Annotated in this window: 193 protein-coding genes, 3 tRNA genes, 1 pseudogene and 1 riboswitch (1 of these 198 running past the window's edge); of the genes and pseudogenes, 81 read left to right on the forward strand and 116 right to left on the reverse strand. The window is 65.8% G+C overall.

The window, feature by feature from the left end:
* Positions 1-3 precede the first annotated feature (3 nt).
* A tRNA-Gly gene (locus GGC65_RS14795) sits at positions 4-77 on the reverse strand.
* Between the two features lie 49 nt (positions 78-126).
* Positions 127-597, reverse strand: coding sequence for an Lrp/AsnC family transcriptional regulator (locus tag GGC65_RS14800; RefSeq protein ID WP_192647860.1), 471 nt, complete (start codon positions 595-597; stop codon positions 127-129).
* A 97-nt stretch (positions 598-694) separates the two neighbouring features.
* Between GGC65_RS14800 and putA the strand changes: the two genes are divergently transcribed.
* A complete protein-coding gene (gene putA, locus GGC65_RS14805; protein WP_225940833.1) occupies positions 695-3790 on the forward strand; it encodes a bifunctional proline dehydrogenase/L-glutamate gamma-semialdehyde dehydrogenase PutA in 3096 nt (1031 codons plus the stop codon).
* Between the two features lie 212 nt (positions 3791-4002).
* On the opposite strand, the gene GGC65_RS14810 is transcribed toward putA, so the two are convergent.
* The gene (locus tag GGC65_RS14810) at positions 4003-4953 is read right to left on the reverse strand and encodes a tetratricopeptide repeat protein (RefSeq protein ID WP_225940834.1); all 951 of its coding nucleotides are present in this window, start codon (positions 4951-4953) and stop codon (positions 4003-4005) included.
* Between the two features lie 157 nt (positions 4954-5110).
* On the opposite strand from GGC65_RS14810, the gene gdhA reads away from it, so the two are divergent.
* The 5 genes from gdhA to GGC65_RS14835 are packed head-to-tail and all read left to right on the forward strand — an operon-like array spanning position 5111 to position 16142.
* The gene (gdhA, locus tag GGC65_RS14815) at positions 5111-6466 is read left to right on the forward strand and encodes an NADP-specific glutamate dehydrogenase (RefSeq protein ID WP_192647862.1); all 1356 of its coding nucleotides are present in this window, start codon (positions 5111-5113) and stop codon (positions 6464-6466) included.
* A 49-nt stretch (positions 6467-6515) separates the two neighbouring features.
* Positions 6516-7943 carry a multiheme c-type cytochrome gene (locus tag GGC65_RS14820; RefSeq protein WP_192647863.1) on the forward strand — a complete coding sequence of 476 codons (1428 nt, stop codon included), beginning with the start codon at positions 6516-6518 and terminating at the stop codon, positions 7941-7943.
* A gap of 4 nt (positions 7944-7947) precedes the next feature.
* A complete protein-coding gene (locus GGC65_RS14825) occupies positions 7948-9918 on the forward strand; it encodes a heme-binding protein (RefSeq protein WP_192647864.1) in 1971 nt (656 codons plus the stop codon).
* A gap of 3 nt (positions 9919-9921) precedes the next feature.
* Complete coding sequence (locus GGC65_RS14830) at positions 9922-11853, forward strand: hypothetical protein (RefSeq protein WP_225940835.1); 1932 nt, start codon at positions 9922-9924, stop codon at positions 11851-11853.
* Positions 11853-16142 (forward strand): hypothetical protein, encoded by a 4290-nt coding sequence (locus GGC65_RS14835; protein WP_413052729.1) that lies wholly within the window; start codon positions 11853-11855, stop codon positions 16140-16142. The genes GGC65_RS14830 and GGC65_RS14835 overlap by 1 nt, the downstream gene beginning before the upstream one ends.
* 3 nt (positions 16143-16145) lie before the next feature.
* On the opposite strand, the gene GGC65_RS14840 is transcribed toward GGC65_RS14835, so the two are convergent.
* Both GGC65_RS14840 and GGC65_RS14845 read right to left on the reverse strand, forming a co-directional pair.
* A complete protein-coding gene (locus GGC65_RS14840; protein WP_192647865.1) occupies positions 16146-18239 on the reverse strand; it encodes a RelA/SpoT family protein in 2094 nt (697 codons plus the stop codon).
* Between the two features lie 181 nt (positions 18240-18420).
* Positions 18421-18756 carry a CC_3452 family protein gene (locus tag GGC65_RS14845; protein ID WP_192647866.1) on the reverse strand — a complete coding sequence of 112 codons (336 nt, stop codon included), beginning with the start codon at positions 18754-18756 and terminating at the stop codon, positions 18421-18423.
* Positions 18757-18881: 125 nt separating this feature from the next.
* Between GGC65_RS14845 and GGC65_RS14850 the strand changes: the two genes are divergently transcribed.
* The 3 genes from GGC65_RS14850 (at position 18882) to GGC65_RS14860 (ending at position 21395) form a co-directional block, all read left to right on the forward strand.
* Positions 18882-19403, forward strand: coding sequence for a winged helix-turn-helix transcriptional regulator (locus tag GGC65_RS14850; RefSeq protein ID WP_192647867.1), 522 nt, complete (start codon positions 18882-18884; stop codon positions 19401-19403).
* A gap of 64 nt (positions 19404-19467) precedes the next feature.
* A complete protein-coding gene (locus GGC65_RS14855; protein WP_192647868.1) occupies positions 19468-20592 on the forward strand; it encodes a sensor histidine kinase in 1125 nt (374 codons plus the stop codon).
* A complete protein-coding gene (locus tag GGC65_RS14860; RefSeq protein WP_192647869.1) occupies positions 20589-21395 on the forward strand; it encodes a LytR/AlgR family response regulator transcription factor in 807 nt (268 codons plus the stop codon). Before GGC65_RS14855 ends, GGC65_RS14860 begins: the two co-directional genes overlap by 4 nt.
* Positions 21396-21433: 38 nt before the next feature.
* On the opposite strand, the gene ribA is transcribed toward GGC65_RS14860, so the two are convergent.
* From ribA to GGC65_RS14880, 4 genes are all read right to left on the reverse strand, one after another.
* Positions 21434-22480 carry a GTP cyclohydrolase II gene (gene ribA, locus GGC65_RS14865; RefSeq protein WP_192649555.1) on the reverse strand — a complete coding sequence of 349 codons (1047 nt, stop codon included), beginning with the start codon at positions 22478-22480 and terminating at the stop codon, positions 21434-21436.
* A 5-nt stretch (positions 22481-22485) separates the two neighbouring features.
* Positions 22486-23280 (reverse strand): exodeoxyribonuclease III, encoded by a 795-nt coding sequence (locus GGC65_RS14870; protein WP_192647870.1) that lies wholly within the window; start codon positions 23278-23280, stop codon positions 22486-22488.
* Positions 23281-23638: 358 nt separating this feature from the next.
* The gene (locus GGC65_RS14875) at positions 23639-24289 is read right to left on the reverse strand and encodes a LolA family protein (RefSeq protein ID WP_413052730.1); all 651 of its coding nucleotides are present in this window, start codon (positions 24287-24289) and stop codon (positions 23639-23641) included.
* 107 nt (positions 24290-24396) lie between these two features.
* Positions 24397-26709, reverse strand: a complete 2313-nt coding sequence (locus tag GGC65_RS14880; RefSeq protein WP_192647871.1) for an FtsK/SpoIIIE family DNA translocase — start codon at positions 26707-26709, stop codon at positions 24397-24399.
* A gap of 327 nt (positions 26710-27036) precedes the next feature.
* Here GGC65_RS14880 and GGC65_RS14885 point away from each other — a divergent pair, with 327 nt between their 5' ends.
* Positions 27037-28278, forward strand: a complete 1242-nt coding sequence (locus GGC65_RS14885) for an FAD-dependent monooxygenase (protein WP_192647872.1) — start codon at positions 27037-27039, stop codon at positions 28276-28278.
* 96 nt (positions 28279-28374) lie between these two features.
* Positions 28375-29076, forward strand: coding sequence for a sigma factor (locus GGC65_RS14890; RefSeq protein ID WP_192647873.1), 702 nt, complete (start codon positions 28375-28377; stop codon positions 29074-29076).
* 25 nt (positions 29077-29101) lie between these two features.
* Here GGC65_RS14890 and GGC65_RS14895 read toward each other — a convergent pair whose 3' ends face one another.
* Together GGC65_RS14895 and GGC65_RS14900 are read right to left on the reverse strand one after the other, a co-directional pair.
* Positions 29102-29752, reverse strand: a complete 651-nt coding sequence (locus GGC65_RS14895; RefSeq protein WP_192647874.1) for an LON peptidase substrate-binding domain-containing protein — start codon at positions 29750-29752, stop codon at positions 29102-29104.
* On the reverse strand, positions 29752-30663 hold the full coding sequence (locus tag GGC65_RS14900; protein WP_192647875.1) for a tetratricopeptide repeat protein: 912 nt from the start codon (positions 30661-30663) through the stop codon (positions 29752-29754). Before GGC65_RS14900 ends, GGC65_RS14895 begins: the two co-directional genes overlap by 1 nt.
* A 192-nt stretch (positions 30664-30855) precedes the next feature.
* Here GGC65_RS14900 and GGC65_RS14905 point away from each other — a divergent pair.
* Positions 30856-30930 (forward strand) — tRNA-Gly (locus tag GGC65_RS14905).
* Between the two features lie 53 nt (positions 30931-30983).
* On the opposite strand, the gene GGC65_RS14910 is transcribed toward GGC65_RS14905, so the two are convergent.
* Positions 30984-31478 (reverse strand): PilZ domain-containing protein, encoded by a 495-nt coding sequence (locus GGC65_RS14910; RefSeq protein WP_192647876.1) that lies wholly within the window; start codon positions 31476-31478, stop codon positions 30984-30986.
* Positions 31479-31967: 489 nt separating this feature from the next.
* Between GGC65_RS14910 and GGC65_RS23425 the strand changes: the two genes are divergently transcribed.
* On the forward strand, positions 31968-33251 hold the full coding sequence (locus GGC65_RS23425) for an HlyD family efflux transporter periplasmic adaptor subunit (RefSeq protein ID WP_225940837.1): 1284 nt from the start codon (positions 31968-31970) through the stop codon (positions 33249-33251).
* Here GGC65_RS23425 and GGC65_RS14920 read toward each other — a convergent pair.
* From GGC65_RS14920 to GGC65_RS14990, 15 genes are all read right to left on the reverse strand, one after another.
* Positions 33197-34267: a transglutaminase-like cysteine peptidase gene (locus GGC65_RS14920; RefSeq protein ID WP_192647877.1), complete on the reverse strand. Its 1071-nt coding sequence runs from the start codon at positions 34265-34267 to the stop codon at positions 33197-33199. The two genes, GGC65_RS23425 and GGC65_RS14920, sit on opposite strands and share 55 nt — an antisense overlap.
* A gap of 86 nt (positions 34268-34353) precedes the next feature.
* Positions 34354-34875, reverse strand: coding sequence for a bifunctional adenosylcobinamide kinase/adenosylcobinamide-phosphate guanylyltransferase (cobU, locus tag GGC65_RS14925; protein ID WP_192647878.1), 522 nt, complete (start codon positions 34873-34875; stop codon positions 34354-34356).
* Positions 34872-36329, reverse strand: a complete 1458-nt coding sequence (locus tag GGC65_RS14930; RefSeq protein ID WP_192647879.1) for a cobyric acid synthase — start codon at positions 36327-36329, stop codon at positions 34872-34874. The genes cobU and GGC65_RS14930 overlap by 4 nt, the downstream gene beginning before the upstream one ends.
* Positions 36317-37255 carry an adenosylcobinamide-phosphate synthase CbiB gene (gene cbiB, locus GGC65_RS14935; RefSeq protein ID WP_192647880.1) on the reverse strand — a complete coding sequence of 313 codons (939 nt, stop codon included), beginning with the start codon at positions 37253-37255 and terminating at the stop codon, positions 36317-36319. Before cbiB ends, GGC65_RS14930 begins: the two co-directional genes overlap by 13 nt.
* Complete coding sequence (locus tag GGC65_RS14940) at positions 37248-38222, reverse strand: aminotransferase class I/II-fold pyridoxal phosphate-dependent enzyme (protein WP_192647881.1); 975 nt, start codon at positions 38220-38222, stop codon at positions 37248-37250. The genes cbiB and GGC65_RS14940 overlap by 8 nt, the downstream gene beginning before the upstream one ends.
* On the reverse strand, positions 38219-38938 hold the full coding sequence (locus GGC65_RS14945) for an adenosylcobinamide-GDP ribazoletransferase (protein WP_192647882.1): 720 nt from the start codon (positions 38936-38938) through the stop codon (positions 38219-38221). Before GGC65_RS14945 ends, GGC65_RS14940 begins: the two co-directional genes overlap by 4 nt.
* A complete protein-coding gene (locus GGC65_RS14950; RefSeq protein ID WP_192647883.1) occupies positions 38935-39504 on the reverse strand; it encodes a histidine phosphatase family protein in 570 nt (189 codons plus the stop codon). The genes GGC65_RS14945 and GGC65_RS14950 overlap by 4 nt, the downstream gene beginning before the upstream one ends.
* The gene (cobT, locus tag GGC65_RS14955) at positions 39501-40517 is read right to left on the reverse strand and encodes a nicotinate-nucleotide--dimethylbenzimidazole phosphoribosyltransferase (RefSeq protein WP_192647884.1); all 1017 of its coding nucleotides are present in this window, start codon (positions 40515-40517) and stop codon (positions 39501-39503) included. Before cobT ends, GGC65_RS14950 begins: the two co-directional genes overlap by 4 nt.
* Positions 40514-40921, reverse strand: a complete 408-nt coding sequence (locus GGC65_RS14960) for a DUF1636 domain-containing protein (protein ID WP_192647885.1) — start codon at positions 40919-40921, stop codon at positions 40514-40516. The genes cobT and GGC65_RS14960 overlap by 4 nt, the downstream gene beginning before the upstream one ends.
* The gene (locus tag GGC65_RS14965; protein WP_192647886.1) at positions 40921-41466 is read right to left on the reverse strand and encodes a hypothetical protein; all 546 of its coding nucleotides are present in this window, start codon (positions 41464-41466) and stop codon (positions 40921-40923) included. Before GGC65_RS14965 ends, GGC65_RS14960 begins: the two co-directional genes overlap by 1 nt.
* On the reverse strand, positions 41466-43424 hold the full coding sequence (locus GGC65_RS14970; protein ID WP_192647887.1) for a TonB-dependent receptor plug domain-containing protein: 1959 nt from the start codon (positions 43422-43424) through the stop codon (positions 41466-41468). The genes GGC65_RS14965 and GGC65_RS14970 overlap by 1 nt, the downstream gene beginning before the upstream one ends.
* A gap of 143 nt (positions 43425-43567) precedes the next feature.
* Positions 43568-43752, reverse strand: a riboswitch (cobalamin riboswitch).
* A gap of 52 nt (positions 43753-43804) precedes the next feature.
* Positions 43805-45253, reverse strand: a complete 1449-nt coding sequence (locus tag GGC65_RS14975; protein WP_192647888.1) for a S41 family peptidase — start codon at positions 45251-45253, stop codon at positions 43805-43807.
* A 31-nt stretch (positions 45254-45284) separates the two neighbouring features.
* Positions 45285-46007: an RlmE family RNA methyltransferase gene (locus GGC65_RS14980; protein WP_192647889.1), complete on the reverse strand. Its 723-nt coding sequence runs from the start codon at positions 46005-46007 to the stop codon at positions 45285-45287.
* On the reverse strand, positions 46004-47107 hold the full coding sequence (locus GGC65_RS14985) for a Ppx/GppA phosphatase family protein (RefSeq protein ID WP_192647890.1): 1104 nt from the start codon (positions 47105-47107) through the stop codon (positions 46004-46006). The genes GGC65_RS14980 and GGC65_RS14985 overlap by 4 nt, the downstream gene beginning before the upstream one ends.
* Before the next feature lie 192 nt (positions 47108-47299).
* Positions 47300-47701: a glycine zipper 2TM domain-containing protein gene (locus tag GGC65_RS14990; protein WP_192647891.1), complete on the reverse strand. Its 402-nt coding sequence runs from the start codon at positions 47699-47701 to the stop codon at positions 47300-47302.
* A 162-nt stretch (positions 47702-47863) separates the two neighbouring features.
* On the opposite strand from GGC65_RS14990, the gene GGC65_RS14995 reads away from it, so the two are divergent.
* Positions 47864-48862, forward strand: a complete 999-nt coding sequence (locus GGC65_RS14995) for an esterase-like activity of phytase family protein (RefSeq protein WP_192647892.1) — start codon at positions 47864-47866, stop codon at positions 48860-48862.
* Between the two features lie 38 nt (positions 48863-48900).
* On the opposite strand, the gene rpmB is transcribed toward GGC65_RS14995, so the two are convergent.
* On the reverse strand, positions 48901-49194 hold the full coding sequence (gene rpmB / locus GGC65_RS15000) for a 50S ribosomal protein L28 (protein ID WP_039579060.1): 294 nt from the start codon (positions 49192-49194) through the stop codon (positions 48901-48903).
* Positions 49195-49333: 139 nt separating this feature from the next.
* Here rpmB and tadA point away from each other — a divergent pair, with 139 nt between their 5' ends.
* Positions 49334-49789, forward strand: a complete 456-nt coding sequence (gene tadA, locus GGC65_RS15005; protein ID WP_192647893.1) for a tRNA adenosine(34) deaminase TadA — start codon at positions 49334-49336, stop codon at positions 49787-49789.
* On the opposite strand, the gene GGC65_RS15010 is transcribed toward tadA, so the two are convergent.
* Positions 49786-50487 (reverse strand): NAD-dependent deacylase, encoded by a 702-nt coding sequence (locus GGC65_RS15010; RefSeq protein WP_192647894.1) that lies wholly within the window; start codon positions 50485-50487, stop codon positions 49786-49788. The two genes, tadA and GGC65_RS15010, sit on opposite strands and share 4 nt — an antisense overlap.
* 127 nt (positions 50488-50614) lie before the next feature.
* On the opposite strand from GGC65_RS15010, the gene dapB reads away from it, so the two are divergent.
* Both dapB and nth read left to right on the forward strand, forming a co-directional pair.
* The gene (dapB, locus tag GGC65_RS15015) at positions 50615-51343 is read left to right on the forward strand and encodes a 4-hydroxy-tetrahydrodipicolinate reductase (RefSeq protein ID WP_192647895.1); all 729 of its coding nucleotides are present in this window, start codon (positions 50615-50617) and stop codon (positions 51341-51343) included.
* 5 nt (positions 51344-51348) lie between these two features.
* Positions 51349-52020: an endonuclease III gene (nth, locus tag GGC65_RS15020; protein ID WP_192647896.1), complete on the forward strand. Its 672-nt coding sequence runs from the start codon at positions 51349-51351 to the stop codon at positions 52018-52020.
* A 3-nt stretch (positions 52021-52023) separates the two neighbouring features.
* On the opposite strand, the gene bdcA is transcribed toward nth, so the two are convergent.
* Positions 52024-52737 carry an SDR family oxidoreductase gene (gene bdcA / locus GGC65_RS15025; RefSeq protein WP_192647897.1) on the reverse strand — a complete coding sequence of 238 codons (714 nt, stop codon included), beginning with the start codon at positions 52735-52737 and terminating at the stop codon, positions 52024-52026.
* A 76-nt stretch (positions 52738-52813) separates the two neighbouring features.
* On the opposite strand from bdcA, the gene GGC65_RS15030 reads away from it, so the two are divergent.
* The 3 genes from GGC65_RS15030 (at position 52814) to GGC65_RS15040 (ending at position 55292) form a co-directional block, all read left to right on the forward strand.
* Complete coding sequence (locus tag GGC65_RS15030; protein WP_192647898.1) at positions 52814-53404, forward strand: TetR/AcrR family transcriptional regulator; 591 nt, start codon at positions 52814-52816, stop codon at positions 53402-53404.
* Positions 53405-53462: 58 nt separating this feature from the next.
* A complete protein-coding gene (locus GGC65_RS15035) occupies positions 53463-54836 on the forward strand; it encodes a M20/M25/M40 family metallo-hydrolase (RefSeq protein WP_192647899.1) in 1374 nt (457 codons plus the stop codon).
* Between the two features lie 72 nt (positions 54837-54908).
* Positions 54909-55292, forward strand: coding sequence for a cupin domain-containing protein (locus GGC65_RS15040; protein ID WP_192647900.1), 384 nt, complete (start codon positions 54909-54911; stop codon positions 55290-55292).
* On the opposite strand, the gene GGC65_RS15045 is transcribed toward GGC65_RS15040, so the two are convergent.
* A complete protein-coding gene (locus GGC65_RS15045; protein ID WP_225940839.1) occupies positions 55289-55885 on the reverse strand; it encodes a TetR/AcrR family transcriptional regulator in 597 nt (198 codons plus the stop codon). The genes GGC65_RS15040 and GGC65_RS15045 overlap by 4 nt on opposite strands.
* Before the next feature lie 33 nt (positions 55886-55918).
* On the opposite strand from GGC65_RS15045, the gene GGC65_RS15050 reads away from it, so the two are divergent.
* The 3 genes from GGC65_RS15050 (at position 55919) to GGC65_RS15060 (ending at position 60022) form a co-directional block, all read left to right on the forward strand.
* On the forward strand, positions 55919-57085 hold the full coding sequence (locus GGC65_RS15050) for an aromatic ring-hydroxylating oxygenase subunit alpha (protein ID WP_192647902.1): 1167 nt from the start codon (positions 55919-55921) through the stop codon (positions 57083-57085).
* A 109-nt stretch (positions 57086-57194) separates the two neighbouring features.
* Positions 57195-58406 (forward strand): FAD-dependent oxidoreductase, encoded by a 1212-nt coding sequence (locus GGC65_RS15055; RefSeq protein WP_192649557.1) that lies wholly within the window; start codon positions 57195-57197, stop codon positions 58404-58406.
* Positions 58403-60022: a phytoene desaturase family protein gene (locus tag GGC65_RS15060; RefSeq protein WP_192647903.1), complete on the forward strand. Its 1620-nt coding sequence runs from the start codon at positions 58403-58405 to the stop codon at positions 60020-60022. Before GGC65_RS15055 ends, GGC65_RS15060 begins: the two co-directional genes overlap by 4 nt.
* On the opposite strand, the gene GGC65_RS15065 is transcribed toward GGC65_RS15060, so the two are convergent.
* The 6 genes from GGC65_RS15065 to GGC65_RS15090 all read right to left on the reverse strand — a co-directional run bounded on the left by GGC65_RS15065 (position 59984) and on the right by GGC65_RS15090 (position 71601).
* Positions 59984-61342: an APC family permease gene (locus GGC65_RS15065; RefSeq protein WP_192647904.1), complete on the reverse strand. Its 1359-nt coding sequence runs from the start codon at positions 61340-61342 to the stop codon at positions 59984-59986. The two genes, GGC65_RS15060 and GGC65_RS15065, sit on opposite strands and share 39 nt — an antisense overlap.
* A 4-nt stretch (positions 61343-61346) precedes the next feature.
* Entirely contained in the window at positions 61347-63779 is a 2433-nt protein-coding gene (locus GGC65_RS15070) for a TonB-dependent receptor (RefSeq protein ID WP_192647905.1), read from the reverse strand.
* A 142-nt stretch (positions 63780-63921) separates the two neighbouring features.
* On the reverse strand, positions 63922-65736 hold the full coding sequence (locus tag GGC65_RS15075; RefSeq protein WP_192647906.1) for a tetratricopeptide repeat-containing sulfotransferase family protein: 1815 nt from the start codon (positions 65734-65736) through the stop codon (positions 63922-63924).
* An 11-nt stretch (positions 65737-65747) separates the two neighbouring features.
* Positions 65748-67355, reverse strand: a complete 1608-nt coding sequence (locus GGC65_RS23735; protein ID WP_192647907.1) for a thioredoxin domain-containing protein — start codon at positions 67353-67355, stop codon at positions 65748-65750.
* A gap of 56 nt (positions 67356-67411) precedes the next feature.
* Positions 67412-68815 (reverse strand): M48 family metalloprotease, encoded by a 1404-nt coding sequence (locus GGC65_RS15085; RefSeq protein ID WP_192647908.1) that lies wholly within the window; start codon positions 68813-68815, stop codon positions 67412-67414.
* A gap of 116 nt (positions 68816-68931) precedes the next feature.
* Complete coding sequence (locus GGC65_RS15090; RefSeq protein WP_192647909.1) at positions 68932-71601, reverse strand: Rne/Rng family ribonuclease; 2670 nt, start codon at positions 71599-71601, stop codon at positions 68932-68934.
* Between the two features lie 570 nt (positions 71602-72171).
* Here GGC65_RS15090 and GGC65_RS15100 point away from each other — a divergent pair.
* The 7 genes from GGC65_RS15100 to GGC65_RS15130 all read left to right on the forward strand — a co-directional run bounded on the left by GGC65_RS15100 (position 72172) and on the right by GGC65_RS15130 (position 80998).
* Positions 72172-73179 carry an N-acetylmuramoyl-L-alanine amidase family protein gene (locus GGC65_RS15100; RefSeq protein WP_225940840.1) on the forward strand — a complete coding sequence of 336 codons (1008 nt, stop codon included), beginning with the start codon at positions 72172-72174 and terminating at the stop codon, positions 73177-73179.
* 303 nt (positions 73180-73482) lie between these two features.
* Positions 73483-74736, forward strand: a complete 1254-nt coding sequence (locus tag GGC65_RS15105) for a D-arabinono-1,4-lactone oxidase (RefSeq protein ID WP_192647912.1) — start codon at positions 73483-73485, stop codon at positions 74734-74736.
* Entirely contained in the window at positions 74733-75878 is a 1146-nt protein-coding gene (locus GGC65_RS15110) for a DSD1 family PLP-dependent enzyme (protein WP_192647913.1), read from the forward strand. The genes GGC65_RS15105 and GGC65_RS15110 overlap by 4 nt, the downstream gene beginning before the upstream one ends.
* Positions 75875-76498 carry a TetR/AcrR family transcriptional regulator gene (locus GGC65_RS15115; protein WP_192647914.1) on the forward strand — a complete coding sequence of 208 codons (624 nt, stop codon included), beginning with the start codon at positions 75875-75877 and terminating at the stop codon, positions 76496-76498. Before GGC65_RS15110 ends, GGC65_RS15115 begins: the two co-directional genes overlap by 4 nt.
* Before the next feature lie 62 nt (positions 76499-76560).
* A complete protein-coding gene (locus GGC65_RS15120; protein ID WP_192647915.1) occupies positions 76561-79080 on the forward strand; it encodes a penicillin-binding protein 1A in 2520 nt (839 codons plus the stop codon).
* A 71-nt stretch (positions 79081-79151) separates the two neighbouring features.
* Positions 79152-80279, forward strand: a complete 1128-nt coding sequence (gene prfB, locus GGC65_RS15125) for a peptide chain release factor 2 (RefSeq protein WP_192647916.1) — start codon at positions 79152-79154, stop codon at positions 80277-80279.
* Positions 80279-80998 (forward strand): class I SAM-dependent methyltransferase, encoded by a 720-nt coding sequence (locus tag GGC65_RS15130; RefSeq protein WP_192647917.1) that lies wholly within the window; start codon positions 80279-80281, stop codon positions 80996-80998. The genes prfB and GGC65_RS15130 overlap by 1 nt, the downstream gene beginning before the upstream one ends.
* A 37-nt stretch (positions 80999-81035) precedes the next feature.
* On the opposite strand, the gene GGC65_RS15135 is transcribed toward GGC65_RS15130, so the two are convergent.
* The 6 genes from GGC65_RS15135 to GGC65_RS15160 all read right to left on the reverse strand — a co-directional run bounded on the left by GGC65_RS15135 (position 81036) and on the right by GGC65_RS15160 (position 86243).
* The gene (locus tag GGC65_RS15135) at positions 81036-81410 is read right to left on the reverse strand and encodes a DsrE family protein (RefSeq protein WP_225940841.1); all 375 of its coding nucleotides are present in this window, start codon (positions 81408-81410) and stop codon (positions 81036-81038) included.
* Positions 81389-82138, reverse strand: a complete 750-nt coding sequence (locus GGC65_RS15140; RefSeq protein ID WP_192647918.1) for a HesA/MoeB/ThiF family protein — start codon at positions 82136-82138, stop codon at positions 81389-81391. Before GGC65_RS15140 ends, GGC65_RS15135 begins: the two co-directional genes overlap by 22 nt.
* Positions 82139-82140: 2 nt before the next feature.
* Positions 82141-82677 (reverse strand): dUTP diphosphatase, encoded by a 537-nt coding sequence (gene dut / locus GGC65_RS15145; protein WP_192647919.1) that lies wholly within the window; start codon positions 82675-82677, stop codon positions 82141-82143.
* Positions 82640-83923: a bifunctional phosphopantothenoylcysteine decarboxylase/phosphopantothenate synthase gene (locus GGC65_RS15150; RefSeq protein WP_192647920.1), complete on the reverse strand. Its 1284-nt coding sequence runs from the start codon at positions 83921-83923 to the stop codon at positions 82640-82642. Before GGC65_RS15150 ends, dut begins: the two co-directional genes overlap by 38 nt.
* A gap of 92 nt (positions 83924-84015) precedes the next feature.
* Positions 84016-85119 (reverse strand): hypothetical protein, encoded by a 1104-nt coding sequence (locus GGC65_RS15155; protein ID WP_192647921.1) that lies wholly within the window; start codon positions 85117-85119, stop codon positions 84016-84018.
* Positions 85116-86243 (reverse strand): glycosyltransferase, encoded by a 1128-nt coding sequence (locus GGC65_RS15160; RefSeq protein ID WP_192647922.1) that lies wholly within the window; start codon positions 86241-86243, stop codon positions 85116-85118. Before GGC65_RS15160 ends, GGC65_RS15155 begins: the two co-directional genes overlap by 4 nt.
* Positions 86244-86404: 161 nt before the next feature.
* On the opposite strand from GGC65_RS15160, the gene GGC65_RS15165 reads away from it, so the two are divergent.
* Positions 86405-87436, forward strand: coding sequence for a hypothetical protein (locus GGC65_RS15165; protein WP_192647923.1), 1032 nt, complete (start codon positions 86405-86407; stop codon positions 87434-87436).
* Between the two features lie 9 nt (positions 87437-87445).
* Here GGC65_RS15165 and GGC65_RS15170 read toward each other — a convergent pair whose 3' ends face one another.
* The 3 genes from GGC65_RS15170 to GGC65_RS15180 all read right to left on the reverse strand — a co-directional run bounded on the left by GGC65_RS15170 (position 87446) and on the right by GGC65_RS15180 (position 91557).
* Positions 87446-89029 carry a hypothetical protein gene (locus GGC65_RS15170; protein ID WP_192647924.1) on the reverse strand — a complete coding sequence of 528 codons (1584 nt, stop codon included), beginning with the start codon at positions 89027-89029 and terminating at the stop codon, positions 87446-87448.
* 136 nt (positions 89030-89165) lie between these two features.
* Positions 89166-90710, reverse strand: coding sequence for a 2-polyprenylphenol 6-hydroxylase (ubiB, locus tag GGC65_RS15175; RefSeq protein WP_192647925.1), 1545 nt, complete (start codon positions 90708-90710; stop codon positions 89166-89168).
* Positions 90711-90819: 109 nt separating this feature from the next.
* Positions 90820-91557: a class I SAM-dependent methyltransferase gene (locus GGC65_RS15180; RefSeq protein ID WP_192647926.1), complete on the reverse strand. Its 738-nt coding sequence runs from the start codon at positions 91555-91557 to the stop codon at positions 90820-90822.
* Positions 91558-91651: 94 nt separating this feature from the next.
* On the opposite strand from GGC65_RS15180, the gene mutM reads away from it, so the two are divergent.
* The 3 genes from mutM to dnaA all read left to right on the forward strand — a co-directional run bounded on the left by mutM (position 91652) and on the right by dnaA (position 94786).
* Positions 91652-92464 carry a bifunctional DNA-formamidopyrimidine glycosylase/DNA-(apurinic or apyrimidinic site) lyase gene (gene mutM / locus GGC65_RS15185; protein ID WP_192649559.1) on the forward strand — a complete coding sequence of 271 codons (813 nt, stop codon included), beginning with the start codon at positions 91652-91654 and terminating at the stop codon, positions 92462-92464.
* A gap of 189 nt (positions 92465-92653) precedes the next feature.
* Positions 92654-92917: a 30S ribosomal protein S20 gene (gene rpsT, locus GGC65_RS15190; RefSeq protein ID WP_093510196.1), complete on the forward strand. Its 264-nt coding sequence runs from the start codon at positions 92654-92656 to the stop codon at positions 92915-92917.
* Positions 92918-93421: 504 nt separating this feature from the next.
* Entirely contained in the window at positions 93422-94786 is a 1365-nt protein-coding gene (dnaA, locus tag GGC65_RS15195) for a chromosomal replication initiator protein DnaA (RefSeq protein WP_192647927.1), read from the forward strand.
* A 112-nt stretch (positions 94787-94898) separates the two neighbouring features.
* Here dnaA and GGC65_RS15200 read toward each other — a convergent pair whose 3' ends face one another.
* The 4 genes from GGC65_RS15200 to secB all read right to left on the reverse strand — a co-directional run bounded on the left by GGC65_RS15200 (position 94899) and on the right by secB (position 98905).
* Positions 94899-95600 (reverse strand): DUF4136 domain-containing protein, encoded by a 702-nt coding sequence (locus GGC65_RS15200; protein WP_192647928.1) that lies wholly within the window; start codon positions 95598-95600, stop codon positions 94899-94901.
* 167 nt (positions 95601-95767) lie between these two features.
* Complete coding sequence (gene trpS / locus GGC65_RS15205; protein WP_192647929.1) at positions 95768-96766, reverse strand: tryptophan--tRNA ligase; 999 nt, start codon at positions 96764-96766, stop codon at positions 95768-95770.
* A gap of 3 nt (positions 96767-96769) precedes the next feature.
* On the reverse strand, positions 96770-98362 hold the full coding sequence (gene murJ / locus GGC65_RS15210; RefSeq protein ID WP_192647930.1) for a murein biosynthesis integral membrane protein MurJ: 1593 nt from the start codon (positions 98360-98362) through the stop codon (positions 96770-96772).
* A 27-nt stretch (positions 98363-98389) separates the two neighbouring features.
* Positions 98390-98905, reverse strand: a complete 516-nt coding sequence (secB, locus tag GGC65_RS15215) for a protein-export chaperone SecB (RefSeq protein WP_192647931.1) — start codon at positions 98903-98905, stop codon at positions 98390-98392.
* A gap of 282 nt (positions 98906-99187) precedes the next feature.
* On the opposite strand from secB, the gene GGC65_RS15220 reads away from it, so the two are divergent.
* From GGC65_RS15220 to GGC65_RS15230, 3 genes are read left to right on the forward strand one after another with little or no spacing between them, the layout of a single operon-like run.
* Positions 99188-99820, forward strand: coding sequence for a Tim44/TimA family putative adaptor protein (locus GGC65_RS15220; protein WP_413052754.1), 633 nt, complete (start codon positions 99188-99190; stop codon positions 99818-99820).
* Between the two features lie 4 nt (positions 99821-99824).
* Positions 99825-101150 carry an MltA domain-containing protein gene (locus GGC65_RS15225; protein WP_225940843.1) on the forward strand — a complete coding sequence of 442 codons (1326 nt, stop codon included), beginning with the start codon at positions 99825-99827 and terminating at the stop codon, positions 101148-101150.
* Between the two features lie 7 nt (positions 101151-101157).
* Complete coding sequence (locus GGC65_RS15230) at positions 101158-101733, forward strand: Smr/MutS family protein (RefSeq protein ID WP_192647933.1); 576 nt, start codon at positions 101158-101160, stop codon at positions 101731-101733.
* Here the strand turns inward: GGC65_RS15230 and dapE are convergent.
* Positions 101730-102863 carry a succinyl-diaminopimelate desuccinylase gene (dapE, locus tag GGC65_RS15235; RefSeq protein ID WP_192647934.1) on the reverse strand — a complete coding sequence of 378 codons (1134 nt, stop codon included), beginning with the start codon at positions 102861-102863 and terminating at the stop codon, positions 101730-101732. The genes GGC65_RS15230 and dapE overlap by 4 nt on opposite strands.
* Positions 102864-102959: 96 nt before the next feature.
* On the opposite strand from dapE, the gene GGC65_RS15240 reads away from it, so the two are divergent.
* Complete coding sequence (locus tag GGC65_RS15240) at positions 102960-103427, forward strand: cupin domain-containing protein (protein ID WP_192647935.1); 468 nt, start codon at positions 102960-102962, stop codon at positions 103425-103427.
* On the opposite strand, the gene GGC65_RS15245 is transcribed toward GGC65_RS15240, so the two are convergent.
* From GGC65_RS15245 to GGC65_RS15355, 24 genes and pseudogenes are all read right to left on the reverse strand, one after another.
* Positions 103424-104071: a hypothetical protein gene (locus tag GGC65_RS15245; protein WP_192647936.1), complete on the reverse strand. Its 648-nt coding sequence runs from the start codon at positions 104069-104071 to the stop codon at positions 103424-103426. The genes GGC65_RS15240 and GGC65_RS15245 overlap by 4 nt on opposite strands.
* 56 nt (positions 104072-104127) lie before the next feature.
* Positions 104128-104799: a glutathione S-transferase family protein gene (locus tag GGC65_RS15250; RefSeq protein ID WP_192647937.1), complete on the reverse strand. Its 672-nt coding sequence runs from the start codon at positions 104797-104799 to the stop codon at positions 104128-104130.
* A gap of 42 nt (positions 104800-104841) precedes the next feature.
* The gene (gene yihA / locus GGC65_RS15255) at positions 104842-105507 is read right to left on the reverse strand and encodes a ribosome biogenesis GTP-binding protein YihA/YsxC (protein ID WP_192647938.1); all 666 of its coding nucleotides are present in this window, start codon (positions 105505-105507) and stop codon (positions 104842-104844) included.
* Positions 105504-107246: a membrane protein insertase YidC gene (gene yidC / locus GGC65_RS15260; RefSeq protein WP_192647939.1), complete on the reverse strand. Its 1743-nt coding sequence runs from the start codon at positions 107244-107246 to the stop codon at positions 105504-105506. Before yidC ends, yihA begins: the two co-directional genes overlap by 4 nt.
* A gap of 42 nt (positions 107247-107288) precedes the next feature.
* Positions 107289-107501: a membrane protein insertion efficiency factor YidD gene (gene yidD, locus GGC65_RS15265; RefSeq protein WP_192647940.1), complete on the reverse strand. Its 213-nt coding sequence runs from the start codon at positions 107499-107501 to the stop codon at positions 107289-107291.
* Positions 107498-107782 (reverse strand): ribonuclease P protein component, encoded by a 285-nt coding sequence (gene rnpA / locus GGC65_RS15270; protein ID WP_413052731.1) that lies wholly within the window; start codon positions 107780-107782, stop codon positions 107498-107500. The genes yidD and rnpA overlap by 4 nt, the downstream gene beginning before the upstream one ends.
* Positions 107783-107871: 89 nt before the next feature.
* Complete coding sequence (gene rpmH, locus GGC65_RS15275) at positions 107872-108006, reverse strand: 50S ribosomal protein L34 (RefSeq protein WP_054586364.1); 135 nt, start codon at positions 108004-108006, stop codon at positions 107872-107874.
* Between the two features lie 101 nt (positions 108007-108107).
* Positions 108108-108458, reverse strand: coding sequence for a hypothetical protein (locus GGC65_RS15280; RefSeq protein WP_192647942.1), 351 nt, complete (start codon positions 108456-108458; stop codon positions 108108-108110).
* A gap of 65 nt (positions 108459-108523) precedes the next feature.
* Positions 108524-109306: an alpha/beta hydrolase gene (locus GGC65_RS15285; protein ID WP_192647943.1), complete on the reverse strand. Its 783-nt coding sequence runs from the start codon at positions 109304-109306 to the stop codon at positions 108524-108526.
* A gap of 85 nt (positions 109307-109391) precedes the next feature.
* Positions 109392-110045, reverse strand: a complete 654-nt coding sequence (locus tag GGC65_RS15290) for a glutathione S-transferase family protein (protein WP_225940844.1) — start codon at positions 110043-110045, stop codon at positions 109392-109394.
* Entirely contained in the window at positions 110045-110500 is a 456-nt protein-coding gene (locus GGC65_RS15295; protein WP_192647945.1) for a hypothetical protein, read from the reverse strand. Before GGC65_RS15295 ends, GGC65_RS15290 begins: the two co-directional genes overlap by 1 nt.
* A gap of 1 nt (position 110501) precedes the next feature.
* Positions 110502-110990, reverse strand: coding sequence for a VOC family protein (locus tag GGC65_RS15300; RefSeq protein ID WP_192647946.1), 489 nt, complete (start codon positions 110988-110990; stop codon positions 110502-110504).
* 20 nt (positions 110991-111010) lie between these two features.
* Positions 111011-111799, reverse strand: coding sequence for a VOC family protein (locus GGC65_RS15305; protein WP_192647947.1), 789 nt, complete (start codon positions 111797-111799; stop codon positions 111011-111013).
* Positions 111800-111822: 23 nt separating this feature from the next.
* A complete protein-coding gene (locus tag GGC65_RS15310; protein ID WP_192647948.1) occupies positions 111823-112548 on the reverse strand; it encodes a DUF899 family protein in 726 nt (241 codons plus the stop codon).
* A complete protein-coding gene (locus tag GGC65_RS15315) occupies positions 112545-113096 on the reverse strand; it encodes a GFA family protein (RefSeq protein WP_192647949.1) in 552 nt (183 codons plus the stop codon). The genes GGC65_RS15310 and GGC65_RS15315 overlap by 4 nt, the downstream gene beginning before the upstream one ends.
* A gap of 205 nt (positions 113097-113301) precedes the next feature.
* The gene (locus GGC65_RS23435) at positions 113302-113700 is read right to left on the reverse strand and encodes a DUF1428 domain-containing protein (protein WP_413052755.1); all 399 of its coding nucleotides are present in this window, start codon (positions 113698-113700) and stop codon (positions 113302-113304) included.
* A pseudogene (locus GGC65_RS23440) lies at positions 113674-114021 on the reverse strand (DUF1428 domain-containing protein); the annotation flags it as partial. The pseudogene GGC65_RS23440 and the gene GGC65_RS23435, both read right to left, overlap by 27 nt.
* Before the next feature lie 30 nt (positions 114022-114051).
* Positions 114052-114726: a glutathione S-transferase family protein gene (locus tag GGC65_RS15325; RefSeq protein ID WP_192647951.1), complete on the reverse strand. Its 675-nt coding sequence runs from the start codon at positions 114724-114726 to the stop codon at positions 114052-114054.
* Positions 114727-114758: 32 nt separating this feature from the next.
* On the reverse strand, positions 114759-115715 hold the full coding sequence (locus tag GGC65_RS15330) for an alpha/beta fold hydrolase (RefSeq protein ID WP_192647952.1): 957 nt from the start codon (positions 115713-115715) through the stop codon (positions 114759-114761).
* Between the two features lie 30 nt (positions 115716-115745).
* Positions 115746-115964, reverse strand: coding sequence for a DUF4287 domain-containing protein (locus tag GGC65_RS15335; protein WP_192647953.1), 219 nt, complete (start codon positions 115962-115964; stop codon positions 115746-115748).
* Complete coding sequence (locus GGC65_RS15340; protein ID WP_192647954.1) at positions 115961-116377, reverse strand: DoxX family protein; 417 nt, start codon at positions 116375-116377, stop codon at positions 115961-115963. Before GGC65_RS15340 ends, GGC65_RS15335 begins: the two co-directional genes overlap by 4 nt.
* A gap of 25 nt (positions 116378-116402) precedes the next feature.
* On the reverse strand, positions 116403-116840 hold the full coding sequence (locus GGC65_RS15345; protein ID WP_192647955.1) for a VOC family protein: 438 nt from the start codon (positions 116838-116840) through the stop codon (positions 116403-116405).
* A gap of 81 nt (positions 116841-116921) precedes the next feature.
* Positions 116922-117356 carry a VOC family protein gene (locus GGC65_RS15350; protein WP_192647956.1) on the reverse strand — a complete coding sequence of 145 codons (435 nt, stop codon included), beginning with the start codon at positions 117354-117356 and terminating at the stop codon, positions 116922-116924.
* A 72-nt stretch (positions 117357-117428) separates the two neighbouring features.
* Positions 117429-118118, reverse strand: a complete 690-nt coding sequence (locus GGC65_RS15355; RefSeq protein WP_192647957.1) for a TetR/AcrR family transcriptional regulator — start codon at positions 118116-118118, stop codon at positions 117429-117431.
* 162 nt (positions 118119-118280) lie between these two features.
* On the opposite strand from GGC65_RS15355, the gene GGC65_RS15360 reads away from it, so the two are divergent.
* The 3 genes from GGC65_RS15360 (at position 118281) to GGC65_RS15370 (ending at position 121902) form a co-directional block, all read left to right on the forward strand.
* Positions 118281-119789, forward strand: a complete 1509-nt coding sequence (locus GGC65_RS15360; protein WP_192647958.1) for a YifB family Mg chelatase-like AAA ATPase — start codon at positions 118281-118283, stop codon at positions 119787-119789.
* Positions 119789-120082: a DUF1905 domain-containing protein gene (locus GGC65_RS15365; protein WP_192647959.1), complete on the forward strand. Its 294-nt coding sequence runs from the start codon at positions 119789-119791 to the stop codon at positions 120080-120082. The genes GGC65_RS15360 and GGC65_RS15365 overlap by 1 nt, the downstream gene beginning before the upstream one ends.
* Before the next feature lie 68 nt (positions 120083-120150).
* Entirely contained in the window at positions 120151-121902 is a 1752-nt protein-coding gene (locus tag GGC65_RS15370) for a GGDEF domain-containing protein (RefSeq protein ID WP_318780173.1), read from the forward strand.
* Between the two features lie 35 nt (positions 121903-121937).
* Here the strand turns inward: GGC65_RS15370 and GGC65_RS15375 are convergent, their stop codons facing one another.
* Entirely contained in the window at positions 121938-122318 is a 381-nt protein-coding gene (locus GGC65_RS15375) for a bactofilin family protein (protein ID WP_192649561.1), read from the reverse strand.
* A 1-nt stretch (position 122319) separates the two neighbouring features.
* Entirely contained in the window at positions 122320-123531 is a 1212-nt protein-coding gene (locus GGC65_RS15380) for a M23 family metallopeptidase (RefSeq protein ID WP_192647961.1), read from the reverse strand.
* A gap of 240 nt (positions 123532-123771) precedes the next feature.
* On the opposite strand from GGC65_RS15380, the gene GGC65_RS15385 reads away from it, so the two are divergent.
* Complete coding sequence (locus GGC65_RS15385; protein WP_192647962.1) at positions 123772-125169, forward strand: isoprenylcysteine carboxylmethyltransferase family protein; 1398 nt, start codon at positions 123772-123774, stop codon at positions 125167-125169.
* Here the strand turns inward: GGC65_RS15385 and GGC65_RS15390 are convergent.
* From GGC65_RS15390 to GGC65_RS15430, 9 genes are all read right to left on the reverse strand, one after another.
* On the reverse strand, positions 125166-125462 hold the full coding sequence (locus tag GGC65_RS15390) for a hypothetical protein (RefSeq protein ID WP_192647963.1): 297 nt from the start codon (positions 125460-125462) through the stop codon (positions 125166-125168). The genes GGC65_RS15385 and GGC65_RS15390 overlap by 4 nt on opposite strands.
* Positions 125463-125561: 99 nt before the next feature.
* Complete coding sequence (locus GGC65_RS15395) at positions 125562-127823, reverse strand: TonB-dependent receptor (protein WP_192647964.1); 2262 nt, start codon at positions 127821-127823, stop codon at positions 125562-125564.
* 157 nt (positions 127824-127980) lie between these two features.
* Positions 127981-129354, reverse strand: coding sequence for a glutamate--cysteine ligase (locus GGC65_RS15400; RefSeq protein ID WP_192647965.1), 1374 nt, complete (start codon positions 129352-129354; stop codon positions 127981-127983).
* Positions 129355-129406: 52 nt separating this feature from the next.
* Positions 129407-131452 carry a beta strand repeat-containing protein gene (locus GGC65_RS15405; protein WP_192647966.1) on the reverse strand — a complete coding sequence of 682 codons (2046 nt, stop codon included), beginning with the start codon at positions 131450-131452 and terminating at the stop codon, positions 129407-129409.
* Positions 131452-133362, reverse strand: a complete 1911-nt coding sequence (locus tag GGC65_RS15410; protein ID WP_192647967.1) for a proprotein convertase P-domain-containing protein — start codon at positions 133360-133362, stop codon at positions 131452-131454. The genes GGC65_RS15405 and GGC65_RS15410 overlap by 1 nt, the downstream gene beginning before the upstream one ends.
* A 166-nt stretch (positions 133363-133528) precedes the next feature.
* Positions 133529-134275 carry a 16S rRNA (uracil(1498)-N(3))-methyltransferase gene (locus tag GGC65_RS15415; protein ID WP_192649562.1) on the reverse strand — a complete coding sequence of 249 codons (747 nt, stop codon included), beginning with the start codon at positions 134273-134275 and terminating at the stop codon, positions 133529-133531.
* A 127-nt stretch (positions 134276-134402) separates the two neighbouring features.
* Positions 134403-136166 (reverse strand): pilus assembly protein TadG-related protein, encoded by a 1764-nt coding sequence (locus GGC65_RS15420; protein ID WP_192647968.1) that lies wholly within the window; start codon positions 136164-136166, stop codon positions 134403-134405.
* An 11-nt stretch (positions 136167-136177) separates the two neighbouring features.
* Complete coding sequence (locus GGC65_RS15425; protein WP_192647969.1) at positions 136178-136873, reverse strand: TadE/TadG family type IV pilus assembly protein; 696 nt, start codon at positions 136871-136873, stop codon at positions 136178-136180.
* Positions 136846-137520 carry a TadE/TadG family type IV pilus assembly protein gene (locus GGC65_RS15430; RefSeq protein WP_192647970.1) on the reverse strand — a complete coding sequence of 225 codons (675 nt, stop codon included), beginning with the start codon at positions 137518-137520 and terminating at the stop codon, positions 136846-136848. The genes GGC65_RS15425 and GGC65_RS15430 overlap by 28 nt, the downstream gene beginning before the upstream one ends.
* Positions 137521-137857: 337 nt before the next feature.
* On the opposite strand from GGC65_RS15430, the gene ubiA reads away from it, so the two are divergent.
* A complete protein-coding gene (gene ubiA, locus GGC65_RS15435; RefSeq protein ID WP_192647971.1) occupies positions 137858-138766 on the forward strand; it encodes a 4-hydroxybenzoate octaprenyltransferase in 909 nt (302 codons plus the stop codon).
* A gap of 2 nt (positions 138767-138768) precedes the next feature.
* Here the strand turns inward: ubiA and smc are convergent, their stop codons facing one another.
* From smc to GGC65_RS15455, 4 genes are all read right to left on the reverse strand, one after another.
* Positions 138769-142212, reverse strand: coding sequence for a chromosome segregation protein SMC (gene smc / locus GGC65_RS15440; RefSeq protein ID WP_192647972.1), 3444 nt, complete (start codon positions 142210-142212; stop codon positions 138769-138771).
* A gap of 137 nt (positions 142213-142349) precedes the next feature.
* Positions 142350-143090: a thioredoxin domain-containing protein gene (locus GGC65_RS15445; RefSeq protein ID WP_192647973.1), complete on the reverse strand. Its 741-nt coding sequence runs from the start codon at positions 143088-143090 to the stop codon at positions 142350-142352.
* Positions 143091-143127: 37 nt separating this feature from the next.
* Positions 143128-143844, reverse strand: coding sequence for a thioredoxin domain-containing protein (locus GGC65_RS15450; RefSeq protein ID WP_192647974.1), 717 nt, complete (start codon positions 143842-143844; stop codon positions 143128-143130).
* Between the two features lie 17 nt (positions 143845-143861).
* Entirely contained in the window at positions 143862-144434 is a 573-nt protein-coding gene (locus GGC65_RS15455; RefSeq protein WP_192647975.1) for a DUF721 domain-containing protein, read from the reverse strand.
* Positions 144435-144481: 47 nt separating this feature from the next.
* Here GGC65_RS15455 and GGC65_RS15460 point away from each other — a divergent pair, with 47 nt between their 5' ends.
* From GGC65_RS15460 to nudC, 3 genes are read left to right on the forward strand one after another with little or no spacing between them, the layout of a single operon-like run.
* On the forward strand, positions 144482-145486 hold the full coding sequence (locus tag GGC65_RS15460; protein WP_192649563.1) for an A/G-specific adenine glycosylase: 1005 nt from the start codon (positions 144482-144484) through the stop codon (positions 145484-145486).
* Positions 145483-146769: a serine hydrolase domain-containing protein gene (locus GGC65_RS15465; protein WP_192647976.1), complete on the forward strand. Its 1287-nt coding sequence runs from the start codon at positions 145483-145485 to the stop codon at positions 146767-146769. Before GGC65_RS15460 ends, GGC65_RS15465 begins: the two co-directional genes overlap by 4 nt.
* Positions 146769-147638: an NAD(+) diphosphatase gene (gene nudC / locus GGC65_RS15470; protein ID WP_192647977.1), complete on the forward strand. Its 870-nt coding sequence runs from the start codon at positions 146769-146771 to the stop codon at positions 147636-147638. The genes GGC65_RS15465 and nudC overlap by 1 nt, the downstream gene beginning before the upstream one ends.
* On the opposite strand, the gene GGC65_RS15475 is transcribed toward nudC, so the two are convergent.
* From GGC65_RS15475 to GGC65_RS15485, 3 genes are all read right to left on the reverse strand, one after another.
* Positions 147639-148031 carry a DUF2497 domain-containing protein gene (locus GGC65_RS15475; protein ID WP_413052732.1) on the reverse strand — a complete coding sequence of 131 codons (393 nt, stop codon included), beginning with the start codon at positions 148029-148031 and terminating at the stop codon, positions 147639-147641.
* A 105-nt stretch (positions 148032-148136) separates the two neighbouring features.
* Positions 148137-149630 (reverse strand): TolC family outer membrane protein, encoded by a 1494-nt coding sequence (locus tag GGC65_RS15480; RefSeq protein ID WP_192647979.1) that lies wholly within the window; start codon positions 149628-149630, stop codon positions 148137-148139.
* A 35-nt stretch (positions 149631-149665) separates the two neighbouring features.
* Positions 149666-150328 carry a protein-L-isoaspartate O-methyltransferase family protein gene (locus GGC65_RS15485; RefSeq protein ID WP_192647980.1) on the reverse strand — a complete coding sequence of 221 codons (663 nt, stop codon included), beginning with the start codon at positions 150326-150328 and terminating at the stop codon, positions 149666-149668.
* 266 nt (positions 150329-150594) lie between these two features.
* Here GGC65_RS15485 and GGC65_RS15490 point away from each other — a divergent pair.
* Positions 150595-150668, forward strand: a tRNA-Cys gene (locus GGC65_RS15490).
* 319 nt (positions 150669-150987) lie between these two features.
* Here GGC65_RS15490 and GGC65_RS15495 read toward each other — a convergent pair.
* The 5 genes from GGC65_RS15495 to GGC65_RS15515 are packed head-to-tail and all read right to left on the reverse strand — an operon-like array spanning position 150988 to position 157868.
* On the reverse strand, positions 150988-152415 hold the full coding sequence (locus GGC65_RS15495) for an aldehyde dehydrogenase family protein (RefSeq protein WP_192647981.1): 1428 nt from the start codon (positions 152413-152415) through the stop codon (positions 150988-150990).
* Between the two features lie 13 nt (positions 152416-152428).
* Positions 152429-153541, reverse strand: coding sequence for an NAD(P)-dependent alcohol dehydrogenase (locus GGC65_RS15500; RefSeq protein ID WP_192647982.1), 1113 nt, complete (start codon positions 153539-153541; stop codon positions 152429-152431).
* Between the two features lie 12 nt (positions 153542-153553).
* Positions 153554-154438: a helix-turn-helix domain-containing protein gene (locus GGC65_RS15505; RefSeq protein ID WP_192647983.1), complete on the reverse strand. Its 885-nt coding sequence runs from the start codon at positions 154436-154438 to the stop codon at positions 153554-153556.
* A complete protein-coding gene (locus tag GGC65_RS15510; RefSeq protein WP_192647984.1) occupies positions 154435-155646 on the reverse strand; it encodes a cytochrome P450 in 1212 nt (403 codons plus the stop codon). Before GGC65_RS15510 ends, GGC65_RS15505 begins: the two co-directional genes overlap by 4 nt.
* Before the next feature lie 2 nt (positions 155647-155648).
* A complete protein-coding gene (locus GGC65_RS15515; protein ID WP_192647985.1) occupies positions 155649-157868 on the reverse strand; it encodes a TonB-dependent receptor in 2220 nt (739 codons plus the stop codon).
* A gap of 235 nt (positions 157869-158103) precedes the next feature.
* On the opposite strand from GGC65_RS15515, the gene GGC65_RS15520 reads away from it, so the two are divergent.
* Entirely contained in the window at positions 158104-158946 is an 843-nt protein-coding gene (locus tag GGC65_RS15520; protein ID WP_192647986.1) for an oxidoreductase, read from the forward strand.
* Between the two features lie 79 nt (positions 158947-159025).
* Here the strand turns inward: GGC65_RS15520 and GGC65_RS15525 are convergent, their stop codons facing one another.
* A complete protein-coding gene (locus tag GGC65_RS15525; protein WP_225940845.1) occupies positions 159026-159940 on the reverse strand; it encodes a helix-turn-helix transcriptional regulator in 915 nt (304 codons plus the stop codon).
* A gap of 190 nt (positions 159941-160130) precedes the next feature.
* Here GGC65_RS15525 and GGC65_RS15530 point away from each other — a divergent pair, with 190 nt between their 5' ends.
* From GGC65_RS15530 to GGC65_RS15565, 8 genes are all read left to right on the forward strand, one after another.
* Entirely contained in the window at positions 160131-160943 is an 813-nt protein-coding gene (locus GGC65_RS15530) for an SDR family oxidoreductase (RefSeq protein WP_192647987.1), read from the forward strand.
* A gap of 68 nt (positions 160944-161011) precedes the next feature.
* Positions 161012-161413 carry a GlcG/HbpS family heme-binding protein gene (locus GGC65_RS15535; RefSeq protein ID WP_192647988.1) on the forward strand — a complete coding sequence of 134 codons (402 nt, stop codon included), beginning with the start codon at positions 161012-161014 and terminating at the stop codon, positions 161411-161413.
* An 11-nt stretch (positions 161414-161424) separates the two neighbouring features.
* The gene (locus tag GGC65_RS15540) at positions 161425-161910 is read left to right on the forward strand and encodes a nuclear transport factor 2 family protein (protein ID WP_192647989.1); all 486 of its coding nucleotides are present in this window, start codon (positions 161425-161427) and stop codon (positions 161908-161910) included.
* Between the two features lie 110 nt (positions 161911-162020).
* Complete coding sequence (locus tag GGC65_RS15545; RefSeq protein ID WP_192647990.1) at positions 162021-162401, forward strand: OsmC family protein; 381 nt, start codon at positions 162021-162023, stop codon at positions 162399-162401.
* A gap of 50 nt (positions 162402-162451) precedes the next feature.
* Positions 162452-163072, forward strand: a complete 621-nt coding sequence (locus GGC65_RS15550; protein ID WP_192647991.1) for a TetR/AcrR family transcriptional regulator — start codon at positions 162452-162454, stop codon at positions 163070-163072.
* A gap of 412 nt (positions 163073-163484) precedes the next feature.
* Positions 163485-164756, forward strand: coding sequence for an efflux RND transporter periplasmic adaptor subunit (locus GGC65_RS15555; protein ID WP_192647992.1), 1272 nt, complete (start codon positions 163485-163487; stop codon positions 164754-164756).
* Between the two features lie 150 nt (positions 164757-164906).
* Positions 164907-168101, forward strand: coding sequence for an efflux RND transporter permease subunit (locus tag GGC65_RS15560; protein WP_192647993.1), 3195 nt, complete (start codon positions 164907-164909; stop codon positions 168099-168101).
* Positions 168102-168112: 11 nt separating this feature from the next.
* Positions 168113-169522 (forward strand): efflux transporter outer membrane subunit, encoded by a 1410-nt coding sequence (locus tag GGC65_RS15565; RefSeq protein ID WP_192647994.1) that lies wholly within the window; start codon positions 168113-168115, stop codon positions 169520-169522.
* On the opposite strand, the gene GGC65_RS15570 is transcribed toward GGC65_RS15565, so the two are convergent.
* Together GGC65_RS15570 and GGC65_RS15575 are read right to left on the reverse strand one after the other, a co-directional pair.
* Entirely contained in the window at positions 169519-170889 is a 1371-nt protein-coding gene (locus GGC65_RS15570) for a PLP-dependent aminotransferase family protein (RefSeq protein ID WP_192647995.1), read from the reverse strand. The genes GGC65_RS15565 and GGC65_RS15570 overlap by 4 nt on opposite strands.
* The gene (locus GGC65_RS15575) at positions 170879-171319 is read right to left on the reverse strand and encodes a DUF983 domain-containing protein (protein WP_192647996.1); all 441 of its coding nucleotides are present in this window, start codon (positions 171317-171319) and stop codon (positions 170879-170881) included. Before GGC65_RS15575 ends, GGC65_RS15570 begins: the two co-directional genes overlap by 11 nt.
* Positions 171320-171627: 308 nt before the next feature.
* On the opposite strand from GGC65_RS15575, the gene GGC65_RS15580 reads away from it, so the two are divergent.
* From GGC65_RS15580 to GGC65_RS15600, 5 genes are all read left to right on the forward strand, one after another.
* The gene (locus GGC65_RS15580) at positions 171628-172434 is read left to right on the forward strand and encodes an SDR family NAD(P)-dependent oxidoreductase (protein ID WP_192647997.1); all 807 of its coding nucleotides are present in this window, start codon (positions 171628-171630) and stop codon (positions 172432-172434) included.
* A 149-nt stretch (positions 172435-172583) separates the two neighbouring features.
* Positions 172584-173915: a hypothetical protein gene (locus GGC65_RS15585; RefSeq protein ID WP_192649565.1), complete on the forward strand. Its 1332-nt coding sequence runs from the start codon at positions 172584-172586 to the stop codon at positions 173913-173915.
* Positions 173916-174091: 176 nt separating this feature from the next.
* On the forward strand, positions 174092-178795 hold the full coding sequence (locus tag GGC65_RS15590) for an NAD-glutamate dehydrogenase (protein WP_192647998.1): 4704 nt from the start codon (positions 174092-174094) through the stop codon (positions 178793-178795).
* The gene (locus GGC65_RS15595) at positions 178795-179655 is read left to right on the forward strand and encodes an ATP-grasp domain-containing protein (protein ID WP_192647999.1); all 861 of its coding nucleotides are present in this window, start codon (positions 178795-178797) and stop codon (positions 179653-179655) included. The genes GGC65_RS15590 and GGC65_RS15595 overlap by 1 nt, the downstream gene beginning before the upstream one ends.
* 8 nt (positions 179656-179663) lie before the next feature.
* The gene (locus GGC65_RS15600) at positions 179664-179972 is read left to right on the forward strand and encodes a hypothetical protein (RefSeq protein ID WP_192648000.1); all 309 of its coding nucleotides are present in this window, start codon (positions 179664-179666) and stop codon (positions 179970-179972) included.
* Here GGC65_RS15600 and GGC65_RS15605 read toward each other — a convergent pair.
* The gene (locus GGC65_RS15605) at positions 179969-180241 is read right to left on the reverse strand and encodes a ribbon-helix-helix domain-containing protein (RefSeq protein ID WP_192648001.1); all 273 of its coding nucleotides are present in this window, start codon (positions 180239-180241) and stop codon (positions 179969-179971) included. The two genes, GGC65_RS15600 and GGC65_RS15605, sit on opposite strands and share 4 nt — an antisense overlap.
* Positions 180223-180765 (reverse strand): DUF7010 family protein, encoded by a 543-nt coding sequence (locus GGC65_RS15610; protein ID WP_192648002.1) that lies wholly within the window; start codon positions 180763-180765, stop codon positions 180223-180225. The genes GGC65_RS15605 and GGC65_RS15610 overlap by 19 nt, the downstream gene beginning before the upstream one ends.
* Positions 180766-180913: 148 nt before the next feature.
* On the opposite strand from GGC65_RS15610, the gene GGC65_RS15615 reads away from it, so the two are divergent.
* On the forward strand, positions 180914-181657 hold the full coding sequence (locus GGC65_RS15615; RefSeq protein ID WP_192648003.1) for a helix-turn-helix domain-containing protein: 744 nt from the start codon (positions 180914-180916) through the stop codon (positions 181655-181657).
* A gap of 168 nt (positions 181658-181825) precedes the next feature.
* Here GGC65_RS15615 and phbB read toward each other — a convergent pair whose 3' ends face one another.
* The 8 genes from phbB to GGC65_RS15655 form a co-directional block, all read right to left on the reverse strand.
* Complete coding sequence (gene phbB, locus GGC65_RS15620) at positions 181826-182548, reverse strand: acetoacetyl-CoA reductase (RefSeq protein ID WP_192648004.1); 723 nt, start codon at positions 182546-182548, stop codon at positions 181826-181828.
* 98 nt (positions 182549-182646) lie between these two features.
* Positions 182647-184215 carry a DUF1963 domain-containing protein gene (locus GGC65_RS15625; protein WP_192648005.1) on the reverse strand — a complete coding sequence of 523 codons (1569 nt, stop codon included), beginning with the start codon at positions 184213-184215 and terminating at the stop codon, positions 182647-182649.
* Positions 184216-184308: 93 nt separating this feature from the next.
* A complete protein-coding gene (gene hemH, locus GGC65_RS15630; RefSeq protein WP_192648006.1) occupies positions 184309-185304 on the reverse strand; it encodes a ferrochelatase in 996 nt (331 codons plus the stop codon).
* A complete protein-coding gene (locus tag GGC65_RS15635; RefSeq protein ID WP_192648007.1) occupies positions 185301-187589 on the reverse strand; it encodes a xanthine dehydrogenase family protein molybdopterin-binding subunit in 2289 nt (762 codons plus the stop codon). The genes hemH and GGC65_RS15635 overlap by 4 nt, the downstream gene beginning before the upstream one ends.
* Positions 187590-187653: 64 nt before the next feature.
* On the reverse strand, positions 187654-188367 hold the full coding sequence (locus tag GGC65_RS15640; RefSeq protein ID WP_192648008.1) for an SIMPL domain-containing protein: 714 nt from the start codon (positions 188365-188367) through the stop codon (positions 187654-187656).
* A 52-nt stretch (positions 188368-188419) separates the two neighbouring features.
* Entirely contained in the window at positions 188420-189013 is a 594-nt protein-coding gene (locus GGC65_RS15645) for a hypothetical protein (protein WP_192648009.1), read from the reverse strand.
* Complete coding sequence (locus tag GGC65_RS15650) at positions 189010-189432, reverse strand: CoA-binding protein (protein WP_192649567.1); 423 nt, start codon at positions 189430-189432, stop codon at positions 189010-189012. The genes GGC65_RS15645 and GGC65_RS15650 overlap by 4 nt, the downstream gene beginning before the upstream one ends.
* The gene (locus tag GGC65_RS15655; RefSeq protein ID WP_318780175.1) at positions 189432-190421 is read right to left on the reverse strand and encodes an Mrp/NBP35 family ATP-binding protein; all 990 of its coding nucleotides are present in this window, start codon (positions 190419-190421) and stop codon (positions 189432-189434) included. Before GGC65_RS15655 ends, GGC65_RS15650 begins: the two co-directional genes overlap by 1 nt.
* Positions 190422-190512: 91 nt before the next feature.
* Between GGC65_RS15655 and hflK the strand changes: the two genes are divergently transcribed.
* From hflK to GGC65_RS15685, 6 genes are all read left to right on the forward strand, one after another.
* Entirely contained in the window at positions 190513-191664 is a 1152-nt protein-coding gene (gene hflK, locus GGC65_RS15660) for a protease modulator HflK (protein ID WP_192648010.1), read from the forward strand.
* The gene (gene hflC / locus GGC65_RS15665) at positions 191664-192512 is read left to right on the forward strand and encodes a protease modulator HflC (RefSeq protein WP_062185444.1); all 849 of its coding nucleotides are present in this window, start codon (positions 191664-191666) and stop codon (positions 192510-192512) included. The genes hflK and hflC overlap by 1 nt, the downstream gene beginning before the upstream one ends.
* A gap of 137 nt (positions 192513-192649) precedes the next feature.
* Positions 192650-194143 (forward strand): trypsin-like peptidase domain-containing protein, encoded by a 1494-nt coding sequence (locus GGC65_RS15670; RefSeq protein WP_192648011.1) that lies wholly within the window; start codon positions 192650-192652, stop codon positions 194141-194143.
* 120 nt (positions 194144-194263) lie between these two features.
* On the forward strand, positions 194264-194632 hold the full coding sequence (locus GGC65_RS15675; RefSeq protein ID WP_192649568.1) for a VOC family protein: 369 nt from the start codon (positions 194264-194266) through the stop codon (positions 194630-194632).
* Between the two features lie 60 nt (positions 194633-194692).
* On the forward strand, positions 194693-196288 hold the full coding sequence (locus GGC65_RS15680; protein ID WP_413052733.1) for a helicase HerA-like domain-containing protein: 1596 nt from the start codon (positions 194693-194695) through the stop codon (positions 196286-196288).
* Positions 196285-196737: a hypothetical protein gene (locus GGC65_RS15685; protein ID WP_192648012.1), complete on the forward strand. Its 453-nt coding sequence runs from the start codon at positions 196285-196287 to the stop codon at positions 196735-196737. Before GGC65_RS15680 ends, GGC65_RS15685 begins: the two co-directional genes overlap by 4 nt.
* An 18-nt stretch (positions 196738-196755) precedes the next feature.
* Here the strand turns inward: GGC65_RS15685 and GGC65_RS15690 are convergent, their stop codons facing one another.
* Positions 196756-199458: a M1 family metallopeptidase gene (locus GGC65_RS15690; protein WP_192648013.1), complete on the reverse strand. Its 2703-nt coding sequence runs from the start codon at positions 199456-199458 to the stop codon at positions 196756-196758.
* A gap of 125 nt (positions 199459-199583) precedes the next feature.
* On the opposite strand from GGC65_RS15690, the gene GGC65_RS15695 reads away from it, so the two are divergent.
* Both GGC65_RS15695 and GGC65_RS15700 read left to right on the forward strand, forming a co-directional pair.
* On the forward strand, positions 199584-200870 hold the full coding sequence (locus GGC65_RS15695; RefSeq protein ID WP_192648014.1) for a cytochrome P450: 1287 nt from the start codon (positions 199584-199586) through the stop codon (positions 200868-200870).
* Between the two features lie 78 nt (positions 200871-200948).
* Entirely contained in the window at positions 200949-201164 is a 216-nt protein-coding gene (locus tag GGC65_RS15700; RefSeq protein WP_192648015.1) for a hypothetical protein, read from the forward strand.
* Between the two features lie 24 nt (positions 201165-201188).
* Here GGC65_RS15700 and GGC65_RS15705 read toward each other — a convergent pair whose 3' ends face one another.
* Positions 201189-201599 carry an acyl-CoA thioesterase gene (locus tag GGC65_RS15705; RefSeq protein ID WP_192648016.1) on the reverse strand — a complete coding sequence of 137 codons (411 nt, stop codon included), beginning with the start codon at positions 201597-201599 and terminating at the stop codon, positions 201189-201191.
* Between the two features lie 133 nt (positions 201600-201732).
* Between GGC65_RS15705 and GGC65_RS15710 the strand changes: the two genes are divergently transcribed.
* Positions 201733-203361: a ComEC/Rec2 family competence protein gene (locus GGC65_RS15710; protein ID WP_192648017.1), complete on the forward strand. Its 1629-nt coding sequence runs from the start codon at positions 201733-201735 to the stop codon at positions 203359-203361.
* A 13-nt stretch (positions 203362-203374) separates the two neighbouring features.
* On the opposite strand, the gene queF is transcribed toward GGC65_RS15710, so the two are convergent.
* A complete protein-coding gene (queF, locus tag GGC65_RS15715) occupies positions 203375-203845 on the reverse strand; it encodes a preQ(1) synthase (RefSeq protein WP_192648018.1) in 471 nt (156 codons plus the stop codon).
* Positions 203846-203964: 119 nt separating this feature from the next.
* On the opposite strand from queF, the gene GGC65_RS15720 reads away from it, so the two are divergent.
* From GGC65_RS15720 to GGC65_RS15735, 4 genes are all read left to right on the forward strand, one after another.
* Positions 203965-205335, forward strand: a complete 1371-nt coding sequence (locus tag GGC65_RS15720; RefSeq protein ID WP_192648019.1) for a hypothetical protein — start codon at positions 203965-203967, stop codon at positions 205333-205335.
* Between the two features lie 183 nt (positions 205336-205518).
* Positions 205519-206361, forward strand: coding sequence for a 3-mercaptopyruvate sulfurtransferase (sseA, locus tag GGC65_RS15725; protein WP_192648020.1), 843 nt, complete (start codon positions 205519-205521; stop codon positions 206359-206361).
* A gap of 69 nt (positions 206362-206430) precedes the next feature.
* Positions 206431-207636 carry a cystathionine beta-lyase gene (metC, locus tag GGC65_RS15730; protein ID WP_192648021.1) on the forward strand — a complete coding sequence of 402 codons (1206 nt, stop codon included), beginning with the start codon at positions 206431-206433 and terminating at the stop codon, positions 207634-207636.
* Positions 207637-207641: 5 nt separating this feature from the next.
* Positions 207642-208574, forward strand: coding sequence for a mechanosensitive ion channel family protein (locus GGC65_RS15735; RefSeq protein WP_225940848.1), 933 nt, complete (start codon positions 207642-207644; stop codon positions 208572-208574).
* Here GGC65_RS15735 and ppa read toward each other — a convergent pair.
* Positions 208571-209107, reverse strand: coding sequence for an inorganic diphosphatase (ppa, locus tag GGC65_RS15740; RefSeq protein ID WP_037516908.1), 537 nt, complete (start codon positions 209105-209107; stop codon positions 208571-208573). The genes GGC65_RS15735 and ppa overlap by 4 nt on opposite strands.
* Positions 209108-209146: 39 nt before the next feature.
* Positions 209147-211081 carry a M61 family metallopeptidase gene (locus tag GGC65_RS15745; protein ID WP_192648023.1) on the reverse strand — a complete coding sequence of 645 codons (1935 nt, stop codon included), beginning with the start codon at positions 211079-211081 and terminating at the stop codon, positions 209147-209149.
* Between the two features lie 93 nt (positions 211082-211174).
* Here GGC65_RS15745 and hisS point away from each other — a divergent pair, with 93 nt between their 5' ends.
* From hisS to GGC65_RS15775, 6 genes are all read left to right on the forward strand, one after another.
* A complete protein-coding gene (gene hisS / locus GGC65_RS15750) occupies positions 211175-212422 on the forward strand; it encodes a histidine--tRNA ligase (protein ID WP_192648024.1) in 1248 nt (415 codons plus the stop codon).
* A complete protein-coding gene (gene prfA, locus GGC65_RS15755; RefSeq protein WP_192648025.1) occupies positions 212422-213489 on the forward strand; it encodes a peptide chain release factor 1 in 1068 nt (355 codons plus the stop codon). The genes hisS and prfA overlap by 1 nt, the downstream gene beginning before the upstream one ends.
* Positions 213482-214306, forward strand: coding sequence for a peptide chain release factor N(5)-glutamine methyltransferase (gene prmC / locus GGC65_RS15760; protein ID WP_192648026.1), 825 nt, complete (start codon positions 213482-213484; stop codon positions 214304-214306). The genes prfA and prmC overlap by 8 nt, the downstream gene beginning before the upstream one ends.
* A gap of 260 nt (positions 214307-214566) precedes the next feature.
* Positions 214567-215502 carry a DUF4167 domain-containing protein gene (locus tag GGC65_RS15765; RefSeq protein WP_192648027.1) on the forward strand — a complete coding sequence of 312 codons (936 nt, stop codon included), beginning with the start codon at positions 214567-214569 and terminating at the stop codon, positions 215500-215502.
* A gap of 76 nt (positions 215503-215578) precedes the next feature.
* Positions 215579-216964 carry a DUF4139 domain-containing protein gene (locus GGC65_RS15770; protein ID WP_192648028.1) on the forward strand — a complete coding sequence of 462 codons (1386 nt, stop codon included), beginning with the start codon at positions 215579-215581 and terminating at the stop codon, positions 216962-216964.
* A 10-nt stretch (positions 216965-216974) separates the two neighbouring features.
* Positions 216975-218557, forward strand: the 5' portion of a protein-coding gene (locus tag GGC65_RS15775) for a DUF4139 domain-containing protein (RefSeq protein WP_192648029.1). Its footprint extends 4 nt past the window's final position; only the first 1583 of its 1587 coding nucleotides appear in the window; its start codon is at positions 216975-216977; the stop codon falls past the right edge of the window.

The following is a 218557-nucleotide window of genomic DNA, read 5'->3' on the forward strand; positions in this document are numbered from 1 at the left end:
AGATGGAGCGGGTGAAGGGAATCGAACCCTCGTCGTAAGCTTGGGAAGCTTCTGCTCTACCATTGAGCTACACCCGCGTGGCCTGCGCGATTGGCACAGGCGCGGGCGGCGGTCAATCTCTTGGCGTCAGCGCGCCGATTCGCAGATCGTCTCCATCGCGACAAAGGTCGATGTGCTCGCGACATGCGGCAGGCTCGATATCTTCTCGCCGAGCACGATGCGATAGCGACGGATGTCGGGGGTACGGACCTTGAGCAGATAGTCGAAGCTGCTCGCGATCATATGGCATTCCTCGACCTCGGGAATCTGCCGCACCGCATTGTTGAACTGCTTCAACGCTTCCTCGCGTGTGTCCGACAGTTTGACCTCGGTGAAGGCGACATGGTCGAGCCCGACCTTGGCGGGATCGACGATCGCGCGAAAACCGGTGATCAGCCCGCTGTCGACAAGGCGCTTCACGCGCTGCTGGCACGGCGTTTTCGACAACCCGACCTGTAACGCAAGCTCGGTAAAGGTGATGCGTCCGTCGCGGCCCAGAATCGCGAGGATCTTGCGATCGAACTCGTCCAGTTCGACTATCGATGGAGCATTTTTCATGCATATCGACTAGGATCGATCCGAAACTTGGTCAATTCATATATGAAACTCGCCAAAACAAGTCGGATCGACTTCCGGCAATATGGTATCAGGCGCCATGACCCAAAGCCCCGACCGCGCCCCGATCCGCGCCCTCGCCCGCCGCAGCGAATCCGACATCGTCGCCGAGTTGCGTAGCGCTCTTGCCACCTCTTCGGCCAGCGTCGAAGCCGTAACGCAGCGCGGGCTCGAACTGATCCGCAAGGCGAAGGCAGAAGGCGAGCGCGAGACGCTCGTCGCGCAGCTGATGAACCGCTATCGCCTGTCGACCGAGGAAGGCGTCGTGCTGATGTGCCTCGCCGAAGCCCTGCTACGTGTCCCTGACAACGCGACCGCCAATGCGCTGATCCGCGACAAGATCGCCGGACGCCACTGGAAGGATGGCGAGGATGAAGACAGCCCGCTGATCGTTGCGCTGTCGTCGCGCGGCCTGTCGCTTGGTTCGGCGACGCTGATGCTCGACGCGATGGGCAGCAAGGCGAACCCGCTGACCCTGATCAAGTCGATGGTCCGCCGCTCGGGCGAACCCGTGATTCGCCAGGCGGCGCTCGCGGCGATGAAGATGCTCGGCCAGCAGTTCGTGATGGGCGAAACGATCGACGCGGCGGTCAAGCGCGCCGACAAGGAAAAGTCCGAGCTCGCCAGCTTCGACATGCTCGGCGAGGCCGCGCGCACCGCCGAGGATGCGCAGCGCTATTATGAGAGCTATGCGAACGCGATCGCGCGGATCGGCAAGGCGGCGAGGCCGGGCGACCCGCACGCCAACCACGGCATTTCGATCAAGCTCTCGGCGCTCCACCCGCGCTACGAATATCTGCAGGCGGCGCGCGTCCGCGACGAGCTGATCCCGAACGTTATCGAGCTCGCCAAGGCGGCACGCGCGGTGAACATCCCGCTGATGATCGATGCCGAGGAAAGCGATCGGCTCGAACCGCATATGGACGTATTCGCGGCGCTGATCGACGCGGGGATCGCCGACAACTGGACCGGGCTCGGCATCGTGATCCAGGCGTATCAGAAGCGCGCCCCGGCGGTGATCGACTGGCTCGCCAACCGCGCGCGGACGCGCGGGGTCAAGCTGTCGATGCGCCTCGTCAAGGGTGCCTATTGGGATACCGAGATCAAGCGTGCGCAAACGATGGGGCTCGGTGACTTCCCGGTGTTCACGGCGAAGTTGCACACCGACCTCAACTACATGCGCTGCGCCCAGCTGCTCCGCGATTACCAGGACTGCATCTATCCGGCTTTTGCCAGCCACAATGCGATGACGCTGGCCTTTGTGTCCGAACTGTTCGCGGGCGCCGATTATGAACTGCAGCGGCTGCACGGCATGGGCGAGGGGGCACATGATGCGCTCGTCGCGCTCTTCCCGCCGCCGCGTCCCGTGCGCGTCTATGCGCCGGTCGGTACCCACCGCGATCTGCTCGCCTATCTCGTTCGCCGCTTGCTGGAAAATGGCGCGAACTCCAGCTTCGTTCATCAATTCTCGGACCCGGGCGTCACCGCCGAGCAGCTTGCGGTCGATCCGCGTAGTGTGGCGAGTGCTGCAACCTCGAACATTGCGACGGGTCTTGGCCTTTTCGATCCCGTCCGTCGCAATTCGCGCGGCTATGATCTCGGCGAGCCGGGCGTGCCCGAAGCGCTGGTTTCGGCGATCGGCGCGGCGCGGCGCGGCGATCTGGTCGCGGCGCCGATCGTAGGCGGCGCGGCGCGCAAGGGCAAAGCCGAACCGGTACGCAATCCCGCGACGGGCGCCGTCGTCGGGCAGGTGATCGAGGCCGACGCGGCCACCGTTGCCGACGCCGTCGCCGCGGCGACCAAGGCGCAGGGCGACTGGAGCCTTGCCGGCGGGGCGTTCCGCGCCGAGCGGCTCGAACGCGCTGCCGACTTGCTCGAAGAGCATGATGCGCTCTTCCTCGGCCTCGCGATCGACGAGGCGGGCAAGACACTCGTCGACGCAATCGCCGAAGTGCGCGAGGCGGTCGATTTCCTGCGCTATTATGCCGCGCAGGCGCGCGCCGACTTCACCTATCCCGTCGCGCTCCCGGGTCCGACCGGCGAACGCAATGAGCTGATGCTCGAGGGCAAGGGCGTGTTCGTGTGCATCAGTCCGTGGAACTTCCCGCTCGCAATCTTCCTGGGTCAGGTGTCGGCGGCGCTCGCCGCGGGCAACAGCGTGCTCGCGAAACCCGCCGAGCAGACCCCGCTGATCGCGCATGCTGCGGTGGAGTTGTTGCTCGAAGCCGGTATTCCCGGCGATGTCCTCCATTACCTCCCCGGCCGCGGCGAAACCGTCGGCGCGGCGCTGACCAGCCACAAGGATATCATCGGCGTCGCCTTCACCGGATCGACCGAGGTCGCGCGGATGATCAACCGCAGCCTCGCGGGCCGCGACGGCCCGATCGCGACGCTGATCGCCGAAACCGGCGGGGCGAACGCAATGATCGTCGATTCGACCGCGCTGCCCGAACAGGTCGCGCGCGACGCCGTTGCCTCGGCCTTCCAGTCGGCGGGCCAGCGCTGCTCGGCGCTTCGCCTGCTCTGCGTACAGGAAGATGTCGCCGACACGATGATCGAGATGGTCGCGGGCGCGATGGCCGAGCTCAATGTCGGCGATCCGTCGATCCTCGCGACCGATGTGGGCCCGATTATCGACGACGAGGCACAGGCGAATATCGCCGCTCATGTCGCCGAAGCGCGCGCCGCGGGCCGCGTCATCGCCGAAGCGGGCCGCACGGCCCTGCCCGCCGATGGCCATTTCGTCGCGCCGGTCGCGATCCGCCTAGACCATGTTACCGACCTCAAGCGCGAGATCTTCGGGCCGGTGCTGCACGTCGCAACGTGGAAGGGCGGCGAGCTCGACCAGCTCATCGATGCAATCAACGCCTCGGGTTACGGCCTGACGCTCGGCGTCCACACGCGGATCGACGGCGTGGCCGCGCATATCGCTGCCCGTGCGCAGGTCGGCAACGTCTATGTCAACCGCAACCAGATCGGCGCGATCGTCGGTTCGCAGCCGTTCGGCGGGCGCGGCCTGTCGGGAACCGGTCCCAAGGCCGGCGGTCCGCACTATCTGCACCGCTTTGCCGAAGAAAAGTCGATCTCGACCGATATCACCGCCGCCGGCGGCAATGCGGCACTGATGGCGGGTTAAGTTTCTGCGCTGGCTGATGTGGCGTGGCTAAGGCCGGGCACACATCAGCCGGTCAGCTGCGACCACGAGGCCCGATACAGAGTGGACAACTGTCCCGGGCAAATACGTCCGAAAGCGTCTCGCGGCACTGTGCCGCGGCGACCTTATGTTCTTGGTGCCCCCCACAGCCCTGACGGCGTACCGCGTCGTCGATCGTGCGCCAATGGGTAATTTTACGCACCCGGTACGCCGAGCAGCTGTGCCTGCGCTTTCAACCGCCCGGCAGCCGCCGGGTTGGCCGCAATTCCGTCCTTCAGCGCCTGCGCTGCCTTCGCCGTTTCGCCCAGCGTCATCCGGCTGCGCATCAGCATGATCCAGCGGTCGACATCGGCGGGATTGGCCTTGAGCTTGGCTTCGAGCCCGCTCACCATGCCCTCGATCATCTTGTCCTGCTGGCCCTTGGGGAGCTGCGATGCGGCCTCCATGTCGGCGCGGCTCGGCCCCGGGATCGCGCGTGCGGCGACGGGCATTTCGTTCGCGGTCAACGGCCGCGCCTGCGTGCTGGCAAGCCGCGCGGCGACGTCGATCTTGTGAATCTGCCCGACCTGCTCGATCGTGCGGCGGAGGTCGGCCTCCCACGGAGCGCCCTGCGGCGTGTCGGCGAGCAGCGCGAACCAGTCCTCGATCGCGCCCTTGTGATCGCCGCCGATGTCCTTCTTCACGGCAAGGAAATAGCGTGCGCGCGGATCCTTCGCATCAAGCGCGATCGCCTTGTCGAATGCCGAGAGCGCGGCCGCCGGCATCGGATCGCTGTCGCTCCCCATCACCCGCGCCTCGCCCAGCGCCGACCAGAGGCCCGCCGATTCGGGCGAAAGCGCGACGGCTTTTTCATAAGCGGCCGCCGCACCGGCGAAATCGCCCATGTCGAATTTCGCCGCGCCGAGTGCGGTCCAGGCGTCGGCGCTGTTGGGCTCGCGCTTCGTGCGCGCCTCGAGTTCGGCGAGCGGATCGGACGGCGCCGTGGATGCTTGCGCGGCCGGATCGGCGACGGCAGGGCCGGTATCGCGCCAGATGGCATAGCCGATAGCGGCCGCCAGCAAGATAAAGGCGGCGATCAGGATCGTGCGGTTCGTGCCTGTCATGCCCCGGCCCGCCGTCTTGTCCATCTCGTTGCTCTCGCTCATTTTTGCCCCTCTTGTGCGTGCCGCGAAAAAATGCCGCCTGTGCGCGCTGTCATATTGCCTTTGCTTGGCGATGGTGTAGCCTTTGGCATACAAGGTCGGTCAACGATAAAATCGTCAGGGGTCGCACCGGCTTTCCCAGTCATCAGGGGAGGGGTGCATGGCAGTATCGGATCACGTCGACTTTTCGACGTTCATGGAAGGCGTAAAACGGCGCAACCCGGGGCAGCCCGAGTTCGTCCAGGCGGTGCAGGAGGTGTCGGAAGACATCTTCGATTTCATCGCCGACAAGGAAGAATATCATGCGCAGCAGATCTTGCGGCGCATCGCCGAACCCGATCGGGTCGTGTCTTTCCGCGTCTGCTGGGAAGACGATAACGGCAACATCCGCGTCCAGCGCGGCTGGCGTGTCCAGAACAACAATGCCATCGGCCCGTACAAGGGCGGCATCCGCTTCCACCCGAGCGTCACCGAGAGCGTGCTCAAGTTCCTCGCGTTCGAACAGACGTTCAAGAACGCGCTGACCGGGCTGCCGATGGGAGGCGGCAAGGGCGGCTCGAACTTCAACCCCAAGGGCAAGAGCGTGCGCGAGATCATGCGCTTCTGCCAGAGCTTCATGACCGAACTGTACCGCCACATCGGTGCCGACATCGACGTGCCGGCGGGCGACATCGGCGTCGGTGGCCGCGAGATCGGCTTCATGTTCGGCCAGTACAAGCGCATCACCAACGAGTTCACCGGTGTGCTCACCGGCAAGGGCCTCGAATGGGGCGGCTCGCTGATCCGCACCGAGGCGACGGGTTACGGCGCGGTCTATTTCCTCGCCAACATGCTCGCGGCGAAAGGGCAGGATCTCGTTGGCAAGACTGCGGTCATTTCGGGATCGGGCAATGTCGCGACGCACGCCGCAGAGAAGATCGTCCAGCTCGGCGGCAAGGTGCTGACGCTCTCCGATTCGGGGGGCTTCATCCACGATCCCGACGGCATCACGCAGGAAAAGATCGACTGGGTGAAGACGCATAAGACGCATCGCCGCGGCCGGATCGAGGAATATTGCGACGAGTTCAAGAGCGCGAGTTTCACCGCTGGCAAGACGCCGTGGGGCGTGAAGTGCGACGTCGCTTTGCCCTGTGCGACGCAGAATGAATTGCTTGGCGACGATGCCAAGGCGCTCGTCGCCAACGGTTGCATCGCGGTCAGCGAGGGCGCCAACATGCCGACGAACCTTGAGGGCGTGCATGTGTTCAAGGATGCGAAGATCATGTTCGCGCCGGGCAAGGCGGCGAATGCCGGCGGCGTCGCGGTGTCGGGCCTCGAAATGAGCCAGAACAGCGGGCGCCGCAGCTGGAGCGAAGCCGAATTGCAGCAGATGCTCAAGGACATCATGGACGGCATCCACAAAAGCTGCCTGACCTATGGCGACCGCGGCGGCGGTTATATCGATTATGTGAAGGGCGCGAACATCGCCGGCTTCAAGAAAGTGGCCGATGCGATGCTGGCATTCGGAGTGGTGTAAATCGGCCCAAGGCGTAAAAGCGCCGGGTTGGGGAAAAGGGGTTCTGCGGATGATGACGCACGCTGGAAAGGAGCGCGGCGCTCGGCCATGGGCGGCGTTTGCTGCCCTGATGCTGCTCGTCCTTGCCATCGCGGCGTTTATCTTCGCTCCCCCCGCCCGCTCGCAGGGCGAAAGCGGCGCGCGCTATACCGGCGTCGCCTCGTGCGCGGGCTCGACCTGCCACGGCCGGATGGAGGGCGACGGCACCGTCGTACGCCAGGACGAGCTGATGAAATGGCAGGAGCCCTCGACCCCGGGCGGCGCGCACAGCCGCGCCTGGGCGGTACTCAACAACAATCGCAGCCAGTTCATCGCGCGCAATCTCGGCATCGGCGATCCGTCGAAGGCGCAGATGTGCCTTGGCTGTCACAGCACCGCGGGTACCGCGCACGCGGTTCCGGCCGAGGATGGCGTCGGCTGCGAATCCTGCCACGGCCCCGCGGGCGGCTGGCTTGCGAGCCACTATGCCGGGGTTGGAACCAACGCCGATCCCGACCGGGAAATGCGCGACAAGCATCTCGCCAACTTGTCGGCAGGGCTGAAGAAGCTCGAGGATCCGGTCGTGCGCGCCGGGGTGTGCGTCGACTGCCATTTCGGCGCGGCCGCCGACGGCCAGTTCGTCACCCACCGCATCATGGCTGCCGGCCACCCGCGCATTTCGTTCGAGCTCGATCTCTTCTCGTCGCTGCAGGCGCATCATCAGGAAGACGCCGATTACGGCTGGCGCAAGTTCGGCGCCGCGAACCGCCGCACCGACCATGTCCAGATGTGGGCGGTGGGGCAGGCGACGGCGATCGAACGCAGCCTCGCGCTGTTCCAGACGCGGCGCGGGACCGAGGGCATGTTCCCCGAATTCTATTTCCTCGATTGCCACAGTTGCCATCGCCGCATCTTCGATCAGGCAAAGCCGGTGCGCACCGGGCTCGACAATCCGGGCCGTAATCTTCCCGAGGGCATGCCCGCCTATAATGACGAAAATCTGATCATGCTCGCCGCCGCTGCGCGGCTGGCCGCCCCCGCGCTGGCCGACCAACTCGCGGTGCGTACAGCGGCCTTCCACAAGGCGATGGCGACCGACCGGCAAAGCGCGGTCGCCGCCGCGGCGCAGCTGTCGCAGACCGTCGCGGCGCTCAAGAGCGCGTTCGCGTCGCGCAGCTTTTCGGGCGCCGACGCCTTCGCGATGGTCGACGCGATCTCGGCCAAGGCGATCAGCGACCGTTACACCGACTATTCGGGGTCGCAGCAGGCGGTGATGGGGGTCGACACTTTGCTTAATGCGATGGTGTCGTCGGGGCGCGTAACCGTCGGCGCCGCGGCGGGCATCCGCGGCGACATCGACCGCGCCTATGCCGCGGTGAAGGACCCCAACGCCTATAAGCCCTCGGAATTCCAGGCGTCATTCGGCAGCGCAGTGCGCGCAATCGGGGCGCTGCGGTAAGACCATGCAAAGCAGAACGCATCTTTTCCGTTCGGCCGCCTTCGCTGCGATGGGCGCCTTGCTGCTCACCTCGTGCGGCGGGGGCGGCGGAGGTGGCGGCACGCCGACGCCGACACCCACGCCGACGCCAACTCCCACGCCAACGACGGTCTACACCCCGCCCGCCGCCGAAGCGCTCACAACCGCCGACGTCGAACGCGTCCTGGCGCAGGCGATATCCGAAGCGCAGGCGCGCAGCCTGCCGTCGGTGATCGCGGTGACCGACCGTGTCGGCAACGTGCTCGGCGTCTTCCGCATGAACGGCGCGCGCGCGACGGCGACGACCTCGGCCGCACCGAACGGCGTCAATATCGACGCGCAGAATGTGACCTTTCCCGCCGAGGGCGGCGCGATCGCGAAAGCGGTGACCGGCGCCTACCTGTCGAGCGGCGGCAACGCCTTTTCGACGCGCACCGCGAGCCAGATCGTGCAGGAACATTTCCCGCCCGCGCCGACGACCGTCGGCCTCGAAAGCGGGCCTCTGTTCGGCGTGCAGTTCAGCCAGTTGCCGTGCAGCGACCTATCGGCGCGTTTCGGGGCGCCGGGCGCGGCGGCGCTGATCGGCCCCAAACGCTCGCCGCTCGGCCTCGCCGCCGATCCGGGCGGGCTACCGCTCTACAAGAATGGCGTGCTCGTCGGCGGCATCGGCGTGATGGGCGATGGCGTCTATGGCAGCGATCCGAACATCCTCGACATCGACAATGACCCCGAGGAGTTCATCGCACTAGCGGGTACGCGCGGGTTTGAGGCGCCGAGCACGATCACCGCCGACAAGATCACCGTCGACGGGACGTCGCTGCGCTTTTCCGATGCGACCTTTGCGGGCGTGATGTCGAGCGGCGGCGCAAGTTTCGCGAGCCTCAACGGCACCGCGGGCAATCTCGTCGCCGTCATCGGCTATGCCAATGCCGCGGTCACCGCAGGAATTGCCTATGGTAGCGAAGCTTCGGGCATCCGTGCCTCGACGCCGGCCGAATTTTCGAACCGCGACGCGTTCGTCCTCACCGACGGCAGCGGCGCCAACCGTTACCCGCTCCGCGCGGGCACCGACGGCGCGACAAACAGCGCGCCCCTGACACAGGCCGAGGCGCGCGCGGTGCTGGAGGAAGCCTTCACGGTGATGAGCCGCGCGCGCGCGCAAATCCGCCGCCCGCTCGACAGCCGCGCGCAGGTGACGATCAGCATCGTCGACACGCATGGCGCGGTGCTCGGCATCGTGCGCTCGCCCGACGCGCCGATCTTCGGCACCGACGTGAGTTTGCAAAAGGCGCGCACCGCCGCTTTCTTTTCGGGTGCGCAGGCGGGAACCGAACTCAGCGCCAATGCCAGCGCCGATGTTCGCCAGTTCGTCACTGCGACGCGGACATTTTTGAACAATCCCGCCGCACTGACCGGCACCATCGCCTTTTCGGATCGCGCGAACGGCAATCTGTCGCGCCCCTATTTTCCCGACGGCGAGGTTGGTCGTCCGCAGGGTCCGCTGTCGCGCCCGATCGCGCAGTTCAATCCCTTCTCGACCGGGCTGCAATCGGCGCTGATCATCGGCAATCTCGGCGCGCATCTGGGCTTCGTCTCGGGCGCCAGCCCCACCGACACGCCCGCGCGCTGCACGACCTTGCCCGACGTTGCGGCGGGGCAGAACCGGCTCCAGAACGGCATCCAGATTTTCCCCGGATCGGTCCCCATCTATCGCGGCAACCAGCTGGTCGGCGCGATCGGCGTGTCGGGCGACGGCATCGATCAGGACGACATGATCAGCTTCCTCGGCGCACATAATGGGGGCGCCCGCGTCGGCGGCATCGGCAATGCGCCAAAGGCGATCCGGTCGGACAATGTCGTCGTCAATGTCGGTGCCGGGGTTCGCCTCCGCTATATCAGCTGTCCCTTCGCCCCGTTCCTCGACACGGCGAACCAGAATGTCTGCGACGGGCTATAGGCGATGATGACGGGGGGCAGCCTTTGGCCGATCATCGCGACACTCGCGGCGCAGGGCGCGCCGGGAGCCGATGTCACGCCGCCGCCACCCGCGCCCGAGGGACCGCCGGTCGCCGGCGACGCCGCACCCGCCGAGCAGCCTGCCGAAGAACTGATCCCGCCCCCGCCGCCGGTCGACTGGCAGGAAATGGTCAAGGACGACCTCGTCACCGACCTCATCGAGGGCCGCCGCCGTCCGGGCTACCGGCCCGATCTTCCCGACGCGCTTAGCCAGGACAATGTCGGCGCGCTGCGCCCGCCGCCGCCGCAGGCCTTTCCGGGGATGGAGGATCAGCTGCCCGTTCCCGACCGCTGGCGCCTCATCGAAACATTGGGCGTGGTCAAGGAACGCTGGTTCGATCCCTATCACCAGAACACCTACAAGGGCGACCGCGCGATCGACCGCAGCAAGGTCAAATGGCTGCCGATCAAGGGCGACGACTGGTTCTTCGTCGCCAATGCCGTGTCCGACACCGTGTTCGAACCGCGCACCTTCCCGATCCCCGTCGGCGTCCAGACGACCGAGCGGCCCGGCAGCCTCGACGTGTTCGGCAAGGATCGCAGCTTCGTCTTTGCGCAGACCTTCATCGCCGGCGCCGCGCTGATCAAGGGCTCGACCGCGTTCAAGCCGCCCGACCTCGAATATCGCGTCACGCTCGCTTATCAGGCCAATTATGTCGACGTGCCCGAACGGCGCGTGCTCGACGTGCGCCCGTCGAAGGCGAGCCATCGTTACGACTCGTTCCTCGGCGTGCAGGAGTTGTTCGTCGACAAACATCTTGGCAACACGTCGGACCGCTACGATTTTTATTCAGTCCGTGTCGGGATTCAGCCGTTCCAGAGCGATTTCCGTGGTTTCCTGTTCAACGACAGCCAGCTCGGCATCCGCCTGTTCGGCAACCGCGACAACAACCGCTTCCAATATAATCTCGCGGCCTTCTGGCGGCTGGAAAAGGACACCAATTCGGGTCTCAACGACATCACCCAGACGCCGCGCAGCGACTTCATCTTCACCGGCAATCTCTATCGTCAGGATTTCCCGGTCGTCGGGCTGACCAGCCAGATCAGCGTGACGTACAATATGAACCGCGAAAAGAATGACGTGCAGATCGACCATAATGGTTTCCCAGTGCGGCCCGCGCTGCTCGGCGATTTGCGCGGGCGCGAATATGATGTCGTTTATCTCGGTTACAGCGCCGACGGGCGGATCGGGCGGTTCAACCTCACCGCGAGTTTCTATGCCGCGCTCGGCGAGGACCGGAACAGCTTCTTCACCAGCAAGAAAGCTGAAATTCGCGCGGGCTTCGGCGCGGTGGAACTGAGCTACGACCACGACTGGATGCGCTTCCGCCTGTCGGGGCTTTATGCGACCGGCGACGGCGATCCGTATAATAACACCGAGGGCGGCTTCGACGCGATCTTCGAAAATCCGATCTTCGGCGGCGCCGACACCAGCTACTGGATCCGCCAGACGATTCCCTTCGCGGGCGGCGGGCGCGTCATTTCGATCAACGGCCGCAATGGCATTTTGAACTCGCTGCGCTCGTCGAAGGAAGAGGGGCAGTCGAACTTTAACAACCCTGGCACCGTCTTCATCGGCGCCGGCGCCGATTTCGACCTGACCCCCGAATTCCGCGTCAGCACCAATTTCAACCATCTGTGGTTCGAAAACACCTCCAGCCTGCAGGCGCTGCGCACCGAAGGGTCGATCCCGAAGGATATCGGTTTCGATCTGTCGGTCGCGACGATCTGGCGTCCGAAAGCGACGCAGAACATCGTCGGACGCCTCAGCGCGGCGGTGCTGCTTCCCGGCAAGGGCTTCAAGGATCTGTTCGACAACAAGAAGAAGAATGACGCTTACGTATCTATCCTCGCCAACGTGACTTTGAGCTTCTGATGTTGCTGCGCAAACTCTTCGCCCTGCTCGCTTTCGTCACGATGTGCGCCGCCTTCGGCGCGAGCGTCGTGCGCGCGGCAGAGGAAGAGAAGCCGCTCAAGATCGAATATCGCTTCACCCCGCCCGCGCCGCGCGAGCAGAGCGACGCCGATGTAAGCGCGAAGTCGGAGGGCTGTTACAGCTGCCACACGCGTACCGACCAGCCGTCGATGCATGCGACCCCGGCGGTGAAGCTCGGCTGCACCGACTGCCACGGCGGCGACGCGAGCCAGCGCGGCACGCCCAGCCTCGGCTACAAGCATCCTACGAACAAGGCGGTGATGAAGCTCGCGCACCCGCAGCCGACCTTGCCCGGCGCCTGGCACGACAGCTCGGCGAACCCGCAGCGCAGCTATACCTTGCTCAACAAGGAATCGCCCGAATTCATCCGTTTCGTGAACCCCAGCGACTATCGCGTCGCGCGCGAAGCATGCGGTGCTTGCCACCTCGAGGTGATCGAGGCGACCGAGCGGTCGATGATGTCGACCGGCGCGATGCTGTGGGGCGGCGCGGCGTATAACAACGGCATTGTCCCCTATAAGAATTACATCTTCGGCGAAGCCTATACGCGCACCGGCGAACCGGCGTGCATCCTCTCACCCTCGTCGCGGCTGACCGCCGAGGAATATAAGGAAGCGTGCAAGCCGAGCTTCGGTTTCGACAAGATATTGACCGACGACGAGAAAAAGCGCGGCGCGCTGGCCAAAATGTATCCGCTGCCGCGCTGGAGCGTGTTGCCGCCGGGCGACGTGTTCCGCGTGTTCGAGCGCGGCGGGCGCAACATCAACACGCAATTCCCCGAAATCGGCTTGCCGAACCCGACGGGCAGCATCCAGCGGCTCGAGGAACCGGGGCGTCCCGACCTCAAGCAGTCGAACCGTGGCCCCGGGACGGGGCTGCGCGTCTCGATCCCCGTGCTCAACATCCACAAGACGCGCCTCAACGACCCGCTGTCGTGGTTCATGGGGACGAACGACCAGCCGGGCGACTATCGCCATTCAGGCTGTTCGGGCTGCCATGTCGTCTACGCCAACGATCGCGAGCCGCGGCACAGCCTGACCTATGCCAAATATGGCCGTGACGGCGAGACGGCGACGGTCGACCCGACGATCGCGGAGAAGAAGTGGAAACCCGACGGCGGGCATGGCGGCGATAGCCATGGCGCCGAGGATGGGCATGCCGGTGGCGGCCACGGTGCGCTGATCGACCCCGCCGATCCCGACGTTCCGGCACGCCCCGCATCGCCGGCGCGGGGCGAATCGGGCCACCCGATCAGCCACGCCTTCACCCGCGCGATCCCGACCTCGCAGTGCATGTCGTGCCACATGCACCAGCCGAATATCTTCCTGAACTCCTACCTCGGCTACACGATGTGGGACTATGAATCCGACGCGCCGCAGATGTGGCCGGGGCCGGACAACACCGCGCCGCGCCCCCCGGGGATGAGCGACGAGGAGTATCAGAAGAAATACAAGCAGCAGCGCTATCCGACCGCCGCCGAGGTGCATCAGGTACTCGAACGCAATCCCGAGGGGGCGGCGACGCGCGGCCTGTGGGCCGACGTCGAGTTCCTGCGCGACGTCTATGACGTCAACGACAGCAACAAGGACACGCAGTTCGCCGACTATCATGGCCATGGCTGGAACTTCCGCGGCATCTTCAAGCGCGACCGCAGCGGCAATCTGCTGACCGCCGACGGCAATATGTCGACCTATGGCACCGACACCGCGAACATCATCGATCCGAAAGATCCGGAGAAGTGGCGCAAGAGCTGCAGCCACTACACCGATCCCAAGGAGCGCGATCTCTGCCTGTCGAGCGCCGATCCGGGCCGGCCGGGGGGCGAAGGCAAGTTCGTGCCGCCGGGTCTCAACCCCGGCAAGGCGGTCCATATGATGGATATCCATGCGGAAAAGGGCATGCAATGCGCCGACTGCCACTTCGCGCAGGACAGCCATGGCAACGGCTATATCCAGGGCGAGGTCGCGAACGCGGTCGAGATCAGCTGCAAGGATTGCCACGGCACTGCCGATGCCTTCCCGAACCTGCTCACCTCGAACGTCGCGGCGCGGCCGCAGGGCAATAATCTTGCGTTGCTGCGCAATCCTGACGGGCGGCGCCGCTTCGAATTCCAGTATAATGACGATGCCGAGGTGATCGGCCTGATCCAGCGGTCGATCGTCGATCCGAAACTTGAATGGCAGGTCAGCCTCGTCAAGCAGGCGGTGACCCCGGGGCCGCACTTCAACGCCAAGGCGGCGCGCGCGAAACTGATGGCGCGCGCGGGCGCCGAGGACGGCAAATATGAATGGGGGCCGGGGGTCGCGAAGGAGGACCGCGCGCACGGCGACGACAAGATGACCTGCTTCACCTGTCACCTGTCATGGACGACGAGCTGCGGTGGTTGCCATTTGCCGATCGAGGCGAACTGGAAAACCAAGATGCACCATTTCGAGGGTGAGGAGACGCGCAACTTCGCGACCTACAACCCGCAGGTCGCGCGCGACGAGATGTTCCAGCTCGGCCGGCACCAGCTCACCAAGCCCGGCGAGCCGGGCCCGAACGGCGAAGCGCGCGGCATCATCACGCCGGTGCGTTCGACCTCGGCACTCGTGCTGTCGTCGACGAACATCAACCGCGAACGCATCTATGTGCAGCAGCCGCCGGTGTCTTCGGCGGGCTATTCGAGCCAGGCCTTCGCGCCGCACTTCCCGCACACGGTGCGCCGGTCCGAAACCAAACAGTGCAGCGACTGCCACCTGTCGGCCGCCGACGATAACAATGCGATCATGGCGCAGCTCAATCTGCTCGGCACCAATTTCGTCAATTTTGTCGGGCTCAACGTCTGGTCGGGTCAGGAAAACAGCTTCCAGGCGACGCGCGTAACCGAATGGGACGAACCGCAGGCGGTGATCGGCAGTTATCTCCAGAAATATGCCTATCCCGACTATTGGAAACTGCACGTCGAACAGAATGGCCGCGAGCTCAAGAATTGGGTGCGCGGCAAGACCTTCGACAAGAAACTATCGGGCGAAACCCACGCGCTCGAAGAATTCGCCAACATCGTTCAGGGGACGAGCGGCCGCGTGAACTGTCTCCAGCAGCGCGGCGAATATATGTTTGTAGCGGAGGGCAAGGGCGGTTTCCGCGTCTATGACGTTGCCTCGATCGGCAACAAGGGCTTCTCCGAACGCATCATCCGCGCGCCTTTCTCGGCGCTCGGCCACGATACGCATGTGAAAACGAAGAACGCGACCTGCATGGCGATCGCGACGACGCAGCCGATCAGCGTGTCGCGCAACGAGAATATCGTGAAGAATTTCCCTGAGAACCACGAACAGGTGATGCACGATATCTATCGCTATGCGGTGATCACCGACAGCGTCGAAGGTCTCATCCTCGTCGATATCGATACGCTCGCCGACGGCGAATTCCGCAACAACAAGTTCAAACGCGCGCTGACGTGGAACGAGGGTAATGTGCTGGCGGGCGCGCGGCACATCACGCTCGCGGGCAGCATGGCCTATATCACCACCGATGCGGGGCTCGTGGTGCTCGACCTCTCGGCACCGCTCCAGCCCAGGGTCACCGCGCAACTGCCGCTGACCGATGCGCGCGCGAGCGCGGTGCAGTTCCGCTACCTCTGGGTCACCGATGCCGAGGGTGTGAAGCTGTTCGACGTCACCAATCTGGCGCATCCGGTCGCGGTACCGTCGGGCACGGTTCGGCTGGCCAACGCGCGGAAAATCTATCTCGCGCGCACCTATATGTACGTCGCGGCGAAGGCGGACGGCCTCGTGATCGTCGATGTGACGCGCCCCGCGGCACCGATCGTCTGGCCGGGTCTGACCTTTGGCGGAATGCTCAACGACGCCGAGGATGTCATCGTCGCGTCGACCAATGCGTCGCTGTTCGGTTATGTCGCCGACGGGCGGAACGGCATCAAGGTGCTCCAGCTCACCAGCCCCGACAATCCGGGCCTCTATGGCTTCTCGCCGAAACCGACCCCCGAACTGATCGCTTGGGCGAAGACGCCGTCACCCGCGCTTGCGCTGTCGAAGGGGCTCGACCGCGACCGTGCGGTCGACGAAACCGGCGGCCAGATGGCGGTGTTCGGGCGTGTCGGCTCGCGGCCGTTCACCCGGCCCGAAATGGAGAGGCTGTTCCTGAACAGCAAGGGCGTGGTCTACAAGGTCAGCGACGAGGTCGACCAGAATGCTTGGCGGCCGCCGCTTCTCTACGCGAACTGAAGCCTACTGCCGCTCGGCCTGCACCACCGTGTCGGATGCGCGCAGCGCCGACAATATACGCATCACATGCTGGACGTCGCGCACCTCGACGACGACGTCATAGGTGTGGAATCCGCCCTCGCGGTTCGATAGCCGCAAATTGGTGATATTCGCCGAATTGGCGGCGAGGATGCCTGACATTTCGGCGAGCGTGCCGGGTTCGTTTAGGATGACGATGCACAGCCGGGCGTTTCCGCCCTCGCTGTCTTCCTGCCAGCGCAGGTCGATCCAGTCGGCGTCGATGCCGTCGGCGAGCCGCGGACAGTCGATGACATGCACCTCGATCCCCTCGCCCGGTCGCGACAGGCCGACGATGCGGTCACCGGGGACGGGGTGGCAGCAATCGGCAAGCTGATAGGCAACGCCCGGGGTCAGCCCGGCGATCGACACCGCCGCGCCCTGTACGAGCTTGCCGGGCTTGGTCTTCATTTCGGCGGTGATGCCGGGGACCAGCGCCTCGAGCAGCGCATTGTCGGTGATCCGCTGCTTGGCGATCGCGACATAGAGCGCCGTGTCGTCATCGAGCTTCAGCCGCGTCAGCGCGGCGGCGCGCGCCTTGTCGCCGACCTTGTTTGGCAGGCGAAGCGCGATCTCGTCGTACATCTTGCGGCCGAGCGCCGCGAGTTCGACCTTTTCCTTCGACCGCACATGGCGGCGGATCGCGGCGCGTGCCTTGCCGGTGACCGCAAAGCCCAGCCAGGCCGGCTGCGGCGTCTGCTTGTCGGAGGAGAGGATCTCGACCGTATCGCCATTGTTGAGCTGCGTGCGCAGCGGCACGAGCCGCCCGTTGACCTTGGCGCCGACGGTGCGGTCGCCGAGCCCGGTGTGGACGGCGTAAGCGAAATCGACCGGAGTCGCGCCTTTCGGAAGCTGGTGCAGGCTGCCTTTCGGCGTGAAGGCGAAGATGCGGTCCTGATACATCGCGATGCGCGTGTTTTCGAGGAACTCCTCGGGATCGTGCGTCTGTTCGAGGATTTCGATGAGGTCGCGGATCCACCCCGCCTGCCCGTCGGGCGCACTGCCGCCCTGCTTGTACGCCCAATGCGCGGCGAGGCCGAACTCGGACTGCTGGTGCATACCCAGACTGCGGATCTGGATCTCGATGCGCATATTCTGCTGGTGCATGATCGTCGTGTGCAGCGACTTGTACCCGTTGCGCTTCGGGGTCGAGATATAATCCTTGAACCGGCCGGGGACCATCTTCCACTTGCGGTGGAGGATGCCGAGCGCCGCATAGCAATCGGCGTCGGTCGGCGTGATGATGCGAAAGGCGATGATGTCGGTCACCTGTTCGAAGCTGACGTGCCGCTCCTGCATCTTGCGCCAGATCGAATAGGGATGCTTTTCGCGCCCCGACACATCGGCCTCGATCCCGTTCTTCGCGAGCAATTCCTTGAACTCGCGGCTGATGCCGGCGACCTTGTCCTTGCCGCCGGCGGTCAGCTTGGCGAGGCGCCCGGTGATCGTCGCATAGGCCTCGGGCTCGAGCTCGCTGAACGCGAGTAACTGCATCTCGCGCATATATTCATACATGCCGATCCGCTCGGCGAGCGGCGCATAGATATCCATCGTCTCCTTGGCGATGCGGCGGCGCTTCTCCGGATTCTTGATGAAGTGCAGCGTGCGCATATTGTGCAGCCGGTCGGCGAGCTTGACGAGCAGCACGCGGATATCGTCCGACATGGCGAGCAGGAATTTGCGCAGATTCTCGGCCGCGCGTTCATTCTCGGTCTGCGCCTCGATCTTGGAAAGCTTGGTCACGCCATCGACCAGCCGGCCGACGTCGCTGCCGAACAGCCGCTCGATTTCTTCGGGCGTCGTCAGCGTGTCTTCGAGCGTGTCGTGGAGCAATGCGGTGACGATCGTCTCGCTGTCGAGGTGAAGATCGGTCAAAATTCCCGCAACCTCGACCGGATGGCTGAAATAGGGGTCGCCCGACGCGCGTTTCTGGCTGCCGTGCTTCTGCACGGTGAACACATAGGCGCGATTGAGCAGCGCCTCGTCGACGTCGGGATCATAAGCGCGCACGCGCTCGACAAGTTCATATTGTCTCAGCATTGCGTCCAATGTCGTTCATGCAGGCAATATTGCAATGCGAAATTTGCTTGCGCCGAACCGCGGGCGTTGAGCAACTTTGATAACAACGGTTGGAAGCATCGTTCGCCGAGAAAAAACCGCCGTACTTCACTGGCAAAGCCAAGTGGACGTACGGCGGTTTTCGATCGGCGTGAAGGCCGGATTATTTTGCGCCGTTGCAGCGCGCCAGTTCTTCGGCTTCGAGCGCCTTGCCGCCTGCCGCGAAGCTCGCCACCGGACCCGCCTTTTTGACGAGAGCCGAACACATGACGAGCGGGCGGCTCGTACCCTGACCGGCGGTGCAGCTGGCGCCCTTGCACGCCCAGACGACGTCGCGCGCGACAAAGCGCGCCTCGGTCGCCGGACTGGCGAGTTCGGCGCGGTAGTAAGCGCCGCCCGCGGCGGTTGCAGCGCTGGATGTGAAGGCGAGGCCGCCGATCAGTGCGACGCCTGCCAGCGCGAAGGGCTGGGTGAGGGGAGAAAGCTTGAAAATGGGCATTGGGAGCTCCTGTTTTTTCGCAACCAATGGGTTGCGAGGCGTTCCCTAGACTTTGAGTTGCGAAATGCAACGGAGGCCTTATATTTTTTTGGCGCATGGGGTGATTTTACGTTAGGGCATTGGTTATGGGAAAATTACGCGAACTGCTGAACGACATGGATGGGGGCAATTGCGCCCTGCCGCTGGCGCTGGAAGCGATGGGCGAGCGATGGTCGTTCATGATCCTTCGCGCCGCCTTTAACGGTGTCCATCATTTCGAGGAGTTCCAGCAGGAACTGAACATCGCGCGCAACATCTTGTCGAACCGGCTGTCGAAGCTGGTCGACCATGGCATCATGGCGCGCGAAGTGATGGCCGAGGATCGCCGCAAGGTGCAATATCAGCTGACCGAAAAGGGCATCGAACTGCTCCCGGCGATGATCGCGCTGCGCCAATGGGGCGAAAAATGGGGTGCCGGCGTGCCGTCGACCCCGGTGCTTGTCGATGCGCGCGACGAACAGCCGATCGGCCCGGTAACGCTGACCGCGCACGACGGCCGCGTGATCGGGTATAAGGAATTGCTGTGGAAGCATCGCGCCGAACTCCAGCCGCTCGGCCAGGCGCGCGTGCGCGGCGAGGGTGCGATGGCGCCGGTCGCCGCCGAATGATCGGCCGCGCCGGTTTCCGATATCGCCCGCGCGGCGACTGACCATCGCCATCGCACGAGACCCCATGCCGCTTTTCCGACTGTCTTCGCCGGGTCCCTTTTTCGACAACAAGGTCCGGGCCTTCTGGAACCTGCAGATATTGGGCTGGGCCGCCTGGCTCGGCCTGCGCGGCGTGTCGGGGCTTGCCAATGGTCAGGCCTTCACCTTCCTGATCCCGCAGACGATCTCGGCGATCACAGGTTTCTCGCTGACCCTTATCCTGTCGGCCTGTTACCGCGCGCTGATCAACCGTCGCCCGCTGTTGATGTGGGGCGTCAGTTTCGGGCTCGCGGGTATCGCGACTGCGCTTTGGGCCTTTATCGACGCGTGGGTCGCACAGATCCAGAATCCGGCAAGCGAGGCGGGCTTCACCAGCCTGCTGCTCGGCGCGATGTATATCGACGCGACCTCGCTTGCTGCCTGGTCGGCGCTTTATTTCGCGATCAACTATTTCCTCCAGCTCGAGGAACAGAATGACCGCGTCATCCGGCTCGAGGCGCAGGCGGCGTCGGCGCAGCTCGCGATGCTGCGTTACCAGCTCAATCCGCATTTCCTGTTCAACACGCTGAACAGCATTTCGACGCTCGTGCTGCTGAAACAGGCCGAGCCCGCGAATGCGATGCTGTCGCGGCTGTCGGCGTTCCTCCGCTACACGCTCGCGAACGAGCCGACCGCGCAGGTGACGCTGGCGCAGGAGATCGAGACGCTGAAGCTCTACCTCGAAATCGAGAAAATGCGCTTCGAGGATCGGCTGCGTCCGCATTTCGCGATCGATCCGGCGGTCGCGCGGGCGCGTTTGCCGTCGCTTTTGCTCCAGCCGCTCATCGAAAATGCGATAAAATACGCAGTAACGCCGCAGGAAGACGGCGCCGATATCACGCTTTCCGCACAGTTGGCCGGTCAAAATGTTCGGATTACCGTGTCCGATACCGGCCCGGGATTGTCAGCCGACCGCACCGACCCCACCACAGGCATTGCAACGGAATCGACCGGCGTGGGTTTAGCCAATATCAGGGACCGTCTGGCGCAGGCTTTTGGCGACCAGCACCGGTTCGACGTCCAGATGGGCGCTGAGGGCGGTTTCACGGTGGTTATCGAGTTTCCGTTCCAGCCCGATGGGCAAATGACGATTGGAACCGAGAGAACATGACGATCAGAACCATCCTGGTGGATGATGAAAAACTGGCCACCCAAGGCCTGCAACTGCGGCTCGAACCGCATGCGGACGTCGAAGTCGTCGACACCGCGCAAAATGGCCGCGAAGCCATCAGAAAGATCAAGACCCACAAACCCGATCTGGTTTTCCTCGATATCCAGATGCCGGGTTTCGACGGTTTTTCGGTGATTCAGGGATTGATGGAGGTCGAACCGCCGCTGGTGGTGTTCGTCACCGCTTACTCGGATCACGCCATTCGCGCGTTCGAGGCGCAGGCGGTCGATTATCTGGTGAAACCGGTCGAACCCGAGCGGCTCGCGGATGCACTCGACCGCGTTCGCCAGCGGCTTGCGGAAAAGCGTGGTGTGGCGGAAGTCGAGCGGCTCAAGACGGTGCTCGCCGAAGTCGCGCCCGAAGCGGTCGAGGATTATGACGCAGAGGTCGCCCCCGATACGCACGCCGCCGACCGCTATGAAAAGATGATCAACATCAAGGATCGCGGCCAGATCTTCCGCGTCGACGTCGACAGCATCGAACGCATCGACGCCGCCGGCGACTATATGTGCATCTATACCGCCGACAACAGCCTGATCCTGCGCGAGACGATGAAGGATCTGGAAAAGCGGCTCGACCCGCGCAACTTCCAGCGCGTCCATCGCTCGACGATCGTGAACCTCAGCCAAGTGAAGCAGGTCAAGCCGCACACCAATGGCGAATGTTTCCTCGTGCTCGGATCGGGCGCGCAAGTAAAGGTCAGCCGAAGCTATCGCGACGTTGTCGCGCGCTTCGTGCATTGATCTGATGAAGGCGCCGGCATCGTCCGGCGCCTTTTTCGTTAGAGCTGGTGCCCTGTGCGATCGCGCTTGGTCGCCAGATATTGCTCGTTATATTTGTTCGTCGGCAGCGCGAGTGGAATGCGCTCGACGACTTCGACGCCTTCTTTCTCGAGCCGCGACACCTTCTCCGGATTGTTTGTCATCAGCCGGATGCGCGGGATATTCAGCAGTTCGAGCATTCGCCCGGCGATCGCAAAATCGCGCGCCTCGACCGGAAAGCCGAGCCGCAGGTTCGCATCGACCGTGTCATAACCCTGATCCTGCAGCGCGTAGGCGCGCAGCTTGTTGACGAGGCCGATGCCGCGCCCCTCCTGTCGCAGGTACAACAGCACGCCCCACGGCGCATCGGCCATGGCGTGCAGCGCCGCATGGAGCTGCGGCCCGCAATCGCATTTGAGGCTGCCGAGGACGTCGCCGGTCAGGCATTCGCTGTGGAGCCGCACGACGGGCGGATTGCCGTCGCGCTTGCCGATAACGAGCGCGACATGGTCCGATGCTTCTTCGGGGCTCCGGAAGGCGACGATCTCTGCAGTTTCGCTGGCTTCGACGGGTAGCCGAGCGCGCGCCGCGATCTCGAGGCGGACGGGATCGAGCAGGGCGGCGACATCGTCGACGCTGCATGCGGTTTCGGCATCGCCCGCCGCTTCGCGCACAAAAAAGGCGGGGAGCAGGCCCGCGTGGCGGGCCATCGCCATCGCTGTGGCCGCAGCCGTTTCGCCGCCGGTGGCGATGGTGAGGAAGGGCCCTTTGAGCGGGTTGGCGAGATCGAGCGCGGGATCGGCGATCGCGAGCGCCGCAGCCACGGCGGGCGCAGCATTCGCAAGGCGCACCGGCCCCGGCGTGGCGGCGACACGCTGGTTGGTGAGTTTGAGCGTCACCGCCCGCTCGCCCGACAGCAGGATGTCGTGGCTGCCAAATTCGGTCAGCGCGGCATCGCGCGCGCTTTCGACTGCCATCAGGTCGAGCGCGCCGTCGGGGCCTGTCAGGCGGAAGGGCCAGCCGCGCCGCAGCGCATCGATCGCGCGCGCAGCGTTCCGGGCACCGATATGATTCAAAAGTCGAACTCGGTGATCAGCGGGATGTGATCCGACGGCCGCTCCCAGCTGCGCGCGGGCTGCACGATGCGGTGCGAGACCGCCTTGGCCATCAGGTCGGGGGTCACCCACATATGGTCGAGGCGGCGACCACGGTTCGACGCCTCCCAGTCTTTCGCGCGGTAGCTCCACCAAGTGTACAGCCGCTCCGGCGCCGGGACGAAGTGGCGCCCGAGGTCAACCCAGTTCGATGCCGCCTGCAGCCGCGCGAGCGTTTCGACCTCGATCGGCGTGTGGCTGACGACGTCGAGCAGCGCCTTGTGGTTCCACACGTCGCTTTCGAGCGGGGCGACGTTGAAATCGCCGGTGAGCACCGTCGGTGTCCCGTTCAGCGCGCCCGACCATTCGGTCATGCGGCCGAAGAAATCGAGCTTCTGCCCGAATTTGGGGTTCAGCTCGCGATCGGGGATATCGCCGCCGGCGGGAATATAGACATTGTCGAGCCGTACGCCCGACGGCAGCGTCACGCCGACGTGGCGGGCTTCGCCGTTGGCCTGCCAGTCATATTTGCGCACGTCGGTCAGCGGCACCTTGCTGACGATCGCCACGCCGTGGTGCATACGCTGGCCGTGGGTGACGATATGCTGATATCCCAGTCGCTTGAACATGTCGGGCGGAAACAGCGTGCATTCGACCTTCGTCTCCTGCAGGCAGAGGATGTCGGGGGCTTCTTCGCGCAGGAATTTTTCGACGATGCCGATGCGGGCGCGAACGCTGTTGATGTTCCACGAAGCGATGCTGGTGCGAGTCATGCGGTGGCTCTATCGGCGCGGGCGGGGGGGCGCAATGTCCCAAACACCGGACAAATTAAACCCCCGTTCCAGGGGCGGTGGAACGGGGGTTCAAGGTCAGCGTTCGTCACGCTCTTGAATGAAGGTGCCTGGCATTCCGGGTGGGGCAACAGGGGGAAACCCAAATCCGGGGCCGTGTTGGCGCCTTCGAGAGATGGAATAGACGCTCTTCCCTGTCGCCAAGCTGAACGAAAATTGGCGGTCATGGGCCGATTCTGCAGTTCGTCGATGCGTGATGTCGGTTGGTCTGGAAAATGGCGCTGAATCCATTCGAAGATTCAGCGCCATATGATTTTGACTTGTTTTGAGGTCGTCGGCGTCAGCCGGCGCGGCCGCGCTGCTTCGGCCGCGGGTCGGTCCATTTGAACGCCGAGTCGGCAACCGCGACGTTGAATTTCTGGTTGGTGAGGTCGATCCGCGTGCGGTTGTTCTGCGAATCGAGCGCGACCCAGCCGCGCAGGCGCAGCCCTCCCGGCGCCGAGCCGTCGCGCACGAACACCATCGTGATCGTGCCATATTCGGGACGCTTGGGATCCTTGACCTCGACGCTCAGCACATCGCCGCTGCCGGTGGGCAGAACCTTGGCATATTTGGTCAGGTCGCGGTCGGGGTCGAGCAGCGCGCCGAGCGGCGAATTTTTGACCGGCCAGCGCTGAACCTGCCGCACCTCATAATCGATCATGGTGAGCGAGCTGCCGTCGCCGACGATCAGCAGCGGCACGCCCTTCTGGTACTGGAACCGGATCTTGCCCGGCCGCTTCAGGGTCAGCTGGCCGCTCAGCCGCTGGCCATTGCGGTCGGTCTGCACGAAGTCGGCGGTCATCGAACTGGTCGCCTTGAGATGCGACTGCACCGACGCCAGCGTGCTCGACGACTGCGCGACGGCGGGCACGCCGGCTGCAAGGCCTGCAGCGGCGATCGGCGCGAGCGTCCAGGCGGTGAGGCGGGTCATGTTCGTCTTGAAGATCATCGGACTCTCATCTTTGGATAGGAAAATGGTTCATCGCAGCCGGGCATTGAACCCGCGCTGAACCTCTTGTCAGACGCTGTTCAAGTCATGATGCGGCCGATGGTTCCTCACCGTTGCTGGCCATATTGGTCGGTGAGGACGTCGCGGCGGCCGACATGGTTGGGCGGGCTGACCAGCCCTTCCTCTTCCATTCGCTCGATCAGGCGCGCCGCGCTGTTGTAGCCGATGCGCAATTGACGCTGGAGCCAGCTGGTCGACGCCTTCTGGCTTTCGACGACGATCTGGCACGCCTTGGCATACATGCGGTCCTCGGCGCTGTCGCCGCCCGCAGGGGCCCCCTCCATCGCGAAGCCGCCGTCCTCGGGGTCCTCGGTGACGCTTTCGATATAGTCGGGGCGGCCCTGCCCCTTCCAGTGATCGGCAACCGCGCGCACCTCGTCATCCGAGACGAAGGGCCCGTGGATGCGCGTGATCTGCTTGCCGCCGGGCACATAGAGCATGTCGCCCTTGCCGAGCAGTTGCTCGGCACCCGCTTCGCCAAGGATCGTCCGGCTGTCGATTTTCGACGTGACGTTGAAGCTGATGCGCGTCGGCAGGTTCGCCTTGATGACGCCGGTGATGACGTCAACCGACGGGCGCTGCGTCGCAAGGATCAGGTGGATGCCCGCCGCGCGCGCCTTTTGCGCGAGCCGCTGGATCAGGAATTCGACCTCCTTGCCCGCGGTCATCATCAGGTCGGCGAGCTCGTCGACCACGACGACGATCTGCGGCAGCGGCGCATAGTCGAGCGTCTCTTCCTCATAGACCGGCTGGCCGGTGTCGGGGTCGTAACCCGTCTGGACCCGCCGCCCGAGCGACTTGCCCTTGGCAAGCGCGCCGCGAACCTTGTCGTTGTACGACGCCAAGTTGCGCACCGACAGCGACGACATCATCCGGTAGCGGTCCTCCATCTGCTCGACCGCCCATTTCAGCGCCCGAATCGCCTTCTTGGGTTCGGTCACCACAGGCGCGAGCAGATGCGGGATATCGTCATAGACGCTGAGTTCCAGCATCTTGGGATCGATCATGATCATCTTCACCTGGTCGGGGCCAAGGCGATAGAGAAGCGACAGGATCATCGCGTTGAGGCCGACCGACTTACCCGAACCCGTCGTACCCGCGATCAGCAAATGCGGCATCGGTGCGAGGTCGGCGATCATCGGGTCGCCGCTGATATTCTTGCCGAGGATGATCGGCAGCGCGCCGGTCTGGTCCTGGAACAGCGCGCTGCCGATAATTTCGTGCAGCACGACCGACTCGCGGTTTGCGTTGGGCAGCTCAATGCCGATCACGGTGCGGCCCGGGATCGGCGCGATGCGGGCGGAAAGCGCCGACATGTTGCGCGCGATATCGTCGGCGAGGTTCGACACGCGGCTGGCCTTGGTGCCCGGCGCGGGTTCGAGTTCATACATGGTGACGACCGGGCCGGGGCGAACCGCGGTGACGACGCCCTTGACCTGGAAATCTTCGAGCACCGATTCGAGCAGGCGCGCGTTGCGTTCGAGCCCCGCCTTGTCGATCTGTCCGGTCGGCCCCGGCGGCGGCGGCGCAAGCAGGTCGATCGATGGCAGCTGGTAATTGGTGAACAGCTCGGTTTGTGGCTTGGGTCGGGGTTTCGAGGGCGCGCTACGCTCTGCGGGTTCGGCGATTTCGGGCGGCGCGCGGTCGCTCGGCTCGGCGACCGCACGCGGCCGGACGACGCGCTCCATCAGGTTCGGCGCCTTGGTCTCGTCATTCGGTACCCGCGCCGGTTCGACAATGCGGCTTCCCTCGGCGGCGGGGAGCTTGAAGCGCGACGCCCAGCCCTTTTCGAGCCGGAGCGCGCGCCAGGCGAGCCAGAGGCCGAGGACAACGAGCAGCAATATGGTGGCGAAACGGATCAGCGCCGCGGCGGGCTCGCCGGCCTGCGCGAACAGCGGAGCGATCGCACCGCCGATCAGCAGCGCGATGATCCCGCCCCAGCCCGCGGGCATCGGGGCGTTGGTCGCGGGCGACCAGAGTTCGGCGCCGAGCCCGACAAGCAGGATACCGATAAAGCTGTATGCCAATTGGCGCGGCCAATAGGGCTGCGCCTCGCCGGTCCACAGTCGCCACGCGATGATCCCGAGCAGCGGCAGCAGGAGCGCGATGGGGGCGCCGCCGATCGACAGGCCAAGGTCGGCGAACCACGCGCCTGCGCTCCCCATCCAGTTGGCGGCGGTGCCGTGCGCAGCGGTGTTGAGCGCCGCGTCGGTGCTGTCATAGGTGAGCAGCGCCAGCGTCAGGAACAGGGTAAAAAGTCCGAGCGCCACCGCCGCGGCGATCACGAGCGATCGCGCGATGCTCTGGCGGAAAACCGTGCGCCAATCGGCCTTTACGGGTGCGGCCTTGCGGCTAGCCATGCTCTTTTTCCGGTCCCTGTCAGTTAACCACGGCGATATGCGCATGGGGCGGACTCGCCGTCAAGCAGCCCTCGGCAGCCCGCTGAAACGCGCCGTCCTTGTTCGGAAGGTCACAAAGGTCACGCTACGTCCCCCTGTCTTCCTCTTTTCCGCGTGCCCGGACGGGCGACGGATGAAATGGGTCGGACGGATAATGAGGTGGGTCATGGGGCGAGGTTATGGTGCGCGCATAATGTAGGACAGCGGAAAGTTGCAAATGGGGCGCATGGCGCGAAATCGATCACGCCATGCTTTCCATCCTCTCCGAAAACGCGCTAGGGCGAGGCCATGAGTGAAACGCTGCGCAGCGATGTCCTGATTTCGGGTGGCGGCCTTGTCGGCCAGACGCTCGCCCTCGCCCTCGCCCACCATGGCCTGTCGGTCCAGATCGTCGATCCCGCCGATCCGGTGACGACGATCGCGCCGGGCTTCGATGGCCGCGCGTCGGCGATCGCCAGCGCGACCTGGCAGATGTTCGAGGTGCTGGGGCTCGCTGATCGCCTTGCCGAACACGGCTGCCCGATCCGCGCCATCAAAGTGGGTGACGGCGTGCCCGACAGCGATCGGGGTGGCGAACTCGATTTCGTAACCGCCGACGGCGATCCGCCGCTCGGCACGATGGTCGAGAATCGCCAGCTCCGTCTTGCGCTGGCCGCGGGGCTCGCAGAGGCGCCGCTGGTACGGCTGCTAATGCCCGCCGCGGTGGTGTCGCGCGAGATCGACGCGCATGGCGTCACGCTGACGCTCACCGACGGGACGAAGCTCGCGGCGCCGCTGCTGATTGTTGCCGAAGGGCGCCGTTCGCCGACGCGCGACGCTGCGGGGTTCAGCATCGCGAACTGGTCGTACCACCATCACGCGATGATCGGCGCGGTTGCGCATGAAAAGCCGCACGGCAATGTCGCGCACGAAATTTTCTATCCGTCGGGACCCTTCGCATTGCTTCCGTTAGTCGACGACGCAGAGGGCCAGCATCGCTCGGCTTTCGTGTGGACTGTCGCGGAAAAGGACGGTCCGGGTTTCGCCAAGCTGGGTGAACGCGGCTTTGTCGCCGAATTGCAAAAGCGCGCGGGCGGCGTGCTCGGCGCGATGGAACTGGTCGCGCCGCGCATGACCTATCCGCTCGGCTTTCATCACAGCGCGTCGATCGTCGCCGACCGCATCGCGCTCGTCGGCGACGCCGCGCACGGCATCCATCCGATCGCGGGGCAGGGGCTCAACCTTGGCCTGCGTGACGTCGCGGCGCTCACCGAAGTGCTCGTCGAGGGCGCGCGGCTCGGGCTCGACCTTGGCGATGCCGCGCTGCTCGCGCGCTATCAGCGTTGGCGTGGGCTCGACAATATGATGGTCAGCCTCGCGACCGACGGGCTGACGCGGCTGTTCGGAATTCCCGGGCGCACCGCCGCTGCGGTCCGCCGCACCGGGCTCGGCGCAGTGCAGCGCATGCCGATGCTCAAACGATTTTTCATGGACGAGGCGCGCGGCGAGGCCGGCGACCTGCCGCGCCTGCTCGCGGGCGCCGAGATCTAGGTATTACTACCTAGGGCGTCCGCAGCGCGGCGCTAAGCATCACATCCTATGCCTACCGAGGCGGCAACCATGCCGCAGCACGATGGGGACAGGACCATGTCGGTAAAAAGCGACGCGCTCGAACAGGCGGTGACCGATTATATCCAGGCGCGGACCGCGCTCGACGCGGCGCCGGGTGCGCGAACCCGCGCGGCGGTCGACCGCTCTTTTGCCCGGCTCGCCGCACTCGCGGCGCCGCGCATCCGCTATTTCACGCGCACCTATGGCTTGGCCGATGTCGCCGACGACGCCGCGCAAGTGTGCGCGATCGCGCTCCACCGGGCGGCCGAACGCTATGATCCGGCGCGCGCGCGCTTCACGACTTATGTGAACTGGCAGCTGCGCGCCGAACTGCAGGCGCTGCGACACCGCCTCCACGGCGACCAGCGCTGTGCCGGGCGGCGCGACGTCACCGCGATGCTGTCGCTCGATGCCTTGGAGGAGGGAGACGCCGCCGACTGGCTCGTCGACCCCGCTGCCGAACCCGCGACCGAACGCGGCGCGGCCGACGGTCTCGCCGGCCTTGTCGCCGAGCGGCTGGTCGCCGAGTGGGCAGCACGCCGCCGCGCCGGACTGGCGCGTGCCTGCCGCGCCGATGACGACGGGATCGAAGCGCGCGTCGCCGCCGAGCGGTCGCTCGTCCGCGATCAGCTGATGGTAAGCGACGCCGTCGAACGGCTGCGCGAAAGCGACCGCCATATCGTGCGGCGCGCGCTGGCCGATATGGTTCGCAACGCGGGGCTGAAAAAGCCGCACTGACCAGCTTCCCGGCCTACTGGGCAACCTATTGAAGCGTGGCGCGGCCGTCGTCGCCGTCGAAACGGCCAAAAAATTGCATCATCTGGACGACCAGTTCGGCACGCGCGTCGATTGGGCTTGCTTCGAGCAAGGCCTGTTTCGCCGCCGCATCGAAGGGTGCCACCTGCGCGATGCCGTTCACCAGCGTGGCGTCATCGAGCTGGCCGACCGAATCCCAGTCGACCACATAGCCCTGCCGCGCCGCAAAGCGCTTGGCCTCGCGTTCGAGGCTCGCGCGTTCGATGCTTGCGAGCACAGCATCGTCCTCGGCTTCGAGCTCGATCTCGGCTTCGACCTGCCTGAACGGCGTCGTGACGTCGAGCTCGCGGCGGACGCGAAAACGCGCGACGCCTTCGAGGACGAGGTTGAAGCGCCCTTCGTCGAGCGCCTCGACATCGACGATGCGCCCGACGCAGCCGATATCATAGAGCGCCGGCGGCTCGCGATCTTCTTCGCCGGGAAGCTGGCGCGGCTGGATCATCCCGATCTGCCGGTCGCGCGCCAGCACCTCCTGCACCATCGCCGAATAGCGCGGTTCGAAGATATGGAGCGGCAGATGCAGCCCGGGGAACAGCACCGCGCCGGTCAGCGGAAAGATCGCGATCCGCTGGATAGTCAGGGGCGCGGTCTCGCCCATCAGCCGAACAGGATCAGCGACAGGCGGCGGCGCTGTGCCGCGACCCACGCGTCTTCGAGCCCGACGGCTTCGAACAGCGAAAGCAGCTTGGCGCGCGCGGCGTCCTCGTTCCATTCGCGGTCCGCCGCGACGATGTGGAGCAGATTGTCGGCCGCCGCATCGCGCTGGCCAGCACCGATCTGGGCGCTGGCCAAATCGAATCGCGCCTGATGATCGTCGGGGTTCGCGGCGACAGCGGCTTCGAACGCGGCGAGCTCGCCCGCATCGGGGGCGTCGGCGGCGAGCGCGAGCGCGCTTTTCGCCTGCGCGATTGCGGGGTCTTCGGCGATCTCGGCCGGGATGACGTCGAGCGCGGCCTGCGCGCCTTCCATATCGCCCGCGAGCACGAGCGCACGGATCAGCCCGCCATGCGCCGCAGCATTGTCGGGCGCGATATCGAGAATCTGCGCAAAGACGCTTGCGGCGCGCGGGCCGTCGCCTTCGGCAAGGACGCTTTCGCCCATTTCAATGAGCGGTGCGATTTCGACCGCGCGCGCGGTCGCTTCGCTCTCGATCGGAAGCTGCGCGAGCAGCTGGTCGAGAATCGCCTTGAGCTGGCTTTCGGTGCGCGCGTTGGTCAGGTTCGCGACCGGCTGGCCCTGGAAGATTGCATAGACGGTCGGGATCGACTGGACCTGGAACTGGCCGGCGATGAAGCGATTCGCATCGACATCGACCTTGACCAGCACGACGCCCTTGTCGGCATAATCCTCGGCGACCTTTTCGAGCACGGGGCCGAGCTGTTTGCACGGCCCGCACCATTCGGCCCAGAAATCGAGGATGACGAGGCTGGTCATCGACGGTTCGACGACGTCGCGGCGGAAAGCTTCGACGGCTTCCTTTTCGGTGGGATTCAGACCGAGCGTGGCCACGCAATATTGCTCCTGTTTTGATCTGGCGTCGCTTCCGCACCAGCGGCAGAGACTCTTTCCCCGCTTATGTGGGAATTTCGGGCGATATGCCAACCCTTCGGAGAAAATGCACAATCAGGGGTTGCCGAGTCAAAAAGCCGGTGCTAATCGCCCGCCTCACCCGCTGGAACCGACCGGTTTCCAGCCGCCAGAGCGGGCGTAGCTCAGGGGTAGAGCACAACCTTGCCAAGGTTGGGGTCGAGGGTTCGAATCCCTTCGCCCGCTCCAGTTTTCCTCGATATTTTTGCAGTCGGTCCCCTCAGCGAAGGGGCGCGCACTATCTAGTTGGACGAGAAGTTCAGCGAGACGAGCGCGATGACGAACAGCAGGATCACCGCGGTGAACAAAGCCGTCAGCGCGGTGAACAAGATCGCGCTGGGCCGCCGCTGTGCATAGAGGCCGTCGCTATCGCGTGCGGTCGCGATGTCGGTACCATCGTCCTCGTCCCCGTCATGCGGCGCCCTCAGTAGCGCTGCGCTGATCGCGCTCGCGGGGACGGGTGTCAGGAATTCGCACCCGAAAAGCCTGCCGTCGTTCCGAACGACGCGCGCGGGGGCGGCGCCGAGTTCGGGCAAGACGAGCAGGAAGGTTTCACCGATCGAAAAGGCCGCGTCGGTTTCGATCAGCAGACCGGTTCGCGAAAGATTGCGGATGACGACCGCGGATTCGGCGGACGCCGAACGCGCGGCGACATCGAGGCGGAGCGTGCGGCGTTGTGTCCGCCGGCGGTCGACCGTCTCGACCGGATTCGCGATATGGGCCAGCAAGGATCTCACCACTGTCTCCCTTGGCGAATAGCATCGCCTGCAACCCTTAATATTGGATTGTCGCGGCGAGTTTGCGTGCGTGAAATCGAGCCGATCCTGGCCTCGCGCGGCGCTGTTCGACTCGGTCCGGGCGGCCGCGCGAATCGAGCCGATTCGCCTCCCGGCCGAGCGCGGCATGCGACGAGCCGTGTCATTTTATGGATCGAATTGGGACGGAAATCGGCCCGCCTGGCGGCCGTGCGCTTTTGCCAACGTCCGTGTATCTATCTGAATATCAATAACATTATTGCAAACGCCTTGTCGCTCGCTGCGTGAGCGCCCTGCCCAAATCTCCCGTGCCTAAAAATGTGTTAACGCGCTTGCGGAGTCTCGAGAATCCATGCTTCCTAATGGGTGGGGAAGGTCCGAGTCGCTCGGACAGTGGGTCGCACTGACATTGGAAGAAATTTTGCTGTGCCGTTTTTGCGGCAGGGCGAGGTGCGTTCGAGGGAAATTGACATGGATGCTTTCGACAATCCGGCGCGGAATGGCATGACGGGTCCTGAGCGCGACGGCGCATCTAATGAGGCATCGAACCGGGCCGTATCGGGCGGCGAGTTCCTTGCCGCCGCCGCGAACGTGACGGCTGCCGCGTCGACGATACCGCTGGCGATCCAGGCCATCCTCGTTCCCGACGCAAGCGGACGCATCGTCCTGCCCGCGGGCGCATCGATCGACGATATCACGATATCGGGCACCGACCTCGTCATCACTCTGCCGAACGGTCAGGTCTTCGTCATTCCCGGCGGCGCGGTCGACGTTCCGGCCATCGTCGTCGACGGCGACACAGTGCCGGCGAGCACCGTCGCACAGCTGCTGGAAAATCTGGGCGAGCTGAACCCCGAAGCCGGGGTTCGCAGCTCGGGTGGCAATTTCGCCGATCCCGAGGGCCCGATCCAGGACGCTTATGCGCTCGGCGACCTGCTGCCCTATACGCAGCTCGCCTTTCCGCAGCCCGAAGACCGCGAACTTCTGCCGGCGGTTCAGGACGAGGAACCGACGATCGTCATCGTCACCCCCGACCAGCCCGCCGGGATCGCCGCGGCGACCGCGAGCGTCAGTGAAGCCGGGCTTCCGGCGCGCGGCAACGAGCCTGCGGGCAGCAACAGCGCCGCGAACAGCGAAACCACGACGGGATCGATCGTCTATGACGCCGGCGACGGACTCGATTCGATCACGATCAACGGCACCGCGATCACTGCGGTCGGCCAGGTCATCACCACCCCGCTCGGCCAGCTGACAATCACCAGCCTGACGCCCGGCAATGTCGGATACAGCTACACACTGACCGACAACACCAATGCGAACAACAATCTGACCGATCCGTTCACCGTCGTCGTCACCGACAATGTCAACGCCGGCGAACAGATCATGCAGATCGTGCCCTTGGGCGACAAATTGCTGATCGAAACGCGCGTCACCCCGCGCGACATCGCCTTCATCAAGGTCGGCGACCCCGCGAACGTCAAGGTCACGGCCTACGACTTCTCGATCTATGGCGGGCTCAACGGCAAGGTCGTGCGCGTGTCGGCCGACAGCATCTATGACGAGGTCGAACGGCAAGCCTATTTCACCGTCGTCGTCGAAACGACGAACAGCTATCTGACCTCGAACGGCCGCCGGCTGCCGATCACCCCCGGCATGCTATGCGATGTCGAGATTGTGACCGGCAAGAAATCGGTGCTGAGTTACTTGCTCAAGCCGGTCTTGAAGGTCAGCGGGTCGGCGCTCACCGAACGCTGATTGTTCAGCGCGAGCGTGTAGCTTTTCTGCGACGCCGGGATCGCGGCGAGGTTCGGCGACGGCTGCGTGCCGCGATAGGCGTGCACCCAGCGCCGGTTCTCGCTGAACGACAGCACCGGCCGCACCGCATTCGCGCGGCTGCCGTCGTAGAGGCGGTCGGTTACATTATCGAGCACGAGCTTCCCGGCATCGGTCTGGACGAGCAGGAAGGCATGATCGGCGTTCGCCGCGAGATCGCGAAGCAGCACGAGCTTCATACGGTCGGCATCGATACCCGCGGCGCGCAGCATCTGCATCTTGAGGATCGCGAAATCCTCGCAATCGCCCTTGCCGCGCGCGATCGTCTGTTCGGCGGTCGCCCAGAAATCGCGCTGCCGGTAATTGCGGTCGTCGTTCACATAGGCGATCTCGCGGTTCACCCATTGGTTGACGCGCGCGAGCAGGTCCTGCTCGGCAAGGCCCGGCGACGCATTCGCGCTGCGCAGCTTGCTCTGCATCAGCCCTGCTGGCGCGGCGCGGCGGACATGGTCCCACCGATTGTCGAAGCGCGTGCGCTTGACCGGAATCGCGCGGGTGCCGAGCTCGGCGGTGGGATCATAGTCGGTGGTTTCGGTGAGCGGGGCGAAGATCGACGGCGCGCCGCAGCTTTCGGGGCGCGCGAAGGAAATCGGGGTGCGGCTCGCGGGTTCGAGCGTGTGGCGAACCGGGAAAGCGTCGAGGCCTGCGGTCATGGGCACGGCCGCAGGAAGGGGTGCCTCGGCGCCCTGCTGATCGGCCCGGATGCGGTCGAGCGCACTCGGCGCGCCGCCCAAAATGGCGCGTGAGATGTCGATAGGCGCGGACGGCGCAACGGCCATCGCGGCCGGACATGCCGCCTTGCTGTCCGCCAACGCCTTGACGTTGAGCAGCTTCGACGAGGCGTGCGCCGCCGACGGCGTCAGCGCCGCGGCGGCGAGGGCGATGGAGACAGGAAGCCATCGCGAATCGCCAGCGACAAGATGGGCATGCTTTCTCATGCCACCCGATTTGACGCGGCGGCGTGAGGATATGCTTCATGACGATAGTAAACGCGCCGTTGAGCATGTTTTCGGCGAGGGCGGGATCAGGCGTCCGATTTGAGCGTAAGAGGGAGCCCGGCGGTGAGCAGCACCACCTCGCGTACCGTCGCCGCTACCGACTGGTTGAGCTGGCCCGCGGCGTCGCGGAACGCCCGCGCCAGCGCATTGTCGGGGACGATGCCGAGGCCGACTTCGTTCGCGACGAGGATCAGCGTGCCCTCGAACCGGGCGATCGCGTCGCAGAGCTGGCGGCCCGCGCGCGCGATATCGGCGTCGGCGAGGAGCAGGTTTGAGACCCATAGCGTGAGGCAATCGACCAGCACGACAGCTTCGCGGCCGCTTAGCGCGTCGATCGCGTCTGGCAGCTCTCGCGGCGCTTCGACGGTCGTCCAGCGCGGATCGCGGTCCGCCCGATGACGCGCGATCCGCTCACGCATTTCGTCGTCGAAGGCTTCGGCGGTTGCGACGAAAACCGGATTGCCGCCCGCGGCTTCGGCGCGCGCCTGCGCATAGCGACTCTTGCCCGATCGCGCGCCGCCGAGCACGAACAGCGACGATCCGCTCATGCGCTGATCCCCGCGATCCGCAGCATCGCGTCGATATCGGCATGCGCCGCAAACTCGCCCGCAATGTCGTCGAGCGCGGCATCGACATCGGCGACATAGTCGCGGCCGTTGCCCGCGACGCCGATCCGCGCAAGCAATGCCTGCCGCAGTTCGGGCGACGCGAACAGGCCGTGCAGATAGGAGCCGATCACATTGCCTGCGGCATTGACCGCACCATCGCGGGCAGCGCCTTCCATTATGGCAAAGGGCCGTTCGGTGCCGGGACCATGCGTTTCGCCCATGTGCATCTCATACCCTTCGACCGGCGCGCCAAGCGCTGTCCCTTCCACCTGACGGAGCACCTTGGCGGGCGAGAGTATCGTCTCGACATCGAGCAGGCCGAGCCCCTCGACCGCGGCCGGCGCGCCCTCGATCCCCAGCGGGTCGGCGATACGCTTGCCCAGCATCTGGTATCCGCCGCACAGCCCGACGATCAGCCCGCCGCGCCGGTGATGCGCCTTGATATCGATGTCCCAGCCCTCGGCGCGCAGCGCGGCGAGGTCGGCGATCGTCGCCTTCGATCCGGGTAGCACGATGATCCCTGCCTCGGCGGGGATCGGGCGGCCCGGCGGCACCATGACGATCTCGACCCCGGGCTCGAGCTTGAGCGGGTCGAGGTCGTCGAAGTTCGAGATGCGCGGAAGGATCGGGCAGGCGATCATCCGCCGGCCCTCGCGTGGATCGGCAGGGCGTTCGAGGATCACCGCATCCTCGCTCGGCAGGCGCGATGCGGCGCTCAGCCAGGGGATGACGCCGAAACCCGGCCAGCCGCTGCGCTTTTCGATCTCGCGATAGCCATCCTCGAACAGCGCCGGGTCGCCGCGAAACTTGTTGATCAGGAAGCCGCGGATCATCGCCGCATCTTCGGGATCGATCACCGCGCGCGTCCCGACCAGCGACGCGATCACCCCGCCGCGATCGATATCGCCGATCAAGACCACGGGGACATCGGCGGCGCGCGCAAAGCCCATATTGGCGATGTCGCCCGCGCGCAGGTTGATCTCGGCGGGCGATCCGGCGCCCTCGACGACGACGATATCGGCGGCGGCGCGAAGGCGATCGTAACTTTCGAGCACTTCGGCCATAAGCGCGCCGCGCGCTTCGCGAAAATTGCCGCTGCCGAGCGTGCCGCGCACGCGGCCGTGGACGATGAGTTGCGAAGTACGGTCGGCCTGCGGCTTCAGCAGCACCGGATTCATGTCGCTGTGCGGCTCGACACGGCACGCGATCGCTTGCAGCGCCTGCGCGCGCCCGATCTCGCCGCCGTCGATCGTGACCGCGGCATTGTTCGACATATTCTGCGGTTTGAAGGGCAGCACGCGAAGCCCGCGATTGCTGAACGCGCGGCAGAGGCCGGCGACGAGCACCGACTTGCCGACGTCCGAACCGGTGCCCTGCAGCATCAGCGCAGCCATGCGGCGCCTCCCGCGATCAGCCACAGCAGCAAGCACGCGCGCAGATAGATGGCGAGCGCGCGGTCGATTGCGTCGCCGCACGCGTCGCTCACCCCGTCGCCGATCCATGGTTTGTCGTGCATCACGCTGTCATAGGCGATCGGGCCCGCGAGCCGAAGCCCCAGCGCGCCGGCCATCGCCGCCTCGGGCCAGCCGGCATTGGGTGAGGCATGTTTGCGCGCATCGCGCCACAGGATGCGCCACCCGGCGCCGCCCGCGACACACAGCAACAGGCCCGATAGCCGTGCGGGAATCCAGTTGGCGAGATCGTCGGCGCGTGCCGCCGCCCAGCCAAAGGCGCGCCAGCGCTCCTCGCGGTGGCCGATCAGGCTGTCGGCGGTGTTCACGGCTTTATACGCCCATACCCCCGGCAGGCCGAGCAGGATCAGCCAGAACAACGGCGCGACGACGCCGTCGCAGAAACTCTCGGCGAGGCTTTCAATCGCGGCGCGGGCGACGCCGGCCTCATCGAGCGCGGCGGTGTCGCGGCCGACGATCATGCCGACCGCGCTTTGGGCGCCCGTGAGGTCGCGCGCATCGATCCGCTCGCCGACCGCGCGCACATGATCGAACAGGATGCGCTGCGCCAGAGCGGGCCAGGCGAGGATGGCCACGGCGACCCAGCCCCACGCGCCGAATGATGCGAGCAACAGATGCTGGAGCGCCCAGCCGGGGCCGGCGGCGAGGATGAACAGCAAGAGCAGGGTCAGGACGCCCAGAGCACGCCGCGCGGCGAAGCTATATTCGGAGCGGTTCCACGCCACTTCACGGCCCTCGATGATCCGCGCGAACAGCCCGACCGGGTGGCCGATGCGGCGATAGAGCGCGCGCGGCCAGCCGAACGCCGCGTCGAGCGCCAGGGCGGTGAGCGCGACCGGCTCAGCCATCGGCGAGCGCTGCTTCGAGCCGCGCGCGCGCATCGGCATCGGCGGGCAGGCCGATCCGGAGCCAGCGGGGTTGGTCGGCGAAAGGCCGGGTCAGGATCGCGCGCCGCGCGAGCCGTTCGAACAGCGCCTGCGCATCGTCGACCTCGATCAGGCGAAAGAGCGGGCAGTCGCCCGTTGGCCGAAAGCCTTGGCGCGCCAGCAGGGCGTCGAGCGCGGCGGCTTCGGCGGGCAGGCGGCGCCGTGTCGTGGCGATCCAGTCGCGGTCGGCGTAGGCGGCGGTGCCAATCGCAATCGCCGCGGCCGATAGCGGCCATGCGCCGAGCCGCTCGCGCAGCGCCGCGACGATAGGCTGCGGGGCAATGACGAAGCCGAGCCGGACACCCGCGAGCCCGAAAAATTTGCCGAAGGAGCGAAAGACGATCAGCCTTGCGTCGTCATCGACCGACGTCGCGACACTTGCCGCCGGATCGACATCGGCGAAGGCCTCGTCGACCAGCAGCCAGTCATCCGGCCCGCGCGCGTCCAGCAGCGCCTGCATGGCATCGGCGCCGATTGCATGGCCGTCAGGATTGTTGGGATTGGCGAGGATCAGCGTGCCGTCATGGCGCCGTGCTGCTTCGCGGTCGATGGGCATGCTTTCCGCGAGCATTTCGCCATGCGTGCGATAGCTTGGCGCGATATGCCGTGCGGGACGGCTCACCAGCGTCCCGGTGAGCCGCAAGCCGATCTCGCTGCCCGGCACCGCGCAGACATGGCGTGGATCGACGCCGAAAAAGGATGCGGCGACGGCTTCGAGTTGTGTCAGTGCTTCGGGATCGGGCAGGCGCTGCCAGTCGACCGGGATGTCGGCTGTGCCCGGCCAGACGTGCGGGTTGATCCCGGTCGACAGGTCGATCCAGTCGCTGTCGCCGAAATGACGTCTCGCCGCCTCGATCCCGCCGCCATGCCAGGTCCAACGTGCGCTCATGCCAGATGCGCCCACAACAGCGCGGCGGCGAGCAGCAGGCTTTCGCCGAGTTCGATTCCGGCGCCATGCCCGTCGCCTGAAATTCCGCCGATGTTGCGCAGCAACCACCAGCCCCAGAGAAGGAAGGCCATTGGTGCAACGAGCAGCGAAGGTGAGAGCCACGCCGCGGCGACGAGAGCTAACGCCCATAGGACGAAGTCGACCGGCCGCACGGCATTGCGAAACCGCGATCCGAGCCCGGCGTGGAGGTCGGGCAGCGCGCGCGACCAGACGAGCGGGCCGATCCGCGCCGCGAACGGGACCAGCGCGATGGCGGGAAAGGCTTGGATGGTGAGCAATGCGTGGAGCAGGACGAGCTTGGCGAGCAGTTGCAGGGCGATGGCCACAACCGCGAAGCTGCCGACATGCGGGTCGCCGAGGACAGCGATCATGCGCTCGCGATCCTTGTGTGCCGCACCGCTGGCATCGGCGATATCGCCGAGTCCGTCGAGATGCAGCGCGCCGGTGACCGCGACCCAGACGATGAGCGCGCAGAGGGCCCCCGTCCACGGATCGATTTGCGTGCCGGCCCAGCCGGCGCCGGTGACGAGCGCGCCGACGATCAACCCGACCGCAGGAAACCAGCGCATCGATGCTGCGAATTCGTCGCTCGAAACCGCGATCCGCGGCGTCGGCAGCCGCGTCAGGAACTGGATCGCGACGATCAGCCCCTTCACGGAGTGAGTCCCGCAATCTGCGCGCTGGGCTGCTCGCCCGGCCAGACGCGAAGCGAGAGCCGCGCGGCATAGGGCAGGTCGAACGCCCAGAGCTGGCGCTGGTCGAAACCGCAAAGCACATGGAGCGCCGCGCGCATCGCGCCGCCGTGGGTCACGACGAGGGTAGGGATCGGCGCAAGATCGCCTATCGCGGCGGAGACGCGTGCGACGAGCGACGACCAGCGTTCGCCGCCGGGCGGCGGGTTGGCGTCGGGGTCGTCCCAGAAGCGGCCGAAGGCGTCCCGGTCGACGGCGCTGCTCGGCTGGCCATCCCAGTCGCCGAAATCGAGTTCGCGCCAGCGCGGGTCAATCGCGAGCGCTAGGCCCGTCGCTGCGCCGATCGCTTCGGCTGCTTCGCGGCTCCGGCGAAGGTTGGACGCGATCAGGCGTTCGATGCCGAGGTCCCGGGCTTGCGCTGTGCAGGCGGCAATACCATCGACCGTCGGCATCCCATCGGTGCGGCCCATCAGCAGTCCCGGCGTTTCGGGCGCGCCATGGCGCAGCAGATGGAGCGCAAAGGCGGTCACAGCGATGCCGAGACCTCGGCCTCGGCAAAGGTTGCCATCCGGTCGTGCGCCGCGAGAGCGCTGCGGATGATATTCGCCGCGACCGCCGCCCCGCTGCCTTCGCCGAGCCGCATGTCCAGCGCCAGCAACGGATGGAGGCCGAGCAGGTCGAGCAGGCGCCGGTGCCCCGGTTCGGCCGAGCAATGGCCCGCGATGCAATGCGCGGTGATCGCGGCATTGCCGGCCGCGAGCGGGGCGATCGCCGAAGTGCAGATGAACCCGTCGAGCAGCACGGGCACGCCGAGTTGGCGCGCGCGCAGGATGGCGCCCGCAATCGCCGCAATCTCGCGCCCGCCGACGCGGCGCAGCGTCTCGAACGCCGAGCGCGGCGCGTCGGCGTGGAACGCGATGGCTTGATTGACGACCGCGGTCTTGCGCGCGACGCCATGGCCGTCGACCCCGGTGCCGGGGCCGACCCATTCGGCCGCATCGCCGCCCAGACTGCGCGCGCAGAGCGCGGCGGCGGCGGTCGAATTGCCGATCCCCATTTCGCCGAGGACGATCAGGTCGAGGTCGGCGTCGACCGCCGCCGCGCCGCGGTTGAGCGCGTCCAGACATTCGGCTTCGCTCATCGCCGGGGCGATGGTGAAATCGGCGGTCGGGCGGTCGAGATCGAGCGAGACGACCGCGAGTTCGAGCCCCGCCGCGCCCGACAAGGCGTTGATCGCCGCGCCGCCATTCGCGAAATTGCCGACCATCTGCGCGGTGACGCTCGGCGGAAAGGCGCTGACGCCATGGACGGTGACGCCATGGTTGCCGGCGAAGATGGCGGCGCGCGCGTGGGCGACCTGCGGCCGCGCCCTGCCCTGCCACCCGGCGAAGAAGATCGCGAGGTCTTCGAGCCGACCGAGCGAACCCGCGGGTTTGGTCAGTTCGCCCTGCCGCACCCGTGCATCGGCTTCGGCATCGCGGTCAGGCCCACGCAGGTTGGCGAGCGCGGCCTCGAAGGCCTGAACGGAAGCAAAGCTGGTCATTCGGCGACAAATCCTGGCGGGGGTGTGCGGGTGATGAAATGGCCTTTGACGCCTTCGGGCCAAAGCGAATAGGGGACGCGGCCATGCTCGCTCGCGGCATAATGGACCGCATAGTCGAGGATGGCGCGCGCCGATTCGGCGTCGCCTTGAAAGCGGCCGAGGACGTAGCCGACCTTGTCGGGCGCGCGCAGGTGGACGGTACAATGATCCGCGCATGCGAAGAGGCACGCCATTTCCTGGACCGCGATGGAGGCATAGTGCGGCTCATCTTCCTGGAGGCGTTTCAATGCCTCGACGAGCCGCGCGCCGCCACGCACGCCCGACGCGTCGTCCCGGGACTCGCGGCTGTGGCGGCAGGTGTTGCACACCACCACCGCCGGACCCGGATCGACGCGCGTGAGCATCAGGCCGCCGTTGCCGGTTGCTGCGGTGCGGGAACACCTGCCGCGACGAGCACGCGATAGAGGACATAAAGCCCGATCAGGATCGCGCCGTTGCGCACGAACTGCTCGGCGAGCAGATCGGGCGCCATTGCGGTGTGCAGCCCGCCGAGGACGAGCGCGAAGGCGAGGATGATGCCCTTGAACGCCGTGAACCCGGCGGCATAGGCGAGGCTCAGCCGCGCCGCGACCGTGCGGTAATCGAGCGCCTGCAACGCCGCATAGCCTGCGAGCGCCGAACCGACCGCCGCCGTGCCGAGCCCGACGCCCCACGCCAGTGTGCTTCCGTCGCGCGGATAGCCAAGCAGGAAGAAGCCGACGAACTGGCTCGCTGCCCACGCCAGCAGCATCAGCGCGAGGCCGTCGCGGCGGCGCATATGCACCGCCGCGAGCGCCGCAAGCGACGGAAAGGGCGTTGCGCAACCGAGCGCGAGCGTCGTTACAGTGCTCGCGGCCGTCAGCAGCGAGACCCACAGCGTCGAGGCGCCCCGATCCGACAGCACGGCCATCAGAAACGGCCCCTTATGCCGGCATAGATGCTGCGACCGAGCGAGCCATAGCGGAACGCGGTCATATATTGCTCGTCGAAGATGTTCTCGGCGCGTGCGAACAGCTTGACCTCGTCCGACAGCGCATATTCGGCGCGCAGGTCGACGAGCGTATAATCGTCGAGCCGTTGTGCGTTGCTGGCATTGTCATAGCTCTTGCCCGACCAGCGGACTGCTGCGCCGAGTTCGAGCCCGAAATCGAAGCCATAGCTCGCCGAGGCGTTGGCCGTTTGACGCGGCCGGCGCGGCAGCCATTTGCCGAAATTGGCGGTGCCTTCGGAGCGATCCTCGGCGACGATCCAGCTGTAATTGCCGTCGAGCTTCAATCCGCCGAGGGCCAGCGCCGCGGTCGCCTCGACGCCATGCGCCTCGCTGCGCGCGACGTTCGAATAATAGCCGAAACGGCGCGTCGTCGGGTCACCCGGCACGAAACACATCGGGTTGGTCGTCGTCGACGAACAGCTGTTGTAGATGATCTGGTTCGTCGTCGTGCGGTCGAACCAGGTCGCGCCGACCATCAGCTTGTTGTCGAACAGATGCTGCTCGACGCCGGCTTCCCAGCCGTGCGCTTCCTCGGGGTCGAGCCCGATATTCCCATATTCGCTGAACTGTTGATAAAGCGACGGCGCCTTGAAGCCTTCGCCATAGCTTGCGCGCAGCACCGTGCCGGTCGAAAGGCGCCATACGCCGCCCGCAGCGAACAAGGTCTGCCCGCCAAAGCTGTCATGATCGTCGTAACGGACGCCGCCGTTCAGCGTCAGCCCGTCGAGCGGTTCGACGCTGAGCTGGCCATAAACGCTGGTGATCTCGGCCTTGCCGCGCGCGAATGCCGGGACCGGGGTTGCCAGCGACGCTGCGGGCGAGCGGCTGCGGAAATCGGACCGTTCATTCTCGACCCCGAAGATCGCGGTGATGCGGTCGGTAAAATCGAAGCTGCCCTGATATTCCCAGCGCTGGTTCTTGCCGTCGGCCTCGAAGCTTTGCGGACGCGCGCGGTCAGGATTGAAATTGTCGCGGTTCGTGTCTGTGTAAGCGTAAGCGATACGGTTGCGGAAGCGGCCACCCACGAGGTCGACATTGAGCCCGGCGTAACCGACGAACTCCTTGTTGAGGCCATAATCGTTGCTGTCGACGTTGAAGCCGTCGAATTCGACCCGGCCGCTCGAATAATAGCCCCGCACATCGACGCTGACATTGTCGGCGAGCGCGAGTTCGGCGCGGCCGGAGAGATTGGTGTTGCGATAGCCGTCACGCTCGACCCCGCCGAACGCCTTGGCGTGCGACGAAATACCGTCGGTGGTGAAGCGCTGGCCGCCGATGCGCCAGCTCAGCGGGCCCGTGCGGCCGCCGACCGCGGCGCGCGCGCTGACGGTCTGGCGCGATCCCGCTTCGAGGTCGAAACTGCCTTCGAGCGCTTTTTCGGGCGAGGCGGTGACGACGTTGACGACGCCGCCGATCGCCTGGCTGCCCCACAGGATCGACTGTGGTCCGCGCAGCACTTCGATCCGCGAAATGTCGCCGGCGAGCAAATTGGTGAAGTTGAAGCCGCCGCCGGTCGACGACGGATCGTTGAGCTTCACCCCGTCGATCACGACGACGCTATGGTCCGATTCGGCGCCGCGAATGCGGAGCGAAGTCGACGTGCCGTAACCGCCGTTGCGCGAGATGCTGATGCCCGGCGTGCGGAGCAGCAATTCGGTGACGCCGATATCCTGCGCGCGGTCGATCGCTTCTTTGTCGATCACGGCGATCGACGACGGCACTTCGTCGAGTGTCAGCGGCGCGCGCGTTGCGGTGACGATGATGCTGTCGCCGTCGGCGGCGACGGCATGCGCCGTGCCCGCGTCCTCGGCAAACGCGGCAGAGGAGGCCGCAACGGCGGCAAGGCAGATCGAACTTCGGAAAACAAATTTGAACATTGGGTACCCCATCGACGAGGCCGCCCACACGCGTGGGATCGATGGGTTGTCCGGGGACGCACGACATCGAGCCCGCGCGCGAACGCGGCCAAACCTGTCGTCATGCGGGTTCACCCCCGTCCGCCCGGCACACCCTGTCCGGTCGAAAGACGACGGCGACGGGCAGGTCTCCTGGCTTGCGGGTCAGCGCCGGTCGGCCGCCTTCTCGGGACCGGAATCCCAATGGCAAGTGGCCGATGGCTCGCCGCGTACAGTTGCAGGGGCAGCCGGGGTTTTCCCGTTCCCTCTTAGTCTCCGTTGCCGGGGAACCTGTCGCTTGCCGCGGCCGTTAGCCCCATTTTGCGGCTGCGGTCAATTGCTGCGATGCAGCGGTGGACCGATCAGAACAGCCCTGGCAGCTCGCGCTGGGCGGCGCTCGGCTGGTCGGGGACCAGCATTTCGGGTTTGGCGGACATGGGCGCGCCGCGGCGCTGCGCCGACGCGCCGGCGCTGGCATCGGCGATCCGCGTCGTGCAGGCCCTGCCGGCGAGGAAGTCGATCGCGGCGCTGACCGACGCTTCGCGCGCGTCGCCGAGCGGAAGCGTCAGATCGTCGCTCGCGGCGCAGCTGTTCGCGATCTTCGGCGCCAAGCCGTCATAATAATCGCCCGCGCCGGTCGCGTTGACCGTCGCGAATGCGACCACGCGCATGCGGTCGTCGCATTCGGCCTTGTCGAGCGCGATCTGGCCGACGGGCTTGCCATAGGTGTTGCTGCCGACCAGCGTCATATTGGTGCCGAGGTAGGGCAGCATCGAATTGATCACGAGTTCGCTCGCCGATGCGGTCGAAGCGGTGCCGATGAAGGCGATGCGCGTCGGCGCGATCGACTGCGCGCTGGGCGCGAATCGATGTTCTTCATTCTCTCCCGATTTGGTGGCGCGAAAACGGGTCTGCGAGAAAATTTGCCCGGCGCGATTGGCCCCCATCAGGTCGCCCATCAAATTGGCGGTCGAAACAAGGCCGCCGCCATTATAGCGGAAATCGACGATGATATCGGTCACCCCGCGCGCGCCGAAATCGGCAAAGGCCGCCTTCAGCTGGTCGTCCGCCGACGCGATGAAGGTGCGCAGGTTGAGATAGCCATAGCTGCGCCCGCCCTCGGTGATGATCTTCGCGCCATAGCGATCGGAAATCGGGTCGAGCGAATAGTCCGCCTTCGCCACCGTGACGTCGCGGGTGCCGGCGGCATCGGTGATGCGTAGCACGCGGCTGACCCCCGGGTCGTTCGGGCCGAGCGCATTGGTGATGCCCGCGGTGCCTTCGGCATTCACGATGCTGGCGACCGTGCGCAGGTTGCTGCTGTTGGTGCCAATCGCGACGATCGCCGTGCCGCGGTCGATCCCCGCGGCAAAGGCCGGTGCGCCTTCATAGGCCTCGGCAATAAGCACGCGCTGGTTTACCGCGTCATAGGTCATCCGGACCCCGAAACCGGCACTCGATCCATTCGAAAAGAAGGCGTTTTCTTCGGCGATCGACGTGATGTAGGTGAAGAAGCGGTCCTTGTTCAGCGCGCGCGCCGGCGCGACCAGCGCATCGATATAGGATTGGACATTGTTATGGGCGGCGGGATTGACGCTCGCGACGTCGCCGGGGAACAGATACCATTCGTCGATCACCGCCTTGGCAAAGATCTGCCGCGAGGTCAGCGCGCAATTGGGGGTCGGTGTGGGGCTCGGCGTCGGGGTGACCGTGACGGGGCCGCCGCTGCTCAAGCTTCCTTCGCCGCCGCACGATGCCAGCATCAGCGCCGCGAGCGTTACAGCCGCGATCGACTGCTTCGACTTGCCCATGAAAACTCCCCCGGTTCGACCCAATATCCGACTATTCCGTGTCCGCCTCCGCATCATTGCTTCGGCCCTTGAAGCCTTGGGCGATGACATAAAGTTCGGGCGACCCCTTGCGGCTCGCCGGCGGTTTGGCGTGTTTTACCGTTGAAAAATGACGTTTTAGTAAAGTCAGCAGCGTGTGATCGGCGCCGCCCGCAAACACCTTGGCGACGAACGCGCCGCCGGGCTGCAAATTCTGCACCGCGAAATCGGCGGCGGTTTCCGCGAGCCCGATCGTGCGCAAATGATCGGTCTGCTGGTGGCCGACGGTGTTCGCCGCCATGTCCGAAATGACAAGGTCGGGGGCGCTGCCCAGCGCCTCGATCAAGGCATCGGGCGCCGCATCGTCCATGAAATCCATCTCGAGGATTTCGACGCCCTCGAGCGGCTCGCAATGGAGCAGGTCGATCCCCGCTACGCGCGCGCGCGGGTTCGCCTTGCGTACGACCTGCGACCAGCCGCCCGGCGTGATGCCGAGGTCGACCACGGCGCGCGCTTTCTTGATAAAGCCGAATTTATCGTCGAGCTCGATCAGCTTGTACGCGGCGCGCGAGCGATAGCCCTCGGCCTGCGCGCGGCGCACATAGGGGTCGTTGAGCTGGCGTTGCAGCCAGCGCGTCGACGAGACGCTGCGCTTGCGCGCGGTCTTGACGCGCACATGCAAGCCGCCGCGGCCCCCCGATCCCTTGGCGCCACCCTTGCCGCCGGCACCGCTCATTTGCGATACTCGCGGCGGGTGACGGGGATGTCGCGGCCCTGCATCGCCAGCGTGCGCAATATGCCCTCGCGGATGCCGCGGTCGGCGACGCCGACGCGCGCGGCGGGCCACAGGTCGATGATGCTTTCGAGGATCGCGCAGCCCGCGACGACCAGGTCGGCCCGCTCGCGGCCGATGCAGGCGATTTCGGCACGGTCGGCAATGCTCGCATCGGCAAGGCGGCGGCTGATGCCGCGCATCGCCTCGGACGGGACGACCAGCCCGTCGACAGCGCGGCGGTCGTAGCGGGGCAGGTCGAGGAAGACGCTGGCGAGCGTCGTGACGGTGCCGCTGGTTCCGAGCAGGCGGAGATTCTGGCCGGCAAACTGCTCGGCGCGGTCGGCGAAGGCCGAAAAAGCGGACCGTGTCACGTCGCGCATATGGGCATAGGCGGCCTGCCGCCCGGCGAGGCTGTCGTCGGGAAGCGGGGCATGTTCGGTCAGCGAGACGACGCCCCATGGCACGCTGATCCAGTCGTGGATCTGCACGTCATGGTCGGATACATCGACGTGCATCAGCTCGGTCGAGCCGCCGCCGATGTCGAATATCAGCGCGGGGCCGTCGCCGGGTTCCATCAGATTGTGGCAGCCGAGGACGGCGAGCCGCGCCTCTTCGGCGGCCGAAATGATATCGAGGACGATGCCCGTCTCGCGGCGGACGCGGTCGGCGAGTTCCTCGCCGTTGGTGGCGCGGCGGCACGCCTCGGTTGCGACCGCGCGCGACAGCGAGACATGGCGCCGGCGCAGCTTGTCGGCGCAGATCGACAGCGCCGCGACGGTCCGATCCATCGCCGCTTCGCTGATTTTCCCGCTGCCGTGCAAGCCCTCGCCCAGACGGACGATGCGCGAAAAGGCGTCGATGACGACGAGCTCGCCATTTTGCGGGCGCGCGATCAAAAGTCGGCAATTGTTGGTGCCAAGATCGATGGCCGCATAGCTGCGCGGCCGCGTGATCGGCATCGGGCGCGCATCGCCGCCTGCCTTGTTTCGTCCTTTCGCCGCCGGCCCCGTTCTTGAACCTGGCCGCGGCGGTCGCCCTGATGGCGCTGCCATTTGCCGCATGGCTATTGTAACCTGTTCTGCTCACGCGCCCGCAAAAACGCGGGCGTGCACTTGGCGCCGAACCTAGGCTTCCCCCGCCATGTTGGCAAGTCTTCCCCCTGCGGCCCCGCGTCGGGCAAGAAAAACCCCGCCTGGCACGGGGGTCAGACGGGGCAAAGGAGGGAAGGAAATTATTGGGGGTCGGAACTGCCCTTAACGGCAGCCGTCATTCCCCTTGTCGATCGCGCGGCCGGCGATTGCGCCGACGGCGCCGCCGAGGATCGTACCGACCGTACGGTCGCCGCGACCGGCAATCTCATGACCGGCAAGGCCGCCCGCAATCGCGCCGATCACCGTGCCGCCGGTGCCATTGTCGCACTGGCGATAATTGCGGCGGTCACCGCGGTAATAGCGGCGGTCGTTGCGATAATCGCGGCGGTTGTCCCGGCGATAGTCGCGGCGGTCATAACGGCGGTCGTCGCGGTCATAACGAACATCATAGCTCGAATAGCCGTCGCGGTCGTACCAGCCGTTCTGCGCCGCGGCGGGAGCCGCCATGCCCAGCGTCGCGGTGGACATCAGGGCGGCGATCGAGAGGGTCACCATCTTTTTCATTTTCGTTCTCCTTCGTCGTCGTTTGGCCCGTCTGGGCTGTGTCGATGATCATGTTTTGCCCGATTCGCTTTGAGCCAAGCCTGAACATCATTGTTGGCCAATGTTCAGCTTTCTGCGGTGAGCCGCTTTCCTTTCGCCCGCTGCCGCCGTAACCCCGCGGCGATGCGCCGTTTGCTCTTTGCTGCCCTGATCTTCCTTGCTGTCGGCCCGGTGCCGGGGGCCGTGATGCGTTTTCCGGAGGAAGATACGACCCAAGCGGCATCGGCGCGGCCGCTGGTCTTTCCGCGTGGGACGACGGGCAGCATGCGCTTTGTGCGCGGCTGGCATCTCGTCAGTCCGCACAGTCGCTTCGGCGGCTTTTCCGCGCTCGCGCGCATCGGACCGGGCCAGTTCCTGCTTGTCGGCGACAATGGCTATTCGACACGCCTGTCGCTCGATTCGCGCGGCGCGGTGTCATCTGTGCAGATTCGTGCGTTACCGACGATCGACGGCCGCCCGGCCCGCAAATCGATGGCCGATACCGAAGCGATGTTTATCGACGCCGACAGCGGCAAGATTTGGGTCGCGCTGGAGATAATCAATCAGATCTGGCGTCTCGACGCCGGTCTTTCGCGAATCGAATCGCGCCGCAAATTGCCCGAACCGCATTGGCCAAGGAATCGCGGGCCAGAGGCGATGACGCGGCTGGTCGATGGCCGGACGGTCGTTTTTTCGGAAGATGCCGACGACGATCCGCGCGGGCGCGAGGCATTGCTCTACACTGGCGATCCGGCCGCCCCGGGCCCTGCGCCGATTCGCTTTTTCTATGATTCGGCGGGGCGGGGGCTGGTCAGCGACGCCGCAGCGCTGCCCGACGGGCGCATCCTGCTTGTGCACCGGCGGCTCGGTTTCGACCCCGTCTTCACGACGGTGATCGCGATCGTCGACCCGGCGGATATCAAAAAGGGTGCCGTCGTGCGGTCGCGGACGATCGGCCGCGTTCCCGCGCCGCTCGCCGAAAATTACGAAGGCGCGGCGATTTCGGTCGAGCGGGGGCGCATATATCTGTGGCTCGTCGCCGACGACAATTTCAACATCTGGCAGCGCAGCCTGTTGCTGCAATTCGAGCTGGTGGACCTTCCGCCGAGAAAGGCGCCGGACAGCAAAAAGGCCGCGCGGTAAACCCGGCGGCCTGATTGCTTTTAGCGATTTGGAAGCGCTTAAGCGGCCTTTTCGGCCAGCTTCTTTGCAACTTCCTTCTTCACCTTGCGGGCCGAAGCCGACAGCTGGTCGTCGCCGGCCTTCAGCAGCCAGTTGTCGAGGCCGCCGTTGTGCTCGACCGTGCGCAGGCCGTGGGTCGACACGCGCATCTTGACGCCCTTGCCGAGCGCGTCCGACAGCAACGTCACATTCTGCAGGTTCGGCAGGAAGGTGCGCTTGGTCTTGTTGTTGGCGTGGCTCACATTGTGGCCAACCTGGCGGCCCTTGCCGGTCAGTTCGCAGATGCGCGACATGGTCTTCGTCCTCGTCTAAAAAATTCGGATCGGCGTCCGGGCACTTCCCGAAAAACGGAGAGTAGAGGACCGGAGTGAGCCGGGAAAGGCGCGCGCTTATCGGCTTGCAGGAGATTCGTCAAGCGAATAGGCCGCTTTTATGGCCTCATTCCCGCTCCCCGAACCCATGCGCCGCGCGCTCGATTTGGCCCGCATTGCCGCAGAATGGGGCGAGGTGCCCGTCGGTGCGGTGATCGTCAAGGATGGCGCGATCATATCCGAGGGCCACAACCGTCCGCGCGAATCGCACGACCCGACCGCGCATGCCGAAATCGTCGCGATTCGCGCTGCGGCGGCAAATCTCGGCAACGAGCGGCTCGACGGCTGCGACCTTTATGTGACGCTCGAACCCTGCGCGATGTGCGCCGGCGCGATCGCCCACGCCCGAATCGCGCGCCTCTATTATGGTGCCGACGACCCGAAGGGCGGCGCCGTTGTCCACGGCCCGCGGACCTTCGCGCAGCCGACGATCCATCACCGGCCCGAAATCTACGACGGGATCGGGGACAGCGAGGCGGCGGCGCTCCTCCGCGACTTTTTTGCGGCGCGGCGCTAGCCGAGCATCTCGTCGACCCACGCCGGTACCAGCACGCCTGCGGGCCCATGCCGTGCTTCGTCGAACCAGTGCGACCCCTGGCTCGGCTCCATATTGAGTTCGAGTGTGCGTGCGCCCGACGCGCGCGCTTCGCGCACGAACCCCGCAGCGGGATAGACCGCACCCGACGTGCCGATCGACACGAACAGGTCGGCACGGTTCAGCGCATGATAGATGTCCTCCATCCGGTACGGCATTTCGCCGAACCACACGATATCGGGGCGGAGCAGCCCCGCGACGCCGCACGCGGGACACACCGGCCGGTCGAGCAGCGGCCCGGTCCAGGGCACGCGTGCGTCGCACCCGGTGCACCAGGCATTGAGATGCTCGCCATGCATATGGATCAGCCGCTTCGCGCCCGCGCGCTCGTGGAGATCGTCGACATTCTGCGTGACGATCAGCAATTCGCCCGGCCACAGGGCGTCGAGCCGCGCGAGCGCTTCGTGCGCGGCATTGGGCGCCTTGGTCTGGATCGCCGCGCGCCGCATGTCGTAGAAGCGCAGGACGAGGTCGGGATCGCGGGCAAAGGCTTCGGGGGTCGCGACGTCCTCGACGCGGTGCTGTTCCCACAATCCGCCGCCGTCGCGGAAGGTGTCGATGCCGCTTTCGGCCGAAACGCCGGCGCCGGTGAGGATCACGATATTGTTGATGTCGCTCATGACCCCTCTCTATCCGCTCGTGTCGAGCGAAGTCGAGACACCCGTGAATGTGGTACAAAGCTGCGGGGCATCTCGACTTCGCTCGATGCGAACGGCTAAGGGGGTGCCGAAATTCAGGGGACAGGTCATGACCAGCATCGGCATTATCGGCAGCGAAGGACGGATGGGCGTCGCGCTCGCCGTCGCCATATCCGAAGCGGGGCAGCGCAGTTGCGGCGTCGACAAGGGCGGCAACGTCCTGAAACTGGCGAGCGACGCCGACGTGCTCGTCGATTTCTCTTCACCCGCCGCGCTCGAGGCGACGCTCGACGCCTGTGTCGCCGCGAAGACGCCGATCGTGATCGGCACGACGGGGCTCGAGGAGCGCCATCATTATCTGATCGACGATGCCGCGAAGGATATCGCGGTGCTCCAGACCGGCAACACCTCGCTCGGCGTGACGCTGCTCGCGCATCTGGTGCGCGAGGCGGCGACGCGGCTCGATGCCGACTGGGATATCGAGGTCGTCGAAATGCACCACCGGATGAAGGTCGATGCGCCGAGCGGCACCGCGCTGCTGCTGGGGCAGGCGGCAGCCGAAGGGCGCGGGATCAATCTCGAAACAAGCGCCGAACGTGGCCGCGACGGCATGACCGGTGCGCGGGGGCGCGGGAGCATCGGCTTTGCCAGCTTGCGCGGTGGCACCGTCGCGGGCGATCATGACGTGGTCTTCGCGGGCAATGAGGAAATGATCACGCTGTCGCACCGCGCCGAAAATCGCATGATCTTCGCGCGCGGCGCGGTGCGCGCGGCGCTGTGGCTGATAAACCAGAAGCCCGACCGCTATACGATGCCGCAGGTGCTCGGGCTGCACTGATCGCCATGAAAAAGGCCGATATCTTCGAATTCTACCGCCGTCTCGCCGAGCTCAACCCGAGCCCCGAGACCGAGCTCGAGTTCGGCAACACCTACCAGCTGCTCGTCGCCGTCGTGCTGTCGGCGCAGGCGACCGACGTCGGGGTGAACAAGGCGACGCGGCTGCTTTTCCAGGATGTGAAGACGCCGCAGCAGATGCTCGACCTCGGCGAGGACGGGCTGAAGCAGCACATCAAGACGATCGGGCTGTTCAACGGCAAGGCGAAGAATGTCATCGCGCTTTCCGAAATTCTCGTCCGCGACTTCGGCGGCGAAGTGCCCGCCGACCGCGACACGCTCGTCGAACTGCCCGGCGTCGGGCGGAAAACCGCCAATGTCGTTATGAACTGCGCCTTCGGGGCGGAGACCTTCGCGGTCGACACGCATATTTTCCGCGTTGGCAACCGCACCGGCCTCGCGCCGGGAAAGACGGTGCTCGCGGTCGAAAAACAGCTCGAAAAGAACACGCCTGCTCCGTTTCGCGTCGGCGCGCATCACTGGCTGATCCTCCACGGCCGCTATGTCTGCAAGGCGCGCACGCCCGAATGCTGGCGTTGTCCGGTCGACGACCTCTGCCGCTACAAACCCAAGACGCCCGCGCCGAAGGGCCGGGGACGCGCCGAAGCCGTCCCCGGCTGATCGTCACGCGCCGAACGCGCCGTCGATCGTGTGCATCGCGCCGGTGACGAAGCCGGCTTCGGGGCCCGCCAGCCATGCGACCATGCCCGCGACCTCTTCGGGGCGCCCATGGCGCTTGATCGCCATGAAGCTGTGCATCAGCTCGCGCATCGGGCCGTCCTCGGGGTTCGCATCGGTATCGATCGGGCCGGGTTGCACGATGTTGATCGTGATTCCGCGCGGGCCGAAATCGCGCGCCAGCCCGCGCGCCATGCCCTGCAGCGCCGATTTGCTGAGCGCATAGGAGGCCATGCCGGGAACGGGCATGCGGTCGCCGTTGACCGATCCGATCACGATGATGCGGCCGCCCTCGGGCATCTGCCGCGCCGCCTCGACCGAGGCATGATAGGGCGCGTTGACGTTGACGCGGATCAGCCGGTCGACGTCGTCGGGATCGAGGTCGAGCGCGTCGCCGAACAGCGCGAAGCCGGCGTTGACGACGAGCACATCGAGCGGGCCGCTCTCGCGCACCCGCGCGATCACCGCGTCGCGGTCGCCGCTGTCGGTCGGCACCGCGCTGGTGCCGGTCTCGGTCGCCAGCTGCTCGGCCGCCTCGCGCGAGCCATTATAGGTGAAGACGACATTCGCGCCGTCGGCGGCGAAGCGGCGAACGATCGCCGCGCCGATCCCGCGACTGCCGCCGAGGACGAGAACCGATTTTCCTTGGAATTCGGACATTGGGAGACTCCTTGCTTATTAGTGTAGGGATAACTACATAAAATCGCACAAGCCATCGTCAAGGTATTTTGTAATTGTGACTACAAATAAATCCAGATCGCGCGGTCGCCCGCGCCGGTTCGATCCCGAGGCGGCGGTCGCGACGGCGCAGCAGCTTTTTCACGCGCGGGGATACGACGCCGTCAGCGTCGCCGATGTCACCGATGCGCTCGGCATCAATCCGCCCAGCTTCTATGCCGCCTTCGGCAGCAAGGCCGGGCTTTATCAGCGCGTGCTCGATCATTGGACGGGTACCGAGGCGATCCCGCTCATCGACATATTGCGTCCGGACGTCCCTGTCGCCTCTGCCCTCGCAGCCATGCTGGAGGAGGCCGCGCGGCGTTATGCGTCCGATCCCGCGGCGGGCGGTTGTCTCGTGCTCGAAGGAACGCGTTGCAACGACGAGGGCGCGCGCGAAGCCGCCCGCGCGCTCAATCTCGGTGCCGAGGAATTCATCCGTGACTATATCGCGGCCCGCCACCCCGAGGCCGCCGACGAAGTGACCGATTTCGTATCGACGACGATGTCCGGGATGTCGGCCAAGGCGCGGAGCGGCCACGACCTGCCCCGCCTCCTCGCCACCGCGCGTCTCGCCGGCAGCGTCCTTGCGCAAATCCTGCCTGCCTGATCGCCGCTTGTCGGATGCCCTCTTGCGAAGCCGCGCGGACGCGGCATAGTCCGCCGCCATGCGCATGTCATACAGCCCGCTCGCCCTCGCCGCCGCCTTGCTGGCCGCCGCACCCGTCCACGCCAAGCCCGCCGATACCGAGGCGGCGAAAAAGATCCTGAAGGACAGCATCGCGATCCCGACGGTCGAGGGGCGCGGTCAGGTGCCCAAGCTCGCAGCCTATTATGCGAGCGTGCTGAAAGCCGCGGGCTATGCCGACAGCGATATCGTCATCACCCCGATGGGAGAGACCGCGACCTTCGCCGCGACGCTCGCCGGGACGGGCAAGGGCAAGCCGATCGTGCTGCTCGGCCATATGGACGTCGTCGAGGCCGATCCCAAGGACTGGACGCGCGACCCCTTCGTGCCGGTCGAGGAGGAAGGTTATATTTTCGGTCGCGGGTCGGAGGATAACAAGTTCGACGTCTCGATGATGGTCGCGACGATGGCGCAATTGAAGAAGGACGGCTTCAAGCCTAAGCGCTCGATCATCCTTTTGCTCTCGGGCGACGAGGAAACCTCGATGATGACGACGCGCGCGCTGGCGGCAAAGTATAAGGGCGCCGAATTCGCATTGAATGGCGACGGCGGCGGCGGGCTGATCGGCGAGGACGGCAAGCCCAAATATTACGGGCTGCAGGCGGGCGAGAAGACCTATGCCGACTTCACGCTCGAAGTCACCAATCCCGGCGGGCACAGCTCGCGCCCGTCGGACACCAATGCCATCGTTCAGCTGTCGAACGCGCTCGCCAAGGTCGGCGCCTATCGCTTCACGCCGCAGCAGAACGAGCTGACCAAGGTCGGCATGCCGATCGTCGCCGACCAGGTCGGCGGCGACATCGGCGCGGCTTTGAAGGCGTTCGCCGCAAACCCGGCCGATGCGAAAGCCATCGCCGCGATCCGCGCCGACCCCGAATATATCGGCCAGATCGGCACCACCTGCGTGCCCACCATGACCAAGGGCGGCCATGCCGAAAATGCGCTGCCCCAGCGCGCGACCGCGAACATCAACTGCCGCATCTTCCCCGGCGTGCCGGTCGAAACGGTGCGCGCCGAACTCGAACGGGTGATCGGCGATCCCGCGGTCAAGGTGAACACCGATCCCGACGCGAGCGCCAGCGACGCTTCGCCGCTGCGCCCCGACGTCGTCGCGGCGGTGACGAAGGCGGTGCATGCGCGCGCACCCGGCCTGCCGATCATCCCGTCGATGAGCGCGGGCGCCACCGACAGCTATCATTTCCGCATCCAGGGCGTGCCGAGCTATGGCGTCGCGGGCCTCTTCTCGAAGGCGAGCGACAGCTATGCGCACGGGCTGAACGAGCGCGTGCCTGTCGACGCAATCGCGCCCGCGCTCGCGCATTGGGACAGCCTGCTGCGCGACCTGTCGAAATAGGCGGCCTCTCCCGCATCCAGCCCCTTTTGAGAATCATTCTCATTTGATAGGCTGGGTGCGGGGAGAGTTGCCATGTCGATATTCCTGCGCCGCGCCGCGGTTCATGTCCTGACGGCAGTCACGGGTGCGGCGCGCGCCCTGCTCGGCCGCAAGGGGCTGCCGGCACAGCCATTGTTCCGCAGTTTCGGCCTCTATCGCGGCATCTATATCGGCGGCATCGCGATGAAACAAAGCACGGGGTGGGAAATGCACCCCGACGGCGACGAGGTGCTGACGCTGCTCTCGGGCCAGTTCGATATCGTCCTCGATGAAGGCGGCGTCGAACGGACGATCGCGCTGGCGCCCGGACAGGGCGCGCTCGTCCCGCGCGGCGTCTGGCACCGCATGGTCATCAAGGTTCCGGGTGAGCTGCTTTTCCTGACTCCCGGCGACACCACCGAGCATCGGCCGCTCTAGGCCGGAAGCAAGGCTTCGACCGCGCGCTCGACCATCGTCACCGCCGCTTCGGCGCCGAAACTGCTCGAATCGAGCGACAGTTCGAGCCAGAGCCCGTCGACCATCGCGGTCAGCATGATGGCCAATCGCCCGGCATCGGCCGCGCCGCATGCGGTCAGCAGTTCGCCCAGCCGCTCGCGATAACCGGCGTAACTTTCCGCATGGATGTCCGCCATCCGAGCATCGCTGCGGGCGAGCGCCCAGAAGGCGGTCCATGCGCCGAGCAGTTCGGGATCGGTCACCGGCGGGCGGAAGCTTGCGGTCAGGTAAGCGGTCAGCCGCGTGCGCGGATCGCCTCCCGAACCCTCGACCGCGCCCGCGAAAATCGCGTCCATCCGGTCGCTCGTCGCCTGGTAGGTCGCGGCGACCAGGTCGTCGATGCCATCGAAATAATGGCGCAGCAGCCCCGGCGAGACGCCCGCCTTCGCGCAGATGGCGCGAACATTCGTGCCCGCCAGCCCATGCTCGGCCAGACACGCCGCCGTCGCCTCGATCAGGTCCGCCCGGCGGGCGTCGGCGCTTTCGCGCGTAAAGGCTTGGCGAGCGGCGGTCATCTTGTTATACATCTGTACAACAAGGATCGACTCATGGCAACGCTGCGCGACACTTTCGACAACATCGACCCGCTCGACGGATGGTCGCTCCCCGCCTGGACCTACAGCGATCCCGATTTCTATGCGGCGGAAATGGAACGGATCTTCCGCCCGAGCTGGCAGGTCGTCTGCCACGACAGCGATATCCCGAACGTCGGCGACTGGCACAGCATCGACTATTGCGGCGAGAGCGTGATCCTTGTGCGCGGTACCGATCGCCATGTGCGCGCCTTCACCAATGTCTGCCGCCATCGCGGCTCGCGGCTCGTCGACGGTGCGGTGGGCTGCGCGAAGAAGCTCGTCTGCCCCTATCACGCCTGGACGTACGAGCTCGACGGCCGGCTGACCGGCGTGCCCGATAGCGCGAGCTATCCGACGCTCGACAAGGGCAAGGCCGGGCTCGTTCCCGTCGGGCTCGAACAGTGGCGCGGTTTCTGGTTCGTACGGCTCGAGGACGACGGCGGCCCGTCGGTGGCGAGCATGATGGCGCCCTATGAGGCGCAGGTCGCCCCGTATCGCTTCGAGGAACTCGGCGCGCTCGGCCGCGTCACGCTGCGCCCGCGCGAGGTGAACTGGAAGAATGTCGGCGACAATTATTCCGACGGCCTCCACATCCCTGTCGCGCACCCCGGCCTCACGCGCCTGTTCGGCAAAAGCTATGGCGTCGAGGCGGAGGATAATGTCGACCGCATGTGGGGCGATCTGATCGACCGGCCGTCGGTCAATTGGTCCGAACGCATGTACCAGCGACTGCTGCCGTCGGTTCCGCACCTGCCCGAAGCCAATCAGCGCCACTGGCTCTATTTCAAGCTGTGGCCCAATGTCGCGTTCGACATCTATCCCGATCAGGTCGATTTCATGCAGTGGCTGCCGACCGGGCCGACGACCTGCCTGATCCGCGAGATCAGCTATGTCCTGCCCGACGAGCGCCGCGAGATGAAGGCCGCGCGCTACCTCAACTGGCGCATCAACCGCCAGGTCAATGCCGAGGACACCGAACTGATCACCCGCGTCCAGCAGGGCATGCAGTCGAAAAGCTTCACCATGGGGCCGCTCAGCGACAAGGAAGTCTGCCTCAAGCATTTCTGTTCGCGGATGCGCGACCTGATCCCCGAGGCGCGGCTGGAGCGGGCGCCGAAGGCGGGATGGAGTCGGCAATGACCATTTCTTTCCCGTTCGCATCGAGCGCAGTCGAGATGCCCATCGTGAGAGCGCGGCCTCACGGTGTCTCGACTTCGCTCGACACGAGCGGAGAATAGAGGTGGTCGATATGCCTCCCGTGGTGATCGTCGGCGGCGGCCCCGCCGGCATGGTCGCGGGCCTGCTCTTTGCGCGCGCCGGGGTGCCTGTCACCATCCTCGAAAAGCACGCCGACTTCCTCCGCGATTTCCGCGGCGACACCGTGCATCCCTCGACGCTCGAATTGTTCAACGAGATCGGGCTGCTCGACGAGTTGCTGAAAGAGCCGCACGCGGCGATCGACACGATGACGCTCAACCTGATGGGCGAGCAGTTCACGATCGCGACGATGAAGCACCTGCCCGTCGCGGCGCGCTTCGTCGCGATGATGCCGCAATGGGACCTGCTCGATTTCATCGCTGGGCAGGGCAAGCGCTATCCGACCTTCGACCTGCGCATGTCGAGCGAGGCGACCGGGCTGACTTATGACGATGCGGGCCGCGTCAGCGGCGTGACGCTCGCCAGCGGCGAGACCTTGCCTGCGCGACTGGTGATTGCGGCGGACGGCCGCCGCTCGGTGCTCCGCGACGCCGCCGACCTGCCGCTCGAAGACCTTGGCGCGCCAATGGATGTGCTGTGGTTCCGCATCCCCGTGCCTGCGGGCATGGACATGTCCGAGGTCGCGCTCGGCACGATCGACAAGGGCGGCATGGTCGTCGCGATTCCGCGCGGCGATTATTGGCAATGCGCGCAGATCATCGAAAAGGGTGGCTTTGCGCCGATCGGGGCGCGGGGGATTGCGGCCTTCCGCGACAAGGTCGTCGAGATCGCGCCGGGCCTCGCCGTCGGGATCGACGCGATCCAAAGCTTCGACGATGTGAAATTGCTCACGGTCGCGCTCGACCGGCTCACCCGCTGGTCGCGCCCCGGGTTGCTCGCGATCGGCGATGCGGCGCATGCGATGTCGCCCGTCGGCGGTGTCGGCATCAACCTTGCGGTGCAGGATGCGGTCGCGGCGGCAAACATTCTCGCAGCGCCGCTCGCGGCGGGTGCCGATCCCGACCCGTTGCTCGCCAAGGTGCAGGAGCGTCGCTGGACGCCGACGACGCGCATGCAGGCGATCCAGCGTTTCGCGCACCGGCGCGTCATCGAACCGATGCTGCTGGGGCAGATCACGCGCGTGCCGCTCGCAGTGCGCCTGCTCGACGCCATCCCGCTGCTGCGCCGCATCCCGGGCCGTGTCCTCGGCCTCGGTTTCGGCCGCCAACATGTTCAATCCCCGCTTGCGAAAGAGTTTTCATGACCAAAGCCTATGACGCCCTGATTATCGGCGCCGGCCACAACGGCCTCGTCTGCGCCTTCTATCTCGCCAAGGCAGGGCTCAAGGTGCGCATCGTCGAGGCGCGCGACGTCGTCGGCGGCGCCGCGGTGACCGAGGAATTCGCGCCGGGGTTCCGCAATTCGGTCGCGAGCTACACGGTCAGCCTGCTCCAGCCGAAGGTGATCGCCGACATGAAGCTCGCCGATCATGGCTATCGCGTGATCGAACGGCCGATCAGCAACTTCCTGCCGCAGGAGGATGGCGGCTACCTCAAGCTCGGCGGCGGGCTCGAACGCACGCAGAAGGAGTTCGCCCGCTTCTCGGCGCATGACGCGGCGCGCCTTCCCGAATATTACGACATGCTCGAGGGCGTCGCCGACGTGCTGCGCGACCTCGCATTGAAATCGCCGCCCAACGTCGGCGACGGGTTCAAGACGCTGATCGATGCGGCGCGGCAGGGGCGCGGGCTCACCAGGCTCAGCCTGTCGCAGCAACGCGACGTGCTCGAACTTTTCACCAAATCCGCGCGCACCTTCCTCGACAGCTGGTTCGAGAGCGAAGCGGTCAAGGCCGCCTTCGGCTTCGATGCGGTGGTCGGAAATTACGCCAGTCCCGACACGCCGGGCAGCGCCTATGTCCTCCTCCACCACGTCTTCGGAGAGGTCAATGGAAAGAAAGGCGCGTGGGGCCACAGCGTCGGCGGCATGGGCGCGATCACCCAGATGATGGCGAAAGTCTGCACCCAGCTTGGGGTCGAGATCAGCCTCGAAAGCCCGGTCGACAAGGTGCTCGTCGACGGCGGCAAGGCGGTCGGGGTCAAGCTGGTCGGCGGCGAAGAAATCGCCGCGGCGCGCGTGATCGCCAATGTCGGACCCAAGCTGCTCTACGAACGGATGATAGGCGAAGGCGATATCGCCCCCGAATTCCGCCGCCGCATCAGGGCGTTCAAGGCGGGCAGCGGTACCTTCCGCATGAATGTCGCGCTCAGCGAGCTGCCGCGCTTCACCTGCCTCCCCGAACCCGGCGAGCATCACCAGTCGGGGATCATCATCGCCCCGACGCTCGACTATATGGACAAGGCGTTTCTCGACGCGAAGGAACATGGCTGGTCGAAAAAGCCGATCGTCGAGATGCTCATCCCCTCGACCGTCGACGACAGCCTTGCGCCCCCTGGTTGCCACGTCGCCAGCCTCTTCTGCCAGCAGTTCGCGCCCGAGCTTCCGGCCAACCCCGATGGAAGCGCGCGCGACTGGGATGCCGAGGAAGGCAAGGCGGCCGACACGATCATCGACACCGTCGAGGCCTATGCCCCCGGCTTCCGCGCGTCGATCGTCGGGCGCCAGATCCTCAGCCCCAAGGGCCTCGAACGCAAGTTCGGGCTTGTCGGCGGGGACATCATGCACGGCAATATGAGCCTCGACCAACTGTGGTCGGCGCGCCCGGTGCTCGGCAACGGCGCCTATCGCGGGCCGCTCAAGGGGCTCTATATGTGCGGTGCAGGCACGCATCCCGGCGGCGGAGTCACCGGCGCACCGGGGCATAATGCCGCGCAGGTGATCCTACGCGACCGCGGCCTCTTCGCCCCCAAATGGCGTTGAGGGGGGCGCTGAACGCCGCATGAGCAAATAGATCGGCAAGCCTGCGGCGGTCATCACGAGACTCCACAGGCTTGCCTCGAGCCCGGCGCCGTAAAAGGCCCAGGCGCTGTAGAGGAAGCCGATGATCGTCGCGGCGGCAAAGCCCGTCGACATCTTGATCGCACCGCGGCGTTCGAGCCAGAAGGCCGCGGCAGCGCCGACGATATAGAGGATGATCGCGGTCGAGGTCGTGACCTTGACCATGAAGGCGAAGAGGTCGGCGAGCCCGCGCGAATAATTGGCGTAGACGATGATGCTTGCGAGCCCGCTCGACACGAGCTGGGTGATCCAAGGCGAAGCGAACTTGTTATCGCGTGCGAACGCCTGCGGGAGTAGGCGCCGGTGCGCGAGGTCGCGCGGAATGTCGCCTTGCAGCAGCACGAAGCCGTTGAGCGCGCCGAGCGCCGCGATCGCGGCGAACAGCGCGACGACCTGCCCCGCCTCGGGGCTGACCAGCCGCGAAAAGAAGGTCGCATAGGCTGCGTTCGACTGATGCAGCACATCGACGGGGACCATCAGCGTCACCGTCGTGCACGACAGGAGGTAGAGCAGCCCCGTCGCCGCGGCGGCGATGATCGTCGCGCGCGGGATCGTGCGTTCGGGGTCTTTCACGCGGTCGCTGACGACGCAGGCGCTTTCGAAGCCGAGCAATGCGAACAAGGTCAGCGTCGCCGCCGAACTGACGCCCGACAGGCTGATCGGTTCGGTGCCCGCCATCGTCGGCGGCGGCGCCGCGCCGGTGCCGAGCGCCCAGACGCCAACGAGCACCGCGCCGACCACGGGGATCAGCTTGAGCCCGAGCGTCAGCAATTGCGCCCCGCCCGCACGGCGCACGCCGGCGAGGTTGACGAGCGTGAAGAACCAGATGCAGCCGATCGCGATCCACGCGGGCAGGGCGCCCTTTTCGCCGAGCCACGGCATCAGGATCGACATGTTGCTGATCGCCGCCACCGCGAGCGTCGCGACGACGGTCCAGCAGCTGATCCAGTAACTCCACGCGACGATAAAGCCCGTTCCGGGCCCGAAGGCGGAGGCGGCATAGGTGAAGGCGGCGCAGCCCTCAGGCAGGCGCTTGGCGAGGCGCGCGAACACGACCGCAAGACACAGCGTGCCCGCGATCGACACGCCCCAACCGATGACGGCATTCCAGCCGAGCGGCGCCAGATCGCGCGGCAGCAGGAACACGCCCGACCCGATCATATTGCCCATGCCGAGCGCGATGCACATCAAAAGGCCGAGCTTTTGGCCCGGCCTTTCGTTGTGTGGTTGCAAATCGGTCACCCGATCAGAAATCCTTGCTGACCTTGATCCCGATCAAGCGCGGCCGGATGACATTGTCGTAAAAGACGCCGCCGCCCGGCGTCACGCCATCGGCGTCGCCGCAGACCGTCTCGCCGCACTGGACCGCGCTGTTGATCACGCCGCGGCTGTCGAACAGGTTGGTCGCGAACAGCTCTGCGCTCCACGCGTCGCCCTTCACCCCGACGCTGATGTCGGCGGTCGTATAGGCCTTGAAATCGCCGACGATGTCATTTTCGAGCGTGCGCAGGTCGGACCGCCGTTTGCCGATATGATTGACCGCGAACTGGACGTGCCCGTCCATCCCGCCGATCGGGAATTCATAGCGCGCGACGGCATTGCCCTTGAACTTCGCGGTGACCGGCAGGCGTGAACCCGACGGGGCGAGCAGATCGTTGCCCGGCGTCGTGCAGTCGAAATCGGCGTTCGCAATGGCGCAGAAATCGCGGCGAATCGTCGCATCGTTATAGCTGCCGCCCATGCCGAGCGAGAAGCCGCCCGAACGATAGCTGACGTCGGCCTCGATCCCGCGGATGCGCGCGATACCGGCATTGCGCACTTCGCTGAGCCCGTTGGCGCCGAGGAAGGAGAGCTGGATGTTCTTCCAGTCCTCCTGATAGACCGCGCCGTTGAAGCGGACGGGACCGAAACTGGTCTTCCACCCGAGCTCGTAGTTATCGAGCGTGTCCGAGCCGTAGGGCGGGAGTGAGCCGCGGCGGTTGATGCCGCCGGGACGGAAGCCGCGCGACCAGGTCGCGTACATCATCACATCGTCGGTGAATTTGTACGTCAGGTTCAGCTTGTGGATGAAGTCGGTTTTCTTCGTCCGTTTGTCGAGGTTGGTGCACGGCGAGCCGTCGACGACCGCCGGTCCCTGACACGCATAAACCGGATTGCTGCTGAAACCGGGGTTGTTGTAGCCGAAGAAGCCGACAAGGCTGTTGTCGAACTTGTAGAGGCGGCCGCCACCGGTCAGCGTCAGCTTGTCGGTGATGTCGAAGCTGAGTTCGCCGAAGGCAGCATAGTCGCGGTCGACGCGTTGCTGCTTGGTAAGCCAGATATTGTCGACGGTGGTCGGCACCTCCAGATCGTCGGACAGATTGTCGATGATATAATGTTGTTCGATATTGTGCGACTGGCGCTGGTAGAACAGACCGCCGATAAAGCGGATGCGCGCATCGGCGGGTGAGGCGACGCGGATTTCGCCGAAATTGCGGCGATAGCGATCGATGCCCTTGATATACTGGTTCGGACTGATCTGGTCGCCGGCGTTGTCGTAGAGATAGACCGCCGAACCGAAGAGCGCGTCGTAGAAATAGGCGTAATCCGAATAGTCGCTGTCGGTCAGCGTCTTGCGGCGCAGGTGACCGCCGGTGACCGTCAGATCCCAATTGCCGATCTTGCCCTCGATCGTCAGCGCCGCCTGGATCCATTTATCGTCGCTGCGTTCGGGGTTATACTGCACCGTCTGCAGGCTGCGCGTCACCGCCGACGAGCGTTCCTGCGCAAAGCTGCCGTTCGCTTTCTGGATCTGCCCCATCAAGGTCGGGCGGATCGTCCAGTCGTCGTCGAGCTCGATGCCGAGCGCGAGGCGGCCACCATAGGTGTCGACGGTGTTGTAATCCTTCTCGACCAGATCGGCGTTGTTCTGCGTGATGTCGTCGCCGGGCAGGTTGATGACCGTGTCATTCTCGCCATCGCCGTCGGTGTCGGTGTTCTGGCTGATCGGATAGACGCGGGTGCCCGCGATATTGTCGATATAGCCCGCGTCGTGGCGGTACCAGCCGACAATGCGGAGCGCCGCGCGGTCGCTGAGCCGCGCATTGACGAAACCTTCGGCAACGCCGCCGATGCCGCCGCGCGTCACGCTGTTGAGTTCGAGCCCGACCGAGCCATAGGTGCCGCTGGTGTCGGGCCGGTTGGTGACCAGCTTGATCGTACCCGCCATCGAGCTTGCGCCATAGAGCGTGCCCTGCGGTCCCGCGAGCGCCTCGACGCGCGCGAAGTCATAGGCGTGGATGTCGAGCGCGCCCTGAATGGTCGTGATCGGCATTTCGTCCAAGTAAGTGCCGACCGTCGGCAGCGAGGTCGAGTGGTTGGCGTTTTCGCCCGACGCGACGCCGCGGAAATAAACCTGGCTGAACCCCGGCGCGAGCGTCTGGATCGTCACCGACGGCAGGAATTTGACGACGTCCTGGAATTCCTTGACCTGCAATTCCTGAAGCCGCTCGTTCCCGATCGCGGTGATTGCCAGCGGCACATCCTGCAGATTTTCTTCGCGCTTCGACGCGGTGACGACGATGTCGCGGTCGTCGTCGGTGTTGTTTTGCTGGGCCAGCGCGGTTCCCGACGTGCACAGGATCGTGCTGCCGAGCAGGAACGCGCCACTCTTGGTAAGCACTGCCGATAGTTTCCGCATGGAATCCCCCTCAGATGACAGTCATATGACGTGAGAATGACGCGGCGCGGCGCAAGCGCAAGCATTGTTGTGCAGTGCAGCGGTTGTTGGTCGAAAATGTCGCATGCTGTTGCCTAAAGGCAACGTTTTGTCGCGGCGGCGCTCAGCGAAAATCGGCGGGATCGGCAGGATAGGCGCCGAGGACCGGGCCGAGCGCGTGTTTGAGCGGATCGAGCCATATTTCATAGGGTTGCCACTGGTCGACGCCGTCGCGGTTGATCGGCCGGCGGACTTGTTCGCTCGACGCCGTGCGCACCGCGCGCGCATTGGCGTGAAAGGACAAACAGGCCTCCTCGAACGGCTGGTTCAGAAAGGCGAGCATCGCACGCACTTCGGCTTCGGGGTCGTCGAGCAGCGCCTCGTGGATCACTCGGTGGACGTGCCCCGGCTGCACGCGATCGATATGCGCCATCAGGCGGACATAGTCGCGGTAATAGCCGCCGACGTCGGCGAGGCCGTAGCTGAACGCCTGCCCCTTGGCGTAATGCTGGCGGAAGTTCGAAAAACAGCAGTCGAGCGGATGGCGCCGCGCGTCGATGATCTTCGCGTTCGGCAGGATCAGGCGGATGAAGGCGGTGTAGAGCCAGTTGTTCGGCAGCTTGTCGATATAGAAGGGCTTGTCGGTCTTGCGCTGCACTGCGGTGCGCTGGATGAACGCCGCGCCCATTTCGGCCAGCCGTTCGGGCGGCGTATCGGCCAGCGCCTCGATCCATCGGCGCCCGTCGTCATACGCCTCGCGGCCGAGACCGAGCGCGAGCGCCGGAATGTCGGGCAGCTCCATCGTGCCCTCGATCGCCGAATGGCAGCTAAGGATCTGCTCGATCAGCGTCGATCCGGCGCGCGGCATGCCGAGGATGAAGATGGGATCGGGTGCCGGGTCGCCCGCGCCGGCGCGCGACGCGAAGAGTTCGGGGGTGCAGGCGGCGATGATCGCATCGACAGCTGCGCTCGTTTCGGCGGCGCGATAGCCGAGCTGGGCCGACCGGATCGCGTTGCCTGCGGCATAGTGACGGAATGCCGGTTCATATTCCGCGACATCGTCATAGGCTTTGCCCAGCGCGAAATGCAGGTGCAGCCGGTCGTCGGCGCGCGCGTCGGCATCGGGCTCGGCCGCAACCAGCGCGGCTTCCATCGCGGCGCGGTCGTCCGCATCGAAACGGATCGTCTTGAGATTGGCGAGGCTCCACCAGATTTCGCCGAGCCCCGGGTCGGCGGCGAGCGCGCGGCGATAGGCGGCAATGCTGTCGTCCTGCCGCCCGACGGTCTTGAGCATATGGCCATAGCTCATCCAGAGCTTGGCATGGTCGGGAAAGCGGCGCGTCAGTTCTGCATAGAGCGCGAGCGCCTCGTCATAGCCGCCGATGCGGCCGAGCGCCGCAGCGCGGAGGTTCGCATGCGCCGGATTGTCGGGATCGTCGCCGAGCACGGCATGGAGCGTCTCGGCAGCTGCCGCGAAGCGGTTCTGCTTGTAATAGACGGTGGCGAGATTGGCGCGCGCGGCGCCGAAACCCGGCGCGAGCTCCAACGCACGCGACAGCAGTTTTTCGGCGTCCTCATAACGCCCGATCCGCCCCGCGACCTCGGCGAGCATGCGGATCGCCGCGACATCGGTCGCATCTTCGCGCAGCCGCTGGCGCAGCGCGCCCTCGGCATCGGGCAGCCGGTCCTCGGCGAGCGCCAGCGCGGCATCGACCATCGCTTCATCGTGGATCGTCGCGCCGACCGCGGCGAGCGACGCCGCCTGCGCCTCCGCCTCGCGGTTCAGCGCGCGGAGCGCATGCGCGGCGAGGCGGTGCGCGGCCGCCGATGTCGGCACTTCGTCGATGATCGCCTGTGCCTGCGCCAGCGCCGCGCCCGGCTGCCCGTTCAATAGCTGGCGGGCGTTGGCGAGTGCTTGATCGAGCGTGACGGTCGCCAACGTGGCTGCCTTCAGCTTTTCGCCGCGCGCGCTTTCGCGACGGCCTGCTTCAATCCATCATAACCAATCTGGCCCTGGAACAGCTGGTTGCCGACGATCCACGTCGGGGTCGCGTTGAGCTGCAGCTGGGTCGCGATCGCGAGGTTGCTGTCGAGTTCGCGCTGGAACAGTGCCTCGTTCGCGGTCGCGTCGGCGGTGCCGTCGGTGACGACGCCGACCTTGGCGGCCGCGGCGGCGATCGCCGCCTTGTCGAGCGATCCGCTCGCGAACATCGCGTGGTGGAAGGCGTCATATTTGCCCTGCCGCGCGGCGGCGAGCGCCATGATCGCGGCGTCGCGGCTTTGCGGCGCGATGATCGGCAGTTCGCGGAACACGACCTTCAGGCGCTTGTCTTCGCGGATCAGCCGGTCGACGTCGGGCACGCTCGCGCGGCAGAAGCCGCAGGCATAGTCGGTGAACACGACGAGCGTCACATCGCCGTCGGCATTGCCCGCCCATGCGCCGGCATAGGGTTTTTCGAGCGCGGGGCGGATCGCGTCGATCGCCTTGGCGATTTCGCCATTGCGCTGCGCCTCGAGCGCCTCGGGGATGATCTGGGGGTTCGCCTTGATATAATCGGCGACGATGGTTTCGACCTCGCTCTTGCTCATCCCGCCGCCGAGGCGGCCGCCAAGCCAGAAGACGAGGGCGAGCAGCAATATGCCGCCGAGCGCCAAGCCCCATGTGCGTGTCGAAACGCCATCCATCCCGGTCCCCTTGATTTGCGGCAGGCGCTGCGCCGACATCGCTTTGGTCGTTGCAGCTCTTTTCGCCGGCTGGGCGATAGGAGAGCGATCGTCGCCGTCCATCGCATGCGGTGTGGCCGTCGGCGCGGGTTTCGCCACCGCCGGAATCATCGTGTCGCCGGCGAAGAGCGGCAGGTCGGGCGCGGCAGGCGCACTCGCCTGCGCCGCGGCGGCTTCCTCACGCGCGAGCAATTGTTCGAGGCCCGAAGGCGGCGGCGCCAGTTCCTCGCGCGGGGCGGGGCGCAGCTTGCTTGCGGCATCGCCGATGCCGTCGCGAAGGCTTTCGCCGCTCGCCTTGGCGATGTCGACGACCCCCGCCTTGGTCTTGCCCGCAACCTCGCCGAGCCCGCGTCCGGCTTCGCTCGACAGCTTCGCGACCTTGTCGCCGAGCGCCATCTTGTCCCACGCCTCGCCGCTCGCCTTTGCGGCGGCGCGGCCGGCTTGCGCCGACCCGCGTCCTGCCGCGCGTGCGGCGCGCGCAGTGACAGCACCGGTCTTCGCGGCCAATTCGCGCGCGCGGCGCGGGATTTCCATCGCTTCGACGCGCGCGGGGATGTCGGCGCGATCGCCGACGCGGATCGTCCAGTCGGCAAAGGCCTCGGCGCCGTCGCGGATGCGGTCCCACAGATTTGCGGCGCCCGCCTTGATTGCTTCGGGTTTCACCAGCGGATCGCGCGGCTTTTCGGGCGCGCTGTATCGCGCGAGGTCGATGCCGACGGGCGGCTCGTCCTTCGGCTTGGCCAATCCTTCGTCATGCGCGGGCGCGCCGCCCGTCGGCGTCGGCGCGGGGTCGCGTAGCCACGGCTGGTAATAATCGTCTTTCTTGTCGGTCACTTATCGCCCTCGAGCATCACGGAAATGCGACGCGTCGCCCCTGTCTTCACCCGAAACTAACGCCGTTTGCGCTCGCGTTCCACCTCGGCGCGAGCCACCAGCGAAATATCCTGTGCACGGATCCAGTCGGGCGAGCCCTGGGGCAAGCCCTGCATCGCCATATCGGCATTACGCAGCGCGAGCCCCGACTGTCCACCCTCCAACTGATAACGTTCGGCCGAGGCGAGCGCAGCGCGCGCCTGATCGCCCTTGTTCGCATAGACGATTCCGAGCTGATACCAGGCGAACGGGTTCTGGTTGTCGAGCGCGACTGCGGTCTTCAGCACCTCTTCGGCTTCGGCATAGTTCGCCGGGTCTTCGGTCGCGATCAGCGCATGGCCCAGCGTCGCGCTGATCAGCGGCTGCGCCCGCGAGTTGGTCACCGCCTTGCGCAGCGCCGGGATTGCTTCCTTCGGCCGCCCCGATTCGAGCAGCACCTGGCCCTCGAGCTCAAGGAAATAGGGATCGCTCGGGTTGGTCGCGAGCAGGCCCTCGACCTCGGTCAGCGCCTTTTGCGGATAGGCGCTCTTGTGCCAGGCATAGGCGCGGGCATAGCGCGCCGGAATCGTCGTGTTGCTCTCAGGGAATTTGCGCAGCGTGCGCTCGGGCTCGGCCATATAGCCCGACAGCTTCGCCTTGATCCGCTGGAAACGCGCCTCGATCTTCGGGTCGGCGGGCTTTTCCCATGCGGGGTCGATCACATAGACTTCGCGCAGCGTCTGGATGCGATCGCCCGACATCGGGTGGGTGCGGCCATAGGCTTGATCGTCGTCCTGCTTGACCCCGTAACGGAATTCGAGGTTCTGCAATTTCTTGAAGAAGGCGAGGCTGCCGCGACCGCTGATCCCGGCCTTCGACAGATATTGCGCACCCGCGGCGTCGGCGGTCGATTCCTGGACGCGGCTGAACGCGAGGAACTTGCCGAGCGCGGCCTGTTGGCCCGCCATCATGATGCCCATGCCGGCCTCGCCGCCGCCCGCCGCAATCGCCGCAGCGCCGAGCAGCAGGCTGAGCAGCGATATGCCCGTCGCGGTCTTGGCGCCTTCGTTGACGCGGATTGCATGGCCACCCATCACATGGCCGAGCTCGTGCGCGAGCACGCCCTGCACCTCTTCGGCGCTGTCGGCCGCCTCGATCAGCCCGCTGAAAACATAGATATCCTGACTGCCCGCGACAAAGGCGTTGATGCTGCGGTCGCCGAGCAGATGGACGCGCACCTGACCCGGCTTCAGCCCCGCGGCGACGAGCAGCGGGTCCATCATGTCCTGGAACAGTGCTTCGGTTTCGGCGTCGCGCAGGATCGACTGCGCCATCGAAGGCCGCACCGCGATGGCGAACATTGCGAGCAATGTCAGCGCGATACGAAACAGGGAGCGCAGTCTTTGCGCCCCGAATGCGGGCTGCGGTGGGAGAGCAGTCATCCCCGCCTCTCTTGCGCCGCGCGCCTGAACCCCGAGTGAAGCCATGTGGGCTTATTGGGGTTCGGGTCGCGCGGACGCAAGGTGTGAAGCGTGCTTATGCGATCAATCGGCCGCGATCAGTTGCCAAATGTGCGCTGCCACCAGCCGCGGCGCGGTTCGCCATCGGAGCCTTCGCCATCCTGGTCGCCATCGGCGGCGACCGGCTCGGCCTCGCGCGTGGCTTCGGGCGCGGCTTCAGCGGCGACCGCCTTCTTGGCGCGGCTCGCGCGCTTTTTCGGCGCGGGCTTTGCGGGCGCGGCTTCGGGTTCGGCCTCGGCGACGGGCGCTGCCTCGACGGCTTCGACCACCGGTTCAGCGGCAACCGCTTCGGCTTCTGCCGCAGCTTTGGTCTTGCGCGGGGCGCGCTTGCGCTTGGGCTTTTCCTCGGCGGCTGGCGCTTCTTCGGCGACCGGTTCGGCGGCTTCGACCACCTCTACCGGCGCCGCTTCGGCTTCGACGGCAGCCTCGTCGGCGCCATCGACCGCATCGGGCTTTTTGCGACCACGTCCACCACGACGGCGGCGCGGCTTGGCTTCGGCGTCCTCGGCTTCCGTCTCGGGCGCAGCCTCGACAGCTTCGACCGGCGCAGCTTCGCCATCTTCGGCGTCGGCGGCATCGCCACCGCGATCCTCGCCGCCTTCGGTCGCTTCGCCGGCTTCACTGCCTTCCTCGTCGCGGCGGCCGCGGCGGCCACGGCGGCGGCGGCGGCGGCGCTTGCGGCCCTCGCCCTCGCCATCGCCTTCCTCGCGCTCGCGTGCGCCTTCTTCGCGATCACGCGAACGCGCCGGACGCTCTTCGGCGGCTTCTTCTTCGGCTTCTTCTTCCTCTTCCTCGGGATAATCGTCGTCATCGTCCTCGATCGGGGCGATCGGGGCGAAGCTGCGGCGCGCGATCGGCGGCGGACCGCTGACCTCGACCGCCATACGCGCACCCTCGGTCTCGCCGTCGGGCAGGATTTCGACCGTGACGCCGTAAAGTTCCTCGATTTCGCGCAGTTCGCGGCGCTTTTCGTTGAGGAGGTAGAAGGTCGCTTCCTGGCTCGCGCGCAGGGTGATCTTGTTCCCCTTGCCGCGTGCGGCTTCCTCTTCGATCAGGCGCAGCGCGCTGAGGCCCGCCGAGCTGGCGGTGCGGACGAGGCCGGTGCCTTCGCAATGCGGGCACGGACGCGTCGACGCTTCGAGCACGCCGGTGCGCAGGCGCTGGCGGCTCATCTCCATCAGGCCAAAGCCCGAGATGCGGCCGACCTGGATGCGCGCGCGGTCGTTCTTCAGCGCATCCTTCATCGCGCGTTCGACCTTACGGACGTTCGAGCCATGGTCCATGTCGATGAAGTCGATCACGACGAGGCCGGCCATGTCGCGCAGGCGGAGCTGGCGGGCGATTTCGGCTGCGGCTTCGAGGTTGGTGCTGAGCGCGGTCTGCTCGATATTATGCTCGCGCGTCGAGCGGCCCGAGTTGATGTCGATCGATACCAAAGCCTCGGTCGGGTTGATCACCAGATAGCCGCCCGATTTCAGCTGGACGACGGGATTGAGCATCCCCGCGAGCTGGTCCTCGACGCCGTAACGCTGATAGAGTGAGACCGGGTCGGCATATTGCTTCACGCGCCGCGCATGGCTCGGCATCAGCAGCTTCATGAACTGCTTCGCGGCCTTATAACCCTCGTCGCCCTCGACGAGCACTTCCTCGATGTCTTTATGATAAATATCGCGGATCGCGCGCTTGACGAGGTCGCTGTCCGAATGGATCAGCGCCGGTGCCGAGCTGCTCAGCGTATTCTCGCGGATCTCGTCCCACAGGCGGGCGAGATAGTCGAAGTCGCGCTTGATCTCGACCTTGGTGCGGCTCATCCCCGCGGTGCGGACGATGCAGCCCATCGTCGGCGGCAGCGCGAGTTCGTCGATCATCGCCTTGAGCTTGCGGCGATCGGCGCCGTTCGAAATCTTGCGGCTGATCCCGCCACCATGCATCGTGTTCGGCATCAGCACGCAATAGCGGCCGGCGAGCGACAGATAGGTGGTGAGCGCGGCGCCCTTGTTGCCGCGTTCTTCCTTGACGACCTGGACCAGCATCACCTGACGGCGACGGATGACGTCCTGGATCTTGTAGCGGCGGCGCAGCGACATACGGTTTTCGCCGTCTTCGTCGTCATTGCGGCGGCTGCGTCCGCGGCCGCCCTTGCGGCCATTGCCGCGTCCACGGCCGCGCCCGCGGCGGTCGCCACGGCTGTCCTTGCCTTCTTCGGTGCCTTCGCTGCCTTCTTCGGCGTCGCCGTTCTCGGCATCGCCATTGTCGTCGCGATCATCATGGTCGTCGTGACCATCGTCATGATCGTCCCGGTCGTCATCGCGGTCGGCACGGCTGTCGCCATTCTCGTCCTCGTCGTGATATTCGACGTCGGCGACATCGCCTTCCAGTTCGTCGAGGTCTTCCTCGGCGCGCTGCGCGGCGGCGGCGGCATGCTCGGCCTCTTCGCGCAACAGCGCGTCGCGGTCTTCCTTCGGAATCTGGTAATAATCGGGGTGGATTTCGCTGAAGGCGAGGAAGCCGTGGCGATTGCCGCCATATTCGATGAACGCCGCCTGCAGCGACGGTTCGACGCGGGTAACCTTGGCCAGATAGATATTGCCCTTGAGCTGCTTGTGCTCAGCGGACTCGAAATCAAACTCCTCGATTCGGTTTCCCTTGGTGACGGCGACCCGGGTTTCTTCCCGGTGCCGCGCGTCGATCAACATGCGCGTGGTCATTGGTAACACTCCAAGCGCGCTTCAGCGCGCCATCAAAAAATCCCGCGAACCTGCCCGAGGACGGGCCGCGGCGGATACGGGTGAAAAGAAAAAAGACGTTATTGCCGAAAGGAGCCTGCGTCCGGTCCTGGACGCGCATGCGGTCTTCACATCCGGCGACGACCGGGGCGAAAGCGCCCGCGTCGCGGAATGAAGAGGGCATGGCAAGCCTCATGCGGCATCAACCTGTTACGGGATGAGCGGGCGGGCAGGGCGGGCGTCTGACGAACGCCCCGACTGTCCGGTCAACCGGGTGGACTGGCGGCAGGTCGCCCTTCCCCGTAAGTCCGGCGCCAAGGCGGCCATGATCCGCAACTTTGCGGAGCAGGCCTTCCCCTCAAAAGGCCGGACGGCACCGGGAACGACACCGTCAGTGAGGGCGTGCTAGCATCGGACCGGGCCGACGGCAACCACAACCACGGCGCAAAGATGGGATGGCGCCGACCTGTTGCAAATATGCAAAACGTGCCGGATATGGTTATTCAGCGGTTAACCGGCCTTTTACACGGGCTGGCTAAAGGTCGTTTGACCATGTTCTGCGGCTGGGGGCGTCATGTTTCGAATAAGCGCTGGACCATTGCTCGTCCCGGGCGGCATAGCCGCGCGATGAGCCTGCTGCTCGCCCTGCTTGGCATGATTGCGACCCCGGCATCGGCGCTGGACAAGCCGTCGGTCACCGCCTCGGCGAGCGCGCTCGACCGCGCATCGCGCGGCGCGCGCGCGCAATGGCCCTCGTCGTCGGCATTCCGCGCCAAACGCCCTGGTAAACGCTACAGCGTGACCGTCCCGATCGGCAAACCCAGGCCCGCGGTCGCGCTGCCGCGGATCGAAGGCCCCGACGATAGCCGCCTGCCGCTCGTGGTGATCGACGCCGGCCATGGCGGGCACGACCCCGGCGCGACCAGTCCGCACAGCGGCAAGCGCGAAAAGGATATCACCCTCGCGCTTGCCCGCGCGATCCGCGCCGACCTGCTCGCTTCGGGCCGGGTGCGCGTCGCGCTGACGCGCGGCGACGACCGTTATCTGGTGCTCGAGGAGCGCTATGGCATCGCGCGCCGGCTGAAAGCCGATCTGTTCATCTCGGTCCACGCCGACGCGGCCGAAAACCAGCAGGCGAGCGGCGCGTCGATCTACACATTGTCGGAGGTCGCGTCGGACCGCGAGGCCGCGCGGCTCGCCGCGCGCGAGAATAAGGCCAATATCATCAACGGCGTGAACCTCGGCGCGCACAGCGGCGACGTTTCGTCGATCCTGCTCGATCTCACCCAGCGCGAGACGATGAACACCGCCTCGGATTTCGCCCGGCTTCTCCAGCGCGAGGCAGGCGAGGCGGTCAAATTCCGTACCGAGGCGCACCGTTTCGCGTCGTTCGTGGTGCTGAAGGCGCCCGACACGCCGTCGGTCCTGTTCGAAACGGGCTTCATCTCGAACAAGGAGGACAGCGAATTCCTCGCTTCGCCGGCCGGCCAGAAAAAGGTCGCGCGCGGGGTTCGCGATGCAGTGCAGATCCATTTCGCGCGGCGGATTGCGGCGCGTTAGGCGCCATTCGGCAATCGCTTCTCGCTGTGCGGCAATGTCGGCCTTGGGGTAAGGAAGCTGCCGTTGCAGGAGCGAACTGATTTTCCCCTCCCGCTTGCGGGAGGGGCAGCGAGGCTTGCCAGCTTGCTGGCTAGCCGCAGCGGGGAGGGTTATCGCACCGCCACATGTCCTCCCCGACCCCTCCCGCAAGCGGGAGGGGAGACTAATGTCCGCAACCGGTCGATACCGGTCACCGACAAAATATAGTCTTGACTAACTTTTTTCCTGTGGCCAGCTTGATCCCGCCGCGAGCGGGAGAAAGTCATGGGCTGGAGCAACTGGTCGGGTAGCGTCACCGCAGCCGCGTCGGTCGCCCGCCCGCAAAGCGAGGATGAACTGGCGATGCTCGTCCGCGGCGCGCGTAAATTGCGTGCTACCGGTGCCGGGCACAGCTTCATGCCGCTTTGCGAATCGGGCGAGCTCATTGTCAGCCTCGACGATATGGCGGGCGACATCCGCGTCGCCGCCGATCGCCGCACCGCGCATATCCCCGCCGGGTGGAGCATTCGGCGGCTGACTGCTACTTTGTGGGGGGAAGGGCTGGCGCTCGCCAATCAGGGCGACGTCAATCCGCAGTCGCTGGCGGGCGCGATGGCGACGGGAACGCACGGCACCGGCGTCGATCTCGGGTCGCTCGCGACCTTCGCGCGCGGTTTCCGCCTCGTCGGCGCCGATGGCGAGGTGCATTGGTGCGACGCTGACACCAACGCCGATCTTTATCAGGCACAGCGCCTGTCGCTCGGGCTGTTCGGCGTCGCGACCGAGGTCGAGGTCGCGGTGGTGCCCGCATTCCACCTCGCCGAACGGATCGAAAAGCGCCGCTGGGCCGAAATCCGCGAAAGCTATGACGAGCTTGCGCAGCAGCACCGCCATATCGAATTCTGGTTTTTCCCGCACAGCGATCAGGTGATCCTGAAAACGCTCGACCCCTGCGACCCGTGCGACCCGCCGCCGAGCACGACCGACATGGAGGAGGCGACTTTTCGCCGCATCCTCGACATCTCGGCGCGGCTGCCGTTCCTGACCCCCTTTCTTCAGCGCCTGATGATGAAAAGCGGTATTTCGGGCCGACGCCGCGGCCCCGCGCACAGCATCTTCCCGTCGGACCGCACGCTCCGGTTCGAGGAGATGGAATATGAAATGCCGCGCGCCGTGGGGCTCGACGCGCTCGACGAGGTCGTGGGCTGGATCCGCAAGAAAAGCCTGCCCGTCACCTTCCCCTTCGAATATCGCACCGTCGCCGCCGACGATATCTGGATGAGCCCGATGAACGCGGGGCCGGTCGCCGCGATTTCGATGCACCAATATGCGAAAATGCCCTGGGCCGGCCTTTTCGCCGATGCCGAGGCGATCTTTCGCGGCGGCGGCGGGCGCCCGCACTGGGCCAAACGCCACACACTGAGCCGCGCCGACGTCGCCGCGCTTTACCCGATGGCGGCACGCTATACAGCGGTGCGCCGCGCCGCCGACCCGACCGGCAAATTCCTCAATCCGCATCTGGAGACATTGTTCGCATGACGACCGACCGTGAATTGCACGACCATCTGATCGGCCAGCAGGGTTCGCGCGCCGATCTCAACACGCCCGTGCTCGTCCTCGACGTCGACGCGCTCGACCGGAACATCCAGCGGATGGCCGCGCTTGCCGCCAATCATGGCGTCGCGCTGCGCCCGCATGCCAAGACGCACAAGAGCGTCGAGATCGCGCTGCGCCAGAAGAAGGCGGGCGCGGTCGGCGTCTGCTGCGCGAAGATCGGCGAGGCCGAGGTGCTGGCCGAGGGAGGCGTTGCCGGTATCTTGATCACCTCGCCTGTCGCCGCCCCTGCGGCGATCGACCGGCTGGCGAAACTCGCGGCAACCGCCGACGGGATGATGGCGGTCATCGATCATCCGGGCGTCGCCAGACGCATCGACGCGGCGCTCGCGGCGACCGAAACGAAGCTCGATGTCATCATCGATATCGACCCCGGCATCGCGCGCACCGGCGTCGCGTCGGCCGACGCCGCAGTTGCGCTCGCGAAGGTCATCGCGGCATCGCCGAACCTTCAATATCGCGGTGTGCAATTCTATTGCGGGTCGCAGCAGCATATCGAAAGCTACGCCGAACGCCGTACCGCGATCGTCGAGCGCACCGCCTATCTGCAGGAAGTCATCGCCGCGCTGACCGAGGCGGGTTTCGCGCCCGAGATCGTCACCGGATCGGGCACCGGCACGCACCGCATCGACCTCGAGCTCGGCGTCTTCAACGAGCTGCAGGCGGGCAGCTATGTCTTCATGGACAAGCAATATCTCGATTGCGACATCGCCGACGGCGCCGAGCCGCCGTTCGAGGTTTCGCTCGCCGTCGACGCGCGCGTTGTCAGCGCCAACCATAGCGGCCTCGTCACGATCGACGCGGGTTACAAGTCGCTGTCGACCGATGGCGGCGTCGCGGTGGTCCAGCGCGGGGCGCCCGAAACCGCCTTCTTCGCCTTCATGGGCGACGAGCACGCCGCGCTGATCGCGCCCGAAATCGGCACGCAGCTTGCGCCCGGCGATCCGGTCAGCCTGACCGTGCCGCACTGCGACCCGACGGTGAATCTCTATGATTTCTACCATGTCGTCGCGGGCGATACGCTGGTCGATATCTGGCCGGTGAGCGCGCGCGGCCGCGCGCGTTGACCCTCGCCGCCCGCCTCCCGCCCAAGCAGGAGCGCGCACGGCAGACGCGCGAACGCCTGCTCGATGTCGCGGGCGAATTGCTCGCCGAGGTCGGAATCGAGCGGATTTCCACCAATATGATCGCCGCGCGCGCCGGACTGACGCCGCCCGCGCTCTATCGCTATTTCGCCGACAAATATGCGGTGATCGAGGCGCTGGGGCGGCGGCTGATGGAGCGCCAGAATGCCGTGCTCGACCGCTGGATCGCGCGCCATGCGCCAGCCGGTATAGCGGCAATGGCCGACCATATCGAAGATATCCTGGCCGAAAATGCCGCGGTGACGCGCGCCGAACCGGGCGCGGTGTGGATCTTGCGCGCGCTGCACGCCTCGCCGCAACTCGTCCACGTCCGGCTCGAATCGCATCGCCACGTGACCGACCGGCTGACCGACGCCTGCGCGCGGCAGATTCCCGACACCGACCGCAAAATCCTCTGGTCGCGGCTGCGTCTCGCGGTCGAACTCGGCTTTGCCGCCGATGAAATGCTCTATGAGGAAGACCGGGTTTCGGCGGAAACGGTGCGGGCGCAAGTCGCCGCGACGCTGCGTTCCACGCTGCTCGACCTGACGGGAGAGGACTAGTCGCGCACCTTGCCGCAAGCATGCTTCCCTTTCGGCGAAGCAGGCTTTAGAGGCGGGGACATATGGCCGCTGACAGTCCGCCCGATTTCCGCTTGCGCCTGCGCCGCGACAGCAATGCCGTCATCGCATGGTTCCGCGAGATGTGGACCCGGCGCTGGTTCCGCTGGCTCGGTTATCTTGTGCTCGCCGGTTTCCTCTTCCTCGCGCTGATCTGGGTGATTTTCGCGCGCGACCTGCCGTCGGTCGACCAGCTGCGCGACTATGAACCGCCGTTGCCGACGATGGTCCGCGATGGTGAGGGGAAGCCCGTCCACAGCTATGCACGCGAACGGCGCGTCCAGCTTGAATATAGCGAATATCCGCAATTGCTCGTCCGCGCCTATCTCGCGGCGGAGGATCGCACCTTCTTCAGCCATGGCGGCATCGACTATCCCGGCATCGTCAGCGCGATCATCACCAACCTCAGCAACAGCGGGCGCCCGATCGGCGCCTCGACGATCACGCAGCAGGTCGCGAAGAACCTGCTGCTCACGAACGAGGTCAGCTACACGCGCAAGATTCGCGAAGCGATCCTCGCGATGCGCATCGAGGATGCGCTGACCAAGGAACAGATTCTCGAACTCTATCTCAACGAAATCCCGCTCGGCCGCCGCAGCTTCGGCGTGCAGGCCGCGAGCCGCGCCTATTTCGACAAGGATGTCGACCAGCTCCAGCTCCACGAGATGGCGTTCCTCGCGATCCTGCCGAAGGCGCCCGAAACCTATGGCCGCGCACGCAATGAGGCGAAGGCGATCGGACGGCGCAATTTCGTCCTCGACGAAATGTATCGCAACGAATGGATCACCGCGGCGCAGCGCGACGCGGCGAAGGCGATGCCGCTCGGCCTCACCAATAGCGGCAACAAAGCGATCGCGCAGGTCGGCGGCTATTATATGGAAGAGGTCCGCCGCCAGCTGATCGCCGAATTCGGCGAAACCGCCGACAAGGGCCCGCACAGCGTCTATGCCGGCGGCCTCTGGGTGCGCACGCCTTATGACGGCAAGATGCAGGCCGGCGCGACGATGGCGCTCCGCAAGGGGCTCCAGCGCTATGACGCGGGCAAGGGCTGGTCGGGACCGATCGCGACGATCGAAGCCGACGACCAGTGGCAGAGCCGCCTCGCGTCGAGTTTCATCGGTATCGACTATGACAATTGGCGCGTCGCAACCGTAATTTCCAAATCGGCGGGCGCGGCGCAAATCGGCTTTTCCAACGGCGACACGGGCACGCTGCCCGCCAGCGCCGCGACGATGGGCTATCGCAAGACCGGCGGCAGCGCCTTTTCGGCCTTGCGTCCGGGCGACCTGATCGTCGTCAAATCGAGCGGTGGCAGCAGCTACGCGCTCCGCAACATTCCCGAAGTATCGGGCGGCATGGTCGTCGAAAGCCCGCATTCGGGCCGCATCTATGCGATGCAGGGCGGCTTCGACGTCCGCCTGTCACCCTTCAACCGCGCGACGCAGGCCGAACGCCAGCCGGGCTCGACGATCAAGCCCTTCGTCTACGCCGCCGCGCTCGACAATGGCATGACGCCGGCGACGATGATCGTCGACGGGCCCTTCTGCGTCTATCAGGGCGCCAGCCTCGGCAATAAATGCTTCCGCAACTTCGGCGGCGCGGGCGGCAGCGGCGAGCATACGATGCGCTGGGGCCTCGAACAGTCGCGCAACCTGATGACGGTGCGCGCCGCGAGCCAGGTCGGTATGGAGCCGGTGGTCGAGATGATCGACACGATGGGTATCGGCAAGCACGAGCCTTACCTCTCGACCGCGCTTGGCGCCGGGACGACGACGGTCGAGAAAATGACCAATGCCTATGCGATGCTCGCCAACCATGGCCGCGCGCTGACGCCGCGCGTGATCGACTATGCGCAGGACCGCCGCGGCAAGGTGATTTTCCCGGCGAACTGGAAAGCGTGCGAAGGCTGCAACAAAAAGGACTGGGACGGCCGGCCGATGCCGCGCTTCGCCAAATCGGGCAAGCAGCTGATGGACCCGATCACCGCCTACCAGGTCGTCCATATGCTCGAAGGCGTCGTCCAGCGCGGCACCGCGGTGCGGCTGCGCGACCTCGACGTGCCGCTGTTCGGCAAGACGGGCACGACCTCGGGACCGAACGACGTCTGGTTCGTCGGCGGCACCCCCGACGTGATCGCGGGCATGTATATCGGCTTCGACCAGCCGCGCAGCATGGGCGGTTACGCACAGGGCGGCAGCTATGCCGCGCCGATCTTCAAGGATTTCGCGCTCGCCGCGCTCGCCGATCGCCAGCCGATTCCCTTCAGCGCGCCGAAGGGCGTGCGCATGGTGCGCATCGATCGCCAGTCGGGCCGCCGCGTCTATGGCAGCTGGCCGGGGACCGACCCCAAGGCGTCGATCATCTGGGAAGCGTTCAAGCCCGAAAGCGAACCGCGCCGCACGATCCGCGAAGAGGAAATCAAGCCGATCAAGACACAGCGGCGGGCGACCGGCGGTGCGTCGCAAAAGGGATCGACCGGCCGCACCGACAGCGACTTCCTCGACGACCGCGGCGGCATCATCTGACGCCGCGCACCGTCTTCCCCTGAGGCTCATGAGGCCGTAAGGGCGGACCAACATATTTCAGGAGCAAGGACATGCGCGCCGAAGCGCAGGATCATATCGACAAGATTGGCGCCGCATTGGCGCTGCTGCGCCGCTTCCTCGACTGGGACCGCGCGGTGCGCCGTCTCGACGAACTCAATGCAAAGGTCGAGGACCCGACGCTGTGGAACGACGCCAAGGCCGCGCAGGAAGTGATGCGCGAACGCCGCCGGCTCGACGAGGCGATCACCGCGACGCGCGCGATCGAGACCGAATGCGCCGACACCGCCGAGCTGATCGAGCTCGCCGAAATGGAAGGTGACGAGTCGATGGTCGACGAGGCCGTGGCCTCGCTCGCCGCGCTCGCCGAACGCGCCGAGGAAGACAAGATCAAGGCGCTGCTCGCGGGCGAGGCCGACGGCAACGACTGCTATATCGAAGTCCATGCGGGCGCCGGCGGCACCGAAAGCCAGGACTGGGCCGAGATGCTCCAGCGCATGTATATGCGCTGGGCCGAAAAGCGCCGCATGAAGGTCGAACTGGTCGAATATCAGGCGGGCGACCAGGCGGGGATCAAATCGGCGACGATGCTGGTCAAGGGCGAGAATGCCTATGGCTATGCGAAGACCGAAAGCGGCGTCCACCGCCTCGTCCGCATCTCGCCCTACGACAGCTCGGCGCGGCGCCACACCAGCTTCTCGTCGGTCTGGGTCTATCCGGTGATCGACGACAATATCGAGATCGAGATCAACGAAGGCGACCTCAAGATCGATACCTATCGCGCCTCGGGCGCGGGCGGACAGCACGTCAACACGACCGATTCGGCGGTGCGCATCACGCACATCCCGACGGGCATCGTCGTCGCCAGCCAGAACGACCGCTCGCAGCATAAGAACCGCGCGACCGCGATGGGGATGCTGAAGGCGCGGATGTATGAGGCCGAGCTGCAAAAGCGCGAAGCTGCGGCGTCGGGCGAATATCAGGCGAAGACCGAGATCGGCTGGGGCCACCAGATCCGCTCCTATGTCCTCCAGCCCTATCAGCTCGTGAAGGATCTCCGCACCGGCGTGACCTCGACGGCGCCAGGCGACGTGCTCGACGGCGCGCTCGACCCCTTCATGGCGGCGGCGCTGTCGCAGAAGGTGACCGGCGAAAAGGTCGAAGTGGAAGACATCGACTGATGAAGCGCGCGGCGCTCGTCCTGCTGGCGCTCCTGCCGCTGCTGAACGGCTGCGACGCGCCGTGGGACGACAATGGCGACCGCACCGAAACGGCGCGCGACTTCCCGCCCGCTGACAGGTCGGTCGCGCCGACCGTCTCGACCAAATGGTCGACCGAGGAAGCGCGCGACCGCGTCAACGAGGCCGAGGACGTCATGGATTCGGCCGACGTCCGTCCCGGCATGACCGTCGCCGACATCGGCGCGGGCGATGGCTATTATACGGTGCGCCTCGCGCAGCGCGTTGGCGCGGGCGGACGCGTCCTTGCGCAGGACATCATCCCCGAGGTGATCGAGCGGCTGGCCGACCGTGTCGCGCGCGAGCGGCTCGACAATGTCTCGCTCAAACTCGGCGCGGTCGACGACCCGCGGCTGCCCGCGGCGAGCTTCGACCGCGTTTTCATGGTCCATATGTATCACGAGATTGGGGAGCCTTACGCTTTCCTGTGGCGGCTGCGCCCCGCGCTACGCAAGGGCGGGCAAGTGCTCGTCGTCGACGGCGACCGCCCGATCGCGCAGCATGGCACGCCCTTCCGCCTGCTCGTCTGCGAGTTCGAGGCGGTGGGCTACAAGCTCGTCTCCTACGACGACAAGCAGCATGCCGGCGGCTATCTCGCGCGCTTCGAGCCCGAGGGCAAACGTCCCGAGCCCGATGCGATCAAGGTCTGCGACAATCCCTGACGAAACTCTCCCCTCCCGCAAGCGGGAGGGGAGTCTTTCAATAGACAATCAGCCGGTCGTCGGGCCCGATCGCGGTCATGAAGCTCACCAGCCCCGCAGCGCGGACGTGCGGCACCAGTTCAGTCGCGGCGATCCCGACGAGCGCCATCCCCGACTGGCAGGCGAAAAGCGCGATCTCCATCGCGATCGCTTCCTCGACGAGCCAGGCAAGGTCGGGCTGTCCAGCGGCGCGCCGCGCTTCGTCGCCTGAAAAGGATACCGGATTGCGGAGCAGCGCCACGGCCTCGCCCTGCAGGAAGATCCGCACCGGACGGCCCAGCGCCGCCGCCGCCATCCCCGCCTCGAGCGCAGCGTAGAGCCGCCGACCCTCGGCGACCGCGACGATGATGTTCAGGCTCGGCAGATCGGGCATTGCGGATCCTTGGGCACGCCGACCTCGCGCCAGCGCCGGTCGAGCATGTCGACGATCGCGAGCCGCCCGGTCAAGGAGGATCCGAGGCCGGTAAGCGCACGCACCACCTCCAGCGCCGCCATCGTGCCGATCATCCCCGCGAGCGCTCCCATCACGCCGGTTTCGGCGCAATTGATCCCCGGCCGGTCCGGATCGTTGCCGACGAGGCAGGCGTAACAGGCCTCGTCGGTCCGCCAGCCTTCGTAGAGCGCGACCTGTCCTTCGAACGCGCCGATTGCGGCGCTGAGCAGCGGGATGTGCAGCGCGACGGCAGCGTGGTTCACGGCCAGTCGCGTTTCGAAATTGTCGCAGCCGTCGAGGATCAGGCTCGCGCCCGCCAGCAAGGCTCCGGCGTTGTCGCTGTGGAGTCGTTCGACCGCGGCGACCGTATCTACATGCGGGTTGATCCGCCGCGCCGCCTCGGCTGCGACCACGGCCTTGCTGGCGCCGATATCGGCGTCGGTGAACAGGGGTTGGCGCTGCAAGTTCGACAGCTCGACGACGTCATGGTCGATGATCGTGAGCTTGCCGACCCCCGCCGCCGCCAGATAGGTAATCGCCGGGCAGCCGATCCCGCCCGCACCGATGACGGCGACATGCGCGGCCTTCAGCTTTGCCTGTCCTGCCCCGCCAAAGGCCGGGAGGATGATCTGGCGGGCATAGCGGTCGAGTTCGGCGTCGCTGAGCACCGTCAGCGCAGCTTGATGCCCGACAGCGAAGCGAGGCCTGCGGTGTCGGCGGTCTCGTCGACCGCATCGCTCTCGACCCCGGTCGATCCGAATCCGCCCGCGCCGCGGACGGTCTCGTCGAGCGTCTCGACTTCGGCAAAGGCCGCGCGCTGGACGGGCGCGGGGACGAGCTGGGCGATGCGGTCGCCGCGCTTGATCTCGAAACTTTCGTCGCCAAGGTTCGCGAGGATCACCTTCACCTCGCCGCGATAATCGCTGTCGATCGTCCCGGGCGTGTTGAGGCAGGTGACGCCATGTTTGAGCGCGAGGCCCGAACGTGGGCGAACCTGCACCTCGTAACCCGCCGGGATCGCCATCGCGAAGCCGGTCGCGACCGCGTGGCGTGCGCCGGGGCGCAGCGTCAGCGTCTCGGCCGCGACGACGTCCATTCCCGCTGCGCCGTCGCTGGCATAGGCGGGCAGGGGCAGGCCGCCGCCGTTGGGCAGCCGCTGGAGGGCGATCTCAATCTCTTTCAAGGGGTGATTTTTTCTCAAGCTCATCGGCGATCTTTTCCATCAATTTGCGGGCGACGGCCTGTTTGGGCAGCCGGTCCCAGCTGTCTACGCCGTCTTTGCTAACGATATGCACCCGATTGCTCTCGCCCCCCATCGGATCGGCGGACACGTCGTTGGCGACGATCCAGTCGCACCCCTTGCGCACAAGTTTCGCCTGCGCATGCGCGATCACATCGTTGGTTTCGGCGGCAAAGCCGATCAGTAGCTTCGGACGCTCGGGTGATTTGGCGACGCTGGCGAGAATGTCCGGGTTTTCGGCGAGCGCGAGCGGCGGAACCTGCCCGCTGCCGTCCTTCTTGATCTTCTGCACTGCGGTGTCGGCGGCGCGCCAGTCGGCAACCGCCGCGACCATGATCGCGGCATCGACGGGCAGGCCTTCCTGCACCTCGGTCGCCATCTCGACTGCAGTTTCGACATCGACGCGGATCACGCCGGGAGGGGTTGGCAGCGGGACGGGGCCGGCGATCAGCAGCACCTCTGCGCCCGCCTCGGCCGCGGCGGCGGCGATGGCAAAGCCCTGCTTTCCGCTCGACCGGTTGGCGATATAGCGTACCGGATCGATCGGCTCGTGCGTCGGGCCGGCGGTGATCAGGATGCGGCGGCCGTAAAGCGGGCGCCGGTTCGCGGGCGCGAAATCGGGCTGGTCCGCCAACGTCGCGGGCGGCGGTGTCAGCGCAACCGGCGGCGGCGCGTTCGCGAGCGCCGTATCGATGGCGGCCTTGATTGCCGCCGGTTCGGGCAGCCGGCCCGGGCCATATTCGCCGCACGCCATCTCGCCCTCGTCGGGCTCCATCACAGTAACCCCGTCGTCGCGCAAGGTCGCGACATTGCGCCGCGTCGCGGCGTGCAGCCACATGCGCACATTCATCGCGGGCGCGGCGAGCACCGGCTTGTCGGTCGCGAGCAGCAAGGTGGTCGCAAGGTCGTCGGCGATCCCGCCTGCCATCTTGGCGAGCAGATCGGCGGTCGCGGGCGCGACAACGACCAGGTCGGCCTCGCGGCTCAGCTGGATATGCCCCATCTCGACCTCGTCCTTCAGGTCGAAGAGACTGGTATAAACCTTGTTCTCGGAAAGCGCGGCGAGCGTCAGCGGCGTCACGAACTGCTCGCCCGCGCGCGTGATGACGCAGCGGACGACATAGCCCGCCTTGCGGAGCAGCCGGACAAGCTCGATCGATTTATAGGCCGCGATACCGCCGCCGATGATCAAGAGGATGCGCGGCGCGGGCATCAGCGGTGGCAGGCCTGCCCCAAGCGGGCGGCGATCGACTGGGTTTGATTCATCGCCGTCTCCTTCGCCTTCCAGTTATGCGCTTCCTCGCTTCAGTTCAAGGCGGCGGGAAGCGCGGTCGTCGGCTGTCGTAGCGACCGCACCAATTCGGCGAGCCCCGCTGGCGCGAAGGCGAGGCCGATGAACAAGGTCGGCGTGATGAGCATCGCCCAATAGAAATTGGCGGGGCGTGCAAAGAGCATCAGCAATGCGGCATAGCCGAGCTGGATCAGCAGCACGGTAAGCCCTAGCCGCGAGCGCCACGCGGCCCAGCCGAGCAGCGCGAGCGGGACGAGCAGCGCGCCGACCCATCCCGCGAAGAAGCGCAGCAGCGACGACGCCTGGACGAACGACAGATAGGCGATCCAGCCGCCCTGGCCGTTCCAGCCCTGGCTCGCCGCGTCGGCGGGGGTGGTGACCGCCGCCAGCGCAGCGATATGTGCGCCGATGCCCGCAGCGAAGCATAGTCCGATAGCCAGCCAGCCCGCCGCGGCGCGCCAGTCGCGGTCGATGAGCGCAAAAAGCCCGAACAGCATGGCGACCGGGAGTATGGTTTCGCGGATCGCGAGCGCGGCGGCGACGATCGCCATGGTGAGCCACGGACGCGCCGGGCGATAGAAGGCGAGCGCGAGCGCCAGGAGCACGCCGGCGGCCGCCTCGTGGATGTAGAGCCATTCGCGAGCCGCAAGCTGCGTCAGGTTCACGGCGACGAACAAGGCGCCGACCGCGGCGTAGCGGGGTAGGCCGGGCTCGGTCCGGAGCCGCCGATACCAGGCAAGGATCGCGGCGCCGCCAATGGCAAGGAAGAGAAGCATCGCCCTCTGTTCGCCGAGCGCAGCGACGATATGGGCGAGCGTGGGCAAGCGAACGGCGACGAAGGGGCGCAGCGGATAGTTGCCGCTGCGATGTTCTTCGGCGGCGACGGCATAATAGGATTCGCCGGTGGCAACGCGCTGCGCGATCCGGGCATAAAGCGCATGATCGCCGGTTAGGCCCTCGAACGGCGCCGTTGTGGGGCTCGCGACCGCGACATGCTCGCGGCCCCCGCCGACTTGCAGACCCCCGATCGTCAACGCCGCCAGCAGGCCCAGTATGGCCGCCGCGACCGGGCGCGAAACGCCGGCGAAACGGTTCCAGCCCGGTGTTCCGGTCGTCATTTGCGCCATGTAAGCGCCGACGACATCGCGAAATTCCAGATCGCACCGACCAGCACGCCCGCAACGCCCGCGACCCACCAGCGTTCGTCGTGCCCGGCCATCCACGTCCCGATGCCGATATTGGCGACCGCACCGAGCGCTGAAATCGCATAGAAGCTCGCGAGCCCGCCCACGAGGCGCCAGCCCTTCAGCTTGCGGTCGGCATAGGTGAAGCTGTTGTTGAGGAAGAAGTTGAAGGCAATCGCCGTCATCACCGCACTGGTCTGCGCCGTGATGAAGGGACTGCCCGTGCCGAGGATCGTGCGCAGCACGGCAAGGTGCACAAATACCCCGAGCCCACCGACCATCAGGAATTTGAGCAGCCGGACGGGAACAAGGCGGCCGATCGTCTTGTCGGCGATCAGTTCGGCATATTCGGCGATCACGCGCGCGCCAATCTTGCTTTCGCCGGCCTCGCGCGTGCGGAATTGATAGGGGATTTCGGCGACTTTCAGCGGCGTCGGGCTCGACGCCAAAATGTCGATCAATATCTTGAAGCCGATCGCCGACAGGCGCGGCAGCGCACGTTCGAAGGCGTCGCGGCGTACCGCGAAAAAGCCGCTCATCGGATCGGACACATCGGTACCGAGTGCGATCTGCCCGGCGCGGGTGGCGAGGCGGCTCATCCGCGCGCGGTCCCTGTCCCAGTCGCCGATCCCGCCACCCGCGACATAGCGCGTGCCGACCGCGATATCGGCTCCGCCGCCCGCGACCGCATCGATCAGGCGCGGCAACGCCTCTTCGCTGTGCTGGAGGTCGCCGTCCATCACCGCGATCACCGGCGCGGCGGTCGCCAATATCCCCTCGACCACCGCCGACGATAGGCCGCGGCGGCCGACGCGCTGCACGATGCGCACATGCCGCGATCCGCGGCCGATGCGGCGCACCAGCTCGCTGGTCCCGTCGGGCGAATTATCGTCGACGAATATGACTTCCCAACCGCGCCCCGCGAGCACGACCGAGAGTTTTTCGATCAATTTTTCGACATTGGCGGCTTCGTTGAGCGTCGGCACCACCACCGCGACCTCGAGAGGCAGCGTGTCGACCGGCAGGATATTGTCGGCAATCAGGGTGTCGTGGCGCATGAAACCTCGGCTTTGTCCGGATTTCACGTCCGGGGGTTGGTCGGGCTCAAGCCTTAGCGATTTAAGGTAAATGTCCGGTAACCAAGTCTGCTCCGATGGACGCGGGCTTATAAACGTGCAATTTCACGACGCAGGGGTCGCCTTCGGGCATGGGGGGCTGAATGAACAAGGCTTGGGGCGGGGCATTTATGCTCGCGATGTCGCTTGCGCTTTCGGGTTGCGGCTATGCGAAAAAGGCGCCGCGCGACCTGCCGCCGCTTCCGCCGCCACCGCAGGAAACCGGCTCGACCCCCGAAGCCGACCGCGCCGCCGCCTACCGTGCCGCAGAGGAGGCGGCGATGGCGCAGCGTGCGGCAAGCGAGCAGCAGTCGGCGCGCGCCGAAGCCATGCGCGCTTATGAAGAGGCCAAGGCCGCCGTCGCGCAGGCGAAGAAGCAGGTCGAAGCTGCGCGCAAGGGGCATATCAATATCCCGGACACCGGTGCCGGATCGACCGGCGCCTCACATCTAGCCGATACCGCCGCAGGCCCCGCGAGCGATCAGGGCGGCGTCGGCAAGATCGCCTGCCCGCAACTCGGCGGTCTCGCGACCCCGGAGGAATGCGCCAATTACTCCGGCCTGCTCGCGACGATGCAGAGCGGCGTCGCCGCGTTCGACCCGCCGCGGCGAATGGAGATGGGGCGCGATTACCCGGTCAAGCTGGTGATCGGCGCGAAGGAGGTCGCGGCGCAGGTCGTCGACAGCGCGACCGATGCGGGCGACGTCAAGACCGTCGATATCCGGCTCGGGTCGTGGATCTGCGCCGAATTGCTCGCAACGCAGTTCGAGCTGAATGGCCCCGCGCGCCAGTGCAAGGAACGCGGACTGTCGCGGATGCTTTCGTTCGACTGGACCGTTTCGCCGAAACAGGACGGCAAGCTCAAGCTGGGCGTGAAGGTCGAAAGCCTCGCCGAACAGAATGGCAAGCCCCTCGACACGATCGACAGCCGCATGATCGCGGTCGATGTCGAGGCCGACGCGATCGGACGCTTCGACATGATGGTGTCGCGGCTGACCGACAGCCTTGGCGGCGTGCGGACGATGCTGCTCGCGCTGGTCAGCGCGCTCGGCGTGCTGTCGGTCGCCGTGTGGCGCATCCGCAATCTCGGCAAAAAGCCCGAGAAGGACGCGCTCAAGGATCTGACGGCGAGCTGATCGCGCGTCCTATTCGTTGCCCTTGAGGCTGAACGCGGTGGAATAGAAGATCGAAACCACCGTGTCCTTCTTTTCCTGCCCGCCCCATTCGTGCGCGACCTGGATTCCGCCGTTCAGCTTCTTGTCCTTGTCGAATGCGATATAGAAGGGTGCGATCAGCTGATATCGTTGCTCGATTTCCTTGTAACCGAACGAGGGGCCGAAGCCGATTTCGGGAAGGACGCGTGAAAGGCGTCCGACATCGACCATGGTGCGCGCCTCGATGGAATATTCGAAGCCGCTGTCGCGTTGGGGATGGGCGATGTTGAACTTCTCGCACCGGCGATTGTCGGCCCCCGGGATCGCAGAACCGCCGTAGGACGGCGCATCGATCATGCAAAATTCGATACCGTCGCTGTCCTTGGGCAGCGACCATTTGCGTCCGAAACGGATACGCGGAATGGTAGTCAATCCTTCGAAGGGGCCAAGACTGCCGGGCCAGTGGCGGAAGGCATAGGCGCCGACGCCCCAGTCATAGGTCACCTTTTTCTTGCCCCCGAGTTCGCTGAAATCGAGCGTCGACAGCAGGGGCGGATCGATCTCGGGCGCGCTGATCGTGCCGGGCGGAAAGGCGGCGGGGCCGATATAGCTGAACCGCTGTCGCTGGCTGTCGAGTTTGATGCCGAAACCATATTCGGGAATGTCGTCGGCAGCGGGCGCCAGCCAGACGGCGGCGTTATAGGCGTTCACCGCGTCCATATTGACGAAACGCCCGTCGGCCTTGGTCGCGAACGCCCAATCGAGCAGCGCCTGGCCGCTGCAGCTGTCGGCATCGCGCAACGCACTGGCCTGTCCGAAACGTTCGGCCTGTGTGACGCCGTCGCGATTATGCTTGCTGCGGTCGGCCTCGCACAAGGTGACCATCTCGGTCACCTTCTTGCGGGCCGTCGCCGTCGCGTCGGCGGTCGTCGCTTCAGGAAAATATTGCCAGTTGAAGCTGAACGACAGGCCAAGCGGCTTGTCGGTCAGGTCGCCCGACTTCACGATCACGCCGCGATTTTTCTCGTCGAGCGTCGCGCTCGCGCCGAAGCCGAGCGTCATCGCGACCGCCCGCCTTTTTTCGACCCCATCCTCGCGGAAGGTGTCGATACGGCGGCTCAGCGGTATCTGATATCCGACGACGGCCTGCGTGCCGTCCTTCGCCGCGCTGATCGTGCCGCGAAAGCTGGGCTGCCCGGCGAGGCTTTTCGGCGCGGGCGTCCTGCCCTGCGCATCGACAAGATAGCGATGCAACTCCTCTTCGGTCTTTTCGGGCGTGTCGACATAGGCCTGGAGTCCCGTCACATTGTCCAGAACGGGCACTTTTGCCGTGTCGCTCCGCGGCGCGGGTGTTTCCGTCCGGCCCGCGAGAATCGTCAGCAATTGACCGATCATCGTTTCGGCGCGCGTCGCCGCTGCCTGCGCGTCGGGGGCATCCTGCCTTGCTTTTGATGAAAGCTGTCGCAGTTCTGCGATCTGGGCTTCGATGGCGGTCCGGTCGGGCGCGGGGGCCGGGGTCTGCGCTCCGGCAGACAGGCATTGCCAGGGCAGGGTTAGCAGCAGGATAGCCGCCAAATTTCTGTTTCGCCCACGCGACGCGTTCGCGCCGGACATATTGTGCCCCACCATTTCGCCCCTCCCGTTTCCCTGGGGCAGCTTAAGAGGGGGCGATCCGCGCCGATAGGATCAATGCGTCAGGAATGGAGGATGTTCAGCCGAACCACGACAGCGCCGCGGCACCTGCTGCCGCACCCGCGAGCGCAGTCAGCGCATAGCGCCACCAGCGCTTTTTCTCGCCCACGTCCCACATCAGCGCGATGTCGGGCAGCGGCGGCGCGGGCGGGGCGGCGCCCTTGCGCGGCAATTGCGCGTCGAGCCGGCGGATGATGTCGGGGATCAGCGCCAGCGTCTTGCCCTGTTCGCGTAGGCCGTCGGCAAGCGCGGCCTCGGGGCCGAGCTCGTCGCGGATCCATTCGCTGACGAAGGGGCCCGAGACGTCCCACATGTTGATCTTGGGATTGAGCATCGTCGCGACGCCCTCGACCATCACCATCGTCTTCTGGAGGAGGAGGAGGTGCGGCTGTGTCTGCATGTCGAAATCGCGCGTGATCGCGAACAGCCCGTCGAGCATCTGCCCGACGCTGAGTTCGCTCACCGGCTTGCCGCGCATCGGCTCGCCCACCGCGCGGAGCGCCGTCGCGAATTCCTCGACATTGTGATAGGCGGGCACATATTGCGCCTCGAAATGGATTTCGGCGACGCGGCGGTAATTGCCCGTGGTCAGCCCATAAAGAATCTCGGCGAGCCAGTAGCGCGCCTGCCGGTTGATCCGCCCCATGATGCCGAAGTCGACGGCGGCGATCGTGCCGTCGGCCTTCACGAACAAATTGCCCTGGTGCATGTCGGCGTGAAAGAAACCTTCGGCGATCGCCTGCCGCAGGAAGGCGTTGACGAGGTTGGCCGACAATTTCTCCATGTCGTGCCCTGCGGCAATCAGCTGGTCACGGTGCGAAATCTTGATGCCGTCGATCCAGTCGAGCGTCATCACGCGGCTCGCGGTGCGGTCCCAGTCGATCGCAGGCACTTCATATTCGGGCACGCCGACCATCGCGTCGCGCAGTTCGGACGCCGAGGCGGCCTCACGGCGCAGATCGAGCTCGCGCAGCGTCCAGCGGCGGAAATTGGCGATCACTTCGCGCGGGCGAAGCCGCGTCGCTTCGCCGCCGAGCGCCTCGAGATGCGCCGCCGCCCATTCATAGGTGTCGATGTCGCGCGCGAACTGCTTGTCGATGCCGGGGCGGCGGACCTTCACGGCGACCTTGCGGCCCTCGGTCGTCACCGCACGGTGAACCTGCGCGATCGACGCGGAGCCGACGGGTTCGGGGTCGAATTCGCTGTAGAGGCTTTCGAGCGGGACTTCGAAGGTCGCCTCGATTTCCTGCCGGATGCGCTCGAACCCGACGGGGGCGAGTGCGTCCTGCAGCGTGAGCAGATTATGCGCCGCTTCCTCACCGACAAGGTCGGGGCGCGTTGCGAGCGTCTGGCCGAGCTTGACTGCGGCGGGGCCGATTGCCTGGAAGGCCGCGGCATAGTCGGGCACCTTCGGCTGGATCGTGCCGAGGCGTGCGATCCGGCACAGGCGCTTGACCCCGGGCGGCGTCTGCGGGGCACTCTCGATCCCGCGCAGCGCGCCGTGGCGCGCAAGGATGCGCCCCCACTTCAGCAGGCGGACGATATGGGTGACGGGTCGGGTCACTCGGCCACCGCTCCAACCTTCGTCATTCCCGCGAAAGCGGGAACCCAGCGCGCCCCGTTATCGTCATGGGTCCCCGCCTGCGCGGGGACGCTCGCATGCTGTTGCATGCTCACGCTTTCCACCCGCTGTGGATCGCGACGAGCCCGCCAAGGATCGGTTCGACCTTCACCGCGGTGAACCCCGCGTCGCGGATCATTGCCGCGAATTTGGGCATCGGCGGGAAACGGCGGATCGATTCGATCAGGTAACGATAGCTGTCCTCGTCGTCGGCGATCAGCTTGCCGAGCTTGGGGACGAGGTGATGCGAATAGGCGTCATAGGCCTGCGCGAACCCCGGCCATTCGTTGGTCGAAAATTCGAGGCAGAAGAAACGCCCGCCATAGCGCAGCACGCGGTGCGCTTCCTGAAGCGCCGCGGGAATGTCGGTGACGTTGCGGATGCCGAAGGCGATCGTATAGGCGTCGAAAAACTGGTCGGGGAACGACAGCTTCTCGGCATTTTGTTCGGACCAGACGAGGCTGTCGATCCCGCGTTCGGCGGCGCGTTCCATGCCGACGCCCAGCATGTCGGGATTGATGTCGGCGACGGTGATGCTCGCGCCGAACCGCTCCATGCGAAAGGCGATGTCGCCGGTGCCGCCCGCCATGTCGAGGATCGTCTCGCCCTCGCGCGGTTTGACGCGGCGCACGAAGCGGTCCTTCCACAGGCGATGCATGCCCCCCGACATCGCGTCGTTCATGATGTCATATTTGCGCGCGACGCGGCTGAACACCTCGCCGACCATCGCGGTCTTCTCGCCCGCGGGGACCTGTTCATAGCCGAAGCTGACGGTGTCGGGAGTGGCCATGGAGTGCGCGCCTTTTGCGGGGGAGAGGTAAAGTCGAACGGCCTTTAGCGGGGCCTTGCCGCCCGCGCAAATGGCGCGTAGCCCGATGCGCGATATGCCCGAACTCCCCGAAGTCGAAACCACCGTCCGCGGCCTTGCGCCCTTCCTCGAAGGCCAGCGGCTGACCGCGGTCACCACCTTCCGCCCCGACCTGCGGCGGCCCTTTCCCGCCGACCTCGCGCAGCGGCTCACCGGCGCGACGGTCACGGGCCTCTCGCGCCGCGCCAAATATGGCGTGATCTCGACCGACCGCGACGATCATATGATCTTCCACCTCGGCATGTCGGGACGCTGGCGGACCGAGGGCGGCGAGGCGGGCAAGCACGACCATCTGCTGCTCGAAACCGGGGCGGGGCACAGGCTGTTCCTGCACGACCCGCGGCGTTTCGGCTCGGTCGACCTCGTCAGCGGCGATCCGCTGACCCTCTTTCCCGCCTTCGTCACGCTCGGTCCCGAGCCTTTGTCCGATGCCTTCGACGCCGCCTATCTCGCCAAGGCGCTCGCTGGCCGCCGCGCGCCGATCAAGGCGATGCTGCTCGACCAGACAATCGTCGCGGGGCTCGGCAATATCTATGTCTGCGAGGCGCTCAACATGGCGCACATCTCGCCAGTGAAGCCTGCCGCCGACGTATCGAAGGCAAAGCTCGCTGTGCTCGTGCCCGCGATCAAGGACGTGCTGATCGCCGCCATCGCCGCCGGCGGATCGACCCTGCGCGACTTCCTCAGTCCCGAGGGTGACCTCGGCTATTTCGCCAAGGACTGGCGCGTCTATGGCCGCGAGGGCGAGGCGTGCGAATGCGGCGGGACGATTGCGCGGATCGTGCAATCGGGCCGGTCGACCTTCTATTGCCCGAAATGCCAACGATAATGCGGGTAATTGCCCGCAAAGCCATTGACCAAATCGCCCTTCGCCGCTATGCGCGCACCCTTCGAGCAGGGTCCGGTCGTCCGGAACCGGCCGCATCCGGACATTGATTCGCTGCAATTCGCGCGATTCGGCTGCTCCGCTGAGGCTGTGCTCCGACCATGTAGACCGTTTGAAAGATTAGAGGAATTTATGGCCAATACGCCGCAGGCAAAAAAGCGCATCCGCCGTAACACCGCGCGCACCATCGTGAACAAGAATCGCGTTTCGCGCATTCGCACGCTGGTGAAGAAGGTCGAGAACGCCGTCGCAGCCGGTGACAAGGACGCCGCTGCAACCGCGTTGAAGGCGGCGCAGCCTGAAATGGCACGCGGCGTTGCCAAGGGCGTTCTCCACAAGAACACCGTGGCCCGCAAGTTCTCGCGCCTGACCAAGAGCGTGAACGCGATCGCCTGATTCGCTTTGTCCCGAAAGGGAACAAAAAGGACCCGCTGGCTTCATGCCAGCGGGTCCTTTTTTGCATCCGATATTGTGACAGCGCGATGGCAATAGTGTTGCAGCGCGGTAAGTGACGGATTTACGGCGATTCGTTGTTTTGTCGCTGGTTTGTCATAAATAACTCACTGAAAATACGTCATAAAATGACGTTCCGGCGCGATTCTGCCCCCCCTAGTGAGTCAAGATTTTTATTTCAGTATTTTTACATGGGCGCCACTTGATCGACTCGGCGCGGCCTGACTAGACAGGGTGCGTCGTCGGCCTTCGCCGGTGGCCGCCACATCGACATGATTCGCAACTCTTCGGGCCATCGGTCCCGGAAAGAATGCCTGCGCCCGGCGCAGGCGACGGATCGGCGCGTGGATCGGCCGCCCGATTGTTCGGTGACGAGGGGACCTGAGGGGGCGGCACAGCGTGACAGAGAGCGGCAATTGGCATGGGCATGACGTTAAGGGCGGAGCAGTGAGCGGTGAAGCCGCAACGCTCTGGCCGCGCGTGGCCGAAGGGCTGCGCCGCGACCTTGGCGTGCGCACCTTCGACCATTGGCTGAAGCCCGTGCGCTTTGCCGATTATTGCACGCTGTCGGGCGTCGTGACGCTCGAAACCGTCAGCCGCTTCTCGGCGAACTGGATCAACGAACGGTTCGGCGACCGCCTCGAACTCGCGTGGCGCCAGCAACTGCCGGCGGTGCGCGGCGTTACGGTGCGCGGCGGTGCCGCCGCCGACGATCGCGCCACGGCCCTCGCGGCCTCGCCGCTGCCGAGCTTCGACACCCCGCCGCCGACACCCGCCGCCAATCCCGCGCTGCTGGGTTTCGACCCGCGCCTGTCGTTCGACCGCTTCGTCGTCGCGCGCAGCAACATCCTCGCCGCCAACGCCGCACGCCGCATGGCGATGGTCGAGGCGCCGCAGTTCAACCCGCTCTACCTCTGCTCGGGCACCGGGCAGGGCAAGACGCACCTGCTCCAGGCAATCGCGCAGGATTATGCCGCGGCGCATCCGACCGCGAACATCATCCTGATGTCGGCCGAAAAATTCATGCTCGAATTCGTCGGCGCGATGCGCGGCGGCGACATGATGGCGTTCAAGGCGCGGCTGCGCGCCGCCGACCTGCTGCTGCTCGACGACCTCCAGTTCGTGATCGGCAAGAATTCGACGCAGGAAGAGCTGCTCCACACGATCGACGACCTGATGACCGCGGGCAAGCGCCTCGTCGTCACCGCCGACCGCCCGCCGGCGATGCTCGACGGGGTCGAGGCACGGCTGCTGTCGCGCCTGTCGGGCGGCCTTGTCGCCGATATCGAGGCGCCCGAGGACGACCTGCGCGAACGCATCATCCGCCAGCGCCTCGCCGCGATGCCGATGGTCGAGGTGCCCGACAATGTCGTCGCCTATCTGGTCAAGCATTTCACGCGCAACATCCGCGAGCTCGAAGGCGCGCTCAATAAATTGCTCGCCTATGCCGCGCTCACCGGCACGACGGTCGACCTCGCGCTCGCCGAAGACCGGCTCGCCGAGAATGTCCGCACCGCGCGCCCGCGTATCACGATCGACGAGATCCAGCGCGCGGTGTGCGCGCACTACCGCCTCGACAAGTCCGAAATGTCGTCGAAGCGCCGCGTCCGCGCGATCGCGCGCCCGCGGCAGGTCGCAATGTATCTCGCGAAGGAACTGACCCCGCGCTCCTATCCCGAAATCGGCCGCCGCTTCGGCGGGCGCGATCATTCGACGGTGATTCATGCGGTGCGCACGGTCGAGACGCTGCGCGTCAACGACAGCGAACTCGATGCCGAAATCGCCGCGATCCGGCGTAGCCTCAACGGCTGACCCACAGGCAATCCACAGATTTATGCCGGACTTGTCCCCGGCATTATCCACAGCAAAAAGGCCCGCCCTTCGCGTGAAGGGCGGGCCTTTTGTCTGGCTTGCTGGGGGTGCCTCAGCCCTTTTCGGGCGGTGCCACCGTAATCCGCACCCGCTCGCCCGAATTGCCGGGGAAGCCGGTGAACATCGCCTCGACGAGGTTCGGGACGATCGCCTGGAGGTTGTTGTCGCGCGACTGCGCTTCGGCATGGCCTTCGAACAGGCGCGAGCCGTCGGCTGAACGGCTGATCTGGAGATCGAGCCCGCTGGTGTAGACGGTGTAGCTGCTGACGTCGTTATAGCCGCCCCAGCCGGGTCCGAAACCGCCCCACAGGAACGGATCGCGATAGCCATAGACATAGCGGCGCCCGCCGCGGCCCGAGACGATCACCGGGCGATAGAAGCCGCGGCCGTAATAGCCGCCGAAACCGCCGTACCAGGGATCGCCGAAGCCGGGGCTCGACACGACGCGTTCGCGGCCCTTGTCGACGCCATAATCCATCCGGACGACGAGGTCGGCGCGCTCGCCGCTCGCCGCCTGGCGATAGCCATAGCGGGTGAGTTCGCCCGCGACGAGATTGGCATATTGGCCGAACTCGATACCACCCTGCAGCGCGGGGTTGCTCGCCTCGACGGTGAAGCTCTGGCCCTGCGGCGCGGGAAGCTGCGACTGGAAGCGCGCGACGTCGGCCTTGAACGGGGTCGCGCAGCCGGCCAAAGCCAGCGCCGCGCCCGTCATCGCGGCCAGGCCCAACCGCCTGAAATTCATCTTGCTCATCGTCTTGGCTCCGTGATTCGGGATGCGCATAAGCGGCACTTTCATACCATAGACTATGTCAGCGCGACTTAACCTTGGTTGAACTCGGTTCGTCGCGCCGTCGTTCCACCGCCCTAATATGGGGCGGCGGACGCGCTTAACAAGATTTTTCGCCCTAAGACGAAGGTTTAACGGCAGAGCCCCAGCGCGGCATAAGCCGCGTCGAGCGTCGGCTTCGCGAGCGCCGATGCGCGCGCCGCGCCCGCCTCGAGCGCCGCGTCGATCGCCGCCGGATCGGCCTTGAGCTCGGTCAGCCGCGTCGCGATCGGGCGCAGCGTCTCGACGAGCAGTTCGCCGAGCGCGGGCTTGAACGCCCCGAACCCCTGCCCCGCGAAGCGCGCGAGCACCTGATCGACGCTCTCGTCGGCCATCGCGGCATAGATCGACACGAGATTCTTCGCCTCGGGCCGCCCTTCGAGGCCGACAGCCTCGGAGGGCAGCGGCTCGGCGTCGGTCTTGGCCTTGCGGATCTTCGCCATGATCGTGTCGGCATCGTCGACCAGGTTGATGCGGCTCGCATCGCTCGGGTCCGATTTCGACATTTTGGCCGATCCGTCGCGCAGGCTCATGATCCGCGCCGCGGCCGCCGGGATCGTCGGTTCGGGCAGGGTGAAGGTTTCGGTTGCCGTGTCGAGGTTGAACTTGGTCGCGATGTCGCGCGCCAGTTCCAGATGCTGCTTCTGGTCGTCGCCGACGGGGACATGCGTCGTCTGATAGAGCAGCACGTCGGCCGCCTGCAGCACCGGATAGGCGAAGAGGCCAACGCTCGCGCCCTCGCGGTTCTTGCCCGACTTTTCCTTGAACTGCGTCATGCGGTTCAGCCAGCCGATGCGCGCGGTGCAGAACAGCATCCACGCGAGCTCGGCATGCGCGGGAACGCGCGCCTGATTGAACAATATCGCCTTGCCGGGATCGATCCCCGCCGCCATCAGCGCCGCCGCCATTTCGCGCGTGTTCGCGGTCAATTCGGCGGGGTCGTTATAGACGGTGATCGCGTGCAGGTCGGCGAGGAAATAGAGCTTCTCGCCCGGCATCTCGTCCTGCATGCGCACCCAGTTGCGGATCGCGCCCAGATAATTGCCGAGATGCAAATTTCCGGTGGGCTGGATGCCCGATAGCGTCCGCATGTCTTACTCCTGAGTTTCGGCAGCTTTGCCGCGCCGCCGCGTCAGCATGGCGACCAGATCCTTGTCAAGCGCGCCGACGAGAAAGGCGGCGGCGAAAAACACCGCGCCGCCCGCGGCACAGAGCGCGGCGAGCGACCAGATGCGCTCGAATACGCCGCCGCCATAATAAGGCTTCATCAGCGGCATCATCCACCAGAGCAGCGCCGACATCGCGGCGACCGCGACGATCTGCCGCGCGATACGCCCGGCGAGCTTCGCGGTGAAGTGGAACCAGCCGCGGCGGTGCAGGATGGTGTAGAGGAGGATGCAGTTGATCGTCGCCGACGCCGCGGTCGCGCCGGCAAGCCCGACAATACCATAATGTTCGACGACATAGAGGTTGATCGCGACGTTGATGATCAGCGACGCAAAGGCTGTCCACACCGGCGTACGCAGATCCTCGCGCGCGAAGAATCCGGGGTTCAATATCTTGATGATAACATAGGCGGGCAGGCCGGCGACCAACGCCATCACGATATGCGCCATGATCGTACCGTCTTCGGCGGTGAACTTTCCCCCGACGAAAAAGGCGGCGGTGAAGGCGGGGGCGCAGATCGCGAGCGCCGCAGCCGCGGGCAGCGTGAGCAAAGTCGCGATCTCGAACGCATTGCTCTGCAAGCGCTGCGCCTCGGATGCGTCGCCGCCGTGGATGTGGCGCGACAGCATCGGCAGGATCGCGGTGCCGAGTGCGATGCCGACGATGCCGAGCGGCAGCTGGTTCAGCCGGTCGGCGAGCTTCAGCAAAGTCAGCGACCCTTGCGGCAGCGAGGTCGCGAAGAAGGTGTCGACGAACTGGCTCACCTGATAGATGCCGGCGCCGAAGGTCGCGGGCAGGATCAGCATGCCGAGCTTTTTCACCTCGGGCGTGAGTTTCGGAAAGCGCCAGTGGAGCCGCAGCCCCGCCCGCCGCACCGCCCACGCCATATAGGCGAGCTGGACGACCCCCGCGAGGCTGACAGAGACCGCAAGCGCCTCGGCGACGATCCGGTCGTCGCCGCCCGGGCCGCGCAGCCACCAGCCGGTGATGATCCCGCCGATCAATACGATGTTGAGCAGCACCGGCACGAAGGCACCCGGCGCGAAGCGTGATCGCGCGTTAAGCAGTCCCGACAGCATCGCGACGAGGCTGACGAACGCGAGATAGGGAAAGGTAACGCGGCTCAGGAAAACCGCGAAATCGAACTTGCCGGGTACGTCCTGAAAGTCGCGCGCGAGCAGCCAGACGATCCCGGGCATTGCGATCATCATGATCGCGGAAAAGCCGAACAGCGCCCAGAGGAAGACCGACAGCACATCGTCGGCGAATTTCGCGGCCTCTTCCTCGCCGCCCTCGCCATGCAGCACGCGGCTGTACATCGGGACGAAGGCGACCGAAAAGGCGCCCTCGGCAAACAGGCGGCGAAAGGTGTTGGGCAGCGTGAAGGCGAGCTGGAAGGCGTCGGCCGCCAGGCCGGCGCCGAGGACGCGGGCGAGCAGCATGTCACGCGCAAAGCCGAAAATGCGGCTGACCATGGTCAGGCCGCCGATCGTCCCCACGCTTTTGACGAGGCTGCTCAAGCCCTCAGCTCGCCCCCGTTACGGGGCTCAGGCCTGGCCGACCGCGACTTCGCCGGCCGCCTCGGCCTGTGCCGCCTGAACCTGCTGCGCGAACAGGCCGTGGAAGTCGATCGGTTCGAGCAGCAACGGCGGGAAGCCGCCGTCGCGGACGGCATCGGCGACGACGCGGCGCGCGAAGGGGAACAGGATGCGCGGTGCTTCGGCGAGGAAGAAGGGCTGAAGCTGGTCGTCGGGGACGTTGCGCACGCCGAACAGGCCGGCATATTTCAGGTCGATCACAAAGCTCGTGCCCTGATCGGTCTTCGACGTCACGTCGATTTTCAGCGACACTTCGTACAGATTGTCGCCGACGCTGTCGGCCGCGATATTGAACTGCACATCGACCTGCGGCGCGTCCTGCCACTGATAGACGACCGGCGCGTTCGGGTTTTCGAACGACAAATCCTTCACATATTGCGAAATCAGGCCGATCGCCGGGCTCGTGTCTTCACCATTGGGCTGGAGGGCGGGGTTGTTGAGGTCGGGGCTCGTTTCGTCGGCCATGATCAAGAAGCTTTCACTGGAAAGATGGAAACATATCCGCATCCGCAGACCGTGTCTGGACCGCGGCGGACGGTTGCCGCGGCGCTTAGCAGCGCCCGGCAGCGAGCACAATGGCCGCCCTGTTCCGGGGTGTGGTTAAGGGTGAATCGTTGACCCGCCGCGCCGCAGCGGCCATGGTCATTTGAAACTAGGGCGCGTATCGCCTATGTATAAGCCAGTTTGTTTCCATATGCCCGCATTGGACTTTTGCCCGTGACCGCTTTTTCGATCGTCCTGCTCGCCATGATTGCCGCCTTCCTCGGCATGCGGCTCTACTCGGTGCTCGGCAAGCGCACGGGGCATGAGCAGGAGCCGGTGCTGCCGCGCGAGCGCACTGCCGCGTCGCCGGTGCGGCTCGACGAAAATGATGGGTCGCAGACTGCGGCGCCTGCCGCCGCCGATACCTCGGGCCTCGTTTACGAACCCGCGGCCGAGGCCGGCCTTCGCCAGCTGCTCGCAACCGACCGCAATTTCGACGCCGGCCGTTTCATGGAGGGCGCCGAAGCGGCGTACCGCATGATCCTCGAGGCTTATTGGAAAGGCGACCGCGACACGCTTCGCGATCTCTGCGACGACGACAGCTACGAAGCTTTCGCCGATGCGATCGCTGCGCGCGAAAGCCGCGGCGAAACGCTCGACAACCGCCTGATGGGAATCGATTCGGCCAAGATCACCGCGGTCGAACTGAATCGCAGCGAGGCGCGCGTCACCGTGCATTATCGTGCCGATATCAGCGCGGTCACCCGCGATGCCGACGGCAAGCTGATCGCCGGGTCGATGAGCGACGCGTCGCAGACCGACGACCTTTGGACCTTCCGTCGTCAGATCGGCAGCAACGACCCCAATTGGGTGCTCGACGAAGCCGAATCGGCCTGACCCCATGATCCTGACAGCGGGGGCGCCGCGCGCGCGGACTTTCGGATTCGCGCTGCTCGCCGCCCTGCCGCTGCTTGCTGGCTGCGCTTCGGTGATTCCCGAGGCCGATAGCCGTCCCACGACGGTCGCGCCTGCGCCGCCGCGCCCGGCGGGTACACCGCGTCCCTATGTGCCGCGTCCGTCCGAAGGCGCCGGTGCCGCCGCCCAACCGATTCCCGCAACCCCGCGCGCGCCGCTTCCCGCGACGCCTGTCCCGGCCGACGCGACGACCGCCGCCGCCAGCGGCGTGCTCGCGGGCCCGGACTTCTCGACGCTCGGCGTGACCGCAGAGCAGGCGACCGCCGCGCTCGTCGCTTTCCGCCTCAGCTGCCCTTCGGTCCAGCGCCGCACCGACACCAGCGGCCTGACGCAGGGTGCCGACTGGGCCGAAAGCTGCACCGCGGCCAAAAGCTGGAAAGACAGCGACGCGCTCGCCTTCTTCACGAGCTATTTCGGCACCGTGCAGGTCGGCGCGGGCACCGCCTTCGTCACCGGCTATTATGAGCCCGAAATCGCCGGCTCGCGCACGAAGCAGCCGGGCTACGACGTCCCCATCTATCGCCGCCCCGCGGATCTGATCGAGGTCGACCTCGGCCAGTTCGCCGACGATTTGAAGGGCCGCAAGATTCGCGGCCGTGTCGATGGCGACGATTTCGTCCGCTATTACAACCGCACCGCGATCGAGAGCGGCGCGCTCGACGGGCGGGGGCTCGAAATCGCTTATGCCGCCGACGCGGCCGAATTCTTCTTCCTGCAGGTGCAGGGCTCGGGGCGCCTCCGCCTGCCCGACGGCGGCATCATGCGCATCGGCTACGACACGCAGAACGGCCGCGGCTATGTCGGCATCGGCAAGCTCCTGCTCGACCGTGGCGAATTGCAGCGCGGGCAGGCGTCGATGCAGGGTATCCTCGACTATCTTCGCGCCGACCCCGTGCGCGGCGCCGCAGTGATGAACGAGAACCCCAGCTGGGTCTTCTTCCGCGAACTCACCGGCCCCGGCCCGCTCGGTGCGCTTGGCGTTCCGGTGACGGGCCGCGCGAGCGTCGCCGCCGATCCCAAATATGTGCCGCTCGGCGCCCCCGTGTTCCTGTCGCTCGACCGCGCCGAACCCAATGGGCTATGGATCGCCCAGGACACCGGCGGCGCGATCAAGGGCGCGAACCGCTTCGACAGCTTCTGGGGCGCGGGCGACGACGCGCGCGCGATCGCGGGCGGCATGTCGGGACGCGGCTCGGCGCTGCTGCTGCTCCCGCGCGCCAGCATCGCGCGGCTGGTCCCTCCCGCCGGCTGACCCCGCGATGCCGCGGCGCCTCGATCCCGACGAAAGCGCGCTGTGGAAAAAGGTCGCAGCGACTGTAAAGCCGCTGCCCAAGGCGAAAGCGCCGCTCGCGCCCGTCGCGCCGCCGACCGTCAAGCCGCCCAAACCGACCCCGCGCAGCACCGCCGCACCCGCCGCGCCGCCGCGCGCCCCCGCGAAATTGCCGCCGCCGCGCCGAACGCATCAGGCCGCAACGCTCGACGGCCATTGGGATCGGCGTCTGCGCAAGGGCCTCGTCCGCCCCGATCTCAGCATCGACCTCCACGGCCATACGCTCGCCTCGGCGCAGGCGTTGCTTGACGACGCCATCGGGCGCGGGCTGATGCGCGGCGCGCGCGTTCTGCTCGTGGTGGCTGGGCGCCTCCGTCCCGGCGCCGACCGCCTGCCGCAGATGCACGGCGACCCGCGCCCGCGCGGCGCGATCCGCGCCTCGCTGCCCGACTGGCTCGCTTATTCGCCCTACGCCGACCAGATCGTCGCGCTCCGCCCCGCGCACATCAGCCACGGCGGGGCAGGGGCGGTCTATGTGATCCTGCGCCGCGCGCGCGAGGACTAGACGAAAGCCCGCATCAATATGCCGCGATAGATGGCGGTGAGCGTGTGCAGATCGTCGATCACAACCGCCTCATCGAGCTTGTGCATGGTCGCATTGGTCAGCCCGAATTCGACCACCGGGCAGAGCGCGTGAAGGAAACGCGCGTCCGAGGTTCCGCCCGTCGTCGACATCTCGGGCATGATATCGGTCTCGGCATGGATCGCTTCGGCGACGAGACCCGACAAATCTCCGGGCGGCGTCAGAAAGGCTTCGCCCGAAATCTTGCCTAGTATCTTGGCATTTGGCTCGACCTCATGCGCGATCCGTTCGATCATCGCGACAAGGTCGGCGCCCTTTTGCTGGTCGTTGAAGCGGATCGACAGCCGTGCGCGCGCCGACGCCGGGATGACGTTGGTCGCACCATTGCCGACTTCGATATCGGTGAACTCGATATTCGACGGCTGGAACCAGTCGTTGCCCTCGTCGAGCGCCACCGCGCCGATCGCCGCCATGATCCGCACCAGCTTGGGGATCGGATTGTCGGCGAGGTGCGGATAGGCGACATGCCCCTGCGTCCCCGGCACGTCGATCCAGATATTGACCGAGCCGCGCCGCCCGATCTTCACCATGTCGCCGAGCCGGTTCACCGAGGTCGGCTCGCCGACGACGATCATGTCGGGTTTCACGCCGCGCGCATCCATATGCTCCATCAGCGCTCGCGTGCCGAAGATCGCAGGGCCTTCCTCGTCGCCGGTGATGATCAGGCTGATCGTGCCCGCCTCGACCGGCGTCGCAGCGGCCGCAGCGACGAACGCCGCAATCGAACCCTTCATGTCGACCGCGCCGCGCCCGTAGAGCAGATCGCCGCGAACCTCGGGCGCAAAGGCGTCGCCCGTCCAGCCGACGCCCGGCGGCACGACGTCGAGATGCCCGGCAAAGCCGAAATGCTTCGGGCCCGTGCCCGTGCGCACCGCAAGAAGATTCTCGACCGGCCCGTCGGGCTCGATCCCGTCGATGAAGCGCTCGACCGTAAAGCCGAGCGGCGCCAGCGCCGCCTCCAGCGTGTCGAACACGGCGCCCATGGCGGGGGTGACGCTCGGCGCGGCGATCAGCGCCTTGGCCAGTTCTACGGGATCAACATGATGGGTCATGCTCGCCCTTTACGCCTTCGCGCGGCGCGAAGTCGAGGCTTTGCATCGCGCCGCCTTTGTGCGAAACAAAGGCAGAACAAATATACGAGGACTGCCATGCCCAAGCTCGATCTCGACGCGATCCCGCAAACCAACGCCACCGGCTATCCCGCGCCCTACAATCAGCCCGTCCAGGGCCGCTGGTACCGCAGGCTCGCGCCCGTCACGGGACTCAGCGATTTCGCCGCGAGCCATGTCGTGCTCAAACCCGGCGCCTGGTCGTCGCAGCGCCACTGGCACGACGGCGAGGACGAGATGCTGGTGATGATTTCGGGCGAGGCGGTGCTGATCGAGGATGACGGGCGCTGGCCGATGCGCCCGGGCGATATTGCGGTGTGGCCGAAGGGCAGCACCAACGGCCATCATCTGGTCAACGAATCGGATGCCGACTGCGTCTTCGTCGCGTTGGGCGGCGGCAAGAAATACGACACCGGCGGCGGCTATTCGGACATCGACATGCTCTTCACGCCCGACGGCTATTTCCACAAGGACGGCACGCCCTATCCGACGAGCCGCATTCCCTAACGGATATCGAAGGCAAGCAGGGTGAAGCGCGCCGGGGCGGTCGCGAAAACGCCATGCCCGCGCGGCCCGCCAAGGGCGCCGAAGGTCAGCCCCAGCCGGTCGGCATCGGCCAGCGCGGCGCGCATCGCATCGGGATTCGATCCCGACGTCCGTCCCATGACCGAAATCCAGTCCGGATCGTCGAGGCGAACGCGCATCTCATATTCGCCCGGCGCAAGAGGCTGGACCGTCGCGGCCGGTGAAAACCAGCGATAATGTTCATAGCGTCCCTTCGCCGACCAGGTGTCGCCGCGTCGTTGGAGATAGAGCGACAGCGCCGCAGGCAGATCGGGGTTTTCCTGCGGGACGAAGCGCGTTCCGGGCCGCGCTTCGATACGGTAGCGAACGGTGATCCGCGACTTTCCGGCCAGCGAGCCCGGGCGGAAGGTGACATAATGGACATGTCCCCTTGCGGCGTCGGGGGCAGGGAAGTCGAACGTCCAGCCGGTGCGCGTCGGCCGCGGCCGCAGGGGCATGCCGACCGAATAATTCTTCCCGCGGATGACGGGGCCGATTTCCCAGTCGGGGACGCCGGGCGCGGCGGCGATCGCGATGGGAGAAAGCAGGGCGAGCCCGATGCAGGTCAGGATCGATCGTCTTTGCATATCCCGTCCTATCATACTGCCGGCATCGGTTCCTGAACGGCCGGTTCGGGCCGGGTTCAGCCCTCGACCGGCCCCTCGAATTTCTCAATGATCCAGTCCTCGGCCTGCGCGCCGCCGATCCATTCCTGCATGCACGGGTGGCTGATCACCGCCTGCGCATAGGCGGCAACGAAACGCGGCAGCGGGATCGAGTAAGTGACGAAGCGCGTGACGACCGGCGCGAACATGATGTCGGCCGCCGACCATTTGCCGAACAGATAGTCGCCCTCGCCGCCGAACCGCGCGCGCGCTTCGGCCCAGATCTGGAAAATGCGCACGACATCGGCCTGCACTTCGGGGAGCAGCTCGGCGGGCGGATAGATGCGCCGGATGTTCATGCTGTGGTTGCGGCGGAGCGCGGCAAAGCTCGAATGCATTTCGGCCGCCATCGACCGCGCCATCGCGCGCGCCGCCATGTCATCGGGCCAGAAACCCTTCGTGCCGCCGGTCTTTTCGTTGAGATAGTCGATGATCGCGAGACTGTCCCACACGACGATATCGTCGCCGTCCCACAGGATCGGCACCTTGCCGCCCGACGGCGCGAACTCGTCGCCTTCGCGCCGCTGGCTCCATTCCTCGTCATAGAGCGGGACGGTGACTTCCTCGAACGGCAGGCCGCTATGCTTGACCGCGAGCCAGCCGCGCAGGCTCCAACTGGAATAAGCCTTGTTGCCGATGAACAGTTTCATGCGATCTCCTTGGCCCCACCCTCAAGGGGAGGGAGGAAAAGGTCAACTCTCGACCGCCTCCAGCACCGCAGTGCGCAGCTCGGCTAGCCCCATGCCCTTCTCACTGCTCGTCGCGATCACCTGCGGATGCGCGGCAGGGTGCTTGCGCGCTTCGGCCTCGGTCGCGGCCTGCACCGCTTCGAGTTCGGTCGCCTTGATCTTGTCGGCCTTGGTCAGCACGATGCGATAGCTGACCGCCGCGGTGTCGAGCATTTCGAGCACGTCGCGGTCGACATCCTTGATTCCGTGGCGGCTGTCGATCAGCACCAAAGTGCGTTTGAGCACCGCGCGGCCGCGAAGATAGTCGTTGATCAGGAAGCGCCATTTCTTGACGACATCCTTCGGCGCCTTGGCAAAGCCATAGCCGGGCATGTCGACGAGCCGGAAGATCAGCGGATTTTCGCCGACGTCGAAATAGTTGAGTTCCTGCGTCCGCCCCGGCGTCACCGAGGTGCGCGCGAGGCCGTTGCGGTTCGTGAGGGCATTGAGCAGCGACGACTTGCCGACGTTCGAGCGCCCCGCGAATGCGATCTCGGGCACGCTTGGGCTTGGCAGATGCTGGAGCGCGGGCGCCGATTTCAGGAAGGTGATCGGTCCCGAAAACAGCTTGCGCGCGCGCTCCGCCCGTTCGGGGTCGGCCCCCGGATCAAGATCTTCGCTGTCGCTCACTTCGCCGGTGCCGCCTTCAGCTGCGGGAACTTGCGGTACATCCACTGCTGCTGCGCGATCGACAGGATGTTGTTGGTGATCCAGTAAAGCAGCAGGCCGGCCGCGAACGGCGCCATGATGAACATGAACAGCCACGGCATGATCTTGAACACCTGCTGCTGCACGGGATCGGTCGCCTGCGGGTTCAGACGGAACTGCAGGAACATCGTGATGCCCAGGATCACCGCAAGGATGCCGATCGACAGGATCGACGGCGGGGTGAAGGGCAGCAGGCCGAACAGGTTCAGGATGTGCAGCGGATCGGGCGCCGACAGATCCTTGATCCACAGGATGAACGGCTGGTGCCGCATTTCGATCGTCAGCATCAGCACCTTGTACAGCGCATAGAAGATCGGAATCTGGATCAGGATCGGCAAGCAGCCGGCGAGCGGATTGATCTTCTCGTCCTTATAGAGCTTCATCAGCTCTTGCTGCATCTTGGGCTTGTCGTCCTTGTAGCGTTCCTGCAGCGCCTTCATCTTCGGCTGGACGAGGCGCATCTGCGCCATCGAACCGAACTGGCGCTGCGCGATCGGGAACATCAGCGCGCGGATGATCAGCGTCAGCACCATGATCGCGACCCCGAAATTGCCGACCTGCTTGAACAGCCAGTCGAGCAGCTTGAAGATCGGCACCTCGAAAAATTCGAACCAGCCCCAGTCGATCGCGTTCGACAGGCGCGTGATGCCCTGATCGTCCTGATAGTGCGACAGCGTGCTCACTTCCTTGGCGCCGGCAAAGACGCGGCTGGTCGTCGTGACCTGCTTGCCCGGCGCGACCTCGACAAGGTCGCGGGCAAAGGCGGCGCGATAGGCACCGCCGGGCAGCGAATTGAACGCGGCCGAGACTTTCTCGCCCTTCGCAGGCACGACTGCGGCGAGCCAATATTTGTCGGTGAAGCCGAGCCAGCCGGCCGCGGTGTAGGACACCGTGCCGTTCGAAGCCTCTTCAACCTCGTCATAATTGGTGAAGTTCGACTTGCCGTCGAGATAGCCGGTCGGGCCGACGTGGATCGTCCAGCTGTCCTGCTCGTGCGGGTCGGTCGGCTTGCCGGTGCGGTCGATATAGGTACCGCTGCGCACCGCGACGGGCGCGGCGCCGGTGTTGGCGATCGTCTGCTTCGCGGTGATCAGATAATCATCATCGATGCTATATTCGATGCGGAAGGTCTGGCCGGTCGTGTTCGCCCAGCTCAGCGTCACGGGGGTCGACGGGGTCAGCTTCGTGCCACTCGCGGTCCAGACGGTGGTGGCGCCCGGGACGACGATGCCCTGCGCCGACCAGCCGATGCTTGCGAAATAGGCGGCCTTGGTGCCGGCGGGCGCGAACAGGCGCACCGCGGGCGAATCCTTCTTGATCGTCTGGCGATATTTGCTGAGCGTGATGTCGTCGACGCGCGCGCCGACAAGGTTGATCGACCCCTTGATCGCGGGGGTGTCGATCGGAATGCGGTTGCCGTCGGCCAGCACCGCCTCGACCGGGCGGATCGCCTGCGGCGCGGTGGCGGGTACGCCGGGCGCGGGCAGCGCGGCGGGCTGGCCCGGCGCCGCGGCGGGCGCCGCGCCGTCGGGGCCCGCGACCGTCTTCGTCACATCGGGCTTGTCGGGCGTGGGAAAGAATTTCTCGGAGACGAAATTCCAGCCGATCAGGATTGCCACCGACAGCAGGATGGCCGTGATCATGTTACGCTTGTCGTCCACGCTCGTTGGTCTCTCTTCGTCTAAAACGGATGTCGGGAATGATCAGGGAACGGGGTCGTACCCGTGCCCGCCCCAAGGATGGCAGCGCAATAGCCGCTTTGTCGCCAGCCAGCCACCCTTGATCGCACCATGGCGGCGAAGCGCGACGATCGCATATTCGCTGCACGACGGGGCATAACGGCAGGTGGGGGGAAGGATGCGCGACGGGCCGAGTTGCCAGCCGCGCGCGATCAGGATGAGCAATTTCGCGATCATGTCGGTTTCGCGAGCTTCTTCGCCGCGCGCTTCAGCGCCGAATCGAGATGCTCGCCCAACTCGGCAAATTGCATGTCGTTGGCGCCCGGGCGGCCGATCAGGACATGGTCGGCGCCGGCGATTCCCGATTCGGGCAAGGCGGCGCGCGCGAGTTCGCGAAAGCGGCGTTTCATCCGGTTGCGCGTGACGGCGTTGCCGACCTTCTTGCTGACGGTATAGCCAATGCCCAGCGCTTCCTCTCCGTCGCCGCGGTGGCGGACGAGCAGGACAAAGCCGGGCATGGGGAAGCGAAGGCCGCGGTTGGCGGCCAGAAATTCGCTGCGTTTTGAAAGCGTTCGCACCAGACGGGCTGGCGCAGAAGCGTCAGCGATCAGGCCGACAGCTTCTTGCGGCCCTGGGCGCGGCGGTTGGCGAGAACCTTGCGGCCGCCGACAGTCGCCTTGCGGGCGCGGAAACCGTGGCGACGCTTGCGAACGAGGCGGCTCGGTTGATAGGTACGCTTCATCGCGGTATCCCCAAATTCTCTCTAAAGGCTCTAACAGAAAAGGGCCGCCAAACGTGGGCGGCCACTGATGGGGGCGCGGATAAGCGAGAGTCGGGGCAAAGTCAATCGCCATTGGCGCGGTTTTCCGGTGCCTTGCCGTGGAAAGCCGCCTTTTTGATCGCATCGACTGCCGCGCGCTCGCGTTTCCGCGCCGCGCTCGCGCGCCGCATCACGCGGTCGGTCCACGCGGCATAGCGCGGGTGACGCCATTTGAAGCGGACGTAGATGCGCTTCGCCCATGCGCTGTTCTGAAGGCACAGCATCAGCCCGAGCGGGAAGAGGATGATGAAGCCGGGGCCGGGCAAAATGCCGACGATCGGCGAGATTGCCATCATCACGACGCCGAGGATGAACAGCGCGAGGCGGACCTGCACGTTCGATCGCAATCGCTGATAGAGGCTCCGTTTCGCCATGCGGGCGATGTGGGGGAGGCGGCGGCGTGTTACAAGGATAAAGCAGCGACCAAAACGCTGCGGCGTCAGTTGAGCGTGACGAAGCGTGCCATATCGTCGCGCGTCAGATAGCGGACGTCGTCGAACGGGGTGCTGTTGGTCAGCGCGTAAAAGGCACGCGCCTTGGCGTTATCCATCCCCATTTCGCGATAATAGCTGAGATATTCGGCATGGACCGGATCGTTCGCCGGATAGTCGTTCGCTTCGCGGCCATATTCGTCGGCCCAGCTATGCACGCCGAATTCGGCATCGGGCGCGGCGCGGCGCGTCGTACCGGCGAGCCACAGCTCGACCGCGCCCGAGCGGATCGAGCCGCCTGCGGGAACGACCGTCTCCATGCCCTGACGGCGGATCGCACGCGCGAGGATCAGGTTCGCCTCCTCGTCGAGGCTGCCGGGGCAGTCGGTCATCTCGAGCCGCTTGAGCCCGGGGTGGGCGGCGAGCATCGCCGCGAACTGGCGCGGCGTCGCCGAGGTGACGTCGCCCGCCATGCGGACGGTCGTCCCGTCGATCACCGAGAAGGGACCATAGGTCGCCTTGGCGTGACCGAGCGTCGCGAGGGTGGCGGTGGGTGCATAGCGCCGCGTCGCCGCGAAACCGGCATCCTCGGCAAGCGCCTCGTCATCGAGGAGCGCGGCTTCCTCGTCGATATATTCTGCGCCGTCGTCGTCGCCGGCATCGTCATAGGTCCACGTCACCGTCGTCGTGGTGATCGTCACGACCTGCTGTGCCTGCGCCGGCGCGAACGCTAGCACCGCCGCGAGTGCGGCGATGATGAGCGTACGAACGAAGGCGGACGGCGAAACCATGTGTCCGCCTTCGCGCGTGCGCGCCTATCAAATGGCGAATAGGCAGCGTCAGCGTGCTGTTAACCCCGTTTCGGGACGTCTATTTTCAATCGCGGTCGGGCGCGCCGAGCGGAAAGTAAGGCCGGTACGGCCGCGCATCCTCGACGCAGCGCGACACGGTGGGATGCGCGAGCAGCCGCGCGCGATAGGCGCGCAAATTCTCGTATTTTTCGGGGATCTGATAGACCCAGTCGGCATAGAAAAGCGACGGCGCCGCGGCGCAATCGGCCATGGTAAAGCCATAGGGCGTCGCCCAGCCACCGCCCGCCAATTCCTTGTCGAGCCACGCGTAGATCGTGTCGAGCCTTGCATGCGTCTGTTCGACGATGATCGGCAGGTGATTTTCGGGCCCGCGCAGCGCGTCGTTTACCACCTCCTGCATCCGGTTCATCACATGATGGTCGAAGATGCGGTCGAACAGCCGGACCTTGAGCGCCGCGTCGAACTCCTGCGGGATCATGCGCGGCTCGGGCACCAGATGGTCGAGATATTCGATGATGATCGACGTTTCGAACCAAGGCACGCCGTCATGGACGAGCAGCGGGAACTGCCCGACCGGCCAGTGCGCCTTCAGTTCGGGCATATGGTCGGGAAACGCGGGATCGACCGAGCGATAGTCGAACTCGATCCCCTTCTCGTACAGCGCGATCAGCACCTTCCATGTGTAGGAGGAAAAGGGGTGGCCATAAAAAATCAGCATCAATTACGATCCTTGCGTGTCAGCCAGGCGAGCGGCCAGCCGACGAAGAAAATATGCGGGAAAAGCGTCACCGCGCCCCTGGCGAGGTCGGTCGGCGGGAAGGGCAAGTCGAAGCGCCACGGCAGCACCACGCCGTTCATGATGACATAGAGCAGCAGCCCGTAAAGCGTGCCCGTCAGCCACCACGGCCATGCGGTCAATGCGCTCCAGCGCCGCGCGACGAAGAACCACGCCGCGACCATCGCGCCCATGATCGCATAATGCGTCGCCAGCCCCGCGATATCGCCGCCGATGCCCCAGCCGCGCGCGGCCTTGCCGAACGGCCCGCTCGCCACCGCATGGAGCATCGACGAGACGGTGCCCCCCTGCACCACGCTCGAAACCGCCGCATAGACAATGTCGAGCGTGCCGCAGAGCAGCCATGCGAATAAGGCCGGTTTCCCCCGCTGCGCCATTTTACCCTCCCTCGATCGCGGCCTCGATCTTCGCGACGTCGATTTTCTTCATCGACATCATCGCCTCGAACGCGCGCTTGGCGGCCGCCTTGTCGCCGCTCGTCATCACATCGGTCAAGACGCGCGGGGTAATCTGCCACGAGATGCCCCATTTGTCCTTGCACCAGCCGCACATGCTCTCCTGTCCGCCATTGCCGACGATCGCGTTCCACAGCCGGTCGGTTTCCTCCTGCGTGTCGGTGTGGACCTGGAAGGAAAAGGCCTCGCTATGTTTGAACGCGGTGCCGCCGTTGAGGCCGATGCATGGGAAACCGAGCACGGTGAAGTCGACCGTCAGCACCGCATCTTCCTTGCTGCTCGGATTGTCGGCCGGGGCACGGTGGACCTGTCCGACCTTGCTGTCGGGAAAAGTCGCGGCATAGAAATTGGCGGCCTCTTCGGCGTCGTCATTGTACCAGAGGCACAGCGTTGCAGGCTGCTTGGGCATCATCTCTCTCCTGGGGTTGAGGGTTATTTCTTCGGGCCGACGAAGCCGATCGGCGCGCCCTGCGGATCGATCGCGTTCATCGCATATTCGCCGCCCGGGATTTCCATCGGTTCGTTGGTGATCGTGCCGCCGTTCGCGGCCACCGCCTCACGCGCGCGGTCGATATCGTCGACCCCGATATAGAAATTCCACACCGGCACCGGATAGCCTTCCATCAGCGGCATCACCGCGCCCAGCCCGACATCGCCGCGCTGGATGAAGCGGTACGCGCCCAGCTCGCCCATATCCATCTCGCCCTCCTGCCCCCAGCCGAAATGCTTCTTATAGAAAGCGATCGCGGCGGCGGGGTCGCTGGTCGCGAGTTCGTTCCAGCGGACGCGCTGCGCCTCGGTGACCGAAAAGACGTCGCTTTCGCCGCCGCCCTCGGGCGGGATCGGATCCATGATATAGAAGGGCGCCCCCTGCGGATCGGTGACCATCGCGATACGTCCGACCGGGATGTCCATCGCGGGCATCTGGACTGCGCCGCCGTCGGCCGTGATCGCATCGACCGCCTTGTCGACGTCGGCGACGTGGAGGTAGCCGAGCCAGACCGGCCGCGCGCCGCCCGCGATCATCTCGGCATTGAGCGCGAGCACGCCGCCGGCATTGCCGCCGTCGCTGCGCCCGATCATGCGGTAATCGACCCCGCCCGCGGTCTGCAGGCCCGTCGACTCGATCGTCCAGCCGACCACCGCGCCATAAAAGGCCGCGGCGCCTGCGGGATCGCCTGTCATCAGTTCGTACCAGATGAAATTCGAAGCTTCGGCCATCGTCTCTCTCCTCATCGTTGGTTTCAATAGGTCAGGCTGGGGAACCAGTCGCCGCGCCCCTCGGGCGTCATGTCGAGCAGCCCCCAGAGCGGATCGACGAGGTCGCCCGCGCGGTGGTGCTGGCCGGGGTCGTCGGGGGCATAGGCCATCTCGCTCGCCCAGACATGGCGGATGTCGCCGCCATCCCTGTGGAAGACGTTGAAGATCGTCTCGTCCCAATTCTCGCCGGGCTTCATGCCGCGTTGGGCGCGCTTGGCGTCGCTGATTTTCGATGTGTCGCCGAAATAATCGGCCGAATAGCGGCCATCGATATCGGACAGGAAGACAAGGTGCGGCCAGCGCCGGTCCTTCGCCCAAGCCTCGAGCCGCGCGATCGGCGATTTGGCGACGACATAGAGCGGGGCGCGCTGCCCGACATGACGCGCGCTGCCGTCGATCGCATCGAGCATATGCGTGCAGCCGTTGCATGGCTTGTCGCGCTCGGACCCGAACATGAAGCTTTGCATTATGATACTCGGCTTGCCTTCGAACAGCTCGGACAGCTTCACGCGCTCGGGGCGCTGATATGCGCCGATCCGCTCGAATTCATAATCTTCGGGCACTTCGCCGCCCGGCGGGAGCGCGCGACGCTTGGCCGCAACCGCCTCGATCTGGCGGCGCAGCGCGATCTCGTCGTCGAGCAGCGCGGCGCGCGCGGTGCGATAGGCCTGGCTCTCGTTCGGGAAGGACAGATGTTGTATCCTCGTCATCGTGCATATCCTTTCGTCGCTTCGATCGGCGGGGCACGAAAGCCCATCGCGGCCCACGCGGTGAGCAGCCGCCACATGAACTTGCCCGACGGCGATTTGTAATTGGGGATGTCGTCGGGCAGTTCGACACCCGCGGGCCGGTCGCCGACGATCGTCCGCATCTCGGTCGGCGGGCGCTCGCCTTCGGGGATGCGCGCCGAATAGACACTCAGCCAATGGCCCTTGGTGAATTCGAGTGCGATCGGCGAATTGCAGCATCGCGCGACAAAGCGCCGTGTCGGCGACTCGGGGGTCAGCCGATGCTCATCGAGTTGCTCCGACCCCGACAACCACCGGAGCCGGTCCTTGCGCACCAGCACATAGGGCGTCCCGCCGTCCGCACCGACCACCGCCGGCGCACCCGGAAGCGCTTCGAATACATGCCCCGCCGTCCGGCAGCTCTGGCAATAGCAGGTCGCCGCCATGATCGGCTTGCCGGTGAGTTCGAGCGTCACCGTGCCGCACTGGCAGGACGCGGTGCGCGTTTCCGTTTGTTCCGTGCTGGGCATTGGTCTCTCCAAAGCCCCTCCCCTTCAGGAGTGGCAGGTAAACTGTCCCCCGGACAGGTCGGTCATGCTGGGAGCATGACCGACCTGTCACTGGGTTGGGGTGGGGGCCAACGAGATTGTGCAAGGCCGCCGGCCCCCACCCGCTGCGACCAGGCAGCAAGCTGCCGGGTCTCGCTGCCCTCCCCTGAAGGGGAGGGTGAGAAGATCAGGCCTCGACGATCGGCGCGAAGCCGCCATAGATCATGCGCGCGCCGTCGAACGGGTTGGTCGCGGGATCGTGCTTCATCCGCTCGTCGGTCATCATCTTTTCCCAGCCCGTGGTGCGCGCTTCCTTGCTCGGCCATTCGACCCAGCTGTAGACGACGCTCTCGCCATCCTTCTTGTGCGCGGCGCGGGCATAGTCGGTGACCTGACCGTCGGGGACGTCGTCGGCCCACGCTTCGACGACGCGCGTCGCGCCATAGTCGCGGAACACTTCGGACGCCTTCTCCGCCATCGCGCGATAGGCTTCCTTGTTGCCGTCGGGGACGGGCACGAGATAGCCGTCGACATAGGCCGTCTGGCCCTCTGCCCGGTCGTCGACGATCGAATCGAATCCGCCGATGATCATGCGCTTGCCGTCGAACGGCATTTCGCCGCCCATCGCCGCCATGCGCGGATCGCTCATCATCTTTTCGTTCGCGGCGTCGCGCGTCGCCCGGTCGGGATATTCGAACCAGCTGAACACGACGGTTTCGTCGGGTTTTGCCTGCACTGCGCCCTTGAAGTCGTTCACCTTGCCATCGGGGACGTCGTCGCCCCAGCATTCGACCATGCGCGCGACGCCGAATTCCTTGAACAGATGCGCCGCGTCGGCGGCATGTTTGCGATAGGCTTCCTTGTTGGCGGTCGGCACCGCGACCACAAATCCTTCTACATAGGTCATCTTGTCTCTCCTTAGGGGGGTGGGAGGGTTTCAGGCGGCGGGCGGTCCCGCTTCTTCGCTGAAGGCGGCCAGCTGCGCGTCCATCGCGCGCTGGAAGGCGGGGCGGGCGAGGCAGCGGTCGAGATAGGCCTGCAACCGCGGCTGCTCGGCGATCAGCCCCGCCTCGACGGCTTCGCGCAGCACGGTGGCCATCGCGATGTCGGCGACGCTGAATTCGCCCGTCAGATATTCCTTGTCGCCAATCGCGTCGTTCAGGCGGCCGAGCCGGCCCTGGATGAATTCGATCAGGCTCGGACGGCGCAGCTTCGCCCATTCTTCTTCGGTCGAGAAAATATCGACATTGCCCAGCTCGAACAGCATCGGCTCGACGCTGTTATAGGCGGCGAACAACCACGCGAGCGTGTTCGCGCGCGCCTGCGGGTCGCGGGGCATCAGCCGCGCGTCCTTCTCGGCGAGGTGGAGCAGGATCGCGCCGCTTTCGAACAGGCGGATCCCGCCGTCGTTCAGCACCGGCACCTGTCCCCATGGCTGGAACAGGAAATGGTCGGCGGGGCGGTTGATCGCGCTGATCAGATGCTCGGCATAGTCGAGGCCGATTTCTTCGCACGCCCAGCGGGGGCGCAGGTCGCGGACATAGCCGCGCGCGAAGTCGGGGACCCAGTCGAAAGCGGTGACTTCGATCTTGCTGTCGGGATTGACGGGCATGGGGGAACTCCTCTCACTTTTGTTTTAGGGAATTAGAAAGATGGCGGCGGCGGCGCCTTGTCGTCGAGAAACGGCGTGACCATCGCGGCGATCGCGGGAATTTCGCCCATGATCCCGATATGCGAGGTCGCGGGCAGGATCGCGAGCCGCGCCTTGGGCGCAGCGGTCAGGAAACCCTGCGTCGCCGCGGCGACATCACCGCCACCGCGCAGCTTGAACAGCTGGATCGCATGATCGAGCGTCACGCCGTCGGCATCGCCGATGATCACCATCGTGCGGCCGGGGATCGCGCGGACCGCGGCGTCGGACCAGCCGAAGGGCGTCGCGTCGAGCGACTTGATATTGGCGACAAGCACCGGGAATTTCTGCGGCGCGGGTGACAGGCGCTTATACTCGGTGTCGATCGGGCTGCCCGCGAAGATGTCGGGGGTCAGCTTCGATATTCCCGCCAGCACTTCGGGATACCAGCCGTCGAGCCGCGAGGTCGCCGACAGGATCACCTGCTTGCCGATCCTGTCGGGGTGCTTGACGGCGAGCGCGACCGCGGTCGATCCGCCCATCGAATAACCAAGCACGTCGGCCTTTGCGACGCCCAGCCTGTCGAGCACTGCGGCGGTATCGTCGGCCATCCGGTCATAGCTCAGCGGTCCGTCGACCCCGCCCGACCGCCCATGGCCGCGCGCATCGACCGCGATCACCGGCCGGGTCGCGGCGAGCGGATCGATCAACGGCTTCATCGCGTCGGCGGACATGAAGGCGCCGTGCAGGACGACCAGCGGGGTCTTTCCCGATTTGAGATCGCCATAAACCTGATAATGGATCGCCGCGCCGGCAACATCGGCATGGCCGGCTTGCGGAGCATTGGCGGCGGGCTGGCCCGCGCCGGGCGTTTGTGCGGCCGCCGGCTGCGCCGCGGCGGCGATCGTCGCTGCGACCGCGATCAGGGCGAAGGCGGAGGCAAGCGCGGGGAGGGGAGAGCGTCGTGTCATCGAACTATCCTCTTGTTCTGTAGACGGAGACTAGCTCCGTTTGCCTTTGATATAGGCGACGATCGACATCGCGTGGCCGTGGCCGAGGTCGAAATCGCTCTTCAGCCAGTCGATGATCGCACCGGGTTTGACGCCGGGGGCCAGCCCGCTTTCGTCGGCGAGGCCCTTGTCGATCGCGATGGCTTTCAGCGCGTCGGCCGATTTGCCGGTCTTGGTTTCGACATTGTCGAGATAGGCCTGAAAGCTCATGCCGCTGCTCCTGCGCGGAGCGGGATCAGCGCGCGGAGGCGCGGATCGCGCAGCCACAAGCCGCCCCACAGCATGACGCCCAGATAGACGCCAAACAGGCTGTGGCTGAACAGCGGGCTGCCGATGCGCACATGCGTGCCGATCGCGCCGCCGAGATAGCCGGTGATCAGGATCGCACCGAGGATCGCGGTGCGCGGCCAGATATAAAGCAGCGTCGGGATCAGCAGCAGCGTTCCGAGCATCGTCATCGTCGGCACGTCGAGCGGCCATCCGAGCCCCGGCGGGCTATATTTGATCGCCGTCTCGGGCGACACGAGCTTGAGCCCGGCGTCGAAGAGGAGGAAGAGGATCACGAGGCCGCTCAAAACATGGCCCGCGATCAACTGACCCTTTCCGCTTTGCTGGTCTGTCATCCTCTTCCTCCTCCCTTTTGCTCTTTTATGCGGTGGCTTCGGCGGGTTCGCCGGCGGGGATCGCGGTCGGGTCCATCCACATCACTTCCCAGATATGGCCGTCGGGATCTTCGAAGCTGCGGCCGTACATGAAGCCGCCGAAATCCTGCGTCGGGGTCGGGTCGGCCTTGCCGCCCGCCTTGACCGCCTTGTCGACCTGTCCGTCCACCGCTTCGCGGCTGTCGGCCGACACGCAGATCAGGACCTGTGCGCTCGTGTGCGCGTCGGGGATTTTCTTCGAGGTGAAGGTCGCCCATTTTTCATGCGTCAGCAGCATGACGTGGATGGATCCTTCCTCGACCACCATGCACGCGGCGGTGTCGTCGGTGAAGGCGGGGTTGTTCGCCGCGCCGACCGCTTCATAAAAAGCTTTCGACTTCTCGAGGTCGGTGACCGGCAGGTTCACGAAAATCATCTGGGGCATCTACTCTCTCCTTGGGGGGTGGTTATTGAGGTTGACTGGTTTGCGGCGCCGGCGATGGCCGGTCGTCCGCTGCGACTGTCTTTACTGGGCGGCAACTTCGGGGACGGGCTGCTCGCCATTGGCGACCGCCGGGTCCATCCAGAAGGGGCCCCAGACATGGCCGTCGGGGTCGAGCAGGTCGCGGCCGTACATGAAGCCATGATCCTGCACCGGGTTGACGTCGGCGGTCCCGCCATGCGCCGCGCCCGCCTCGATCATCGCGTCGACTTCCTCACGGCTGCCCAGCGCCAGCGCGAGCGACACCTCGCTCGAACCGCGCGGCGCGATCGGGCGGTCGGTGAAGCCTTTCCACTTGTCGTGGGTCAGGATCATCACGAAGATCGTTTCGGACCACACCATCGCGGCGCCGGTCTCGTCGCTGAAGCGCGGCTCGTGGGTGAAGCCGAGCCCCTCGTAGAAGGCCTTCGACTTGGCAAGATCGGCGACCGGCAGGTTCACGAAGATCATCTTGGACATCTCGTCTCTCCTTGGGGGTGTCGGTTTGTTGTTGTCAGCGTGCGCGGTGCGCGGCGGCAATTACCCGTCGCATCATGGCGCGCATCCCGCGCCGAACAGCATCCGGACATAACGCTTCAAATGGGTGACGGTGCCGCGCGCAATCGCCGGATCGTTTGTCGTTTTCGCCAGGACGAAGGCGCCCTGCAGCACTGACTGGACATGCTGGGCAAGGCCGATCGCGGTGACGTCGTCGGGCACGCCATATACTTTCATCGCCGCGGCGATGTCGGGCGCCAGCGCTTCGCAATAGGCGTTGATGCTCGCCTCGCACGCCGCGCGGATGCGGTCGTTCGTCGAATAGGCCTCCTGCACCATCGTGCCGACGAAGCAGGTGTAATCCTCGGTGGGCCCGTCGAGCATCGACAGGCGGAAATCGATATGGCCGAGCAAGCGGTCGAGCGGGTCTTCCAGCTTCACATGCGGCGCGAGCTCGAACATCGGCCGCGCGCGTTCGGTCCAGCCTTCGGCCGCCGCGATCGCCAGCTCTTCCTTCGATGCGAAATGGTGGAAGAAGGCGCCCTTGGTCACGCCCGCCGCCGCACAAATCTGGTCGACCGTCGTTGCCGCATAACCCTGCTTGCGCACCGTGGCGTGCGCCGCGGCGATCAGCTTCGCCCGCGCGCTGCCGCGCGGCGCGCGAGCGCCCGCACTACCGCCGCCCGCCGGGGGGACTTCGCGGGCGGCGGCTGCGGGGAGGGAAGGGGGGCGATTCGTCGTCATGCGAATCAACATACCGACTAGTTGGTATGTTGTCAAATCTGCAATCCGACTTACGCTTCGCGGCACTTTCGGCAACTTCCGAAAAAGACTCGACCTTCCCGCCACTTCGCCTAAAAAGGCATCGGAACAAAGGGGGCACAACGTTGCTGTTCCGGGGGGAATATGGTCGCAGTCGTTTCAACCACGGCCTATCTTGGCATCGACGCGCGCGGGGTCGAGGTGCAGTGCCAGATCACGCCCGGCGTGCCGCGCTTCGTCGTCGTCGGCCTGCCCGACAAGGCGGTCGGCGAAAGCCGCGAGCGCGTCCGTGCCGCAATCGCCGCGATCGGCCTGTCGCTCCCGCCCAAGGTCATCACGGTCAACCTGTCGCCCGCCGACCTGCCCAAGGAAGGCTCGCACTACGACCTCCCGATCGCACTCGCCCTGCTCGGTGCGATGGGGGTGATCGACGCCGAAACGCTCGCCTCCTATGTGGTCGTCGGTGAACTCGGCCTCGACGGGCGCGTTGCGGCATCGCCGGGCGTGCTGCTCGCGGCGATCCATGCGGGCAGCGTCGAGCGCGGGCTGATCTGCCCCGCTGCACAAGGCCCCGAGGCGGCATGGGCGGGCAATGTCGAGGTGCTCGGCGCCCCCGACCTCCTGTCGCTGCTCAATCATTTCAAGGGCCATGCGCCGCTGTCGCCGCCGGTGCCGGGCGAGGTCGAAATCCCCGCACGCGCCGCCGACCTTCGTCAGGTAAAAGGACAGGAGACCGCAAAACGCGCGCTCGAAATCGCCGCCGCCGGCGCGCATAATCTGATGATGTCGGGTCCGCCGGGTGCGGGGAAGTCGCTGATGGCGGCGTGCATGCCCGGGATCCTCCCCGACCTCACCCCCGCCGAGGCGCTCGAAGTGTCGATGATCGCCTCGGTCGCGGGAACGCTCGAGGGCGGGCGGCTGGTGCGCGCGCGGCCCTTTCGCGCGCCGCACCATTCGGCGTCGATGCCCGCGCTCGTTGGCGGCGGGCTGCGCGTGCGGCCGGGCGAGGTCAGCCTCGCGCATCTCGGTGTGCTGTTCCTCGACGAACTGCCCGAATTTCAGCGCGGCGTGCTCGATTCGCTGCGCCAGCCGCTCGAAACGGGCGAGGTCAGCGTTGCGCGCGCCAATGCTCATGTGACCTTCCCCGCTCGTGTCCAGCTCGTTGCTGCGATGAACCCGTGCCGCTGCGGGCATCTCGGCGATCCCGCGCTCGCGTGCAGCCGCGCGCCGCGCTGCGCCGCCGATTATCAGGCGAAGCTGTCGGGGCCGTTGCTCGATCGCATCGACCTCCACGTCGAGGTGCAGGCGGTGAGCGCCGCCGACCTCGTCCTGCCGCCGCCCGCCGAGGGCAGCGCCGAGGTCGCGGCGCGCGTCGCGGCGGCGCGCGACGTGCAGACCGCGCGCTATGCCGGGCACAAGGCGCGGACCAATGCCGAGATCGACGGCGAGCTCTTGGAGGCGGTCGCGACCCCCGACGAGGCCGGACGCAAGCTGTTGGCGCAGGCCGCCGAGGCGATGCGACTGTCGGCGCGTGGCTACACTCGGATATTGCGCGTCGCGCGCACGATTGCCGATCTGGCGGGTGCGCAGGATATCGGGCGCATCCATATCGCCGAGGCGCTCAGTTACCGTCGGCAGGCACCGAGGAACTGATGGAAGAGATTATCTTTGAAGCCGAGATCATCGAATGGCGCGGGCCGGCGCCGTTTCTTTTCGCGCCGGTTCCCGACGAGCATATCGGTGCCATCCGATACGCCGCGATGACCCAAAGCTATGGCTGGGGCGTCGTGCCGGTGGTGGCGACCGTCGGCGACACGCTGTTCGCGACCTCGCTCTTTCCGCGCGAGGGCGGCTATTTTTTGCCGATCAAGGTCGCGGTCCAGCGAGCCGAAGCCGTTGGCTTGGGCGACCGGATCGCGGTTCGGATGCGTGCCGGTCGGTCGTAGGCTCGTGCGACTGTTGCGACGATGGTAAAGATTTCCGAACATATTGATGCGATGGGGGTGGGATGATCGTGGCGGCACATCTTCTGGCACACCTGCGCGGCCGGCTGGGCTTCGGCTTTGCCGTCCTTGCGTTCGCGCTGTGGGCAGCGCCGGTGGCGGCGGTGACGCTCGATGTCGATCGCGACCTTTGCCACGCGCAAAGTGCGGCCACGGTTGCCGATAGCAGCCTTTCCAAGCTTCGCTTTTCGTGCCGCGGAACGCCCGCCGGTTATCAACAGGCAAGCCTCTGGCTCCGCGCGCCGCTGGACGGTGTGGACGCACAGCGCGGCGATATCGCGCTGATGGTCCATCAGTCGCGCTTCGATCGGCTCGCGGTCGCCTTTTCCTATGCCGACGGCACGACGCGATGGCAGCAGGTGCGCGCCGGCGATTACGGACCATATTGGCGCGCGGGCGGGCAGATATTGTTCGAGGCGCCCGAGCGCAATGCGGCGCTGACGGCGGTGACGATGCGCTTCGATCGTCTTTCGGGGCATCAATTCGTCCACGCGCGGATCGTCCCGAAAGCCGAGGCGGGGATGCAATCGGCGGGCATGGCGGCGGCGGTCGGTGCTGCGCTCACTTTGCTCTTGGTCAGCTGCATCTACAGCCTGTCGCTCGCCTTTGCGGTGCGCCGCCAATATCTCGCTTGGCAGGCGGCGTGGTCGGGCACGATGCTGCTGTGGGGCACGCTCTGGTCGCAGGTGCATCTGGCGCTCGTACCCGGATTGGCGGGGACGGTGACGACGCAGATCTGCACTTTCCTCTCGTGCCTTGCCATCGCGCTCGCGACGGTCAGCGCGGCGACCGCAGTCGACCGCGGCCGGGTGCCGGAGGGGCTGCGGACCGCCGTGCTCGCCCTGGGCCTTGGCGTCGGCATCGCCGGCATCCCGCTGGCGCTGATCCGCGGCAGCAGCCTGGGGGCGCTCGCCGATGTCCTAGGGCTGGTGGTGATCGCCGACCTGCTGGCGGTGACCGCCTATGTCGGCTGGGCGTGGCGGCGCGGTTCGGTCGAGGCGCGCGATTTCCTCGCGGCATGGGGGCTGCCGATGGCGGTGCTCGCGATCATCCATGTCATCGACGTCGAGGACGGCCTGTGGGGCGGCGGGTCGAAGCTGCTCGTGCTCGCCGCTGCGACCTGGCAAGCGTTGTGGCTCGCCGCCGCGGCGACGCGCCGGCTCGGGCATCTCCGGATCGAGCGCGACCATGCGCGCAGCGCCGAGGCGCAGGCGCAGCAACTCGCGCGGCGCGATCCGTTGACCGGGCTGCCCAATCGCCGCGGTTTTGTCGAGAGCGTGACGCCGCTGCTCGAGCGCGCGCGCGCCGACAATCTGCCGGCGGCGCTGCTGCTCGTCGACATCGACCGGTTCAAGTCGGTCAACGATATTTACGGCCACGATGTTGGCGACGTCGTCCTGTGCGGCATCGCGCGCCGGATCGAGCGCTGGGAAGGGCCGATGTGCACCGTCGCGCGGCTCGGTGGCGAAGAATTCGGGCTGCTGACGATCGGGATGGAAGGGATCATCCTCGGCCGGTTCGCCGAAAGCATCCGGCGGGGGATCGCGGCGTGCGATCATAGCGAGGCGGTGGGCGAACGGCTGGTTACGGCCAGCGTCGGGGTTGCCGAGGTTCGGCCGGCGTGCGATTTCCAGCAACTCTACCGGCTCGCCGACGAGGCGCTCTATGATGCGAAGCGCGGTGGACGCAATAAGGTGGTCGTCCAGCGGCATTATGACATGCCGGGCCGCGCGTCGGGCCGCGAGGTCGCGATATCGAATTGAGGGCCGCGCGGACGCGGCCCTGGCCAGAACCGACGTTAGTTGGAGACGACTTCGAGCGGCGGCGGGGCTTTCGCCGCGGCGGCGCCATGGCGGCGGTGGCTCAGCTTGCCCTCGACCTTGCCGCCATTTTCGATCGTGATCGTTTCATAGACGACATCGCCGGTGATCCGCGCGGTCGCGTGGACGATCAGCGTCTTGGCCTCGATCGACCCGTCGAGCAGGCCGGCGATCTTCGCGGTTTCGGCGACGACCGCCCCCTTGATCTCGCTCGCCTCGCCCTGGACGAGATTGGCGCACTTCAAGTCGCCGTCGATCTTGCCGTCGACGTGCAGGTCGACGCTGGCAGCGACATTGCCGGTGACGACGACGTCCGATCCGAGGATCGAAAAGGTCGTGTGACGCGCGCCCGTCGCCATCTTAGCGGGCACCACGGGCGGCAGCGACGGAACCGACTCGCTGTCGGGCGTCGTCTTTGACTTCGAGAACATCGGCTTTGGCCTCCAGGAAGCGGCGCGGGTTGACCGCGACGCCGTTCAAACGGACTTCGAAATGCAGGTGGCTGCCGGTCGAACGGCCGGTCGAGCCCATTTTGGCGATCTGCTCGCCGGCGGCGACCTGTGCGCCAACCTTGGACGTAAAGCCCGACAAGTGGGCGTAGCGGGTCAGGATGCCCTGACCGTGATCGACTTCGACGACATTGCCGTAACCCGACTTCTGGCCGACATAAACGACGCGGCCGGGGGCGGCGGCGAGGATCGGCGTGCCCATCGGGCCGGGGAAATCGAGCCCCGAGTGCATCGCGCCGGCGCCGGTAAATGGGTCGCTGCGATAGCCGAAGCTCGACGAGAGCATCAGCACGTTCGCGGGTTGCCCCGACGGGATCGCGACGAGCGTGCGTTCGAGCACTTCCATGCGGAACAGCGCGCTTTCGAGCGCGGCAAACGACTTGCCGAGCGAACTCGCGCGGCCCTTGCCGCCGCGATAGGGAATGAACGGACCACCGCGGCCGGCCGCAGCGTTGCGAACCAGCGCGGCGGGGTTCATGCCGAGCTTGGCCACCGCGCCTTCGGCCTTGGCCGCGCGTTCGTTGACCGCGGTGAGCAGGCGATTGGCGAAATCTTCCTGCCGCGCTTCGAGGCGGGCAAGAATTTGCGCTTCGGGCGGCAGGTTCGGGTCGATCAACGCGCTGGTCTTGAGCGGCGCCTGTTCGGCAACCGGCGCCGCACCGTCGGCATGGGCTTCGGGCGTAACCGCTGCGGGCTCGACGCCGAAGTGGACCTTCGACCATTCCTCGAGCTGTTCCTGCCGGTCTTCGAGATCGGCGGCGGTTTCGGCGACATTGTCGCGATATTTGGCGATCCGCGCTTCTGATGCCGCAGCGGCTGCTTGTTGCTGCGCGACCGCGGCGCGCTCACCCGAAGTGAGCAACTGGTTGACGAGCACCGCGAGCGTAGCGCCCGCCCAAGCGAGCAGCACGATGCCGGCGATCAGCGCGACGCGCTTTTGCCAGACGGCGCTGACGCGCAGGAATCGGACATGACCGTGCGTGCGAACGAAGATTTCATGGTCCTGAAACAGCGCAGAAAACCGCTGGCGCAAATCGCGCAGACCCGTTGTTTTCGATGACAAGTGGCGACCCCATCTTGTGTTTTATTGGAGCCCTCCGCCCCGATTGATGCGCGCTTTATCAGGCTCGTTACCGTGGCGCGAATCTTTGGGCGGCGACTCGGGCTGAGTCGAAACCAACATGCGGTGAACGGTGTCAAACCTTAGGAATGCTGCCGTTTTGGCAGGAAAGCGCCAGCGAATCGGTGATTCCAGTTGACGGGTTGCTTACCCTTTTGCGGTAACGCTAAGCGGGTGAATATCATGGCCAAATCCGCTCCATCAGGCACAATCGAACCGGCAGACGCGCCGTCCGCGCCGACAGGCCTTCGTCCCCGTTCGGCGGTCAGCGCCGGGGTCGGCATCGTCGGGCTCGCAGGTTTGGTCAGCTATTTGTTGATCGCGCGCTTTGCACCCGACATTGCGGCGTTCCTCGGCATCGACTGGGGAACGCGCGGGGCGATGAACGGGCCGAATTCGGCGATCGCCAGCGTGCTCGCCTGCGGGCTGCCGATGGTCCTGTGGTCGATCTTCGTCGACAAGGTGCATCGCAATCCCTCGACCGGTATCGACTGGACGCAACGGCGCCCGTGGCGCGAGACGATCGATATCAGCCTGACCAAGCTAGCCGGCATGTGGGCGACATGGGGGCTGATCGCGCTGATCTATGCGACGATGCGTTATTATTGGGAGGGCAATTACGCTTTTTCCATGAACCTGCTCGAGACGGTTGCGCCGTGGCTGCTGCTCGTCTCGGTGCCCTATATGCTGTGGCTCGACCGCCGCATGATCGAACCGCGCGACGGGTGCTGGCAGTTCGGCCGCTGGCTGATCGCGCCCGGCCAGCCGGTCGACGGCAAGGCAATCGGGCACCATCTGCGCGCCTGGGCGGTGAAGGGGTTTTTCACCGCCTTCATGCTGTCGATCGTGCCGGGCAATTTCTCCTCACTGGTCACGGTGCCGATGAGCGAGGTGTTCGCCAATCCCTATATGATGGGGCTGTGGGCGATCAATTTCCTCTACCTCGTCGACGTCCATATCGCGACGGTCGGCTATATCCTGACGTTGAAGCCGCTCGATGCGCATATCCGCACCGCCAATCCCTATGGCATGGCGTGGGTCGCGGCGCTGGTGTGCTATCCGCCCTTCATCCTGATGAACGGCGGCCCGCTCGACTATCAGGTCAACGGGTCGGACTGGGGCTATTGGCTGGAGGGTCATTATGGCCTGCTCGTCGCCTGGGGTGTCGTGCTCGTCGCGCTCACCGCGATCTACAGCTGGGCGACGATGGCGTTCGGCATCCGCTTTTCGAACCTGACGCACCGCGGCGTGATCACGCACGGCCCCTACAAGTTCACGCGCCACCCGGCCTATATTTCGAAGAATTTGAGCTGGTGGGTCGGTTCGCTGCCCTTCCTCGTCACCGCGGGCGGCTGGGTCGAGGGGGTGCGCAATGTGATCCTGCTCGGGCTGGTCAGCGGGGTCTATTATTGGCGCGCCAAGACCGAGGAGAAGCATCTCCTCGCCGATCCTGCCTATGCCCGATATTGGAATTGGGCGCAGGAGCATGCACTGATCCCGCGCTTCTTCGCGAAGCTGACGGGGCGAACGCGCCCGCTGATCCGCCTCGAGCCCGACGAGCGCGTCGGGCCGGTCGCCTAGTCCTTCACGGCACCGGCCGCGGCGGCGCGCTTGGCCTGCAACTCGGCATAGGCCGCGTTGATCGCGCGCCAGGCCTGTTCGCATTGCTGCTGGTCGCTGCGTCGCTTGCTGGCGCACAGCCGGTCGAGCCGTTCCATAACCGCCTTCGGGCTATTGTTCCGGCTAAAGGGATAGGTTCGGACATTCTCGGAATAGCCCATGACACCGAATACGGCGGGCGAAGGCATATCCGCGGCGGACGCGGCGGTGGTCGACAAGCCAGCGGCGAGAAGGCCTAGGGTCAAACGGCGCATCATCGACTCCCATATCGTTGCAGGGCGATGATAACATGGAAATAATTGGAAACGAAGCCCGATCCGCGCGGAGCGAAACCCCGCGCGGATCGAAGGCTTTTAGAATTTGAAGCCCGCCTCGATGCCATAGATGCGGGGTTCGTTGACGTAGCTGGTTAGGTTGTTGAAATCGATGCCGCCGGTCGGCGATTCATCGCCCGTGACGTTGCGCACGAAGCCCGCAATGTCGAAACGATCGGTCTTGTAGCCGACGCGCACGCCGCCCTCGAGCAGCTTGTCGTCCGAGAATTCGACCGAGCGATAGAGGAAGAACTGTACCTTCGAGCGGTAATACCAGTCGGTGAAGGCATAGATTGCGCCGTCGCCGACCGGGATTTCATAACCCGCGGTCCAGTTGAGCGTGAACTTCGGCGACTGCGGCAGCTGGTTGCCGTCGATCGAGAAGATGCCCGGGCTGCCGGGGCGGGCGGGGTCGAGCACGGTGCACGGCGTCGCCGAACCGCAGCCCGCGACAAAGGCGTTGGCATCGTCGATCTCGGCGATGTTCCATGCGCCGCCGATCGAGAAGGTCAGGCCCTTGGCGGGTGCCGCCTGCAACTCGGCCTCGATACCATGGCCCTTGGCGTCGACGTTGAGCAGGCTTGCGACGTTCGACGTGCCGCCGACCGCGGTCAGCTGCAGGTCCTTGGTGTCGAAATAATAGCCGGTCAGGTTGAAGCGGACGCGGTTGTCGAGGAAGCTGGTCTTGATGCCGGCTTCGTAGGACATCGTCTCTTCCTGATCGGCGGTCGAGATGACGCGCGAGAAGGTCAGGCGGCCCTGCACCGACGGGGCGCGATAGCCGCGCGCGACGCGGGCGTAGAGGGTCAGCGCATCGGAGGCTTCATAGGTTGCGCTGGCGTCCCAGGTCAGCAGCTTGCCCTTTACGCGGGCGGCCTGCGGCGGAACCGGCGTGTTCGGGTTCACGACGAAATCGGGGCGCGTTTCGACCGGACGCGACGCGACGAAATCGCGCGTGTCGTGGTTGTAGCGCGCGCCGGCCTGCAGCTTGAAGCCATTGTCGAACTCGTAATTGACCGAGCCGAAGAGGCCATAGGCTTCGCTGTCCTGACGCTGGATCGCGATCGCCGACGGGGTCGCGTCGGTCGGACCGCCGAATTCGAAGCTCGAAATGTCGAGCTTTTCGTCGAAGTAGAAGGCGCCGAACTGATAACCGAGTCCGCCGCTGTTGTTCGACGCGATACGGATTTCCTGCGTGAACTGGTCGAGGCTCGGCACATTGTCCTGGCTTTGTGCCTGGAACGGGATGAGCCCCGGACCCGACACGGGCAGGAACACAGCGCCGAAACCGCCGTCGATGTCGCCGCGGCTGCGGAAATTACCGTTCCAATAGGAGGTGATCGAGTAAGCGGTCACCGGCCCGAAATCATATTCGAGGTTCAGCCCGGCGTTATAGGTGTTGAGCTTCTGGAAATTCAGCCCGTCCTGATAGACTTCGTCGCGCTTGAATTCGGTGCCCGCGCCGCCGAGGCCGACGAGCTTGTTGCTGCCGGGGAGCTGGGTGTTGGCGCGGAAGATGATCGCCGAACCGTCATAGATGCGGACCTGTCCGGTCACGCGGCCGGTGAAGGGGCCGTTCTCATATTGAAGCTGGAGGCGCGCGGCGATGTCGTCATAGCCGCCGAGATCGTTCTTTTTCGTGGTCGCGATATTGTCGACCCAATTGTCACGATGCTGGAACAAGGTCGACAGGCGGACCGAGAAGCCATTGTCGTCGGCGGCGCCTGCCGCGACTTCGACCTGCGTCGTGCCGTAGCGGCCATAGCTGGCGCGCGCATAGCCGCCGGTCTTGCCGGGCTTGACGGTGTCGAACTTGACGATGCCCGCGGGGGTGTTGCGGCCGAACAGCGTGCCCTGCGGCCCGCGGAGAACTTCGACGCGGTCGAGGTCGAAGATCGGGAAGCCCTTGAGGATCGGGTTTTCGAGCACGACATCGTCATAGACGAGGCTGACCGGCTGCGAGGCGTTGAGGTCGAAATCGGTGTTGCCGAGGCCGCGGATATAGAAGCGCGGGAAGGTGCGGCCGAACGAGCTTTCGATGTTCAGGCTGGGGACGCGGCCTGCGAGGACGCGGACGTCCGAGCCGGTCGAGGTGATCGCGTCGAGCGTGTTGCCCGACAGCACCGAGACGGCGACGGGCACATCCTGCAGGCTTTCCTCGCGGCGCTGCGCGGTTACTACGATGTCTCCGAGGCCCGATTCTTCGGCGACGGGCGCGGTGTCCTGCGCAGCGGCGGGGGCGGCCCACGCGGTGGTGGCAAGGGCGACGCTTATAGCAATAGTGGAAGGAAAGTGGCGCATGGCGAGCTTCCTGAAACAGAGTTGACGATGGGAGAGTGGAAAAACCAAAGGCTCTTTGGCTTTCCACGCACGCGCAATCAATCGCAGAAGCTCACACCGCTGACTTTCGTGTCAGCAGTGTTGCGCAATTGCTGCACTTTCGGGACGAAAACCGCCCCTAGAAGCTCAGTTCGTCATAGATCTTCGAGAGGTCGCCGCCCCACGGGCCTTCGTAGCGGTCGAGCAGGTCGTGCGCGGGCGACTTGCCGCTCTTGGCGATGCGGCGGAGCGGTTCGAGGAAGCCGACTTCATTGTCGCCCATCGAATTGACTTCGCCGCGTGCGGCAAGGCCCGCCGCCGCGATGTCGAGAACGCGATGGGCGAGCTGTCCCACGGTGCCGCCGCCGGGCGCCGGGGCGTCGAGGCCTTCGCTGGGGACGGCATCGCGCAGCACCTGATGCTCCTCGATGCTCCAGCCTTTGACCAGATCCCACGCTGCGTCGAGTGCGCCCTGGTCGTAGAGCAGGCCGACCCACAGCGCCGGGAGCGCGCAGATACGGTTCCACGGCCCGCCGTCGGCGCCGCGCATTTCGAGGAAGCTTTTGAGGCGCACTTCGGGGAAGGCGGTCGAGAGATGGTCGTTCCAGTCGGAGAGGCGCGGTTTCTCGCCAGGGAGTGCAGGGAGTTCGCCCTTGAGGAAGTCGCGGAAGCTCTGCCCCGCGGCGTCGATATATTTGCCGTCGCGGAAGACAAAATACATCGGCACGTCGAGCATATAGTCGACATAGCGCTCGTAACCGAAGCCGTCCTCGAACACGAAGGGCAGCATGCCGGTGCGCGCGGGGTCGGTGTCGGTCCAGATATGGCTGCGGTACGACATATAGCCGTTGGGCTTGCCCTCTGTGAAGGGCGACGCGGCGAAGAGCGCGGTCGCGAGCGGCTGGAGCGCGAGCGACACACGGAATTTCTGCACCATGTCGGCCTCGCTCGCATAGTCGAGGTTGGTCTGGATCGTGCAGGTGCGCAGCATCATGTCGAGCCCCATGCTGCCGACGCGCGGCATATGCTCGAGCATGATCTTGTAGCGCCCCTTGGGCATGATCGGCAGCTCGGCGCGCGTCTTGTCGGGCCACATACCAAGCCCGAGGAAACCGAGCCCGAGTTCGGCGCCGACCTCTTTCACCTGCTTCAGGTGGCGGCCGGTTTCGGCGCACGTCTGGTGGAGGTTTTCGAGCGGGGCGCCCGACAACTCGAGCTGGCCGGCGGGTTCGAGGCTGATCGCGCCGTCGCTGCCCGACAAGGCGATCACCTTGCCGCCCTCGATAACCGGTTCCCAGCCGAAGCGCGTGAGCGCCATCAACAGGTCGTGGATGCCGCCGGGCTCGTCATAGCTGGGGGCGCGATGGTCGGCGGTGCGATAGACGAATTTCTCGTGCTCGGTGCCGATGCGCCAGCGGTCCTTGGGCTTTTCGCCCTTGATCATGGGGGCCGCGAGCTGGTCGCGGCTTTCGACGATGGGATCGTTGCTGTCCGAGGCGGTGCGCGTGCTCATATCGCGCCATTATACGGTTCGGTACAGAAATCAATCGGCTGTTGAAGCGGCCCTATTTGACCAGCGCGCGGAGGTTGATCGTGAAGCTCGATCCGGGCGCCATCGACCCCTTGGGCCGGACGCGCACATGCGTCACGGCCGCGTCGACACCATTGGCGTCGGCGGTCGGCACATAGGTCCAACTGGCCCCGCCATTGTTCGAGAATTCGAGATCGTCGGCCGTGCTGGCGAGGCTGGTGAAGCCGTAGGTCAGCGCGCTGCTGCCGGCCGTGAAGCGGACCGGGCCGGGACCGGGGGCATAGGTGCCGACGAACAGGCTGAGGTTCGCCGGGATCGCGTCGGTGACGATGACGCTGTTGTTCGTCGGGCTGGTGCTCGCGGGCGCGGTGACGATCAGGCTGTAATCGGCAAAGCCGCCGGGGATCATTTTCGCATTGGTCGTGCCGTTCACCGGGTCGCTGTACGCGGCCGACGTCTTCGCGATCGAAAGCGGGACGACATAGCTGTTCGTGAAGGTGCAGATGATCGCGGTGTCGGTGGGGCTGACCGTCAGCACATTGCCCGTGAGCGCAGTCGTATTGCCGGTGCAGGCGAGGGCCTGTGTGTAGTTGCTACCATTGCCGACGGTGAAGCTTTCGCTGAGCGCTGCGCTTTCGGCGGCGTAGACGGTGACCGCGGCGTTGGTGTCGGTCTCGTTCGCGCTGTTGGCGACCGAAGAGAGCGTGGCGTTGTTGATGAGGCCGCTCGTCGCGACGGTGACGGCGTTGGCGGTCTGCGCATTCACCCAGGTCTTGCGGACGACGAGCGTCGCCGACTTGCGGCTGTTGGTCCAGGTGCAGGTGAGCGAGGTACCCGACGGCATGACGACGGTGCGGCTGAGACCCGTGCCCGACGTGGCGACGACGACATTGTCGCTGTTGCGGCGGCATTCGATGCTGCTGTTGTAATTGGCCGCGGTGCCGGTGGTGAACGCCTCGGTCAGGGTGAGCGTCGAGCCGGGGACGGCGACCGCCGTGGCGTTCGTGGTCGACCCGCCGACGGTCGAGCTGCCGGCGGTGGCAAGCGCGCCGCCGGCGATCGCGAGGCCGACGGCGTCGCCCGCGATGCCGTTCGTCCAGCTCTTGGCGAGCACCACCGGCGAGTCATTGTCGGTGATCGTATAGGTGCTGGCGGTGCGGGCCGCGCCGCCGCAGCTGGTCGTGCTCGACACGGTGTAGCCGGTGCCGGTGCCGAGTGCGATCTGGATCGTCTCGCTACCCTCGGTCGCGGTGTCGTCGATGACCTGGATGCCGAGCGGGACGGCGGCGTTCTGATAGGTGCCGGCGGGGACGGTGACCGTGAAACTCGCGCCGCCGCTGGGGGTCGTATAATCGGTGCCGCGCGTCGCGGTGCCGCCGGTGATGCTGACATTGACGGTGCGCGCGGTGAACAAAGTGCCGTTGACGGTCAGCGTCGGCAAGTTCGCCGACGCGATCGATTCGACCCCCGATGCACTCGTGGTCGACAGCTCGATGAACGGATTGAGCGTGATGCGGATGTCGTCGAGGAAATTGCCATAGCTGCCTGCGTCGGTCGTGATGAACTGGACGCGCTGCACCCCTGACGGCCCGGTGTAGGTCGTCGAGCCGGTGTTGACATTCCAGACATTGTTGATCGTCGAGGATTGCGTCGCGAGCGCCTGAAGCTGGGTGCCGCTGCTGTTCGCAATCTGGAAGCGCGCGGTCTGCGTCGCGGGCCCGCCCGATCGCGCGCGATGCGCAAAGGTCCAGCCGATCGACTCGCCGTTGACCATGCAGATATTCTGGTAGAGCGCGCCGGGGACATTGGCGTTCATTTCGGCGAAAACCGACCCGGCATAGGCGGGGACGCCCTGGAAATTCGTGTCCCACAGCTCGATCTCACCCGAGGCGGAATCCCAGCCGACGACCGAGCCGTTCGAATAGATTTCGTAATTGGCGGTGCCCGGACCCTGCGGATCGTTCGATTCGAACGAGGGGTTGACGATGACACGCTGCGCCGCGGCGGGCGAGGCGAGCGCCATCGAGCTCGCAACGACGAGCGCGCAAAGCCGCGCGAGATAGCTCGGACGTTGGCGCATCAGTTGACGATCACATCGAAGGCGATTGCCATCGCGCTTGCGGGCGTCAGCGTCGGCGTCGTCGCGGCGACGGTGGTGCCGGTGATCGACGCGCCGAAGGGATCGCTCTCGTCGCCGCCGCTGGCATTATCATCCTCGACCGTCGTAGCGCCCGCGCAGCTTGTGCCGCTACGCAGCGATCCGGGGACGAAGGTCGTCGTCGTCGGCAGCGGGTCGCCGATGTTGATGCCGGTCGCGGTGCCGCTGCCATTGTTGGTGACGAGGATACAGTAACGCATCGTCGCGCCGGGGATCGCCTTGGGATCGGTCGTGCCATTGGTCGGGTCGCTGACAACGATGCTCGTCTTGGCGATCGTCAGATTGGCGGTCGGGCGGCAGAAGGTGACGTCGTGGATCGCGATCGCCTGTTGCCCCGGATTAGCGGGGGCGAGGCTATGGTTGCCGTAATCGATGGTGATCGTGTCGACGGGTACCGCGAAGGTCACGACGACATTGCCGTTCGCGCTATTGTCGGCGCTCGTCGCGTCGCCATAGGCGCTGTTGCCGATCACATAATTGCTGATGCCGTTCGTGAGCGTCGGGGTCACGGGCGTTCCGTTGAAGGTGCCAGTCACGGTCACGCGGTCGGCGAACTGGCCGGCGGCATAGTCGATGTCGAACAGGCGAAACTGCGCCCCGGGGACGGCGGTGGGCAGGGTGAAGGTCGAGGTCACGCTGCCCGACTGGCTGGTCAGATCGACCATCTCGAAAATCGAAAATTGCGCGGGCGAAAGGCCGCCGGTGACGACATTCTGCCGCGTCGGCGACTGGCCGCCATAGGTGCTGCTGTTCAGGAAACTGCCGCCGCCGACGGCGATATTGAAATTCATCGTGCCGATCGCGGTCAGCGCATAGGTGCCGCTGGTCGTGCCGGCAGCCCAGGTGACGCCGTCCCAGTCGTGCACTGTCGTCCCGACCGGGCAGACGAGCGTCGGCGGGGTGCCCGCGACGCGTGTTCCCGATACGGTGAAGGTCGCGCTGTCATAATCATCTTCGCCCGCGACGCCGTTGCCGGGGGTCGAATCGAAGTCGAAAGCCGACGACGCGCTGACCTCGGCGACATTGGTCACGCTCGCGCCCGCGCTGGCGGTGACGGTGCCGGTAATCGTCAATGTTCGCGTCGTCCCCGGCGGGCTGTTGCCGACCGTCCACACGCCCGTCGTGCTGTTGTAGCTGCCGAAACCCGAGGCGCTGGTGAAGGTGAAGCCAGCGGGCAGCGTGTCCTGCACCGTCACGCCGGTCGCGGTCAAAGCCGAGCCGCTCGCGTTGGTGACGCTCAGCACATAGTTGATGCTCGCGCCCGATGCGGGCGATGCATTGCTCACCGACTTGGTCAGCGACAGGTCGGCCGACGGCGCGATCGGCACCGTCGAGAGCGTCAGGTCGGTGCGCGTGAAATTGCCGCTGTCGCTGTTGAGCGAGTCGCAGATTGTGAGCTGCCATGTCCCCGCCGACCCCTGTCCGTTGAAGCTCGCGAGCGAACCCTCGGGGCGGAAGGTGCGCTGATAGGGCGGAGCGGCGGAGGTATTGTCGTTGGTCGTGTGCGTGGTGATGCTCGCCGCCGCGCTGTCGTCGAACAGGACGTTCAGATTGTCCGCCGACGTCCCGACATTGGTGATCAGATTGACCACCGTGCCGCTCGGCGACACGAGCGTTGCGCGGACGTCGCCGCGATAGGTATGCGTGAACTGAACACCGATATTCACATCGGTGACCTGTGCGTTGGCGGCGACCGTGAAGCTCCGAACCATCGGGCTGGTGCAGGTCGTCGCGGTTTCGCTGATCGTCCCGGTCGTGGTGTTGCTGTAGCTTGTTGTCGTCTGTGCGGCGGCGGGATTGCTGGCAAGCGTCAACGCCAGCCAAACGAGCATGAGACATACTCGCACAGACTGCAAACGCTGGCCCCCACGCCAGCGGTATCGGCTCTGGTCCCGCCGTTGCATGGCACCGCTATGCGCGGCGCATAGCTAATATCCGGTTAAAATCGGTGACTTGGCGGCGATTCTGTTCGGAGGCGGGACAGAATTGCGGATAACGCTATGTACCGGACCAGTCGCCATTCTGCGCCATCCATACCCCGATCGCGGCGATGGCGGCGGTTTCGGCGCGCAGGATGCGCGGGCCGAGCGCGATGCGGCGGACCGCCGTATGAGCGATCAACATGTCGCGTTCCTTGTCGGTAAAGCCGCCTTCGGGCCCGGTCAGGATCGCCGCGGGTGCCGGGGCACCGACCTTGGCGAGCGGAACGCCGCCAGCCTCATCTGCGAACAGCAGCGCGCGGTCGGCCGGCCAGTCCTTCAAGAGCTGGGGCAGCTTGATCGGCTCGGCCAGCGTCGGCAGTGCGGTGCGCCCGCATTGTTCACACGCTTCGACGATCTGCGCCTCGAGCCGCTCGCGCTTGACGCGTTCGACGATCGTGCGTTCGGTGATCACCGGCTGCAGACGCGCGACGCCAAGCTCGGTCGCCTTTTCGATGATCCAGTCGAGCCGCGCCTTCTTGACCGGCGCGAAGCACAGCCAGAGGTCGGGAACCTGTTCGATCGCCTTGGTCTGGCGTTCGATGCGCAGCGTCAGCTGCCGTTTCGCCGCATCGGCGACGACCGCGAGCCATTCGCCGCTGATATTGTCGAACAGCAGGATCGGATCGCCCGCCTTCATCCGCATCACATTGAGCAGATAATGCGCAGCGGGACCGTCGATCACCGGGACGGCATCGGGCCCCAGCGGGAGATCGACAAACAGGCGGGGCGTGCTGGCGGGCGGCCAGGCGGGCGTTGCGGGCATGCCGCGCCGATAGCAGACGGTGGCCCCTCGTGCACCCATATGCTGCTCGCCCGGTGCCTGTTCGATCACATCGGTGACGGCAAGGTCACGTCATGATCGAACGGGGCACCGAACAGACTTCGCTATTTTACTGAACCAATCGGGCGGTCTGGAGCGCCGTCGAGAACAGCTGCTGAAGCGCCGTGGTGATATTGTCATTGGCCGTCACGGTCTGCACCAGCGGCGCCCCATTTGTGCCCACCGATGCGCAGCTCTGCAGCTTGGTGAGGACCTGGTCCGAGCTCCCCGCATTGCCCCGTGCATATGGCGAAGGAGGAGGGGGTAGGAACGGAGCGATGTTCGACTGGGACCAGGCATCGCCAACAAGCGATTCTGGCAGATATTTCGTATAAAGGACCGCAATCTTGATTCCTTTTGCCTTGATGGCGGTGCACAAGGTGAGATCGCTGTCCCGCAGCGGCCCGAAATAGCGGCCGCTCCCGTTCGAGTTGGCCGGTTGATCGAGCATGCCGTCGGAGATGATAAACAGGATTTTCTGCGGCACTGCTCCAGGCGCGCCCGTTCCCGCGGCGGGGATGGTGTTGATGTTGTTCATCACCGTGAGCATGCCGGTCACATCCGTGGCCCTGTCATCGTTGCTAACACCCTTGGTGGGCTCGGAATTCTTCCACCAATAATCGTCCCCGGGGAACAGCGACGAAAAGTTGCTGCCGTACGAATTGACGTTGGTCAGGGCATTCAGCGTCTGGACGGCCGTGCCATTGGTAGATTTCTTCCAGTCGAAAGAAAACATCTGTGCGCGGTAGGTGACCTGATATTGGGTAGCCTGGTTCGCGGCAAACGGGATCAGCTGGGTTGCCGCCGAAACGACGTCATCCTTGCGCAGGACAATCTTTGCGGGGCTGCCGTAGATGAGGCCGTAATTGTGGGTCAACCAGTAGCCGTCGGCCCAATATCCGGAATCGAGATCGACCGTCGTTGCGGCACTATTTCCAACCTTCGTAGATTTCTTAATAACAACAGTGGAGTTGTCGAAATTGTCCAAGCTATATGTGACAGTAGTTGTAACACCATTTTTGGTGGTTGAGGTATTCATTGCACTGTCATTGCTGTCATACAGCCTCTTATTTGCTTTGTCCCAGCGATAGAACACATTCTTTTTGGGGGAGTTTGCTGTATAATAATTTGTAGATAGCAGGATGTGGCGACCGTTCGTGTCTTTGATATATATATTGTCGGTGTGCGATGCTTGCATGTGACACGCAAAGGCGCAACCGTTTGGCAGACTGGTATCGGTCGTATTTTTGGTCGCGTTGATAATCCTGGTGATTCCGTCCGATGTCGAGGGCAGCAGCATCGATGGCGAATTGTCCATCACCAGGTAGAAATCGACATTGGGCGGCTGCGCGGCGCTTGCCGAGGAGATGCCGCTTACGGTTAGCGTGTCGACCCCCAATATTCCGCCGAACATGTTGATCGACTTGGCCCTGTAGCTCACCGTCGCCTTGCGCAGGTAGCCCACGGCCCCGGCTCCCCCCGAGGCGGAGCTTCCTTCCGTGACGACGGGGTTTACAACCAGATCCTCGTAGCCCGTTTCCAGCGAAGCCTGCGCATTGAACATATTGGTCGCGGCCGTTCTGGACTGCCCGTTCGACTGCAGGATCATCGCCGGGGCGACGGCCGCCAGCGCGGCAGCATCGGCCGCGGCGTTCAGCTTCGTCTGCAAGCTCATGGCGCGCGCATAGTCGACCCCGAAGCCGAGGATGAAGGTCAGCGGGATGATCGCAAACCCCATGATCATGTAGACCCCGCCCTTCTGGTCGGCTTTCAGCCGGGAAAGGAACGGAGCCCTTGGCGTCGCAGAGCTGAGCTGAGGAAATATTTTGGTCATAATATATCCACCTAGTAAAGCCGGGGAACCATATAGATCGTGTCGGTCATGGTCGTGCTGGTCATCGGGAGATAGCTGATGAAGGGCGCGTAATTATAAGTGATCTTGCCCATGAACAGCCAACCGCCGGCGGTGCCGACCTGGGTCTTCTGGCTGGTGCCGATGGCAAGGTTTCCGCACACATTCGTGCCGTCCGGCGAAACAGGGATCATCGCAGAAGTGATCATATTGCTCGGGATGTTGACGATGTTGCTGCTCGTCTGCGCTTCACTTCTCGGGAGCGTGCCTGCCGTATGGCTCGAGACCGTCGCGGTTACGGTGCTGCCATTGACATTTTGGGTCTGTGCCCGCGTCCAGACGACATAGGCTCGTGTGGCATCGCAGACCCGGAGCAGCGAAATCTGCTCGGTCGCAGCGTTGAGCTTATAGGGTGACAGGACGACGGCACTGGCGCTCATTTGCGATCTCGCGTTGGCGCTGGTGGGGTCGTTGTAAATGATCGTCGGGGACATGGTCCGGCTGACGAGGTCGACGAGCGAACGGGTCGCGACAGTCACCTTGCGGCTGGCGCTTACCCTGTCAGACAAATAAACGCCGCCCGTGTACATGAGCACGAGCACCGGCAGGGCGAACGCGAATTCCACGATCACCGCGCCGCGCGTGTTTCGGGTGAGGCGCCTCAGCATGTGGGCTGCGATGTGGGACATGCGTAGTCCTCCGTCGTGAACACCGAGGTGGCCACGAGTTTGCGATTGGCGTTGGGTTCGTTGATCATGTTCAGGCCCAGCGGGCCTTTTCCTGTCGGCCACAGGTAGATCAGTTGCAGGACGATGATGCGGTTCTTGCCGCTGCCGCCCGACTGGTAATTATAGCCCGCGCCCGTCGAGACCAATACGCCGTTGCTGTCATAGGTGAATGTCGGCGAATTGGTGGCGCTAGCGACGTTGTAGGTGGTTGCGGTGGTCACATGCACCGTGAGCCGCGAGCAAGATAGCAAGGGCGGCAGCAGCGCGTCGGTGCTGACGGTTTCGCCGGCGGGATTGGTGCCCGAAAGGCCATTGCAGATCGCAGTCTTGAAATCGCTCGCCGACAGGCCGACGGTCCCGTTGGGCGCTCGCGTCGTTTGCGCGAAGCCGGTCAGCATCAGGCGCCCCGCGCCCTCGGCCGTCGTCTCCAGCATCTGCTGTGCGAGATAGATCAACATCGTATACATGATCGCCAGCAACAGCGCGATGAAGGCCGGTCCGACGATGGCGAACTCCATGGCCGCCGTGCCCGCACGGCTTTTCCACAGATTCTTACCGAACGGACCCACGGCCCTCCGGGCGCGAATCCTCTTGCGCAAAATTGCCATGTGGGTCCCCCTTTGTGGCTGTTTTCCATGAACAGGGTTCAAATTTGGTAAATGGCCGGACTTCGGGGCCGCGGGACGGCCGAGGGTGGCGACGCGCCCGTGCCCAAATGGGACAGTTCCGCGGCCAGGTTGTTGATTTCGGGTGCAACCAAGAGATTGCGTGGCTGCAAGAAATTTGCGGGACCGCTGGTTATTCTCGCCGAGGGAGGAGCAAAAGGCGCGTCTTTCGCCCTGTGGCTCCGTCTATTCGAACCAACGCGGCATCGGGGGATCCACCTCCTTGAAAATCCAATCGGCCATTTATCGTGCGCGCCGTGCCTGCTATCGCCCGCGCCAGATGACTGCCACCCATCCTCCCGATAGCCAGCTGCACGGATTCGTGGCGTTGTTGCCCGCCGCGGCACGCCCCTATGCGCTGCTTGCGCGGTTCGACCGGCCGATCGGCTGGTGGCTGCTCTTTTGGCCCTGCGCCTGGGCGCTCGCGCTCGGCGGCGGCGCGGTCAGCCACTGGCCCTTGTTCCTGTGGCTCCTGATCGGCGCGATCGCGATGCGCGGCGCGGGATGCGTCTATAATGATATCGTCGACCGCGATCTCGACGCGAAAGTGGCGCGGACCGCGTCGCGGCCGGTCGCGAGCGGGGGGGTGTCGGTGCGCAACGCGCTGCTGTGGACATTGCTGCTGTCGCTCGTCGGGCTGCTCGTGCTGCTCCAGCTGCCGCGCCCGGCGCAGATCGTCGCGCTCGCCAGCCTGATCCTCGTCGCGGGCTATCCCTTCATGAAGCGCATCACCTGGTGGCCGCAGGCGTGGCTGGGGCTGGTGTTCAGCTGGGGCGCGCTCGTCGCTTGGGTCGCGGTTGGCGGGCAGGAGGGGCTGGCGCTGCCCCTTCTCTATGCCGGCTGCATCGCATGGGTGATCGGCTACGATACCATCTATGCGCTGCAAGATATCGAGGACGATATGCTGATCGGCGTGAAGTCGAGCGCGCGTGCGATGGGGCGGCATGTGAAGGGCGGCGTCGCTTTATGCTATGCGGCCGCGCTCGCATGCTGGGGCGGCGCGCTGTGGGCGGTGCGGCCCGATCCGCTGGTGCTGGTCGCACTGCTGCCCGCCGCGGTGCATCTGACGGGCCAGGTGGTGACGCTCGACCCGGCGAATGGCGAGGATGCGCTGGCGAAGTTTCGTAGCAATCGTTTTGCGGGGCTGCTGATTTTCGCGGCGATGCTCGTCGTGGGCATGGCGCCCTAACCTTATTCGGCCGCGAGCAATTCCTCAGCGCCGCCGAGGTCGACCGACACGAGGCGCGACACGCCGCGTTCGACCATCGTGACCCCGAACAGGCGGTGCATCCGCGCCATCGTCACCGCATTGTGCGTGACGATCAGGTAGCGCGTGTTGGTTTCGCGGGCCATGCGGTCGAGCAGGTCGCAGAAACGCTCGATATTGGCGTCGTCGAGCGGCGCGTCGACTTCGTCGAGGACGCAGATCGGCGCGGGGTTGGTGAGGAAGAGGCCGAAGATCAGCGCCACTGCGGTCAAGGCCTGTTCGCCGCCCGATAACAGAGTGAGCGTACCGAGGCGCTTGCCCGGCGGCTGCGCCATGATTTCAAGCCCGGCCTCGAGCGGGTCGTCCGAATCGACGAGTTCGAGATGCGCCTGCCCGCCGTTGAACAAGGTCGTGAACAGCCGCTGGAAATGGGTGTTCACTGCCTCGAACGCCGCGAGCAGGCGGACGCGGCCCTCGCGGTTGAGGTTGCCGATCGAGCCGCGGAGGCGGTGGACGGCCTGCGTCAGTTCCTCGATCTCGGCGGCGTTCTTCTCGCGCTCGGTGTCGAGTTCGGCGAGCTCGTCGGCGGCGACGAGGTTGACGGGGCCGAGCCGTTCGCGGTCGGCGACGAGCCGGTCGTGCTGCGCCGATTCGGCATTGGCATCGCTGACCGTATCGCCGTCGAACCCCGCCTTTTGCGGGAGCAGCGGCGGCGGGCATTCGAAGCGCTCGCCCGACAGCCGGCCCATTTCGATGCGACGCTGCTCGGCATTTTCGGAGCGCGCGATGGCGCCCGCGCGGGTTTCGCGTGCGGCGGCGACGCGTTCGCGGATGGCATTGAGCGCGGTTTCGGCTTCGCGCAGCGCGGCCTCGGCGGCGCGCTCCTGCGCCTCGGCGGCGGCGACCTTCTCGCGCAGCGCCGCTTGCTGCGCTTCGGCGGCGGCGCGCTGTTCGGCAAGCTTCGCCGGGGCGTCGGCGAGCTTGGCGGCTTCGTCGGCGAGCGCTTCGGCGCGCTTGTCCATTTCGGTCACGCGGCGCGCGGCCTCGCCCGCGCGCGCCTTCCAGCTCTTGATCTCGGCGCTGACGACCGCTTGCCGCTCGCTGAGCGATGCAAGCGTACGCTCGTGCGCGGCAAGGGCATCGCGCGCGGTGTTCGCGTCGGTCCGTGCGCGTTCGGCGGCCTGCTCTTCGGCATCGAGCGCGGCGCGGGCGATGCTGTCGTCGGGCAGCGCAGCGAGCGCGGCTTCCTGCACGGCGAGCGCGTCGGCGGCTTCCTTTGCGGCGTCGGCGATTTCGGCGAGGCGGCGGTCGAAGAGCGCGGCGGCGTCGCGATGGCGGTCGAGCGCGGCCTGCGCCTGATCGGCGGCGCGCAGCGCGGCGCGGCGCGCTTCATCGGCCTGCGCCAGCGCCTTGCGCGCGGCGGCGGCGGCTTCGGTCAGGGCCGAGGCCTTGGCGGCGGCGGCATCGCGCCGGTCGCGCAGATCCTGCACGCCGAGTTCGACCTGCGGACGCTGCGCCGCGAGTTCGTCGAGGCGGTTCTGCCGTTGCAGCCGCTCGGTCGCCGTGGCGCCGTCGCCGCGCGTCACGAAGCCGTCCCAGCGGCGCATCACGCCGTCCAAGGTGACGAGGCGCTGGCCGACCGCAAGCGGCTGGCCCGTATCGGCGTCGGCGACCGCGACCTGCGCGAGACGGCGCGCCAGCGCGGCGGGGGCCTTTACATATTCGGCCAGCGGCCCGGTGCCGGCGGGCAGCGACGGGTCATCCTTTGTCGCATCGGCGCCGCCCCAGCTGCGCGCGGCGTCCCGGTCGGTCCCGGCGTCGAGATCGTCGCCGAGCGCGGCGGCGAGCGCGGCTTCATAGCCCGGCGCGACGCGGAGCTGGTCGAGGATGCGGTCGGCATCGCTGCGCGCTGCGGCAAGCGCGCGTTCGAGCGTCGACGCCTCGCCCTCCAGCGCAGCGAGCGCGGCGCGCGCCTCGGCGAGACCGGCTTCGATGCCGGCGAGGTCTGCGGCGGTCGCCTCGCGATCGGCCTCGACCTCCTGCAGCGCATTTTCGGCGGCGCCGATCGCGGCTTCGGCCGCCTCGGCTGCTTTCACGCTGTCGGCATGCGTTGCGGCGAGCGCTCTGCTGTCGCCTAGCGCGGCAACCTCGGCATCGACGCGCGCCTTGTCCTGGGCCACGCGCCGCACGGCCGCCTCGGCACTGTCGCGCGCCGACACGGCGATCCGCCGGTCGGCGGCTTCGCTCGCCGCCTTGGCGCGAGCCTGCGCCAGCGCGACTTCGGCATCGCGGAGGCGCGCCTGCGCGGCGAGGTTCGCTTCGGCGAGCGCGGCCTTGCCCGCATCATGGCCGGCGATCTCCTGCGCCAGCGATTTTGTTTCGGTGTCGAGCGCGGTCAACGCGGCATGCGCCTCCCGTGCAAGCTCGCCCTCGTGCGCGCGGTCGTCGGCGATGCGCCGTTGCTGCGTCGCCAGATCGTCGAGCCGCTGGAGCGCCGCGCGCTCCTCGCCCTGCAAGCGCACTTGGGTTGCGGTCGCCTCGGCCAGCGCATCGCGCTGCGCCTGCGCATCGCTGCGCGCCGCGGCGACGCGTGTCGCAACCTCGGTCTGCGCCTTCGATATCGTTTCGAGCTCGTCCTGCGCGGTCTTGACCGCGGCTTCGGCGGCATCGGCGTCGCGGCGTGCCTGATCGGCGGCGGCGGCGGCATCGCGCCAGCGGGCGTAGATCAGCCGCCCCTCGTATATGCGGATATCGTCCGAGAGCTTCTTGTATTTCTCGGCTGCGCGCGCCTGCCGACGCAGCGCATTGGCGCGCACCTCCATATCGGCGACGATTTCGGACAGGCGGGTGAGGTTGGTTTCGGTTGCGCGCAGCTTCTGCTCGGCGTCCTTGCGGCGCACATGGAGCCCGGCGATCCCCGCGGCTTCCTCGAGCATCGCGCGGCGGTCGGTCGGCTTGGCGGCGATGACATTGGCGATCTTGCCCTGGCTGACGAGCGCGGGGCTATGCGCACCCGTTGCGGCGTCGGCGAAGATCAGTGCGATATCCTTGGCGCGCACGTCGCGGCCATTGGCGCGATAGGCACTGCCCGCGCCGCGCTCGATGCGGCGGATGACCTCGAGGTCGTCGCCGTCGGCGGCGTCCGACAGGCCGGCGACGAGTGCGCCCTCGGTGTCGCAATGGAGCGCGACCTCGGCAAAGTCGCGCGCGGGGCGCGACGAGGTGCCGGCGAAGATCACATCCTCCATCCCGCCGCCGCGCATCGATTTGGCGGAGGATTCGCCCATCACCCAGCGAATCGCTTCGAGCAGGTTCGACTTGCCGCAGCCGTTCGGGCCGACGACGCCGGTCAGCCCGGGCTCGATGCGCAGTTCAGTGGGTTCGACGAAGCTTTTGAAACCGGTCAGGCGCAGCCGTTTTATCTGCACGGAACGCCCCCGTGCAGCTCATCGAATCGGAGCCGGTGCAACCTTGTCGTCACATATCCCCCATGCAGCCGTCATGCCGCGCAGCGGGGGGAGTCGCAAGGGGGGTAAGGTTAACTCGCCCCCCTTGGAAAATTCGGTCAGCGTGCGCCCATCGTGCGCAGGCGATCGCGGAGTAGACCCCAAGCGGCGACGCCTTCGGCGACCTTGCCGTTGATGATGAAGGTCGGCGTGCCGGTAATCTGATATTTCTCGACCCCGGCGTTGGTGCCCTTTTCGATCGCCTCGACATTTTCGACCTTGGAGAGGCACGCTTGTATCGTCGCGGCGGGAACGCCGCGCTGCTGATAGAATTGATCGATACCCCAGCCCTTGGCGAGCGCGACGAAGCGCTGCGCGGGGGGCAGTTTCATGGCGTCCTCGATCCCCGGCTGCGGCTTCGACGCGCCAGCGATGAACGCTTCATGCTCGAGGAAGGTCGCGTCGGCGAGCGGGAAGAAGCGGTCGGGGCCGGCGCATTTGACGATCGCGCCCGAGATGGCGTCGACCGGGTGGAGCATGAACGGGGTCAGCTTGTACGAGACGCGGCCGGTGTCGACGAAATCGCGCTTCAGTTCTTCGTGCGAATCCTGCGCGAATTTCGCGCAATGGCCGCAAGTGAAGGCGCCATATTCTTCGAGTTTGATCGGCGCGTCGGGATTGCCCATCACGACGCCGTCGCCGTCGACGCGCACGACCTGCGACCAGCTCTTGCCGGCGGGGGGCGCGACCTTGGCAACCACGTCCTGTTCCTTGGCGGGATCATCCGCGCCGCCGCCGCAACCGGCGAGGGCGAGCGCGCCAAGCGACGACAACAGGGCGATACGAAGCGATGCGTTCATCTTTTTCTTTCTCCACGGAAACGGGAATGCGGGGCTTTTAGGCGGCCTTGATCGCGAGGTCGAGTTTCGATTTGAGCGCAGGCCAAGCGGTGACGCCGGCGTTGCGGCCATTGACGAAAAAGCTCGGCGTGCCTTCGACGCGGTCGGCGTTGAGGCCGATGTTCGTCATACCGGTGAGTTCGGCCTGCGCCACTTCGCTGTCGAGCGCGGCGTCGATCTGCGCCTGCGTATAGCCGCGCGCGCGCATCAGCGCGGTAAGGCCGGTGCCGGCGGCGATCTTCCGCGCGCGCTCGCCGGTGGTGCCTTCGAACCAGCTCGTCTTCTGCGCCTCGGTCGCCTTCTGGATCTTGGCGATCAGTGCGGGGAAATTGGCGAAGAGTGCCTGATGATTGCCCGCGAACGCCTTGGGCCCGCCGCACCGGGCGAGCAGCGCGGCGGTCATGTCGACCGGATCGCGCACGAGGTTGCGATATTCGAACAGCACGAGCCCGCGATCGACATAACCGGTCTTGAGCGGCAGCGTGCCCGCCTTGGCGAAGTCGGCGCAGACGTGGCAGGTGTAGCTGAAATATTCGACGAGCCTTACCTTCGCGGCAGGGTTGCCGACGAGGAAGGCCCCGATCGGGGTGGTCGAGACGGTCTGCGACCAGAGCGTGGGTTTCGCGGGGGTTGCTGCGATCAGGCCGAGCGCAGCGCCCGAGAGCGCCAGCACCGCCGCGCGGCGATCGAGAAGCGGTTCGTCAAAAGCGGACATCGTCGGCCGTCTTTCCTTTAGCTTATGCGAGGTAGCTTGGGCGTCGCCGCCAGTCCTGCCGCCATGCGTTCGAGCACGGTGCGCAGTTCCGGGTCGCCGATGTCGCGCAGGCTGTCCCCCAGTTCGGCGGGTACCGGTTTCAGCATTGCCGGCGGCTGAACGGGCGCGGCGGGGGTGACCTGGCCATGCGTCATGCGGACCTGCGCGACGGCGGCATAGCCGAAGAAGCGGTTGACCGCGCCGATGATGTCGGGCGCGACATGTTGCAGCATCGGCGCGTGCGCCCCGCTGATCGTCAGGTGGAGCGTGCCGCCGGCTTTCTGCCCCGCGGGGAAACGGATCATCGCGGGCTGGGTAACATCGGCCAGCTTGTCGCCGACGATCTCGCGCCAGCGGCTGACCACCGAGCTTTGGACAAAGCCGAATTTGCGAAAGGCCGCGCGACCGATTTCGGGCACGAGGTCGGAGACCATGCGCGCCTCGCCGCCGCGCGGGCGCTCATAGGGACGCGCGGGCGCCTTTGCGGCCTTGGCCGTTCGCTTCGCCTTTGCCTTGGGGGCCGGCCGATCCTCTCCCGCGTCTTTCGCCATGTCCGGCGCCATGCCATAGGCGGGGGGTGAGCGTCCAGACTTCCGACATGGCGAGCGATTTCGCGGAACGACTGCTCGGCTGGTACGACCGGTCGGCGCGCGCGCTGCCGTGGCGCATCGCGCCGCGCAGCGGCGGCGAACCCGATCCCTATCGCATCTGGCTGTCCGAAGTGATGCTGCAGCAGACGACGGTCGCCGCGGTCGCGGGCTATTTCGCGCGCTTTACCGAACGCTGGCCGACAGTCGCCGACCTCGCCGCGGCCGACGATGCCGACGTGATGGCGGCGTGGGCGGGGCTTGGCTATTATGCCCGCGCGCGCAACTTGCTCGCCTGCGCGCGCGAGGTCGTTCGCAAGCATGGCGGGCGCTTTCCCGACAGCGAGGCGGGGCTGCGCGCGCTGCCCGGGATCGGCGATTATACCGCGGCGTCGGTTGCGGCGATCGCCTTCGGGCGTCCGGCGGTTGTCGTCGATGCCAATATCGAGCGCGTGATCGCGCGCCACCGGCTGATCGAAACGCCGCTGCCGATGGCGAAGCGCGAGATCCGCGCGGTGCTGGAACCGTTGGTGCCCGATGACCGCCCGGGCGATTTTGCGCAGGCGTTGATGGATCTTGGCGCGACGGTCTGTACGCCGCGTGCGCCCGCTTGCGCCATCTGCCCGCTGATGGCCGACTGCCGCGCGCGGGGGCGGGGCGATATCGAGCGCCTGCCCGTCAAGCCGCCGAAGAAAGCGAAGCCGCATCGCCACGGGCTCGCGCACTGGATCGAGCGGGACGGCAAGCTGTGGCTCGTCCGCCGGCCCGACAAGGGCATGCTCGGCGGGATGCGTGCGCTTCCGGGGGGCGACTGGAGCGATACGCCGTCCGAGTCGGGCATCGTCAGCGTCGACCATGGCTTCACCCATTTCGACCTGACGCTCGCCTTGGTGCGACGCGGCGCCCCCGATGCCGCAGCGGAAGGCGAATGGTGGCCGATTGCGGAGCTTGACGCGGCGGGGCTGCCGACGCTCTATCGCAAGCTGACCGACAAGATGCTGGAGAGAGATGCATGAATATGATGGTGTCGCGCCGCGCGCTGATGGGCGGAATGGCGCTGGCGGGTGCAGGGGCGCTGCTGCCGCGCGCCGCACTGGCGTGGAAGGTCGACGGCGCCGCGCTCTATCCCGCGACCAATGCGTTTATCAAAGGCTTCGTCGACCGCCGCGAACTCGCGGGTACGCTCGCCGCGATCGGCAAGGGGCAGGAGGCGGCAGTGTTTTTCGGCGCCGGGGTGCAGTCGAACGATTCGGCGACGCCCGTCGGGCCCGACACTTTGTGGCGCCTCTATTCGATGACCAAGCCCGTCACCGGAATCGCGGCGATGCTGCTGATCGAGGACGGCAAGATGAAGCTCGACCAGCCGATCGCCGATTTCCTGCCCGCCTTTGCGAATATGAAGGTGCAGAATGTGCCCGACGGGTCGATCACCGACGTGCGTCCCGCGAAGGGCCCGATTACGGTGCGCCAGCTGCTCACCCACACCGCGGGGCTCGGTTACAATATCATCCAGAAGGGGCCGATCAAAAAGGCCTATGACGACAATGGTATCGTCGGCGGGCAGGCGAGCCGGCTGCCGATCCCCGGTTTCGCGCCGGTAACCCCCGCGCCGAGCCTTGCGGTCATGGCCGACCGGCTCGCAGCGCTGCCGCTTGTCTACGAGCCCGGCACCAAGTGGAGCTATTCGATCGGGCTCGACCTGATGGGGCGGTTGATCGAGGTCGTGTCGGGGCAGGCGTTCGATGCTTTCCTGAAGGCGCGGTTGTTCGACCCGCTCGGCATGACGAGCACGAGCTTCATGGTCGCGGCGAAGGATGTCGGGCGCTTTACCAGCAATTATGCGCCGTTCGGCGGCGCGCTGATCCCCTTCGATCCCGCGGCGAGCTCGATCTATCTCGACCCGCCGCCCTATCCGTTCGGCGGCGGCGGGCTGGTGTCGAGCGCGCGCGATTACGACCGCTTCCTCGCGATGCTGCTCGGTGAAGGCGAAACCGGGGGCGTGCGCGTGATGAAGCGCGAGACGGCGCGGCTTGCGATGTCCAACCTCCTCGCCGACAGCGTCGACCGCAAGGGGACGTTCATCGACGGGCAGGGCTTCGGCGCGGGCGGGCGCGTGTCGCTGCCAAGCTCGCCGGGCGGCGAGGGGATTTTCGGCTGGGCGGGCGCTGCGGGCACGATCGGCTTTGTGCATCGCGGGCTCGGCTATCGCGCGGCGGGCTATACGCAGATCATGCCGCCCGACGCGGTGTCGTTCCAGGGCAAGTTCGGCGAGACCTTCTTCCAGGATGTGACGCGCTGATGCCTTTGCCGCTCGGTTTCACCGGCGCGTGGCTCGACCGTGCCGATCAATTGCGGACGAATGCGGAAGCCTTTGCCGCCGCGAGCGCCGATCCGCGCGCGGTGTGCCTCGTCCTCGACGGCATCGACTTCGTGCCGGGCGAGGGCGGCGGTCTCTCGTGGGAGCCGCTCGACGCGGCCGATGATCGCGCGCTGATGCTGCTTGGCATCGACGCCGCGGGAATCCCGCATTTCGTTCGTGAGGCTGCGCAGGGCGCGCGCATCGACGCGCGGTCGCGCACGGTGATGCGGTTGCTGCCCTTGCTGTCAGGGGCCGATGCGGCGCTGTATGGCGGTGCGCGCAGCCTTGTCGACTGGCACGCGCGGCATCGGTTCTGCGCGGTGTGCGGATCGCCGACCGCGCTGTTTCGCGGCGGCTGGGGGCGGCGCTGCGGCAGCTGCAATGCCGAGCATTTCCCGCGCGTCGACCCCGTCGTGATCATGCTGGCGGAATGCGACGGACGCGTGCTCGTCGGGCGGCAGGGCGGTTTCCCGCCGGGCTTCTTCTCGGCGCTCGCGGGGTTCGTCGAACCCGGCGAATCGCTCGAGGAAGCGGTCGCGCGCGAATTGTTCGAGGAGGCGGGCATCCGCGTCTCGGACGTGACTTATGTCGCGAGCCAGCCCTGGCCCTTCCCTTCGTCGCTGATGATCGGGTGCCGTGCGGTCGCGAAAGACCCCGCGCTGACGCTCGATACGACCGAGATCGAGGCGGCGATGTGGGTCGACAAGGCCGAGGTGCGCGCGGCGCTCGCCGGCGACATGGGCGCGCCCTTCATGGCTCCGCCGCCGCTGGCGATCGCGCGCTACCTGCTGGAGGATTGGGCGGGCTAATCAGCCCTGCTTGTTCGTAATCCTGCGGATTTCCTTGGCCACCATCGTCTCGACGAGCGCGGGCAGATTGGCGTCGAGCCATTCCTTGAGCATCGGGCGGAGCGCGTCGAGGACGACATCCTCCATCGTGCGGCCGGCAACGGTCGGTGCGGTGACGGTCGCGGCGGCAACGGCGGGTGCGACGGCAGCGGTCAGCGCTTCGAGCGACTGGCGCGCGGCGTCGGCGCTGGCTTCGGAGACAAGCTCTTCGGCGGCGGGCGCGGCTTCGGCCGAATCCTCCTCGTCTTGGAGGTCGAGAATGTCGTCGGCTTCGGGGACGCGGATTTCGCGCGCCGAACCGGGCGCCTCGTCACGAGCGATTACGCGCCGAATCGACGACAAGATATCTTCCATCGAAGGTTCCCGCGACATATCGCCCATAACCCAACCCCCTAAACCATCGCGATTACCGGATGGTTAACCGTTCCCTTACCGATTTGCGGGGCGATTCGCCAAGCTTTATTGTGGCGTCAGCGAGGGCGGGCCGACGGGTACGCTGGCGGTTGCCGCCGGGACGGCGCGCGTGTCGGTCGCGACCTGCTGCGGCTCCGGATCGTCGGCCCAATCCCAGATCTCGCCTCGCACGCGCTTGTAATTGACTTCGGGATCGTAAAGCGCGCCGCCACCGATGCCGAGGTCGCGCGCTTCGGCCTTGCCCATTGCGGCGAGAACCGAGAAGGCGGCGACATAGGAGTTGCGCTGCGCCGACACGAGCTGGACCTGCGTGTTCAGATATTCCTGTTCGGCGTTCAAAATGTCGAGGATCGACCGCGTGCCGACGCTGTTTTCGGCGCGTACGCCCTCCAGCGAGAGCGCGTTGGCGCTCACCGCCTGCTGCGTTGCGGTGATGATCCGTTCGTTTGCCTGCCACGCGGCATACGCGCCCCGCGTCTGTGCGATCACGCCGCGTTCGGTTTCGACATATTGCTCGATCGCCTGGCTGCCGCGCGATTGCGCCTGGCGCACCTGCGCCGAGCGGCGCCCGCCGGTGAAGATCGGCAGCGTTACCGAAACGCCTGCAGCGGCGGCGGAGGTTTCCTGCGTCACGCCGACGCCGGTGACGCCGCTGTTCAGCGAGCCGAGGTAATTGTTATAATTGCCGCTGAGCGTCGCGGAGAGCTTCGGTGCGCGCGATGCCTTCGCGGCGCCGATATCGGCCTTCGACGCATTGACCAGCTGATTCGCCGCTTCGATGTCGGGGTTGTTGGTCAGCGCGATCGCCACGGCTTCCTCGGCGTTCGCGGGCAGGTTCGGCAGCGCCGGCGGCGCCTGCAGGTCGGTCGGCGCGTCGCCGACGAGCCGGATATAGGATTCGCGGCTGCCGATCAGGTTCGCCTCGGCGTTGCGCAGATCGCCTTCGGCGAGCGCGAGCCGCGCCTCCGACTGGGCGACGTCGGTGCGCGTCAGGTCGCCGATCTCGAAACGATCGCTCGTCGCCTGCAAATTGGTGCGCAGGACCGAGACATTCTTCTGGTTGAGCTGGACGATCGCCTGATCGCGGATGACGTCCATATAAGCGCCGACGGTCTGCGAAAAAACGCTCGCTTCGGTCGCGCGAAGGTCGGCCTGCCCGGCTTCGACGCGAAATTTGGCGGCGCGCACGGCATTGCGGACCGCACCGCCCTGATAGATAGGCACCGACAACTGGCCCGACCCCGTGATCGAGCGCATCGGCGAGTTGAAGCTGTTGCCCGGGGTGATGATATTTTCTTCGTAGTCGGCGCGGGTGTTGACCTCGGGAAGGCCGAAGCTCTTCTGGATCGGTACATTCTCGTCATTCGCGCGCTGTCCCGCGCGAGCGCCGGTCAGCGTCGGGTTATTTTCATAGGCCTTGGCCAACGCGCCCTGCAATGTTTCGGCCTGCGCCGCCGCGGGCAAGATCAGCGCACCGATCCCGAGGCCGGCGAGCCAGCTGGACCGGCGACGGGGCTGTTTCTTATCGTTGTCATTCATAAAGATGTCAGCCCCGCAACAGGAAGAAAATGGTCTTAAAACTGGAAGCCCGCCGGTGCGGCAAAGCCCGGCAAGGGCGCGACGTCCATGTCGGCAAAGCTGCGCAGCGCGACTGCGCCGCCGGCCTTCACGCCCTCGACGAGCCGCGTCACCGCGCCTTCGCGCCGCGCCGCCACCAGCCGGCCGCCGTCGGCGAGCTGCGCAATGAGAGCGTCCGGCAAAGTTTCGATCGCGCCTTCGATGATGATGCGGTCGAACGGCGCGGCACCCGGTGCACCTGCGGCCAAGGGGCCGGCAACCCAGTGGATATTGTCATGGACGATCGCGCCCTGCGCAGTGGCCATCAACGCGTCCTGTTCCTCGACAGCGTGAACTTCGGCGCCGAGCAGCGCGAGCAGGCGGGCGGTATAGCCCGTCGCGCTGCCGACCAGCAGCACGCGTTGGCCGGGACGGATCGCCGCGGCGACGAGCATGCGGCCGGTAACCAGCGGTGCGTTCAGGACGCGGCCATGTCCCAGCGCGATCGCGCGGTCCATGTAGGCGACGCTGGCGAGCGCGGCGGGCACATGCGCCTCGCGCGGTGCCGCAGCCATCGCGCCGATGACAGCAGGGTCGATGACGTCGTTGGTCCTGAGCTGGCTGTCGATCATGGCAGAGCGCATCTCTGCCGTCGTGATTTCGCTAAACTTCGTCGCCATCAGCCTTTTCCAATTCCCTGGAATATGAACCTTTGCGGGGCAGCTTTAGCCGAAGCAATGCTGTATTGCAATAGTAATACAGCCCCGCAGCCGCATTGTCGCCGCGCATAGCTGTCAATGGGGATGCCGCCAACCCTCATCGCGCGGTATCCGGCGTGTCGGATGACATGGCTTGGGCGAATCCTTGACAAGCCAGCCAAAGCCCCTCACTAGCGGCGCCGTCCAACACCCGGCCCGTCCCAAAGGGATGTGGTAATTTGGCATGAGGCCCGATGGCGGAGTGGTGACGCAGCGGACTGCAAATCCGCGCACGCCGGTTCGATTCCGGCTCGGGCCTCCAATTTTTCCCCAAAGATGCGAAATCGAAGTTCGCGTGCGTCGATGCCATGGACTTGGCCCCCATTCCCGCAATCTGTAGCGCCGGTTTCTGACGGCAACCTGACGAGAACGGGTTGTTCGTAGCCCCAACGACAAAGGGCTGCCCCTTTCGGAGCAGCCCTTCCATTGTCGTGCCTGTTCGCGGACGATTATCCGAGTCGGACCCCCGCGAGGAAGGTCATGCTCAAATCTGCCGCATGCGGCGTGTGACAATGAGACATTCGACCACCTCCTTTCGCTTTGTTGACGATGATATCAATGTAGGTTTTCCGCCCGATGGTTCAAGCGGTAACCTTCCTCCGCCGCACGATCGTCTGGGCGTTCGTATATTCGAGCAGGCCTTCGAGCCCGCCTTCGACGCCGACCCCCGATTGCTTCATCCCACCGAACGCCGCAGTGGGGGTAAGATGCTGCGTCTCGTTGACCCAAACGGTGCCGCTCGCGATGCGCTGCGCAATCTCGAATGCCCGGTCCTCGTCCTGCCCCCATACCGAGCCGCCGAGGCCATAGTCGGTGGCATTGGCGCGCGCGACGACATCGCCATAATCGTCGAACTTGATCAGCGGCAGGACGGGGCCGAACTGCTCCTCCTGCACGATGCGGCTGTCCTCGGGCGGATTGTCGAGGATGGTGACGGGGATGAAATAGCCGGGCACGTCCGCAGTCTCGCCGCCGACAAGAAATGTATAGCCCTTGTCCTTCGCGTCCTGGATGAGGTCGAGCACGCGGCGATATTGCGCTTTGTTGTTGATTGGGCCGATCTGCGTCCCTTGTTCGGAGCCGTCGCCGACCTTCACAGTCTTCGCATAGGCGACGAGCGCCTGCTTCAGCTCCTCGTAGATGTCCTCGTGCACATACATGCGCTTGGTCGCGATGCAGATCTGGCCGTTGTTGCGGAAGGCGGCCCAGAACAGCTCCTCGGCGACCTTCTCGACATCGACGTCGGGCATCACGATCGCTGCGTCGTTGCCGCCGAGTTCGAGCGTCACGCGTTTCAGCGTCGGCGCCGCCGATTCCATTACACGGCGGCCGGTCGCGGTTGATCCGGTAAAGCTGATCTTGTCGAAGCCGGGGTGGCTCGTCATCCATGGCCCGAGCGCGTCGCCCCCGGTGACGATGTTGAGCACGCCGGGCGGCAGGATATCCTTGACCAGCTCGCCGAACTTCAGCGTCGCGAGCGGGGTGAAGGGTGAGGGTTTTAGCACCATCGTGTTCCCCGCAAGCAAAGCCGGACCGACCTTGAACATCGCGAGCAGGAGAGGGAAGTTCCACGGGGCGATCGCGCCGACGACGCCGAGCGGAACGTGGCGCGTCTCGCTGTACCGCTCGTCGCTCTCCTCATTCACCGTCACCGGCAGGTCGAGCGACGCGGCGCCCATCAGCCAATAGCCGGCGCCCATGACCTCGCCCGCGGCCTCGGCGTGCGGCTTGCCCTGTTCGGCGGTGAGCAGGCGCTTGAAGGCGTCGGCGTTGGCCATGATCGCCTGTCCCATTGCGGTCAGCGCGGCCTTGCGGTCCTCGATCGGGGTCGCGGCCCAACCGGGAAAAGCGGCGCGGGCGGCAGCGATGGCGCGGTCGAGGTCGGCCTGGCCGGCTTCGGGAGCGCTCCCGATAACCTGTTCGGTCGCTGGGTTGAGCACGTCAAAGCGGGCGCTGCCCCCTTCCAGCTTACCGCCGATCAGCATAGCATAGTCGCGGGCGAAATCCATCGTCTCTCTCTCCTCAGGGTATCAGTACGACCTTGATGCACTCGCCGCGCGCCTGCGCGGCCAGCGCTCCGTTGATCTCGGCGAGCGGGAAGGTCTTGATGAGCCGGTCGAACGGGAAGCGCCCCGCGGCGTGATGCGCGATCAGTTCGGGGATGAAGCTTTGGGGGTCGCTATCACCCTCGATGATTCCGATGATGCGGTGGCCGGGGGTCATCAGCGCCGCGATATTGACGCTGATCGCGGCATCGGCCTTCGACGGGACGCCGACGAGCCCGATCGCCCCGTGGCTGCCGAGTGACGCGAGCCCGGCCTCGATGACGGCGACGACGCCACTGGTGTCGAAGGCGAAATCGAGGCCTGCCGGGACGATCGCGCGCAAGGCGTCGGTCAAATTGCCCGCTTCGGCGGGGTCGATGACATGCGTTGCGCCCAGCTCCAGCCCGATCTCGCGCCGCGCGGCGACGGGCTCGACGAGGATGATGGTCGCACAGCCACGGATCACCGCACCCATCACCGCGGCGAGCCCGACCGGCCCCCCGCCGAAGATCGCGATGCTCGACCCCGCAGGACAAGCGAGCGAATTCATCACCCCGCCCGCGCCGGTCTGGAAACCGCAGCCTAGGGGCCCGAGCAATTCGAGCGCGACCTTCGATGTGTCGACTTTCACGACATTGCGCGCGCGCGTGACGGTGAGCGCCGAGAAGGACGACTGGCCAAAGAAGTGCGAGGTGACGCGCTCGCCATCCTTGGCATAAGCGGTCGATCCGTTGTCGAGCCGCATCCCCGCATAGTTCAGTGGCACGAAGCTCTGGCAATAGCTTGGCAGATGCTCGTCGCAGCGCGGGCAGGCGCCGCAGCTCGAGAAGCCGACGACCACCTCGTCACCGACCGCCAGTCCCTCGACGCCTTCGCCGATCGCCTCGATCACCCCCGCGCCTTCATGGCCGAGCACGCCCGGGAGCGCGAAGGGCGCGAACTGGTCGCGAAAGATCAGGTCGGTGTGGCACAGGCCGACGCCCGCAATCCGCACCCGCACCTCGCCCGCGCGCGGCGCTTCGACCTCGATCGTCTCGATCGTGAAATCGCCGCCGGGCTGGCGCACCACGGCCGCCTTCGCTTCGGTCATCATCTTCTCCGTTCAGTGAAGCCCGCGCCGTTCCTGCTGGCGATAGTCGCTCGGCGCCATGCCGAACCAGGCGCGGAAGGCGCGGCTGAAATGGCTCTGGCTGGTGAATCCTGTCGCCTCGGACAGCGCGGCGAGGCTGAGGTCGGTCTGGACAAGCATCTGCTGCGCGCGGTCGAGCCGCGCCTTCATCACATATTGGTGCGGCGAGATGCCCGTTGCCTTTTTGAACAGGCGGCAGAAATGCGACGGCGTGACGCCGGCGACCGATGCCATCGCCTCAAGGCTATGTTCCTCGGCGGGGTTGGCGAGCACGGCGTTCATAATCTTGTGGAGCCGGTAGGCCGAGAAGTCCGAAATCGGGATTTCGGTCGGGTTGCCATGCGCGGGCGGGCCCGAGAGGATATGCGCCTTCAGCGCATTGACCATCGCGGCGACATAGGCGGTGCGTTCCTCGGCCTGCGGCGCGTAAAGTTCGGAGAGGATCTGGCGGGTCAATGCTACCCCGAGCGGGTCGGCGAAGGCGAAGCGCATCTTGTTGAACTGTTCGGCATGCGGTTGGCCCGCGAGCACGTCCGACGACATCGACAAGGTCACGACATCGAGCTCACCGTCGACGAGCCAGCCGGTCGGCATCCCGGCGGGGACGATCGTTGCGCAGCCGGGAATCGAACTGGTTTCGGTCCAGCCGTCGCGGTCCCAGGTCTTGACCTGCGGCTTGCCCGCGACATGAACGGTAAAGATCGGTTGCGGCAGCGCGGGCAGGGTGTAGCTGCCGACGAACTGGCGCCAGCGGCAGAGCGACCAGCCATCGCCGATCGATCCCATCTCGACGTCGGGCGCGCGGCCGAGGACGTCGCAGATGATCTCCTTATTATCCCAGACGCTTTCGTTCTTCACGTCACCAACCTGACGTCGAGCCGCTTGAAGCCGTTGATGAAGTTCGACCGCACGCGGCTCGACTCTCCCGATATTTCTATCCGCCGAACATGACGCGCCATTTGCGCAAAGGCGAGTCGCAATTGCATCTCGGCGAGGCGCGAGCCGACGCAGACATGCGTGCCCGCGCCGAAGGCGAGATGCTGGCGGATCGGGCGGGCGATGTCGAAGGCGTCGGGATCGGCGAAGACCGACGGGTCGCGATTTCCCGCGGGGTAGAAGACGACCACCTTGTCGCCCCGGCGGATCGGCTGGCCGCCGAGCTTGGTGTCGCGCGTCGCGGTGCGGCGCATGTGGATCACGGGGCTGGCGTAACGGACCATTTCCTTGACCGCGTTCGGGAGCAGGCCGGGGTCGGCGCGGACCCTGTCCCATTGATCGGGGTTGTTAGCGAAGGCGATCAGGCTGTGGTTGATCGAATTGCGCGTCGTCTCGTTGCCGCCGACGAGCGCGAGGATCAGGTTGCCGATGAAGTCGCCGAGCGCGACCGGCTTTCCTTGAATCTCGGTATTTGCGAGCAGTGACGCGATATCGGGGCCGGGGTTGGCGCGGCGTTCCTCGAACAGCGCGGTGGCGAAGCCGATGAATTCGCCCATCACCGCCGCCATCGCTTCGGGCGACTGGCGAAAGTCGGGATCATCCTCACCGACGAAGGCGTCGGTCCAGCGGTGAAGGTCGTGCCACATGTCGGCGGGGACGCCGAGCAGCTCGGCGAGGGTGAGGAGGGGCAGCGGGACGGTGAGGAGCGGGAGGATGTTCACCGTCTCGTTCAGCGGGACATCGGCGAAGAGGCGCTCGACGCGCTCGGCGATGCGCGCCTCGATGCCTTCGAGCCTTGCGGGCGACAGCGCGGGCATCACGAACTTGCGATACTGGGTGTGCGTCGGCGGGTCGCGCGAGATGAAGGGGATGCCGATTGCCGACTCGCCCGCGCCAGTCAGCCCGACCTCATTCTCGTTGAAGATCCGGTGCCCGCCATTTTCATGTGCCGAGGAAAAGAGATCGACCTGCCGCGACACGGTGACGATATCGTCGAACCCCAGCACCGCCCAGAACCCCGCACCGTCATTCTCTGGGTTCCAGTGGACCGAGCCCGCAGCGCGTAGCGCCGCGAGCTCGGCATAGGGCATGCCGCCGACGTAAAGGTCCGGATCCTTGAGGTCGGTCATCGTCAGAAGCTGTAGCGCAGCGACACGCCATAGGTGCGCGGCGCGCTCGGCACGAGGAAGTTGTACGGGAAGCCCGCACCGCGCAGATCGAGGCCATAGCCATAGGTTTTTCGCTCGAAGATATTGTTCGCGAACGCGCGGATCGTCAGCGCGTCGTTGCTCCAGCTGAGCGACGCATTGACCTTGGCATTGGCGCCCTGTTGCAGTTCGCTGTTCACTTGCGGCGTGCCCGGTGCATTGATCTCGTTGAACGGCGAGAAATATTGGCGGCTCGAATAGGCCATGTTCGGCGCGAAGGTGATTGTGCCGCCGGCGAGGTCGACGACATCCCATTCGAAACCGAGTTGCGCGGTGAGTTTCGGCGCGAAAGGCAGTTCATTGCCCGACAGGTCGGCGCCCTGCAGCGTCAGCTCCTTATATTTGGAATGCAGCCAGCCGAGCGATGCGTCGATGCGCAGACCGTCCACCGGGCGCAGCGTCGTTTCGAACTCTAGGCCATAAACTTCAGATGAGGGCGCGTTGACCAAAAAGGACACCGGCCCGGCGCGCGTGTCCTGCAGCTGCTGGTTCGAATAATCATAATAGAAGGCCGACGCGGCATAGGTTAGCAGGCGCCCGCCCGCGCGGCCCTTGATCCCGATTTCATAGGCATTGACGCGCTCGGGCTCGATATAGCCAATGCCGCTCGACGAGGTATAGCCGCCGCCGTTGACCGCACCCGCGCGGTAGCCGCGGTTGTAGCTCGCATAGACGAGCGGACCGTCGGCGAAGGTGTAGCTCAGTGCCACGCGGCCGGTCAGTGCATTGTTGGTGTCGGCGAGCGCAAAGCGCGCGGCGGGATCATAGGGGCAGGTGCCCGCGACCCCGGCGCAGGGCACCGTCGTCGCGATCGGCGTCTGCGGATCGTCGACCCCGCCGACGAACAGGTAAGCGAAGGCATCGTCGTAGCGCGACTTGTCCTTGGTGTAGCGCGCGCCGAGCGTCAGCACGAGCCGGTCGGCGAGGTCGATGTCGGCCTGCCCGAAGACGGCGTAGCTTTTGCGCACCTGCCGGTAATGCTGGAAGAAACCGCCCGCCGGCGGCAGCGGCAGGTTGAACGTGTTGTCGGTGATATTGCGGTCCCAGCCGTAGAAGAGCCCGCCGACGAAGGTCAGCCCGTCGCCCTCGTAATTGCCGCGCAGTTCCTGGCTGAACTGGCGATAGTTGGAGCGCCAGTTGATATCGAGCACATCGATTGGCGCGCCGTCGGCGGCTTGCTGGAGGTCCTGCTTGCCGCCGTCATAGCTGGTGATCGACGTCAGGCTGAGCGTGTCCGAGAGTTCGAGCGCGATGTTCGCCGAGAAGCCCCATGCGTCGGTGCGGTTCTCGCCGATGCGGTTTTCGTTGGTTTCGAAAAAGCCGAGCCCGGTGCGGAAGGGCTCGAGCCCGTGGACCGCCGCCTGCGTCCCACGATCGCGGCCAGCATAGGCGCGCAGCACGATGTCGAGCGTCTCGACCGGCTTGACCCGCAGCGAGGCGCGGCCCTGCAGCGTGTCGACCGACGCGGCATCGCGCCCGCCGGGGAAGATGTTCTTTATCTGCCCGTCGCCCTTGGCATAATTCACTGCAAGGCGGAGCCCCGCGACATCCTCGGCAAGCGTTGCTTCGGCGGCGCCCTGCGCGGTGAAGGTGTCGAAATTGGCGTAGCCGACCTGCAGATAGCCGTTGGTGCCCGACAGATCGGGTTTCTTGGTGATGAAGTTGATCGCGCCGCCGGTCGTGTTGCGTCCGAAGAGCGTCCCCTGCGGCCCGCGCAGCACCTCGATGCGGTCGAGGTCGAAGAGACCCATGCCGTGGCTGGTGCGCGGCGCGAGATAGACGTCGTCGAGATAGACGCCGACGGGCGAGGCCTGGTTGCTGTTATATTCGTTCGCGACCCCGATCCCGCGCAGCGAGAAGTTCGGCTGCGTATCGCCATAGGGGCTGTTGATCTGGAGGTTGGGGACGGCATCGCCGAGCTGCGCCGAATTGGTGATGCCGCGGTCAGCCAGCGTGTCGCCGCCGAGCGCCGTGACCGCTAGCGGCACGTCGAGCAAGGATTGTTCGCGGCGCTGTGCGGTGACGACGATATCGCCGTCGGTCGCACCCGTGTCGGCCGGCGGCGCTTCCTGCGCCATGGCAAAGGTCGATGTCGAAACCGCGAGCACAGCCAGCGTGGCGCGCACAAAAGGCAAAGCTGCCATAGTCCTTCTCCCAATTTGGCGGGGCTTCTGCGAGCCCTGTCGAAGGTGGAAGCTAGGGCGGTGGGTGCCCCATGGCTTTAGCGCGCCTTGCAACGAGTTTTGACATTTCTTGCGCGGCAAATCGGCGCCCGACACGCCACCGCAATTTTGGAACAATCGCCGAAATCGCGCGACGGCGGCGTGTTTCGGCCGCTGGTAAACCGGCTCCTGTCAATCAAGCAAAGGAGTATCCGACATGAAAACATGGTTCATCACCGGCGCATCGCGCGGCTTCGGCCTTCGCATCGCCAAGCTCGCGCTCGAACAGGGCGACAATGTCGTCGCAACCGCGCGCCGCGCCGAAGCCGTCATCGAGGCGCTGGGCAACCGCGAGCGGCTGGTCGCATTGCCGCTCGACGTCACCGACGAGAAGCAGGCCCAGGCGGCTGCCGCCGCGGCGGTCGAAGCCTTCGGTTCGATCGACGTGCTGCTCAACAATGCGGGTTTCGGCCTGCTCGGCGCGGTCGAGGAAGCGAGCGCGGCCGATGTCGAGGCGGTGTATCGCACCAATGTCTTCGGCCTGCTCAACGTCACCCGCGCCGTTCTGCCGGTGATGCGTGCGCAGCGCTCGGGGCGCATCCTCAACATCTCGTCGATCGGCGGCTATCGCGGCGCGGCGGGCTTCGGCGTCTATTCGTCGACCAAGTTCGCGGTCGAAGGATTGTCCGAGGCGCTCCACGCCGAACTCGCGCCCTTGGGTGTGCATGTGACGGTGGTCGAGCCCGGCTATTTCCGTACCGACTTCCTCGATGCCACCTCGCTGACGGTCAGCGGCGGAGAGATTGCGGACTATGCCGAAACGGCGGGCCGCGTCCGGCAGGTCGCTGCCGACCTGAACCACGGCCAGCCGGGCGATCCCGACAAGCTAGCGCAGGTGCTTGTCGATTTCGCCGACGCCGCGAACCCGCCCGTCCGCCTGCCGCTCGGCAGCGACACGGTTGCGGCGATCGAGGCAAAGCATGTCTCGGATGCCGAGATCGTCGCCAAATGGCGCGCGGTGTCGGTGTCGACCGACTTTGCGGTAGCCGAAGCCGCCTGATCGAAGCTTCCCCCCAAGCGGCTTTCCCCCGGCCGCACGCGTCGCGCCGCTCTCCCTTGAGAGCGGCGCGATTGCGTTTCTAGAGCCGTCGGCGGAAGTCGCTGGGGCTCATGCCGACCGTCTTGCGGAAGCTCGCCGCGAACGACGAGGGGGTCTGGTAGCCGACGCAAAGGCCGATTTCGGTCACCGGCATATCGGGGTCGGCGAGCAATTCCTTGGCGCGCGCGATGCGCATCATCGTCAGCGTTTCGTGCGGGTTGCGCCCCGTTGCCTTCTTGAAGGCGGTGCAGAAATGGAAGCGGCTCAAATGGACGAGCGCCGCAAGCTCGTCGAGCCCGATCTCTTCCTCCATGCGGCTGCGCATATAGGTGACGACGCGCTTCACCTGCCAGTCGGCGAGGCCGCCGCGCTTTGCGTTAGGGTCGTCGAGCGCGCCGAAGCTCGAATGGCCACGCACCAGCTGGGTGCAGAGCAGGTCGATCGCCTGCTCGACGAACAGGCGCGAGCTCGTCTCGCCCGCTGCCGCTTCGTTGCTGAGCATCGTGATCAGATTGACCACCGTCGGGTCCTCGAACGCGACGCGGTGGAGCAGGTCGAAATCGCGGCCGTTCGTCAGTTCCTCGACGGTCGAGGTCAGCCTTTCGTGCGTCAGATAGACGTGGCTGACGTCCGAATTGCCTGAAATATCCCAACGCCCGTCCTGATCCCTGGGGATAATCACCATCGTGCCGGCGCGCGAGCGGGCGCGGATGTTGACGCCGCCCGAAGCGCGGAGCGCCATGTCGCTGTCGCCGCCATGATGGGCGACAATGACATGCGCCGGGAGCGCTGCGAGCGTGTTGTGAACCGGACCATGTTGCCAGCGGCCGGTGAGCAGGGTGTCGCCGCGCAGACCGTCGGACATGGTGATCGGCGGCCGGTCGAGGATGCGCGCCATCGCATCGAGCGAACCCTCGGATTCCTTCAATATGGGCATGGCGGGTGCCATGGTCATCTCTGCTCGAACCCCTCCGAAAGCAGCCTGACGAATCGATAAGCGGCAATTTCCTGCCACGAAGGCGCCGTTACCGCAATTTCGGAACAGTCGCCGCAAGCCGCGAACGGCGGGCCGCCGCCGGGTGATCTACCTCCAACTCATCGGACGCAACCCCGCGCCGACATTCGAAAGTTGAAGGAGATTAGACATGAGCAAGACCATCCTCATCACCGGTGCCGCGGGCGGCTTCGGCAAGGGCGCCGCCATCGGCATGGCCAAGAACGGCCACAATATCATCGCGACCGTGCAGGTTTCGTCGCAGGTCACCCCGCTCCGCGAAGAAGTCGCGGCACTGGGCCTCAGCGACAAGATCCGCGTCGAACGCCTCGACCTCACCGACCCCTATGACATCCGCCAGGCCCAGGGCTGGGACATCGATGTCCTCTGGAACAATGCCGGCATGGGCGAAGCAGGCCCGGTCTGGGAAATCCCGCTCGACCTGGTTCGCAAGAATTACGAGATCAACGTCTTCCTGCCGCTCCAGCTGACGCAGGGCATCGTCCAGCGCTGGGTCCGCGAAGGCAAGTCGCAGGGCAAGAAGGTCGTCTTCACCTCGTCGATGGGCGGGCTGTTCACCCCGGCGAACTGGGGCACGTACGTCTCGACCAAGCATGCGCTCGAAGCCTTTGCCGAGGCGATGCAGCAGGAACTCGCCGCCTATGGCGTCAAGGTCCAGACGATGAACCCCGGCGCCTATTACACCGGCTATAACGAAACGATGGCGGACAATCCGTTCCGCTGGCTCGACGACAGCGTCAACTTCACCAAGCGTGCCGATCTCCGCAAGGGTTTCGACGACTTCTTCGCGACGCCCGAGGGCAAGATGGATGCGCAGGAAATGATCGATCACATGATCGCGGCCGTTCCCGCCGACGAAGGCAAGTTCCGCAATGTGATGCCCAAGGTGATCGAGGACATGCTGAAGCAGCACCAGCTCGACGCCTGGGAGAACCGGATCTGACCCCCGCAATGACCGGCCGCGGCCCTTCCCCCGCCGCGGCCGGTTCTTCTTTCCGAGAGGATAAAGAGATGAGCATCAACCAGCAGCAAGCCGACGCCGCCATCGCCGCCGCCCGCAAGGCGGCCGACGCGATCGGGGTGCCGATGAACATCGCCGTCTATGACGATGGCGCGAATTTGAAGGCCTTCCTCCGCATGGACGGCGCCTTCCTCGGCTCGGCCGACATCGCGCTGAACAAGGCGCGCACCGCTGCGCTCTTCGGCTTCAACACCGAGGCGCTCTACGACTTCGTCAAGCCGGGCGGGACCTCGCCGGGTTTCGACCGCACCAACGGCGGGCTGATCGTTTTTCCCGGCGGCGTACCTGTCAAGGACGCCGAAGGCCGGCTGGTCGGCGCGGTCGGCGTGTCGGGCGGCATGGTCGATCAGGATTTCGAAGTGGCAACCGCCGCCGTCGCGGCGCTGAATTGAGGAGAGAGACGATGAAGAATCTGATCAAGACCGTCGGCCTCGCGGTTGCCGCGCTGGCGCTCACGGCCAAGGCTTCGGCGAACGAAGCCGAAACCAACCGCGCGACGATCGCCAAAGCGATGGACGCCTGGGCGGCGGGAACCGGCGGTCCTTACGACTTGCTTGCCGACGATGCGGTGTGGACGATCTCGGGCAACTCGCTCGCGAGCAAGACCTATCCGTCGAAGGAAGCGTTCATGAGCGAGGTCATCCGGCCGTTCAACGCCCGGATGAGCACGCGGCTGATCCCGAGCGTGCACGCGCTTTATGCAGAGGGCGACACGGTGATCGCGCATTTCGACGCGCAGGGCACGGCGCGCGACGGCAAGCCCTATATCAACAGCTATGCGTGGATCCTGACGCTGAGGGACGGGCGGATCGTGCGGGCGTTTGCCTTTTTCGATGCGCATGCTTTCGACGATTTCTGGACGCGGGTTTCGCCAGCGCCCGCGACGTGAGAAACCGGAAAAGACTGAATCCCCGGTGCAGCGCTGCGCCGGGGTTTGGGCTTGTCGTATCGTCGTAACCCGGAATAGGGATGCTGGTCCCATCGCCAGAAAGGATCGTCATGGCCCACGGAACCGCCCGCATCGGCAAGGATCATTATCGCACCGAGATCAACGTCAGCGGTCATGACCTGATCGGTGACGAAGGGCCGGGGCTCGGCGGCAAGAATGAGGGACCCGCGCCTTATGATTTCCTGCTCGCCGGACTCGGCGCCTGCACCGCGATTACGCTTCGCATGTATGCCGATCGCAAGGGATGGCCCCTCGAATCGGTCGATGTGCGATTGCGCTTACTGAGCAAGGACGGCCTACGGGTCGACCGGGTCCTGACAATTGCGGGGCTCGACGACGAGCAGAAGGCACGGCTCGCCGATATTGCCGAGCGGACGCCGGTGACGCTGACGCTGAAGGGCGGCCTACCGATCGACACACGGCTCGCCTAACCGGCGCGCCACTGGACAAGTTGCGATCCACCACTTATATACCAGCCGTTATGGAAATCGAAACCGCTACCGTTGCCGCTCCGCACAAGGGCCGTCCGCGCGAATTTTGCGTCGACATGGCGTTGGCGTCGGCGCTCCGCGTCTTCTGGTCGAAGGGCTATGAGGGCGCGTCGATGGCTGACCTAACCGAGGCGATGGGGATCACCAAGCCCAGCCTCTATGCAGCGTTCGGCAACAAGGAGGCACTCTTCAACAAGGCGCTCGACCTCTATGAGCGCGAAAAGGCCGACTATATGCGCGCGGCGCTCGATGCGCCGACCGCGCGCGGTGTCGCCGAGCGGCTGATGTACGGCGCGCTCGACATGTACACCTGCCCCGAGAATCCGAACGGTTGCCTTGGCGTGATCACGTCGGTCGCGTGCGGCGCGGAAGCCGAATGCATCCGGCAGGCCGTCCTCGAACGCGGCGCGGCGGCGAAGAAGGCGATGCTCGAACGTTTCGCGCGCGCCAAGGAAGAAGGCGACTTTCCGCCCGACACCGACGCCGAAGGGCTCGCTGCCTTCCTGACTGCCGTCAATCAGGGTATGTCGGTGCAGGCTGGGGCAGGCGCGACGCGCGCCGAGCTCGAACGGCTGGTCGAAACCAGCCTGAAGCTGTGGCCGGGGCGCTGAGCTAAGCCTCGGGTAAATAGCCCGAAAGAAAAATTTTACTGCCCGGTACAGAATGGTCTTGACGCAGCGCAACAAGATTTATATACCACTCAGTATACAAAGGCTCTCCCCCGAGACCGACCGCTGCGTGACACAGATCATGCGGCGGTCGGAACCTTCGTCACCATTTTCCCCGGGAGCGGGTCCTGTTCCGGTCGGGCGTCATTGGCGTTTGTCCGCAAGACATAACAGGGAGCCGGCGCGCGCATCGATAAGGTGCGGGTGACTGGAGGGGCGGCCGTCCTCTTCGAAGAGGGCCGTCCAGCATCAAGGACTGTTTCAAGACCGGACCGAAGGCAGGCGCTTTCGGTGCTGTGAACCTTTGCGCTCCGCGCGCAGCCGAACCGAACGAAAAGAAGAAGAGGGCAACGTCATGACCGTCCACACCCCGATCGAAAAGCTCGACCCCGCCGATGCGAAGGTCCGCCGCGAACTCAAAACCTTGCTCCACCCCGGCCGCGGCCGTCGGGCCGCATGGGTCGGCGCCTTTCTGGTGCTGATCGTCGGCGCCTGGTGGTTGCTCCGCGATGGCGCGCCGCCCGCTGCCGCCGCGCCCGCGCCCGTGCTCACCGTCGCGGCGCCGATCGCGCGCGATGTGACCTTGTGGGACGAATATATCGGCCGCTTCGAAGCCTCGAAAGCGGTCGAGGTGCGTCCGCGCGTTTCGGGCGCGATCACCGGCATCCACTTCACCGACGGCCAGATCGTCCGTCAGGGCCAGCCGCTCTTCACCATCGACCCGCGCCCCTATCGCGCCGCGCTCGCCGAAGCGCGCGCTTCGGCGGCGAGTGCGCGCAGCGACCTCGCGCTCGCCCGCCTCGAACTCGACCGCGCCAGCCGCCTCGTCGATGTCGAAGCGGTATCGCAGAGCGAAATCGACCGCCTGCGCGCCCGCGTCAACGCCGCCAATGCGGCGCTGGCCGGGGCTGACGCCCGCATCGCGGCGCGTGCGCTCGATGTCGAATTCACCGTCGTCCGCGCGCCGCTGAGCGGCCGTATCTCCGATCGCCAGATCGACGCGGGCAACCTCGTGTCGGCAAGCGATGCCGGCGGAACGCTGCTCACCACGATCAACGCGCTCGATCCCGTCTACTTCACCTTCCAGGGTTCGGAGGCGCTGTTCCTCAAGACCAAGCGCGAAGGTGGCGACAAGGGGGCGGCGGTCGAAGTTCGCCTGCAGGATGAAAGCGACTATCGCTGGAAGGGCCAGCTCGACTTCACCGACAACGGCCTCGACCCGCGCTCGGGCACGATCCGCGCCCGCGCCAGCTTCCGCAACCCGGAGATGTTCCTGACTCCCGGCATGTTCGGCAACATGCGCCTGTCGACGGGCCAGACGGCGCACGCGCTGCTCGTCCCCGCCGCCGCGGTGCAGACCGACCAGGCGCGCAAGATCGTCTTCGTCGTCGGCAAGGACGGGACGGTCGCGGCGAAGCCGGTCGAACTTGGCCCCGAAGTCGATGGCCTGCGCGTCATCCGTTCGGGTCTGACCCCGACCGATCAGGTCGTGATCAACGGTTACCAGTTCGCCCGCCCCGGCACCAAGGCGGTGACCAAGGCCGGCAAGATCGCCGCCACGGCGCCGAAGCAGGGGGTGCCCGCCGCCACCGAACCGGTGTCGGCGCAGGCGACCTTCGCGAAGTGACTAACCTCCCCTCCCGCGTGCGGGAGGGGTCGGGGGAGGGCCTGTTATCGCGCCCTCCCCGCTGCGACTAGCGAGCAAGCTCGCAAGTCTCGCTGCCCCTCCCGCAAGCGGGAGGGGAGGATTGATAGATCATAGAACAGGGGCTCTCCCATGCGCCTATCACGCTTCTTCATCGACCGGCCGATCTTTGCCGCCGTGCTCGCCGTCATCATCACCATCGTCGGTGCGGTCGCCTATATCGGCCTACCCGTCTCGCAATATCCCGACATCGTCCCGCCGACGGTGACGGTGACCGCCAGCTATCCGGGCGCATCGGCCGAAACCGTGGCCGACACGGTCGCGGCGCCGATCGAGCAGGAAATCAACGGCGTCGACAATATGCTCTATATGAGCAGCCAGTCGACCGGCGACGGCGTCGTCACGATCACCGTGACCTTCAAGATCGGCACCGACCTCGATGCCGCGCAGGTGCTGGTGCAGAACCGCGTCGCGATCGCGACCCCGCGCCTGCCCGAAACGGTGCAGCGCCTTGGCGTCGTGACGCGCAAGACGTCGCCCGACTTCCTGATGGTCGTGAACCTCGTTTCGCCCGACAAGTCGCTCGATCGCGCCTATATCTCCAACTATGCGCTGACCCAGCTCCGCGACCGTCTGAGCCGCATCGACGGCGTCGGCGACGTGCGGCTGTTCGGTGCGCGCGACTATGCGATGCGCGTCTGGATCGACCCGGGCCGCGCCGCTGCGCTCGACCTCACCGCAGGCGAGATCGTCGCCGCGCTGCGCCGTGAGAATGTGCAGGTCGCCGCCGGTACGCTCGGGCAACCCCCTTATGCCAATGGCAGCGATTTCCAGCTCAACGTCGAAACGCAGGGCCGCCTGACCGATCCCAAGGATTTCGCCAATATCGTCATCCGCAGCGATGCCGACGGACGGCAGGTCCGCGTGTCGGACGTCGCGCGCGTCGAGCTCGGTGCGTCGGATTACAACAGCAACACCTATCTTTCGGGCGATCCGACCGTCATCATGGCGGTGTTCCAGCGCCCCGGTTCGAACGCGCTCGCCGCCGCCGAAGCGGTCGAGGCCGAAATGGCATCCTCGTCGAAGAATTTCCCGAAGGGGCTCGAATATCGGGTCATCTATAACCCCACCGAATTCATCGCCCAGTCGATCGACGCGGTGATGGAAACGCTGATCGAGGCGGTGTTCCTCGTCGTCATCGTCATTCTTGTGTTCCTCCAGAAATGGCGCGCGGCGATCATTCCGGTGCTTGCGATCCCGGTATCGCTGATCGGGACCTTCGTCGTGCTCGCGGCGTTCGGCTACAGCCTCAACAACCTTTCGCTCTTCGGGCTGGTGCTCGCGATCGGCATCGTCGTCGACGACGCGATCGTCGTCGTCGAGAATGTCGAACGCAATCTCGAGAAAGGCATGTCCGCGCTCGAAGCCGCGCGGACATCGATGGACGAGGTTTCGGGTGCGCTCGTCGCGATCGTGCTCGTGCTCTGCGCGGTGTTCGTACCGACCCTGTTCCTCACGGGCCTGTCGGGCGCCTTCTACCAGCAGTTTGCGGTGACGATCTCGACCGCGACGATCATCTCGCTCGTGCTGTCGCTGACGCTGTCGCCGGCGCTCGCCGCTATCCTGCTGAAGCCGCACGCTACCGCGCAGGCCGACGGATGGCTGATGGCGCATATCCACCGCGCCGGCGAACGCTTCAATGCGGCGTTCGAGCGGCTGAGCAACGGCTATGCGTCGCTGACCGACCGGCTCGTGCGCGCGCCGAAAAAGATGATGGTCACCTATGCGGGGCTCATCGCCGCGACCGCGGGGCTGTTCTGGGCGACGCCGACCGGCTTCATCCCCGCACAGGACCAGGGCTATTTCCTCGTCGTCGCCAAGCTGCCTGCGGGCGCCTCGGTCGAACGTACCGATGCGGTGCTGAAGAAGGTCGCCGCGCGCGTGCTGCCGGTCGAGGGCGTCCTCGGCTCGGTGATGCTTGCGGGCTTCGACGGCCCGTCGCAGACGCTCGCGCCGAACTCGGCCGCTGCCTACTTCCCGCTCAAATCCTTCGAGGAGCGCAAGAAACTCGGCGTCAATTTCGAGGACATCATGAATCAGGCGCGTGCCCGCACCGCCGACATCACCGATGCGCAGATCGTCGTCATTCCGCCGCCGCTGATCCAGGGCATCGGTTCGGCGGGCGGTTACCGCATGATCGTGCAGGATCGCGGCGGGAACGGCTATGCCGCGCTCGCGAACGAGACGAACAATTTGATCGGCAAGGCGAACCAGACCCCGGGTCTTGCGAACGTCTTTACCTTCTTCGACCCGTCGAACCCGCGCATCTTTGCCGATATCGATCGTGCCAAGGCGAATGCGCTCGGCGTGCCGCCCGAACGGGTGTTCGAGGCACTGCAGGTCTATCTCGGCTCGGCATTCGTCAACGACTTCAACCTGCTCGGCCGCACCTATCGCGTGACCGCACAGGCCGACGCGCCCTATCGCCAGACCGTCGCCGATATCGCGAATCTCCGGACGCGGTCGGATTCGGGGGCGATGGTGCCGATCGGGTCGGTCGCGAATTTCGAGGACCGCACGGGGCCGTACCGCGTGACGCGCTACAATCTCTTCCCCGCGGTCGAGATCGATGGCGATACCGCGCCGGGTTCGTCTTCGGGCGCGTCGCTGACGACGATGGAAAAGCTTGCGGCCGACAATCTGCCCGCAGGTTACGGCACCGAATGGACCGGTATCGCCTTCCAGCAGAAGGCGGCGGCGAATACCGCAGGCATCGTCTTCGCGCTCGCGGTGGTCTTCGTCTTCCTCGTGCTCGCAGCGCAATATGAAAGCCTGATGCTGCCATTGGCGATCATCTTCATCGTGCCCATGTGTCTGCTTGCGGCGATGATCGGCGTGAATCTGCGCGGGATGGACAATAATGTCCTGACGCAGATCGGGCTCGTCGTGCTCATCGCGCTTGCCGCGAAGAATGCGATCCTGATCGTCGAATTCGCCAAGCAGGCCGAGGAAGAAGATGGCCTGTCGCCGATCGAAGCCGCGGTGCGCGCCGCGCGCGACCGTCTGCGTCCGATCCTGATGACCAGCTTCGCCTTCATCCTCGGCGCGGTGCCGCTGTTGATCGCAAGCGGGGCGGGCGCGGAACTCCGCCAGGCGCTCGGCACCGCCGTCTTCTTCGGCATGCTCGGCGTGACGGCGTTCGGCCTCATCTTCACCCCGACCTTCTACGTCGTCGCGCGCGCGCTCAGCCAATGGTCGGCCGAGCGGCGTGCGCGGCGCGGCGGGTCGGACGACCACGGGACCGCGCTGCCGGTTCCGGCGGAATAAGGAGTAACATCATGATCCTCCGCAATATCCTCACCGCCGCCTCGGCCCTCGCGCTCGCCGCCTGCGCCGTCGGTCCCGACTATAAGGCGCCGCAATCGGCGTCGGCGCCGGTGGCGACCGGGCCGTTCGTTTCGGCGAACAGCCCCGCGGTGTCGCTCGATCCGGTCGCCGCCGACTGGTGGCGCCTCTATAATGATCCCGTCCTCGACGGGCTCGTCGGCGATGCGCTTGCGAACAACACCGACGTGCGCGTCGCGGTCGCGAATATCGCCCGCGCGCGTGCCTCGCTGCGCGGCGCTCGCGCCGACCGCCTGCCACAGGGTCAGATCGGCGCCGGTGCCAATTACGGCCGCAGCCCCGAGGGCCAGCGCCTGCCGGGCGCCGACCGCGAAGATTGGGCGGTCGATGTCGGGATCAACGTTTCGTACGAAGTCGACCTGTTCGGCCGCGTCAGCCGCTCGATCGAGGCCGCACGCGGCGATACTGAAGCCGCCGAGGCCAACGCCGATGCGGTACGCGTGATCGTCGCCGCCGACACGACGCAGGCCTATGCGGACGCGGCATCGGGCGCGGCGCGGCTCGACGTCGCGCGGCGCATCGTCGGCCTGCTCGACCAGCAGGTCAAACTGACGCAGCGTCGCAAGGACGTCGGGATGGCGACGGGGCTCGACCTCGCGCGCATCACGACGCTGCGCGACCAGCGGTCGGCCGACATTCCTTCCATCGAAGCTGAACGGCAGGCGGCCTTGTTCCGCCTCGCGACTCTGACCGGTCGTGCTCCCGCCGCGTTGCCCGCCATCGCTGGCGACCGCAACATCAGCCTCGAAATCACCGACCCCATCCCAGTCGGTGATGGGGCGGCGCTATTGAAGCGCCGTCCCGATATTCGCGCTGCCGAGCGCCGCCTTGCCGCCGATACCGCGCGCATCGGCGTCGCGACGGCGGACCTGTACCCGCGCATCACCTTGGGCGGTTCGGCGGGCTCAACGGGCACGGGCTTCGGCGATGTGTTCGGCGGTGGTCCGCTGCGCTGGCTGCTCGGGCCGCTGCTCAACTGGGCCTTCCCGAACCAGGAACCCGCGCGCGCGCGGATCGCGGCGGCCGAGGCCGATACGCAGGCATCGCTCGCCGAATTCGACGGCACCGTGCTGCGCGCGCTCGAGGAAACCGAGACCGCGCTGTCGTCCTATGCGCGTTCGCTCGAACAGCGTCAGGCGCTGCGCGCCGCGCGCGACCAGTCCGAACGCGCCGTGCGGATCGTCCGCGCCAAGCGCGAGGAAGGCGCATCGGATTCGTTCGAATGGCTCGACGCCGAACGGACCTTTGCCGAAGCCGAGGCGACGCTCGCCGAACAGGATGGGCAGATTTCGCGGCGCCAGATCGCATTGTTCCGCGCGCTCGCGGGCGGCTGGTCGAGCTAGACGATATGGCTCGCCGCGCCGCCCGGAATCCATAGCTGCGCCGCGAGCCGGTGCAGCGCCCGCGACAGTCCACGGCGGTCGATCGTTCCGCCCAGCGAGATACGCACCGCCTTGGGCGCGCCGGGCGCGACGGCGAAGCGGTTCGACGGCACCGCCGACAGCCCGTCGAGCGCGAGCGCTGCGGCGAGCACGTCGGGCGGGCTGTCGTCGGCAAGCGGTAGCCACAGGTGATAGCCCTGCGGATGCGCGTTGTGGCGTCCGTCGCCGAGCACGCTGTGCGCCAATCTCTGCCGCCAGATCGCTTCCTTGCGTACCGCGTCGACCAAAGTGTCGAATGTCCCGTCAGCAAGCCACAGCGAGATCATCGCGACATTGAGCGGCGGTGCCATTACGGCGCTTTCATGCTGGCACGACGCGATCTGCATCGCTTCGGCGACCCCGGGCGCGCGGACAAACCCGACGCGCAATGCCGGCGAAATAATCTTCGCCATGCTCGCGACATGCCAGCTGACTTCGGGCGCGAAGCTTGCGATCGCGGGGATCGGCGCGTCGGGGAGCAGGCCATAGGCATCGTCTTCAATGACTTGGACTCTGGCATCCTGTGCCCATGCTGCAATGTCGCGCCGTTCCTTGACCGTGAGCGTCGCGGTGGTCGGATTGTCGTTGGTCGGGACGACATAGAGCGCGCGCAGCGGCGCGACCGCGTGTGCGGCCTCCAGCGCGTCGGCGGCCATTTCGGCAAGCGGGACGAGCGTGACCCCCATGCGCCGCGCGATTGCGGCGAAGCCCGGATAGACGAAGCGCCCGCACGCGACGCGGTCGCCCGGCTTCAGCATCGTCGAGGCAACCGCGTGCAGCCCATTTTGTCCGCCCGCGGTGACGACAATCTGTTCGACCGACGACGACAGGCCCATCCGCGCGAGCAGTTCGGCGCCGCTTTCGCGGTCCGCCGCCGCGCCGCCCGGCCGCTGATAGTGTAGCCGCGCGAGGCCGTCGGCGCGGGCGAGGGTTCCCAACGCCGAGGCCATCGCATCGGTCAGGCGGCTCTCGATCGGGATCGGCGGGCTGTTCATCGCGATGTCGCTCTGCGCCGCGGTTGCGACCTCGCCGGTGCGGACATCCTCGCTGATAAAACTGCCGGCGCGGCCGCGCGCGACGATCAGCCCGCGCTGCCGCGCGAGATCATAGGCCTTGGTCACGGTGGTGAGGTCGATGCCGAGTTTCACCGCAAGGTCACGCTGCGGCGGCAGGCGGTCGCCGTGGCGAAGGTCGCCGCGCGCGACTGCCGCCGATATCGCGGCGGTCACCGCCTTATATTTGGGCCCTGCGGCACCCGCGATGTCCGGGAGCCATGCGTCAGCTGCCATGCCGTTCGTCCGCCTCGAATTTTTCACGCGCATTGAGCTTCGCCCATAAATGCTCGGTGCCCGATTCCTGCGCCTTGTTCACATATTGCGAGGCGACCAGCCAGCCCTTGATCGGGCGCAGGGGCAGCACGCACCCGATCACCATGACCGGGATCGAAAAGACCAGATGCACCCACAAAGGCGGGCTGTAGGCGATTTGCATCCACACGATCACAAAGGTCAGCGGAAAGGCGACGATACACTGCGAGAAGAAGGCGGGGCCGTCGTCGGGCGCGGCGAAGCTGAAGTCGAGGCCGCAATTCTCGCAGCGATCGGCGAGCTTCAGCCACGAGCGAAACATATGGCCCTTGCCGCATTCGGGACATTTGCCGTGCCATCCCGCCCACAGGATCCAGCGCAGCTTTTCGTTGCCGACATCACCGCTCGTCATCTTCGACTCCATCAGGAAACATGCAATATACCATGCATAATGAATATATGACGGTGCGTTCGGAATTTTAGATTTGTAGAAATCTAACGAAAATACAGTATATTATATATCGCAATCCAGAGATTGCATGGTACATATGAAAAAGTAGACCATACATAAATGCTCGCGTACAGTTCCGAGGCCTCGCGCGGACGCCGCGCTCCGGCTTCCAGCCAGTGAGAGGCTGGCTCTTGGTTTCGCCGGCTACTGGCGCCCCGATGCGCAGACTAGATCGCTTCCATCCCCATCACTCTGGAAAGGAAGCAACCATGAACGAAGCAAAGGGCACCGCCCTCATCACCGGCGCGTCGAGCGGGATCGGCGCCATCTATGCCGATCGCCTCGCCCGTCAGGGCTATGACCTGATCCTTGTCGCGCGCAGCGTCGGCAAGCTCGAAGAGGCCGCGAAGATGATTCGCGAAAAGACCGGCCGACAGATCGAAACCATCGCGGCGGACCTTGCCGACCCCGCCGATGTCCGGCGGATCGAGGCGCGCCTCACCAACGACCGGTCGATCACGCTGCTCGTCAACAATGCCGGTACCGGATCGACCGCGAAGGCGCTCGACTCCGCCGTCGACACGATGAGCAAGATGGTTTCGCTCAATGTCGATGCGTTGATGCGCCTGACCTATGCCGTGCTTCCCGCCTTTGTCGCGCGCGGACGCGGCACCATCGTCAACATCGCCTCGATCGTTGCGGTGGCGCCCGAGATATTGAACGGCACCTATGGCGGCACCAAGGCCTTTGTCCTCGCCTTCAGCCAGAATTTGCACCACGAACTCGAAGGCACCGGCGTCCATGTGCAGGTTGTCCTGCCCGGCGCGACCGCGACCGATTTCTGGGACATCGCCGGCACGCCGGTCGAGCATCTGCCCGGCGAAATCGTGATGCGCGCCGACGACCTTGTCGACGCCGCGCTGATCGGCCTCGCGCGCGGCGAACGCGTGACCATCCCCGGCCTGCACGATGTTTCGCGGTGGGATGCGTTCGAAGCCGACCGTCAGGCGATGGCGGGCGAATTGTCGACCAGCACGCCGGGCGCACGCTACCGCGCCGACGAAGAAGTCCTGTGACGAACTAGCGCACCAGGCTGCATTGCATCCTGCCACCGGCAGAAATAACGGCGGTCCGCGGTACAGCGGGCCGCCCCAGCCATCGTTTACGCCGCTTTTACCAGTCCCGGTGCATAAGATTTACCGATGTTTGCGACTGGGGATAAATGATGGACAGCATGCGCGGGCTGCTTTCGAGCAGCCACGACCAGGAGGATGCGGCGATCGATGCGCCCGCGTCCGTGGGCGTCGACGAACGGCGGATGCAGGTCCGGGCCTATAATTATTGGGCTTCGCTGCTTGCCGACCGGGCCTATCCCTCGGTCGAGGATCTCGACCTCGAAAGCGCCGATTTCGGTGCCTATTCGGTCCTTCTCGACTTCACCCAGGGTATCGAAAATCCCGGGCTCGCCTTCCTTGGCGACAAGCTGCGCGAAGAATCGCAGATCGACGAAGAGGTCCACTATATCAGCCAGATTCCCGGCCGCTCTCTGCTGTCGCGGCTGACCGATCATTATCTCCAGATCATCGCCAACCGCGCGCCGATCGGTTTCGAGGCCGAATTCGTCAACGATCGCGGCACGACGATCATGTATCGCGGCATCCTGCTGCCCTTTTCGTCCGATGACGACACCATCGATTTCATCATGGGCGTGATCAACTGGAAGGAAGGCGTCCCCGCCGATCAGCAGGAGGAACTGCAACTGTCGGTCGAACAGGCGCTGCGCAGTGCGGCGCCGCTGACCGCACCGGTGCCCGTGTGGGCCGACGGCCCCGATTCGGAGCATCTCGATCAGGATGCCGCACCCGGCTTTTCCGCGCTCGACGAAAGCGCCGACCTGTTCCCCGATGCCGATGTTGTCGCGGATGCGGACGCGGTGCCGGCCGAACCCGGCGACGATGCCGAGCTCGCCGACTGGCTGGCGCTCGCGCGCGAAACCGCCGAGCGCGCGATCGCCGCCGACAGCCGCAGTCGTGGCGCGCTTTATCAGGCGGTCGGCAAAGCGTGGGATTTCGCGCTTGCCGCCGAGGAACAGCCCGAAGCCTTTGCCGAGCTGCTCGCCGATGCCGGCCTCGCCGCGCAGGAGCGTGCGCCGATGACCCCGGTCGTGAAGCTGGTTTTCGGCGCGACCTATGACAAGACGCGCCTCGCCGAATATGCCTGTGTGCTTGGTCATGCCAAGGACGAGGGCGTGGGCCGCGGAGAGCTTGGCGCCTATCTCGATCGCTATCCGGGCGGGCTCAAGGGGCTGGTCAAGGATGCGCGCGCACGCCGGAAGCCCGCGAACCGCGTCGAACGACCCGACGAAAAGGTCGAAGCGCTGCGCCGTGCACACCCGGCATTGATCCTCGAACATGATGCCGGCGACGCCGAATTTGTCGTGCTGATCGCGCGCGCGATGCCGGGCGGACATATCGGAATCGTCGCCAAGGCGGCCGAAGATCCGGCGCTGGTGGCGAAGCTGGCGAAGAAGGCGGTCGCGATCACGCCCAGCACCTGAGGGGGTGGGCTGAGAGCGTTCACGCAACAGAAAATCCGAAAATTGAAATTATTTAACGCAGGGGCGCGAACGAGGCCTTGAGCCGCGCGCCGTGCGGGCGCATAGGGGGCGGCAGCGAACGGGCCCCCGCCGATCGTCGGCTGGGTCCCCCTCTTTGGTTCGGGATGCAGCATTTTATGTCTCAGAATTTGTCCGACACGCCGGAAACGGACACCGCCACCACCACCGCCAAAATTCCTCCGAAAATCGCCGCCGCCTATCTGGCCGCGCTGCGTGGCAGCGCGCTGCCCGGCGAGGGCGACGATATGGACAAGGCGGCGCTCGCCGACGCGGCCCAGTTCGCCGCGCGCGCGGCGCTCGACCGCGCGCCCGAAACGCCGTCGCTGCTGCTCGAACCGATCGCTGCCGATGGCACCGACCGCCGCATGCGGCTCGCGATCATCAACGACGACATGCCTTTCCTCGTCGATTCGACCTCGCAGGCGGTCGCGGCGCAGGGGCTCGCCGTCCACCGTATCCTCCACCCGGTCGTCGCGGTGAAGCGCGATGCCAAGGGACATCTGCAGGAAGCTGGCGAAGCCGGCGACCGCGAATCGGTCATCTATATCGAGCTCGAGCGCGGCGACGCGCGGGCGCGCCGGCGCCTGCTCGACGGGCTCGAATCGGCGCTGCGCGATGTGCGCGCCGCGGTGCGCGACTGGCGTGCGATGCGTGCGGCGATGCTTGCCGATGCCGCTATGCGCGTCGAGGGCGAGGCCGCCGAATTGCTGCGCTGGTTCGAGGGCGGGGCAATGACCCAGCTCGGCCACGAATGGCGCACGCGCAGCGGCGCGGTGCAGGAACCGCTGGGGATCAGCGAAAGCGCCGACGGCCAGCTTCTGTCGCCCGCCGCGCTCGAAGCCGCTTTCGCCTGGTTCGACAAGGGCGGCCATGCCCCCTTGCTCATCAAGTCGAATCGCTTGTCGGCGGTGCATCGCCGCGTGCTGCTCGACCTCGTCATCGTTCCCGAACTCAAGGGCAAGAAGGTCGAACGCCTGTCGATCCACGCGGGCCTGTGGACCAGCGCCGCGCTGTCGACGCCGCCGGCAAAGGTGCCCGTGCTGCGCGCGCAGCTCGAAGCGCTGATGACGAAATTCAGTTTCGACCCCACGGGGCATGCGGGCAAGGCGCTCGCGCACGCGCTTACTGCGCTGCCGCACGATCTGCTCATTGCGTTCGATGCGGCATCGCTCGAAGAGCTGGTGCTGACCTCGATGTCGATCACCGACCGGCCGCGGCCGAAGGTGGTGACGGTGCGCAGCGCGCTCGGCCGCCACCTGTTCGCTTTCGTCTGGTTGCCGCGCGATGAAGTGTCGACCGGGCGCCGTATCGCGGTCGAGGCGCTGCTGGTGCGCGAAGCCAAGGCGGGTGTCATCGGCTGGACGATGGTACTCGAAGACGGCGGCGCCGCGCTCCTGCGCTACACGCTCGACCTGCGCAGCGGCGGTGTCGTCCCCGATGCCGAGGCGCTCAACGCGCAGCTCGAACAGATGGTGCGCGGCTGGCAGCCCGAGGTCGAAGCGGCGCTGGCCAAGCGCGGCGATCCGGGCCGCGCGGCGGCGCTCGCGGCGCGTTTTGCAACAGCGTTCCCGCCCAATTACCGCAATCTCTATAATCCCGAGGAAGCGGCGCGCGACATCTTGCGCCTCCGCGATCTCGACGCCGCGAACCCGCGCAGCGTGCGCCTCGCGCGCAAGAGCCTCGACGGCGACGACCGCCTGCGGCTCAAGGTTTACAGCGCGGTCGGCCCGCTCGCGCTGTCCGACGTCGTCCCCGCGCTCGAACATTTCGGGTTCGAGGTGCTCGAGGAAATCCCGACCACGCTCGGTTCGACGCGTGCGCCCGGCAACGAAGATGGCGACGAAACCCCGCTCGTGATCCACGATTTCTCGCTGCGCCTCCCCGCCAACGTCGACGAGCTGGCGCTGCTGCCTTATGCCGAGGTGCTCGAGGGCGCGATCGCGGCGGTGCTCGACGGGCGCGCTGAAAATGATGCGTTCAACGAACTCGTGCTCACCAACCAGACCGATCCGCGCGCGATCGTCTGGCTGCGCGCCTGGTTCCGCTATCTGCGTCAGGGCGGCTCGGCCTATGGCATGGACACGGTCGTCAGCGCGCTGCGCCACGCGCCCGCGCTGACCGCTGCGTTGATCGAGCGTTTCGCGGTGCTCCACGATCCCAAGGCGCGCGATGCGAAGCGTGCCGAGGCGCTCGAAGCCGAGATCATGGCCGCCTTTGCCGATATCAAGTCGATCGACGAGGATCGCATCCTCCGCCTCTTCCACGCCGTGATCGGCGCGACGCTGCGCACCAACGCCTTCGCGCCCGCCGCGCAGGAGGCGCTGGCGTTCAAGATCGACAGCGCGCAGGTCCCCGGCCTGCCCAAGCCGCTGCCGTGGCGCGAAGTGTGGGTTTATTCGCCGCGCGTCGAGGGCATCCATCTCCGCGCCGGTCCGGTCGCACGCGGCGGCCTCCGCTGGTCCGACCGCCGCGACGACTTCCGCACCGAAATTCTCGGGCTGATGAAGGCGCAGCGCGTCAAGAACGCCGTCATCGTGCCGACGGGCGCGAAGGGCGGCTTCTATCCCAAGGCGCTGCCCGACGTGTCGCTCGACCGCGATGCATGGTTCGCCGAGGGCACCGAATGCTATCGCATCTTCATCCGCTCGCTCCTGTCGATCACCGATAATCTTGTCGCGGGCAAGGTCGTGCATCCGAAGGGCGTGGTGATCCACGACGGCGACGATCCCTATTTCGTCGTTGCCGCCGACAAGGGCACCGCGACCTTCTCCGACGTCGCCAATGCCTTGGCGATGGAGCGCGACTTCTGGCTTGGCGACGCGTTCGCGAGCGGCGGGTCGAAGGGCTATGACCATAAGGCGATGGGCATCACCGCGAAGGGCGCATGGCTTTCGGTCCAGCGCCACTTCGCCGAAATGGGCGTCGACGTGCAGAGTGATACGATCCGCGTCGTCGGCTGCGGCGACATGTCGGGCGACGTGTTCGGCAACGGGATGCTGCTGTCGAAGGCGATCCAGCTGACCGCTGCGTTCGACCACCGCCATATCTTCCTCGACCCCAATCCCGATCCGGCGAAAAGCTGGAAGGAACGCGAGCGGATGTTCAACCTGCCACGCTCAAGCTGGGCGGATTACAACGCCAAGCTGATCTCGAAGGGTGGCGGCATTTTTCCGCGCAGCCAGAAGAGCATTCCGCTCTCCCCCGAAGTGCAGGCGCTGCTCGGCCTGTCGGTGTCCGAAATCGACCCCGGCTCGCTGATCTCGGCGATCCTGAAGGCGCCGGTCGACCTTCTGTGGTTCGGCGGTATCGGCACCTATGTGAAGGCCGCGAGCCAGAATAATGCCGAGGTCGGCGATCCCGCGAACGACGCGCTGCGCGTCGATGCCGAGGATTTGCGCGTCAAGGCGGTGGGCGAGGGCGCGAACCTCGGCACGACGCAGGCCGCGCGTATTGCCTTCTCGGCGAAGGGTGGGCGGATCAACACCGACTTTATCGACAATAGCGCGGGCGTCGACTGCTCGGATAATGAGGTCAACATCAAGATCGCATTGAACCGCGAGATGGCCGAAGGCCGCCTCAGCCAGGACGATCGCGACGCGCTGCTCGTGCGCATGACCGACAATGTGTCGGAGCTGGTGCTCGAGGATAACCGGCTTCAGGCGCTCGCGCTGTCGATCGCCGAAAAGGGTGGATCGGCCGCTGTCCCGTCGCTGGTGCGGATCATGGAGACGTTCGAGGCATCGGGCCGGCTCGACCGCAAGGTCGAGGGGCTCGCCGCGAACGACGAACTGCTCCGCCGCGCCGCCGAAGGACGCGGGCTGACGCGCCCCGAACTTGCGGTGCTGCTGTCGACCGCGAAGCTCGCGCTGCAGGATGCGATCGAGCATAGCGATCTGCCGAACGATCCGGCGCTGGCGAGCGATCTTGCCGCCGCCTTCCCCGAAGAGATGCAGCGCGACTTCGGTCAGGCGATTGCCGATCACCAGCTTCGCCGCGAAATCATCGCGACGAAGATCGCGAACCGCATCATCAACCGTATGGGCATCGTCCATCCCTTCGAACTGGTCGAAGAGGAAGGCTGCGCGCTCGGCGACATCGCCGCTGCGTTCGTCGCGGTCGAGCGCCTGCTCGACATGCCCGCGATCTGGGATGCGCTCGACGAAGCGAAGATCGACGAAAGCATCCGCCTGTCGCTGTTCAGCCAGGCCGCGTCGGCGATGACCTCGCAGATGGCCGACCTGCTGCGCGTGACGCAGTCGCTGTCGCAGCCGGGCCCGGTCGTCGCGCGGCTCGAACCCGGTGTCGACCGCCTCAACGCGAGCGTCGACGGGCTGCTCAGCCCCTCGGTCAAGCGCCAGTGGGACATGCTGACGCAGCAACTGCTCGACGCGGGCGCGCCCGAGGCGCTGACCTCGTCGGTCGTCCGCCTGTTCAAGACCGACGGTGCGATCGGCATCGTCGACCTCGCCGAACGGCGCGGCGATGACGAGGTCGCGGTGACCAGCGCCTTCACGCATCTGGGCGAAGCGCTGGGGCTCGACTGGGCACAGACGCTGGCGGCGCATATGAGCCCCGCCGATCCGTGGGAACGCCTGCTGGTCAACAGCCTCGCGCGCGATTTCCAGCAGATGCGCCTGACCTTCCTCGCGGGCTTGCCCAAGGGCGACCTTGATGCGGCGGTGACCAAATGGCTCGCCGATCATGCGCCGCGCGTCGAGCAGTTCCGCGCGACGGTCGACCGCGCGCGGATGATCCCGACCCCGAACGGCGCGATGCTGTCGCATATCGCCGGGCAGGCACGCGGATTGCTGGGGAGGTAATGCCGTTCCAGCCCCGCGTCGCGATCCTCGTCCCGGCGCCCGACTATTATGAAAAGTGGCAGCCCGCCTTTGCCCGCAAGGCGGCGGCGCTGACCGCGGCCGGGCTGATCGTCGAGCAGCGCGTGTGGACCGAGCCCGGCGATCTGTCGGGCCATGATCTGGTGCTCCCGCTCTTCGCATGGGGCTATCAGCGCGACGTTGCGGGCTGGTACGCCTTGCTCGACCGGCTCGAAGTCGAAAGACTGCCGGTGGCCAATCCGGTGCCCGTGCTGCGCTGGAACAGCGACAAGGCCTATCTGGCTGAACTCGGCGCCAAGGGTGTTGCGGTCGTGCCGACGGTCGAGGTCGATGCGCTCGACGATGCGAGCCTGACCGAGGCGATGTCCGAGCTTGCGACCGACGAGATTGTGATCAAGCCGGCCATTTCGGGCGGCGCCGACGGGACGCATCGCATTCTTCCGGGCGCGCCGATTCCGGCCGATGCGCTGGGTCAGCGGCGGCTCGTCCAGCCAATGATGCCGGGCATATTGACCGAGGGCGAATATTCGCTCTTCTTCTTTGGCGGCAAGTTCAGCCACGCGATCGTCAAGCGCCCCGCATCGGGCGATTTTCGCGTGCAGGAACAATTCGGCGGGCGCGAGACCGCGTGCGAGGTGAGCGATGCCGCGCAGGCGCTCGCGGCTGCGGCGCTGGCGGCAGCACCCGCGCCGCCGGTCTACGCGCGCGTCGATATGGTCGGCGATGCGCTCGGCACGCTGCACATCATGGAACTCGAACTGATCGAGCCGTCGCTGTTCCTGCATCATGCGCCCGACAAGGGCGCGGCGTTCGGGCATGCGGTGGCGCGGGCTCTGATCTAGCTGCGCCGATGAAGCATTTCATCAACAGGTGGGTCAAAAGCGAAGATGCTGCAAACCGGAAGCAATTTCGCGGAAAGACGATCAACACGCGTTTCCAGGGCTTGTGGCAGTCCGAGCGAAATCAGGCGAAGCTCATGCTCGTCGCGATGGTTCCTGTGCTGGTCATGGCGCCCTTTGTGTCCAAATGGTCGGACGCCTCTCTGATCGAGAGAGGCGTCATGCTCGTTACCGGGGCGTGGGCGGTCGTCGTTATGGGCGGCGGAACATTTTTGGCCATCCGGTCCATCTTTCGCGGTGTGAAAAACACCCGCGGCTAAGGGCTCGGTGATCGGGGAGCGGCGCTCAGCTCCCGCCACAGCCATTGCCGGATCGCCGAGGTCAGGTTCGGCGGATCGTCGGCTTCCATCCGTTCGACATCGATCCGCGCGACGAGCGCGTTGACGGGAAGCGCCTGCCGCGCGGCTTCGGCTTCGAGTGCGTCCCAGAACATCGGTTCGAGGCTGATCGAGGTCGGATGGCCTGCGATCGTGACCGAGCGTTTGACCGGGGGATGGAGCGGCGGCGTGCTCAAGGTCGTGCGCGCCATCGCTGGAGGATCAGCACGGCGGCGACGAGTTCGATCGCGCCGACAAGGAAGCCGAGGTTGAGGGGCAAGGCGATGCCGAACAGCCCAACCCCCGCGACGAGCAGGATCGCAGCGCCGAGCACCCAATAAGCGATCTCGCCATACATCGTCCGGAAGAGAAAATAGCGCGCCCCGACGATCGCTGCAAAGACCGGGATCGCAAGGTCGGGCGCGCGGACGAGTAGCACCCATGCAATCAGCACCCCGACGAACAGCGGGATCGTCGCCTCGATCGCGAGCGTCTCGAGCGGCTTGCCGACGGTCGCCTTCGGCGCCTTGAACGCGATGCGCTCGATGAGGACGCCGAGCGGGTGGATCGCCATGCCGCCGACGAACAGCGCGGCGAAGGCGGCCATGGTGCCGTGGAGCTGCCAAACCGCTCCGGCGATCAGCCAGACGAGGCCCGAAACGAGTACGCCGGGTGCGCCGCCGGCATAGGCGCGGGCGAGGTCTTGCTGGGCGATGGAGAGCGACGTGTCGGTCATGTCACGGGTGTAGCGACTTGATTCGCGGCAGCAAGGGCGCAGCCGCGCCGCTGTGCCGTACAAAACGAGGTACGATTTATTTGGGGTGGCAGGCCAATTCGGCGTTGCGTAATCTACCCGCCGATCCCGCGCAAATGCAGGCAGGCTGATGACAGGACTTCAGGCGCTTACCGAAAAAGAGAAAGAGACGTTGCGCCTGCTGGCGGGTGGGCATGACGCGAAATCGATGGCGCGGCATCTGGGCCTGTCGGTCCATACGATCAACGAACGACTGCGCGATGCGCGGCGCAAGATGTCGGCATCGAGCAGCCGCGAGGCAGCGCGGCAACTGCGCGAGATCGAAGGCCGGACCCCCGAATATTTGGGGGACAAGGCTTTGGGGGAAGCCGCGGCCGACCCCGGCATGGAAGAGATGACGGCACCCGCCGGGACGCGCCGCATATCGCGCCGCGCCGGCTGGATTGCCGGAGGTTTGTTCATGTCGTTCAGTCTTGCCTTGCTCGCTTTCGCTTCGATGTCCGGGAGCGCCGATACGCCCGCCGCGAGCCCTTCCACTGTTCCCGCCGAAAGCGCTGCGGCTGCGGCCGCGCGCGGATGGCTCGCGCTGGTCGAGAAGGGCGAGTGGAATGCGAGCTGGGAGGCGACGGGGCAGTCGTTCAAGGCGCTCAATACGGTCGAGGCCTGGCGCCGGGTGGCGAGCCAGGTGCAAGGACCGCTGGGCGCGGTGAAATCGCGCACTCTGGTCAGCGAGGAATATGTACCCGCGCCGCCCTATGGCTATCAGATGGTCAAGTTTCGCACCGATTATGCGAACAAGGCGGGGGCGATCGAAACGTTGTCGCTGGTGCGCGAGGGCGGCGAATGGCGCGTTGTCGGGGTGACGGTGGAATAGGGGCGGCGGCGTTGGCACCGGCAAAGCCGGTGCCCGTCGTCAGACGGGTTCGACGATCCTTGAGGGGATCGCCGCCCCGCTGGCCGTGCCGATGGCTGCCGCTTTGCGGCACCGGCGCCTAACCTCGTCGTTCGCTGCGCGAACGCCTTGGTTACGCGCCTGCCATCGTCAGTACATATGCTGGCCGCCGTTGATGCTCATCGTCGACCCGGTGACGAACCCCGCATCTTCGCTGCACAAGAACGCGACGCCGCGTGCGATTTCATCGGCCTGACCCAAACGCCCAACCGGGATCTTCGCGACGATCTTTTCGAGCACGGGTGCGGGAACCGCCGCCACCATGTCGGTGTCGATATAACCCGGCGCGATCGCGTTGACCGTCACGCCCTTCTTCGCGCCTTCCTGCGCCAGCGCCTTGGTAAAGCCGTGGATGCCCGATTTGGCGGCGGCATAATTGACCTGGCCATATTGCCCCGCCTGCCCGTTGATCGAGCCGATGTTGACGATGCGGCCCCAGCCGCGCTCAACCATGCCCGGGAAACAGGCCTTCGCCATGTTGAAGCAGCCGCCCAGGTTGACGCGCATTACATCGTCCCAATCGGCGTAGCTCATGCGCGACAGCGTGCCGTCGCGGGTGATACCGGCGTTGTTGACCACGATGTCGACGGGTCCGAATTTCTCGGTGACGGCGATGCAGCCGTCGACGCACGCCTGATGATCGCCGACGTCCCATTTCATCGCAGCGATGCCGGTGCGGTCGGTGAACTCGCGCGCCTTTTCGTCATTGCCGCCATAGTTGGCGACGACGGTGACGCCCATCTCCTTCAGCTTGAGGCTGATTGCTTCGCCGATGCCGCGGCTGCCGCCGGTGACGATTGCTACGCGTGCCATAAATTCACTCTCCCACGTGGTTATGGGATCATGATTAAGCCGCGCTATCGGACGCTGCAAGTTGACCGGAACGTCAATCGCAAAGCTATTCAGGGGGTTTAGTGGCTCACCTGCACCCGCAGCTTCGAAAAGTCGCCGATGGCGAGGTCCGCCTTGTCGATCGTCACGACCAGATTGTCGCCATCGCCGAACCGCCGGCTCATCAATCCGCTCGTCGGCAGTTCGAGCAAGACCGCTTCGTGCTCCTCGTCATAATCGAGGATGTGGCGAAACGGCTCGTGCCCCATAGCCGCCATTTCGCGTTCGGCGAGATCGCGCCACCAGGGCTCGTAAAATGCCCGCGTCGGCGCGGAAAGATTGTCGGGATTGGCGCACCAGGCGTGCTTCGCGCGATCGAACAGGATCGTTTGATAATCATGCACCCACAGATTCGCATCGGCGCGGTGGGTCGTCAGCGGCAGGGTGATCGTCTCGATCCGTTCGGCGCCGGTTTCGGGGTCGACCGAGCGGATCGCCTTGACCCAGTGGATTGCGTGCAGCCCCGCCATCACCGCCGTCGCGTCGCTGGCCGAGAACTCGGCGCGCGCCGCGCTGTCGTGGACAATCGCGATAATCTCTTCGGCGCGCTTGCGCGCTTCATAGTTGAACGCGGCGCGCTGCTCCATTTCGGCGATATCCCCGGCATCGGCGCCCGGCGCCGGCGCGGCTTCGGGCGTCAGCCGATCGAGCCGCATTTCGAGCAATGCAACCATGGCGGTCATGCTGCCCCAGTCGAAGGGGTGGAACGCAGGATCGGCGATGTCGTAGCCGCGATCGTAGAGCGCGGCGCCGGGTTCGCCCGGATCGGCTTCGCTGCGCGGATCGGCATCGCCCGGGCCGATGGCGACGAGGTCGACCGGCCATTCGGGAAAGGCGCGTACCGCGAACGACGCCAAGTCGCCAAAAGCCAGACCACCGTGCGGGCCGAACCATCCTTCGGGGTCGTTGAGCGTATAGGGCGGTGCGACCGGCGTGCCGGTATCGCGCAAGTGAACGACGCACATGTCAAAACGGCGGCGATGGATGAAAAAGGCGAGCGCACCGTCGCGCGGTCCCAGCCCGCCCCACAGGCCCTGAGGGAGGTCGGCGCAATCGATCTGTGCGAGGAAATCAGCCGGCTGATCGTCGATCTTTGGCCATTCCATGCCAGCGGGGAGTCGCGGGCGACCGCCGAGCCAGCTGTTCGTCGAGATGGCGTCGCGCGGCGGGATTTGGGGAACGAGGCGAAGCGACACCTCTTGGGCGTCGATCTTCTCGGCGCGGTGTGCGGCTTCCTCGACCTCCAAAGCCATCGATTCGAGCGCCACATCGGCCGGTTCGATAGCCGCGGCGGATTGGTGTTCGGGCGCATATTCGTCGTCGGCCGGCATCTCGATCGGCGCCTTGCGGCTGATTCGTGCGAGCCGCGATGGCGAGATTTCCACATCGGGTTCGGGCGCGGCCTTGCGCGGCAGTTTCGGCAGCCGGATTTCGCGCGGCACCCGCGACGCACGTGGCGCCTGTGGTTCGCGCGGCGCGGCGGTTGCGGTCCGTGATCGCCACGACCACCAGATGGCAAAGCCGATTATTGCCAGAAAGGCCAGCGTGGCCAAGGCCAGCGCCCAACCCAGCAATTCGAGCTCGGTCATCGCATATCTCCAAATTGGCGCGGCCCATGCCTTTTCGGCGCCGCGTCGGATCAATTTAGCGCATGGACCTAAACAGTTGGTAAGCGGCCGGGGTCAAAGCCATCCCGCCAGTTCGCGCCGCACCAGGGCCTCGAGCATCGCCATGCCGGGCGCGTCGGCGTTGAGGCAGGGGAGGTAGGCGAACCGCCTTCCGCCCGTGGCTTCATATTGCTGCTTGCCTCGTATCGCCAGTTCTTCCAGCGTTTCGAGGCAGTCGGCCGCAAAGCCGGGCGCGAAAATCGCGACGCTCTTCCCTTCGCTCGCTAGCGATTCAAGCCGCGTGTCGGTCGCGGGTTCGAGCCATTTGGCCCGCCCGAAGCGCGACTGGAACGCCACCTCGACCGGACGGCTGAGTGCATCCGAAAGCAGGCGCGCGGTTTTTCGGCACTGGCAGTGATAGGGATCGCCGAGGTGCAGCGTCCGCTCGGGCATGCCGTGAAAGCTCGCGAGCAGCACATCGGGGTCGAAATCGAGCGCGGCGAGCCCGCTCTTCACCGAATCCGTGAGCGCTCGCAGATAAGCGCCATCGTCGTGATAGGGTGGCAAGAAGCGGATCGCCGGCTGCCAGCGTAGAGTCTGCAGATGCCGGCCCACGGCATCGACCACCGTTGCGGTCGTCGCGGCGCAATATTGGGGATAAAGCGGCGCGACAAGGATGCGGCGGCAGCCCGCCGCCGTCAGCGCGTCGATGGCGGGGCCGATCGCCGGCTTTCCGTAGCGCATCGCGTAAGCGACCTGCACCGTGGCCCCGAACGCTGCTTGCAGCGTTTCGCTCTGCTTTCGCGTGATCGCGGCGAGCGGCGACCCTTCGTCGGTCCAGACCTGCGCATAGGCGTGCGCCGACTTTTTCGGCCGTGTGGTCAGGATGATGCCGCGCAGGATCGGTTGCCATAATAGCTGCGGGATTTCGACGACGCGGCGATCGGAGAGGAATTCCGCCAGATAGCGGCGCACCGATGGCGCGTTGGGCGCGTCGGGGGTGCCGAGGTTGACCAGCAGAACGCCGATGCGCGGCGCCGCCACTTGCGGGTGGTCGGTCGGAGGAGTCACAGCGGATGCGCCGATAGGGGCAAACGCCGGATGCGGCGGCCCGTCGCGGCGAACAGGGCATTGGCGATGGCGGGCGCAACGACGGGCACACCGATTTCGCCGAGCCCGCCGGGCTCGCGATCGCTGTCGACGAATTCGACCAAAATTTGCGGCGTCTGTGACAGGTCGGGCAGACCCAATTGACCGAGCTTCCGTGCGGTTGCGAGGCCGCCTTCATAATCGGTCGTCGCACCGACCGCTGCCGCAAGCCCGAAGATCAGTCCGCCCTCGATCTGCTGCCGCGCGATCACCGGGTTCACAAGCCGCCCCGCGTCGACGACCGCGACCAGCTGCTCGACCTGAAGCCCGCGCTCACTTTGCCGCGCGGTCGCCATCAGCGCGATATGGCTGCCGCGCATCGAATGGCAGGCGAGTCCCTGTGTGGTCCCCGACAATCCGCCCTCCCAGCCGCCAAGGCTGGTCGCGGTGAGCAGGCAGCGCGCGAGCAGCGGCGAATTGCCGAGCATCGCCATGCGATAGGACAGCGCATCGGTCCCGGCACGCCCCGCCATTTCGTCGACGAAACATTCGGTGAAAAAGGCGGTGTAGCTGTCGGCATTGCCGCGCCAGCGTCCCGTGGGCAGGCCAATGTCGGCGGGGCAATGGTCGACCGCCATATGCGGGATCGCATAGCTGCTCGCTGCCCCCTCGACTGCGGCGGCATCGGGGCTGCCGGCTGCGGCGCGCTGCGCGACATCGGCCGGCTCATTGTCGAACAGGCGCCTGCGAACCTCATGGTTCGTCGGTGGCACCGCGATGCGCGTTACCAGCGCATCGATCCCGCCCGCGGCGTTAAGCGTCGCGGTCAGCTTGGCACGCGCCGGCGCGCGCGGCGGCAGGCGCATGATTTCTTCGGCGCGCGACCAGGCAAGCTGGACGGGGCGTTTGACTTGGAGCGCGATGATCGCGGCCTGCACTGCGACATTGTGGTCGAGGCAGGCGTCGAACGATCCGCCCGCCATCATCGGGAATAGCGTGACACTTGCCGGAGCTAATCCGGTCGCGCCGGCGATCGCGTCGCGGCACTGCGCGGGTGCCTGCGTCGCGACCCAGACACGCAAGCCGTCGCGGTCGGGCGCCGCGGTCGCAGTGCGCGTTTCGATCGGCGCGTGGAGCGCGGGGGCGACGGCATATTCGGCAGAGATTTTCGGCCGTCCCTCCATTGCTTCGGCCACATCGCCTTCGCTCGCGATGCGATAACCATCGCCCTTAAGCGCCGCTTTCAGCGCCTTGTCGATGCGGTCGGTCGATATCGGCGCGCCGTCGGTCTCGAAGGTGGGGGCAAAGCGGTCGAGCGCGCGGTTCGCCGCCCACCAGTTGCGTGCGACCGTTGCAACCCAGCGCTCATGCGTGACAACGTGGAGCAAGCCGGGCGAGGCGAGACCTTTCTTGCGGTCAATGCCTTTCAGCCGCGTCGCGCCGAGCGGCCCCTGCCGGATCGCGGCAAAGACCATATCGGGAAGGCGGATATCGCCGGCATAATTGGCCGACCCATCGATCTTGGCGGGCAGGTCGAGCCGCGTAAGCTCCTTGCCATAGAGCGGGTCCGAACTGCTCGCGCGATACACGGGTTCGGCGGGCGGTTCGAGCAGCGCCGCGGCGGCGGCGACATCGCCAAAGCGCAGCCTTTTCTTGCCATGGGTGACGAAGCCGTCCTGCGTGTCGCATTCTTCCCAGTCGGCGTCCCAGCGATCGGCGGCTGCCATCATCAGCAGCGCGCGCGCCTGGGCCGCCGCGGCGCGGCAGGGGGCTTCGAACATGCGGACCGACGAGCTGTTTGCGGTCAGCATCACCGCGTGGCGGACCGCCCATTCGCGGCGCGCGCAGCTGCGCACGTCGGAGACGAAATCGGGAACGCCCGACCGGGGCGTAAAGACCGCGCTATCCTCGTCGACGAGCAGTGTGTTGGTGTAGAGCGGGTTGATCGGCGCGCTTTCGACCGCGATCGTGCGCCAGTCAGCGCCGAGCTCGTCGGCCATGATCTGCGGCAGCAGCGTCGTGACGCCCTGACCCATTTCGCATTGCGGGACGATCGCGCTGATATGCCCGTCGTCGCCGATCTTGAGGAAGGCATTGAAGATATGCTCGTCCGGCGCGGCGGTGAGGTTCGGCTGGTAATCGCGCGGCCACAGGCTCCACGCGATGGCCAGCCCGCCTGCCGCGGTCGCGCCAACCAGCAGCGAACGGCGGCTGACGTGCGGCATGCGCGCTTTGTTTTTCTCCACTGTGTCGCGAATGCCGGCCATGCCCGCTGCTGATAGTCAGGGGTGCGAATCGGCGCAAAGAAAATCGCGACCCCGCGGGCCGCGGTTATTTCTCCGACAAAGCGAAATCGACGCGTACCGAAACCTGCGATTCGCTGACACCTGGATTGAAGGGCGGGGCGGCCGATTGCGCGACCGCCCGATTGGCCGCGGCGTCCATCTCGTAATAGGGCATCGGCGGCGCGCTGTCGCCGCCATCGCGGATCGTCAGCACGCGGTCGATCTTGAGCCCCGCGGCGCCCGCATAGGCATCGGCACGGGCACGCGCGGCGCGATAGGCGGCGGCATAGGCCGATTTGGTCGCGGCTTCCTGATCGGATACGCGCAGCGTCGGACCCGACAACACGTTGGCGCCGGCTTGCGTGGTCGCGGCGACGGCCTCGCCCGCCTTGTCGACTGCGCGCATCCGCACCTCGACCTGGTTGACGGCTTCATATTTGCCCTTGTTCGCACCCCAGTCGATGCGGTTGACCGTCAGCTGGCGCGTCTGCAGATCCTTGCCCGCGACGCCGAAGGCCTTGAGCGCCTCGGTCACCTTGGTCATCGTTTCATTGTTGCGCTGCGTCGCGGCTTCGGCCGATGCGGCGATCGTGCTGACGCCGGCAGTGAAGCGCGCTTCGTCGGGCCGCGTTTCCGATCGGCCGGTCGCCGAGACCGACAGCAGGGTTTCGTCATGCCCGACGCCGCGCGGGTCGGGCGACTTTTCGCTGCACGCGCCGAGCGCGAGCAGCGGTATCAGCACAAGGGTCTGGTGGCGCATCCTGTTCTCCCATCTTTGCCGAGCTAGCGCATGACGGGCCGAAGGGTTCCGCTTACCAGCCCCAGGGCGCGGGCGGCGGCGTCACCGGTCTGGCATAATCGAACGCGACACGGAAATGCCGTCCCTGCCGGTCGAGGCCATAGGTGAAGCCCGTGTCCGTCGTTTCAACCGACCAGATATTGGTGGTCGAAACGCTCCGCCCGGTCGCGTTGAACATCGCGATCGATTCGGCATCGACGGGGAAGGTCTGGCGCGTCGCACTCCCGGCATCCGCCGTGTTGCCGCCGTATAGCGTAACCGCGTCGGGCTTGCCATCGGCGTGGCGATGGTCGTGCTTGAGGCGGAGACCTGCCGGCGTCCGGCTGATGACCCACGTCCGCGACCGGTCCCAGCCGCCGTCGTCGGCGAGGCCTTCGATATGGAAGGGGATTTCGATTCGGTCGGCGGTGCAATGGCGAATGTGCATCACCATCGCCTTGCCGCGCATCTCGGCATCGGCCGCCTCGTTGCTCGCGAGCTTGCCTGCATACGCCTGGCCACAGCGTGCCGAGAGCGACGCGAAAAATTCATCCTGCGGGCTTTCGGCAATGGAGGTCGTGGCGCATCCCCCGAGCGCGGTCGCGAGCAGCGAAAGCGCAGCCCTCACTTCAGCAGGCCGAGACGCGGGATTTCGATCTTGGGGCAGCGATCCATGACGACGACCAGCCCTGCTGCTTCGGCGCGTTTCGCGGCGGCTTCGTTGATGACGCCGATCTGCATCCACACCGCCTTCGCGCCATGGACGATCGCCTCGTCGACCGCCGTTCCGGCGTCCTCGCTGTTGCGAAAGATGTCGACCAGTTCAGCAGGCGGCTCGACATCGGCGAGCGTCGCGACGACCGGCGCGCCGTGGATGGTCTTGCCGGCATGCCCCGGATTGACCGCGATCACGTCATGTCCGTGGCGGACGAGGAAGGCGAGGACGCCGTTCGACGCGCGGGCGGGGTTGGGCGAGGCGCCCACGACCGCGATGCGACGCTTTTGTCCAAGCAGGTCGCGGATTTCGCCTTCGTCGTTGATCGCCATCATCGCCCCTTTCGTGTGGTCAGCCATTCGGCGACCTTCGCCGCTATCGCATGAAATGGTTCACCGGCGGGATCGGTTCCCGCCGCGGGCGGGACGCCGCCATCGCTGGCAAGGCGGATGCCCATCGACAGCGGCACGCGGCCGAGGAAGTCGAGGCCCATCGTTTTTGCCGCCGCTTCGGCACCGCCGCTGCCGAACGGGTCGCTGACCTCGCCGCAATGCGGGCAGGCGTAACCCGCCATATTCTCGACCAGCCCGATGAGCGGCACGTCGGCCTGCTCGAACAGGCTGATCGCGCGCGTCGCGTCCATCAGTGCCAGATCCTGCGGGGTCGACACGATCACCGCGCCCGCGGGCTTGTGCTTCTGGATCATCGTCAGCTGGACGTCGCCGGTGCCGGGGGGAAGGTCGACGACAAGCGTGTCGATGTCGCCCCAGCTTGCGTCGACGAGCTGTTCGAGCGCCTTGCCCGCCATCGGGCCGCGCCATGCGATCGCCTGTCCGGGCGCCGCGATCTGACCGGTCGACAGCATCGGCACACCATAAGCGTTCGGGACGGGCGCGAGTTTGGACCCGCGTGCTTCGGGTTTCACGCCCTCGCTGTCCATCAGGCGCGGCTGCGACGGGCCATAGATGTCGGCGTCGACCAGCCCGACCTTCACGCCGAGACGGCGGAGAGCGACCGCGAGGTTTGCCGCGAGGGTCGATTTGCCGACCCCGCCCTTGCCGCTTCCGACCGCGATCAGCGTCATCGCCTTTTTCTCGGCGGTCATCGCGATGCGGACTTCGCGTACGCCCGCTTCGGCGAGCAGGCCGGCGCGGAGCTTGTCCTCGAGCGGCTTGCGGTCCTCGACCGCGAGTCCCGACACGTCGAGCACCACCGCGAGCAGGCCCGAATCGTCGAGGAGGCGCAGCCCCGACGAGCGGTCCTCGCTGAGCTCGGATGCGGTGGCGGTCAGGTGGGCGATATCGGCGCTTTGTTCGGTCATGTCCGCGGCAGATAGGCATGATCGGGGCGTTTGCCAGCCATTTTCGCGCGCACCCCCTGTTAATCGCGCACGCCGCCCCTATAAAAGCAGCATGAGCAACGAAAATGATGGAAGCATGGCTGGCCGCGGTCCGGGGGGATTGCGGCGATTTTTCGGGTCGATCACCCAGATGGCGAACAGCCCGTGGGGCAGCCCAGGCAAGGGCGATGACGATGGGAAGGGCGATAAGCGCCCCGGCCCGCGCAACCCATGGGTCACCCCCGATCCGGCCGACCAGCGGCGCGCGCAAAAGCCGCGCGGCCCCTCGGCGCTCGACGAATTGCTGCGCAAGGGGCGCGGCGGGTTCGGCGGTGGCGGTTCGGGCGGCGGCGGCCAGTTCAATTTCGGCGATTCGGCGAAACTCTGGAAATGGATAGTCCTCGCGCTCGTCGTCGCGTGGGTGCTTTTCTCTTCCTTCCACATCGTGCCGCCCGAAAAGGAAGGCGTGATCACACGCCTCGGCAGCTATTCGCGCACCGTCGGTCCCGGCGTGAAGCTGACCTGGCCGGCGCCGGTCGAGCGCATCCGGATGGAAGACGTACGCGCGATCCGCACGATGGCGATCGGCTCGCCGAACGCGACGGACGAGAATTTTGTGCTGACGCGCGACCAGAGCATCGTCGACCTTGCCTATGAGGTTCGCTGGTCGGTGCGCGATCCCGAGTTGTTCTTCTTCCAGCTCGCCGATCCCGAAGGGACGATCCGCGAAGTCGCCGAAAGCGCGATGCGCGCGACGGTCGCGAACTTCGACCTTGTGCAGGCGATCGGCCCCGGCCGCGTCGAGATCGAGACGCAGGTCCAGCAGCGCATGCAGGAATTGCTCAACCAGTATCGCGCCGGTGTGATGATCCAGGGCATCGCGATCCGCCAGGTCGATCCGCCGAGCCAGGTCGACGAGGCGTTCAAGGAGGTCACCGCGGCGCGGCAGGAACGCGAATCGGCGATAAACCTTGCGCGCGCCTATCAGCAGCAGGTGCTCGAACGCGCGCGCGGCGACACGGCGGCGTTCGACAAGATCTACGAGCAGTATAAGCTGGCGCCCGGCGTGACCCGCCAGCGGCTTTATTATGAAACGATGGAGAATGTGTTGTCGAACGTCGACAAGACGATCGTCGAAGCGCGCGGGGTGACCCCCTATCTGCCGCTCAACGAGGTGCAGAAGCGGGTGAAGGCGCCCGAAGCGACCGCGAAGGGAGGCGAATGATGAATTCGCTGTTCCAGAACCCGATGCGGCTGCTCTTTGGCGTCGTCATCCTGCTCGTCATCCTGTCGCAGTCGCTCGCGATCGTCCCCGAAGACAAGCAGGCGCTGATCCTGCGCTTCGGCGAGATCGAGCGCACGGTGAACCGTTACAAGCCGAACGAGGATTTCGGGCGCTCGGGCGCCGGTCTCGTCCTGCGCGTGCCGTTCACCGACGGCATCCAATATATCGACAAGCGCATCCTTGGCGTGAACATGGAGCGCCAGCAAGTGCTCTCGACCGACCAGCAGCGGCTGCAGGTCGACGCCTTCGCGCGCTTCCGCATCACCAACCCGGTGCGCATGTATACCGCGATCCGCACCGAGGATAAGTTGCAGGCGCAGCTCGCGACGATCCTCGGCTCGTCGCTGCGCAACGAGCTCGGCAAGCGCACCTTCGCGACCTTGCTGTCGCCCGAGCGCGGCGCGGTGATGGACAATATCCAGGTCGCGCTGAACCGCGAGGCGAACAAATATGGCGCCGAGATCATCGACGTCCGGATCAAGCGTGCCGACCTTCCCGAAGGCGCGACGCTCGAGGCGGCGTACAACCGCATGCGTACCGCGCGCCAGCAGGAAGCGATCTCCATCCGCGCCGAAGGGCAGAAGGAAGCGCAGATCATTCGCGGCGGCGCCGACGGCGAAGCGGCGCGCATCTATGCCGCGAGCTTTGGCAAGGATCCCGAATTCTATGATTTCTACCGCGCGATGCAGAGCTATCGGCAGACCTTCCTGGGTGAGAATAACCAAGGCGGGACGTCGATCATCATGTCCGCGGACAATGAATATCTGAAGCGTTTCCGCGGCAATTGATGCGCTGACGGCGGCCGGGCGGTCCGATGAACGGAACCTTTAAGTCCCGTTCATGTTCAATCGCCGTTCAGCCAATTCGCCGCAGACCGCCGCAGCCGGGGCAGTTGAGTTTTCGAGAACGAAGAGGAATACCGATCGTGCGTTATGTTTATGGCATCACTTCGGCCTTGCTGGCGGGTGGCACCGCGCTGGCGCTGGTCACCCAGTCCCCCGTTGGGGCACAGGTCGCTCAGAATGAGAAGAGCGAAATCGCCAAGGTCGTTCCCCGTTCGGGCGCGCCCGAAAGCTTCGCCGACCTCGTCGAACAGCTGCAGCCCGCGGTGGTCAACATCTCGACCAAGCAGGAAGTCACGCTCGGCGTCCGGCTGAACCCCTTTGCCGGTACGCGCGAACCGATCACGCAGGAACAGCAGGGCGGCGGTTCGGGATTCCTGATCTCGGCCGACGGCTATATCGTCACCAACAACCATGTCATTTCGGGCGGCCCGCGTGGCGAGGCGGTCAATCAGGTCACCGTGACGCTGACCAACCAGAAGGAATATAAGGCGACGATCGTCGGGCGCGACGTGGCATCCGACCTTGCGTTGCTCAAGATCGAAGCAAGCGGCCTGCCGTTCGTGAAGTTCGCCGACAGCAGCACGGCGCGCGTCGGTGACTGGGTGGTGGCGATCGGCAACCCGCTCGGCCTCGGTTCGACCGTGACCGCTGGCATCATCTCGGCGGTTCAGCGCAACATCGGGCAGGGCGGCGCCTATGACCGCTATATCCAGACCGATACCGCGATCAATCGCGGCAACTCGGGTGGCCCGTTGTTCGACCTTCAAGGCAATGTCGTCGGCATCAACAACATGCTGATCTCGCCCGTCGGCGCGAACATCGGCGTTAATTTTGCGATTCCGGCCGATGCGGCTATTCCCGTGATCAACGCGCTGCGCGCTGGTGAAAAGGTCCAGCGCGGCTATCTCGGCATCGGCATCGCGCCGGTCGATGAGGATCTGGCTGCGGCGCTCGGTCTGCCCAAGGATCGTGGCGAGTTCATCCAGCGCGTCGAGCCCGCGCAGGCCGGCGAAAAGGCAGGGCTGAAGCGTGGCGATGTCGTGACCAAGGTCAATGGCAAGGATGTCACGCCGCAGCAGACCTTGTCGTACATCGTCTCGAACACCAAACCGGGTACGCGCATCCCGCTTGAGATTATCCGCGATGGCAAAACGCTGACGATCCAGGCGCTCGTCGGCACGCGTCCGCCCGAGGAAGAACTGACCGGCAGCAACTTCGACCCCGAAGAAGAACAGACGACCCCCGAGGATCCGACCGGCGCCGCTGACAAGGCGCTCCAGGACGAACTCGGCCTGTCGGTGCAGACGGTGACTCCCGATATCGCCCGCGCGGTCGGCGTCGACGCCGGAACCAAGGGGCTTGTCGTCGGTGCCGCTTCTGCGAACAGCGATGCAGGCCGCAAGGGCCTGCGTCGCGGCGACGTGATCCTCAGCGCGAACCGCACGCCCGTCACGACGAGTGAGGCGCTCGCCAAGGCGGTTGCCGACGCGAAAAAGGCAGGCCGCGATGCGGTGCTGCTCGAAATCCTGCGTCGTGGCGGGCCGTCGGCCTTCGTCGCAATTCGCGTGAAATAAGTTCCGGCTTCATACCCATAAAAGGGGCGCCGCATCTTCGGGTGTGGCGCCCCTTTTTGTTTGCGCGGCGCCTTCGTTGTTCATATTATGTTCCCATGGTGATGAGTCGGGAGAAAGATGATGATTGGCTATGTGACGCTGGGAACGAAGGATCTCGCGAAGGCGGCGGAGTTTTATGATGCGATCGCCGCGGAGCTCGACACGCCGCGCATGATGGAATTCGACGGCTTCATCGCGTGGGGCAAGCCCGATGGCGGTGCGGGTATCGGCCTGACGAAGCCCTTCGACGGCAATGTCGCGACGGTCGGCAACGGCGTGATGGTCGCGCTTCAGGCGAAGGACAAGGAGCAGGTCCACCGCCTCCACGAAATCGCGCTCGCGCATGGCGGCAGCTGCGAAGGCCCTCCGGGACCGCGCGGTGAGGGATTTTACGCCGGATATTTCCGCGACCCCGACGGCAACAAGCTCAACGCCTTCATCATGGGATGACGCTTGGCAGCGCTGCGCCGCCGCTCTACCCTGCTGCCAAATCTTGATGGAGGACAGCGGGTGAGCGACGGCAGCACGGCAAGCGAAATCTATATCGGCCTTGGCGGAGGCGGCGCAGCGGACGGCCCGCGCCAGTCGCTCGTGCTCAAGCGCGCCAACCGCCATGGATTGATCGCGGGTGCGACCGGCACCGGCAAGACGGTGACCTTGCAGGGGCTGGCCGAGGGCTTCTCCGCGGTCGGCGTCCCGGTGTTCGTCGCCGATGTGAAGGGCGACCTTGCCGGCATGGCGATGGCGGGCAGCCCGACTTCGAAGATGCACGAGATTTTCGCGGCGCGCGCCGCCGAGATCGGCGACAGCGAATGGGGCTATCGCGACAATCCGGTGATCTTCTGGGACCTGTTCGGCGAACAGGGACATCCCGTGCGCACGACGATTTCCGAAATGGGCCCGCTGCTACTCGCGCGGCTGATGGGGCTCAACGAGGTGCAGGAAGGCGTGCTCGCAATTGCGTTCCGCGTCGCCGACGAACAGAATCTGCTGCTGCTCGACCTCGGCGATTTGCAGGCGATGCTGTCGTGGTGCGCCGAAAATGCCGACGAACTCACGACCAAATATGGCAATGTGTCGAAGGCGACCGTGGGCACGATCCAGCGCCAGTTGCTGACGCTCGAAACACAGGGCGGCGCCAATTTCTTCGGCGAGCCCGCGCTCGACATCATGGACATGATCCGCACCGATGAAAATGGCCGCGGCTATGTCAACATCCTCGCCGCCGACAAACTGATGGCGAGCCCCAAGCTTTACGCGACCTTCCTGCTCTGGATGCTGAGCGAGATGTTCGAGACGCTTCCCGAGGTCGGCGACCCCGACAAGCCGAAGCTCGTCTTCTTCTTCGACGAGGCGCATCTGCTGTTCGACGACGCGCCGCCTGCGCTCGCCGAAAAGATCGAGCAGGTCGTGCGCCTGATTCGTTCGAAGGGCGTTGGCGTCTATTTCGTGACGCAGAATCCGATCGACATTCCCGAGGATGTCGCGGGCCAGCTCGGCAACCGCGTCCAGCATGCGCTCCGCGCCTTCACCCCGCGCGACCAGAAAGCGGTGAAGGCGGCTGCCGAAACCTTCCGTCCCAACCCAAAGGTCGATGTCGCGCGCGAGATCACCGAGCTCAAGGTTGGCGAGGCGCTCGTCTCGTTGCTGATGGCCGACGGCGCGCCCTCGCCGGTCGAGCGCACGTTGATCAAGCCGCCCTGTTCGCGCGCCGGGCCGCTCGACGCCAAGGAGCGCGCGATCATCAAGTCGATCTCGCCGGTCGAGGGCAAATATGACACCGCCGTCGACCGCGAAAGCGCCGAGGAACTGCTCGCTGCCAAGGCCGAACAGGCGCAGGCCGCCGCGATCGAAGCGAAGGCGCAGGTCGAGGCCGACAAGCAGGCCGCGATCGCCGCGAAGGAAGAAGCGAAGCGCAAGGTCGCCGAAGAGAAGGTGCGACTGCAGCAGGAAAAGGCCGCGGCGCGCGAGGCCGCCAAGCCGAGCTTCGCCGAGAAGATGGTCGAGTCGGCGGCGCGGTCGGCGGCGACCAATCTCGGCCGGCAGGTCGCGGGCAAGTTCGGCGGCCAGCTGATGCGCGGGATATTGGGCAGCCTGTTCAAGTGAGCGAAGCCGATGCCGCGTTGATGGAGGCGAGCCTGACCGGCGTCGCCGACGCCGGCATCGACATTCGCCACGCACTGTTCGACCGTTTCTTCGCGGCGTTCCCCGACCGCCGCGCGAGCTTCATGGTCGTCGATGCCTCGTCGCGGCGGATGACCGACGAGACGCTGCAGATGATGTTCGGGCTGGCGAAGGGCGAAGGCTGGGTGTGGCCGCTCGTCGCCGAACTCGTCTTCACCCACCGTGCCTATGGGCCGCTGCCGATCGCCGAATATGACGCCTTCATCGACATGACGGTCGCCGAACTGGGCGCCGCGGCGGGGGCCGCATGGAATGTGGAGGCCGCCGCCGCGTGGCAGCGCCATGCCGACGCGCTCAAGGCAATGATTCGCCGCGCGCGCGCCGAATGGGAAAGCGCGATGCCTGTCGGAACGCCGCAGCCGGCCGACTGACCGGCCGCGGCTCTTCCCCTACTTCGCCTTCAGCCAGGCGGCGATTTCGCTCTTGATCCGCGGCCGGCTGATGCTGCGTTCCTTCAAGCTGGCCAGCGTCTTGTCATACGGCTTGCGCACATCGGCGGGCAGCGGCGCCGCGATCCGCTCGAGCTTCGCGATCATCGCCGGATCGTTCGACGCGGCGGCGAGGCCCGCGAGGAAGCGCGCGCGCGCCGAGGCGTCGATCAGCCGGTCGACCGCGGCCTGGTTCGCCTGCGCGAAATCGACCGCGAGTTCGGGGTGATTTTTCGCAACGGCGCCGATGATCCCGGCGCTGACGGTCTTGCCCGGTTCGTCGGTGAGCGCGAGGTCGAGTGCGCGCTTCGCCAGCGCCGCATCCTTCGCATTGCCGAGGAAGGTGTAGAAGGCGCTGCGTTCGACCGCCGATTTCGACCCCTTCGCCATGGCGCGCAGCTTGGTCCATTCGGCCTCGTTCGCGTTCGCCGCGATGATGTCGAGCCAGCGCGATTTCAGCGGGCCGTCGAGCGTCGCGGGATTGCTGTCGAGCAGCGCGAAGCGGCGGCGCGCCTCCGCCAGCACCCTGGCGTCGCCCAGCGTCCCAAGCGTGCCGAGCAGCTGCGAGCGCAGGATGCTGTCGAGCGCGGGCTCGCCGGCCCGCGCATCGAAACCGAGCCGCTGCATCGCCGGGCCGAGCGCCGCGGTGCCGCGCGCCGCGATTGCTTTGCGCACCGCGGGCTGGTCGTCGAACATGCCGTAAAGCGCGCTATAACGACCCGCCGCATCGCCGAGCAGTTTCTGGTTCGCATCCTGCGGCACCGCCGTCAGCAGGCCGAGCGCGGCGCCCATCGGCTGGTAGCCGGCGTAAGCGAGCGCGAAATTGTCGCCGATCAGCCCGAGCTGGTCGATCGGCGTGAGTTTTGCGAAATCGCCGCGCAGCGCGGTCAGCGCCGCGGGCGAATAAAGCGTGCGATAATAGCCCGCCTGACCCGCATTGAGCAGGACTGCGCCGCAACCGGGCAGGGTCAGTGTGCCAGTACCGCCCGCGACGACCTGCCGCGCGACCGAACCATTGCCGGCGCGCGCGAGGACGGGCACCTGCCAGCGACGATTCTGGGCATCGATGCTGTCCTTGCGATCGCGTGCAAATTCGCTTTGCGTCAGCTGGACGGTCGTGTTGCCGCCCGCGCAGGTCACGCCGCCGACGCGGAGCAACGGAATGCCCGGCTGGTTCGTGAAGTCATGCGCGATCGCAGTCAGCCCCTTCGCGCCCGCCGCCTCGACCGCGTTCCACAGATCGTCGGTGCGCGTGTTCGCATATTTATGCTTGTCCATGTAGGTGCGCAGGCCATCGCGCCAGACATCCTCGCCGGCATAGGCTTCGAGCATCGTGATGACGGCTTCGCCCTTCTGGTAAGTGATCGCGTCGAACGCCTGGTTGGTGTCCTCGACGGTGCGGATCGTCTGGACGATCGGGTGGGTGGTTGCAAAGGCGTCGAGCGCCATCGCCCCCTCGCGGCCGTCGACGCGGTCGAGCAAGGGCTGCCAGTCTGGATGGAAATGGTCGCTCGCCTTGGTTTCCATCCAGCTCGCGAAGCCTTCGTTGAGCCACAGGTCGTCCCACCACGCCATGGTGACGAGATCGCCGAACCATTGGTGCGCGACCTCATGCGCCTGCGTCGTGTAGATCTGCTGGCGCGTCGCATCGCTGGTGATCTTCGGATCGTCGAGCAGGATGCGTTCGAAGGTGAAGATCGCCCCCCAATTTTCCATCGCGCCGAAAAATTGCGACTGGCCGGGGCCCGCGACATTGTCGAGTTTGGGCAGCGGATAGGGCTGGCCGAAATAGTCGCGGTAATAACCGAGCAGCGGGCCGAGGCTGTCGAGCGCGAAGCGCGCCTGCTCGCCCGATCCCTTGGGCGAGACGATGCCGACCTCGGCGCCGCTCTCGCTCTTCGCCGCGAGCCGCTCGAAATTCCCGGTCGCGAAGAAGAGGAGGTAGGACGACATTTTGGGCGAGATCTGGAAGGTCACCTTCTTCTTGCCGCCCGCGACGGGGGTTTCGCTCGTGACGGGCATGTTGCTCACCGCAAGGTCGCCCGCCGGAACGGTTGCGGAGAGGGTGAAGGTGGCCTTGTAGCTCGGCTCGTCGAAGCTCGGGACGAAGCGGCGGGCATCGGGCGCCTCGAACTGGGTGAACAGACCGCGCGTCTCGCCCCCACTGACCTTGTCGGGATAATCGAGCGCGAAAAGTCCGTTCGCCTGCGTGTTGATCACCCCGGTGTAGCGGGTGCTCAGGCGGTATTTGCCGGGCACAAGCGGCGCGGGGGCGGTGAAGCTCGCGGTCTGCGCTGCGGCGTCGATTGCGACGGTCAGCGGGATCGTCTTGCCGTCGGCGCCGGTCAAGCTCGCGCTTGCGAAGCTGAGGTCGAGCGCATTCAGCGTCAGCGTTGCCGAGGGTTCGTAAAGTTCGAGATCGATGCCTGCCTCGCCGGCAAAGCTCAGCGCCTTTGCGTCGGGCGTCACGCTGATGTCGTAATGCATCGGCCGCGCGATCCGCGGCAGCTGGCTCGGCACGCTCGTGTCGAGCGGCGCGCCGGCCAACGCGGGTGGTGCCGCAGCGACGGGCGTAGGGGATTCGACCCCGGCTTGGGCAGCGCAGGCGGCGAGGCTGAGCGACGAGACGGCGGCAACAAGCAGATGACGAGTCGGATATTTCATGGATGCGATCCCCGGTGTGATTATTCGGCCCGGCTAGGCTCCTGCACCCGCCGGCGCAACGCCCCCTTTCGGCAGGCCGTCGTCTGGGCTCGACAGACGGCACGCGATGCGGCAGCTTGGGTTGCATGACAAAACCCATATTGCCTGGAGAGGTAGCCGCCGCCGTTGTCGACCCCGTCGCATATGGCAATTGGGACCCGCTGCACGAGCAGCTTGCCTGGGCGCGCGTGAACGCGCCGCTGGCCGTTGCCGAGAATCACGACCATGACCCGTTCTGGCTGGTGACGCGCCACGCCGACATCATGGCGATCAGCCGCGATCCGCAGCGCTTCGCGAACGGCATCCGCCCGACGGTGCTGACCAACCGCGACGGCGAGGCGCTGGCGCGCGCGGCGACCCCGAATAATGACGGCCATCTGATCCGCTCGCTGGTCCAGATGGATGCCCCCGATCACATGAAATACCGGCTGCTGACGCAGAGCTGGTTCATGCCCAAGAATTTGAAGATCGTCGAAGATCGCATCCGCCAGATCGCGCGCGAAACGGTCGATCATATGCTCGCGGCCGGCGGAGAAACCGACTTTGCGCGCGATGTAGCGGCGCACTATCCGCTGCGCGTCATCATGGATATCCTGGGTGTGCCGCCCGAAGACGAGCCGCGCATGCTGATGCTGACGCAGCAATTGTTCGGCCCGACGGATCCGGAGCTTAACCGCAGCCGCGAGGCCATCACGTCGGCCGAACAGGCGATCGCGATGCTCAACTATGTCATCGCCGATTTCGAAAATTATTTCGGCGCGCTGACCGCCGACCGCCGCGCCAATCCGCGCGAGGATATTGCGACAGTCATCGCGAACGCCATGGTCGGCGGCGAACAGATCCCCGACCGCGAGCTCGCGGGCTATTATATGATTATCGCGACTGCGGGACACGACACGACGAGCGCCTCCACCGCAGGCGCGATCATGGAACTCGCCAAGAACCCTGCGCTGTTCGAACGGTTCCGCGCGGCCGACAGCGACAAGGCGGGGCTGATCGAGGAAGCGATCCGTTGGACCACCCCGGTCCAGCATTTCATGCGCAGCGCGAAAGAGGATGTCGAAATCGGCGGCCAGACGATTCGCGAAGGCGACTGGCTGATGCTGAACTATGTCTCGGGCAATCGCGACGAGGCTGTGTTTGGCGATCCCTTTGCGTTCAACCCCGACCGCGAGAAGAACCAGCAGATCGCTTTCGGTTTCGGCGCGCACGTCTGCCTTGGTCAGCATCTCGCGCGGATGGAAATGCGTATCCTCATGGAAGAATTGCTGCCGCGGCTGAAAAGCCTCGAACTGACGGGCGAACCCGCACGCGTCGAATCGGTGTTCGTCGGCGGGCTGAAGCGCCTGCCGGTCCGGTTCGAGGCGGCCTAGTCGGTCCAGCCGCCTTTTTCGACATTGGAACAAACGCCTGTCCACCGCGTTTCGATGCGGCTGTCAAAGGAGTTTGCTATGATTCCCTGGAAGAAGGCTGCGGTCTCGCTCGCCGCTATTTCGATGGTTGTTTCGCCGGTGGTCGCTTCGGCCGCGCCGCGTGCGCTTTCCGTTATCGACGACCAGAATGACCTCGAAGGCGCAAGCTGGATTGCGATCGTGCTGGGCCTCGCGATCATCGCCGGCGGCGTGTGGCTGGCGGTCGATGGCGACGATGATCCGGTAAGCCCGTAAACACCGCCCGATAATTCGGCCCGGCTAGATTTTCTCGGCTGGGAAGAATCGCGCGACGACCTCGCTCGCCAGTCGGGCGGGTCGCAGCGTTTTGGCGTCGATGCAGCACCAGCTCGACTTGACCTCGGCGAGCACCTCTTCGCCGCGCTTGATGATCGTTTCGTAAAAGGCGCGTGCGCCCTGAACCTTTTCGAGGATCACGGTCGCAATGACCTGATCGTCCAGAAAGGCGGGGCGACGGTAGGTGATTTCGTGCTTCAGCGCGACCCACAGATGCGCCGCGACGGCATCGGGCGGCGCGATGTGGCGCCAGTGCGCGAGAACCGCCTCCTGAACCCAGCTGAGATAGTGGGCATTGTTCACATGACCCATGAAATCGATCTGGTCGGAACCGACGGCAATCGCATGATCGTGCGGAAGGGAAGCGGAACTCATATCGCTGACACTAATGTCAATATTTTGTGACGGAAAGATGAATCTGGGCTGTAGCCCGATTTTGGGCGCAAGCGTCCAATATCGGTCATGACGGGCATGATAGAAGTCTCCTGCAATCATGCGGAGGGATGTCATGGAGCATGTTTTCGTCGCCCTGCCGGGCAGCGCCGATGGCGCGGGGTCGTACGACAAGATCTTCCTGCGCGACGATCATGGCAAGAAGGTTCGCGAAGTCTTGTGGGGCGACTGGCTGACGCTGGCGCCCGACATGCCGCAGGCCGGCGAGTGGCGCTGGGTCCGGTGGGCGTGGAAGGATGAGGCGAAGCGCCGGCTGCTGAAGATTCGCGCCAGCGAGGTTACCGACCGCCGCCCGCTCGAAATGATCTTCCTTGACGTCGGGATCGGCGACGGGTCGGTGCTGATCACCCCTGAGCGCGCGACCGACCCCGGCTTGCCGGCGGGGCAGCAGGAACGCGTCATTATCGTCGACGCGGGCAAGGGGCAGGCGATGCGCGATTTCCTCGATTCGCGTTTCGGCACCTATCGTGCGGGCATGGCGTTCCACGCCGCGGTGATCAGTCACGCCGACCTCGATCATTATGGCGGCTTTCGCAGCATCTTTTCGAACAAGGATATCAGCTTCGAGCATCTCTATCACAATGGGGCGCTCGAATTGCCGACCGGCGAGGGGCTCGAGGGCATGGGCGGCGTCACCGAGCCCGATGCCGACGGGGTGCGCTACCTGAAACGGATCGTCGAAAGCGACGCAGCGGCGCGCGCGCTCTATGATCCGGCGGGGACCCCGTCGAGCCGGACCTTTGCCAAGCTGATTGCGACCGCGATCGCCAAGGGCAATGTCGGCAGCTTTTCGATGCTGTCGACCGAACATGGCAGCTTCGCGCAAGGTGCCCGCTGGATGCCGGGCTTCGCGCCGGGCGAGCGCGATGGCTATACGATCGAGGTGCTCGGCCCATGGGTCGAGTGCGACGCCACGGGCAAGCTGCGGCTGCGCGTCTTTGGCGATGCTGCCAAGACGAAGAACGGCCATTCGGTGATCCTGCGCCTGCGCTTCGGCGAATTCTCGATCCTGTTCGGCGGCGATCTCAACACGGCCTCCGAACGCTTCCTCCTGACGCGCTACGCCGGGCTCGACGCCTGGCCGCAGGACGAGGCGGACCGCGATGCGATGCTCGACGCGGCGCGCGTCCGGTTCCGCTCGGACGTGATGAAGGCGTGCCACCATGGCGCGTCGGACGTCACCGACGAATTTCTGAGCGCGGTGAATCCGGCGGCGTTCGTCATCTCTTCGGGCGATGACGATGTGAATTATGTCCATCCACGACCCGACCTGCTCGGCCGGCTCGGGAAAGCGGGGCGCGGCGCCGCACCGGTGCTGCTATCGACCGAGTTGCAGCGTTCGACGCGCGAGACCGAGGATGCGGCGCTCGTCAAACGGCTCAAACGCAACATCGACCTGCTTGCGGCGGGCGGTCCGAGCATGGACGAAAACGGGGCGCCCTTGTCGGATACTGCGCGCAAGGCGGCGCGCGAGGCGCTGGCGAAGGCGATGAACGCCGACGTCGACACGCTGGGCCGGTCCAATGTCAGCGTCGACGGCGCCATCTATGTCAAGACCGACGGCAAGCGCCTGATCGCTGCGTTCAAGAAGGAAACGCAGGACGCCAACAACAAATGGTTCTGGTACAGCTATGCGCTGAAAGGCGATCAGACGATGGATCTGGTGCCGCGCCCCGAACATTAAGCCGCCAGGCGAATCAACCCCGTCCGCGATAGGGCGCGACCCCCTGATCGGGGAGCCAGAGGCCCTCCGGCGGCGCGCTCGATTGCCAGAAGACGTCGATCGGGATGCCCCCGCGCGGGTACCAGTAGCCGCCAATGCGCAGCCAGCGGGGCTGCATTTCGTCGAACAGGCGGCGGCCGATGCCGACTGTGCAATCCTCGTGGAAACCTGCGTGGTTGCGGAAGCTGCCGAGAAACAGCTTCAGGCTCTTCGATTCGACGATCGTGTCGCCGGGCGCATAATCGATGACGAGATGCGCGAAATCGGGCTGGCCGGTTACCGGGCAAAGCGAGGTGAATTCGGGCGCGGCGAAGCGCACGAGATAAAGCTCGCCGGCGCGCGGATTGGGGACATAATCGAGGACGGCCGCCTCGGGAGCGGCAGGAAGTTCGCTGGATTGGCCGAGATGTTTCGGCGCCAGCGGCGTGGGGCTGGAATCGGTCATGGAAAGGCTCTAGTGCGCAGCGCGGCCGATGTCACCGATCTCGTTGGACGGAAGCGGCCGGGTTCAGCGCCAATTCAGCGGCGCAGACACTATATTTGGTTCGAGGTCGCGGAAGAAGAATGACGAACGGAAAAACGGGGCAGGGAAGCAAGGCGGCGTCGCTGCCGCTGACCGCGCTCGTGCTGTTGCTGGCGGGGGGCGTCCCCGTGCAGGCACAGGACACGACTCCGACTCCGGCGCCCTCGTCGACCCGCCCGCTCGATTTCCGCCTGCCGCCCGCTCCCGATGAAGGCCGCACCCCGGGCGTGCAGGGCCCATCGGATAATGGCCTGCCGCCGGTCGCGCCCGGCGAGCGGCGCGGCCAGCCCGCCCCGACCCCCACGCCAACCCCGGTCCAGCCAGCAACGCCGCCGCGCGTAATGCCGACGCAGCCCGCGACGGTGGCGACGCCCGCGCCGGCACCCGCTCGCCGCGATACGCCCACGACGGCAACCCCGCGCGCGGCGCCTGCGCCCGACGCCGCAGCGCCGGCGCTTCCGGCCGCGACCGACAGCGCGGCGCTGCCGCCGCTCGATCCGGCGGCGACGCCCGCTCCGCCCGCGACAGATGCGGCGCCGGTTGCGGCAGACGAGACGTTGCCTGCCGCACCGCCGGCGCCCGCCCCGTCGGGCACGCCGCTTTGGGCCTGGCTGCTCGCCGCGCTCGCCGCGGTTGGCGTCGGTTATTGGTACTGGCGCCGCCGCACGGCACCTGCAGGTCCGGTCGTCGACGAGATCGAAGAGGCGCCGCGACCTATCGCTCCGCGCCCCGCGACTCGCGCCGCCCCGCCCGCGTCTAAACCCGCTACCTCGTCGGTGCCCAAACCCGCTGCCGCGCCGGCGCCACGCGCCGCTGCCCCGCAACCGGCGCGCGCGCCGATGCCGCAGCCCGAGCCGCAGGCTGCTCACCCGCTTGTCACCCGCCCGGCCGGCGAGCAACGCGCCATCGTCGGCATGACGCTCGACATTCGCAGCATTCGCCTCGCGCCCGACCATGTCGCGGTCGGTTTCGCGCTCAACCTGCTCAATCAGGGCACCGCCCCCGCAACGGGCATGATGGTCCGCATCGCGCTCAATCAGGGGTCAGCGATGAACGAGCCTGTGCTTGCGCGCTTCTTCGACGGAGCGGGCGGCAGCGTGCTGCGCGACGACATGGCGCTCGCCGTCGGAGCGGGCGAAGAATTGTCGACCGAAGTCATGTTGCCGCGCGCCACGATCGAACCGCTGATGATCGGCGGCAAGCCGATGCTCGTCCCCGTCATCGCGTTCGACGTCACCTATCATTGGGACGGCGAGGGCGAGGCGTTCGGCCAGAATGCGGGTAGCTTTGTCATCGGCCGCGAACAGGGCGCGAGCGGGAGCGAAAAGCTCGCACCGTTGCCGCTCGACCGTGCCTCCTATGCGGTCGACCGGCCCGGCGCGCGCGCGACGGCGATCAAGCGCGCGCAATAGTTTGGCTTGAAATGGCACTGCTTTTTTGTTGCGGTGCAGCATCGTCTGAGGCACATCTCGACCGCGCTTGAAAAAGCGCCGGGCGGGGCATAGGCTGACTATCCCCGGAAAGAAGCCACAGCAGGATGGCCGGGACAGGGACAGGCAAACAAGGTTCCCGACCGGCCGCAACAGGAGCATGACATGGACGCCTTGGTCTCAACCGACTGGCTGGAACGCGAACTGGGGGCATCGGACCTGCGGGTCGTCGATGCGACGAAATTCCTCGCCGACGAAGGGCGCGACGCCCGCGCCGAATATGAGGCGGGCCACATTCCGGGCGCGGTATTCATGGACCTGACCGAGCTTGCCGATACGACCAGTGGTATCGACAATATGGCGCCGCCCGCCGAAAAATTCGCCAGCCGCATGCAATCGCTGGGCCTCGGCGACGGCAGCCGCATCGTGATCTATGACGACAGCCCGCTGAAGAGCGCGGCGCGCGCCTGGTGGCTGCTGAAGCTGTTCGGGGCGCACGATGTCGCACTGCTCGATGGCGGCCTCGCCAAATGGAAGGCCGAGGGCCGCGCACTCGAAATGGGCAAGCAGACGCTGCGCCACCGCCATTTCACTGTGTGGCGCGACGCGAAGGCAGTCCGCACCAAGGAACAGGTGCAGGCCAATCTCGACAGCGGCGCCGAACAGCTCGTCGACGCGCGCCCCGCAGCGCGCTTTACCGGCGAAGAACGCGATCCGCGTCCGGGTGTCGCACCCGGCCATATCCCGGGCTCGCGCAGCCTGCCGCACAGCGAGCTGTTCAACGCCGACGGCACCTGGAAACAGGGCGACGCCCTCAAGGCGGCCTTCGACGCAGCCGGGGTCGATCTCGACAAGCCGCTCGTCACGACCTGCGGCAGCGGCATGACCGCGACCGTCGTCGCTTTCGGCGCGCATCTGCTCGGCAAGGACGATGTCGCGGTTTACGACGGCAGCTGGGTCGAGTGGGGCGCCGATCCGGCGACGCCCAAGGCGACCGGCGCGGCCTGACGCCTAGCCGGCCCGAATATCCATCTGTCGAAGGGTGGATTTTGCCCAATGCTCCGCTAACAAGCGGGGATGAACAACAGCGACGATGACAGCCTCCGCCCTGCGACGAAACTGGTGCAGGGCGGGCGGCGCCCCGAATGGACCGGCGACCCGCGGCTCGGCGGCGGCGTCGTCAACCCGCCGGTGTGGCGTGCCTCGACGATTCTCTACGACAATATCGCCGACCTGAAGGCGCGCGGGCACGCGACGCACGACAAGCTCTATTACGGCCGGCGCGGGACGCCGACGGTGTGGGCGCTTGCCGACGCGCTGACGCAGATGGAGCCGGGCGCCGAGGGGACCCTCCTCTATCCGTCGGGGGTTGCCGCCAATTCGGCCGGGCTGCTCGCGCTCTTGTCGCCCGGCGATCATCTGCTGATGGTCGACAGCGCCTATGAACCGACGCGCGCCTTCTGCAACGCCATGCTCGCACGGCTCGGGGTCGAAACCACCTATTATGATCCGCTCGTCGGCGCGGGTATCGCCGACCTCATCCGCCCGGAGACGAAGCTGATCTTCCTCGAATCGCCGGGCAGCCTGACCTTCGAGGTGCAGGATATTCCGGCGATCGTCGCGGCGGCGCGCGAACGCGGCGTGCTGACGATGCTCGACAACACCTGGGCGACGCCGCTGCTCTTCCCGGCGATCGCGCACGGCGTCGACGTGACGATGATGAGCCTCACCAAATATGTCGGCGGGCATAGCGATGCGATGATGGGATCGCTCACCGCGACGAAAGCGGTGTGGCCGCGACTGCGCAGCGCCACCTACCAGCTCGGCCAGGCGGTTTCGCCCGACGATTGTGCGTTGATGTTGCGTGGGCTGCGGACGCTCGATGTGCGGATGCAGCGTCAGGGTGAAAACGGCCTCGTCGTCGCGAACTGGCTCGCGGGGCGCGCCGAGGTCGGCCGCGTGCTCCACCCCGCGCTGCCGGGCGATCCCGGCCATGCGATCTGGTCGCGCGATTTTGGCGGCACAAGCGGGCTGTTCGGCTTCACGCTGAAGGGCGCCGACGAGGCGGGGCGAACGCATTTCATCGATTCGCTCGCCCATTTCGGGATCGGCTTCAGCTGGGGCGGCTATGAAAGCCTCGTCGTGCCGAGCAACCCCGAGACGATCCGCACGGCCACCGCGTGGACCGACCCCGATCCGCTCGTGCGCCTGTCGATCGGGCTCGAGGACCCCGCCGACCTGATCGTCGACCTCGAACGCGGCTTTGCCGCGATGGCGGGATGATCGCGATGGATGAGCTGCCCGACGGCATCCTCCGCACGGTGGAAGCGCTGAAGGCGATCGGCATCGATGTCGGCGCGTATCGGCTGTCGCTCTATGGGCTGCTTTCGACGATCGTCGTCGCGGTGCTGCTCTACTTCGCGGTGCGGGTGCTGCTCCGCGCGATCAAATGGCTGCTCCGCCGCGATACGCGAATCGACGCGACGCAGCGCCTGCTCGCCGAAAAGCTGATCGCGATCGCGCTGTTCGTCTTTGCGTCGCTGTTCGGTATCGACCTGCTTGGCATCGACCTGACCGCGCTTGCGGTTTTTTCGGGCGCCGCCGGCCTCGCGATCGGTTTCGGGCTGCAAAAGACCGTCGGCAATCTGATCGCAGGAATCATCCTGCTCATGGACCGTTCGATCAAGCCCGGCGACATCATCGTCGTCGGCGACGGCAGTTCGATGGGCGGATCGACGCTGCCCGGCGGGGTGCCCAATGTCGGGCGCGTCGCGAAGATCGGGGTGCGCGCGGTCAATGTCGTCACCCGCGACGGCAAGAAGCATCTGATTCCGAACGAGCTGTTGATGACGCAGCCGGTCGAGAATTGGAGCTATGCGAGCCCCGAGGTGCGCGTGCGGATGCGCGTGCCGGTGGGTTATGCCTGCGATTTGCGGCTCGCGCAGCGGCTGATCATCGAAACCGCGACCGCGAACCCGCGCATATTGAACGAGCCCGAACCCGCGGTGTGGATCACGGCGTTCGGCGAACGCGCGGTCGAGCATGAACTGCGCTACTGGATTTCAGACCCCGAGGCTGGGCTCGGCAATATCCAGGGTGAGGTGTTCCTGGGGATATGGGACCGTTTCAAGGAAGCCGGGATCGCCATTCCCTATCCGCGGCAGGATGTGCGGATTGTCGGGGCGCCGGACGAGAGCCCGGCGCCCACGGAGAAGAATTAGAAGCCGATCTTCTTGGCGCGCTCGATGCACTCGACAATGATGCGCTTCGCCTCGTTGACATCGCCCCAGCCGTTGAGCTTCGCCCATTTGCCGGGTTCGAGATCCTTATAGTGGGTGAAGAAATGCTCGATCTGCTGCAGCACGATCGGCGGCATGTCGGTGTAGCTCGCAACATCGGCATAATAGGGGAAAGTCTTGTTGACCGGGACGCAGAGCAGCTTTTCGTCGCCGCCGGCATCGTCTTCCATCATCAGCACGCCGATCGGGCGGCATTTGACCACCGCGCCCGCGACGATCGGCGAACGCGCAACGACCAGCGCGTCGAGCGGATCGCCATCCTCACCGAGCGTGTGCGGGACGAAGCCATAGTTGGCGGGATAGCGCATCGGCGTGTGCAGGAAGCGGTCGACGAAGAGCGCACCCGACGCCTTGTCGAATTCATATTTCACCGGCTCGCCGCCGATCGGAACTTCGATCAGGACGTTGAGGCTGTCGGGCGGGCTGTCGCCGGCGGGGATCAGGTCGATGCGCATGGGAGAAGTCAGTCCTTATTCTGTTCTCCGCCGAATCTTTTACAGTCGGCGGCGCGGCGCCAATAGCTGATCGAACCAGTCGGGGCCACTCCCCGTTTTTTCGAGGTGCGGCCAGCGCAGGCCGCCATGATAGTCGATCTCGACATTGCGATAGCGCCCGCCGCGCTCGACGAGCAGCCGCACCGGGGTCTTGCCGTCGGTCGCGGCGCGAATCGCAGTCTCGATCCGTTCGCGGCTATAGGTCTGTCCGTCGACCGCGACGATCTTGGTGCCGTTGACGATATCGGCCTTGAATGCGGGGCCGTTCCACAGGATCGTGTCGGCATTGCCGTCCTTGTCGATCACCAGCCCGAGCGAATGGGTGAGGTCGGTCTTTTTCGATTCGGCCATCCGGTCGCGGTCATAGGCGTTGGGCGCGTTGCGCCAGACAAGGCGGTAGCCAGCAAGCTCGATGCCGCCGGTGGGCGCGGGCCGGCCACTGGCCTGCATCCGATCGCGAAGGAAGGTCGCCCAGTCATAGGGGTGGACGGCGTTCAGCGCTGCGACGACATCGTCGAAATCATAGGTGTCCTGGCCAAAGTCGCCCTCGCGCCCGCCAAAGAAAGCCTTCGCGAAATCGTCGAGGCTCTTCGCGTTGTTCGTCGCCTGGCGAATCATCATGTCCGCCTCGAGCCACATCAGCGAGCCTTCGTTGTAATAATCCTCGCTGCGCGACCAGCTCGCGAAGGGCTTGGCCTTGCGTGCCGCGATGATCGGGTCGAGCGTCGTATCCTCGACCGAGCGCCACTCGCGCCCCGGCTGGACGCTGTAGTTTCCGGCATTGGTCGCCCATTCGGCGAGAACCATCTCCTTCGACTGCATCCCCGAGCGGCCGGCGAGGACGAGATCCCAGAAGCTCGTCTGGCCCTCGTACACCCACAGCAGATTGTCCTGCATCGGCGTGCGGAAGTCGGCGGTCCACATCTTGTCCGGGCGGCGATATTTGCCGTTCCAGCTGTGCGTCAGCTCGTGCGGGAGCAGCCCGCGCTGCGAGTCATTGTCGTCCCATTTGGTGAAATAGTCGGGATTGCGGCTGTTCTCGCTCGACCGATGATGTTCGAGCCCGATCCCGCCGAGTTCATCGCTGAGCGCGAGCAGGAATTCATAGCGGTCGAAATGGCGCACGCCGAACAGCGCGACGGCCTCGGACACCAGCGCCGCGTGGCGCGCGATATGGTCGGGGCTCGCCTCGAGGTATTTGGCTTCGTCGGCGACGACGTTCAGCGTCACCCTGTTGCCGAGATCCCATTTGCGGAAAAATTTGCCGGCGAACATCGGGCTGTCGACGAGCACCTCATAGTTGGTCGGCGCGAAGCTGTAGCGGTTGCCCGAGACCTTGAGGCCGTCGAGCGCCGATGCGCCGGTCCAGCCGTCGGGCAAGGTGACTTCGAGCTGCACCGGGATGGCGCGGGTGAAATAGCCCGCCGGATAAAGGCTGACCTGCTCCCATTGCAGGTTCATCATCGCCGGGGTGACGACCACCCGGCCTTCGCTCGTCCGGGTCGGCGACAGGAAATCAAAGGCGACGTCGATGCTCTTCACCCCTGCGGGCACTTCGACGTCGAAGGCGTAGACGTCGGTCGGCTGGCGCGTCCAGGCCAGCGGCCTGCCGCCGGCGCTGGGCTGGAAGCCCGCCATTTCGGCGATCGCGCCGCGCGGTGCGTGCTTGCCGGGCAGCCATTCGGGATAGAGGAGGGTGAGCTTGCCTGCCTTCGCCACCGGGATCGTCTGCCGCACATGAAAGATGCCACGCGCAAAGTCGGTCGCGTCGACCTTGAGCAACATGGTGCCCGGATAGGGCTTGTCGGCGGGCAGCGGGATCGTCAGCGGCTGGACGACCGGCTGCGGGCGACTGTAGCTGTCCTGGGCGGCGGCGGGAAGAAAGGCGAGGGGCGCGGCGATGACGGCCGATGCGACGAACAGTGCTTTTTTCATGCCGCCCCTCTGCCGCCAAACGTCAGCGAGGTCCAGCGCGCGCTCTGCAAGCGCACTTTGCCTTTCGACGAAAAACCATTAGACGCCGCCGCCATGAGCAAGGACAAATCCGCCAAAATCCCGACCCCGCAGGCTGTGCGCGGCACGCAGGACATGCTCGGCGATTTCGCCGACCGCTTTCAGCATGTCGTCGACACGTTCGAACGGGTGCGCCGTCTCTATGGCTATAAGCGGATCGAGGTGCCGGTGATCGAACCGACCGCGGTGTTCGCGCGCAGCCTTGGCGAGACGACTGACGTGGTGTCGAAGGAAATGTATTCGTTCGAGGATCGCGGTGGCGAGTCGATCACGCTGCGCCCCGAATTTACCGCCGGGATCGCACGCGCGTACATCACCAACGGCTGGCAGCAGTTCGCGCCGCTGAAGGTCGCGACGCACGGCGCGCTGTTCCGCTACGAGCGCCCGCAAAAGGGCCGCTATCGCCAGTTTCATCAACTCGACGCCGAAGTGCTCGGCAGCGACAGCCCGCTCGCCGACGCCGAACTGCTCGTCTTCGCCGACCAGCTTCTGAAGGAACTCGGCATTTCCGAAGGCGTGACGCTGACGCTCAACACGCTGGGTGATGCCGCGAGCCGCGATGGCTGGCGCGCGGCGCTGGTCGATCATTTCGAAGCGCACCGCGGCGATCTGTCCGAAGACAGCGTCGCGCGGCTCGACAAGAATCCGCTGCGCATTCTCGACAGCAAAGATCCCAAGGATCGCCCGATTGCCGACAGCGCGCCGGACATCGACGCGTTCCTCACCAGCGAAGCGCAGGATTTCTTCGGCGCCGTGACGGCGGGCCTCGATGCCGCGGGCGTCGCTTGGGAACGCAATGCGCGGCTCGTGCGCGGGCTCGACTATTATCGCCACACCGCCTTTGAGTTCGTCACCGATCGGCTGGGCGCGCAGGGCACCGTGATCGGCGGCGGCCGCTATGACGGCCTAATCGAAGCGCTCGGTGGTCCGCCCACCGCGGCGGTAGGCTGGGCCGGCGGGATCGAGCGGCTGTCTATGTTGCTCGCCGACGATGTGATCGACAGCCACCTCGACGCTGTGATCGCGGTCGAAGACGACAGCCAGCTCGCACTCGCGATGCATGCGCTCACCGCGCTTCGTGGTGGCGGCTTTTCAGCCGAGATCGTGGCTAGCGGGTCGCCGCGCAAGCGCTTCGACAAGGCGGCGAAGATTCCCGCGCATGCCCTGATCTCGGTCGGCACGCGCGACGGGGCACCGCACGTCAATGTGCGCGGCGATGGCGATCGTGCGAAGGCGGCAGAGGCGCTCGTTCGCGCACTCTGATGGCCCAGGTTTCCGAAAAGCAGATCGACGCCATCATCGAACGCCACGCCGCGTTGCAGGCGCGTATGGCGACGGGCGACATGGCGCCCGCCGATTTCGTCGCGGCGTCGAAGGAGTTCGCCGAACTCGAACCCGTCGCGAAGGCGGCGGCGGAAGTCGCGCGGCTCCGCGGCGAACTCGTGTCGCTGAACGAAATGCTCGCCGATCCCGAAATGAAAGCGATGGCGGCCGAGGAAATCGCGGAGGTCGAGGTGGCATTGCCCGCCGCCGAGCATGATCTCGCCCTCCAACTGCTGCCCAAGGATGTCGCTGACGCGCGCGCCGCGATGCTCGAAATCCGCGCCGGGACGGGCGGCGACGAGGCGGCGCTGTTCGCGGGCGATCTGCTCCGCATGTACAGCCGCTACGCCGACGGGCAGGGATGGAAGGTCGAAATCATCTCGGCGAACGAGGCCGAAATGGGCGGCTACAAGGAAGTCGTCGCGTCGGTGACCGGGCAGGGGGTGTTCGCCAAATTGAAGTTCGAAAGCGGCGTCCACCGCGTCCAGCGTGTCCCCGCGACCGAAAGCCAGGGGCGCATCCACACGAGCGCGGCGACCGTCGCGGTGCTGCCCGAGGCCGAGGAAGTCGATGTCGCGATCAACGACAGCGACCTCAAGATCGATATCTACCGCGCATCGGGCGCCGGCGGGCAGCACGTCAACACGACCGATTCGGCGATCCGCATCACGCATATCCCGTCGGGCCTTGTTGTCATCCAGCAGGACCAGCGCAGCCAGCACAAGAACAGGGCCAAGGCGATGCAGGTGCTGCGCGCGCGGCTCTATGACCTCGAGCGCGAGAAGATCCACAGTGCCGAGGCCTCGGCGCGCAAGTCGATGGTCGGGTCGGGCGACCGCTCCGAACGCATCCGCACCTATAATTTTCCGCAGGGGCGCGTGACCGATCACCGCATCAACCTGACACTCCACCGCCTCCCCGAAATTATCGAAGGCGCGATGGACGAACTGATCGACGCGCTGATCGCCGAGGATCAGGCGCAGCGGCTTGCGGGGCTGGGTGACTGAGGTTGCGTCCGCGCTGCGCGACGCGGCGCAGCGATTGGCGGCGGTATCGGATACGGCGCGCCTCGATGCCGAATTGTTGATGGCACATGCGCTGGGCGTTGAGCGGCAGGCACTGTTGCTCGATCCGACGCGGTTTGCCGTTCCGGATCGTTTCGCCCAACTCGTGGCGTTTCGGATGGAACATCAGCCGATCGCCTATATCCTTGGCTATCGTGACTTCTGGACGATCCGCATCGGCGTTGGCCCCGGCGTCCTGATCCCGCGCCCCGACAGCGAAACGTTGATCGAGGCGGCGGTCAGTCATTTCGGTTCGACGGGCCCGGCTCGCATCCTCGATCTCGGCACTGGGCCCGGCACATTGCTTTTTGCGGCGCTGAGCGAATGGCCCGACGCACGCGGGGTCGGCGTCGACGCGAGCGCCACCGCGCTGGACTATGCGAAGGCGAATGCGCGGGCGCTCGGGATGGAAGAGCGGACGAAGCTGCTGCCCGGCGACTGGGGATCGGGACTCGACGGCCAATTCGACCTCATCCTCTGCAATCCGCCCTATATTGCCGAGTCCGAAGCGCTGATGCCCGATGTCGCCGATCACGAGCCGCCGGGCGCGCTTTTTGCCGGCGCCGATGGTCTCGACGACTATCGCCGCATCATCCCTGATTTGCCGCGCCTTTTGGCGCCGGGCGGCGCTGCAATCCTTGAAATCGGGGCGACGCAGCATATGTTGGTGAGGCAACTCGCCGAAGCGGCGGGATTTGCAGTCGCCTGCACCCGGGATCTGGGCGGGCGCGACAGGGCGCTGAAGCTGACCCGCCCCTGACACGCCCACACGAATTTTCTTGGTTTCCGCCGCAAAGCGCGGTAGGGGCGGCTTACAGACCTGATCGGGGTCCCTTTGGCGATGCGGACAGCATCGATACTGGTCCGGCTGGTCTGCTTCCCACTTACGATGCTGGTGCGGGACCGTGGGGTCCGGCGCAAGCGGTAAAGGGCAAGAGCCGCGCAAGGAGCGCGGGCACGACGCGCGGGTGGCGCGGTCGGCCAAAAGGGGTTGGCATAGCTTATTAGCTTATCGACAGGATGTCTCAGTTGAACATGAACAACCGGCAGAACGGTCGCCGTCGCGGCCGTAACAACAACAGCAACAATAATAACAATCGGCCGCAATCGGGCGGACGCGGCGGGGTCGATCAGGCCAACCGCATCGACAGCCGCGCGCGCGGCAACGGCGCCCAGATGATCGAGAAGTACCGCAACCTCGCGCGCGACGCGCAGCTTGCCGGCGACCGGGTCCAGACCGAATATTATCTGCAGTTCGCCGACCATTATTTCCGCGTCGTGAGCGATTTCCGCGCCCGCCAGGAAGAAAAGGCCGCGGCGAACGGGCAGGAACGCAGCCACGACCGTAGCCGCGAGATTCGCGGCGTCGAAGATTTCGACGGCCATGACGACACCGACAGCGATTTCGAAGCCGATACCGGCCGCGACGACAGCGACAATGGCGACGACCGCGGCGAACGGAACGATCGCGGCAATGATCGGGGCGACCGCAACGAGCGGAACGACCGTGGCCAGCGCGACAATCGCGGCAACCGCGAACCGCGCGGCGACCGCGACGACGACAATCGCGGCAATCGCGAACCGCGCGGCAATCGCGACGATGACAGTCGCGGCAACCGCCAGCCGGCGCGCAGCCGCCCGGCTCGAGGGCGCGACGAGGACGAGGTCCGCGACGATCGGAATGATCGCAGCGAAGCGCCCGCCGTGCGCGAAGAAGCCGCCGAGCAAGAACCCGCTCCGCGTCCCGCGCGGCGCCCCGCGCGCCGCGCGCGTCAGGAAGAAGACAATAGTGACAACGGCAACGCCGGGATCGACACCGCCGTCCTGCCGCCCGCGATCGGGCGCCCCGAACGCAGCGCCGAAAGCGATGTCGCTGACGAAGCGCCCGCCGCCAAGCCGCGCCGTACGCGCCGCACGCTGGCGACGCGCAACACCGACGTCGAAGCGGCCGAATAAGCCAACGATTTCACGCTGGTTTTTCCGATTCGCATGACATAGCCTCCCCGCGGGATATCCTGCGGGGAGGTTTTTTATGCGCGTGTTGGCCTTGGCCTGTTTGCCGCTGCTCGTCGGCGGGACGTCGACCGCCCTCTTCGCGCAGGACGCCGCAACCGGCAACGCGCAGGGCGATGTCGCGGTCACCATCTATAATAATGGCCAGTCGCTTGTGCAGGACGACCGCCAGCTTAGCGTCGCCGCGGGGCGCAACCGCATCGAGTTCCCCGACGTGTCGGCGCGCATCCGTCCCGAGACGGTGACGCTCTCAGGTCCCGGCATCGGCATCGTCGAACAGAATTTCGATTTCGACCTGCTCACCCCCGACAAGCTGATGGACAAGGCGGTCGGCCAGTCGATCACCCTCGTCCGCACCAACCCCGCGACCGGCGCCGAACGCACCGAGCGTGCGAAGGTGCTCGCGGCGAATGGCGGCATCGTGCTCCAGATCGGCGAACGGATCGAGGTGCTGCGCGACGACGGCCTGCCGGTGCGCGCGGTGTTCGACCGGCTGCCGCCGAATCTGCGCGCGCGGCCGACGCTGTCGGTGACGGTCGACGCCGCGAGTGCGGGCACCGTCCCCGCCCGCCTTTCTTACCTTACTCCGAACCTCGGCTGGACCGCCGACTATGTCGCGCTGTTCGACGCCGCGAAGGGCGCGATGGATATCCAGGGCTGGGTGACGCTGACCAACAGCACCGGCACCACCTTCGCCAACGCGCGCACCTTGCTCGTTGCGGGCAATCCTGGTGGGGGCGGCGGCTTCCGCCAGATGAGCGGCGCGATGGATTCGGCGGGGACCGAATCGAACGAACGCGAACGGCTCGGCGACTATTATCTCTATCCGCTCGCCGCGCGCACGACGATCGCCAACGCGCAGCAGAAGCAGGTGAGCTTCCTTGACGTAAAGGGTGCCCCCGCGCGCTCGACCTATGAATATGTCAATCGCTGGCTCGGCAGCAACAATGAGCCTGTCAGCACCGCGAGCGTGCTGCGCTTCTCGACCTCGCGGCAGGGCGGGCTCGGCGACCAGCTGCCCGCAGGCACGATCCGCGTCTATATGCGCGACGCGCGCGGCGACCCGCAATTCATCGGCGAGAATCGCATCGACCACACCCCGATGGGATCGGCGATGTCGCTGCGCACCGGCGATGCCTTCGACGTGAAGGTGCAGCCCACCGTCGTGTCGCGCACGCGCAAGGGCGATTCGCGCTGGGTGACGAAGATGAAATACACCGTCAGCAATGCGCGGCCGGCGCCGGTCACCGTGCTGCTCGCGCAGGACGGGCTCTATGGCGACGTCCGGATCAGCGATGAAAGCCTGAAGGGCGAACGCATCTCGGCCGACCGCGTCGAATGGCAGGTGCCGGTGCCCGCCAATGGCAAGGTCGATGTGACCGTCACTTTCGATTCGCGTTACTGAGATATAGGCGATGCGGGCCTGGCCCCTGTTGATGTGGGTCGCGGCGCTGTTCGCGCCGGGACCGTTGCTCGCGCAAACACCGGCGCCGATCGCTGTATCGGGCAAGATCGACGATGCCGCGATCACCGTCTATCGCGCGCCGTCGCGGGGCGCGGGGCCGATCGATCCCAATTGGCCGCGGGGCTTTGCCTTCATCACCGAAACGCGCACTGTCACTTTGCCCGCGGGGACGTCGGTGCTGCGATTCGAAGGCGTGGCCGAGGGGCTGCTCCCCGAAACCGCTGTGCTCAGCGGCCTGCCCGACGGGGTGATCGAAAAGAATCGCGATGCGCGGCTGTTGTCGCCCGCGGGGCTCGTCGACGCCTATCTCAAGCGCAGCGTCACGCTGCGGCGCACCAGCCTTGCGACGGGAAAGGTCGTCGAACAGGAAGCCGTGATCCAGTCGGGGCCCAATGGCGGCGTCATCGTCCAGACCGCGGCCGGGGTCGAGGCGCTCGCGTGTTCGGGCCTCCCCGAGCGCATGCTCTACGCCCGCGTGCCCAGGGATCTTTCAGCGAAGCCCACGCTGTCGGTGCTTGTCGAAAGCAAGGCGGCGCGGACGGTGAAGGTCCAGCTTCTCTATCTCGCCGAAGGCTTCGACTGGGCCGCCAACTATGTCGCCGATCGCGGCACCGACGGAAAGACGCTGGGGCTGACCGGATGGATCACCGTTGCGAACGGGGGGATGACGAGCTTTCCGGCGGCACAGCTCAATGTGATCGCGGGCCGCCTCAACAAGATGTACAGCCCGCCGCTGCCGCGCAGCACGCCGGGCCCGCTGGTGCTCAAATGCTGGCCGATGGACATCACGAGCACGCATCCCCTGTGGGAACTGCCGCCGATCATCGAGTTCGAGCAGAATTACGACTCGGTCATGGCCGAGGAGGTGGTGGTGACCGCCAGCCGCCGCGACCGGCGCGCGATGGCAATGGCTCCGCCTCCGCCGCCACCCCCGCCACCCCCGGCCCCGCCGCCCCCTCCGGCCGAGGACCTGGGCGATCTCAAATTCTACCGCATCCCCTTTCGCGTCGATGTGTCGGCGAAGGGGCAGAAGCAGGTCGCGCTGCTCGCGAAGGACAGGGTCGCGGTCGAGCAGCTCTATGCCGCGACGCTCTATAATTTTGGCGATGGCCGGCCGCAGCCGTTGATGATGCGCCTCCGCGTGCAGAATCGCGAATCGGACGGGCTCGGCCTCGCGCTCCCGGCCGGCATGGCGACGGTGTTCGAGAGCGTTGGCGGCCGTCGCCTTCTCGTCGGCGAAGCGGCGATTGGCGACAAGGCGAAGGACGAACGCGTCGATTACGACATCGGGTCGAGCCCCGCCGTCCAATATAAGGTCGCGGTCCAGCCTGACCCGAATGCCGATTACCGGCTCTGGCAGGTCACGCTGACCAACGCCCGGCCGTTTGATGCCGAAGTCGAGATGTTGGTTCCCTTCGCGATCGATCCCACGCCGGAAGGATGGGAGCGTCGCGGCAGCAGCTGGGTCTGGCGCGTGCGCGTCCCCGCGAACGACAGCCTGGTCCAGGCCTTCCGCCAGAAATTGAAGGGCGA

This window comes from Sphingopyxis sp. OAS728 (assembly GCF_014873485.1).
GTDB lineage: Bacteria > Pseudomonadota > Alphaproteobacteria > Sphingomonadales > Sphingomonadaceae > Sphingopyxis.

Excerpts from the sequence above, each read along its gene's own strand:
- GGC65_RS14800 (WP_192647860.1), bottom strand. The coding sequence starts at position 597 with ATGAAAAATGCTCCATCGATAGTCGAACTGGACGAGTTCGATCGCAAG.
- putA (WP_225940833.1), top strand. The coding sequence starts at position 695 with ATGACCCAAAGCCCCGACCGCGCCCCGATCCGCGCCCTCGCCCGCCGC.
- GGC65_RS14810 (WP_225940834.1), bottom strand. The coding sequence starts at position 4,953 with ATGAGCGAGAGCAACGAGATGGACAAGACGGCGGGCCGGGGCATGACA.
- gdhA (WP_192647862.1), top strand. The coding sequence starts at position 5,111 with ATGGCAGTATCGGATCACGTCGACTTTTCGACGTTCATGGAAGGCGTA.
- GGC65_RS14820 (WP_192647863.1), top strand. The coding sequence starts at position 6,516 with ATGATGACGCACGCTGGAAAGGAGCGCGGCGCTCGGCCATGGGCGGCG.
- GGC65_RS14825 (WP_192647864.1), top strand. The coding sequence starts at position 7,948 with ATGCAAAGCAGAACGCATCTTTTCCGTTCGGCCGCCTTCGCTGCGATG.
- GGC65_RS14830 (WP_225940835.1), top strand. The coding sequence starts at position 9,922 with ATGATGACGGGGGGCAGCCTTTGGCCGATCATCGCGACACTCGCGGCG.
- GGC65_RS14835 (WP_413052729.1), top strand. The coding sequence starts at position 11,853 with ATGTTGCTGCGCAAACTCTTCGCCCTGCTCGCTTTCGTCACGATGTGC.
- GGC65_RS14840 (WP_192647865.1), bottom strand. The coding sequence starts at position 18,239 with ATGCTGAGACAATATGAACTTGTCGAGCGCGTGCGCGCTTATGATCCC.
- GGC65_RS14845 (WP_192647866.1), bottom strand. The coding sequence starts at position 18,756 with ATGCCCATTTTCAAGCTTTCTCCCCTCACCCAGCCCTTCGCGCTGGCA.
- GGC65_RS14850 (WP_192647867.1), top strand. The coding sequence starts at position 18,882 with ATGGGAAAATTACGCGAACTGCTGAACGACATGGATGGGGGCAATTGC.
- GGC65_RS14855 (WP_192647868.1), top strand. The coding sequence starts at position 19,468 with ATGCCGCTTTTCCGACTGTCTTCGCCGGGTCCCTTTTTCGACAACAAG.
- GGC65_RS14860 (WP_192647869.1), top strand. The coding sequence starts at position 20,589 with ATGACGATCAGAACCATCCTGGTGGATGATGAAAAACTGGCCACCCAA.
- GGC65_RS14870 (WP_192647870.1), bottom strand. The coding sequence starts at position 23,280 with ATGACTCGCACCAGCATCGCTTCGTGGAACATCAACAGCGTTCGCGCC.
- GGC65_RS14875 (WP_413052730.1), bottom strand. The coding sequence starts at position 24,289 with ATGATCTTCAAGACGAACATGACCCGCCTCACCGCCTGGACGCTCGCG.
- GGC65_RS14880 (WP_192647871.1), bottom strand. The coding sequence starts at position 26,709 with ATGGCTAGCCGCAAGGCCGCACCCGTAAAGGCCGATTGGCGCACGGTT.
- GGC65_RS14885 (WP_192647872.1), top strand. The coding sequence starts at position 27,037 with ATGAGTGAAACGCTGCGCAGCGATGTCCTGATTTCGGGTGGCGGCCTT.
- GGC65_RS14890 (WP_192647873.1), top strand. The coding sequence starts at position 28,375 with ATGTCGGTAAAAAGCGACGCGCTCGAACAGGCGGTGACCGATTATATC.
- GGC65_RS14895 (WP_192647874.1), bottom strand. The coding sequence starts at position 29,752 with ATGGGCGAGACCGCGCCCCTGACTATCCAGCGGATCGCGATCTTTCCG.
- GGC65_RS23425 (WP_225940837.1), top strand. The coding sequence starts at position 31,968 with ATGGATGCTTTCGACAATCCGGCGCGGAATGGCATGACGGGTCCTGAG.
- GGC65_RS14920 (WP_192647877.1), bottom strand. The coding sequence starts at position 34,267 with ATGAGAAAGCATGCCCATCTTGTCGCTGGCGATTCGCGATGGCTTCCT.
- cobU (WP_192647878.1), bottom strand. The coding sequence starts at position 34,875 with ATGAGCGGATCGTCGCTGTTCGTGCTCGGCGGCGCGCGATCGGGCAAG.
- GGC65_RS14930 (WP_192647879.1), bottom strand. The coding sequence starts at position 36,329 with ATGGCTGCGCTGATGCTGCAGGGCACCGGTTCGGACGTCGGCAAGTCG.
- cbiB (WP_192647880.1), bottom strand. The coding sequence starts at position 37,255 with ATGGCTGAGCCGGTCGCGCTCACCGCCCTGGCGCTCGACGCGGCGTTC.
- GGC65_RS14940 (WP_192647881.1), bottom strand. The coding sequence starts at position 38,222 with ATGAGCGCACGTTGGACCTGGCATGGCGGCGGGATCGAGGCGGCGAGA.
- cobT (WP_192647884.1), bottom strand. The coding sequence starts at position 40,517 with ATGACCAGCTTTGCTTCCGTTCAGGCCTTCGAGGCCGCGCTCGCCAAC.
- GGC65_RS14960 (WP_192647885.1), bottom strand. The coding sequence starts at position 40,921 with ATGCTCACGCGCGTCGATCCGGGTCCGGCGGTGGTGGTGTGCAACACC.
- GGC65_RS14965 (WP_192647886.1), bottom strand. The coding sequence starts at position 41,466 with ATGGCCGTGCTGTCGGATCGGGGCGCCTCGACGCTGTGGGTCTCGCTG.
- GGC65_RS14970 (WP_192647887.1), bottom strand. The coding sequence starts at position 43,424 with ATGTTCAAATTTGTTTTCCGAAGTTCGATCTGCCTTGCCGCCGTTGCG.
- GGC65_RS14975 (WP_192647888.1), bottom strand. The coding sequence starts at position 45,253 with ATGGGCAAGTCGAAGCAGTCGATCGCGGCTGTAACGCTCGCGGCGCTG.
- GGC65_RS14980 (WP_192647889.1), bottom strand. The coding sequence starts at position 46,007 with ATGAGCGGTGCCGGCGGCAAGGGTGGCGCCAAGGGATCGGGGGGCCGC.
- GGC65_RS14985 (WP_192647890.1), bottom strand. The coding sequence starts at position 47,107 with ATGCGGCAAATGGCAGCGCCATCAGGGCGACCGCCGCGGCCAGGTTCA.
- GGC65_RS14990 (WP_192647891.1), bottom strand. The coding sequence starts at position 47,701 with ATGAAAAAGATGGTGACCCTCTCGATCGCCGCCCTGATGTCCACCGCG.
- GGC65_RS14995 (WP_192647892.1), top strand. The coding sequence starts at position 47,864 with ATGCGCCGTTTGCTCTTTGCTGCCCTGATCTTCCTTGCTGTCGGCCCG.
- rpmB (WP_039579060.1), bottom strand. The coding sequence starts at position 49,194 with ATGTCGCGCATCTGCGAACTGACCGGCAAGGGCCGCCAGGTTGGCCAC.
- tadA (WP_192647893.1), top strand. The coding sequence starts at position 49,334 with ATGGCCTCATTCCCGCTCCCCGAACCCATGCGCCGCGCGCTCGATTTG.
- GGC65_RS15010 (WP_192647894.1), bottom strand. The coding sequence starts at position 50,487 with ATGAGCGACATCAACAATATCGTGATCCTCACCGGCGCCGGCGTTTCG.
- dapB (WP_192647895.1), top strand. The coding sequence starts at position 50,615 with ATGACCAGCATCGGCATTATCGGCAGCGAAGGACGGATGGGCGTCGCG.
- nth (WP_192647896.1), top strand. The coding sequence starts at position 51,349 with ATGAAAAAGGCCGATATCTTCGAATTCTACCGCCGTCTCGCCGAGCTC.
- bdcA (WP_192647897.1), bottom strand. The coding sequence starts at position 52,737 with ATGTCCGAATTCCAAGGAAAATCGGTTCTCGTCCTCGGCGGCAGTCGC.
- GGC65_RS15035 (WP_192647899.1), top strand. The coding sequence starts at position 53,463 with ATGCGCATGTCATACAGCCCGCTCGCCCTCGCCGCCGCCTTGCTGGCC.
- GGC65_RS15040 (WP_192647900.1), top strand. The coding sequence starts at position 54,909 with ATGTCGATATTCCTGCGCCGCGCCGCGGTTCATGTCCTGACGGCAGTC.
- GGC65_RS15045 (WP_225940839.1), bottom strand. The coding sequence starts at position 55,885 with ATGACCGCCGCTCGCCAAGCCTTTACGCGCGAAAGCGCCGACGCCCGC.
- GGC65_RS15050 (WP_192647902.1), top strand. The coding sequence starts at position 55,919 with ATGGCAACGCTGCGCGACACTTTCGACAACATCGACCCGCTCGACGGA.
- GGC65_RS15055 (WP_192649557.1), top strand. The coding sequence starts at position 57,195 with ATGCCTCCCGTGGTGATCGTCGGCGGCGGCCCCGCCGGCATGGTCGCG.
- GGC65_RS15060 (WP_192647903.1), top strand. The coding sequence starts at position 58,403 with ATGACCAAAGCCTATGACGCCCTGATTATCGGCGCCGGCCACAACGGC.
- GGC65_RS15070 (WP_192647905.1), bottom strand. The coding sequence starts at position 63,779 with ATGCGGAAACTATCGGCAGTGCTTACCAAGAGTGGCGCGTTCCTGCTC.
- GGC65_RS15085 (WP_192647908.1), bottom strand. The coding sequence starts at position 68,815 with ATGACTGCTCTCCCACCGCAGCCCGCATTCGGGGCGCAAAGACTGCGC.
- GGC65_RS15090 (WP_192647909.1), bottom strand. The coding sequence starts at position 71,601 with ATGACCACGCGCATGTTGATCGACGCGCGGCACCGGGAAGAAACCCGG.
- GGC65_RS15100 (WP_225940840.1), top strand. The coding sequence starts at position 72,172 with ATGTTCTGCGGCTGGGGGCGTCATGTTTCGAATAAGCGCTGGACCATT.
- GGC65_RS15105 (WP_192647912.1), top strand. The coding sequence starts at position 73,483 with ATGGGCTGGAGCAACTGGTCGGGTAGCGTCACCGCAGCCGCGTCGGTC.
- GGC65_RS15110 (WP_192647913.1), top strand. The coding sequence starts at position 74,733 with ATGACGACCGACCGTGAATTGCACGACCATCTGATCGGCCAGCAGGGT.
- GGC65_RS15120 (WP_192647915.1), top strand. The coding sequence starts at position 76,561 with ATGGCCGCTGACAGTCCGCCCGATTTCCGCTTGCGCCTGCGCCGCGAC.
- prfB (WP_192647916.1), top strand. The coding sequence starts at position 79,152 with ATGCGCGCCGAAGCGCAGGATCATATCGACAAGATTGGCGCCGCATTG.
- GGC65_RS15130 (WP_192647917.1), top strand. The coding sequence starts at position 80,279 with ATGAAGCGCGCGGCGCTCGTCCTGCTGGCGCTCCTGCCGCTGCTGAAC.
- GGC65_RS15135 (WP_225940841.1), bottom strand. The coding sequence starts at position 81,410 with ATGCCCGATCTGCCGAGCCTGAACATCATCGTCGCGGTCGCCGAGGGT.
- dut (WP_192647919.1), bottom strand. The coding sequence starts at position 82,677 with ATGAGCTTGAGAAAAAATCACCCCTTGAAAGAGATTGAGATCGCCCTC.
- GGC65_RS15150 (WP_192647920.1), bottom strand. The coding sequence starts at position 83,923 with ATGCCCGCGCCGCGCATCCTCTTGATCATCGGCGGCGGTATCGCGGCC.
- GGC65_RS15155 (WP_192647921.1), bottom strand. The coding sequence starts at position 85,119 with ATGACGACCGGAACACCGGGCTGGAACCGTTTCGCCGGCGTTTCGCGC.
- GGC65_RS15160 (WP_192647922.1), bottom strand. The coding sequence starts at position 86,243 with ATGCGCCACGACACCCTGATTGCCGACAATATCCTGCCGGTCGACACG.
- GGC65_RS15165 (WP_192647923.1), top strand. The coding sequence starts at position 86,405 with ATGAACAAGGCTTGGGGCGGGGCATTTATGCTCGCGATGTCGCTTGCG.
- GGC65_RS15180 (WP_192647926.1), bottom strand. The coding sequence starts at position 91,557 with ATGGCCACTCCCGACACCGTCAGCTTCGGCTATGAACAGGTCCCCGCG.
- mutM (WP_192649559.1), top strand. The coding sequence starts at position 91,652 with ATGCCCGAACTCCCCGAAGTCGAAACCACCGTCCGCGGCCTTGCGCCC.
- rpsT (WP_093510196.1), top strand. The coding sequence starts at position 92,654 with ATGGCCAATACGCCGCAGGCAAAAAAGCGCATCCGCCGTAACACCGCG.
- GGC65_RS15200 (WP_192647928.1), bottom strand. The coding sequence starts at position 95,600 with ATGAGCAAGATGAATTTCAGGCGGTTGGGCCTGGCCGCGATGACGGGC.
- trpS (WP_192647929.1), bottom strand. The coding sequence starts at position 96,766 with ATGCGGACGCTATCGGGCATCCAGCCCACCGGAAATTTGCATCTCGGC.
- secB (WP_192647931.1), bottom strand. The coding sequence starts at position 98,905 with ATGGCCGACGAAACGAGCCCCGACCTCAACAACCCCGCCCTCCAGCCC.
- GGC65_RS15220 (WP_413052754.1), top strand. The coding sequence starts at position 99,188 with ATGATTGCCGCCTTCCTCGGCATGCGGCTCTACTCGGTGCTCGGCAAG.
- GGC65_RS15225 (WP_225940843.1), top strand. The coding sequence starts at position 99,825 with ATGATCCTGACAGCGGGGGCGCCGCGCGCGCGGACTTTCGGATTCGCG.
- GGC65_RS15230 (WP_192647933.1), top strand. The coding sequence starts at position 101,158 with ATGCCGCGGCGCCTCGATCCCGACGAAAGCGCGCTGTGGAAAAAGGTC.
- dapE (WP_192647934.1), bottom strand. The coding sequence starts at position 102,863 with ATGACCCATCATGTTGATCCCGTAGAACTGGCCAAGGCGCTGATCGCC.
- GGC65_RS15240 (WP_192647935.1), top strand. The coding sequence starts at position 102,960 with ATGCCCAAGCTCGATCTCGACGCGATCCCGCAAACCAACGCCACCGGC.
- GGC65_RS15245 (WP_192647936.1), bottom strand. The coding sequence starts at position 104,071 with ATGCAAAGACGATCGATCCTGACCTGCATCGGGCTCGCCCTGCTTTCT.
- GGC65_RS15250 (WP_192647937.1), bottom strand. The coding sequence starts at position 104,799 with ATGAAACTGTTCATCGGCAACAAGGCTTATTCCAGTTGGAGCCTGCGC.
- yidD (WP_192647940.1), bottom strand. The coding sequence starts at position 107,501 with ATGATCGCGAAATTGCTCATCCTGATCGCGCGCGGCTGGCAACTCGGC.
- rnpA (WP_413052731.1), bottom strand. The coding sequence starts at position 107,782 with ATGCCCGGCTTTGTCCTGCTCGTCCGCCACCGCGGCGACGGAGAGGAA.
- rpmH (WP_054586364.1), bottom strand. The coding sequence starts at position 108,006 with ATGAAGCGTACCTATCAACCGAGCCGCCTCGTTCGCAAGCGTCGCCAC.
- GGC65_RS15280 (WP_192647942.1), bottom strand. The coding sequence starts at position 108,458 with ATGGCGAAACGGAGCCTCTATCAGCGATTGCGATCGAACGTGCAGGTC.
- GGC65_RS15285 (WP_192647943.1), bottom strand. The coding sequence starts at position 109,306 with ATGGTTTCGCCGTCCGCCTTCGTTCGTACGCTCATCATCGCCGCACTC.
- GGC65_RS15290 (WP_225940844.1), bottom strand. The coding sequence starts at position 110,045 with ATGCTGATTTTTTATGGCCACCCCTTTTCCTCCTACACATGGAAGGTG.
- GGC65_RS15295 (WP_192647945.1), bottom strand. The coding sequence starts at position 110,500 with ATGGCGCAGCGGGGGAAACCGGCCTTATTCGCATGGCTGCTCTGCGGC.
- GGC65_RS15300 (WP_192647946.1), bottom strand. The coding sequence starts at position 110,990 with ATGATGCCCAAGCAGCCTGCAACGCTGTGCCTCTGGTACAATGACGAC.
- GGC65_RS15305 (WP_192647947.1), bottom strand. The coding sequence starts at position 111,799 with ATGGCCGAAGCTTCGAATTTCATCTGGTACGAACTGATGACAGGCGAT.
- GGC65_RS15310 (WP_192647948.1), bottom strand. The coding sequence starts at position 112,548 with ATGACGAGGATACAACATCTGTCCTTCCCGAACGAGAGCCAGGCCTAT.
- GGC65_RS15315 (WP_192647949.1), bottom strand. The coding sequence starts at position 113,096 with ATGCCCAGCACGGAACAAACGGAAACGCGCACCGCGTCCTGCCAGTGC.
- GGC65_RS15325 (WP_192647951.1), bottom strand. The coding sequence starts at position 114,726 with ATGCCCGTCAATCCCGACAGCAAGATCGAAGTCACCGCTTTCGACTGG.
- GGC65_RS15330 (WP_192647952.1), bottom strand. The coding sequence starts at position 115,715 with ATGACACGACGCTCTCCCCTCCCCGCGCTTGCCTCCGCCTTCGCCCTG.
- GGC65_RS15335 (WP_192647953.1), bottom strand. The coding sequence starts at position 115,964 with ATGAGCTTTCAGGCCTATCTCGACAATGTCGAAACCAAGACCGGCAAA.
- GGC65_RS15340 (WP_192647954.1), bottom strand. The coding sequence starts at position 116,377 with ATGACAGACCAGCAAAGCGGAAAGGGTCAGTTGATCGCGGGCCATGTT.
- GGC65_RS15345 (WP_192647955.1), bottom strand. The coding sequence starts at position 116,840 with ATGCCCCAGATGATTTTCGTGAACCTGCCGGTCACCGACCTCGAGAAG.
- GGC65_RS15350 (WP_192647956.1), bottom strand. The coding sequence starts at position 117,356 with ATGTCCAAGATGATCTTCGTGAACCTGCCGGTCGCCGATCTTGCCAAG.
- GGC65_RS15355 (WP_192647957.1), bottom strand. The coding sequence starts at position 118,118 with ATGACGACGAATCGCCCCCCTTCCCTCCCCGCAGCCGCCGCCCGCGAA.
- GGC65_RS15360 (WP_192647958.1), top strand. The coding sequence starts at position 118,281 with ATGGTCGCAGTCGTTTCAACCACGGCCTATCTTGGCATCGACGCGCGC.
- GGC65_RS15365 (WP_192647959.1), top strand. The coding sequence starts at position 119,789 with ATGGAAGAGATTATCTTTGAAGCCGAGATCATCGAATGGCGCGGGCCG.
- GGC65_RS15375 (WP_192649561.1), bottom strand. The coding sequence starts at position 122,318 with ATGGCGACGGGCGCGCGTCACACGACCTTTTCGATCCTCGGATCGGAC.
- GGC65_RS15385 (WP_192647962.1), top strand. The coding sequence starts at position 123,772 with ATGGCCAAATCCGCTCCATCAGGCACAATCGAACCGGCAGACGCGCCG.
- GGC65_RS15390 (WP_192647963.1), bottom strand. The coding sequence starts at position 125,462 with ATGCGCCGTTTGACCCTAGGCCTTCTCGCCGCTGGCTTGTCGACCACC.
- GGC65_RS15395 (WP_192647964.1), bottom strand. The coding sequence starts at position 127,823 with ATGCGCCACTTTCCTTCCACTATTGCTATAAGCGTCGCCCTTGCCACC.
- GGC65_RS15400 (WP_192647965.1), bottom strand. The coding sequence starts at position 129,354 with ATGAGCACGCGCACCGCCTCGGACAGCAACGATCCCATCGTCGAAAGC.
- GGC65_RS15405 (WP_192647966.1), bottom strand. The coding sequence starts at position 131,452 with ATGCGCCAACGTCCGAGCTATCTCGCGCGGCTTTGCGCGCTCGTCGTT.
- GGC65_RS15410 (WP_192647967.1), bottom strand. The coding sequence starts at position 133,362 with ATGCTCGTTTGGCTGGCGTTGACGCTTGCCAGCAATCCCGCCGCCGCA.
- GGC65_RS15415 (WP_192649562.1), bottom strand. The coding sequence starts at position 134,275 with ATGCCCGCAACGCCCGCCTGGCCGCCCGCCAGCACGCCCCGCCTGTTT.
- GGC65_RS15420 (WP_192647968.1), bottom strand. The coding sequence starts at position 136,166 with ATGACCAAAATATTTCCTCAGCTCAGCTCTGCGACGCCAAGGGCTCCG.
- GGC65_RS15425 (WP_192647969.1), bottom strand. The coding sequence starts at position 136,873 with ATGTCCCACATCGCAGCCCACATGCTGAGGCGCCTCACCCGAAACACG.
- GGC65_RS15430 (WP_192647970.1), bottom strand. The coding sequence starts at position 137,520 with ATGGCAATTTTGCGCAAGAGGATTCGCGCCCGGAGGGCCGTGGGTCCG.
- ubiA (WP_192647971.1), top strand. The coding sequence starts at position 137,858 with ATGACTGCCACCCATCCTCCCGATAGCCAGCTGCACGGATTCGTGGCG.
- GGC65_RS15445 (WP_192647973.1), bottom strand. The coding sequence starts at position 143,090 with ATGAACGCATCGCTTCGTATCGCCCTGTTGTCGTCGCTTGGCGCGCTC.
- GGC65_RS15450 (WP_192647974.1), bottom strand. The coding sequence starts at position 143,844 with ATGTCCGCTTTTGACGAACCGCTTCTCGATCGCCGCGCGGCGGTGCTG.
- GGC65_RS15455 (WP_192647975.1), bottom strand. The coding sequence starts at position 144,434 with ATGGCGAAAGACGCGGGAGAGGATCGGCCGGCCCCCAAGGCAAAGGCG.
- GGC65_RS15460 (WP_192649563.1), top strand. The coding sequence starts at position 144,482 with ATGGCGAGCGATTTCGCGGAACGACTGCTCGGCTGGTACGACCGGTCG.
- GGC65_RS15465 (WP_192647976.1), top strand. The coding sequence starts at position 145,483 with ATGAATATGATGGTGTCGCGCCGCGCGCTGATGGGCGGAATGGCGCTG.
- nudC (WP_192647977.1), top strand. The coding sequence starts at position 146,769 with ATGCCTTTGCCGCTCGGTTTCACCGGCGCGTGGCTCGACCGTGCCGAT.
- GGC65_RS15475 (WP_413052732.1), bottom strand. The coding sequence starts at position 148,031 with ATGGAAGATATCTTGTCGTCGATTCGGCGCGTAATCGCTCGTGACGAG.
- GGC65_RS15480 (WP_192647979.1), bottom strand. The coding sequence starts at position 149,630 with ATGAATGACAACGATAAGAAACAGCCCCGTCGCCGGTCCAGCTGGCTC.
- GGC65_RS15485 (WP_192647980.1), bottom strand. The coding sequence starts at position 150,328 with ATGGCGACGAAGTTTAGCGAAATCACGACGGCAGAGATGCGCTCTGCC.
- GGC65_RS15495 (WP_192647981.1), bottom strand. The coding sequence starts at position 152,415 with ATGGATTTCGCCCGCGACTATGCTATGCTGATCGGCGGTAAGCTGGAA.
- GGC65_RS15500 (WP_192647982.1), bottom strand. The coding sequence starts at position 153,541 with ATGACCGAAGCGAAGGCGGCCGTGGTGCGCCAGCCCGGCGGCGATTTC.
- GGC65_RS15510 (WP_192647984.1), bottom strand. The coding sequence starts at position 155,646 with ATGACCGACCTCAAGGATCCGGACCTTTACGTCGGCGGCATGCCCTAT.
- GGC65_RS15515 (WP_192647985.1), bottom strand. The coding sequence starts at position 157,868 with ATGGCAGCTTTGCCTTTTGTGCGCGCCACGCTGGCTGTGCTCGCGGTT.
- GGC65_RS15520 (WP_192647986.1), top strand. The coding sequence starts at position 158,104 with ATGAAAACATGGTTCATCACCGGCGCATCGCGCGGCTTCGGCCTTCGC.
- GGC65_RS15525 (WP_225940845.1), bottom strand. The coding sequence starts at position 159,940 with ATGACCATGGCACCCGCCATGCCCATATTGAAGGAATCCGAGGGTTCG.
- GGC65_RS15530 (WP_192647987.1), top strand. The coding sequence starts at position 160,131 with ATGAGCAAGACCATCCTCATCACCGGTGCCGCGGGCGGCTTCGGCAAG.
- GGC65_RS15535 (WP_192647988.1), top strand. The coding sequence starts at position 161,012 with ATGAGCATCAACCAGCAGCAAGCCGACGCCGCCATCGCCGCCGCCCGC.
- GGC65_RS15540 (WP_192647989.1), top strand. The coding sequence starts at position 161,425 with ATGAAGAATCTGATCAAGACCGTCGGCCTCGCGGTTGCCGCGCTGGCG.
- GGC65_RS15545 (WP_192647990.1), top strand. The coding sequence starts at position 162,021 with ATGGCCCACGGAACCGCCCGCATCGGCAAGGATCATTATCGCACCGAG.
- GGC65_RS15550 (WP_192647991.1), top strand. The coding sequence starts at position 162,452 with ATGGAAATCGAAACCGCTACCGTTGCCGCTCCGCACAAGGGCCGTCCG.
- GGC65_RS15555 (WP_192647992.1), top strand. The coding sequence starts at position 163,485 with ATGACCGTCCACACCCCGATCGAAAAGCTCGACCCCGCCGATGCGAAG.
- GGC65_RS15560 (WP_192647993.1), top strand. The coding sequence starts at position 164,907 with ATGCGCCTATCACGCTTCTTCATCGACCGGCCGATCTTTGCCGCCGTG.
- GGC65_RS15565 (WP_192647994.1), top strand. The coding sequence starts at position 168,113 with ATGATCCTCCGCAATATCCTCACCGCCGCCTCGGCCCTCGCGCTCGCC.
- GGC65_RS15570 (WP_192647995.1), bottom strand. The coding sequence starts at position 170,889 with ATGGCAGCTGACGCATGGCTCCCGGACATCGCGGGTGCCGCAGGGCCC.
- GGC65_RS15575 (WP_192647996.1), bottom strand. The coding sequence starts at position 171,319 with ATGACGAGCGGTGATGTCGGCAACGAAAAGCTGCGCTGGATCCTGTGG.
- GGC65_RS15580 (WP_192647997.1), top strand. The coding sequence starts at position 171,628 with ATGAACGAAGCAAAGGGCACCGCCCTCATCACCGGCGCGTCGAGCGGG.
- GGC65_RS15585 (WP_192649565.1), top strand. The coding sequence starts at position 172,584 with ATGGACAGCATGCGCGGGCTGCTTTCGAGCAGCCACGACCAGGAGGAT.
- GGC65_RS15590 (WP_192647998.1), top strand. The coding sequence starts at position 174,092 with ATGTCTCAGAATTTGTCCGACACGCCGGAAACGGACACCGCCACCACC.
- GGC65_RS15595 (WP_192647999.1), top strand. The coding sequence starts at position 178,795 with ATGCCGTTCCAGCCCCGCGTCGCGATCCTCGTCCCGGCGCCCGACTAT.
- GGC65_RS15600 (WP_192648000.1), top strand. The coding sequence starts at position 179,664 with ATGAAGCATTTCATCAACAGGTGGGTCAAAAGCGAAGATGCTGCAAAC.
- GGC65_RS15605 (WP_192648001.1), bottom strand. The coding sequence starts at position 180,241 with ATGGCGCGCACGACCTTGAGCACGCCGCCGCTCCATCCCCCGGTCAAA.
- GGC65_RS15610 (WP_192648002.1), bottom strand. The coding sequence starts at position 180,765 with ATGACCGACACGTCGCTCTCCATCGCCCAGCAAGACCTCGCCCGCGCC.
- GGC65_RS15615 (WP_192648003.1), top strand. The coding sequence starts at position 180,914 with ATGACAGGACTTCAGGCGCTTACCGAAAAAGAGAAAGAGACGTTGCGC.
- phbB (WP_192648004.1), bottom strand. The coding sequence starts at position 182,548 with ATGGCACGCGTAGCAATCGTCACCGGCGGCAGCCGCGGCATCGGCGAA.
- GGC65_RS15625 (WP_192648005.1), bottom strand. The coding sequence starts at position 184,215 with ATGACCGAGCTCGAATTGCTGGGTTGGGCGCTGGCCTTGGCCACGCTG.
- GGC65_RS15635 (WP_192648007.1), bottom strand. The coding sequence starts at position 187,589 with ATGGCCGGCATTCGCGACACAGTGGAGAAAAACAAAGCGCGCATGCCG.
- GGC65_RS15640 (WP_192648008.1), bottom strand. The coding sequence starts at position 188,367 with ATGCGCCACCAGACCCTTGTGCTGATACCGCTGCTCGCGCTCGGCGCG.
- GGC65_RS15650 (WP_192649567.1), bottom strand. The coding sequence starts at position 189,432 with ATGGCGATCAACGACGAAGGCGAAATCCGCGACCTGCTTGGACAAAAG.
- GGC65_RS15655 (WP_318780175.1), bottom strand. The coding sequence starts at position 190,421 with ATGACCGAACAAAGCGCCGATATCGCCCACCTGACCGCCACCGCATCC.
- hflK (WP_192648010.1), top strand. The coding sequence starts at position 190,513 with ATGAGCAACGAAAATGATGGAAGCATGGCTGGCCGCGGTCCGGGGGGA.
- hflC (WP_062185444.1), top strand. The coding sequence starts at position 191,664 with ATGAATTCGCTGTTCCAGAACCCGATGCGGCTGCTCTTTGGCGTCGTC.
- GGC65_RS15675 (WP_192649568.1), top strand. The coding sequence starts at position 194,264 with ATGATTGGCTATGTGACGCTGGGAACGAAGGATCTCGCGAAGGCGGCG.
- GGC65_RS15690 (WP_192648013.1), bottom strand. The coding sequence starts at position 199,458 with ATGAAATATCCGACTCGTCATCTGCTTGTTGCCGCCGTCTCGTCGCTC.
- GGC65_RS15695 (WP_192648014.1), top strand. The coding sequence starts at position 199,584 with ATGACAAAACCCATATTGCCTGGAGAGGTAGCCGCCGCCGTTGTCGAC.
- GGC65_RS15700 (WP_192648015.1), top strand. The coding sequence starts at position 200,949 with ATGATTCCCTGGAAGAAGGCTGCGGTCTCGCTCGCCGCTATTTCGATG.
- GGC65_RS15705 (WP_192648016.1), bottom strand. The coding sequence starts at position 201,599 with ATGAGTTCCGCTTCCCTTCCGCACGATCATGCGATTGCCGTCGGTTCC.
- GGC65_RS15710 (WP_192648017.1), top strand. The coding sequence starts at position 201,733 with ATGGAGCATGTTTTCGTCGCCCTGCCGGGCAGCGCCGATGGCGCGGGG.
- queF (WP_192648018.1), bottom strand. The coding sequence starts at position 203,845 with ATGACCGATTCCAGCCCCACGCCGCTGGCGCCGAAACATCTCGGCCAA.
- GGC65_RS15720 (WP_192648019.1), top strand. The coding sequence starts at position 203,965 with ATGACGAACGGAAAAACGGGGCAGGGAAGCAAGGCGGCGTCGCTGCCG.
- sseA (WP_192648020.1), top strand. The coding sequence starts at position 205,519 with ATGGACGCCTTGGTCTCAACCGACTGGCTGGAACGCGAACTGGGGGCA.
- metC (WP_192648021.1), top strand. The coding sequence starts at position 206,431 with ATGAACAACAGCGACGATGACAGCCTCCGCCCTGCGACGAAACTGGTG.
- GGC65_RS15735 (WP_225940848.1), top strand. The coding sequence starts at position 207,642 with ATGGATGAGCTGCCCGACGGCATCCTCCGCACGGTGGAAGCGCTGAAG.
- ppa (WP_037516908.1), bottom strand. The coding sequence starts at position 209,107 with ATGCGCATCGACCTGATCCCCGCCGGCGACAGCCCGCCCGACAGCCTC.
- GGC65_RS15745 (WP_192648023.1), bottom strand. The coding sequence starts at position 211,081 with ATGAAAAAAGCACTGTTCGTCGCATCGGCCGTCATCGCCGCGCCCCTC.
- hisS (WP_192648024.1), top strand. The coding sequence starts at position 211,175 with ATGAGCAAGGACAAATCCGCCAAAATCCCGACCCCGCAGGCTGTGCGC.
- prfA (WP_192648025.1), top strand. The coding sequence starts at position 212,422 with ATGGCCCAGGTTTCCGAAAAGCAGATCGACGCCATCATCGAACGCCAC.
- GGC65_RS15765 (WP_192648027.1), top strand. The coding sequence starts at position 214,567 with ATGTCTCAGTTGAACATGAACAACCGGCAGAACGGTCGCCGTCGCGGC.
- GGC65_RS15770 (WP_192648028.1), top strand. The coding sequence starts at position 215,579 with ATGCGCGTGTTGGCCTTGGCCTGTTTGCCGCTGCTCGTCGGCGGGACG.